The organism is Azospira restricta, from assembly GCF_016858125.1.
Taxonomy (GTDB): Bacteria; Pseudomonadota; Gammaproteobacteria; order Burkholderiales; family Rhodocyclaceae; genus Proximibacter; species Proximibacter restrictus.
On record NZ_CP064781.1, the window covers coordinates 3,629,862 to 3,856,067 of the forward strand.

Sequence of the window (226,206 nt, forward strand, 5' to 3'; positions counted from 1 at the left end):
TGCGGCCGACGGCACGCGCATGCGCGGCGGCGTCGAGCTGCGCGGCGAAACCGGCGACGGTTGCCGGCGGCAGCGGCGCGCCGGCCTGCCGGGCGAGCCAGGCAGCGACCTCGCCGGCGCTCAGCGCGCGGCGCTCGGCGAACAGCCAGCAATGGCCGAGCGTCCCCGTCGGCGCCGGACCGGCCGCCGGCTCGCAGGCGTAGCCAAGCTCGTAGTCGAGCGCGGCGACGGCATGCAGGCCCGCCGCCGTCGCCCGCTCGATCTCGGCGCAGACGGCGCGCAGCGTGCCGGCGGAAACAACCAGCGTTCGTTGCAGCCCGGAAAAGAGGAAGGAACCGCCGCCCGGCGCGTCGAGCAGGGCGAAGGGAGCTGGCATGGGCGGGACGGAAAAGGCGGAGCGGCGGCCGGGACGGCCGCGATGGCCTATTTGCGCTTCAGCACGTATTCGTAGACGTTCTCGGCCTCGCCGCTCGACACCAGCTCGTTGCCGGTCTGCCGGGCGAAGGCCTGGAAATCCTTGACCGAACCGGGGTCGGTGGCGAGCACGCGCAGCAGCTGCCCGGACTGCATTTCGGCGAGCGCCTTCTTCGTGCGCAGGATGGGCAGCGGGCAGTTGAGGCCCTTGACGTCGAGTTCGCGGTCGTACTGCATGGCGGAATCCGGAGTGGGTTCGAAGGAGTGAGGCGGGGGCGTATTGTACCCCCTGCCCGCTATTTCTTCTGCTTGGCCTCTTCCGCCTGCTGCTTCTTCAGCTCGCGCAGGCGGGCGTCGACCACCGACTGCTCGTAGAAATTGCCGTCGCCGGCGCGCTGCGCGAACTGCAACTGCTCGATCGCCTGCAGCAGCCGCCCCTGCAGCACGTACATCTCGGCCAGCGCGCGGTGCTGCTGCAGCTTGCGCCCCTGCACGGCGTGCGTCTTCGCCTGCAGGCCGTAAAGCTTGGAATCGCTGGTGTAGGACTGCAGCTGCTCGTCGAGGAAGGACTCCAGGCGGTCGTACTGGCGCAGCGAGAAAAGCGCGTCGGCGTAGCCGTAGGCGAGCGCGCGCGACAGCGGAAAGCGCAGCAGCGCGTCGCGGAAGATCGCCGCCGCGGCATTGAGGTCGCCGGCGCCGGCGCGGATCTCGCCGGCGAGGTTCTCGATCATCGCCGAACCGCCGCCCTTCTGCCGCCGCAACGCCTCGACCTCGCGCTCGGCCGCCGCGTAGTGCTTCGCGCGCAGCTGGGCGAAGGCCAGCCCATAGCGGGTGGCGGTCTCGGAGGCGAACTTGCGGTCGCGCAGCAGGCTCTCGAAGTCGGCGATCGCCTCCTTCGGCGTTCCCTGCTGCGCCCGCAGCTTGGCGCGCACCAGCTGGTAGTCGAGGCTGTCGCGGACCTGCCGGTACGGCGCCTGCTGCAGCCGGTTCTGCATGTCGCTGATGCGCTCGACGGTGATCGGGTGCGAGCGCATGTAGACCGGGGCGTTGTTCTCGTAGACGCGCGTCGAGCGCTGCAGGCGCTCGAAGAAATCCGACATCCCGCGCGGGTCGAAACCGGCCTTCTGCAGGATCTCGTAGCCGACGCGGTCGGCCTCGCGCTCGAAATCGCGGGAGAAGGCCAGCTGCGACTGGACGAAGGCGGCCTCGCTGCCGGCGATCGCGGCGCCGGCCGCCTGCGAGTTCGAACGCATCGCGAGCAGCGCCACCGCCATCGCGATCATGCCCAGCACCGACTGCTGCTTCTGGCTGGAAATCTGCCGCGCCAGGTGGTGCTGCGTGACGTGCGAGACTTCGTGCGCGATCACGCCGGCGAGCTCCGACTCGCTCTGCGAGGTGAGGATGGTGCCGGTGTTCACGCCGATGTAGCCGCCGAACATCGCGAAGGCGTTGACCTGGCTGTCGCGGATGGCGAAGAAATGGAAGTCGCCCCCGGGCTCGGCGCTGGCCGCCACCAGACGCTGGCCGAGCCGACCGAGGTATTCGTTCACCTCCGGGTCGTCGACGTAGGTCGGCTCGTGCAGCCGGATGTCGTTCATGATGCTTTCGCCGATCTTGCGTTCGAGCTGCGGCGGCAGGTCGGCGCGCGCCGACTCGCCGAGGTCGGGCAGACTGTCGGCGTACGCCAGCGGCGGGGAGAGCACCAGGGAGACGCACAGCACCGCGCTCAGCACCTGGCGTGGCAAGGTGCGGCGGGGGAAAGGGCCAAATGGCAGCCGTCGATTCATGGTGCTATGATAGCGCACCCGCAGCGCCCGTCCGCAGCGCTTTCCACCCATTACCATCCCGCGCATGACCGCCCATCCGCTTACCCATTTCGACGCCGAAGGACAGGCGCACATGGTCGATGTCGCGGCCAAGGCCGAGACCCACCGCGTCGCGCGCGCCGCCGGCAGCATCTTCATGCAGCCGGAGACGCTGGCGCTGATCGCCGGCGGCTCGGCGAAGAAGGGCGACGTCCTCGGCATCGCGCGCATCGCCGCGATCCAGGCATCGAAGCGCACCGCCGAGCTGATCCCGCTGTGCCATCCGGTGGCGCTGACCCGCGTCGCCGCCGAGTTCGCCGTCGACCGCGAGCACGGCGCGGTGCACATCGAGGTCACCGCCGAATGCACCGGCCGCACCGGCGTCGAGATGGAGGCGCTGACCGCTGCCGGCGTCGGCCTGCTGACCATCTACGACATGATGAAGGCGGTCGATCGCGGCATGCGCATCGAGGGCATCCGCCTGCTCGAGAAGAAGGGCGGCAAGTCGGGCCACTGGCACGCCGAACAGGATTGACCCGATGACGGACCGTACCGTGACCGAGGATTCCGCTCGCCGGCACTTCCTGCGTGCCGGCGGCGCCAGCCTGGCGACGATGGCGCTGGTGGCGGCCGGCCTGCTGCGACCGGCACGCGTGCTCGCCGCCGAATGGCAGAAGAGCGCCTTCACCGCCAACACCTTCGCCGGCGCGCTGAAGGCCTACGGCGCGACCCAGTCGACGGAAAGCCGCGACATCGTGTTCACCGCCCCGGACATCGCCGAGAACGGCGCCCAGGTCGTCGTCGAGATCGCCAGCAACCTGCCGGGCAGCCAGTCGATCGCCGTCTTCGCCGAGAAGAACCCGCTGCCGCTGGCGGCGACGCTGCACTTCGCCAACGGCGCGCTGCCGCAGGTGCGCCTCCCGCTCAAGCTGGCGGAAACGATGCGCGTGCGGGCGGTGGTGAAGACCGCCGACGGCAAGCTCTGGCACGCGCAGCGCGACATCCGCGTCACCCTCGGCGGCTGCGCCGGCTAGCACGGAACGGAAACCATGAGCGAACCGATCAAGATCCGCGCGACGCTGCAGGGCGAGATCACCGACATCCGCATCCTGCTGCAGCATCCGATGGAAACCGGTCAGCGCAAGGACCCGGCGACCGGCAAGCTGGTCCCGGCGCACTTCATCCAGACCTTCCTCGTCTCCGCCAACGGCAAGCCACTGGTCGAGGGCCAGACCAACACCGCCGTCTCGCGCAACCCGATGCTGGCGTTCAAGGCGCGGGGCCTGAAGGTCGGCGACAAGCTGCTCGTCAGCTGGGTCGACAGCAAGGGCGAGCAGCGCAGCGACGAAGGCGTCGTCGGCGCCGCCTGAATCCCGCGGCGGGCAAAAAAAACCCGCCTCACGGCGGGCTCTGCAAGCGTCCTGAGAGACTCAGGCGCGCTGGATGTTCGAGGCTTGCTTGCCCTTCGGACCCTGGGTCACGTCGAAGGAAACCTTCTCGCCTTCCTTGAGGGTCTTGAAGCCGTTCATCGTGATCGCGGAGAAGTGAGCGAACAGATCCTCGCTGCCGTCATCCGGAGTGATGAAACCGAAACCCTTGGCGTCGTTGAACCACTTGACCGTACCAGTTGCCATATTGCGACTTCCTTGAAAAAAGACTGAAACCGGGTTTGTGCCCGACTACCTGTTTGTGTTCGACGTCGGACTGCCCGGCGATCTCTGCTGGAGAATGCGCACGACTGCAACCACTTGGAACCAAACTGCGGCTTTTTTACTCGACTCATTCCGATGCGTCAAGCATTTTCGATGCTGCGACACAACAGCTGCGGCCGCGCAAATCTCACGGCACGACGCTATTGCACATTCAGGCCGAGCAATTAGAATCAAACCATGGCGACAAGGCATCAAGGAGACGGGCTTCTCGAGGCGCAACGGACGCAGGCGAAACTGCCCCCGCTCTACAAGGTACTGCTGCTGAACGACGACTTCACGCCGATGGATTTCGTGATCACCGTGCTGCAGAGGTTTTTTGGCATGGACCGAGAACAAGCGACGCGAATCATGCTCAAAGTCCACAACGAGGGTCGCGGCCTGGCCGGGGTTTACCCCCGCGACATCGCCGCCACCAAGGTTGAACAGGTTGCGGCCTTTGCCCGCGAGCACCAGCACCCGCTGGCTTGCGTCATGGAGGAAAATTAAATGATCGCGCAGGAACTGGAAGTCAGCTTGCACATGGCCTTCGTCGAGGCCCGGCAGAAGCGGCACGAATTCATCACCGTCGAACATCTGCTGCTGGCGCTGCTGGACAACCCGTCGGCGGCGGAAGCCCTGCGCGCGTGCGGCGCCAGCATCGAGGTGCTGCGCCGCGACCTGAACAAGTTCATCGCCGAGCACACGCCGACGGTGGCCGGCGAGGACGAGATCGACACGCAGCCGACGCTCGGCTTCCAGCGCGTGATCCAGCGCGCGATCCTGCACGTGCAGTCCTCCGGCAAGAAGGAAGTGAACGGCGCCAACGTGCTGGTCGCGATCTTCGGCGAGAAGGATTCGCACGCCGTCTACTACCTGCAGAAGCAGGGCGTGACGCGGCTCGACGTGGTCAACTTCATCTCGCACGGGATCAGCAAGGTGCCGCAGCAAAAGGCGCCGGCCGAAGCCGACGCGGAGACCGAAGGCGAGCAGCAGGCGAACGCCGGGCCGCTCGAGAACTTCACGCTCAACCTCAACGCGCTGGCACTGGCCGGCAAGATCGACCCGCTGATCGGCCGCGACAAGGAGCTCGAGCGAGTGATCCAGACGCTGTGCCGGCGGCGCAAGAACAACCCGCTGCTGGTCGGCGAGGCCGGCGTCGGCAAGACCGCGATCGCCGAAGGCTTGGCGCGCCGCATCGTCGAGGGCGAGGTGCCGGAGATCCTCGCGCACGCCAACGTCTACGCGCTCGACATGGGCGCACTGCTGGCCGGCACCAAGTACCGCGGCGACTTCGAGCAGCGCCTGAAGAGCGTGCTCAAGCAGCTGCAGGACAACCCGAACGCGATCCTCTTCATCGACGAAATCCACACGCTGATCGGCGCCGGCGCCGCCTCGGGCGGCACCCTCGACGCCTCCAACCTGCTGAAGCCGGCGCTGTCGTCGGGCACGCTGAAGTGCATCGGCGCGACCACCTACAACGAGTACCGCGGCATCTTCGAGAAGGACCACGCGCTGTCCCGCCGCTTCCAGAAGATCGACGTCTCCGAGCCGTCGGTGGCCGAGACCGTCGAGATCCTGAAGGGCCTGAAGCCGCGCTTCGAGGCGCACCACGGGATCAAGTACTCGGCCTCGGCGCTGACCTCGGCGGTCGAGCTGTCGGTCCGCTTCATCAGCGACCGCCACCTGCCGGACAAGGCGATCGACGTGATCGACGAGGCCGGCGCGGCGCAGCGCATCCTGCCGAAGTCGAAGCAGAAGAAGACGATCGGCAAGCAGGACATAGAGGAGATCGTCGCCAAGATCGCGCGCATCCCGTCGACGCACGTCACCACTGACGACCGCAGCAGCCTGAAGAACCTCGACCGCGACCTGAAGGCGGTGGTCTTCGGCCAGGACGCGGCGATCGACGCGCTGGCCAAGGCGATCAAGATGGCGCGTTCCGGCCTCGGCAACCCGGGCAAGCCGATCGGCGCCTTCCTCTTCTCCGGCCCGACCGGCGTCGGCAAGACCGAGGTCGCCAAGCAGCTCGCCTACTGCATGGGCATCGAGCTCCTGCGCTTCGACATGTCCGAGTACATGGAGCGCCACGCGGTATCGCGGCTGATCGGCGCGCCACCGGGCTACGTCGGCTACGACCAGGGCGGCCAGCTGACCGAGGCGGTGACCAAGAAGCCGTACTGCGTGCTGCTCTTGGACGAGATCGAGAAGGCGCATCCGGACATCTACAACATCCTGCTGCAGGTGATGGACCACGGCACGCTGACCGACAACAACGGGCGCAAGGCCGACTTCCGCAACGTGGTGATCATCATGACCACCAACGCCGGCCAGGAAGCGATCCAGAAAACGACGATGGGCTTCACCACCGAGAAGAAGGCCGGCGACGAGATGGTCGAGATCAAGCGCCTGTTCACGCCGGAGTTCCGCAACCGGCTGGACGCCGTCGTCTCCTTCAAGGCCCTCGACCACGAGGTGATCCTGCGTGTCGTCGACAAGTTCCTGATGGAGCTCGAGATGCAGCTGCACGAGAAGAAGGTCGACGCGATCTTCACCGACGCGCTGAAGGAACACCTGGCGAAGAAGGGCTTCGACCCGCTGATGGGCGCGCGGCCGATGGCGCGGCTGATCCAGGACACGATCCGCGCCGCGCTCGCCGACGAGCTGCTGTTCGGCAAGCTCGCCAGCGGCGGCAAGGTCACCGTCGACCTCGGCGCGGACGACAAGGTGAAGCTGCTCTTCGAGGAGGAAGCGGCCGAAGTCGTCTGACCCGGCTTGCACCCGAACCGACAGCCATGCCAAAGTGCATGGCTGTTTTTTTGCCTATCGATCCAGGGAACCCAGACCATGACCTTCAAGACCCCCGACCTCTGCGACGAATTCGAGGCCGAGCTCGGCAAGTCGCTGCGCGTCGTCGCACCGATGTTCAAGCACTACGGCGGCCGCAAGGCCTTCAGCGGACAGATCGTCACGCTCAAGCTGTTCGAGGACAACTCGCTGGTGCGCACCGCCTTCGCCGAAAACGGCAAGGGCAAGGTGCTGGTCATCGACGGCGGCGGCTCGCTGCGCTGCGCGCTGGTCGGCGACCAGCTGGCGATCCTCGCGCAGCAGAACGGCTGGGAGGGTGTCGTCGTCTACGGCTGCATCCGCGACTCGGGCGACATCGCCGGCATCGACCTCGGCGTGCGCGCGCTCGACACGCACCCGCAGAAAAGCATCAAGCGCAACGTCGGCGAGCGCGACCTGCCGGTGAGCTTCGGCGGCGTCACCTTCCACCCTGGCGACTACCTCTACGCCGACGAGGACGGCGTGCTGGTGTCGGCGAAGCCGCTGCGCTGAGCTGCCGCCAACGGCGACGGCGCCCGCAGGCGCCGTCGTTTGCCCTCGCCCGCCGGCCGGCGGGCCGTCAGACCTCGAGCAGTGCCGTGCTGTCGACGCCGACGCGCACGTTCCCCCAGAAGCGGCCGCCGATCATGATCGGCATGTTGATCTCGGAGAGGATTTCGCCGGTGTCGCGGGCATAGGTCTGCAGCAGCATCGGCGAGGTGTTCTTCGCCGCGCGCTGCCCGGTCGGATCGGTCCAGATGCGGCGCGTGCGGTTGCCGACCAGGTCGGCCTGGTAGTCGCCGGTGAGCGGTTTCGAGTACTTCAGGTTGTGGATGCCGATGTAGGCCTTGCTGTCGATCACGATCGAGTACAGCCCGCCTTTCATCTGCGCCAGCGCCGCCTCGAACAGCGGCTGCACCTCGCGCTCGAAGTCGGGGAGGTAGCTGACGTTGAACTTCTGCGGATTGGTGTTCGGAATCGGCTGGAAATTCTGGTCCCAGATGTTCACGCCGCGCTGCGCCAGCTCGGCGAACTTCTGCTGGATCGCGTCGCGGAAATCGCGGGTCTTGTCGACGTTGTAGTCGAAGGCGCCGCGGCCGATCTTGAAGCGCGACACCAGTTCCTGCACGCTTTCGGTGGCGCCGGAGAGTCCCGCCGTCGACTCCGCGGAGCCCGACATGTTGCCGGCCACCTCCGCCGACAGCGCGTGGATGTGAGTGACGTTGTCGTGCACCTGGGCATTGGTCGCGGTCAGCTCCTCCATCGCCGACGCGATCTGCGCCAGCTGCTCGCTGGTATGCTCGAAGTCGTCGACCATCTGGCGGAACTGGGCCGACGAGCGCTCGACCACTTCCCGCGTCGTCCGGATGTCGGCGTTGATCACCTCGTTCTCGCTCTGCGTCTCGCGCACCAGCCCGATCATGCCGCCGATGTTGTCGTTGATCTCGGTAGTCGCGACGTTGACCCGCTCGGCGAGCTTCCTGACCTCGTCGGCGACGACCGCGAAGCCGCGGCCGGCCTCGCCGGCGCGCGCCGCCTCGATCGCCGCGTTCAGCGCCAGCAGGTTGGTCTGGTCGGCGATCTCCTTGATCAGGCCGGCGATCTGACGGATGCTGTCCGAGCGCTGGCTGAGGTTGCCGACCGTGTCGTTGAAACGGCCGAGCTTGTCGGTCACCGACTGCACCTTGGTGACGATGTCGAGCATCTCGTTCAGCGAGCTGCGGGCAGTGGCGAGGTTGCTTTCGGTCGAATGCGAGATCACGTCGGTGGCACCGGAGACCTCGTCGATCGCCCGCGTCGCCTCGTTGCTGGCGGTGAACACCGCCTCGGTGATTTCCCCCTGCTTGGTCGCCTTGGCCGAGGTTTCGCTGACGTTCTTGCGCACCACGACCGCTTCGCGGGCGATGCTGACGCTGCTCCTACGCACTTCGTGGATGATCTGCCGCATCTTGTCGGCGAAGCGGTTGTAGCTGTTCGCCAGCTCGCGCAGCTCGTCGTGCGAATAGACCGGCAGGTCCTTGGAGAAATCGCCTTCGCCGCGACCGATCTCGTCGAAGATCTTGGTGATCGCGCGCACCGGGCGGACGATCAGGAAACGGATGTAGAGAATCTGGCAGATGTTCCAGACCAGCGCGAAGACGGTGACGCCGATCATCACCCACAGGCCGCTGTCGAACGCGGCCTGGACCGACCCCAGCAGTTCGGCCGAGGCGCCACCCCGGGCGATCAGCTCGCGGATCTTGCCGGTCTGGTGGATATAGACGCCGAGATAGACGAGGTCGAGCAGGAACAGCAGCAGGAAGCTCGACAGTTTTCGCGTCAGGCTGCCCCAGAACGTGCGCTCGGACCAGTCGTAGAAATCCCAGAACAGCTTCATTTCCCTCTCCCTGAATCATTCTCGCCGCGCGATGCCGCAGTCTTATGCAAATTGTAGCAACGGCGATACCGGCAGGAAATTGAATTGTGTCGAAAGTGTTTTTACCTAGGCACACCATTTCACAGGCCGGACAACATTTCGCAATGCAAAAAGAAACGGCTAAACCCCTGTAAGAAAACGAATAAAAAAACATCTTATGTCTTATATAAGACACTTGTCTTGCCCCCCATTCCTCTCTATACTGCCCCCATCGGCTGAAGGTTGATGAGCAGGTCGGAAAGACCGCCCGACGCCGCCGGCTTGAACCGTGTATTAACCCACATTGAGGACAGACCATGAGCACTCGCGAACAACGCATCGCCGCCCTGGAAAAAGACTGGGCTGAGAACCCCCGCTGGAAGGGCATCAAGCGCAACTACTCGGCCGCCGACGTCGTCCGCCTGCAGGGTCACCAGCAGATCGAGTACACGCTGGCCAAGAACGGTGCAAACAAGCTGTGGGCCAAGGTCAACGGCGGCGCCAAGAAGGGCTACGTGAACGCCTTCGGCGCGATCACCGCCGGCCAGGCGATGCAGCAGGCGAAGGCTGGCCTCGAGGCCGTCTATCTGTCGGGCTGGCAGGTCGCCGCCGACGGCAACACCTCGGAAACCATGTACCCGGACCAGTCGCTGTACGCCTACGACTCGGTGCCGACGATGGTCCGCCGCATCAACAACACCTTCAAGCGCGCCGACGAAATCCAGTGGTCGCGTGGCATCAACGAAGGCGACAAGGGCTTCATCGACTACTTCCTGCCGATCGTTGCCGACGCGGAAGCCGGTTTCGGCGGCGTGCTGAACGCCTTCGAACTGATGAAGAACATGATCGCCGCCGGCGCCGCCGGGGTGCACTTCGAAGACCAGCTGGCTGCCGTGAAGAAGTGCGGCCACATGGGTGGCAAGGTGCTGGTTCCGACCCAGGAAGCGATCGAGAAGCTGATCTCGGCCCGCTTCGCCTCCGACGTGATGGGCGTGCCGACGCTGATCCTCGCCCGTACCGACGCCGAAGCCGCCAACCTGCTGACCTCGGACCACGACGCCAACGACAAGCCGTTCTGCACCGGCGAGCGCACCCAGGAAGGCTTCTACCGCGTCAAGAACGGCCTCGAGCAGGCCATCTCGCGCGGCGTCGCCTACGCCCCGTACGCCGACCTCGTCTGGTGCGAGACCGGCACGCCGGACCTCGGCTTCGCCCGCGAATTCGCGCAAGCCGTGCATGCCGCCTGCCCGGGCAAGCTGCTGTCGTACAACTGCTCGCCGTCGTTCAACTGGAAGAAGAACCTCGACGACAAGACCATCGCCAAGTTCCAGGACGAACTGTCGGCGCTGGGCTACAAGTACCAGTTCATCACGCTGGCCGGCATCCACATCAACTGGTACAACACCTTCAAGTTCGCCAACGCCTACGCGGCCGGCGAAGGCATGAAGCACTACGTCGAGATGGTCCAGGAACCGGAATTCGCCGCGCGCGAGCAGGGCTACACCTTCGTCTCGCACCAGCAGGAAGTCGGCGCCGGCTACTTCGACGACGTCACCACGGTGATCCAGGGCGGCTCGTCGTCGGTCAAGGCGCTGACCGGCTCGACCGAGGAAGAGCAGTTCCACTAAGCGGTCCTCCTCTGCCGCAAGGCGGAAGCCAGGGAAAGCCGCACCCGCGAGGGTGCGGCTTTTTCATTTGGGCGCCGGCGGCCGCTCGAGGATCCGCTGCAGCACGCGCACGCGGTAGTCGTCGCTGATCGGCAGCGGCGCCAGCAGCGCGTGCCACGGGACGCCGGGGAGGAAGGCCTTGACCGCGGCGACGTCGTCCGGCAGCGCCGGGTTCTCGGGGTCGGCGAGCAGGTGGCGGGCAGCGTCGGAGGCGATGCGGGCGATGTTGGCGCGCGGCGTGTCGGCGCCGCGGACCAGTTGCATGATCAGCGGCGGCAGTTCCCAGGCCTCGATCAGTCCGAGCGACAGCTGCTTGAAGGTGAAGCCAGCGGTTTCCGTCTGCGCCTGCGCGTTGCGCGCGGCGAGGCCGAGGTGCAGCGCCTCGCGGGCGCGTTCGGGCAGTTCCGGAGCGAAGGCCCACAGCATCAGTTCGCCGATCTCGCCGAGCAGCGCGGCGAGCGCGACCTCGTCGGGGGACACGTCGGCGCGATGCGCCGCCCAGTGCAGCGCGATCTTGGCCGACAGCACCGCCCGCGCCTCGCAGGCGACCAGCCCGGGGTTCGCGTCGTCGCACAGCGGGCTCTCGGCACAAGCCTCGCTCAGCCCGCGCACGCCGACCTGCTGCACGGCACCGAGCAGCGTCGTCGTGTCGTGGCCGAGCGCCGCACCGCGCCGGCGCTGGCCGCGCCGCAGGAGGCGCAAGGCGAGGAAGGGGTCGCCCACCGCGATCGCCGCCATCTCTTTCGGCGACGCCTGCTCGACGTCGAGCGCCTCGATCAGCGCGCGCGAGCGGGGCATCATCGGGATGTCCTTCTCGCGCAGATAGGCGATCCACTGCGGCAGACCCCAATGCTGCCGATGATTGTCCACGCGCGGCTCCTTTCCGCAGGCGGCCCGGCGATCCGTCGCCTGCCCCTGTTGGACAGATTGTCGTCACGAAGATGCCGGAGCTTGAGCCCGGCCGTTCTTCGCCGATCCGCTCAGCCCGCCTCCCAGTAGGCGGCGCGGCCGTAGGTCTCCTTCAGCAGGTCGACGAACAGGCGCAGCCGCAGCGGCATGTGCCGGCGCTGCGGAAACACCGCGTAGATGCCCATCGGCGGCGCCTGCCAGGCGTCGAGCACCGACGAGAGCCGGCCCTCCTTCAGGTCCTGGCCGACCTCCCACAGCGAACGCCAGGCCAGCCCGCGGCCGGCCAGCGCCCATTCGTGCAGCACGGCGCCATCGTTGCATTCGAAGCGTCCGCTCACTTTCCACGACTCGGTGACGCCCGTTTCCGGGTTCTGGAAGATCCAGCCGCGCTGCTGGCCGAGCGAGAAGCAGTTGTGCCGCGCCAGGTCGGCCGGCGTCCGCGGCACGCCGTTGGCGACCAGATAGGCCGGACTGGCGACGACGACGCGGCGCATCTCGCCGAGACGGACGCTGACCAGGCTGGAGTCGGTCAGCTCGCCGATGCGGATCGCGCAGTCGATGCCTTCGTTGATCAGGTCGACGATGCGGTCGGAGAGGTCGAGGCTGACCGTCACCTCCGGGTTCGCCTGCATGAACGCCCCGACCAGCGGCGCCACGTGGCGGCGGCCGAAGCCGGCCGGCGCCGACAGCCGCAGGTGGCCGGCGGCGCGCACGCCGCCGAGCGAGACCGCCGCCTCGGCATTGGCCAGGTCGTTCAGCACCCGCTGGCAGTCCTCGAGGAAGGCCTGCCCCTCGAAAGTGAGCGTCAGCTTACGTGTCGTGCGCAGCATCAGCCGCACGCCCAGCCGCGCTTCGAGCGCGTCCAGCCGGCGGCCGACGATCGCCGGCGTCACCCCTTCCGCGCGGGCGGCGGCGGACAGGCTGCCGCGGGTGGCGGTGGCGACGAAGGCGGAGATTTGCTTGAAGGTATCCATCCGCCAATCTTATACAAAAAGTAAACAATAAACGCGACGATTATCGCCTTCCGTCGCTACCGATAACGGAATACACTGCAGTCCTATATAAGACTCGGTGCCCACCATGGACGCTTCGCAGTTCGCCAGTTTCGCCCTGATCGCCGCCGGCGCCTTCCTCGCCGGCGGCATGAACGCGATCGCCGGCGGCGGCACCTTCTTCTCCTTTCCGGCGCTGTTGGCCGCCGGCGTGCCGCCGGTGACGGCGAATGCCAGCAACACCGTCGCGCTGTGGCCGGCCAGCCTGTCCAGCGCCTGGGCCTACCGGCGGGAAGTGATGAAGCACAAGAAGTGGGCGCTGATCCTGATCGCCGTTTCCTTCGTCGGCGGCATCTGTGGCGGCCTGCTGCTGCTCGCCACCTCGAACGCCGCCTTCGCGAAGCTGATCCCCTGGCTGCTGCTGGTCGCCACCGCGCTGTTCGCCTTCTCCGGCCAGGTGCAGCGCATCGTCGGTTGGATCAAGGGCAAGCTCGGCGCGGCGCAATCGAACGAGCCCGGCAGCATCGGCGGCGCCGCCTTCCAGCTCGTCGTCGCCATCTACGGCGGCTTCTTCGGCGCCGGGCTCGGCATCCTGACGCTGGCCGCGCTGGCCATCCAGGGCTTCAGGGACATGCAGGAGCTGAACGCGCTGAAGAACGTCGCCTCGGCGGTGAACTACACCGTCGCCGCGATCACCTTCATCGTCGCCGGTGCGATCAGCTGGCCGCACACGCTGGTGATGCTGGCGACCGCCATGATCGGCGGCTATGCTGGAGCATCCCTGGCCCGCCGCCTGCCGGCCCTGTGGCTGCGCCGCCTGGTCGTCACCGTCGGCGCCAGCCTGACCGCCATCTATTTCTTCAAGACGTATTTCTGAACCTCACCCAAAGGAGCAAGCATGAGCCTCAACCTCCCCGCCGGCGTGCAGATCAACGCGCCGCTCAAGCCCGGTTACGAAACCATCCTGACGCACGACGCGCTGGCCTTCGTCGCCAAGCTGCACCGCGCCTTCGAAGGCCGCCGCCAGGAGCTGCTGAAGGCCCGCGTCGCCCGCCAGGCGCGCATCGACGCCGGCGAGATGCCCGACTTCCTGCCGGAAACCAAGCACATCCGCGAAGGCGACTGGAAGATCGCGCCGCTGCCGAAGGCGCTCGAGCGCCGCCGCACCGAGATCACCGGCCCGGTCGAGGCGAAGATGATCATCAACGCCTACAACTCGGGCGCCGATTCGTACATGACCGACTTCGAGGATTCGAACAGCCCGAACTGGGACAACCAGATCCAGGGCCAGGTCAACCTGTACAAGGCGATCCGCCGCGAGCTGTCGTTCAAGAACGAGGCCGGCAAGGAATACAAGCTGAACGACCAGATCGCCACGCTGCAGATCCGTCCGCGCGGCTGGCACCTCGACGAGAAGCACGTCACCGTGGACGGCCAGCGCGTCGGCGGCGGCATCTTCGACTTCGCCCTGGTCTTCTTCCACAACGCCAAGGAGCAGATCGCCCGCGGCGCCGGCCCGTTCTACTACCTGCCGAAGATGGAGTCGCACCTCGAGGCGCGCCTGTGGAACGACATCTTCGTCATGGCACAGGAGCACGTCGGCCTGCCGCAGGGCACGATCAAGGCCACCGTGCTGGTCGAGACGATCCTCGCCACCTTCGAGATGGAAGAGATCCTCTACGAGCTGCGCAACCACTCCGCCGGCCTGAATGCCGGACGCTGGGACTACATCTTCTCGTGCATCAAGAAATTCAAGAAGAACAAGGATTTCTGCCTCGCCCAGCGCGGCGCGATCACGATGGAAGTGCCGTTCATGCGTTCCTACGCGCTGGCCCTCGTCCAGGCCTGCCACAAGCGCGGCGCGCCGGCGATGGGCGGCATGTCGGCCCTGATCCCGATCAAGAACGACCCGGTGGCCAACGAGAAGGCGCTCGCCGGCATCCGCCACGACAAGACCCGCGACGCCAAGGACGGCTTCGACGGCGGCTGGGTCGCGCACCCGGGCCTCGTCGCCATCGCCCACGAGGAGTTCGTCAAGGTCCTCGGCGACAAGCCGAACCAGTGGGAGAAGCAGGTCGAGGGCACGTTCGGCCCGAAGGACTGGCTGAACTTCCAGCCCGAGCAGCCGATCACCGAAGCCGGCCTGCGCAACAACATCAACGTCGGCATCCACTACCTCGGCAGCTGGCTCGCCGGCAACGGCTGCGTGCCGATCCACAACCTGATGGAAGACGCCGCCACCGCCGAGATCTCCCGCTCGCAGGTGTGGCAGTGGGTGGTTTCGCCGAAGGGCGTGCTCGACGACGGCCGCAAGGTCACCGTCGAGATGGTGCGCGGCATGATCCCCGAGGAACTGGCCAAGGTGAAGGCCACCGTTACCGCCCAGGGCGAGGACACCGCCACCTACGACCAGGCGGCGGAGATCTTCGACAAGATGTCGCTGACGCCGGAGTACCCGGAGTTCCTGACGCTGCCGCTGTACGAGGCGATGGCGTAAGCCGCGACACCTAGCCGCACAATGAGAACGGCGCTCCGGGAAACCGGGCGCCGTTTTTTATTTTTTGTATCGAATATATCGACTTTTATCATTATTTTCAGACCGATCGGCATGCAATAGACTGGCACCGTCATCCCGATGGAGTGCCGCCATGCTCGCCGCCCTCACCCAGCTCCTGATCTTCCAGCTCGTCGGCGAAGTCATCGCCCGCGGCCTCGACCTGCCGGTGCCGGGCCCGGTGCTCGGCATGCTGCTGCTCTTCCTCGCGCTCGCGCTGCGCCGCGGGCCGGACAGGGAACTGCAGACGACCAGCCACACCCTGCTGCAGCACCTGTCGCTGCTGTTCGTTCCGGCCGGCACCGGCATCGTCGTGCATCTCGACCGCGTCGCCGACGAATGGCTGCCGCTGCTGCTGTCGCTCGTCGCCAGCACCGTGCTGACGCTCGCCGTCACCGCGCTGACGATGCGTGCGCTGGCCCGTCGCAGCGCGCCGGGAGAGCACGCATGAATCCGCGCATCGCCGACCTCTGGGTCTACCTGTCGGCGTCGCCGCTGCTCGGGCTGACGCTGACGCTGCTCGCCTACCAGGGCGCCTGGTGGGTCCATCGCCGCTGCGGCGCCAGCCCGCTGGCCAACCCGGTGCTGATCGCCGTCGCCGCGCTGGTCGCGCTGTTGCTCGCCACTGGCACGCCGTACCCGACCTATTTCGACGGCGCACAGTTCGTGCATTTCCTGCTCGGCCCGGCCACCGTCGCGCTCGCCGTGCCGCTCTACCAGCAGTTCGGCCGCGTCCGCGCGATGCTGCTGCCGGTGCTCGGCGGACTGCTCGCCGGCAGCCTGACGGCGGCGCTGTCGGCGGTCGCGATCGCCCGCCTGTTCGGCGCCAGCCCGGCGACGCAGCTGTCGCTGGCGCCGAAGTCGGTGACGACGCCGATCGCCATGGGCATCGCCGAGCGCCTCGGCGGCATCCCGTCGCTGACCGCGGTGCTGGTGATCGCCACCGGCATCCTCGGCGCCGTCGGCGCGCGCTACCTGTTCGACTTCCTGCGCGTGCGCGACACCGCGATCCGCGGCTTCGCGCTCGGCGTCGCCTCGCACGGCATCGGCACCGCCCGCGCCTTCCAGGTGAGCGAGCAGACCGGCGCCTTCGCCGCACTGGCGATGGGCATGAACGGCATCGTCACCGCCCTGCTGGTCCCCTTGCTGATCCCGCTGTTCGGCCAGGCCGCTAGCTGAAAAAGAAATCGACCAGCGCCGGATCGACGTCGGCGACGCCGGCGTGCTGCCAGCTCGGCGCGCGGTCCTTGTCGACCAGCAGCGCGCGGATGCCCTCGCGGGCATCGCCATGGGCGAAGCAGTGCCGCATCAGTCCGCGCTCCATGCGAAAGCACGCCTCCAGCGCGAGGCCGCGGCCGCGCCGCAGCTGCTCGTGGGTGACGCACAGCATCAGCGGCGAGAGCTTCTCCAGCTGCGCCAGCGTGTGCGCCGACCAGGCCCGGCTGCCCGCCCCGGCGTCGCCGGCCAGCGACGCCATGATCGCGGGAACGCTGTCGCTGGAAAAATGCTGCGCGATGGCCGCCAGGACTTGCGCATCGAAGACGTCGGGCACTGTGCCGCTCGGGACGTCGGCCGGCCAATCATCGGCGTCGATGCGCGCGAGCAAGGCTGACAGGTCGTCGAGAGCATCGCTGCGCACCAGCCGGTCGGCCAGCCCGCAGGCCAGCGCATCGGCACCGCTGATGGTCTGGCCGACGAGGCCGAGGTAGTTGGCCAGCGCCGGCGGCAGCCGTGCCAGGAAGAAGCTGGCGCCGACGTCGGGGAAGAGGCCGATCGCCGTCTCCGGCATCGCCATGCGCGTGCGCTCGGTGACGAGGCGCAGCGCGCAGCCCTGGCCGATGCCCATGCCGCCGCCCATCACCACCCCGTCCAGCAGCGCGATGGTCGGCTTCGGATAGCGGTGGATGCGGCAGTCGAGCGCGTACTCCTCGTCGAAGAACTGCCCGAGCTCGGGCGCCTCGGCCAGCGCGTCGCGATACAGCGAACGGATGTCGCCGCCGGCGCAGAAGGCCCGCCCGCCGGCGCTGCGGAACAGCACCGCGCGCACCGCCGGATCGTCGGCCCAGGCGTCGAGCTGCGCGGCGATCTGCCGGATCGTCGGCAGGTCCAGCGCATTGAGCACCTGCGGCCGGTTCAGCGAAACGATGCCGACGCCGCCGATGCACGAGAACAGGACTTCCGTACCCCGCAGCCGATCGTTCATTTCGCCGCCCCGCCGCTCACGGCTTTTCCCCGATCATCCGGCGATAGAGCGCGATCGACTCGCCGACCACGCCGCGCCGGAAGGCCAGCACGCAGAGCACGAAGATGACGCCCATGATCACCGTCACCAGCGAGCCGACCTTGTCGGCGAGCAGGTTCTGCAAGGCGACGATGACGGTGGCACCGACCAGCGGTCCGAGCACCGTGCCGACGCCGCCGACCAGCGTCATCAGCACCACTTCGCCGGAGGCATGCCAGTGCGCGTCGGTCAGCGTCGCGAAGGTGAACACCAGCGTCTTGGTCGCCCCGGCCAGGCCGGCCAGCGCGGCCGACAGCACGAAGGCGAGCAGCTTGTAGCGGGCGACGTCGTAGCCGAGCGAGATGGTGCGCGGCTCGTTCTCGCGGATCGCCTTCAGGATCTGCCCGAACGGCGAATCGATGATGCGCCGGATCAGCCAGAAGGCGCCGCAGAAGATCGCCACGACGAGGTAGTAGAGGTTGGTGTCGTCGCTGAGGTCGATGCCGAACAGGCTGCCGCGCGGCACGTCCTGCAGGCCGTCCTCGCCGCCGGTGAAGGACGAACGGATGAAGACGAAGTACACCATCTGCGCCAGCGCCAGCGTGGTCATCGTGAAATAGATGCCCTGGCGGCGGATGGCCAGGCTGCCGACGACCCAGCCGAGCGCCGCGGCGCCGGCGGTGCCGAGCAGCAGCCCGACCAGGGTCGGCACTTCCCAGACCTTCAGCGCATGCCCGGTCAGGTAGGCGGCGCTGCCGAGGAAGGCGGCGTGGCCGAAGGAGAGCAGCCCGGTATAGCCGAGCAGCAGGTTGAAGGCGCAGGCGAACAGCGCGAAACACAGCACCTTCATCACCAGCACCGGATAGATCGCCAGCGGCGCGAGGAGGAGCAGGACGACCCCGGCGAGGTAGGCGGCGCCGGTCTTGCCGAAAACGGTGTTCATGATTGCTGCCTCCCGAAAAGCCCGGACGGGCGAAGCATGAGCACGATGGCCATGATGATGAAGACGACGGTGGCGCTGACCTCCGGCCAGAACACCTTGGCCAGGCCCTCGATCAGGCCGAGGCCGAGTCCGGTGACGACGGTGCCGAGGATCGAGCCCATGCCGCCGATCACCACCACGGCAAAGACGACGATGATCAGGTTGGAGCCCATCAGCGGCCCGACCTGCGTCGCCGGCGCCGCCAGCACGCCGGCCAGCCCGGCCAGGCCGACGCCGAAACCGTAGGTCAGCATCACCATCAGCGGCACGTTGATGCCGAAGGCCTGGGTCAGCTTGGGATTCTCGGTGGCGGCGCGCAGATAGGCGCCGAGGCGCGTCTTCTCGATCACGTACCAGGTGAAGAGGCAGATCGCCAGCGAGGCGACGATGACCCAGGCGCGGTACTTCGGCAGCATCATGAAGCCGAGGTCGAGGGCGCCGCCGAGACCTTCCGGGATCGGATAGGGCTGGCCGGCGACGCCGTAGGAATCGCGGAACAGCCCTTCCATGATCAGCGCCAGGCCGAAGGTCATCAGCAGGCCGTAGAGGTGGTCGAGCTTGTACAGCCACTGCAGCAGCAGGCGCTCGATCACGATGCCGATCAGGCCGACGGCCAGCGGCGCCAGCAGCAGCATCCACCAGTAGCCGACGCCGAGGTACTGCAGCCCCATCCAGGCCAGCATGGCGCCGGCCATGTACAGCGCGCCGTGGGCGAAGTTGATGATGTTGAGCATGCCGAAGATCACGGCCAGGCCGAGACTCAGCATCGCGTAGAAGGAGCCGTTGACCAGCCCCAGCACCAGCTGCCCGTAGAGGGCGGCCAGCGGAATGCCGAACAGTTCAGTCATGATGGGTTCCCCGATGGAGGCGGCCGGCGGCGGGCGCCGCGTCTTGCCGGTGCAGGTTCACGTTCATCGCGCTCACACTCCCAGGTATTGCTGCAGCAGCGGCTGCTTCTCGGCCAGCTCGTGATTGGCGATCTCCGCCACCACCTGGCCGTGCTCGACGATGCACATGCGATCGGCCAGCGGCGCGGCGAAGCGGAAGTTCTGCTCGACCAGGACGATGGTGTAGTCGCGCTTCTTCAGCTCGCCGATGATCTCGGCCAGCTTCTGCACGATCACCGGTGCCAGGCCTTCCGAGATCTCGTCGAGCAGCAGCAGCCGGGCGCCGGTGCGCAGGATGCGCGCCATCGCCAGCATCTGCTGTTCGCCGCCGGACAGCCGGGTGCCTTGGCTGTGCCGGCGCTCCTTGAGGTTCGGGAACATCGCGTAGAGCTCGTCGATGCTCATGCCGCCGGACGAGACGCGCGGCGGCAGCAGCAGGTTTTCCTCGCACGACAGCCCGGCGTAGATGCCGCGCTCCTCCGGGCAGTAGCCGACGCCGAGCTGGGCGATCTTGTGCGGCGAGAGGCCGACGACCTCGCGGCCGTTGACCATGATCGACCCGGTCCGCCGGCCGGTCAGCCCCATCAGCGCACGCAGCGTGGTGGTCCGGCCGGCGCCGTTGCGACCGAGCAGCGACACGCACTCGCCGCGCCGCACCGAGAAATCCATGCCGTGCAGGATGTGCGATTCGCCGTAGAAGGCATGCAGGTCGGAGACCCGCAGGTATTCGGTAGCGCTCATCTCAGGCCTCCTGCAGGGCCGCGCCCCGAAGGAAGCCCCCTTGGGGGGCCCCGAGGGCGGGTTGGCCGCCGCGGGGGGCAGCGAACGAAGCGGGCGCGGGGGGCGTTTCCTCATGCCCGGCCGGCGACGCCAGTGCCGCCGCCTCGCTGCCCATGTAGGCCTCGATCACCGACGGGTTGGCGGAGACCTCGGCGTAGGCGCCTTCGGCCAGGATCGATCCGCGCGCGAGCACGGTGATCCGGTCGCTGATCCCGGAAACGACCTTCATGTTGTGCTCGACCATCAGGATCGTGCGGTTGGCCGAGACCTGCTTGATCAGTTGCATGACGCGGTCGACGTCCTCGTGTCCCATGCCCTGCGTCGGCTCGTCGAGCAGCAGCAGCTCCGGATCGAGCGCCAGCGTCGTGGCGATTTCGAGCGCCCGCTTGCGCCCGTAGGGCAGGTCGCCGGTGCGCATCGTCGCGTAGCTCTCCAGCCCGACCGCGGCCAGCAGTTCCATCGCCCGCTCGTTGAGGCGGTCGAGGCTGCGCCCCGCCTTCCAGAAGTGGAAGCTGGTGCCGAGCTTGCGCTGCAGCGCGATGCGCACGTTCTCGAGCACCGACAGGTTGGGGAAGACGGCGCTGATCTGGAAGGAGCGGACGACGCCGCGGCGGGCGATGCGCTCGGGCGCCTCGCGCGTGATGTCGCTGCCGTTGAAGCGGATCTCGCCGCGCGTGGGTTCGAGAAACTTGGTCAGCAGGTTGAAGCAGGTGGTCTTGCCCGCCCCGTTCGGCCCGATCAGCGCGTGGATATGCCCGCGCCGTACCTTCAGGCTGACCTCGTTGACCGCGACGAAGCCGCGGAACTCCTTGGTCATGCCCGATGTTTCGAGGATGTAGTCGTGTTCGTTTGCCAAGATGGGTGTCTCCTCCATCCGTTGTTCTTCATCCGCTGCCGGCCTGACGGGCCGGCAGCGGAGCTTCAGGCGCGTGCCTTACGCGGGCGCATTCGCGTGCGCCCCCAGCAGGTTGAAGATGCTGCCGAAGTCCAGCCCGCCGTTGCCGGCCTTGCTGTGCAGGTCGTACAGGTTGCGCGCGAGCGCCCCCATCGGCACGCTGGCGCCCACGGAGAGCGAGTTCTCGACGGCCAGGCCGAGGTCCTTCAGCATCAGGTCGACGCCGAAGCCGCCGGCGTAGCCGCGCGACGACGGCGCGCTGTCCATCACGCCGGGGCACGGGTTGTAGACCTCGAGCACCCAGTTGCGCCCCGAGCTCTTGGCCATGATCTCGGACAGCACCTTCGGGTCCATGCCGTTGGCCATGCCCAGGCGCAGCGCCTCGGCCGTGCCCGACATCAGGATGCCGAGCAGCATGTTGTTGCACACCTTGACCGTCTGCCCGGCGCCGCTGTCACCGGCATGGAAGATGTTCCTGCCCATCTTCTCGAGCAGCGGCCGCGCCCGGTCGAGCGCGCCTGCCGCGCCGCCGACCATGAAGGTCAGCGTACCGGCCTGGGCGCCGCCGGTGCCGCCGGAGACCGGTGCGTCGAGCATCGCGAAACCGCGCGCGGCGGCCGCCACGGCGACCTTGCGCGCCGCTTCCGGGGCGATCGTCGAGCAGTCGATGAACAGCGTGCCGGGGGCAGCACAGTCGAGCACGCCGCCCGCGCCGAGGTAGGTCGCCTCGACGTGGCGCGACGCCGGCAGCATGGTGACGACCGCGTCGGCACCGGTCACGGCGGCGGCGGCCGATACCGCCCGCTCGCCGCCGACAGCCGCCAGCGCGTCCATCTGCGCCGCCGACAGGTCGAAGCCGCTGACGGCGAAACCGGCACGGGACAGGTTCTGGGCCATCGGCAGGCCCATGTTGCCGAGGCCGATGAAAGCGATCTTCATGCTGGCCTCACTTCAGCGAGATGGTGGTGTTCACCTTGCCGGCCGAGCTGCCTTCCTCGAACCAGCGGGCGGTGACGGTCTTGGTCTGGGTCCAGAAGGCGATCGCCTGCTTTCCGTTCGGGCCGAGGTCGCCGAGCTTCGAGGCGCGCGAACCAGTGAAGCTGAAGTAGGCGACCGGCACCGGGATCGGCACGTTGATGCCGAGCTGGCCGACGTCGATCTCGTTCTGGTACTTGCGCGCCGCCCAGCCGCTCGACGTGAAGATCGAGGTGCCGTTGCCGTTCGGGTTGGCGTTGACGAAGGCGATCGCCTCGTCCAGCGTGTCGACGCCGACGACGCACAGCACCGGCCCGAAGATCTCCTGGTCGTAGATGTCCATGCCCGGCTTGACGTCGGCGAAGACGGTCGGGCCGACGAAGTTGCCGGACTCGTAGCCGGGCACCTGGCAGTCGCGGCCGTCGAGCAGCAGCCGGGCGCCCTGCGCGACGCCGCTGTCGATCAGGTTGATGACGCGCGTGCGGGCATTCCTGTTCACCAGCGGACCGAGGTCGGCCGAGCGGTCGGTGCCCGGGCCGACCTTCAGGCCGCGCGACTTCCCGACCAGGTCCTCCAGCCAGTTGCGCGCGTCGCCGACCAGCACCGCCACCGAGTTGGCCATGCAGCGCTGGCCGGCGGCGCCGAAGGCGGAACCGATCAGGTTGTTGAGCGCCTGCTCCTTGTTGGCGTCCGGCATGATCACGCAGTGGTTCTTGGCGCCCATCATCGACTGCACGCGCTTGCCGGCGTCGGAAGCGCGGCGGTAGATGTGCGTGCCGACGTGGGTCGAGCCGATGAACGACAGCGCGCGGATGTCGGGATGGTCGCAGATCATGTTGGCCACCTCGGCGCCGCCATGCACGACGTTGAGCACGCCGGCCGGGACGCCGGCCTTGTGCGCCAGCTCGACGAGCATCATGGTCGAGGTCGGGTCCTGCTCGGACGGCTTCAGCACGAAGGTGTTGCCGGCGGCGATGGCCAGCGGGAACATGAAGCAGGGCAGCATCACCGGGAAGTTGAAGGCGGTGATGCCGGCGCCGACGCCGATCGGCTGCAGCAGGTTGTACACCTCGACGCCGGTGGCGGCGTTCTCGGCGATCTCGCCCAGCTGCAGGCTGGTGATCGTGCACGCGTGCTCGACCGCCTCGAGGCCGCGGCCAACCTCGCCTTCGGCGTCGGGCAGCGTCTTGCCGTGCTCGCGGGTGATCATCTCGGCCAGCGGGCCGACGTTCTCGCGCAGCAGCTGCTGGAACTTGAGCATGATGCGCAGGCGGCTCGACAGCGAGGTGTTGCGCCAGGTCTTGAAGGCTTCCTTGGCGGTCGCCACGGCGAGTTCGACTTCCTCCGGCGTGGCGAACGGGACGCGGGCGACGACTTCCTGCGTCGCCGGGTTGGTCACGTCGCGCCACTCCTTGGCGCGCGACGGGTAGGCCTTGCCGCCGATGAAATGATGGATGGTGGCGACTTCAGTCTTGGAGGTGGACATGGTGGATCTTCCTTTGCAAAAAAACGGAGGCACGGATGCTGCGGGGGTTGGCGTTTCCTGCCACTGCGCCTGACGCGGGCGAACCCTCCCCCGCCGGCCTGCCGAAAAGGCAGGCCGGAATGGGGTGTTACTGGCGAGATGACGGGCTTGGAGTCTTGGCGCGGGCTACTTCGCCGCAACCAGCGCGCAGGTCGAATCCTTCAGCGGCTTGAAGGCGATCTGCGCGGGGATGGTGGACACCAGGTTGTAGTAGTCCCACGGGCCCTTGGACTCGCTCGGCTTCTTCACCTGGAACAGGTACATGTCGTGCGCCACGCGGCCGTCGGGACGGATCGTGGCGTTGCGCATCACCGGGTCCTTGATCGGCAGCTCGCGCATCTTCTGCGTGACGACCTTCCAGTCGTCGCTCTTGGCGGCAGCCACGGAGCGCAGGTAGTGCAGCACGCTGGAATAGACGCCGGCCTGCACCATGGTCGGCTTGAAGCCCTTGTGCAGTTTCTCGAAGCGGGCGGAGAAGGCGCGCGTCTCGTCGTCCATGTTCCAGTAGAAGCCGTCGGAGAAGACCAGCCCCTGCGCGGTGTCGAGACCCATCGCATGGACGTCGGTGAGGAACAGCAGCAGCGCCGCCAGCTGCTGGTTCTTGTCGCTGCCGATGCCGAACTCGCGCGCCGCCTTGATCGCATTGACCGTATCCTGGGCGCCGTTCGACAGGCCGATGATCTGCGACTTGGACGCCTGCGCCTGCAGCAGGAAGGACGAGAAGTCGTTGGCGTTGAGCGGATGGCGGACGTTGCCGACGACGTTGCCGCCGTAGGTCTTCACCACCTCGCTGGCCTCCTTCTCGAGCGAATGGCCGAAGGCGTAATCGACGGTGACGAAGTACCACGACTTCGCCCCCTGGCGGGTCAGCGCCGCCGCCGTCCCGGACGCCGCCGAATAGGTGTCGAACATCCAGTGGAAGCCGTTCGGCGCGCAGTCCTCGTTGGTCAGGCGGGTAGTCGCCGGGCCGCTGTACAGCGCGACGCCGCCCTTCTCCTTGATCAGCTTCTGGATCGCCAGCGCGCCGGCGGAGTTGGTCAGGTCGGCGAGCACGTCGACCTTGTCGCGGTCCAGCCACTCGCGCGCCTTGGCCGAGGCGATGTCGGCCTTGTTCTGGTGGTCGGCCGACAGCACCTCGATCTTCATGCCCTTGCATTCGGCCTTCAGGCAGTCCTCGACCGCCATCTTGGCGGCGACGACGGAGCCGGGGCCGCCCATGCCGGAATAGGTGCCGCCCATGTCGGTGAGCACGCCGACCTTGACGACGCCGTCGGAAACCTGCGCCTGGGCGGCGGCGGAGAAGGCCAGCAGAACGGCGGCCAGGGATTTTTTCAGTTGCAGCATGAGTTGTCTCCTACTCGTGAATGTGCGGTCGCGGTTGCATGTCGTTTTTGTTACCGTGCGGCGAGTATATTTAGACATTTCTGCAATAGAATAGAGAACCAAAGCAAACTTGCTGTGCATTTTTGCAAAGCCAAAAATCATGAACAATCTCCGGATCGACTGGGACAACCTGCGCATCTTTCTCGCCGTCGCGCGCAGCCAATCGGCGCTGGAAGCGGCCGGGCAGCTGGAACTGGATCACTCGACGGTGACCCGGCGCCTGCACCGGCTGGAAAAGGAAATCGGCAGCAAGCTGTTCGACCGCACCACGCAAGGCCATCGGCTGACGCCGACCGGCGACCGGCTGCTGGAAGCCGTCGAGCGCATCGACAACGCGCTGAGCACCGTCGACGCCGAGATCGGCGGCGACAGCCAGGTGCTGACCGGCCAGGTCCGCCTCGGCGCGACGGAGGGCTTCGGCAGCTTCTTCCTGGCGCCGCACCTGGCGGATTTCTGCGCCCGCCACCCCGGGATCACCGTCGACCTGCTGCCGGTACCGCGCTTCGTCAACCTCTCCAAGCGCGAAGCCGATCTCGCGGTCAGCATCGAACGCCCCGAGAGCGGCGCCTACGTCGTCTGCAAGCTCGCCGACTATCGCCTGCAGCTCTACGCCACCCGCCACTACCTCGACCGCAACCCGACCATCTCCACGCTCAGCGACCTGCAGATGCACCGCTTCATCGGCTACGTCGATGAACTGACCTTCAGCACCGAATTGCGCTACCTGAGCAAGCTGGCCCCCGGCGCCGCGGTCAAGCTGCGCAGCACGAGCATCGTCGCCCAGTTCTTCGCCGCGCGGCAGGGGCACGCGCTGGCCGTGCTCCCGTCGTTCATCGGCAACACCAGCCCGGACCTGATCCCCGTGCTGCCGCGCACGGTCGAGGTGGTGCGCTCGTTCTGGCTGATCGCGCCGAGCGAGCGGCGCGAGATCGCCCGCGTGCGCGCGCTGTGGGATTTCCTGCGCGAACGCGCCGACCGCAACCGCGCCTACCTGATGGGCGAGACCGACAGCATCGTCTGGAGTTGAGCAGCGGCGGCGATGCGATAATCACCGCCATGACGATCCTGATCGAAATCATCCTCAAGGCCGGCCGCTCGGCGATCGAGCTGTCGCTGTTCGTACTGCTGCCGGTGATGGTGGTGATGCTGTCGCTGATGCGCATGCTGGAGGCCCGCGGCGTGCTCGACTGGCTGGTCGCCCGGCTGACGCCGTGGCTGAAGCCGGTCGGCCTGACCGGGCTGGGCGTGTTCGCGGCGCTGCAGATCAACTTCGTCAGCTTCGCCGCGCCGGTGGCGACGCTGGCGATGATGGAGCAGCGCGGCGCCTCCGACCGCCACCTCGCCGCGACGCTGGCGATGGTGATGGCGATGGCGCAGGCCAACGCCTCGTTCCCGCTGGCCGCGCTCGGGCTGACCCTCGGGCCGGTGCTGGCGCTGTCGCTGGTCGGCGGCCTGGCGGCGGCGGCGGTCACCTACCACCTGTTCGGCCGGCGGCTGGACAGCGCCGAGCAGCGCCTCGACGAAACGCTCCATCACCCGGTCGCGGACGACGCCAAGGGCGTGCTCGACGTGATCAACCGCGCCGGCGCCGAGGCCTTCAAGATCGCCATCGGCGCGATGCCGATGCTGGTGCTGTCGCTGGTCGTGGTCACCGCGCTGCGCGCCGGCGGCGCCGTCGATGCGCTGACCTACCTGCTGGCGCCGCTGCTGGCGGCGGTGCAGATCGACAGCGCGCTGATCCTGCCGGCACTGACCAAGTACCTGGCCGGCGGCAACGCGATGCTCGGGGTGATGGACGAGATGCTGCGCCAGCAGCAGGCCACCGTCGCGCTGCTCAACCGCAGCGCCGGGTTCCTGATCCACCCGCTCGACCTGGCCGGCGTCGCCGTGCTCATTTCCGCCGGCAAGCGCGTCGCCACGGTGTGGAAGCCGGCGGCGCTCGGCGCCGGCGTCGGCATCGCCGTGCGTACGCTCGGCCACGCCTTCCTGGCCTGAGCCTTGAATCGCCCGGCCGGCAACCCCATACTACGGGAAACCCGAGAGGCACGCCGGAGGCCCGACGATAACCGGCATCCCCCAGGGGCAGGAGGAGGAGAAGATGGATTTGCAGACGTGTTCGTTCACGCCCGCCGGCGGCTGGACGAAGGGGCTGTCGTCGGCACTCGATTCGGAACGCACGCTGGTGTTCGTTTTCGGCGCGCCGGAATTCCGCGACGACGACCGTGCCGTCGGCGAACTGCGGCGCACCTTTCCCCGCTCGCACATGCTCGGCTGCTCGACGGCCGGCGAGATCGCCGGTGTGCTGGTCAACGACCACAGTCTGTCGGTGGCGATCGTCCGTTTCGCGCACAGCGACGTCGAAATCGCCGCAGCGCAAATTAGCGGCGCAGCCGACTCCTTCGCGGCCGGCGCCAGGATCGGCGGCTCGCTGCCACCGGACGGGCTGCGTGCGGTATTCGTGCTGTCCGACGGACTCAAGGTCAACGGCAGCGAACTGGTGAAAGGGCTGAACGCCAGCCTGCCCGCAGGAACCGTCGTCACCGGCGGGCTCGCCGCCGACGGCGACCGCTTCGAACGCACCTGGGTGCTGCACGACGGCCGCCTGCAAAGCGGTGTGATCGTCGCCGCCGGACTCTACGGCGACCGCCTGCGCGTCGGCCACGGCTCGCGCGGCGGCTGGGACAGTTTCGGTCCCGAGCGGCGCGTCACCCGTGCGGCCGGCAACGTGCTTTACGAACTCGACGGCAAGCCGGCGCTGTCGCTTTACAAGGAGTACCTCGGCGAGCGCGCGGCGGGTCTGCCGGCAACCGGTCTGCTCTTCCCGTTGTCGATCCGGCTGGACACCGAGGATGCACCGAATCTGGTGCGCACGATCCTCGCCGTCGACGAAGCGGCACAGTCGATGACCTTCGCCGGCGACATCCCGCAGGGCTGCATGGCCCGCCTGATGCGCGCCAATTTCGACCGCCTGGTCAACGGCGCCAGCATCGCCGCCGACCAGGCCGCCGGATCCTCGCCCGCGGCGCCGACGCTGGCAGTCGCGATCAGCTGCGTCGGCCGCCGCCTCGTCCTCGGCGAACGCATCGAGGAAGAGACGGAAGTCGCGCTCGAGCACCTGCCGCCGGGAACACAGCAGGTCGGCTTCTATTCCTACGGCGAGATTTCGCCATACGCCTCCGGCTCGTGCGATTTGCACAACCAGACGATGACGCTGACCACCATCGCGGAGTGCTGAAATGCTCCCCCCACCCTCGACCTTCGCGCAGGGCTTGCCGATGCGGCAAGTCCGTTCGGTCGGCACGGCGGGAAGGCTGACGATGCCGCGCGCTGCGCCGGCGACCTTGACCGGCCACTGAGCGCGTACCGGCAAAGCCATGAGCGAGCTGAACCCCCTGCTACTCCGCCAATTGAAGCGCCTTGGCATCGGCGACCTCGACATGCCGCCCGACCCTGCCCAGTGGCGGCAGTTCGTCGAGCGCGTCAGCCGCGCCTACACCGAGGCCGATCAGGAGCGTTATCTGCTGGAGCGCTCGCAGGACATTTCCTCGCGCGAGATGCAGGAACTGTACGCCCAGGTCGAGGAAGCGCAGCGCATCGCCGGCCTCGGCAACTGGTCGTTCGACCGGCGCCGCCGGGAAGCCCGCTGCTCGCCGGAAACATTGCGCCTGATCGGCCGCCCGCCGTATGCGCCGCCGCCGTCGTACCGCGAGGTGCTCTACCTCGCGCATCCGCGCGACCGCCGGCTGCTGCGCGACGCGGTGCACGGCGCGATGCGGCGCGGCGCCACCTTCGACATCGAGCTCCGGCTGTTGCCGCCGCCGGGAGATCGCACCCGCTGGGTGCGGGTCCGCGGCGAGCCGCTGCGCGACGAGGGCGGGCGCATCGCCCGCCTGCACGGCACGGTCACCGACGTCACGCAGCGCAAGACGATCGAGGTCCGCCAGTCGATGGAATACGCGGTCACCCGCCAGCTGGCGGAGGCCGGCTCGCCGCTCGCGGTTTTCCCGCAGATCATGGCGGTGGTCGGCGAGGTTCTCGATGCCTCGTGCGGCATCGCTTGGCTCGCCGACCGCGACGACGGCGTGCTGCGGCAGGCCGCCGCCTGGCTGCCATCGTCCCGGCCGTCGTGCGCCGGCGATTCCGAGCAATGCCCGCCGCACGCGGCGGTGACGGCGCCAGCGCTGGTCCTGCGCGCGCTCAACGAGGACCGCGTGCTCAGCGGCGGAAGCGGCTCCGAAGCCCCGGCGCACGCCGACTGCCGCCCCGACGACGGAATCGCGCTGCCCATCCGCATCGGCGAGAAACGCTACGGCGCGCTGCAGTTCTACGCCCACCGCATCCGGCCGCGCGACGTCACGCTCGAACGCAGCTTCCACTTCGTCGGCCGCCTGATCGGCATGTTCCTCCGCCGCAAGGAAGCCGAACTGGCGTTGCGCGAAAGCGAGGCGCATTTCCGCGCGCTGGTCGAGCAGGCCTCGGACAGCCTTTTCGTCCATGATGCATCCGGCCGCCTGACCGATGTCAACCGGCGCGGCTGCGAGAGCCTCGGCTACACCCGCGACGAGCTGCTGTGCCTGCGCATCGCCGACATCGACGAAGGCTTCACGCCCGAGGAACAGCAGCGGCTGGCGGAGCGCCTCGCGAAAGGCGCGCCGGCCGCCCGCGAGAGCCGCTTCCGACGCAAGGACGGCAGTGTCTTTCCGGTCGAGCTGTCGATTGCCCCGATCGAGATCCGCGGCCAGCGCCATCTCCTTTCGCTCGCCCGTGACGTCACCGAGCGCCAGGAACTGCAGGCGCACATCCGCTACCTCGCCTACCACGACGCACTGACCGGGCTGCCCAACCGCGCCATGTTCAACGCCGCCCTGAACCAGGCACTGGCGCGGGCGCGGAGGAGCGGCAAGCGGCTGGCGCTGATGTTTCTCGACCTCGACCGCTTCAAGAACATCAACGACACGCTCGGCCACGACGCCGGCGACAGCCTGCTGCGCGACATGGCGCAACGCCTCGCGCAATGCCTGCGCGCGAGCGACGTGATTGCGCGCATCGGCACCGAGGACGATCTCGTCGCCCGCCTCGGCGGCGACGAATTCATCGTCCTCGTCGAAGACGTCGACGACGTTGCGCAGATCGGCCGGATCGCGCACAAGATCCACGAGGCGCTGCTCGGCGAATGCTACGTCGCAGGCCATCCGGTACACATGACCGCCAGCATCGGCATCAGCATTTTCCCGGACGACGGCGGCGACGAGCTGACGCTGATGAAACACGCCGACATCGCAATGTACCGGGCGAAGGCGCAGGGCAAGGACAACTACCAGTTCTATTCGGCGCAGATGGACGTCCACTCGTCGGCGCAGCTCGCGCTCGAATCGGGCTTGCGCCAGGCGCTCGCCCGCGACGAGCTGCTGCTCTACTACCAGCCCAAGGTCGACCTGGCGAGCCGGCGGATCGTCGGCGTCGAGGCACTGCTCCGCTGGCGCCACCCCGAGCAGGGACTGCTGCCGCCGTCATGTTTCATTCCGCTCGCCGAGGAAACCGGACTGATCGTGCCGATGACCGTCTGGGTGCTCGACTCCGCCTGTGCCCAGGCGGCGCGCTGGCGCGCGGCCGGCCTGCCGCCGCTGCGCGTCGCCGTGAACCTCTCGCCGCGCCAGTTCAACGACCGGCACCTGCTCGACGACATTCTCGCGGCTGCCGAACGCAGCGCTATCGATCCCGGACTGATCGAGATCGAGATCACGGAGAGCATGGTCATGCACGACGCCGACCGCGCCGCGACGACCCTACGCGCACTCAAGGCGGCCGGGATGCGCGTCGCGATCGACGATTTCGGCACCGGCTATTCCTCGCTCGCCCACCTCAAGCGCTTTCCGATCGACGTGCTGAAGATCGACCGCGCCTTCGTCAAGGATCTGCCCGACAGCGAGGCGGAATCGGCGATTGCGCGCGCAATCATCACGATGGGACGGGGGCTGGGCCTGACGATCGTCGCCGAGGGCGTGGAAACGGCCGCGCAGATCGACTTCCTGCGCACCCATGGCTGCGACGAAGCCCAGGGCTTCTATTTCGGCCATCCGATGGAGCCTTCGCAGCTCGAATCGCTGCTCGCGCAGCCCCCCCGGGTCGCGCCATGAGGCGCTGCGGCGAAGCCGGCGCCTTGCGCCAACGGACTCACAGCTCGGTGTACTTGATCGCCCGCCCCTGCACCTTCTCCGGCGGGTACTTGGCGCGGTTCTCCACCATCTTCGCGGCGAAGGCTTCGGCGAGGTCGATCTCGAGCAGGTCGGCGACGCGGATGACGCCCATCAGCACGTCGGAGAGCTCGTCGGCGACCGCCTTCCGGCGCTCCGGCGGCAGCCTGAAGCTGTCCGCCTCGGAGCACCAGTTGAAGTGTTCGAGCACCTCGGCGGCCTCGACGGCGAGCGCGATGGCCAGGTTCTTCGGGTTGTGGTGCCGGTCCCAGCCGCGTTCGGCGACGAATTGGCGAACGACGGCGCGCAGTTCTTCGAGCTGGGTCATGACCTTGGATCCAGTGGGGGATGTGCTACTGTAACGCCCTCCCGTGTTCGTCACCAGATCGACCCGCCGTGCTCCGCCGTCCCCTCCTCATCCTCGCCTGCCTGCTCGCCACCGCCGTCCCGCTGCCCGTCGCGGCGGAAGGCGTCGACGTCGGCAACCCGTCGATGCTGCGCAACCTGGTGCCGGCCGAGCAGCTCGAACGCGCGTCGGCACAGCAATACCGGGATCTGCTGCGCGAAGCGGCGGCGAAGAAGGCGCTGGCGCCCGACGGCCACCCGCAGCTGGAGCGCATCCGCCGCATCGGCACGCGCCTGGTGCAGCACGCGGCGCGCTTCAACCCGCGCGCCGGGAAATGGCAGTGGGAAATCAACCTGATCGGCTCGAAGCAGATCAACGCCTTCTGCATGCCCGGCGGCAAGATCGCCGTCTATACCGGCCTCGTCGACGGCCTGAAACTGACCGACGACGAGATCGCCGTCGTCGTCGGCCACGAGATCGCGCATGCGCTGCGCGAGCACGCGCGGGCGCGTATGGTGAAGAGCGGGCTGACCCAGCTCGGCGCGATCGTCGCCGGCGAGCTGCTCGGCGGCGGCCGCTACACCGACGTCTTCCAGTTCGGCGGCGACATGCTGACGCTGAAGTTCTCGCGCAACGACGAGACCGACGCCGACCTGGTCGGCCTCGAACTGACCGCGCGCGCCGGCTACGACCCGCGCGCCGGTATCACGCTCTGGCAGAAGATGAGCGCGGCGAGCAAGGGCGAGCCCTTCGCCTGGTTCTCGACGCACCCCTCGGGACCGAACCGGATCAAGGAAATCGAGCGCCAGCTGCCGCAGGTGATGCCGCTCTACGAGCGCGCCGCGGCCGGCCGCTGACGCGGCGGCGTTCAGATCGCGCCGGCGGCGCGCAACGCGGCGATGCGCGCCGCGTCGTAGCCGAGCCCAGACAGCACCGCATCGGTGTGCGCGCCGAGCGCCGGCCCGATCCATTCCGTCGCCCCCGGCGTCGCCGACAGCTTGGGCACGACGCCCGGCATCCGGCAGTCGCGCCCGCCCGGCAGCGTCACCGTCTGCAACATCTCGCGGGCGAGGAACTGCGGATCGGCGAACATGTCGGCGACCGAGTAGATGCGCGAAGCCGGCACCTCGGCCGCGGCGAGCTTCGCCAGCACCTCGGCCTCGTCGTGCGCGGCCACCCAGGCGTCGATCAGCGCGTAGAGCTCGTCGCGGCGCGCGTCGCGGCCGGCGTTGTCGGCGAGCGACGGATCGCCGGCGAGATCCGGCCGCCCCATCGCCAGCGCCAGGCGGCGGAAGATCGCGTCGCCGTTGGCGCCGATCGCGACGTGCTTGCCGTCCCGCGTCGTGTGCGTGTTCGACGGCGTGATGCCGGGCATGATGTTGCCGGTGCGCTCGCGCACGAAGCCGAAGACGTCGAACTCGGGCACCAGCGACTCCATCATCGCGAACACCGCCTCGTACAGCGCGACGTCGACGACCTGCCCGCGGCCGCCGTTCACCTCCCGGTGACGCAGCGCCATCAGCGCGCCGAGCGCGCCCCACAGCGCGGCGATCGAGTCGCCGATCGAGATGCCGGTCTTCACCGGCGGCCGATCGGGGAAACCAGTCACGTAGCGCAGCCCGCCCATCGACTCGCCGATCGCGCCGAAGCCCGGCTGCGCCGCCAGCGGCCCGCTCTGGCCGAAGCCGGAGAGGCGCAGCATGACCAGCCCCGGGTTCTCGGCGGCGAGCGCCTCCCAGCCAAGGCCCAGCTTCTCGAGCACGCCCGGGCGGAAGTTCTCGACGACGATGTCGGCCTCCCGCGCCAGCGCGCGCACGATGGCGACGCCCTCCGGGTGTTTCAGGTTCACCGTCACCGACTTCTTGTTGCGCGCCTGCAGGTACCACCACAGCGAGGTGCCCTCGTACAGCTTGCGCCACTTGCGCAGCGGGTCGCCGCCGTCGGGGGATTCGATCTTGATCACCTCGGCGCCGAACTCGCCGAGGATGCGCGCGGCGAACGGGCCGGCGATCAGCGTGCCGAGTTCTAGGACCTTCAGGCCGGCGAGCGGCTTGGCGTTGTCGTTCATGCTGCCTCCGAAATGACAAAGCCCCCGATTGCGGGGGCTTTGCCGTGCGTCCGAACCGAATTACATGCGCGCGATCATCGCGTCGCCGAAGGCCGAGCACGACACTTCGGTGGCGCCGTCCATCAGGCGGGCGAAGTCGTAGGTCACGACCTTGTCGCCGATCGCCGCTTCCATCGACTTGATGATCAGGTCGGCGGCTTCCTTCCAGCCGAGGTGGCGCAGCATCATTTCGGCGGAGAGGATCAGCGAGCCGGGGTTCACCTTGTCCTTGCCGGCGTACTTCGGCGCGGTGCCGTGCGTCGCCTCGAAGCACGCGTACTGGTCGGAGATGTTGGCGCCCGGCGCGATGCCGATGCCGCCGACCTGCGCCGCCAGCGCGTCGGAGATGTAGTCGCCGTTCAGGTTGGTGGTGGCGATCACGTCGTATTCGGCCGGGCGCAGCAGGATCTGCTGCAGGAAGGCGTCCGCAATGGAGTCCTTGATCACGATGCCGTTCGGGAGCTTCAGCCACGGACCGCCGTCGATCTCGACGCCGCCGAATTCGCGCTTGGCGAGCGCATAGGCCGTGTCACGGAAGTTGCCTTCGGTGAACTTCATGATGTTGCCCTTGTGCACGATCGTCACCGACTTGCGCTTGTTGGCGATCGCGTACTTGATCGCGGCGCGCACCAGGCGCTCGGTGCCCTCGACCGAAATCGGCTTGATGCCGATGCCGGAGGATTCCGGGAAGCGGATCTTCTTCACGCCCATCTCTTCCTGCAGGAACTTGATCACCTTCTTGCAGGCCTCGGAGCCGTTGGCCCACTCGATGCCGGCGTAGATGTCCTCGGTGTTCTCGCGGAAGATGACCATGTTGCACAGCTCGGGCTGCTTCAGCGGCGAGGGCACACCCTTGAAGTACTGCACCGGGCGCACGCACTGGTAGAGGTCGAGCTCCTGGCGCAGCGCGACGTTCAGCGAGCGGATGCCACCGCCGACCGGGGTCGTCATCGGCCCCTTGATCGACACCGAGTATTCCTTCAGCGCGTCGAAGGTCTCCTTCGGCAGCCATTCGTCGGCGCCGTAGATCTGCGTCGACTTCTCGCCGGCATAGACCTCCATCCAGTGGATCTTCTTCCTGCCGCCGTAGGCCTTGGCCACCGCCGCGTCGACCACCTTGATCATCACCGGCGTGATGTCGACGCCGATGCCGTCGCCCTCGATGAACGGGATGATCGGATTGTCCGGAATCGCCTGTCCGGGAACGATTTTGGAACCACCTTGCGGAACCTTGATGTGCGAAGTCATATCCACTCCAGATGCGATGATGGGTAGCGGTCATGAAAGCCGGCCCGGAAATCGCTCCCCGGGCCGGCAGTTTGGTTCATCAATTATGGAGCAAAGCCTGCCGCGTGTCAGTTCTCGAACGCCAGACGCGTGCTGCGCTCCGCCCCGGCCGGCCTCGCCGGCGCAAGCGACGGCCGGAAGCGGCGCGACAGCCGGGTCGCCGGCGCTTCGACCCAGCGATGGAAGACGGCCGCGGCGGCCAGGCTCAAGGCGAAGGCGGCGACGAGCGCGGCCAGCGCGGCCTGCGGGCTGGACCAGCCCATGCGCGCGCAGACGGCGCCGACGAGCACCAGCACCGGGAAATGGACGAGGAACAGGCTGAAGGAGATCCGCCCGAGCGCCGCCAGCCAGCGACTGCGCGGCCAGCGCTGCCCGAGGCCGGCGTATTCGACGACGAACAGCATCGTCGCGAAAACCATCGCCACCACCACGCGCCAGCGCCATTCGAAACAGATGGCGAGCAGGAGCAGCGCCTGGTAGGCGAGGAAGTGCCGGCGCTCCCCGTGCTGCACCGCGTGATGGACGAGCACGCCCATGAAGAAGTAGGGGAAGAAGTAGAGCCCCCAGGCTTCCCATTCCGGGTTGAGGTTGAAGTGAAAGAGCGAGAAGGCGGCGGCGCACCAGCCGAGGCGCAGGAACCAGCGTCCGTCGCCGCGGCCGAAGCGGCGCTCGCCGGCGAGGATGAGCGCGTAGGCGAGGCTCAGCTGGAAATTGATGCAGACGAACCAGAGCCCGGCGGACAGCGGCTCGTAGCCGAGGATGTCCTGCAGGAAGAAGACATGGGCGAGCAGCTGCAACAGGTTGACCGGACTGCCGAGGACGTCGTCCGGCACCCAGCCGCGGGCAAAGGCGTAGATCGGGATGACGATGGCGACCACCGCCAGGTAGGGCAGGCCCAGCCGGCAGTAACGCTGCACCGCGAAGCGCCCGAGCTGACGGAAGGACCACAGGCGGTTGCCGATGGTCCGCGCCGCGACGAAGCCACCGACGACGAAGAACACCTGGGTTGCCCGGGCGTGACGGGCGAGAAAGTCGAGGACGTCGCCGGCCAGCGGCGCGGCCCAGTCGCGCAACGGCGCGTAGAGCGCGAAATGGTGGGCAACGATGATGAGGGCGGCAAGCGCCCGCAAGGCCAGGATGAACAGCGAATTCGACGGAACGTTCACGACGGGAGACTGCGAAACGAAGAAGCGGAATGTCGGCGCGAGCGACCGCCGCTGCGCGCCCCGCCAAGAAAAAGGCGAAGCCGCTGCCGGCTTCGCCTTCCTGGCGTGCCCGACGCGGGGTCGGGCAGGCGCGCATTATACAGCAGCGGCGGGCATTGCCTTCAAGGCCGCGTTGAAGGTCGCGCTCGGGCGCATCACCGCCTCGCGCTTCGCGGCATCGGCCAGGTAGTAGCCGCCGATGTCGGCCGGCTGCCCCTGCACCGCCGAGAACTCGGCGATGATCTTCTGCTCGCTCTCGGCGAGCGACTTGGCCAGCGGCGCGAAATGCGCGGCGAGTTCCTTGTCCTCGGCCTGCGCGGCCAGCTCCTGCGCCCAGTACGTCGCCAGGTAGAACTGCGAGCCGCGGTTGTCGAGCTCGCCGGTCTTCGGGCGCGGCGACTTGTTGTTGTCGAGCAGCTTGCCGGTCGCGGCATCGAGCGTCTTCGCCAGCAGCTTGGCGCGGGCGTTGTTCTCCTTGATGCCGAGCTCTTCGAGCGACACCGCGAGCGCCAGGAACTCGCCGAGCGAATCCCAGCGCAGGTGGTTTTCCTGCGTCAGCTGCTGCACGTGCTTCGGCGCCGAGCCGCCGGCGCCGGTCTCGTACATGCCGCCGCCGTTCATCAGCGGCACGATCGACAGCATCTTCGCCGAGGTGCCGAGTTCCATGATCGGGAACAGGTCGGTCAGGTAGTCGCGCAGGATGTTGCCGGTCACCGAGATGGTGTCGAGGCCGCGGGCAACGCGCTCGAGCGTGAAGCGCATCGCGCGCACCTGGCTCATGATCTGGATGTCGAGGCCGGTGGTGTCGTGGTCCTTGAGGTAGAGCTTCACCTTCTTGATCAGCTCGTTCTCGTGCGGACGGTAGGGATCGAGCCAGAAGATCGCCGGCATGCCGGAGTTGCGCGCGCGGGTGACGGCCAGCTTGACCCAGTCGCGGATCGGCGCGTCCTTCACCTGGCACATGCGCCAGATGTCGCCCTGCTCGACGTTCTGCGTCAGCAGCACTTCGCCGGTGGCGAGGTCGACGATATTGGCGACGCCGTCTTCCTGGATCTCGAAGGTCTTGTCGTGCGAGCCGTATTCCTCGGCCTGCTGCGCCATCAGGCCGACGTTGGGCACGGTGCCCATGGTCTTCGGATCGAAGTTGCCGTGCCATTTGCAGAAGTTGATCATCTCCTGGTAGATGCGGGCGAAGGTCGATTCCGGCATCACCGCCTTGGCGTCGTACTGCTTGCCGTCGGCGCCCCACATCTTGCCGCCGGCGCGGATCATCGCCGGCATCGACGCATCGACGATGATGTCGTTCGGCGAGTGGAAGTTGGTGATGCCCTTCGCCGAGTCGACCATCGCCAGCGCCGGGCGGTGCTCCTGGCAGGCGTGCAGGTCGCGGATGATTTCGTCGCGCTTCGATTCCGGCAGCGTCTTGATCTTCTCGTAGAGGTCGACCATGCCGTTATTGACGTTGATGCCGAGCTCGTCGAACAGCTTGCCGTGCTTCTCGAAGGCTTCCTTGTAGTAGATCTTGACGCAGTGGCCGAAGACGATCGGGTGCGAGACCTTCATCATCGTCGCCTTGACGTGCAGCGAGAAGAGGATGCCGGCCTCGCGGCAGTCGTCGAGCTCCTTCTCGTAGAACTCGCACAGCGCCTTCTTGCTCATGAACATCGAGTCGATGATCTCGCCGGCCAGCAGCGCGACCTTCGGCTTCAGCACGACGGTCTTGCCGCTCTTGGTGACCAGCTCCATCTTGACGTCGCGCGCCCGGTCCAGCGTCATCGACTTCTCGCCGTGGTAGAAGTCGCCGCCGTGCATGTGCGAGACGTGCGACTGCGACCACTGCTTCCACTCGCCCATCGAATGCGGGTGCTTCTTGGCGTAGTTCTTGACGGCGCCCGGCGCGCGGCGGTCGGAGTTGCCCTCGCGCAGCACCGGGTTCACGGCCGAGCCGAGGCACTTGCCGTAGCGCGCGCGGACCGCCTTCTCCTCGTCGCTCGCCGGATTTTCCGGGAAGTCGGGGATCGGGTAGCCCTTCTCCTGCAGCTCCTTGATGCAGGCCTTCAGCTGCGCCACCGAGGCACTGATGTTCGGCAGCTTGATGATGTTGGTGTCGGGCAGCAGGCACTTCTTGCCCAGCTCGCCCAGGGTGTTCGGCACCTTCTGCGCATCGCTCAGGCATTCCGGGAATTCGGCAAGTACGCGTGCGGCCACCGAAATGTCGGCCTCCTCGATGTCGATCCCGGCCGGTGCGGTGAAGGCGCGGATGATCGGCAGAAAGGAGCAGGTCGCCAGCAGCGGCGCCTCGTCCGTGAGCGTATAGATGATCTTCGACTTGCCTGCAGCCATGCTACCCCCCGAAATTGGATTGACGTGGAAAAAACGGACGAAGTCTACACGCCTCCGCTTTCATCAGGCTTACAGAAATGAAACATCTTTCCACAATCCGGGATGGAGTGATGCAGCGACGCAACACCCTGGGTGCTAGAATCCCCGGCCCAGCCCCTCCTTCCCCGAGCCGCCGTCGATGGACATCTCGACCGTTCAGAATCCGCTCGCGCAGCGCGTGGCCGATGCCATGATCGAAGGCTTCAACCGCCACTACCGCAACATCCGCCTCTACGGCCAGCAGGCCAAGACGCTGTTCGAGAACGCGCAGTGGCTGGAAGTGCAGAAGGCGGTGCGCGAGCGCATCCGCTCCTACGACGAGCGCGTCGACGACAACGTCGCCCGCCTGCGCGAGGAGTTCGACGCCGACCACATCGACGACCAGACCTGGCAGCAGATCAAGCTCTACTACATCGGCCTGCTGGTGAACCACAAGCAGCCGGAGCTCGCCGAAACCTTCTTCAACTCGGTGACGACCAAGATCCTGCACCGCAGCTACTTCCACAACGACTTCATCTTCGCCCGGCCGGCGGTATCCACCGAATACATCGAGTCCTACCCGCCGGTCTACTCGAGCTACTACCCGTCGGCGCACGGCGGCCTGCGGGCGACGGTCAAGCGCATCATCCAGGACTTCGACTGGCAGCGCCCGTTCGCCGACCTCGACCGCGACATCGACTGCATCATGCGCAGCGCCGAGAAGCACCTCGGCGGACAATGGCCAACCGCCGAGGCGAACTTCCAGATCCAGGTGCTGTACTCGGCCTTCTACCGCAACAAGGGGGCCTACATCATCGGCAAGGCGATCAACGGCCACCTCGAGCTGCCGTTCGCGATCCCGGTCCTGCACGACGACAGCGGCCGGCTGTTCATCGACACCATCCTGCTCGACGCCTGGCGCATCTCGCTGCTGTTCTCGCTCTCGCGCGCCTACTTCATGGTGGACATGGAGGTGCCCTCGGGCTATGTGCAATACCTGCGCACGATCATGCCGAACAAGCCGCGTTCCGAGCTGTACACGATGATCGGGCTGGGCAAGCAGGGCAAGACGATGTTCTACCGCGACTTCTACCAGCACCTGAAGCACTCCGAGGACAAGTTCATCATCGCGCCCGGCATCAAGGGCATGGTCATGCTGGTGTTCACGCTGCCCTCGTACCCCTACGTGTTCAAGATCATCAAGGACGTCTTCGGCAGCTCGAAGGAAGTCGACCGCGCCACCGTCGAGCGCAAGTACCAGCTGGTGAAGCAGGTCGACCGCGTCGGCCGCATGGCCGACTCGCTCGAGTTCTCGCAGGTGGCGCTACCGCGTGCGCGCTTCTCGGAGGACCTGATGGACGAGCTGCGCACGCTGGCGCCGTCGATGTTCGAGGAGGAAGGCGACGACGTCGTGATCAAGCACCTCTACATCGAGCGGCGGATGGTGCCGCTCAACCTCTACCTCGACCGCGCCGACGAGGCGAAGACCGAGCACGCGGTGCGCGAGTACGGCAGCGCGATCCGCGAGCTGGCGCTGGCCAACATCTTCCCCGGCGACATGCTGTGGAAGAACTTCGGCGTCACCCGCTACAACCGCGTCGTCTTCTACGACTACGACGAAATCGAGTACATGACCGACATGAACTTCCGCCACATCCCGGAAGCGCCGGACTACGAAACCGAGATGTCGGGCGAGGTCTGGTACTCGGTGGCGAGGAACGACGTCTTCCCGGAGGAGTTCGGCACCTTCCTGCTCGGCTCGCCGAAGGTGCGCCAGGCCTTCCTCAAGCACCACCGCGACCTGCTCACCGCCGAATTCTGGCAGCAGACCAAGGCGCAGATCCTGGCCGGCAAGGTGCCCGATTTCTATCCTTACCCGGAAGAGTTGCGCTTCTGCAACGCCTACCCGCGTAGCTGAGCGCCGCTACGCTTCCGCCCCCGTAATAACCGGAAGGAATAAGCTCCTGCCAATTCGTTATTTTTTGCACTTACCCAGTCGGGCTAGACTCGACCCATGGTCGCGCGCGGCAGCGCCTGCGGCCGTTCCTGCACAACCCACACCGGAGAAGAAGATGAACAGGCTCCCCCTCGCCGCCTGCCTGGCCGCCCTGGCGCTCGTCGCCGGCCCGGCCGCGGCCCAAGATCCGAACCTCGCGCGCAACCTCGCCGCGACCTGCGCCAATTGCCACGGCACCAACGGCAAGGCGGTTCCCGGCACCGCGATGCTCACCCTCGCCGGCCAGCCGAAGGAGAAGATCGCGCAGAGCCTGCACGAATTCCGCGCCGGCAAGCGCGAGGCGACGGTGATGCACCAGATCGCCAAGGGCTACACCGACGCCCAGATCGACCTGCTCGCCGCCTGGTTCGCGGCCCAGAGATAAGGAGAAGAAGATGTTCGATCGTCGCGATTTCCTGAAGGCCGCCGGCGCCAGCGCCGGCCTCGTCGCCCTCGGCGGCTGTGCAGGCGCCGGCAGCAAGCCCGGCGGCCACGTCGTCGTCGTCGGCGGCGGCTACGGCGGCGCTACCGCCGCCAAGTACCTGCGCATGTGGAGCAACGGCAGTGTCGAGGTGACGCTGGTCGAGCGCAACCGCGAATTCATCTCCTGCCCGATCTCCAACCTCGTCGTCGCCGGCGAGCGGACGCTCGCCGACGTCACCGTCAGCTACGAGGGCCTGAAGAAATGGGGCGTGCGCGTGATCCACGATGACGTCGTCGGCATCGACGCCGAGAAGCGCCGCATCAGGCTCGCCACGTACGGCGAGCTGGCCTACGACCGCGCGGTGCTGTCGCCGGGAATCGAGTTCATGTGGGACCAGGTGCCGGGACTGAACAACGCCGACGCGCAGGCGAAGATTCTGCATGCCTGGAAGGCCGGCCCGCAGACCGTCGCGCTCAGGAAGCAGCTGGAAGCGATGAAGGACGGCGGCGTCTACGCGCTGACCGTGCCGAAGGCGCCGTACCGTTGCCCGCCGGGGCCGTACGAGCGCGCCTCGGTGATCGCCCACTACCTGAAGACGCACAAGCCGAAGTCGAAGGTGCTGGTGCTGGATGCCAACGAGGACGTCGTCTCGAAGAAGGGCCTGTTCGTGAAGGCCTGGCAGGAGCTGTACCCGGGCATCGTCGAATACCGCCCGAACAGCGAGCTGCGCGACGTCGACGTCGCCAACCGCACGGCGATCCTCGAGTTCGACAAGGTGAAAGCCGACGTGCTCAACGTCGTGCCGCCGCACCGCGCCGGCGACCTCGTCGCGAAATCCGGTGCCAAGCTCGCCAACGGTCGCTGGGCCGAGGTCGACTGGCGGAGCATGGAGTCGGAGAACGTCAAGGGCATCCACATTCTCGGCGATTCGACACTGTCGGCGCCGCTGATGCCGAAATCCGGCTTCATGGCCAACCAGCACGGCAAGGTCGCCGCCGCGGCGATCCTCAACCTGCTCGCCGGCGAGGCGCCGAACCCCGAGCCGATGATGGCCAACACCTGCTACAGCTTCGTCGACGCGAAGAACGTGATCCACGTCGCCTCGGTGCACAAGTACGACGCCGAGAAGAGGACGATGCTGGTCGTCCCCGGCGCCAGCGGCGTCTCCGCCGCGCGCAACGAACTGGAAGGCAGCTACGCGATCGGCTGGGCGAAGAACATCTGGGCCGACATGCTGGCCTGACCGCCTCCGCCAGAAACACCAAGGGCCGGCAGCTGACGCTCCCGGCCCTTTTCCGTTCCAGATGCAGTTCAGAATCTCGAATCACGCCTGTTGCGAGCGGAGTTTCTCTGGCCTGCTTACTTTAGGCATTCGTCATCAGCTAAAATGCTGCAGCTATTTTCCACGAACGGGCGCCGGTATCCACTCGACAATCGACCAAACAGCAAGGTGAAACCAAGGCGAAATAACCCTCCTTTGGCACCGGCAAAAACTGATCGGGTCGCAGAAAAAACAAGAGGAAGATGTATGTCACAGCCTTTGCAATGCATAGCCGTCGCCGTCGCCTGCGCAGGACTACTCGGTCAGGCACATGGCATGACACCAGCCGAACTATTTGAAAAGGTTTCGCCAAGCGTTATGGTGGTACGCGGCTTGAGCGAAAATGAGTCCCCGATCCGTCAAGGCAGTGGCGTTATTACCGGCAGCAAAACGGTCATCACGAACTGTCATGTCATCGCCAGGGCGAAAATGGTGCAGGTCAGGCAGGGGGGGATTTCGTATCAGGCTCAGCTCGAACACGCAGACATTGAACGGGATCTGTGCCAGCTTAGCGTCCCGGATCTGAAAGCCCCTCTGGCGTCAGTTGCAGTACCGTCACAGGACGCGAAGGTTGGTCTGCGCATTTTCACCATCGGGGCGCCCAGCGGACGGGAACTAACGATGAGCGATGGACTTCTCTACGGCTTGCAATCCGCTGGCGACAAGGGTGGGCCGCAAATAGAAATCTCGACGCCCATTCCACCCGGAGTAAGTGGCGGCGGGGTATTCGACGAAAGAGGAAAACTCCTTGGCATCGCATCCGCCCTCACAGCAAAAATCCATGTGAGGGGAAATGGCTTAGTCAGTCCGGCGATTTGGATCGCCGAAGTTCCGCAACGCGCAAAGCAACAAAAAGCGAATGCGGAAGAGATACAAAGTCATCAAAAAAGTATTGCCCCCCCTTCTACCCCTGTAGCAAGAAAAATGGGGGCAGAAGAACTGCGACTGCAAATAGCAAACGCAGGGCCGTTTACCGTAGGGGAAAAAGGTCGACCAGTACAATTCGACTCGAACGGCTGGTGGAGCATAGATGCAAACGTGAATGGCTTGCCACGCCGAGGGTATTCATCAGTCACTGCTGACGGATGGCTCTGCTTAACTCAGACATTTCCGCATACCGGCGAGCAATTTTCAGGTTGTTATGACGCTGAGCATACCGCTACCGGGCCTGTTGCATTAACAGAAAGAAAGGCAAAGCCATGACCCGGAAGGATTGCGTGAAAGTTCTCATTACAGCAATGGCACTCGCACTGCTCCCCGGATGCGCCTCAATTACCCATGATTCTTCACAAAGGATTCGGCTTGAAACCCGCCTGCCCGATGGTGGAGCCGCTGAAGGCGCCGACTGCGCACTTCAAAGCGACGGCAAACGGTATGAACTGAAGACGCCAGGAACCGTCGTCGTTGCCCGCTCGGGGAGCAACCTCGAGATCACGTGCCGCCACCCCTCCTTTCCGGAAGCAAAAGCGACTGCCGTATCGCGCGCCAACGCTGGAATGTACGGGAATATCCTGCTGGGAGGAGCCATCGGTGCAATCATCGACCATAGTAGCGGGAAGGCCTACAACTACCCCACCTGGCTACAACTCGTGATGGGGAAAATTCTGTGGTTCGACCGATCAGACGAAACCGACGGACTCCCATCCGTCGCTCGTGTAACTGGCACAATCTCGGAAGAACCCGCCATATTCGACCAAAAGGTCACGATGGATGACCTCAAAGACCTGATGACAACAGCAAGGTAACACCATGGTTTGCCCCATCACTAGCAGGACGTAGACCGAACACAAAACGAATCCCAGGCCAAAAAAAAACCCGCCGGAGCAGGACTCGGACGGGTTTCTCGGGGAGGCGGCCGAATTACTTCAGCTTCACTTCCTTGTAGGCGACGTGCTTGCGGGCCTTGGGATCGTACTTCTTGATCTCCATCTTTTCCGGCATCGTCTTCTTGTTCTTGGTCGTCGTGTAGAAGTGACCGGTACCGGCGGTCGACTCGAGCTTGATCTTTTCACGCATGGTTCGGGTTCCTCTCTATCAGACTTCGCCGCGGGCGCGCAGGTCGGCCAGGACGACGTCGATGCCCTTCTTGTCGATGACGCGCAGGCCGGCGTTGGAGACGCGCAGACGCACGAAGCGGTTCTCGCTCTCGACCCAGAAACGGCGGTACTGCAGGTTCGGCAGGAAGCGACGCTTCGTTTTGTTGTTTGCGTGGGAAACGTGGTTCCCAACCATCGGGGCTTTGCCCGTCACTTGGCAGACTCGCGCCATGGTTGTTGCTCCGTTAGTAATCTTGGAAGAGGAAAGCCGGCGATTCTAATCCAACTTTCCGAAAAATATCAAGCTCTTTTTGTCCGCCGGACGGCCCGCCCTAACGCGCCGCCTGCGCCGTCGCAGGCGCCTCCGGCAGCCGGTAGCGCTGCTCGCGGTAGAGCCAGGCCGGCAGCAGCGAATGCGCCAGCGCGCGCTGCTCGATCGCCACCCCGTCGGCCGGCGGCGGCACGGCATCCAGATGCTTCCTCGCCGGATCGTAGCGGCCGTGCGTCGGCGCCTTGTCCGGGCGCAGGACGACCACCTGCTGCCCCTCCATCCATGCGTAGTTCTCGTTGTACTGCATCATCGCCCGTCCCGGCAGCCCCTCCGGCTCCCGCGTCAGGTCGCGGCCGGGCATCGGGTGGCGGGCATCGACGCCGAGCAGCGACAGCAGCGTCGGCGGCAGGTCGATCTGGCTGGCGACGGTCTTCACCGTGCGCGGCTTGATGTCGGCGCCGAGGATCAGCCCCGGGATGTGGAAGCGCTCGATCGGCACCAGCGTCTCGCCGCGCACGCGGATGTCGTGGTCGGCGACGACGACGAAGAGGGTGTCCTGCCAGTACGGGCTCTTCTTCGCCTTCTCGATGAAGCGGCCGAGCGCCCAGTCGGTGTATTTGACGGCGTTGTTGTCGGTGCCCTTCGGCTGCTCGTAGAGCTCGATGCGGCCGTCGGGGAACTCGAACGGCGAATGGTTCGACGAGGTGAACACCAGCGTGAAGGAGGGCAGGCCGTCGCCGTGCTTGGCCAGCAGCCGCTCGTGCGTCTTGTTGAACAGGTCCTCGTCGGAGACGCCCCAGCTCGCCTTGAACACCGGGTTCACATAGTCGTTCTCGTCGGTGACCCGGGAGAAGCCGTTGGCGAGGAAGAAGCCGCGCATGTTGTCGAAATGCGACTCGCCGCCGTAGATGAATTCCGACTCGTAGCCGGCGCGGCCGAGGATGCTCGCCAGCGACGAGAAGTTGCGCTGCGCCAGCGACAGCTTGACCACCGCCTGCGCCGGCGTCGGCAGGAAGCCCGTGGTGACCGCCTCGATGCCGCGTACCGAGCGCGTGCCGGTGGCGTAGAGCTGCTCGAACCACCAGCCGTCCTTCTTCAGCTTCTCGATCTCCGGCGTCACCGGCACGCCGCCGAGCGACTCGACGAAGGTCGCGCCGAGGCTCTCCTCGAGGATGATCACCAGGTTCAACGGCCGTTCGCGGCGCACCGTCGCCGGCTGCTCGGTCAGCGTCGGGATCTCGGGGTCGCCGAGCAGCGGTCGCGGGTCCTGCAGCAGCTCGCGGGTGGCGCGCACGTGGCGCAGGATCTCGTCCTCGGCCATCTTGCCGTACACCTCGCTCGAGCGCGCCTCGTGGCGCATGCCGTAGATCGCGTAGGTCACCGAGTAGGCCGAATTGAGGACCAGCGTATTGACCATAGGGTCGCCGGTCAGCGCGAAGCTCGCCGGGTTGGCCGGGCGATGGTCGACGCTGGAGCGGACCGCGAACAGCGCGACGAAGAGCACCAGCGGCCAGGTCAGCAGCACGCGCACCCAGCCCCAGCGCGGCGCCATCGACAGCCACGGCCGCAGCAGCCGCATCGCCCCCCAGACGGCCGCCGCGGTCAGCAGCACGCCGCCGACGAGATGCAGGCGGAAGCCCTCCCACAGCATCGGCAGGACCTCGCCCGGATACTTCAGGTATTCGACGTAGAGCCGGTTCGGCCGCGAGTCGTACTCGGCGATGAACGCCGGTGACGAGACCTCGAGCAGCACCAGGAGCGCGATCGCGAGCAGCACCCAGAGGCCGCTCAGGCGCCGCCAGAAGCCCCACAGCGGCCGCCACGCCAGCAGCGGCACCAGCAGCAGCAAGGGCACGCTGAAGATGCCGATCTGCATCAGGTCGTTGCGCAGGCCCTGCAGCAGCAGCTCCGGCCAGGCGCCGGCGGCGGCGACGCGCTCGGCCTGCCACAGCATCAGCGCGGCCCGCGAGGCGGAGAGCAGCGGTAGCCCGACCAGCAGCAGCATCGCCAGCGGCGCATAGGGACCACAGACAGCGAGGCGCTGCCACAGCATTTCGATCCGACCGTTCGCCGGGCGGGCGTCGATCACAGGAGGCATGGGAGTGTTCTTCTCGGGGGAATGAATGGGGGACTGCATGATCGGGGACGAATTTTAAACCAGACTTAAGCGCCGGGGCCGACGCCGTACACCACTTAAGGGACGGTTAAGACGCGGCGGAAATACTGCGCCGGTCACTCACCCGACCGGACGAGGAAGGACCGCCATGCCCGACCACCCCCTGCCGCAGGCCCAGCCGGCGACGGCGCCGCACGCAAGACCGGGAACGATCCCGCGCCGGCTGCTCGCTCGGACCGTCCTCGCCCTCATTGGTTCCGCGCTGGCGATCGCCGCCGTCGCCCAATACACCGACCTCGACCTGCGCCTCGCCGCCCTCTACTACGACCCGGCGCACGGGAATTTCCCGTGGGACCGCAGCTGGTTCGGGCGAGACTTCATGCACGGCTACCTGAAGAACGTCATCGTCTGGTTCGGCTTCCTGCTGATCGGCGGCGCCCTCGTCGATCTTGTCGTGCCGCTGCGCTTCGCGCCGCTGCGCCGCATGCAGCTGCGCTTCCTGGCGCTGGCCGCGGCGCTGGAGCCGCTGCTCGTGCGCAGCCTGAAGGAAAGCTCGAACCTGCACTGCCCGGTGGCGATCGACCTCTACGGCGGCAGCCAGCCGCTGCTGCGCCTGCTCGACCCGGTGCCGGCCGGCTGGCACGCGGGGCACTGCTTCCCGGCCGGCCACGCCAGCGCCGGCATGTGGCTGTCGGCGCTGGCCGTTCTCTGGCTGCCGCAGGCGCCGCGGCAGGCGCTCGCCGTCTTCGCCGGCGGTCTCGGCGTCGGCCTGGCGATGGGCTGGGTGCAGCAGATGCGCGGCATGCACTTCCTCTCGCACACGCTGGCCACCGCCTGGATCAGCACGACGCTGCTGCTCGCGCTGCTGCTGCTGTTCTGGAAACCCCTGCAGGCCGCCGCCGCGGACGTCGCACGGCCCGCCGGCAGCCGCATCGGCGGCTGCGTTCCGGGAGCCGGCCGATGAACGCCCTGCGCCGCCTCGCCGCCGCCTGCAGCCGGCGCTTCCAGTGGCGCGTCGAAACGCTGGCGCTGGCGCTCAGCCTGTGGTTCACCGTCGCCTGCAACCCGCTGTTCTGGGCTGCCGCGCTGCACGAGCGGGCGCTCACCGAGGCGCATACGCTGGCCTACGCCGCGGCGCTCGGCGGCGTGCTGACGGCGCTGCATTTCGTGCTGCTCGCGCTCTTCGCCACGCTGGTCCCGCGTCGCGCGATACGCCCGCTGTTCGCCGCGCTCGCGGCCGGCACCGCGGCTGCCGCCTATTACATGCGCGCCTATCACGTCTATCTCGACCCGGAGATGATCCGCAACGTGCTGCATACCGACGTCCGCGAGGCCGGCGAACTGTTCTCGTGGGGCATGCTGCCGCCGTTGCTGGGCTACCTGCTGCCGCCGCTGGCGCTGCTTGCGTGCTGCGAGCTCCGCGCGCTGCCGCGCGCGCGCGCCGCCGGGTTCCGCCTGGCCAGCATCGCCGCCGGCACGGCCGTCGCCGCGCTGGCGACGGTGGCGGCCTTCCAGGACCTGTCGGCGCTGGTCCGCGAGAAGAAGGAGGTGCGCTACCTGATCACGCCGGCGAACTACCTCTATTCCGCAGCGCGCAACCTCGTCGCCGACACCAAGGCCGACACCGTCGCCCGCCTGCCGGTCGGCGCCGACGCCGCGCCGGCGGCGAGCTGGCAGCAGCGCGCGAAGCCGGCGCTGCTGGTGGTCGTCGTCGGCGAAACCGCCCGCGCCGCGAACTGGGGCCTGTCGGGCTATGCGCGGCAGACGACGCCGGAGCTGGCGGCGCTCGACGTCATCAATTTCGCCAAGGTCACCGCCTGCGGCACCAGCACCGAGGTGTCGGTGCCGTGCATGCTGTCGCCCTACGGGCGGCACGCCTACGACGAGCGGCGCATCCGCGGCAGCGAGGCGCTGCCGCACGTGCTGCGCCACGGCGGCTTCCGCGTCGCCTGGCTGGACAACCAGTCCGGCTGCAAGGGCACCTGCGACGGACTGGAGAACTGGCGCCCGGATCGCGCCTCGTCGCCGGCCGACTGCCCGGACGGCGGCTGCCGCGACGGCGCGCTGCTCGCCGGCGCCCGCCAGCTGACCGCCGGACCAGCCGGGAACACCGTGCTCTTCCTGCATCCGATCGGCAACCACGGCCCGACCTATGCCAAGCGCTATCCGCCGGAGTTCCGCCGCTTCACGCCGACCTGCGAAACCGCCGACCTCGGCCGCTGCACGCAGCAGGAGATCGTCAACAGCTACGACAACGCGCTGCTCTATACCGACCACGTGCTCGCCGCGGCGGTGGCCTTCCTCAAGGAAAAGCAGGCGACCCACGACACCGCGCTGCTGTTCGTCTCCGACCACGGCGAATCGCTCGGCGAAAAGGGCTTGTACCTGCACGGCATGCCGTATGCGATCGCGCCGCAGGTGCAGAAGGAGGTGCCGATGGTGCTGTGGCTGTCCGCCGGCTATCGCGACAGCTTCGCGCTCGACGCCGACTGCCTGCGCCGCCGCGCCGCCGCGCCGGCGACGCACGACCACCTGTTCCACACCGTGCTCGGCCTGCTCGACCTGCAGACGGCGGCCCGCGACGCCGATTACGACCTCGCCGCCGGCTGCCGGCGGCCGCCGACGACGATCGCCGCGACCCCGCCTGGCGGTGCCCCCGGCCCGGCCGGCAAGGGTTAATCGTGGCTTAAGGAAGCCCGGCGATGCTGGCGGCCATCCCGACGAACCAAGCCGCCACCTGCGATGACCACCGAGCCGACCGCCCCCGCCCCCTTCCACGCCGGCGAGATCGCCGCCCAGCAGCGTTGGCAGACCGCGTCCCTGTGGGACGAAGCGCGCCGCCGGCGACTGCTCTGGGACCACCTCCCGGAAGCGTTCCACGCCAGGATCGCGGCGGCACCGTTCTTCTTCCTCGCCACCAGCGGCGCCGACGGCCGCTGCGACTGCTCGTTCAAGGGCGGCGGCCCGGGGCTGGTGCGCATCCTCGACAGCCGCCGCTTCGCCTTCCCCGACTTCGACGGCAACGGCGCCTTCATGAGCCTCGGCAACCTCCTGCAGAACCCGCAGGTCGGCTGCCTGTTCATCGATTTCGCCGACGGCGCCCGGCTGCGCGTGAACGGCCGCGCCCGCATTCACGAAGACGACGCGATCGCGGCGCTCTTCCCGGCCTGCCGGCGTGCCGTGCTGGTCGATATCGAGCAGGTCGTCCCGAACTGCCCGCAGCACATTCCCCGACTGCTTCCCGCCTGACAACCCCCACGAGGTATCCACACATGGCTGATTCCTACCGCATCGCAGTGAACGTCGAATGGACGAGCAAGTGCAACGCGCTGTGCACGATGTGCCCGCGCGACGCGATCGAGCATCCGCAGCTGATGGCCGACCGCACCTGGCAGCAGACGTTGAAGCGCCTGTCGCCGCAGGAGGTGTTCCGCGTCGTGATCGCCGGCTATGGCGAGCCGACGACGCATCCGCAGTACTTCGACTTCGTCGAGGATGCGCGCCGGCACCCGGTGCGCTTCGACATGGTCAGCAACGGCCACCTGCTCGATCCCGAGAAGCTCGCCCACCTCGACGGGGCGGTCGGCCTGCTGATCGTCTCCTTCTCCAGCATCGACCCCGACGTTTACGGGCGCGTCCACGTCAACCTCGACCAGCGGCGCGTGATGGAGAACCTGAAGGCGGCGCAGCAGCTGTTGAAGCGCACGACGCTCGGCATCAGCCTGACGCCGATGCCGGAATGCCTGCCGTCGCTGCCGGACACCATCGCCTGGCTGAAGGCGCAGGGCATCCACGCGCTGACCATGTCGCCGACGCTGTACAACCGCGGCGGCAACCTCAAGGAACACGCGCTCGCCAGCGAGCGGCTGCGCGCGCTGATCCGCGAGCACGGGCTGCATTCGCAGGAGCTCGACTTCATCCCGAGCGGCCGCGAGATCTTCCGCCAGTGGTGCAGCAACCGCTACAAGTGCGTGCCGCGCAACGTCGACCTGTTCATCGCCGCCAGCGGCGACTACCTGTACTGCTACAACGACGTCGGCCACCGCCACCCGATCGGCAACGTCGCCGACGACCCGCTGCGCGCGGTGCTGCGCCGGCGCGAGGACATGGCGGCGATCCCGGCGCTGTGCGACGACTGCAACATGCGCGACCGCTACGGCGCCGGCGAGCTGCTGCAGACCGGCATCAGCTTCGTCCGCCAGCGCCTGCGGCAGGTCGCCTAGAAGAGCTCCAGGGGCATGCCTGAAGCGGCGGCGCCGGGCTTAAGTCGGGGTTAAGGATCGCTGCCTAAGATCGGCCCATCACCATTCCCGGGAACCCCCGATGCCGACCGCCAAGCGCACCGTGTTCGACTACCAGCCCCCCGCCGTGACGACGACGCATACCGTCGCCGGCTCGCCGCGCCGCCAGGAGGCCGAGGACTTCGTCCGCGCGGTCTTCGCGCGGCGCTACGGCGCGCAGGTGCCCGTCTTCGCGCCCAACCTGACGCTGTTCGAGCAGAACGATCGTGTCGTCGCCGCCACCGGCTGGCGGCCGGCCGGCGACGGCCGCCTGTTCCTCGAACGCTACCTCGACCAGCCGATCGAGGCGGCGATGGCGCAGCTCGCCGGCCAGCCGGTGCAACGCGAACGCATCGTCGAGGTCGGCAACCTCGCCGCCGAGAAAGCGGGCAGCAGCATCCACGTGATCCTTACGCTGGCGCGCCATTTCGACCGCCTCGGCCACGACTGGGTGGTGTTCACCGCGACCCGCGAGCTGATCGGCATCTTCACCCGCCTCGGCCTGCCGCTGCTGGCGCTGGCGCCGGCCGACCCGGCCCGCCTCGGCGACGAGGCGGCGGCCTGGGGCAGCTATTACGACACGCAGCCGATCGTCGTCGCCGGCCGCATCCGGCTCGGCCTCGGGCGTTCCGCGAAATCGACGGAGGCGCAGGCATGAGCGGCGCCCGCCTGTTCGACGCGCTCCGCGCCTACGCCCCCGACGCCCCGGTACTGCAGGGCGAGGCGCAGGTCTGGCGGGCGGCGGCGTTGCGCAGCGCGATCGACGCGCTGGCCGACCGCCTCGCCGGCACCCGCTGCCTCGGCCTGCTCGCCGACAACGGCCCGGACTGGGTGATCGCCGACCTCGCCGCGCTCGCCGCCGGCGTCCCGCAGGTGCCGCTGCCGACCTTCTTCAGCCCGGCCCAGATCGCGCACGTGCTCACGCAGAGCGGCGCCGACGCGGTGCTCACCGACCAGCCGGAGCGCATCGCCGCGCTGCAGGCCGGCTTCGCCGCCACCGGCAAGTGGAGCGGGCTGGTCCTGATGCGCCGTCACGCCCCCGGCAGCGAGCTGCCGGCCGGCACCGCGAAGATTTCGTTCACCTCCGGCAGCACCGGCGCCCCGAAGGGGGCTTGCCTGTCCGCCGACGGCCTGCTCGATACCGCCGCGGCGGTCGCCGAACGCCTCGCCGATCTGCCGATCGCCCGCCACCTGACGGTCCTGCCGTTGTCGCTGCTGCTCGAGAACAGCGCCGGCATCTACGCGCCGCTGCTGCGCGGGGCCACGATCCAGCTGCCCGGACTGGCCGCGCTCGGCTGGCGCGGCATGGCCGGCTTCGATCCCGGCGCGCTGCAGCGCTGCGCGGCGACGCTGCAGCCGAACAGCGCGATCCTGGTACCGGAGCTGCTCAAGGCGTGGACCCTGCAGCTCGCCGCCGCCGGCCTGCGGGCGCCGGGCAGCCTCGCCTACGTCGCCGTCGGCGGCGCCCGCGTCGCCCCCGAGGCGCTCGCCCGCGCCCGCACGGCCGGCCTGCCGGCCTACCAGGGCTACGGCCTGACCGAGTGCGGCTCGGTGCTCAGCCTGAACCGCCCCGGCGACGACGGCGACGACGTCGGCCGCCCGCTCGGCCACGCCGCGCTGCGCATCGAGGACGGCGAAGTCGTCGCCGGCACGCGCGCCTTCCTCGGCTACCTCGGCATCCCCGCCGCCGCGCCGGGAAGCGGCTTCGCCACCGGCGACCTCGGCCGGCTCGACGCCAACGGCCACCTGCAGCTCGCCGGCCGGCGCAAGAACCTGCTGATCACCTCCTTCGGCCGCAACGTCGCGCCGGAATGGGTGGAAGCGGCGCTGCTCGCCCAGCCGGCGATCGCGCAGGCGGTCGTCGCCGGCGAAGCCCGGCCCTGGCTCGCCGCGGTGCTGGTGCCGGCCCCCGGCGCCAACGGGGCGCAACTCGCCGCCGCCGTCGCCCGCGCCAACGCGACGCTGCCGGACTACGCGCGCATCGGCGGCTGGTTCGCCGCCCCACCCTTCACGCCGCACAACGGCCAGGCGACCGGCAACGGCCGGCCGCTGCGCGCCGCCATCCTCAACCACCACGGCGCCGCACTGGCGGCGCTCTATGAAGACGCTTTGCCCGCAGAGGAACCCGCTCATGCCGTTTTATGAAGAACTGACCGCCGCCACCGCCGCCGATCGCGCGCAGCTGCTGGCGGCACCGATCATCGCCGACTGCCTGCAGGGCCGCGTCACGCCGGAAAGCTACCTCGCCTTCCTCGGCCAGGCCTACCACCACGTCCGGCACACGACGCCGCTCTTGATGCTGCTCGGCGGCCGCCTGCCGGAGCGCCTCGGCTGGCTGAGGAAGGCCGTCGCCGAATACATCGAGGAGGAGATCGGCCACGAGGAGTGGATCCTCAACGACATCGTCGCCGCCGGCGGCGACGCCGAGGCGGTGCGTGCCAGCCGGCCCGAGCTGCCGGCCGAGCTGATGGTCGCCTACGCCTACGACCTGGTTAACCGCGGCAATCCGGCCGGCTTCTTCGGCATGGTCTTCGTCCTCGAGGGCACCAGCGTCGCTCTGGCGCTGACCGCCGCCGACCGCATCCAGCAGGCGCTCGGGCTGCCGAACAAGGCCTTCTCCTACCTGCGCTCGCACGGCACGCTCGACCAGCAGCACACGCAACACCTGGCGGCCCTGGTCAACGCGATGACGCCCGAGGACCAGGCGGAAGTCCTGCGCTGCGCCCGGATCTTCTTCCGCCTCTACGGCGACATCTTCCGCGCGCTGCCGGCGTACCGCGAAGACGCGCGCAGCGGGGAGGTCGCCGCATGCAGCTGAACAACGCCCGCATCCTGCTCACCGGCGCCACCGGCGGCCTCGGCCAGGCGCTCGCGCAGCAGCTCGCCGCCGACGGCGCGCGGCTGCTGCTGGCCGGTCGCGATACCGCGCGGCTCGCCGCGCTGAACGCCGCGCTCGGCGGCGAGCACTCCAGCGTGCGCGCCGACCTCACCCGTCCGGAAGGGGTCGCCGCCGCTGCCGGCGCCGCCCGCGAATTCGGCGCCAACGTGCTGATCAACAACGCCGGCGTCGGCGGCTTCGGCCTTTACGAGCGACAGGACTGGGACGAGATCGACTCCCTGCTCGCCACCAACCTGGCGGCGCCGATGCGCCTGACGCACGCGCTGCTGCCGTGGCTGAAGGCGCGGCCGCAGGCCGTGATCGTGAACATCGGCTCGACCTTCGGCAGCCTGCCGTTCGCCGGCTTCGCCGCCTACTCGGCGGCCAAGGCCGGCCTGCGCGGTTTCTCGCAGGCGCTGCGCCGCGAGCTCGCCGACACGCAGGTGGCGGTGATCCACCTGGCGCCGCGTGCGATCGACACGCCGCTCAACAGCGACGCGGTGAACGCGCTCAACCGCGCGCTCAACAACCGCAGCGACGACGCCGATGCGGTCGCCCGCCAGGTCGTCGCCGCGCTGCGCGCCGGCGACGGCGAGCGCCACTTCGGTTTCCCCGAGCGCTTCTTCGCCTGGCTGAACGGCGTCGCACCGACGCTGATCGACCGCGGCCTCGCCGGCAAGCTCGCCGTGATCAAGCAGCACGCCCCCACCCGATAGAGAACGAAAGGAGTCCCCGATGAAAATCCACCGCACGCTCGCCCTTGCGCTCGGCCTCGCCGCCAGCACGCTCGCCGCCGCCACGACGCCGGAAGAGCTGATCCGCCCGATCCAGGAACAATGGGCCGAGATCAAGTACAAGCAGCCTGAGAAGCAGCAAGCCGAGAGCTACGGCAAACTCGCCGCGCAGGCAAAGAAAATCGTCGAAGCCAACCCCGGCGTCGCCGAGGCGCTGATCTGGGAAGGCATCGTGCTCTCCAGCGAGGCCGGCGCCAAGGGCGGCCTCGGCGCGCTCGGGCTGGCCAAGGAAGCCCGCCAGCGCCTCGACGAGGCGTTGAAGCTGAACGACAAGGCGCTCGCCGGCTCGGCCTACACCAGCCTCGCCACGCTCTACGCGAAGGTGCCCGGCTGGCCGATCGGCTTCGGCGACAAGGAGCGCGCCGAGGAGTACTTCAAGAAGTCGCTGGCGATCAATCCCAACGGTATTGACCCGAACTTCTTTTATGGCGAGTATCTGGCCGAACGCGACCGCATCGCGGAGGCGCGCAGCCACCTCGAAGCGGCGCTCAAGGCGCCGCCGCGCCCCGGGCGCGAACTGGCCGACAGCGGCCGCCGCCAGGAAATTCAGGCGCTCTTGGCCAAACTGAACAAGGAAGGGAAGTAATTGCGGGTCCTGCTCGTCGAAGATGATGCCCTGCTCGGCGACGGCATCCGTGCCGGGCTGAAGCTTGCCGACTACGCCGTCGACTGGGTGCGCGACGGCGAGGCGGCACGACTGGCGCTCGCCGACCACGCCTACGACGCCTGCGTGCTCGACCTCGGCCTGCCGAAGAAGGATGGCCTCGCCGTCCTCAAGGAGGCGCGCGCGCGCGGCAACGCGCTGCCGGTACTGATCCTCACCGCCCGCGACACGCATGCCGACAAGATCGGCGGGCTCGACGCCGGCGCCGACGACTACTTGACCAAGCCCTTCGACCTCGGCGAACTGCAGGCGCGGCTGCGCGCGCTGATCCGCCGCGCCGCCGGTGCGCCGACGCCGGTGCTGGAACATGCCGGCGTGACGCTGGAGCCGGCGAGCAAGCGGGTGACGCTGAACGGCCAGCCGGTGACGCTGTCGGCGCGCGAGTACGCGCTGCTGCACGACCTGCTGACGCACAAGAACCAGCTGCGCACCCGCGCCCAGCTCGAGGAAAGCCTCTACGCCTGGGGCGAGGAAAAGGAAAGCAACACCGTCGAGGTCTACGTCCACCACCTGCGCAAGAAGCTCGGCGCCGACTTCATCCGCACCGTGCGCGGCTTCGGCTACCAGCTCGGCGAACGCGTCGCGCGCGGCGGGGACGACTGATGGCCGGCCTGCTGCACGGCCGGTCGCCGGGTTCGCTGCGCTGGCGCCTGCTGCGCTGGGTATCGCTGGCGACCTTGCTGATCTGGAGCCTGGCCGCCGCGCTCAGCTACCGCCAGGCGCGGCACGAGGTACAGGAGCTGATGGACGGGCAGATGGCGAAGACCGCGCGCCTGCTCGTCGCCCAGGCGCGCACCGACGCCGGCCGCCTCGCCGCCCTGCCGGCGAACATGAACGGGCTGCGCGGTGCCAAGATCCGGCGCAGCGAACTGGTCCTCGAATACCGTATCGTCCGCAGCGACGGCACGACGCTGCTGGCGTCCGCCAACGCGCCGGCGACGCCGGTCGGCACCGCCCTCGGCTACGCCGAGATCGAACACGACGGGCAGCCGTGGCGCAGCCTGGTGCTGGAAACCGCGGACGGCGCCTACCGCGTTCAGGTCGCCCACGCCAACAAGTCGCGCGACAAGGAGGCGCTCGAGATCGCGCGCAAGACCGTGCTGCCGCTGGCGCTGCTGCTGCCGCTGATGATCGCGCTGATCTACCTCTCGGTGCGGCGCGGCCTGAAGCCGCTCGACGACCTCGCCGCCGACGTCGCCGCGCGCTCGCCGGAGAACCTCGCGGCGCTGGCGCCGACCGCCGCACCGCTGGAAGCGCAGCCGCTGGCGAAGGCGCTCAACCGGCTGCTCGGCCGCCTGTCGGCGACGCTCGACAACGAGCGCCGCTTCACCGCCGACGCCGCGCACGAGCTGCGCACGCCGCTCGCCGCGCTGAAGGTGCAGGCGCAGGTGGCGATGGCGACCAGGGACGCAGCCCAGCACCGGCATGCGCTGGCGCAGGTGATCGCCGGGGCCGACCGCGCCACGCGGCTGGTCGAGCAGCTGCTGCGGCTGGCCCGGCTGGACCCGCTCGAACGCGTGCCCGACCCGCAGCCGGTCGACCTCGCCGGGCTGGCACGGACGGCGGTCGACGAGGCGCGCGCCGGTGCCGACGAGAAGGGGCAGACGCTGACGCTCGCCGCCGACGCGGCGGCGGTGAGCGGCGACCGCGACCTGCTCGCGGTGGCGCTGCGCAACCTGGTCGACAACGCCGTTCGCTATACGCCGGAGGGCGGCCGCATCGAGGTGCGCGTCGGCTGCGAGCACGGCGCGGCGTGCGTCGCCGTCGCCGACAACGGCCCGGGTGTGCCGGCGGCGGAGCTGCCGCGACTGGTCGAACGCTTCTACCGCGGCCGCGAAGCCGGCGCCGAAGGCAGCGGCCTCGGGCTGGCGATCGTCCGCCGCATCGCCGAACTGCACGGCGCCCGGCTGGAGGTCGAGAACGCCGAGGCCGGCGGCTTCGTCGCGACGCTGCGCTGGGGGCCCGGCGCCGCAAGCGCCCCCGCTTCCGACTGACCGCCTCCGCCCTCCCGCCGCCTTAAGACTCGCTTCAGACTCGGCAGCGACAATCCTCGCCTGCCGGCAGCGCGCCGCACTCCCGTCGCGCCCAGCCACGCGCACTGCCTCCGGCGCGAACCGCCGCCGGACCCGAAACCGCGAGGACTCCCGACATGGACATGGCGCAGACCGCAAGACGCGCGCGCACCGAAGACCGCATCGACTGGCGCGCGCTCGCCCGCGCCTACCTGTTCTTCTGGTATTTCTCCGGCGTCAGCCATCTCCTGCTGCTGGCCAGCGGCGCCACCGGCTTCTTCCCGTTCCGCCAGGGCCTGCTGGTCAGCGCGCTGTGGCTGGTGCCGCTGCTGCTGCTGCCGCGGCACGGCCGGCGCATCGCCGCCCTCGTCGGCGCCGTGTTGTGGGCCTGCTCGCTGGTCAACCTCGGCTACTTCGCGATCTACGGCCAGGAGTTCTCGCAGAGCGCGCTGTACATCGTCTTCGAATCGAACCCGGCCGAGGCCGGCGAGTACCTCGGCAACTACTTCGCGTGGTGGATGCCGCCGGCGGCGCTCGCCTACACCGCCGGCGCCGTCTGGCTGTGGCGAGGCCTGCGGCCGCTGGCGATGCCGCGCCGGCAGGCCTGGGCGATCGTCGCGCTGGTGCTGCTGGTCGTCTTCCTGCCGGCGACGCTGAAGACCGCGCGCAAGCGCTCGCTGCTCTCGGAGGCCTGGGCCGAATCGGTGATGAACCGGCTGGAACCGGCCGTTCCCTGGCAGTTCGCCTTCGGCCTGGTCAGGTACGAGGAACAGCTGGCGCAGATGCAATCGCTGCTCGAAAAGAACAAAAGCCTGCCGCCGCTGGCGAAGCTCGTCGACGCCAACGGCGGCCTGCCGGCGACGCTGGTGCTGGTCATCGGCGAATCGACCAACCGCCAGCATATGGGCCTCTACGGCTACGCGCGCGACACCTCGCCGCAGCTGCAGGCGCTGCACGGGCAGCTGACCGCCTTCGACAACGTCATCGCCTCGCGCCCGTACACGATCGAGACGCTGCAGCAGGCGCTGACCTTCGCCGACCAGGAGAACCCGGACCTGCACCTGAGCCGGCCGTCGCTGATGAACCTGATGAAGCAGGCCGGCTACAAGACCTACTGGATCACCAACCAGCAGACCCTGAGCAAGCGCAACACGATGCTCACCAACTTCTCCGAGCAGACCGACGAGCAGGTCTATCTCAACCACACGCGCTCGCAGAATTCCTACCAGTTCGACGGCAACGTCCTCACCCCCTTCGCGCGCATCCTCGGCGACGCGGCGGAGCGCAGGTTCATCGTCGTCCACCTGCTCGGCACGCACATGCGCTACGAATACCGCTACCCGCCGGAGTTCGAGCATTTCAAGGACGCTTCCGGCCTCCCCGGCTGGGTCGGCGACAAGCACCTGGCGATGATCAACCACTACGACAACGCCGTCCGCTACAACGACTTCGTCGTCGCCAGCCTGGTCGAGCGCCTCGCCGCCGCCGGCGGCAGATCGTTGATGCTCTACTTCGCCGACCACGGCGAGGACGTCTACGACACGCCGCCGCACGATTTCATCGGCCGCAACGAGGCGAGCCCGACGCCGGCGATGTACACAGTGCCCTTCCTGCTGTGGCGCTCGCCCGAGTGGCAGGCGGCGCATCCGCGCAGCTTCGCCGGCCAGACCGGGCGCCTCTACCAGACCGCGCACCTGATCCACACCTGGGCCGACCTCGCCGGCCTGTCGTTCGACGGCTACGACCCGACGAAGAGCGTGGTGAACGAGCGCTTCAAGGAGCGCCCGCTATGGGTCGGCGCCCCCGGCTCGGCGAAGGGCCTCGTCGACCTGCGGCCGATGCTGGCGGGCGGCGGCCGCGGGCGCTGAGGGGGCGACGGCAGGCGGCGATCAGACCCGCCCGCGCTCCGCCAGCGACAGCGGCGGCGCCGTGCCGGCGACGATGAAGTGGTCGAGCAGGCGCACGTCGACGAGGGCCAGCGCGTCCTTCAGCGCCCGCGTCAGCGCCTCGTCGGCCGCCGACGGCTCGGCGACGCCGGACGGGTGGTTGTGGGCGAGGATCACCGCCGCCGCGTTGTGCGCGAGCGCGCGCTTGACCACCTCGCGCGGATAGACCGAGGTCTGCGTCAGCGTGCCGCGGAACAGCTCCTCGCCGGCGATGAGCCGGTTCTGCGCATCCAGCCACAGCGCCAGGAAGACTTCGTGCGGCCGCCCGGCGAGCGTCAGCCGCAGGTAGTCGCGCACCGCCTGCGGCGAGGTCAGCAGCTCGCGCGCGGCGAGCCGTTCGCCGAGCGCGCGCTTCGCCATTTCCAGCACCGCCTGCAGCTGCGCGTACTTGGCCGCGCCCATGCCGGGCACCGCGGCGAACTCGGCCTGCGTCGCCGCGAACAGCCGGTTGAGGCTGCCGAAGCGGGCAATAAGCTCGCGCCCGAGGTCGACCGCGCTCTTGCCCCGCATGCCGACGCGCAGGAAGATCGCCAGCAGCTCGGCGTCGGAGAGCACGCCGGCGCCCTGCGCCAGCAGGCGCTCGCGCGGACGCTCGTCCGCCGGCCAGTCGGTGATCGCCATGCCGCACCCCCTCACGTACAATTGGTCGAGACGCATTCTACCGATATGACCATGGAATTACAGGGCAAGCACATCGTTCTCGGCATCACTGGCGGCATCGCCGCCTACAAGGCGGCCGAGCTGACCCGGCTGCTGGTCAAGGCCGGCGCCACGGTGCAGGTGGTGATGACCGAGGGGGCGACGCATTTCGTGACGCCGGTGACCTTCCAGGCGCTGTCCGGGCGCACGGTGTTCACCGACCAGTGGGACGGCCGCGTCGCCAACAACATGGCGCACATCGACCTGTCGCGCGAGGCCGACCTGATCCTGGTCGCGCCGGCGTCGGCCGACTTCCTCGCCAAGGTCGCGCACGGGCTCGCCGACGACCTGCTGACGACCATGGTGCTCGCCCGCGACTGTCCGCTGCTGGCGGCGCCGGCGATGAACAAGCAGATGTGGGAGAACCCGGCGACGCGGCGCAACGTGTCGACGCTCGCCGCCGACGGCGTGACGCTGCTCGGCCCCGGTTGCGGCGATCAGGCCTGCGGCGAGACCGGCGACGGGCGCATGCTGGAGCCGGAGGAGATCGTCGAGGATTTGGTCGCCTTCCTGCAGCCGAAGCTGCTCGCCGGCAGGAAGGTGCTGATCACCGCCGGCCCGACCTTCGAGGCGATCGACCCGGTGCGCGGCATCACCAACCTGTCGTCGGGCAAGATGGGCTTCGCCGTCGCCCGCGCCGCGCGCGAAGCGGGCGCCGAAGTGACGCTGGTCTGCGGCCCGGTCAGCCAGCCGACGCCGCGCGGCGTGACACGGATCGACGTCACCGGCGCACTCGACATGCACCGCGAAGTGATGGCGCGCGCCGCCGCGCAGGACGTCTTCGTCGGCGTCGCCGCAGTCGCCGACTACCGGCCGCAGGCCGCTGCCGAACACAAGATCAAGAAGGACGATGGCGCGCCGCCGGCGATCATGCTGGTCGAGAACCCGGACATCCTGGCCGAGGTCGCGGCGCTGCCGAAGCCGCCGCTGTGCGTCGGCTTCGCCGCCGAGAGCCGCAACCTCGCCGACTACGCGCGGAAGAAGCGCGCGAAGAAGAAGATTCCGCTGATCGCCGGCAACCTGATCGAGCACGGCTTCGGCGGCGAGGACAACACGCTGGTGCTGTTCGACGACGCCGGCCAGACGCCGCTGCCGCCCGGCCCGAAGAGCGAACTGGCGCGCGCGCTGGTCGCCCACATCGCGCGCCTGCTGCGGGGCGATTGATGACCGACGACGAGCTCGTCCGCGCCGGCACGCGCCGCGTCGTCGGCCGCGCCGCGCTGCGCCGCCTGGGCGCCCTGGTGCGCGAATGGCAGGCGGAGGAGGCGGCGAAGGCGGTGCTGGCGAAGCGCTTCAGCGCCGGACTCGCCGTCGCCGCGCTGCTCGCGCTCGCGCTGTTCCACTGGCTCTACCGCTGATTCCCGACACCGACAGGAAACCTCCATGCATCGAATCGACGTCCGCATCCTCGACCCCCGCCTGCGCGACACGCCGCCGCACTACGCCACGCCGGGCGCCGCCGGCCTCGACCTGCGCGCCTGCATCGAGGCGCCGGTGAAGATCCACCCCGGCGAGACCATGCTGGTCCCCACCGGCATCGCCATCCACCTCGCCGACCCCGGTCTGGCGGCGATGATCCTGCCGCGCTCGGGGCTCGGCCACAAGCACGGCATCGTGCTCGGCAACCTGGTCGGGCTGATCGATTCCGACTACCAGGGCGAGATCATGGTGTCGACGTGGAACCGCGGCAAGGAGCCGTTCACGCTCAACCCGCTCGACCGGCTGGCACAGCTGGTGGTCGTGCCGGTACTGCAGGTGGCGTTCAACATCGTCGACGAATTCGTCGCCAGCGATCGCGGCGACGGCGGCTTCGGCAGCACCGGGCACGCCTGAGTGCGGGACGCCCGGGTAATACGCTTCGCGTATTACGAAGAATCCCCCTCGGATGAGGGCTGACGCTCAGCGGAAGCGGTAGCGCACGAAACGCCGGGAGGTGGCGACCCACAGCCCGGCGACGAGGAAGGTGAAGAAGAGCGGGATCGACCAGTTGGCCATCGTCAGGCCGAGGATCGATTCCTTGCTGGTGCAGAAGCCGGTGGCCATGAACATGAACGGCCACTGCATGCCCAGCCAGTCGACCAGCTTCTCGATCGGGTTCATCTCGCCGTAGCCGCACTGCACCGCGAGTTCGGGGTAGAGCTGCATCCACGTCTGGTAGCCGGCGGTGGCGAGGCCGCCGGCGGCGGTCAGCGCGATCAGCAGCCCCCAGGTCTTGCGCGCGCCGGGCGCGGCGACGCCGCACAGCGCCCAGAACGCCACCAGCAGGTAGAGCACGCGCTGGAAGATGCACAGCGGGCAGGGGTTGAGGCGCATCAGCTCGCCGATGACGAGGCCGGCGGCAACGAGGCCGGCGGAAGCAAGGGCGATCAGCGCAAACGCGGCGCGCGGGGTCTTCGGCAGGGTCATGTCAGATCAGGAAATGGCGTAGCGGCGCAGGCGCAGCGAGAGTTGTTCGAGTTGGCGGATGCCGGAGGCTTCGGCGCGACGGCACCAGTCCTGCAGCTCGGCGACCAGCTGTTCGCGCGTCGCGGTCGAGCGCTCCCAGACGGCGGCGAGCTCGCCGCGCATGCGGTAGGCCGTGGCCAGCGCGCCGCTCTCGGTGAGCAGCGCGTCGAAGCGCGCGCGCAGTTCGTCCGGCACGGCGCTGCCGTCCATCGCCAGGCAGCGCTTCAGCCCGCGGAACCGGCGGCGGTCGGCAAGCTTCGCCAGCTCTTCGCGGTACATCGCCTTCAGCGAGCGCGCGTAGCTGGCGAGCAGGTCGTAGCGGTGCGTGATCACCGCCTGCAGCGTGTCGCCGTCGACCTGCGGCCGCGGCGCGCCGAGGCGCAGGACCGGCGCCACCCGCTTCACGCGCGCCATGCCGAGCATCTCCAGGAGGCGGATGTAGCACCAGCCGATGTCGAACTCGTACCACTTGTTCGACAGCCGTGCCGAGGTGGCGAAGGCGTGGTGGTTATTGTGCAGTTCCTCGCCGCCGATCAGGATGCCCCAGGGCACGATGTTGGTCGCCGCGTCGGCGCAGGCGAAGTTGCGGTAGCCCCAGAAGTGGCCGACGCCGTTGATCACGCCGGCCGCCCAGAACGGGATCCAGACCATCTGCACGCCCCAGATCAGCGCCCCCGGCAGCACGCCGAACAGCGCCACGTCGATCGCCAGCATGAGGACGATGCCGTACTTGTGCAGCGGCGTGTAGACCTTGCGCTCGAGCCAGTCGTCGGGCGTGCCGTGGCCGAAGCGGGCGAGCGTCTCGGCGTTGCGCGACTCGCGCACGTAGAGGAAGACGCCGCCGAACAGCACGCGCGGCAGGCCGAGCACCTGCGGGCTGTGCGGGTCGTCGGCGGTCTCGCAGCGGGCGTGGTGCTTGCGGTGGATCGCCGCCCACTCGCGGGTGATCATGCCGGTGGTCAGCCACAGCCAGAAGCGGAAGAAGTGCGACGGCAGCGGCCCCAGTTCGAGCGCGCGGTGCGCCTGGTGGCGGTGCAGGAAGATGGTGACGGCGGCGATCGTCACGTGCGTCAACGCCAGCGCGGCGAGCACGTAGCCCCACCAGGGCAGGTCGAAGACGCCGTCGGTCATGGTCGTTCCTTTCGCATCGGGTTGCCGATTCTACGGCGCGGGTACGCGGATCGCATTGCTGCGTCGCAACGTTACACGAGAAACATTCTTGCTACACTCTACCGCTTACAAAAGTAATAAGCAGCATGCCGCTGCAAAAAAAACCCCACCACACCAGGAGACTCGTAATTGACTCGCACGGCCAAGGCCGCTGCCGGGCGCCCCCCCGGTAACGAGACGGCCCGCCTGCTGGCGCTCTTTGGCGCCTGCACGCAGCGGCGCACGCACGCCGCCGACACCGCTTCGCTGCTCGATGGCATCTGCGATGCGCTGGTCGAAACCGGCGGCTATCGCATCGCCGCGATCCAGCTCGCCGACCCGACGCGCGGCGACCCGCTACGCGCGCTGCGCGTCGCCGGCGACCAGCCGCCGCTGGTCTGGTCCGAGCTCGACCGCCTCGACCCGCCGGCACTGACGCTGCCGCTCGCCGCCGCCGGCCGCGAAGTCGGCAGGCTGCGCGTCGCCCGCGGCGACGGCCCCGTCGGCGATGGCGAGCGACAGGCGCTGCAGGCGCTCGCCGCCGACCTCGCCTTCAGCGCCGAGGCGATCCGCGCGAAGAACGCGCAGCGCCAGCTCGACGAGCAATTGCGCCAGCTGTCACGGGCGCTGGAATCGAGCTCGAACGGCGTGATGATCACCTCCTCGACGCAGCTCGACCACCCGATCGTCTATGTCAATCCCGCGTTCGAGCGCATCACCGGCTACAACGCCGCCGAGGTGGTCGGCCAGAGCGGCCGCTTCCTGGTCCGCGACGACCTGGCGCAGAAGGGGCTGAACGAGATCCGTGCGGCGCTGCGCGAGCGCCGCGAGGGACACACCGTGCTGCGCAACTACCGCAAGGACGGCCAGATGTTCTGGAACGAGCTGTCGATCGCGCCGGTGCGCGACGAGAGCGGGGAGATGACGACGCACTTCGTCAGCATCATCAACGACGTCAGCGAGCGCATCGCCTACGAGCAACAGCTCGAATACCACGCGACGCACGACGTGCTGACCGGGCTGGCCAACCGCAACCTGCTGCACGACCGCATCGACCAGGCGATCCTGCAGGCGAAGCACGCCGGCAAGCTGGTCGGCGTGCTGCTGCTCGACCTCGACCGCTTCAAGCTGATCAACGACGGCTTCGGCCACGCGCCGGCCGACAACCTGCTGAAGGCGGTCGCCGACCGCCTCCGCCATTCGGTGCGCGACACCGACACCGTCGCCCGCCTCGGCGGCGACGAGTTCGTCGTCGTCGCCGGCAACGTCGACGATGCGGACAACGTCGCCGGCATCGCCGCCAAGATTTCGCGTCAGCTGGCGCAGCCGCTGGTCGTCGAGGGCAAGGAGGTGTTCGTCACCGCCTCGGTCGGCATCGCGCTCTACCCGCGCGACGGCGAGCATGGCGAGAGCCTCTTGCGCAACGCCGACGTCGCCATGTACCGGGTCAAGGAGCACGGCCGCAACAACTACCGCTTCTACGCGCCGGAAATGAACCACATGGCGCTCGACCGGCTGGACATGGAAGGCAACCTGCGCCGCGCCCTGGAGCGCGACGAGATCACCGTCTTCTACCAGCCGATCCTGTCGCTGGAGAGCGGCCGCATCATCGGCGCCGAGGCGCTGGCACGCTGGAACCACCCGCGCATCGGCATGATCCACCCGCCCGAGTTCATCCCGCTGGCCGAGGAAACCGGACTGATCATCCCGCTCGGCGAGCGCGTGCTGCGCCTCGTCTGCGCGCAGCTCGCCGCCTGGCGCAAGGCCGGCCTGCCGCCGCTGCGCGCGGCGATCAACATCTCGGCGCGCCAGTTCCGCCAGGACGACCTGCCGCGGCTGGTCGGCCGCGTCCTCGACGAAGCCGGCCTCGCCGGCGACGCGCTCGAACTCGAGCTGACCGAGAGCATGGTCATGCACGACGTCGACAACGCGATCGCCATGCTGCGCGAGCTGAAGCAGCTCGGCGTCGACCTGGCGCTCGACGATTTCGGCACCGGCTACTCCAGCCTCTCCTACCTGAAACGCTTCCCGATCGACGCGCTGAAGATCGACCGCTCCTTCGTCCGCGACATCGACAGCGAGGCCGACGACGCGGCGATCGCGCACGCGGTGATCGCGATGGCGCACAGCCTCGGCCTGCGCGTGATCGCCGAGGGCGTCGAGAACGAGGCGCAGCTCGAACTGCTGCGCCGCTACGGCTGCGACGACTTCCAGGGCTTCCTCTTCAGCCGCGCGGTGCCGGCCGAGGAGTTCGCACTGCTGCTGAAGAGCGGGCGGACGATGCCGCCGGCGGAGTGCGAGGCATGAAGCGCCAGCTCGGCTGGCGGCGCGTGCCGCGGCAGGACCTCGCGCGCCACCTGCGCGAGGTCGAGATCGTCGCCTCGGAAGCGGTCGGCGAGAGCAGCATCTACCACTGCCGCAGCACTTCCGGCGAATCGATCGCCATCTCGCTGCCCGGCGAAGTCGGCCTGATCGTCGACATCGCCGTCGCCGTGCCGCCGGCGCTCGACCGCCGGCGCCGGCGCGCCGCCGCCGGCAGCAACGCCGACTAGGCGCCGGCGGGCGCCGCGGCTTTCCGGCGGCCCCGGCGAGCGGCTATCATGGCGGCCATGAACACCCGCATCCTTCTCGTCGAGGACGACGACCGCCTCGCCGAACTGACCGCCGAATACCTGCGCAAGAACGGCTTCGACGTGGACATCGAGGCCCGCGGCGACGCCGCCGAAACGCGCATCCTCGCCGCCCGCCCCGACCTCGTCGTGCTCGACATCATGCTCCCCGGCCAGGACGGCTTCGCCGTCTGCCGCGCGGTGCGCCCGCACTACGACGGCATCATCCTGATGCTGACCGCACGCGACGAGGACATCGACCAGATCCTCGGGCTCGAGCTCGGCGCCGACGACTACATCACCAAGCCGGTGCCGCCGCGCGTGCTGCTCGCCCGGATCAAGGCGCTGCTCCGCCGTGCCGCGCCGGCGGCCGGCGAGGAAGGCGCGGAAGGCGGCGGCGATTCGCTGACTTTCGGCAACTTCCGCATCAGCCAGCAGACGCGCAGCGCGACACTGGCGGGCGAAGCGATCGACCTGACCACCGCCGAGTTCGACCTGCTCTGGCTGCTCGCCCGCCACGCCGGCAGCATCCTGTCGCGCGACGACCTGCTGCAGCAGCTGCGCGGCATCGGCTTCGACGGGCTGGACCGCTCGATCGACGCGCGCATCTCGCGGCTCAGGAAGAAGCTCAACGACGACCCGGACAACCCGACGCGGATCAAGACCGTGCGTGGCAAGGGCTACCTCTTCTCGCGGCATGACTGGCAGTAACCCCGCCGGCCCGGCGACACCGAAGCGCCGCTTCAGCCTGCCGGCCGGGCGCTACCAGTTCTCGCGGCTGTTCTTCAACGCCTACCTGCTGACGATGGGCTCCTTCGTGGCCATCGCCATCGTCGCCGACTTCGTCATCAGCACGGCCCTGCGCGATATCTCCGACGACTACACGCGGCGCTTCATGCAGGGCACGGTGGCGATGATCGAGGAGGACCTCTTCCGCCAGCGGCGCAGCGAATGGACGAAGCGCATCAAGACCCTCGGCGAGCGCTTCAACTACAAGCTCGGCATCGCCGAGCGCGACGAGATCCGCCTGCCGGCCAGCCAGGGCATCAAGCTCGACGCCGGCGAACTGGCGGTCAGCGCCGACGGCGAGATCGTCTACCACCGGCTGAAGAACACCGCGCAGATCCTCGTCATCGGCCCGCTGTCGCCGGACCGCGACCCGGACAACCGGCGCTTCTTCACGCTCGAGATGCGCATCCGCCTGCTCACCTGGGGGCTGATCGGGCTGTTCCTCGCGGTCGCCGTCTGGTTCTGGCTGCGCCCGGTATGGCGCGACCTGGAGGCGCTGCGGCAGACCGCGCGCGCGCTCGGCGAGGGCGACTTCGGCGCGCGCGCACCGGCCGCCCGCAACACCGCCTTCGAGCTGCTCGCCGAGACGCTGAACGCGATGGCCGAGCGCGTGCAGCGCCTGATCGCGACGCAGAAGGAGCTCTCCAGCGCGATCTCGCACGAACTGCGCACACCGATCGCGCGCCTGCGCTTCGCGCTCGAGATGCTCGCCGAGACCGACGAGCCGGCCGAGCGCGAACGCCTGTGGCAGATGATGGAGGAGGACCTCGACGAGCTCGACAACCTGATCGACTCCAGCCTGACCTATGCCCGCTTCGAGCGCGAGCAGCCCGAGCTGCACCTGGTCGGCACCGAGTTCATCCCCTGGCTGGAAGAGCAGGTCGAGGACATCCGCCCGCTCGGCGGCAAGCTGGTGCTGACGCTGGACACCGGCCGGCTGCCGATCGCGCTGCGCGTCGACCTCGACCGCAAGACGATGCCCTTCGCCGTGCGCAACCTGCTCAGGAACGCGATCAAGTACGCGCAGGTGCGGATCGCGGTCAGCGCCGAGCTCGTCGACGGACGCATCCGCATCAACGTCGACGACGACGGCATCGGCATCCCGGAGGAGGAGCGCGAACGCGTGTTCACCGCCTTCACCCGGCTGGACCGCTCGCGCGACCGCACCACCGGCGGTTACGGCCTCGGCCTGGCAATCGCCCGGCTGGCGCTCGAACTGCACGGCGGCACCGCCACCGCCCACGCGTCGCCGCTCGGCGGCGCCCGCTTCACGCTGGAGTGGCCCGCCCGGGCGCCCCGCGAGTAACCCTCCCCCGCCGAGCCGGCCCCCGTCGTAGCCGGCTTCCGCCCGCCCCCGGCCGCTTGCCAGCGGCATTCCCGCCGTAACAAAGCGTTACAAAACGCTTACTCAAGCGCAACAGACTTCCCCCCGGGGAGGCCCTACTATGCGATCCATGACGCAAGCCGATGCAGCCGAACGGAGACAGAAATGAACAACGAAATCCAGAAGATCCGCGACGAATTCCTCGCCCAGGCGTGCCGCTACCTGTTCGGCGCCGCAGCCAACTGCCACGCGTTCCGCCCGCTGGACTTCGGCCTGCCGGCACTGCAGCCGATCCCGGTGACGAACCGGGGCTGCCAGCGCTAGACGTACCGATTACCTCCCCCTGGACCCATCCCTCCGACTGATGGGTCACTTCACCCGCGCCATCCCCCGGCGCGGGTTTTTTCTTTCCGGATTCCCTTTCCCTATTTCGCCCCCGCCAGCTCGGCGGCATTGAGCAGCCGCACCTCGCGCTGCGGGAACGGGAACTCGATGCCCTCGGCGCGGAACGCCTTCCAGATCGCCAGGCTGATGTCAGAGCGGATGCCGCCGGTGCCCTCGCCCGGATCGGGAATCCAGAAGCCCAGTTCCAGTTCGATGCCGTTGTCGCCGAAGGCGACGACGATCGCGCCCGGCGCCGGGTCGGCGAGCACGCGCGGCTGCGCGGCGGCGGCATCGACCATCAGCTGCATCGCCCGCTCGAGGTCGCTGTCGTAGGCGACCGAGGCGCGCACCGCGAGGCGGACCTGGCTGTCGGTGTAGGTCTGGTTGCGGATGATGTTGGTCACCAGGTATTCGTTGGGGACGATCACCTCGGTCCCGGTCAGCGTGCGCACCACCGTGTAGCGCGTGGTGATCTGCGTCACCTCGCCGGTGGTCGCGGCGTCGAGCGCGATCACGTTGCCTATGCGGATCGAGCGGTCGAGCAGGATCATGAAGCCGGCGACATAGTTCGAGGCGATCGTCTTCAGCCCGAAGCCGAGGCCGACCGCGAAGGCGCCGCCGAACACCGAGAGCGCGGTGATGTCGATGCCGACCAGCGCCAGGCTGGCGAGCAGCGCGACCACCGCCAGCACCGACTTGCCGGCGCGGGCGAGCACCACGCGCACGCTCGAATCGATACTCTCCGAGCGCAGCAGCCGGTGCTCCAGCCAGCCGGCGATCCACAGCGCGACGAACAGCGTGCTGAGCGCGGTGAACGCGCCGTTGAGCACCAGCCAGAGATCGAGCTTCTGCTTGCCGAGCGAGAACTGGACCGACTCCAGCCCGGCGATCACCGGCCCGGCCAGCCCGGTCAGGTACAGCGCCAGGCACAGCCAGACGCTGCCGGCGATCACCCGCTCCGAGGCGGCCAGCCAGCGCGCGCTGGGAAAGGCGTAGCGGAGCGAGAAGACGGTCGCGCGCACCAGCGCCAGCGACAGGAACAGCGGCACCGCCAGGTCGAGCAGGCCAACCGGCGCGTACGGCCGCATCACGGCGCGCGTGACCAGCACCAGCAGCAGCGCCGAGAGCGGGAAGACGATGCGGCGCAGCCCGAGCTCGCCGGCGGTCCGCGCTTCGCCGCCGGCGTGCGGGCGGCGGCGGAAGCGCCACTGCAGCAACAGGGCGATGCCGATGCAGACGGCCAGCGCCAGCGCTTCCCAGACGATCGACGGATCGCGCAGCTCGCGCAGGAACTGCTGCGGCAGGTGCAGGAACCCGGCCTCCATCATCGGCGCTCCATCGCCAGCGCAAAGAAGCCGTCGCTGCCGTGCGCCTGCGGCGACAGGCGCAACGCCTCGCCGGCGGCGGGCGCGATGCCGGCGACGCCCTGCTTCGCCAGGATCTCCGCGGCCGGCAGCGGCACGAAGTCGGGATGGGCGGCGAGGAAGGCCTGCACGACGCCGTCGTTCTCCTCGGCGAGCAGGCTGCAGGTGGCATAGACCAGCCGCCCGCCCGGCTTCACCAGCCGCGCCGCGGCGGCGAGGATGGCGCCCTGCTTGGCGACCAGCTCGGCGACGCTCTGCGGGCTCTGCCGCCACTTCAGGTCGGGGTTGCGGCGCAGCGTGCCGAGGCCCGAGCACGGCGCGTCGACCAGCACGCGGTCGAGCTTGCCGGCGAGCCGCTTCACCTTCGCATCGCTCTCCGACTCGATGCGTACCGGATGCACGTTGGAGAGCCCGGAGCGCGCCAGCCGCGGCTTCAGGTTGGCCAGCCGCTTCTCGGCGACGTCGAAGGCGTACAGGCGGCCGCTCGAGCGCATCAGCGCGCCGAGCAGCAGCGTCTTGCCGCCGGCGCCGGCGCAGAAGTCGGCGACCATCTCGCCGCGCTTCGGCGCGACCAGGAAGCCGAGCAGCTGGCTGCCCTCGTCCTGCACCTCGATGTCGCCGGCGACGAACAGCGGATGCTTGGCGAGCGCCGGCTTCTCTTCCAGCCGGATGCCCAGCGGCGAATACGCGCAGGCCTCGGCGGCGATGTCGTCGGCGGCGAGCCGCGCCAGCACCGCCTCGCGCGTCGTCTGCAGCGGATTGACGCGCAGGTCGAGCGGCGCCGGCCGGTTGAGCGCCATCGCCAGCGCCTCGGTATCGGCGCCGAACTGCGCCTGCAGGCGTTCGTACAGCCAGTCGGGCAGGTCGCAGCGCACCGCCGCCGGCCACTCCTCGCCCTTCGCCGCCTTCGCTGCCGCCAGCCAGGCGGTTTCGGCCTCGCGCGTCACCGGCGCCAGTTCGCGCAGGTTCCAGCCGCGCAGGCAGAACAGCGCGGCGAGCAACAGCCGGCGCGGGCTGGCGTCGCCGTCGCAGCGCGCCGACAGGCTGCGCAGCCGGCGCAGCACGGCGAAGCAGGTTTCGGCGACGAAGCCGCGGTCGGCGTGGCCGAGCTGCCGGTGCTCGCGGAAATAGTGCGAGAGCACGGCGTCGGCCGGGTACTCGAAACGCAGCAGCGCGGCGAGCGCGGCCTCGGCGTGGGCGAAGAGGGCGGGGGTGAATTTCATACGTTCAGCCTTGTTCACGGGGCGGCGGCCGGCGGCGGGTCGAGGCGGATGTCCTCGGCCAGCTGCTCGAAGCTTTCGCCCTTCTTGTCGATGTGCCGGATTTTAACCGGCAGCAGGTAATTGTCGGGCGCCAGCCAGACTTCGGTGGTGGTTTCGCCGCTGGCGCGGAAATGCAGCGTCCACATCGGCTGCCGCGGCGTCTCCACCCATTCCTTGCCGAGCAGCTCGAGGCGGTAGGTGCCGAGCTTGCGGCCGGTGGCAATGGCCAGGTCGCCGGTGCGCGCCAGCCAGCCGAGCTGGTAGTTGAACGACAGCAGGTCCTGGGCGCCGGCCGGCAGCGGCGCCGTTGCGCCTTTGCCGAAGCGGACGAGGCCGGCCTCGCGGTCGAAATCGACCTGTTCGACGCGCTCGCGTTCGCGGTCGAGGCGGCGCGACACATAGCGCTCCGGCTGCAGGCCGCCGGCGACCAGCGCCCCGCTGCTTTCGGTCTCGACGCGGACGGCGCGCAGCCAGGCGGCGACGCCGGTGGTTTCCATCACCGATTCGATGCGGTAGCGGCCGTCGGCCATCTGCCAGCGATGCCGGGCGCTGCCGATCAACGTCGGCGGGTCGCCGCGATGGACGACATAGCGGATCTCGCCGCTCGCCGGCAGCTGCGGCGACGTCGCCGCCGGCTCGACCGCGGCCGGCGGCTCGGCGGCCGACGGCATCGCTTCGGACGACGGCGGTGCGGCCGCGGCCGCGCCGGCGTCGGCGACGGCATCGACTCCGGCCGCAGCCTCGGTTGCCGCAACCTCGGTTGCCGCAACCTCGGTCGCCGCGACCGCGGGCGGCGCCGACGGCGGCCGCACCGGGCGCCGTGCCGGCTTCGCCGCCCTGGCGGCGGGCGCGGGTGGGACCGCGACCGGGGCGACACGCGGCTGCAGCACGATTTCGGCCTGCAGCGGCGCCGGTTCCGGCGACGGCGTCGGCGCCGGTTCGACGTCGGGTAGCAACAGCGCCGCCGCGTGCAGCCCGAGCGAGGCCAGCAGCGCGGCGGCGAGGGCGAAGGGCATGACCTAGGGCGAGATCAGCGCTGCCGGCTGCGGTCGCTCGGCAGCAAGCCGCACGCGCCCGCCGTCGAGGCTGAGCCGCCCCTCGGCGAACCAGCGCACGGCCAGCGGATAGACGAGGTGCTCCTGCTGCAGCACGCGCGCGGCCAATGTCGCCTCGTCGTCGGCATCGAGCACCGGCACCGCCGCCTGCACGACGACCGGGCCGTGGTCCAGCGCCGGGGTGACGAAATGCACCGTGCAGCCGTGGATGCGCACGCCCATCTCGAGCGCCTTCCGGTGCGTGTGCAGGCCCGGGAAGGCCGGCAGCAGCGACGGATGGATGTTGAGCAGGCGGCCCTCGTAGCGGCGCACGAAACCCTCGGTGAGGATGCGCATGAAGCCGGCGAGCACCACCAGGTCGGGCGCGTAGCCGTCGATGCAGGCGGCGAGCGCGGCATCGAAGGCCTCGCGCCCGGCGTAGGCCTGGTGGTCGACGACGGCGGTCGGCACGCCCTGCGCGGCGGCGGTTTCCAGCCCCCTGGCGTCGGGCCGGTTGCTGATCACGGCGGCGACGCGCACCGGCAGTTCGCCGCGGGCGACGGCGGCGAGCAGCGCCTCCATGTTGCTGCCGCGGCCGGAGATGAGGATGACAATGGACTTCATGGGCTTATCTGATGATGGCGGTGATGGCCCCGACCGGCAGGAAGACGGCCGAGGCGATGTTCTGGGTGAGCCGGGAGACCGCGCGGCCGTGCTTGTCGGCGACCACTTTCGCGAGCAGGTCGAGGAGGCCGACGATGCGGCCGAACTCGCGCTCGAACGACAGGTTGCGGTTGGCCGGGTCGAGTTCGTTGGAGAGCAGCAGCAGCTCGCCGTTCACCGACTTCGCCGAGGCCAGCTTCCACATCGCGATTTCCAGGTTGCGGGCGCAATTGTAGAGCTTCTGCTCGTTCAGGTCGTCGAGGATGTAGAAATCGTCCTTGTCGTCGAAGGCCGCATGGACCATCGTCAGCAGCCCGGCCATCAGCGCCAGCACGCGGTCGCCGGCGTAGTCCTCGCGGAACGCCAGCATCGCCGCGGCGCCCTCGCGCTTGCCTTCGAGTTCGGGGAAGTCGAGCCGGCGCGACGCGAAGAGGCGGGCGACGGCCGGCTCGATGCCGGTCTGGCCGCTCTTCTTCCACTCCTTCGGATTGCGCCGGTAGAGCTTCTCGGCGAAGCGGCGGAGACCCGCCAGCACCTCGCCGCGGACGGTATCGATGATGCGGTCGACGTCGGTCTTCGCCAGGTATTTCGCATCGACCACGGTTTCCGTCCTGCCGCCGGCGCCCATCTTCGTCGCGCAGGCGGCGACGAACGGAAACAGGGGCAGAAGGATCAGCGCACGACGATGCATGCCGCATGATAGCACCCGCCCGCCGGAGCGCCCCACGGGCGGGACAGCCGGCGCCGGGCCGCGATCGTCCCCGTCCGCGGGAGCGGGGATGGGAGAAAGCTCGTCGCCTCAGGCCGGGGTTTCGCCCTTGCGGTGCTGCCACCAGCCGTAGGCCACCGGCAGCAGCGAGACGACGATGATGCCGACGATGACCACGGTCAGGTTCTGCTTGATCCACGGCACGTTGCCGAACCAGTAGCCGGCGAGCGTCAGCGAGGCGACCCAGAGCACGGCGCCGCCGACGTTGAAGGCGGTGAAGCGCGCATAGCCCATCGCGCCGATGCCGGCGACGAAGGGCGCGAAGGTGCGCAGCAGCGGCAGGAAGCGCGAGATCACCACCGTCTTGCCACCATGCACCTCGTAGAACGCATGCGTCTTCTGCAGCGCCGCCTTGTTGAACAGGCGCGAGTTCTCCCAGTGGAAGACCTTCGGCCCGAGGTAGCGGCCGACATGGTAATTGACTTGGTTGCCGAGCACCGCCGCGACGATCAGCGTCGCCATCAGGAGGCCGAGGTCCATGCCGCCGAGCGCGGCCAGCGCGCCGGCGACGAACAGCAGCGAATCGCCGGGCAGGAAGGGCGTCACCACGAAGCCGGTCTCGGCGAAGATGATGAAGAACAGGATCGCGTAGATCCACGGCCCGTACTGCTGCACCAGCGTGGCGAGGTACTTGTCGAGGTGGAGCAGGATGTCGAAGAACTGGAGGAGCAGGTCCATCGGGATCGGCGGGCGGGGCACGGGGGAGGGCCGCCATTCTACCCGATCCGACGCGGTGTTCGCCGGCGGACGGCAGCCGCTATACTCCGCCCATGACTCGCGCCGAGCAGACCGTCCGCCATTTCCGCCACACGCTGCTGTGGCCGCTGCAGTTGGAGGTCGCCGGCGACGATCGCCGGCAGCCATGGCTGCGGCTGGCCGACTGCCCGCCATGGCGGCGCGTCGAGGACGAATTCACCGCTGACCCGGCCGAGTTCAAGGAACGGCACTACAAGGAATTCGTCACCTTCCTGCCCTACGTGCAGCGCTTCCTCTACGGCGAGAGCCGCTCGCCGCGTCGCGCCGCCGACGATCCGCCGAGCGACCCGCCGATGCAGGTGCTGCGCCGACACGACCTGGCCGCGATCCGCGCCGTGCTGCGCGAGGGCGAGGCGCCGGTGACGCTCGCCGTCGCCCACGTCGACCTCTACTTCTTCCGCGACCTCGACGTCGTGCTGCTGAACATCGAGCTGCACGCCGACGACCTGCCGCTGTCGACGGTCGAGGAGCTGCTCTACCGCTTCGGCCGCGCCTATCCGTCGGGCTGGGACGAACAGGGCAACGGCGTGCACAACCTGCATGCCGTCGAATTGCTCGGGCACGACGGCCAAGTGCTGGCGGTCTCGGATTCGGGCGCCCGCGACAAGTTCCTGCATTTCGTCTGCGCCCACCGCGCCCCCTGCCTCGCCGCGCACTGGGCCTGGCTGCTGCGACCGCTGGCGCTCGACCACAGTGCCGACGAGGGCGCGCTGCGCTACCGCCTGATCGAATACCACCGCATGCCGGTGATGGCCTACCTGGCGCTCGACGACCCGCGCGCGCTGGCGCGCGAGGATTTCATCCGCCTCGCGCTGATCTCGCACGTCCGCCCCGGCGACCCGCTGCCATGGACCGACCCGGCGATCGTCGAGTTCGAGCGCCACTACTGCGACGACCGCTACTGGACCGACAGCGACGCCGGGCCGAACACCCGCTTCCTGTGCTCGGGGCCGGCGCTGCTGGTGGTCGGCGAGGCCGGCGACGCCTACTTCCGCGACCGCGAGCGGGGCATGCTGGCACAGTTCCGCCACCAGTACTTCCTGCTCTTCCTGATCGCCCATTTCCACCGCGCGGCGCTGCTGGTGTTCTCCGACCGCCTGGTCGACGCGATCAACGACCTCGACATCGGCGACGCCGACTCGGTACGCCGCTTCAAGCGGCGCATCCGCGCGGTATTCGCCACCTTCCTCCGCTTCACGCACCGCTACTGGTTCCACGAGCTCTCGGAGCGCGGCCAGGTGCAGTCGCTGTTCCGCCGCGCCGCCGGCCAGCTCGGCAACGACGCGCTGTTCGCCGAGGTCAAGGAGCAGATCCGCGACATGAGCCAGTACCTCGACAGCGACAGCCAGCGGCGGCAGTCGAACACCGTCGTGCGGCTGACCGTGGTCACCGTCTTCGGCCTGATCACCACCGTCGTCACCAGCTTCTTCGGCATGAACCTGCTGGCGCTCGCCGACGTGCCGCTGGCCGAGAAGATCCACTATTTCATCATCGGCACCGTCGTGTTCACGGGGCTGGTGTTCTTCGCCATCGCCCGCTCGAAGCGCCTCTCCGACTTCCTCGAGACGCTCTCCGACGAGCGCCTCGGCGTCTTCGCCAAGGCCGCCGCCTTCGCCGACGTACTGTTCGTGCGCCGGAAGCGATGAACGCCGCCATCACCTCGCGCCCTACGGCACAATCCGGGATAATGCCGCCTTCGCCTTCCTCCGGCCGGCCATGCCCGTCATCCGCCAACTTCCCGACCTCCTGATCAGCCAGACCGCCGCCGGCGAGGTGGTCGAACGCCCCGCCTCGGTGTTGAAGGAACTGCTCGAAAACGCGATCGACGCCGGCGCGACGGCGGTGCAGATCGCGCTCGAAGAGGGCGGCGTCAAGCTGATCCGCATCGCCGACGACGGCTGCGGCATCGACCGCGACCAGCTGGCGCTGGCGCCGACCCGGCACGCGACCTCGAAGATCGCCTCGCTCGAGGACCTCGAGCGGGTGGCGACGATGGGCTTCCGCGGCGAGGCGCTGGCCTCGATCGCCGCCGTCGCCCGCATCACGCTGACCAGCCGCGCCGCCGGTGCGCCGCACGCCTGGCGGCTCGCCGGCGAGCCGGGCGCGGCGCCCGAACCGGCAGCGCTGATCGCCGGCACCGTGGTCGAGATGCGCGACCTCTACTACAACACGCCGGCGCGGCGGAAGTTCCTGAAGGCCGAGGGCACCGAGTTCGCGCACTGTGCGGAAGCGGTGAAGCGCATCGCGCTCGCCCACCCCGGCATCGCCTTCACGCTCACCCACAACGGCCGCGTCTCGCTGCAGCTGCCGCGCGCCGACGCGCGCCGCCGCGCGGCGGCGATCCTCGGCGACGACTTCCTCGCCGACGCGCGCGAGGTGGCGGCCGCGGCCGGCCCGCTGCGCCTGTCCGGCATCGCCGCGCTGCCGGCGCACGCCCGCGCCCGCGGCGACGCCCAGTACTGCTACGTGAACGGCCGCTTCGTACGCGACAAGGTGCTCGCCCACGCGCTGCGCGAGGCCTACCAGGACATGCTGCACGGCAGCCGCTACCCGGCCTACTGCCTGTTTCTCGAACTCGACCCGGCGGCGGTCGACGTGAACGTGCACCCGGCGAAGACCGAGGTCCGCTTCCGCGACTCGCGCGCGATCCACCAGTTCGTCTACCACGCGGTGAACAAGGCGCTGTCGGCGCCGCTCGGCGGGCTGGCGGCGGGCGCGGAGAGCAGCGCCGGCAGGCCCCTGGCGGCCGTCCCCGACGCGGCTCCGGCGACACCTGCGGCACCCGCCCCGGCCGCACCGATCTACGTGCCGCCGCGGCAGGCCTCGCTGCTCGCCGCCGAACCGGCGGTGCGCGCCTACACCGACTTCATCGCCGCCGCGCGGCCGTTGGCGGCGCAGACCTTCGCCGACGCGCCGCGCTTCGCGCCGGCGGCAAGCGCTACCGCGACTGCAAGCGAGCCGCCGCCGGCCGGCATGCCGCTGCTCGGCTACGCGCTGGCGCAGCTGCACGGCGTCTACATCCTCGCGCAGAACGCCACCGGCCTGGTCGTCGTCGACATGCATGCGGCGCACGAGCGCATCCTCTACGAGAAGCTGAAGACCGCCGTCGACGCGCACGCGATCGCGACGCAGGCGCTGCTGATCCCGGCGGTGTTCGCCGCCAGCGCGTTCGAGGTCGCCGCGGTCGAGGAACAGGCCGACGCGCTCGCCGCGCTCGGCTTCGAGCTCGCCGTCGTCGGCCCGGCGCAGCTCGCCGTGCGCGCGGTGCCGGCGCTGCTGCAGGCCGGCGACCCGGCGGCGCTGGCGAAAGCGCTGCTCGCCGAGCTGCGCGAGCACGGCGCGACGCAGCTGATGACCGCGCGCCGCAACGAACTGCTGGCGACGATGGCCTGCCACGGTGCGGTGCGCGCCCGCCGCCAGCTGTCGCTGCCTGAAATGAACGCGCTCTTGCGCCAGATGGAGGAGACCGAGCGCGCCGACCAGTGCAACCACGGCCGGCCGACCTGGGTGCAGCTGTCGATGGACGAGCTCGACCGGCTCTTCCTGCGCGGCCGATGAGCGCCGCCGCGCCGCTGCCCCCCGCGATCCTGCTGCTGGGCCCGACCGCGTCGGGCAAGACCGCGGCCGCGCTGGCGCTGGCCGACCGTTTCCCGGTCGCGCTGATCTCGGTCGACTCGGCGCTGGTCTATCGCGACATGGACATCGGCACCGCCAAGCCCGACCGCGACACGCTGGCGCGCTACCCGCACGCCCTGGTGGACGTGATCTCGCCGGAGGAAAGCTACTCCGCCGCGCGCTTCCGCAGCGAGGCGCTGGCGGCGATGGACGCCGCGCGCGCCGCCGGCAAGGTGCCGCTCTTGGTCGGCGGCACGATGCTCTACTACAAGGCGCTGCTCAGCGGCCTCGCCGATCTGCCGCAGGCCGACCCGGCGCTGCGTGCCGAACTCGACGCCGAGGCCGCCCGCCGCGGCTGGCCGGCGCTGCACGCCGAGCTCGCCCGGCACGATCCGGAAACGGCGGCGCGGCTCGCGCCGAACGATTCGCAGCGTCTGCAGCGCGCGCTCGAGATCCTGCGCTTGACCGGCCGGCCGATGTCGGCGCTGCTCGCCGAGGCCGCCGCCGACGGCCCGCCGCCGTGGCACTTCCTGTCGCTCGGCCTGCTGCCGTCGAATCGCTCCGTGCTGCACGCGCGCATTGCCGAGCGCTTCGACGCGATGCTCGCCGCCGGGCTGGAGGACGAGCTTGCGTGGCTGCGCAGCAAGTACCGGCTCACCCCGGAGCTGCCGTCGATGCGCTGCGTCGGCTACCGCCAGATGTGGGAGGCGCAGGACGGGCTGATCCCGCGCGGCGAGCTGCGCGAGCGCGGCATCTACGCGACGCGGCAGCTGGCCAAGCGCCAGATCACCTGGCTTTCCAACTCGCTCGACTGCGAGCGCTTCGACTGCCTCGCCGGCGACCTCGTCGGCCGGCTCGTCGACCGCGTCGCCGGCTGGCTCGGCGCGCGCGCGTAATCGCGCACCCGGCCGCCGCTCAGCGGCGGAACGCGTCGGCGGCGATGCCGTGCCGCGCCAGCTTGTCGTACAGCGTCTTCTTCGGCAGCTGCAACAGGTCCGCCGCGCGCGCGACGTTGCCGGCGCACTGCTGCAGCGCGTTCTCGATGATTGACCGCTCGGCGCGCTCGACCTGCGCGGCGAGCGCCGGCGAGGCCTCGCCGGCGGCTTGCGCGAAGCCGTCGGGCAGGCCCAGGCAGAGGCGGTCGGCGACGTTCTTCAGCTCGCGCACGTTGCCTGGCCAGTCGTGGGCCTGCCAGCGCAGCAGGTCGGCGGCGCCCCACTCCGGCGCCGGCCGGCCGTAGCGCTGCGCCGCCTGGTGCAGGAAGTAGCCCATCAGCAGCGGCAGGTCCTCCTTGCGCTCGCGCAGCGGCGGCAGGTCGAGGCTGGCGACGTTCAGCCGGTAGTAGAGGTCGGCGCGGAAGCGGCCGGCCGCCGACAGCTCGGCGAGGTTCTCCTTGGTCGCCGCCAGCACGCGGCAGTCGACCGGCACCGCGGCGTTGCCGCCGAGGCGCTCGACGACGCGCTCCTGCAGCACGCGCAGGAGCTTCGCCTGCAAGGCGAGCGGCATGCTCTCGATCTCGTCGAGGAACAGCGTGCCGCCGCTGGCGTACTCGACCTTGCCGATGCGCCGCTTGCCGGCGCCGGTGAAGGCGCCGGCCTCGTGGCCGAACATCTCGCTCTCGAACACGCTCTCCGGCAGCGCCGCGCAGTTGATCGCGACGAAGGGCCCGCGGCGGCCGCTGGCAGCGTGGATGGCGCGGGCGACGACCTCCTTGCCGCAACCGGTCTCGCCGTTGATCAGGATGTCGACGTCGGTCGCCGCCAGCGCGGCGATCAGCCGGCGCACCGCGACCATGCCCGGCGACTGGCCGATCACCGGCACCTCGCCGTGCTCGTCCAGGCGCTCGCGCAGGCGGCGGTTCTCCAGCAGCAGCGCGCGCTTCTCCAGCGCCTGCTGCACGACCTTGGTCAGGCGCTCGGCGGCGAACGGCTTCTCGATGAAGTCGTGCGCGCCCTCGCGCATCGCCTGCACCGCCATCGCCACGTCGCCGTGGCCGGTGACCAGCACCACCGGCAGCTCGCGGTCGCGCTGGCGCAGCTCGCGCAGCAGCGCCAGTCCGTCGCGGCCGGGCAGGCGCACGTCGCTGACGACGACGCCGGGCAGCTCGCGGGCGAACGCGGCGAGCGCACCTTCGGCGTCGGCGAAGGCGCGCACCGGCAGGCCGGCAATGGCCAGCGTCTGCTCGCAGCCGCGGCGCACGTCGGGGTCGTCCTCGACCAGGAAGACCGGCAGCCGGCCGTAGCCGGCGGACTCAGCGGCCATTGCGCACCTCCTTGGCGTAGCTGGCGGCGTCGATGTCGACGATCTCGACCGACAGCTGCAGCTCGGCCCCCGGCGGCGGCGCGCAGGCGTCGGCGAGCGCCGCCAGCACCGCCTCGGCGAGCGCCCGCTTGGCGCCGGGCGGCCGCCCGGAGAGCAGCGCGACGCGGACATGGGCGAAGGCGCGCGGCGCCGCCTCGACGCCGACGCACCACTGGTCGAGGAGCAGCGCGCGGCTCTTCAGGTCGCTCTCGGCGAACAGGCTGGAGGCGAGGAGCGCACGGTTCAGCCGCGGCAGTATGTCGGGCGCCAGATGGGGGGCGAGGTTGTCGGTGTATTCGAGGGTCAGATGAGGCATGGGGCGTCTCCGCAGGCAGTCGAGTCGAGCAGCAGCGCGAATTCGGCGCCGCTGCCGTCGAGGTTCTTCGCTTCCAGCCGGCCGCCGAAGCCCTCGACGATGGCCAGCGAGATCGCCAGCCCGAGGCCCAGACCTTCGCCGGCCGGCTTGGTGGTGTAGAAGGGTTCGAACAGGTGCGGCAGCGCGTCGGCCGGAATCCCGGGGCCATTGTCGCGCACCGCGATGCGTACGCGCCCGCCCTCCTCGGCGACGCGCAGCTCGAGGCGCGGCTCGTCGTGGCCGGAGACCGCGTCGAGCCCGTTGCGCAGCAGGTTGACCAGCACCTGCTCGAGGCGCACCGCCTCGGCGACGACGTAGCGTCCGCTGCGCACGGCGCTGCCGTCGATCGTCGCGCCGAGCTCGCGCCGACGCGGCTCGACGATCAGCAGCGCGTTGGCCAGCGCGTTGTCCACCGGCACCGGCCCCAGCGCCTCCGGCGCCTTGCGCGCGAACGACTTGAGCTGGGTGACGATGGTCCCGAGGCGGCCGGTGAGCTGGCTGATCGTCTGCAGGTTCTCGCGCACCTCGCCGAGGCGGCCGAGGTCGAGCAGCGCGACGGCGTTGTCGGAGAAGGTATGCAGCGCGGCGAGCGGCTGGTTCAGCTCGTGGCTCATGCCAGCCGACATCTGGCCGAGCACGGCGAGCTTGCCGGTCTGCACCGCGGCATCGCGGGTGCGGCGCAGGATCGCCTCGGTGCGTTCGAGCTCGGCGACCTTCGCCGACAGGTCGGCGGTGCGCTCGGCGATGCGCGCCTCCAGCTCGTGGTGCGCGCGCCGGCGCTCCTCCTCGCGCCGCCGGCGCAGGCGCAGGTGTGCGGCGACGGCGGCGGCGAAGGCGCTCGCGAAGCCGGCGGCGACGCCGGCGACCAGCGCCGTGACGCGCGCTTCCGCCGGATCCGACAGCAGCACCAGCGACCAGCCGAGATGGCCGACCGGCTGCGCCTGCACCAGGCGCTCGTTCTGCCGCCCGTCGGGCAGCGCCAGCGGCACCGGCCCGCCGCCGCTGCGGCGCAGGTCGCTGCCCGGCGCCAGCGGCGACAGCGGATGGCTGCCGTACTGCCGCTGCTCGACCAGCCGCGCGCGCGTTTCCGCGTCGAGCGGCGCGAGCGCCCGGTAGCGCCAGTCGGGCAGCGAGGAGAGGAAGACGATGCCGGCGGCGTCGGCCAGCATCACCGTGTCACCGCTCTTCGCCAGCGCCTGCTCGAAGGCCTCCAGCCCGACCTTGACGGCGACGACGCCGCGCACCTGGCCACCCAGGCGCACCGGCGCGGCGAGGAAGTAGCCGGGCTCGCCGGTGGTCGCACCGACCGCGTAGAAGCGGCCCAGCCGGCCGGCCAGCGCCTCGCGGAAATAGGGCCGGAAGGCGTAGTTCTGGCCGACGAAGCTCTGCGGCAGGTACCAGTTGCTCGCCGCCAACGTGTTGCCGTCGCGGTCGATCAGGTAGGCGGCGGCGACGCCGGCCTCGCCCTGCACCGTCTCCAGGTAGCGGTTCGCCGCCGCCCGCCGCGCCGCATCGGACGGACTGGCGAGCAGCGCCGCGAGGTCGCGCTCGAGCACCAGCAGCCCGGGCAGCGATTCGTAGCGGGTCAGCGTCGCCTCCAGCGACAGCGCGTAGAAGTTGAGGCGCTGCCGCGCCAGCGTGCGTTGCGCCTCCAGGCTCAGCGCGAAGGCGACGAAGTAGACGAGGACGCCGACGACGACGCAGCCGGCCAGCGCCAGCCCGATGCGGCGCAGGTCGGTGCGCGAGAAGGAGAAGCGCAGCGCGCTCGCCGGGGGCATCAGGGTCATCGTCGGCGGGCTCAGTGCAGCAGCTGGCCGTCGCGGCCGACGATGCTGAGGTCGACGAAGCGGCTACCCTCGCGGCGGCCGCCGGAGAAATCGACGCTGATGCCGCCGGCGTCCCAGCCGCGCAGCGTCTCCAGCGCGGCGACGAGGGCGGCACGGTCCGGCGCGCGGCCGGCGCGGCGCACGCCCTCGGCGAGCGTGCGCGCGTACAGGCAGCCTTCGAGCATGGTGTAGGAGAGGCGCGTCTCGCCGGCCGCCGCCAGCGCCCGCGCGGCGCCGCGTACCAGCGGGATCTCGCGCCGGCCGGGGCTGGGCAGCACCTGCGCCAGCACCAGCCCGCGCGCCGCGGCGACGCCGATGCGGTCGACGATCTGCGCCGCGTCGTTGACGCTGACGCCCATCAGCTGCCCGGCGTAGCCGGCGCCGCGCATCGCCTTGACGAAAGCGGCGCTGGCCAGCGTGTTGGAGATCATGATCACGCCCTGCGGGTCGACGCGCGCGAGCGTCGCGGCGGCGGCGCCGACCTCGGTGCTGTTCTTCTCGTAGCTGGCGAGCGCGGCCGGCTGCAGGCCGTGCCGCGCCAGCGCCGCCTCGACGCCGGCCAGCCCCTCGCGCCCGAAGGGGTCGTTCTGGTAGAACACGGCGAAGCGCTGCAGGCCCATGGTGGTGGCGGTGTCGACGATCTGTGCGGTTTCGTCATCGTAGCTCGCGCGCAGGTGAAAGACGAGCGGGCTCCCCGGCACGCGCAACGAACGCGCGCCGGTACGCACGCCGACCAGCGGGATGCCGGCGGCGGCGAGCAGGCCGTCCTGCTGCAGCGCCTGCAGGTTGCCGGTGCCGACGAGGCCGAGGAAGGCGATCGGCTGCTCGCGCGAGAGCGCCTCGCGCGCCTGGCGCACCGTTTCGTCGGCGCGGTAGCCGTCGTCGCGCGTCAGCAGGCGCAGCGTGTGGCCGCCGGCGCCGCCCTGGCGGTTGACCTCCTCCAGGCAGGCGCGGGCGCCGAGCATCAAGTCGCGGCCGGTGGCGGCGAGCGGCCCCGACAGCGGCGCCACCTGCACCACGGTCAGTTCGCGCGCCGTCCCCGGCGCGCTGGCAAGGACGAGACAGCAGACGAGTGTCGACAGACGCAGTTTGTTCATGGCCGGGCTCCGGGGGTTGCGGGAAGGGCTCAGACGCGGAAGGCGGCGACGGCGACGCGCAGGCCCTGTGCCAGCCCGTCGAGCGCCTCCGCCGCCTGCGCCGCGCTGCCGCTGGCGACGTCGTTGTCCTGCGCCATGCGCGCGATGTGGCGGATGTCGTCGGCGACGCGCGCCGAGCCGCCGCGCTGCTCGCGGATCGCCGCCGCAATCGCGGTGACGCCTGCGGCCGCCTCGCCGACGCGGCCGTGGATGTCGGCGAAGCTGCGGTCGAGGTCGCCGCAGTGCGCCTCGCTGCTCGCCAGCGACTCGGTGCCGTGCGCCAGGCACTGCTCGACCGCGCGCGAGCGCTCGCCCAGCGCGCGCGTCGTCTCGTCGATGCGGCTCGCCGCCTGCGCCGAGCGCTCGGCGAGCTTCCTCACCTCGTCGGCGACGACCGCGAAGCCGCGCCCCTGCTCGCCGGCGCGCGCCGCCTCGATCGCCGCGTTCAACGCCAGCAGGTTGGTCTGCTCGGCGAGGTCCTTCACCTCCGAGGTCATGTGCACGATGGTGCCGGTGGCCTCGACGAACTGGCGCACCGCCTGCGCGATCTCGTCGAAGGCGTCCTTGACGCGGCCGGTCTGGCCGAGCACCTGGCGCAGCGTGGCGTCGGCGGCGGCCGCCGCGGCAGCGCTCTCGGCGGCCATGCGGTGCACGCGCTCGGCGGTGTCGGCGATCGAGGCGACGCCGCTGCTCATGCCGCCGACGGTCGCCGCCGCCGTCGCCGCGACTTCCGACTGCCGGCACGAGCCGTCGGCGACGCGCGCGGCGCCCGCCGCCAGCGCCTGCGCCGCCTCGGCGACGCGACCGGCATCGTCGGTGACGCGGCGGGCGACGTCGCGGAAGCGGTCGATCACCTCGTTGCAGGCGCTCGCCGCCGCGCCGATCTCGTCGCCGGCGGCGACCGCCGCGCGGTGGCCGAGCTCGCCCTGCCGCCAGGCTTCCGCCGCGCGCTGGATCGCCGTCACCTGGCGCAGGATGCGGGCGCGCACCAGGAAGCTGACGGCGAGCGCGATGGCGATCGCCAGCGGCACGACGCCGGCGATGATCTGCACCGTCGCCGCGGTGTTCGCTGCCGCCGCGTCGTTGGCCTCGCGGCTCAAGCGCTCCTCGAGCGCGGCGAGCGCGGAGAGCGGGCCGTGCATCGCGGCGTAGCCGGCCTCGGCCTTGCCCAGGTAGGTGGCGGCGAAGGCGACGTCGTCCGCCGCCACGTCGACGACGTCGAGCACCGCCTGCCGGTAGCCGCGCGCCGCCGCCCGCGCCGCGTCGAGCTGCTGCCGCTCCGCGGCGGCCAGCGCCGGGCGTTCGGCGAGCTGCGCGAGCGTCGCGTCGAGCGCGTCGAGGCCGGCGCGGATATCCTTGCCGAGGCGGTCGACGCGCTCGGCCGGGAAGTTGCTGGTGACCCAGGCGAGCAGGCGATAGACGTCGCGCAGCGAGGCGTCGAGCAGGCCGACGCCGCCGCCGGCGGCCTTGAAGTGCTCGAAGCGCACCTGGCTGAGGTGGGCGATCGCCTGTTGCTGCTCGCGCAGGCCGAGGTAGGAAACGGTCGCCACCGCGAGCAGCAGGGCGACGGTGATGACGGGGGCCAGGGCGAGCTTGGCCCCCAGCCGGAGCCGGTCCAGGAAACGCATGCCATTCTCCTCCGCGGGGCGCCGTGCGGCCTTCTGCGGGCCGCTGCGGCGTCCGGTGTTGCGGGCTTCGCCCTTACTTGTAGATGCCGGCGACGGCGACGATCTCGCCGATCGGCTCGTAGTAGGCGACCTTGTGCTCGACCTTGCCGCTGGCCGGGTTCTTGTACTTGTAGTCGACCCAGCCGGACTTGCCGGCGCGGGCGTTGTCGATGATCTCCTTGCGATAGAACTTGCCGTCGACGTCGGGCACCTCGTAGGTGTTCTTGCCGACCAGCTTCGGATTCACCGGGTGGGCGACGATGACGCCGCTGAGGTCGTAGGCGAAGACGTACAGCTCGCCCTTGTGGTACGGGCCGTTCTCGGTGCCGACCTCGGCCAGCAGCTTGTCCTTGCCGGCGGCCTTGTAGGCGGCGGCGGCCTTCTTGACCAGCGCGACGGCGTCGTCCCGGGTCGGCTCGGCGGCCTGCACGGGGACAGGCGCAGCGGCGATGAGGGCGGCGCAGACCAGCGCCGCCGGGCGTGCGAACAGGTTCATGATTGTCTCCTTGGGGTCGGGGTGCGGCGCGGTTTCAGTCGACCGCGGCCAGCTTCATCTCGTCGGCGGCGTGGCGCTGCTGCTCCTCCATCACCAGCCGGCCGAGCTCGCGCTTCAGCTCGTTGAACTCGGCCGAGGCCGGGTCGCGCGGGCGCGGCATGTCGACGACGTGGTCGCGCTTGATCGTTCCCGGCCGGTAGGTCATGACGACGATGCGGTCGGCGAGGTAGATCGACTCCTCGATCGAGTGCGTGACGAAGAGCACGGTCTTGCCGAACTCGGCCCAGATGCGCAACAGCTCGTCCTGCAGGTTGCGCCGGGTGAGCGCGTCGAGCGCGCCGAAGGGCTCGTCCATCAGCATGATCGGCGAGTCGAGCGCGAGCACGCGGGCGATCGCGACGCGCTGGCGCATGCCGCCGGAGAGGTCCTTCGGGAAGCGGTCGCGGAAGTCCTTCAGGTGCAGCATCTCCAGCAGCTGGTCGATCTTGGCGGCGACCTCGCCCTTCGCCTTGCCCTGCACTTCGAGGCCGAAGGCGATGTTCTGCGCCACGGTCATCCACGGGAACAGCGCGTACTCCTGGAAGACCATGCCGCGGTCCGGCCCCGGCGCGGCGATCCTGCGGCCGTCGACGGTGATCGCGCCGGACGAGGGCAGCGAGAAGCCGGCGACGGCGTTCAGCAGCGTCGACTTGCCGCAGCCCGACGGCCCGAGCAGGCAGACGAACTCGCCCGCCTGCACTTCGAGGTTGATGTCCTTCAGCGCCACCACGTCGCGCTCGGCGGTACGGAAGACCTTCTGGACGTTATTGACGACGATCTGGCTCATGGTTCAGTGCTCCAGGCCGCGGTGCCAGCGCAGCAGATGGTTGTTCAGGCGGGAGACGGCGGTGTCGATGAAGAGGCCCAGGAGGCCGATGGTGATCATGCCGGCGATGATCTTGTCCGACCACATGAACTCGCGCGCCTCGAGGATGCGGAAGCCGAGCCCGTCGTTCACCGCGATCATCTCGGAGACGATGACGACGATGAAGGCGGTGCCGATGCCGATGCGCACGCCGGCGAGGATGTACGGCGTCGCCGCCGGCAGGATCACGCGCAGGAACATCGTCCACTGGCTGACGCCGAGGTTCCGTGCCGCGCGCAGGTAGATGCCGTCGACGTGGCGGACGCCGGCGATGGTGTTCATCAGCACCGGGAAGTAGGCGCCGATCGCGATCAGGAACACCGACGGCGGATTGCCCAGCCCGAACCACAGGATCGCCAGCGGGATGTAGGCGATCGGCGGGATCGGCCGCAGCACCTGGATGAGCGGGTTGAACAGCGCATACAGCCGCGGGTTGGCGCCCATCAGCAGCCCCATCGGCAGCGCCAGGCCGGCGCCGACGACGAAGCCGACGATCACGCGGTAGAGGCTGGCGACGGCGTCGTGCAGCATCTCGCCGGACAGCGCCCAGGCCAGCCAGCCCTGCGCCGCGGCGTCGTGCGCCGCGGCCGGCAGCAGCGAGGCCCACCACTTGGCGGCGACCGCGGTCGGCGCCGGCATCACCACCGGCGAGACGAAGCCGGCGCGCGCGCAGGCTTCCCAGACGAGGAGGACGACCAGCGGCACCAGCGCGCCGTGGACGAAGGATTTCAGTTTGCCTGTCATGATCGCCTCACATCACCTTCAGTTCGCTCTTCGCCTTCTGCAGCAGGTCGAGCTTGACCCACTCCTCGGCCTTCGGCGGCTTCGCCATGCGGCCGACGCCGTACTTCTGCATGAAGTCGGTGGTGATGTCGATGTGCTGGTAGCTGACGTCGTAGGTGTAGTCGGCGTTGTCCATTGCGTCACGGAAGTCCTGCGCCGTGATCTGGCCTTTGAACATCTGCTCGCGCACGTACTTCTCGGCCAGCGCCGGCTCCTTGTTGAACAGTGCGGTCGATTCGACGAAGCACTTCATCAGCCGCTGCGCCACCGCCGGCTTCTCCCTGTACATCTTCTCGGTCATCACCAGCAGGCGGTAGGGCTCGCCCATCGCGGTGCTGTAGGGCTTCATCACCTCGACCCCGAACTTCTTGTTGAGCGCCTGCGAGGACTGCGGCTCGGACTGGCACATGGCGTCGATCTGCTTGGTGAACAGCGCCTGGTTGAGGTCGGCGAAGGCGAGGAAGACGATGTGCACGTCCTTGCCCGGCTTGTCCGACCAGGAGAGGCCGGCCTTCTCCAGCTCGGCGTAGAGCAGCAGTTCGTGCGCGCCGCCGCGGGTGACGCCGACCTTCTTGCCCTTCAGGTCCGCCATGTTGCGGATGCCGGTGTCGGTGCCGGCGACGATGCGCGCGCCGCCCTTGGCGAAGCCGGCGACGGTGTAGATCGGCACGCCGTTGGCGCGCCCCGAGATGGCGCCGTCGGAGGCCAGCGCGGCGATGTCGATCTCGCCGGCGACGATCGCCGGCATGATGTCCGGCCCCTTCGGGAACATCCGTTCCTCGACCTTGAGGTCGTATTTGGCGCACAGCTCCTTCATGTACGAAACCGCGCCGTAGTGGGCGAATTTGAGGTTGCCGAGGCGCACGACGTCTTCTGCGTGCGCGGCGAACGAGGCCGCGGCGAGCGCGGCGGCGATGAGCGATTTCCGGTTCATGGTGTCTCCTCCAGTCGGGGTGGGTCGATGCGTACTGCAGGCAAGTGCATTGCAGGACCCGTGCCCGCCGTCTCCGGCACCGGCAAGCCGATGATTTGCAAGGAGAACAGCGGCGGCAGATGGCGCCGGCGCCAGCTCCCGGCTTGCGGATTCCCGCACACCGCCGCGCGGCGCGTGCGGAAATCCGCAAACCTGCCCCCTACCGCCGCCCCGGGGCGGTTGTTATAGTTGATTGGACGGGGTCACGCCGTCCGGCAGTCAGAACAACCTTGCGGGGAGCGAAAATGAAGCGACAGAGCAGACAGCTGCGGCCACGTCCGCCGGCCGGCACGCCGGCCCGCGCCGCCTTCGTAAAGCGCCCTGCGCATTACGCAGAAGTACCCTTGGGGTACGCCTGAGCGGAGCCCGCATGCGCCGACGCCTCCTCGCCCTCGCTGCCTGCGGCGGCTTCTTCCTCGCCGGCTGCGGCCCGAGCGAACCGCTCCGCCTCGGCTTCATCGGCGACCTCAGCGGCCGCGTTGCCGACCTCGGCACCGCCGGCCGCAACGGCTTCCTGTTCGCGGTCGAGCAGATGAACGCCAGCGGCGGCGTGCAGGGCCGCCATGTCGAGGCGCTGGTGAAGGACGACGGCAACGATCCGGAGAAGGCCCGGCAGGCCGCCGCGGAACTGGCGGCGGCAGGCGTGGCGGCGATCATCGGGCCGATGACCAGCGCGCAGGCGGCGCCGGTGCTGGCGGCCGCCGGCGGCGTACCGGTGATCAGCCCGACGGCGTCGACCACCGAACTCTCGGGCAAGGACGACATGTTCCTGCGCGTCACCAGCGACACCCGCGGCTATGCCGAGCTGAGCGCCCGCTACCACTACTCGAAGGGCGGCGTGCGCCGCATCGCGGCGCTCTACGACAGCCGCAACCTGGCCTACACGAAGAGCTGGCTGACCGACTTCCGCAACACCTTCGCCGGCCTCGGCGGCGACATGGTCGGCGAGCTGCCCTTCGCCGACGGCGCCGACCCCGAGGCGCTGATCCGGCAGCTGCTCGAAGTGCGCCCGGAGGCACTGCTCTTCGTCGCCGGCGCCGCCGACACCGCACGCCTGGTACAGGCGGCGCGGCAGATCGACGGCGCGCTGACGCTGATCGCCGCCGAATGGGCGGCGACCGAGCAGCTGGTCGCCGACGCCGGCCCCGCTGCGGAGGGCGTCTACCTGCCGCAGCAGTTCGACCGCGAGGACCGCTCGCCGGAATACCGCCGCTTCCGCAGCGCCTACGAGGCACGCTTCGGCCAGCCGCCCGGCTTCGCCGCGGTCGCCGCCTACGACGCGACGAAGGCGGTGCTCGACGGGCTGTGGCGGGCGAAGCCGACGACGCCGGTGAAGACCGCGCTGCTCGACTACGGCCCCTTCGCCGGCGTGCAGCAGGGGATCAACTTCGACCGCTACGGCGACACCACGCGCAAGGCCTTCATCACCGTCGTCCGCGACGGCCGCTTCGTGCTCGTCGAATAGCGCCGCCGGCGCTGGCCGACGCCGCCGATCGGCGCTACAGTGCGCGTCCTCTCTGAACCGCCGACCCCGTCATGAACGATCCCCGCCCCCTCCCCCACCGCAGCGCCGCCGTCATCGGCGGCGGCCCGGCCGGACTGATGGCGGCGGAAGTCCTCGCCGCCGCCGGCGCCGCCGTCGACGTCTACGACGCGATGCCGTCGGTGGCGCGCAAGTTCCTGCTCGCCGGCAAGGGCGGCATGAACATCACGCACGCCGAGCCGCCGGAGCGCTTCCTCGCCCGCTACGGCGAGCGCCGCGCCGAGATCGCGCCGCTGCTCGCGGCCTTCGGTCCGGACGACCTGCGCGACTGGATCCACGGCCTCGGCATCGCCACCTTCGTCGGCAGCTCCGGCCGCGTCTTCCCCACCGACATGAAGGCGGCGCCGCTGTTGCGCGCCTGGCTGCACCGGCTGCGCGCCGCCGGCGTGCGCTTCCACCCGCGCCACCGCTGGCTCGGCTGGGACGCGAACGGCGCGCTGCGCTTCGCGACGCCGGCGGGCGAACTAACGCGGGCGGCCGACGCCACCGTGCTCGCGCTCGGCGGCGGCAGCTGGGCGCGGCTCGGCTCCGACGGCGCCTGGCTGCCGCTGCTCGCCGCGCAGGGGATCGCGGTGGCGCCGCTCAGGCCGGCCAACTGCGGCTTCGATGTCGGCGGCTGGAGCGCACATTTCGCCGAGCGCTTCGCCGGCGCGCCAGTGAAGACGGTCGCCGCGCTGCAGCCGGACGGCAGCCGGCGCGCCGGCGAATTCGTGGTCACCGCGAGCGGCGTCGAGGGCAGCCTGGTCTATGCGCTGTCGGCGATGCTGCGCGACGCGATCGAGCGCGACGGCGAGGCGACGCTGACGCTGGACCTGCTGCCGGACTGGCGCGAGGAGCGCCTCGCCGCCGAGATCGCCCGCCCGCGCGGCGCGCGTTCGCTGGCCAGCCACCTGCAGAGCCGGATCGGGCTGAAGGGGGTGAAGGCCGGCCTGCTGCGCGAGGTGCTCGGCCGCGACGCGTTCAACACGCCGCCGCGGCTGGCGGCGGCGATCAAGGCGCTGCCGCTGCGGCTCACTGCGCCGCGGCCGCTCGACGAGGCGATCAGCAGCGCCGGCGGCGTCCGCTTCGAGGAACTGGATGCGCAGCTGATGCTGCGGCGGCGGCCGGGCGTCTTCTGCGCCGGCGAGATGCTCGACTGGGAGGCGCCGACCGGCGGCTACCTACTCACCGCCTGCTTCGCCAGCGGCCGCGCCGCCGGCGCCGGGGCGCTGGCCTGGCTGCGCGGGGCGCCGGCTACGCCCGCAGCCGGCGCATGAAGCCTTCGATGTAGGCCGGGCGCAGCGGCTTCAGGATGTAGCCGCGGGCGCCGAGCTTCGCCGCCTTGGCGACGAAGGCACGGTCGGCGCAGCCGGTGACCATCACCACCGCCGTCTCCGGGCTCAGCTCGCGGATCAGCGGCAGCGCCTCGAGGCCGCCCATCACCGGCATGTTGACGTCGAGGCAGACGATCCCCGGGCGCAGGCTGCGCACCGCCTGGATCGCCTCGGCGCCGTTGCCGACCGTCTTCAGCACGCGCAGCCCGCAGTTGTCGAGCAGGCCCTTCAGCATCAGGCGGACGGCGGCGCTGTCGTCGGCGACGACCACGGTGCCGCGGTCGACGGCGGCGGCTTCGACCGGCGTCGGCGCAACAGCTGCGGCGTCGGCGGCCGGCGGCGGCAGGTCCGCGGCCGGCCCCTCGTCGTCGGCGGCCGCGGCGCGCGCCCGTGCCTCGGCGATGGCGGCCAGCTCGGCGACGATCTGCGCCTGGCTGAACGGCTTGCGCACGAAGCCGGAGGCGCCGGCGTCGGCGGCGCGCTGCTCGATGTCGGCCTCCTGCGAGCCGGTCATGAAGACGACGTCGATCGCCGGCGATACGGCATGCACCGCCTGCAGCAGCGCCAGCCCGTCGCGGCCGGGCAGCTGGTAGTCGAGGCAGACGAGGTCCGGGCGCAGCTCGCGCAGCCGCTCCTCGAGCGCGGCGCCGTCGGCGAGCGTGCCGACGACCTGGTGGCCGGCGCTGGTGCAGAGCGCGGTGAGCACCTTGGCGATGCCCTTGTCGTCGTCGACGATCAGGATGTTCACGGAAAAAACTCGGTCGCGGGCGGAGCGCACACGATACCGCGAAAGGGGCGCCGGCGGGGCGCCCCGGTCGGGTCAGGCGGCGACGGCCCGGTGCTCGCCGTCGCCCTCGCCGGCCTCGCCGGCGCTCACCTTGCTGGCGAGCAGGCTATACACCGTCGGCACCACGAACAGCGTGAAGAAGGTGCCGAGCAAGAGGCCGCCGACGATCACCCAGCCGATCTGCTGGCGCGACTCGGCGCCGGCGCCGGTGGCGAGCGCCAGCGGCACCGCGCCGAGCACCATGGCGCCGGTGGTCATCAGGATCGGGCGCAGGCGCAGCACCGCGGCGTCGACCACCGCCGCCTTGATCGCCAGCCCCTTCTCCTGCAGCTGGTTGGCGAACTCGACGATCAGGATGCCGTGCTTGGTGATCAGGCCGACCAGCGTGACCAGGCCGATCTGGCTGTAGACGTTGAGCGTGCCGCCCGAGAGCCACAGCGCGAGGAGCGCGCCGGTCATCGACAGCGGCACGGTGAGCATGATGATGAAGGGGTCGCGGAAGCTCTCGAACTGCGCCGCCAGCACCAGGTAGATGAAGGCCAGCGCGAGCACGAAGGTCAGCGCCAGCGACGCCGACGAGGCCTTGAACTCGCGCGACTGGCCGGCGTAGTCGACGGCGTAGCCGGCCGGCAGCGCGCGCGCCGCGGCCGCCTCCATGAACTTCAGCGCCTCGCCCATGGTGTAGCCCGGCGCCAGGTTGGCGGTGATCGTCACCGCGCGGCGCTGGCCGAAGTGGTTCAGCTCGCGCGGACTGACCCGCTCGTCGACGTCGACCAGGTTGGCGAGCGGGATCATCGCGCCGTTCTTGCCGCGCACGTAGATGTCGCCGATGTCGTCGGGGCGGCGGCGGTCGTCCGGGGCGACCTGGACGATCACGTCGTACTGTTCGCCGTCCTGCTTGTAGCGCGTCACCTGGCGGCCACCGAGCATCGTCTCCAGCGTGCGGCCGACGGCCTCGACCTGGACGCCGGTGTCGGACGCCTTGTCGCGGTTGAGCGCGACCGCGAGCTCCGGCTTGTTCAGCTTCAGGTCGGTGTCGACGTTGGTGATCCCCGGATTCTTCGCCACCTCGGCGAGGATCTTGCCGGTGATGCCCTGCAGTTCGGCGTAGGACGCCGAGGTCACGATCACGAAGTTGATCGGCCGCTCGCGCGGACTCTGCCCGAGCGAGGGCGGCGTCACCGGGAAGGCGAGCACGCCGGGGATGCCCGCGAACTTCGGGAACAGTTCCTTGACCACGGCGAGCGAGTTGCGCGTGCGTTCCTTCCAGTCGGCGAGGCCGACGAAGGAGATGCCCTGGCTCACCGTCGGGTTGCCGGAGACGACGAAGTAGCGCTCGACGTCGGCGGTCTTGCTGTAGATGCCTTCGAGCTGGCGCGCGTACTTGTCGGAGTAGTCGAGCGTCGCCCCCTCCGGGCCGACGAAGACGCCGAGGATGATGCCGCGGTCCTCGACCGGCGCCAGCTCCGACTTCAACACCTTGAGCAGGAAGACGCTGGCGACGGCGACGACGACGAAGCCGAGCATGACGATCCAGCGCCGGTTCAGCGACGCGGCGAGCACGCGCTGGTAGCCTGCGGTCAGCGCGTTCAGGAAGTTCTCGACGGCGACGAAGGCGCGGCCGTGCTTCTCCTCGTGCTTCAAGAGCAGCGAGCACATCATCGGCGACAGGGTGAGGGCGACGAAGCCGGAGACGAGCACGGCGCCGGCCAGCGTCAGCGCGAACTCGACGAAGAGCTTGCCGGTGCGCCCGGTCATGAACGCCACCGGCGCGTAGACGGCAGCCAGCGTGATCGTCATCGCCACCACCGCGAAGCCGATCTCCTTCGCCCCCTGCAGCGCCGCCTGCAGGCGCGGCATGCCGTCCTCGATGTGGCGGAAGATGTTCTCCAGCACGACGATCGCGTCGTCGACGACGAGGCCGATCGCCAGCACCAGCGCCAGCAGCGTCAGCGTGTTGATGGTGAAGCCGAACATGAACATCAGCGCAAAGGCGCCGATCAGCGAGACCGGGATCGTCACCAGCGGGATCAGCGTCGCGCGCACATTCCTGAGGAAGAAGAAGATGATCGCCAACACCAGCAGGATCGCTTCGCCGATGGTCTTGAACACCGCGTCGATCGAGCGGTCGATGAACACCGACGAGTCGTAGGCGATGTTCACCGTCATCCCCTGCGGCAGCTCGGCGGTGACCTTCGGCAGCTCGGCGCGCAGCGCCTTGGAGAGTTCGAGCGGGTTGGCGGTGGCCTGCTTGACGACGCCGAGGGCGACCGCCGGCCGGCCGTTGAAGCGCACCGTGCTGCGCTCGGAGGCGGCGCCGATCTCGACGCGGCCGAGGTCGGCGATGCGCACCGGGTAGCTGTTGCCGCGGCCGTCGGCGGCCTGCTTGACGATGATCGCGGCGAACTGGTCGGGCTGCGCCAGGTCGGTCTGCGCGACCACCGAGAACTCGCGGCTCTGGCTCTCGATGCGCCCGGCCGGGACCTCGACGTTCTGCCGGCGCAGCGCGTCCTCGACGTCGGCCGGGGTCAGCGCGTAGGCGGCCAGCCGCTCGCGGTCGAGCCAGATGCGCATCGCGAACTTGCGTTCGCCGAAGATACGCACGTCGGCGGCGCCGGGCAGCGTCTGGAAGCGCGGCTTGACGATGCGGTTGGCGACGTCGGTGACCTGCAGCGCCGAATGCACGTCGGACGAGAACGCGATCCAGATGATCGGGTTGGCGTCGGCCTCGACCTTGGCGATCACCGGCTCGTCGATGTCGGTCGGCAGCTTGTTGCGCACGCGCGAGACGCGGTCGCGCACATCGGAGGCGGCCGAATCGGGGTTGCGTTCGAGCTTGAAGCGGACGGTGATCTGCGAGTTCTCCTGGCGCGAGATCGAGGTGATCACGTCGACGCCCTCGATGCCGGCGAGCGAATCCTCGAGCGGCTTGGTCACGCGCGACTCGATGATCTCGGCCGAGGCGCCGCGGTAGGTGGTGTCGACGGTGACCACCGGCTCGTCGATCTTCGGGTATTCGCGCACCGGCAGGCGGGTGTAGGAAACGAGGCCGATCAGCATCACCGTCAGCGAGAGGACGGTGGCGAAGACCGGCCGCCGGATGCAGATATCGGAGATTTTCATGACGCGGCCTTGGCCGGGGTTTCAGGCTTGGCAGCCGGTGCCGGCGTGCCCGGCGGCGGCGCCGCCGCGTCGCGCACCGGCGCGCCGTCGCGCAGCTTCAACTGGCCGGCGGCGACGACCACGTCGCCTTCCTTGAGCCCCTCGACGACCTCGACCTGCGCACCGCGGCGCAGCCCGGTCTTCACCGGCACCTTCTTCGCCTTGCCGTCGACGACGGTGAACACGAAGGCCTGCTGCGGGTCGGCGACCAGCGCCTGCTCGGGGATCATCAGCGCATCGTCGCGCGCCTCGAAGATCAGCCGCGTGCGCACGAACATGCCCGGGCGCAGCTGGCCGCCGGCGTTGTCGAGGCGGGCGCGGCAGGCGATGGCGCGGCCGTTGGCGTCGACCAGCGGGTCGATCGCGGCCAGCGTCGCGGTGAAGCGCTCGCCGGGCAGCGCGTCGGAGACCACCTCGACCGGCTGGCCGACCTTGAGCCGCGGCAGCATCGCCTCCGGCAGCCGGAAGTCGACCTTCAGCGTGCGCATGTCCTCGAGGTTGATCAGGTCCTGCCCTTCCTTGACGTAGTCGCCGACGCTGACGTTGCGGATGCCGACGACGCCGGAGAACGGCGCGCGGATCTGCGTCTTCGCCTGCTTCGCCTCGGCCAGCGCCAGCGCCGCCTGCTGCACGCGCAGCGTCGCCGCGGCGCTGTCGAGCGCCTGGCTGCTGATGAACTTCTTCGCGAACAGCTCCTCGTTGCGCTTGAAGGTCGCCTTCGCCAGTTCGAGATTGGCGCGCGCCTGCGCCAGCTCGGCCGACTGCGTCGCGTCGTCGAGGGCGACCAGCACGGCGCCCTTGCCGACCGGCACGCCGTCCTTGAAGTTGATCGCGGCGATGCGGCCGGCGGTCTCCGGGCGCAGCGTCACCGACTCGTTCGAGCGCAGCGAGCCGACCGCGGTGGCGTCGATCACCAGCGACACGCGGGCGACTCGGGTCAGCTCGACCGCGGTCGGGAAGCCGCCGGCCGGCGGCGCGCCGGCGCCCGGCTTGGCCGCCGCGGCGTTGCCGGCAGCCGGCGCGGCGGCGCCGGCCGGTGCGCGGTAGGCGTTGTAGGCGAGATAGGCGAGGCCGCCCAGGGCGAGCACGGAGACGATGGCCACCCCATGGCGGCGCAGGGATTTCTGCATGGTCTTCCTTCGGAATTCGGCGGGATCAGGTTGCGTTCACTAATGACCGACCGGTCAGTAAATCGGATGCCATTGTACCTCGGCACGGCCGCCCCCGCCGCCGGCGGGGGCACACACCGGACGGAACAGACCGCGCCGCGGCGGAAAAGGTTCGCCGTCCATACGTGCTTGCCCTTATGTCGACCGCATTGACGCCCCGACGGCGATCCCTTAGGGTGGCCGCTCCCGCGCCCCGGGCGCGCCGTCCCTCCCCGCGACCATGAGAGCCGTCTGGACCTACCGCTGGGCCGACCTGCCCTGGCTGGGCATCACGGCAGTCATCTACGCGCTGCTGGCGAAGATCGCCCTCACCTTCCATTCGGCGAACGGCCTGGTTACCGTTTTCTGGCCCGGCGCCGGCGTGGCGCTGGCGGCGCTGCTGATCGGCGGCCGCCGCTACTGGCCGGCGATCTACCTGGGCAGCATCGCCGGCCAGGTGTGGACGGGCCAGTCGCCGACCGTTGCAGCGATCGTCGCTATCGGGGACGTGGCCACGCCGCTGCTCGCCCGCTGGCTGCTCCTGCGCGACGACAGCTTCGATGCCGCACTGCGCACGTCCCGCGACTATTTCCGGCTGTGCTGGCTGGGCGGCGCGCTGAGCCCGCTCGCCAGCGCGGTGATCGGCATCGGCACGCTGCTCCTCGCCGGCAAGATCGCCGCCGCCGGCGCCACCGGCGAGTTCGCGCACTGGTGGATGGGCGACGCGCTGGGAATCATCGTCATCACACCGCTCGTGCTTATTTGGCGGCGGCTGCCGCAATACGGCGCATGGACCACGCCGGAAGCGGCGGGGGTGCTCGGCCTCTCCTTCCTGCTCGGCCAGGTCGTCTTCCTCGACTGGTTCAGCGAGGTCTTCGGACTCATCAACCGCGGCTACTGGCTGTACCTGATCGTGGTCTGGGGCGCCGTGCGGCTGGGCGTGCACGGCGTGCTGCTGATCGTGCTGACAGCGACGCTGCAGGCGCTGACCGGCGCCGCGAGCGGCATCGGCTATTTCGGCGACGACCTGGCGCGCACCGGGCTGACCAACTTCTGGGCATACACGATGATCCTGGCCACGGTCGGCACCGCGCTGGCGCTGATCATCGCCGAGCGCGCACGAGTCACCGCCCGGCTGCGGTCGAGTGAAACCCGCTATGGATCGCTGTTCGAGAACATGATGCACGGCCTCGCCCACTGTCGCATGATCTATCGCAACGGGGTTCCCGTCGATTACGAATACCTCGCCGTCAACCCGGCGTTCGGCAAGGTCTCGGGGCTGCCGCAGGACGTCGTCGGACGCCGCATCAGCGAGCTGGTTCCCGGCTACGCGCGCGACAACCGGATCTCGCTGGAGACCTTCGGCCGCGTCGCGACGACCGGCGAGCCGGTGCACTGGGAGCATTATTTCGCCGCCCGCGACCGCTGGTTCGCTTTCGCCGCTTACCGGCCAGCCCCCGGCGAGTTCGTCGCGCTGATCGAGAACATCAGCGAAAGGAAGCGCGCTGAGGAGCAGTTGCGCAAGCTGTCGCTGGCGGTCGAACAGAGCCCGGCCAGCATCGTCATCACCGACCTCGACGGCCGCATCGAGTACGTCAATCCGGCCTTCTGCGCCGCCTCCGGCTACGGCGCCGACGAGGTGCGCGGGCAGAATCCGCGCATCCTCATGTCCGGAAGGACGCCGCGCGCGACTTACGCGGCGCTGTGGGAGACGCTGCTCGCCGGCAGGATCTGGAGCGGAGAATTCGTCAACCGGCGCCGCGACGGCAGCGATTACCACGAGTCGGCGACGATCGCGCCGCTGCGCCGCGAGGACGGGACCGTCACCCACTACGTCGCAGTCAAGGCCGACATCACCGAGCTCAAGCGGGCGATGACCGAGCTGCGCATCAGCGAGGACCGCCTGCGCCTGGCGAAGACCGCCGCCGGCCTCGGCATTTTCGACCGCGACGTGGTCAACGATCTCCTCGCCTGGGACGAGCGGACAAGGGAGATCTGGGGGGTCGGCGCCGACGAGCCGGTCAGCTTCGGCACCTTCCTCGCCGGCGTCCATCCCGACGATCGCGCCGCCACGCTGGCCGCCATCGACCGCGCGCTGAACGCCAGCGGCAGCGGCCAGTACAGCGTCGAATACCGCGTGATCAACGCCGCCGACGGCAGCGTCCGCCACGTCGCCGCCAACGGCCAGGCCTTCTTCGAAGGCGGACGCGCCGTCCGCTTCGTCGGCACCGTGACCGACATCTCGCTGCGCAAGCGGCTGGAAAGGGAGCTGCAGGAACGGCGCAGCGAAATGGAGCTGCTGATCAACCAGCAGGTCGCGGCGCAGACCGCCGCCGCCATCGCGCACGAACTGAACCAGCCGCTGGTCTCGATCTCCGCCTACAGCGAGGCGGCGCTGCGCATGCTGCGCGGCGGCAACCGCCACCCGGAGAAGCTGACGCGCGCGCTCGAAGGCGCCATCGACCAGGCGCAGCGGGCCGGGCGGACGGTACACGAGCTGCTCGATTTCCTGCACAAGGGCGAGGCGACCCCTGACGCGGTCAACCTCAACGAGCTGGTGCAGGATGCGCTGGCAATCGCCGAGGAAAGCGGCTACGGCGGCTTCCGCGCGGTACTCGACCTGCAGCCGGGGCTGCCGGCGGTCGTCGCCAACCGGCTGCAGCTGCAGAAGGTGCTGGTCAACCTGCTGCACAACGGCGTCGAGGCGATGCGCGGCGCCGGCGTGCCGACCGCGGCGATCACCATCCGCGTCCGTACCCTCGCCGGCCAGAGCATGGCGCACGTGACCGTGCAGGACAGCGGGCCCGGCCTCGACACGGAGATGGCGCACCGCATCTTCGAGCCCTTCTTCACCACCAAGCAGCACGGCATCGGGCTCGGCCTGGCGATCAGCCGGGCGCTGATCGAAGCGCACGGCGGCCAGCTGTGGGCCGACCCCGACGCCGGCCCGGGCGCGACCTTCCACTTCACGCTACCTTTCGCCTCATGAGCAACGACGATGCTCTCATTTACGTGGTCGACGACGACGCCGCCGTTCGTGATTCGTTGACGCTGCTGCTCGAACAGGAGGAATTGGCGGTCGAGAGCTTCGACAGCGCCGAGGCCTTCCTCGCCGCCTGCCGCCCGGCGCCGCGGCGTTGCGCAGTGGTTGACGTGCGCATGCCGGGGATGGACGGGCTGCAGCTGCAGGCGGAAATGGCCCGGCGCGGCATCGCCGTGCCGATCGTCTTCCTCACCGGCCACGGCGACATCCCGATGAGTGTGCGCGCGATCCGCGCCGGCGCCGTCGACTTCCTGACCAAGCCGGTGACCGCCCTTGCACTCGTCGACAGCGTTCGCCGCGCGATGGGCGAGAGCGAGCAGCTGAGCCTGCGCGCCGAAGCCAATCAGACGGCGGAGGCACGCGTCGCGAGCCTCACCGAGCGCGAACGCGAAGTGATGCTGCTCGCCGTCGGAGGCCTGTCCAACAAGGAAATCGCGCGCCGACTCGGCATCAGCCACCGCACGGTGGAGATCCACCGGGCGCGCGTGATGCACAAGACCGGCGCCGGTTCGGTGCTGGAGCTCGCCCGCATCGCCGACGACTGCAGCCTGCGCAGCTGAGCTGCCGCGCCGCGGTCCGGCATACGTGCTCGCGCGTATTCCCCTGTCCTAGCAAGACTCTTAACATGGGCGGAAAATGCTTTCCGCCTGGTCAGTGCCGCGGCCAGAACCGGCTGGAACGGGCCGGAGCGCGGAAGGTTCCGGCCGCCGGCGGCGACGGAAACAACAACGACAGGAGACGGAGACGCCATGAGCATTATGCTGATCGACAAGAACGACGCCTGTCGGGTGGTCTGCGATGGCCGCTTGACCTTCCAGTTCGCGCGCGAGCTCGAAGACCGGGTGATCGACGCGCTGCGCCGCTATTCCCGCTTCGAGCTCGACCTCTCCGGGATCACCGAGATCGACCTGCACGGCTTGCACCTGCTGCAGCTGCTGACCACTGTCGGCGGCGACAAGGTGAAGACTGTCGCCGGATCGCCCATCGTCGACCAGGCGCGCAAGCGCCTGCTCACCTCCAGTCGCGGCACCTGGCTGCGCGGCACCCCGGAAGAGCGGGCGCGCGCCGCGTGACGCGCGCCGCCCCGAGCTCGCCTCACACCCCCCGCGGCAGCCAGCGCAGCAGCGCGCCGTAGAGCCGGTCGGGGTCGACCGGCTTGGCGATGTGGTCGTTCATGCCGGCGTCGAGGCAGCGCCGGCGGTCGTCGCTGAAGGCGTTGGCGGTCATCGCCAGGATCGGCGTATCGGCGTAGCCGGCCAGTTGGCGCAGCGCGCGCGTCGCCTCGAGGCCGTCCATCAGCGGCATGTGCATGTCCATCAGCACCAGGTCGTAGTGATTGGCCGCGGCCTTCACCACCGCGTCGTGTCCGTCCCAGGCGACGTCGGCGTGCAGGCCGGCGTCGCGCAGCAGTTCGAGCGCGACTTCCTGGTTGATGCGGTCGTCCTCGGCGAGCAGGATGTTGCAATGGCCGTAGCCGGCGCGCAGGCGGGCCTCGGCGTCGACGACGTCGGCGGGCAACGCCGACGCCGGGCCGGCCGCCTTGCCCAGGCGCACCGTGAACCAGAAGCGGCTGCCGACGCCGGGTTCGCTGTCGACGCCGACGTCGCCGCCCATCAGCCGCGCGAAGTGGCGGGTGATCGACAGGCCGAGCCCGGTGCCTCCGAAGACGCGGGTGGTCGAGGTGTCGGCCTGTTCGAAATCCTCGAAGATCGCCGCCCGCTTGCCGGCCTCGATGCCGATGCCGGTGTCCTCGACCTCGAAGCGCAGCAGGACCGTGTCGGCGTCCTCCTCGACCGTGCGCACGCGCACCGCGACCCAGCCGTGCTCGGTGAACTTGACCGCGTTGCCGAGGTAGTTGAGCAGCGCCTGCGACAGCCGCGTGGCGTCGCCGAGCAGGCGGTCGGGCACCTTGCCGATGTCCTCCTGGAAGAGCAGTCCCTTGGCCTGGATGCGCTCGCCGACGATCGCCCGTACGCTGTCGATCAGCGCGCGCAGCGAGAACTCGCGGCGCTCGAAGTTCATCCGCCCGGCTTCGATCTTGGACAGGTCGAGGATGTTGTTGAGCACGCCGAGCAGGTGGCCGGCGGCGCCGGCGATCTTGTCCAGCCTGTCGCGCTGCGCCGGCGTCGGATCCTGCCGCTGCAGCAGGTGGGTCAGGCCGAGCACGGCGTTCATCGGCGTGCGAATCTCGTGGCTCATGTTGGCGAGGAAGGTGCTCTTCGCCCGGTTGGCGCGTTCGGCAGCCTCCTTCGCCAACATCAGGTCGTGCGTGCGCTCGACGACCAGGTCCTCGAGCCGCTGCCGGTGTGCGGCGAGGTCCGCCTCGGCCTGCTTGCGCGCGCTGACGTCCATCGACACGCCGCGGATGCCGCTGATGCGCCCGCCGGCGTCGCGCGCGACGCGGCCGCGTGCCGCCAGCCAGCGGATCTCGCCGTCGGTGCGGCGGATGCGGAACTCGATCGCGTAGTCCTCGCCGCTGGCGAGCGCGGCGTGGCCGACGGCGACGAAGGCCTCGCGGTCCTCGGCCACGACCAGTTGCGGGAAGGGCGGATAGCCGCCGGCGGGGCGCGGCCCGAGCAGGAACTGCGGGTCCTCGCCCCAGCGCAGTTCGCCGGACGCCGCCTCCCACTGCCAGGCGGCCATCGCCGCGGCATCCAGCGCCAGCCGCAGGCGCTGCTCCGAATCGCGCAGGTCGGCTTGCGCCGCCTCGATCGCCGCCGCCATGCGGTTGAAGGCGGCGATCAGCCGGCGCAGCTCGGGCGGGCCGTCGGCGGCGATGCGCGTCGCCAGCGCCCCGTGCGAAAAGGCCTCCGCCCCCGCCTCCAGCCGGTGCAGCGGGACCAGGCCGGCGCGCAGCACCAGCCACAGTCCGAGCACGTTGAGCACGACCGTCAGCACGAGGATGCCGACATGCGCCTGCAGCCGGCCCCAGGCGCGATTCGCCGCAGCCGTCGCGGTCAGCGTCAGCAGGAGTTCGCCATAGACGCGGCCGCCGACCTCGACCGCGCCCCGGCCGGCGACGTCGCGGAAGCCGAACAGCGCGACGAACCACTCCGGCGCGCGCTGCGGCAGCGGCCGGTCGATGCTCGACAGGCGGGCGCCGCCGGCGTCGACGAATTCGACCCGCGCCACCAGCGCGCGCATCACCTGCCGGTCGAGCGCCTGCTGCAAGGCCGCGAAATCGCCGAGGACGACCTCCTCGGCGATCGACGACGGCAGCGTCGCCAGCTCCTGCTCCAGCTCGTAGCGCAGGTCGCTGTTGGCGTAGGCCGCGTCCTGCCGGGCCAGCACCAGCAGCAGCGCCGCGCCGGCCGCGACCAGCGCGACGCAGGTGGTCAGCAGCAAACGGGCCGACAGCGACAGGCGCGCGAGGGGAGCGGCGGCCATCGCCTACTTCAGCTCCTGGATCAGGGTGTTGCGGTAGAACTCGACGTAGTTCCGGTAGTCGGCCGGCGTCGCCGCCCGGAAGCCGAGCGGCGGCAGCTGGCCGACGACGGCGGCGGCAGCGGCGAGGAGGCGGGCCCCCTCGGCGTCCTCGTGCAGGCCGGTGAAGGCGCCGGCGACGGCGGCGACGACGGCCTGCGGCACGCGCGGGTGGGCGGCGACCGGCAAGTTGAAGTAGGGCTGCGACTCCCACAGGATGCGGTAACCGATCCGCTCGCGCTCGGCGTAGGCCTTCATGACCACGCCGTTCACGCCGGCGGCGACGATCCGCCCGGCCTTCAGCTGCGCCATGATCCCTTCCTGGTTGGCGCCGAAGACCGGCACCACGGCGACCTGCTGCCGCAGCAGCTGGTCGTAGGCCAGCGCGTAGCCGACGAAGGCGGAGCGCGACGGAAAGCCGACCTCCTTGCCGGCGAGATCCTGCAGCGCGCGCACCGGCGATTCGGCGAGGGTGACGATCTGGCCGGTGATCGCCTCGTCGCGGGTACGCAAGATCACCCGGTAGCCGGCGGCGGCGACCTTCGGCTGGAAGATGTGGTTGGAGTAGATGAAGTCGTACTCGCCGCGCTCGGCGGCTTCGCTCGACTCGACACCGGTGCGGGCGACGCGCAGCGCCAGCGTGACGCCGGCCTTGCGCCCGACATGGTCGAGGATCGGGTTCCAGTACTGCGCGGTGAGCAGCGCACTGCGCTGCGGCAGCACGCCGAAGGAATAGGCCTCGGCCGCCGCCGGCAGCGGCGCGAGCGCGGCCAGCAGCAGGAGCACCGCAGCGGCGCAGCGCCGGCAGGCGAAGCACAGTCCGGCGACGAACGCCGGCCAACCGGCGGCGCCCGGCGCCCGTTCAAGCGCATGCGACATCGGCATTCCCTCCGTTCGGCGACCGGCCGCCGGCCGGTCGGCCGTCGCCCTGTCGCTGGCACCCACTGTACACCAGATTGCCCGCGGCTTCCCGCCGCCGCCATCCGAATGTAATATGCCGCACGGCAGGCGTGCGGCTGCGCGCCGAAGATACCAAACAATGCTCCAGCAGAGCGTGAAGTACCAAAAGGGGGAGGCACCATGTCAGATCGTCGCACTTCGGTGGCGAGGAAGCTCATTCTCGTCCTCGCATCCAGCATTACCATCGTTCTCGCCGCGGCCGCCTTCGGGCTCTCCGGCTTTCTCACCGACAAGCTCGAACAGAAGGCGCTGGAAGGCCTGCAGGGCACCAACCGGATGGTGATCGACATGATCGACACCTACAACCGCTCGCTGCAGCAGACCGTGCAGCGGCTGAACCGCGTTTTCGCCGCCAACTACCCGCAGCCCTTCACGCAGGACGCCGCCGGCCTGCTCCACCACGGCGGTGCGCCGGTGACCCTCGCCGACACCGCGATCCCCGACCGCTTCACCGCCAACGCCGCAGTCGCCGCGACGGTACTGACGCGCAAGGGCGACGACTTCGAGCGCACGTCGACCTCGATCAAGGACGAGCACGGCAAGCGCGCTTCCGGCGTGCCGCTCGGCGCCAGCCATCCGGCGGTGCCGGCGCTGCTCAGGGGCGAGCCCTACACCGGCAAGGCGAAGATGCTCGGCCGCGACTTCATGACCCACTACGAGCCGATCAAGGACCGCGACGGCAAGGTGATCGGCGCCTTCTTCGTCGGCCTCGACTTCACCGAGGGCCTCGCCGCGCTGAAGAAGAAGGTGCTGGCGGTGAAGATCGGCGCCAGCGGCTACGCCTACGCAATGGACATGGGCAAGGACAAGGGCGTGCTGACCATCCACCCGGCCAGCGAAGGAAAGTCGCTGCTCGGCGTCAAGGACGTGAACGGCAAGCCCTTCGTCGACGAAATGCTGGAGAAGAAGGACGGCATCGTCACCTACTGGTGGCAGAACCCGAACGACACGGCGGCGCGCGAGAAGGTCGTGGCCTTCGCCCACTACCCCGACTGGAACTGGCTGATCGCCTCCGGCAGCTACCTCGACGAGTTCAACGCGGAAGGCAAGGCGACCGGCCGCGGCCTGCTGCTAGTGACGCTGCTGCTGATCCCGGTGGTCGTCGCCCTCGTCTGGTGGAGCACCCGGCGCTGGATCGCGCGGCCGCTGGAAGCGGCGGCCTCGATTGCCGGCCGCGTCGCCGAAGGCGACTTCACCGGCCGCATCGAAGCCGCCGGCGGCGACGAGATCGGCCGCCTGATGCGCTCGCTGGCGGCGATGCAGGAGCACCTGGCGCAGACCATCCGCGAGGTGCGCAACACCGCCGCCAGCGTCGCCGCCGACGCCGACCAGCTCAACTCGGCGGCGTCCACCGTCGCCAGCGGCTCGCAGGAGCAGGCCGACGCGGCGAGCAGCATGGCCGCCTCGGTCGAGCAGATGAGCGCCAGCATCGACATGATCTCGCAGCATTCGGGCGACGCGCAGCACATCTCGAGCGACTCCGAGCGTGTCTCGCTGGAGAGCTCGGAGACGATCCGGGCGGCGGTCGAGGCGATGAACCGCATCGCCGACACCGTGCGCGACGCCTCGCAGACGGTCGAGACGCTCGGCCGCGAGATCGCGGAGATCTCGGTAATCGCCGGCGTGATCAAGGAGATCGCCGACCAGACCAACCTCCTCGCACTGAACGCGGCGATCGAGGCGGCGCGAGCCGGCGAGGCCGGCCGCGGCTTCGCGGTCGTCGCCGACGAAGTGAGGAAGCTCGCCGAGCGCACCAGCAAGTCGACGCACGAGATCGGCGAGATGATCGCGCGCATCCAGCGCGGCACGCAGGAGGCCGTCGCCAACATGAACCGCGGCGTCGGCGAGGTGAGCAGCGGCGTCGAGCTGGCGGCGCAGGCCGACGAGGCGATCCGCCGCATCCGCGACGGTGCGCGGCAGGTGACGCAGGCGGTGGCCAGCATCTCGGACGCGATCCGCGAGCAGAGCGTCGCCAGCACGACGGTGGCGAAGGGCCTGGAGACGATCGCGCGGATGACCGAATCGAACAACGCCGAGGCGCAGAACACGGCGACCGCCGCCGAAGAGCTGCAGTCGCTGGCACGCGCGCTGCACGGCAACGTCGAGCGCTTCCGCGTCTAGCTCGGCGGCGGGGGCTTGGCCGCGCCCCCGATCGGCTACACTTGGCGACTTTCGGCGGCGCTCGCGCGCCGCGGGCCACGGCAAGGGACGAGCAGATGTTCGGATTCGGCAACCGCGACAAGACGATCCGGGCGAAGATCGACGATCTTCGCCCCGGCCACTTCATCGAGCTGGAGGGCGGCTGGTTCGCCCACAACTTCATCCGTTCGAAGTTCCTGATCGAGTCGCCGCGCGTCGTCGACGAACTGCGCGCCGCCGACATCCGGACCGTGCTGGTGCACCCGGACAAGAGCACGATCCCCTTCCCGGCGCCGCCCGACCTCGAGCTGCCGCCGCGCGAAAGCGCCGTCGCCGCCGACGCGCCGGCGGCCGTCGCGGCGACGCCGGCGGCACGGACGCTGCCCACCTCCGCCGCCGCGGCCGAGGCCGACGACGCGCCACCGCCGGCCGCCGGCCGCGGCGTGCCGAAGCCGGCTGAAGCGCCGACGGCAGCGCCGTCGCTACGCGAGGCGCTGCAGCGCGGCGGCGAGATGCGGCGCCGGCAGGAAGCGGCCGAAGCGGCGCACGCCAGCGCGCTGCAGGAAACGCAGTTCGTCATGAAGAACCTGCTGGCGCCGGGCGCCGCCGTCGCCGAGCGCACCCGCGCCTTTGTCGGCGACGCCGTGGCCACGGTGATGGCCGACGACGCGACGCTGCACCTGCTCTCCAGCCGGCACGGCGAGATGTCGCTGCGCTTCCACGCGCTGCAGGTGATGACGCTCGGCCTGCTCACCGGCAAGCGCCTCGAGTTGTCGGCAGAGGAAATGCACGACCTCGCCACCGCCGCGCTGTTCCACGACACCGGCGTCAGCCGGCTGCAGGACTCGGTGCGCATGGCCGCCGGCGGCGGCAGCCGCATCGAGCAGGACGCCTACCAGGCGCACGTGCTGTACAGCGTCGAGATGGCGAAGAGCAATGCGGCGGTGTCGAAGGCGGCGCTGGCGGCGATCCTCACCCACCACGAGGCCTGGAACGGCAGCGGCTACCCGAAGAAGCTGGCCGGCGAGGACATCCCGCTGCTCGGCCGCATCCTCGCCGTCGCCGACCGCTACGACTATCTGGTCAACCCGTCCGCCAGCCCGCTCGGGATGACGCCGGCGGAAGCCCTCGCGCGGCTGTTCCAGGTCGAGGGTGCGCGCTTCGACAAGCGCGTGCTGCACGCCTTCGCCAAGTCGATCGGCGTCTACCCGCCGGGATCGATCGTCCAGCTCTCCGACGGCCGCTACGGCATCGTCATCGGCGTCAACACCGAGGCGCTGATGTGCCCGTCGGTGCTCGTCTACGAACCCTCGGTGCCGAAGAGCCAGGCGCCGGTGCTCGACCTGCTCGAAACCGCCGACATCAACATCAAGAGCTGCGTCGCCGCGGCGCTGGTGCCGAAGGACGTGCTCGACTACCTCAACCCGCGCGGGCGGGTGGCCTACTTCTACTCGCGCCCGGCCGGCTGAGGCCGGGACACCGAAGCTGTCGATATTCGTTGTGCCTTTATGGCTCTTACCGGCCAGAAGCGGACGCTCACCCGATCAATTCAATAGCTGCCATTCACGTTCTTACCCGCTCTGAAGGCAAGTGTTTCACCATGTATGATTGCTTTGTCATAAGAATCAATTGGTGTGCGGGTGTGCGGAATCTAAGCCCGCATAACTGCTGCTAACAGGGGGTCCTATGTCAGGTGTAGTGGTTGCCATTCAGACAGCTCTTGAGACCATTGATTATCTTCGGAGCGATTACAGGAAGCTTCAGGATAATGAAATCGAAATTCAGTTGGACGGATTGTCCAGCAAACTGGCATTACTAGAGCATGCATTCTCCAGCCTTGGCAAGGAACTGACAGCCGCACAAAGGCATATAAGCCAGATCACCTGCAATCCATCGCCTCGAATCGAAGGTTGTTTCATCGCCGGTACGCTGGTGCGAACCATAGAGGGCCCAGTTTCGATTGAGAAAATACAACCCGGCCATCAAGTCTTGACGCAGGCAGATGAAGGTACGAACCCCGCATACAGAAAGGTCACTAGGATTGTCTCTAGTGAAAGCAAAGCGATTTGGGTTATCAAGGCGCGAACGTTTGATGCATATAAACCCAAAGAATTTCAAGAGCCGCTCATCCATAACCTTTACGCAGCTGAATTCCATCCGTTTTGGGTGGAGGGAATCGGCTGGACTGCCGCACGATACCTAAAAAGTGGGCACCGGCTTAGGCTTGCTGATGGAGGATATGCAACTGTAGAGACCGTATGGCCGGTCCTCCGAACACCAATACCCGGCGTAGGCTGGGTATCGAAAGATATCGCGGGCGCTTACGATGGTCTGCAGCGAGCCCATATCGTTGATTTCAGAGACGGGTGCAATCTTTGGCACTACCACTGGCTGATGGATGAACACTGTGGCATACCCTATTGCGAAGGATTAGCCTGGGGCAAGGACGAAGGCCTGTTCGACAGCGGCGAATTTTCAGAAATCTTCTACGGCGATAGCCCAAATTTTTACGCAAAAACATTCAACCTAGAATTGGAAGGTTCTCAAACATATTTTGCTGGTGAATTGGGAGTGTGGGTACACAACACAAACTGTGCTCAAGGCTAGCTTCGCTACCGCCTTTGACGATGGCGTCGAACGTCCGCTGCCTCAAAAAGTTTGATCGCCCGCTTTGGGTCGGTAGCCGTCCGCAAGCGACAGCAATTCAAGCAGCCGCCAGCCTCCAAACCCGCCAGCCCCCTGAAAACAAAAACGCGAGGCCCGGCCTCGCGTTTTTCGTTGCGGCAGGCTTCGCGCAATCAGATGACGATCGTCTGCGCCTCGTCGCCCTGGCGGACCTCGATCGCGCCGATCTCGACCGCCTTCTCGCCGGCCGCCTGCAGCTGCGCCAGCGCCTCAGCCAGATGTTCGCGGGCGACGACGACGACCATGCCGATGCCGCAGTTGAAGACGCGGTGCATCTCGGCCTCGGCGACGCCGCCTTCCTTCTGCAGCCAGTCGAACAGCTTCGGGCGCTGCCAGGCCGACTTCTGCAGCACGGCCTTGACGCCTTCCGGCAGCACGCGCGGCACGTTCTCGGTGAGGCCGCCGCCGGTGATGTGCGCCATGCCCTTGACCGGCAGCGCCTGCATCAGCGCCAGCAGCGGCTTCACGTAGAGGTGCGTCGGCGCCATGATCGCGTCGGCGAGCGTGCGTGCCTTGCCGTCGACCTCGTCGAACGGGGCGTCGAGGTCGGGTTTCGCGCGCTCGATGATCTTCCTGACCAGCGAGTAGCCGTTGGAGTGGGCGCCGCTGGAGGCGATGCCGATCACCGCGTCGCCGGGGACGATGGTCGAGCCGTCGATGATCTTCGACTTCTCGACGACGCCGACGGCGAAGCCGGCCAGGTCGTATTCGCCGGCCGGGTACATGCCCGGCATCTCGGCGGTCTCGCCGCCGATCAGCGCGCAGCCGGACAGCTCGCAGCCCTTGGCGATGCCCTGCACGACCGCGGCCGCGGTGTCGACGTCGAGCTTGCCGCAGGCGAAGTAGTCGAGGAAGAACAGCGGCTCGGCGCCCTGCACCAGGATGTCGTTCACGCTCATCGCGACGAGGTCGATGCCGACCGTGGCGTGGCGGTTCAGCTCGAAGGCCAGCTTGAGCTTGGTACCGACGCCGTCGGTGCCCGACACCAGCACCGGCTCGCGGTACTTCTTCGGCACCTCGAACAGCGCGCCGAAGCCGCCGATGCCGCCGAGCACGCCGTCGCGCAGCGTTTTCTTGGCGAAGGGCTTGATGCGGTCGACCAGGGCGTCGCCGGCGTCGATGTCCACGCCCGCGTCGCGATAGGAGAGAGATTGCTGCGTCATCAGGAAATCCGTCTGGAGAACGGCCGGGTGCTAAAATGCGCGGCCTTGAAGATGTAAAAAGCGAATTTTACCCGAAACGGCCCCGGCGCGCGCCGCCCCGGCGCCGCCCAGCCCACCCCGTACATGCGCCAGCTGCTCCTCGACCTCGTTCCCGACCTTCCGCCGACGCTGGAGAACTTCGCCGCCGGCGGCAACGCCGACGCGCTGACCGCGCTCGCCGGCTGGCTGGCCGCGGACAACCGCGAGCCCTGCCTGTTCCTGTGGGGCGACAGCGGCGCCGGCAAGAGCCACCTGCTGCGCGCCGCCGCGGAGGTCTATATCGACGCCGCCGCCGACCCGCTGCTGGCGACGGCGCCGGCCGACGCGCCCTTCCTCGCCGTGGACAACGTCGAGGCGCTCGCCGGCGACGGCCAGATCGCGCTCTTCAACCATTTCAACCGCCTGCGCATGGGCGGCGGCCGGCTGCTCGCCGCCGCCAGGCTGCCGCCGGCGCAGCTCGACCTGCGCGAGGACCTGCGCACGCGGCTGGGCTCCGGCCTGATCTACCGGCTGCGCCCGCTGTCCGACGCCGAGCAGACCGCCGCGCTGGCCGAGCAGGCGGCGCGCCGCGGCATGCGGCTGCCGGCCGACGCGCTCGCCTACCTGCAGGCGCGCGCGCCGCGCGACATGCGCTCGCTGGCCGCGCTGCTCGCCGCGCTCGACCGCTACTCCCTCGAACACAAGCGCCCGATCACGCTGCCGCTCCTGCGCGAAGTGCTGCAGGCGCCGCTGCACGACTGACACTCCCCGACGACGACCATGACCGCCTCCCTCGACCTCGCCCTGTTCGACCTCGACAACACGCTGCTCGCCGGCGACTCCGACTTCGAGTGGGCGCAGTTCCTGATCGGCCGCGGCGTGCTCGACCGCGAGCTGCACGAAGCGAAGAACCGCCGCTTCTACGAGCAGTACAAGGCCGGCACGCTGGACATCCACGAGTTCCTCGACTTCCAGTTGAAGCCGCTGTCGCGCCATTCGCGCGCCGAGCTCGACGCCTGGCACCGCGACTTCATGGCCACCCGCATCCGCCCGATCATGACGCCGGCGGCGAAGGCGCTGGTGCGCGAGCACCTCGACCGCGGCGACGTCTGCGCCGTCGTCACCGCCACCAACAGCTTCGTCACCGGCCCGATCGCCCGCGAGTTCGGCATCCCGCACCTGATCGCGACGGTGCCGGCGGTCGAGGACGGCCGCTTCACCGGCAAGCCGCGCGGCACGCCGTCGTTCCGCGAGGGCAAGATCCTGCGCGTCGAGGGCTGGCTGGAGTCGCTCGGCCTGTGCTGGCAGAGCTTCGGCCGCTCGTACTTCTACAGCGACTCGCACAACGACCTGCCGCTCTTGCAGAAGGTCAGCGACCCGGTCGCGGTGGACCCCGACGACACGCTGCGCGCGCACGCCGAAGCCGCCGGCTGGCCGCTGCGCTCGCTGCGCGGCGCCGTGTCATAATCGCCGCCTGCCACGGCGCCCCCGACCCGACAATCTCCTGACGCGATGATCCGAAAGTTCATTTCCCGCGTATCGAAGGCCCTCGGCCGCAAGAAGCCGCTCTCGTCCGAGCCGGCGGTGATCCCGCATTCCGTGCACGGCATCCGCCGCGAGCACCTCCACAGTTCCGCCCGGCGCGTCTGCGAGACGCTGCAGGACAAGGGCTTCAAGGCCTACGTCGTCGGCGGCGCGGTGCGCGACCTGCTGATCGGCGAGGATCCCAAGGACTTCGACATCGCCACCGACGCGACGCCGGAGCAGGTGCGCGCCGCCTTCCGCCGCGCGCGCATCATCGGCCGCCGCTTCCAGATCGTGCACGTGATGATCGGCGCCGAGACGCTGGAGGTGACGACCTTCCGCGGCGAGCTCGGCCACGACGCGAAGAAGGACGCGCACGGCCGCGTGCTCCACGACAACGTCTTCGGTACGCAGGCCGAGGACGCCGCGCGCCGCGACTTCACGGTGAACGCGCTCTATTACGACCCGGCCAGCGAGACCATCGTCGACTACCACCACGGCGTCGCCGACCTCAAGCAGAAGACGCTGCGCATGATCGGCGAGCCGCGCGCGCGCTACCGCGAGGACCCGGTGCGCATGCTGCGCGCGGTGCGCCTCGCGGCCAAGCTCGGCCTGGTCATCGACCCGGCGGCCGAAAAGCCGATCCGCGAGATGGCGCCGCTCTTGGAGAACGTGCCGCCGGCGCGCCTCTTCGACGAGATGCTGAAGCTGCTGACCTCCGGCCACGCGGTGAAGTGCCTGAAGCAGCTGCGCGACGCCGGCCTGCACCACGGCCTGCTGCCGCTCCTGGACGTGATCCTCGAGCAGCCGCTCGGCGAGCGCTTCGTCATGCTCGCGCTGGAGAACACCGACCAGCGCGTGCGCGCCGACAAGCCGATCTCGCCCGGCTTCCTCTTTGCGACGCTGCTCTGGCACGAGGTGCTGGCGCAGTGGGAGCGCATCAAGGGCAAGGGCGAGCGGCCGATCCCGGCGCTCTTCGCGGCGATGGACGAGGTGCTCGACTCGCAGGCCGAGAAGCTGGCGATCACCCGCCGCATCGCCGGCGACATCAAGGACATCTGGGCGATCCAGCCGCGCTTCGAGGCGCGCGCCGGCAAGAAGCCGTACGGCCTGCTCGAGCAGCCGCGCTTCCGCGCCGGCTACGACTTCCTGCTGCTGCGCGCCGAGTCGGGCGAGGTGCCGCAGGAGCTGGCCGACTGGTGGACCCGCTTCATCGACGCCGACGGCGACGAGCGGGCGGCGATGCTGCTGCCGGAAACCGCCGAGAAGAAGAAGCGCCGCCGGCGCAAGAAGCCGGCGGGGGGCCGCGGCGAGACGCCGGCCGGCGAGTGAGCGCCGCCGCCGGCAGCTTTTCCCGATGACGCACCAGGCCTTCGTCGCCCTCGGCGCCAACCTCGACGACCCGGCCGCGCAGGTGCGCGCCGCGCTCGCCGCGCTCGACCGGCTGCCGCAGACGCGCGTCGCCGCCGCCTCGTCGCTGTACCGCACGGCGCCGATCGGGCTCGCCGGGCAGCCCGACTTCATCAACGCCGTCGCCGAACTGCGCACCGGCCTCGCCGCGGAAGCGCTGCTCGACGCGCTGCTGGCCACCGAGGCCGACTTCGGCCGCGTCCGCGCCGCGAAGAACGGCCCGCGCACGCTCGACCTCGACCTGCTGCTCTACGACCAGCTCACGCTCGACCGGCCGCGCCTGCACCTGCCGCATCCGCGCCTGCACCTGCGCGCCTTCGTCGTCGTCCCGCTCGCCGAGATCGCGCCCGACTGCCGCATCCCCGGCCGCGGCACGGTCGCCGCCTGGCTGCCGGCGGTGGCGACGCAACGCATCGAGCGGCTGCGATGAGCGCGCGCCGCGGCGGGGGGCGCGGCTGGTGAGCCTGTTCGCCAACATCCCGGTGCTGTGGAAGACGGTGCTGCTGCTCACCGCGTCGAACGTGTTCATGACCTTCGCCTGGTACGCGCACCTGAAGAACCTCAACGACCGGCCGTGGTGGATCGCCGCGCTCGCCTCGTGGGGCATCGCGCTGTTCGAGTACCTGCTGCAGGTGCCGGCGAACCGCATCGGCCACCACGAACTGTCGCTGGCGCAGCTGAAGATCCTGCAGGAGGCGATCACGCTGACCGTGTTCGTTCCCTTCGTCGTCTTCTACATGCAGCAGCCGCTGAAGCTTGACTATCTTTGGGCCGGGCTGTGTATCCTTGGCGCCGTCTATTTCATCTTCCGCAACTGAATCAACCGACAACACGACACAGGGGCATCGCATGTTTGGCAAAGGAGCGGCGCTGCGGGCGCTGGAGGAAAAGCTGAAGGCGCTGGAAAGCGAGAACGCGCAACTGCGGCAGCAGGCGGCCGCGGCCGAGGCCCGCGCCGGCGACGCCGAAGCGCGCGCAGCACGGCTGCAGCGGGAGGAGGACGCGCAGCTGGCGCTGTTCGAGCAACTGCGCGCCTACCGCGATTCGCTCGGCGAATCGCAGCAGACGCTGGCGACGCTGGCCAACCGCCTGCGCGACGAAAAGCAGGAAACGGTGCGCGCCGGCGAGCTGGCGGGCGCCGGCAGCGCCGCAGTGAACCAGATCAGCGGCGAGCTGACGCAGCTCGCCGCCGACTCGCGCCAGGCGATGGACAAGGTGGTCGGGCTGCAGGCGAGCGCCGAGAAGATCGGCGGCATCGTCAACCTGATCAAGGAAATCGCCGACCAGACCAACCTGCTGGCGCTGAACGCGGCGATCGAGGCGGCGCGCGCCGGCGAGGCCGGCCGCGGCTTCGCCGTCGTCGCCGACGAGGTCAGGAAGCTCGCCGAAAGGACGACGCTGGCGACCAAGGACATCTCCGAGCTGGTCGGCACCATCCAGCAGGAAACCTCCGCCGCCAACACCAGCATCGGCCACCTCGCCGAGCAGTCGGAGGCTTTCAGCGAACAGGGCGCGCGCGCCTCGGCCAGCATGGCCGGGATCACCGCGCTGGCGCGGCAGATGGAGCAGGCGATCGCCGTCTCGGCGCTGCGCAGCTTCGTCGAGCTGGCCAAGGTGGACCACCTGATCTTCAAGTTCGACGTCTACCAGATCGCCCTCGGCGTCGTGCGCAAGCGCCCGGAAGAGCTGTCCGAACACACCGCCTGCCGCCTCGGCAAGTGGTACTACGAGGGCGAAGGCAAGGCCTGCTTCGCGCGGCTCGACGGCTACCGCGCGATGGAGGAGCCGCATGCGCAAGTGCACCGGCACGGGCGCGACGCGATCGCCTGCCACGTCGCCGGCGACTTCGCCGGCTGCGTCGCGGCCGTCGCCCAGATGGAACGTGCCAGCGCCGGCGTGCTGCAATGCCTCGAGCGCATGGCGGTGAACGGCGAAACCTCGCCCGACGTGCTCTGCCTGGAACACTGAGGCCGCCGGAGTCCGCATGCCGCCGCGCAATGTTCTCGAAACGGCCCGCCACGTCGTCGTCGAAGGCCCGATCGGGGTCGGCAAGACCTCGCTCGCGCGCCGGCTGGCGGCGCACCTCGACGCGCAGCCCTTCCTCGAACAGCCGGAGCTGAACCCCTTCCTGACGCGCTTCTACCAGGATCCGCCGCGCTATGCGCTGCCGACGCAGCTGTTCTTCCTGTTCCAGCGCATGGACCACCTGCGCGAGCTGGCGCAGCCCGACTTCTTCGGCCGCCGCGTGGTCGGCGACTACCTGCTGGAGAAGGACCCGATCTTCGCGCAGCTGACGCTGTCCGACGACGAGTACGGGCTCTACCGGCAGATCTACGACCGCCTCGCGCCGCAGGCGCCGACGCCCGACCTGGTGATCTACCTGCAGGCCAGGCCGGAGACGCTGATCGCCCGCGTCAGGAAGCGCGGCATCGACGTCGAACGCAAGATCAGCGACGCCTACCTGACCCTGCTCGCCGAGCGCTACAGCCGCTTCTTCTACAATTACGACGCGGCGCCGGTGATGGTGGTCAATTCCGAGAATCTCAACTTCGTCGACCGCGACGACGATTTCCGGCTGCTGCTCGAGCGCATCGAGGCGATGCGCGGCCAGCGCGGCTACTTCAACCGGGGAGAGTGATTCCATGTCCACCCAGAGCGCATTGTCGACGACGCGGCGCATGACCCACGTCGACCTGACGAAAATGAAGGCCGCCGGCGACAAGATCGCCGTGCTGACCTGCTACGACGCCAGCTTCGCGTCGCTGTGCGACGCCGCCGGCGTCGACGCGCTGCTGATCGGCGATTCCCTCGGCATGGTGCTGCAGGGCCACGATTCGACGCTGCCGGTGACGGTCGCCGACATCGCCTACCACACCGCCGCCGTCGCCCGCGGCTCGCGGCGGCCGCTGATCATCGCCGACATGCCCTTCGGCAGCTTCCAGGAATCGCCGCAGCAGGCCTTCCGCAACGCCGCGGCGCTGATGGCCGCCGGCGCGCAGATGGTCAAGATCGAGGGCGGCGCCGAGATGGCCGAGACCACGCACTTCCTGACCAGCCGCGGCGTGCCGGTGTGCGCGCACGTCGGCCTGACGCCGCAGTCGGTGCACCAGCTCGGCGGCTACCGCGTGCAGGGCAAGGACGACGCCGGCGCGACCAGGCTGAAGGCCGACGCGCTGGCGCAGCAAAGTGCCGGCGCGACGCTGATCGTGCTCGAGGCCATTCCCGAGGCGCTCGCCGCCGACGTCACCGCGCAGCTGGCGATCCCGACGATCGGCATCGGCGCGTCGAAGGAATGCTCCGGCCAGGTGCTGGTGCTGCACGACATGCTCGACATCGCGCCGGGCCGGAAGGCGCGCTTCGTGAAGAACTTCATGGCCGGCCAGCCCTCGGTCGCCGCCGCCATCGCCGCCTACGTCGCGGCGGTCAAGGACGGAAGTTTCCCGGCGGCGGAGCACTGCTACTGATACACTGCGCGCGAATTTCAGATCCAAGCGCCCCACAGAGGGCCCCGGGAAGTCGCTCCAGGAGAAACAGCACATGCAGATCCATTCCCGCATCGCCGACCTGCGCGCCGCGCTGCAGGGCCGCGGCCAGAGTGCAGGCAAAATCGCCTTCGTCCCGACCATGGGCAACCTGCACGAGGGCCACATCAGCCTGATGCGAGAGGCGCGCGCCCACGGCGACACGGTGGTCGCCAGCATCTTCGTGAACCGCCTGCAGTTCGGCCCGAACGAGGATTTCGACAAATACCCGCGCACCTTCGCGGCCGACTGCGAGAAGCTCGCCGCCGCCGGCGTCGACATGCTGTTCGCGCCGACCGAGGCCGACCTCTACCCCGAACCGCAGGAATACCTGGTCGAGCCGCCGGCGATCCAGCACCTGCTCGACGGCGAATTCCGCCCCGGCCATTTCCGCGGCGTCGCCACGGTCGTGCTGAAGCTGCTCAACATCGTCCAGCCGCAGGTCGCGCTGTTCGGCAAGAAGGACTACCAGCAGCTGATGGTCATCCGCAACATGGTCCGCCAGCTGGCGCTGCCGGTCGACATCGTCGGCGGCGAGACGGTGCGCGCCGACGACGGGCTGGCGCTATCCTCGCGCAACGGCTACCTGTCGGCCGACGAGCGCCGCGAGGCGGTGCGCCTCAGCGCCGAACTGCGCAAGATCCGCGACGCGATCCGCGCCGGCAGCACCGACTACGCCGGCCTCGAGCGCGCCGCCGTCGCCGCGCTGGACGGGGCCGGCTGGAAGACCGACTATGTTGCAGTGCGACAACAGGCCAACCTGCTGCCGCCAACCGCCCCCGGGCAAGCGCTGGTGGTGCTTGCCGCCAGCCGCCTGGGCACCACGCGACTCATTGATAACATTGAAGTTTGAGCAGTGCAGCATGGCCGTTGACAGGCGCGCTTTTGTCGTTACAATGCCGTTCCCCCAACTCATCTTGCACGGGTGAAGCCGCCATGCAAAGAACGATGCTCAAATCCAAGCTGCACCGCGTGACGACGACGCACGCCGATCTTCACTACGAGGGCTCCTGCGCCATCGACGAGGATCTGCTGGAAGCCGCCAATATCCGCGAGTACGAGCAGATCGACATCTGGAACGTGAACAACGGCGAGCGCTTCACCACCTACGCCATCCGCGCCGAGCGCGGCAGCGGCGTCATCTCGGTGAACGGCTCGGCCGCCCGCCGCGCCGCGCCGGGCGACATCCTGATCATCGCCACCTTCGCCAGCTACACCGAGGCGGAGCTGACCAAGTACGAGCCGGCGCTGATCTACGTCGATTCGCAGAACCGCATCGTCCGCAAGGGCCACAAGATCCCGGTGCAGGCCGCTGCCTGACCGCCCTTCCGGTCCATGAAAAAGCCGCGATTGTTCGCGGCTTTTTTGCGTTTACGCGACTCCCGGCCGCCAGGACTGGCGCTGCTCAGGCGCTCTCGCCCCCCTCCTTGGCCTTACGCGGACGGCGGCCGCCGCGCGCCGGCGCCTTCTTCGCCCCGGCGGCTTTGCCGGCTTCGTCGGCAAGCGTCGGCACTGCCGCTTCGACCGGCGCGGCGACGGCAGCGACGCTCGCTGCCTCATCCACTGCCGGCGTCGCCGACGACTTGCCGCGACGCGAACCCTTGCCGCCGGCCTTGCCGCTCGCCTTGCCGCCTGCCTTGGCGGCCAGCGCTTCGGGTGCGGCCACGCTGTCCGCCGCCGGGGCGGGCGCCGCAACCGCTTCCGCGGCCGCCGCTTCGCCGCCCACCGCCGGCTCGGCCGCCTTGCGCCCGCGGCCGCGGCCGCGACCGCGCGCCGCCGGCGCGGCCTCGACCGCGGCCGGCGTTTCCTCGGCGGCCGGCGCCTCCGCCGGGGCAGTCGCCGCGGCGACCGGCTCGGCCGGCGTCACCCGCGCCGCGGCACGCGTCACGTAGGTGCCGGACTTCTCGTCGCGGCCGACGCCGATCAGGCCGCGCGCGGCGGCGTCCTCGAGCAGCGTGCCGAAGGCCTTGTAGCCGTAGTAGGACTCGTTGAAGCCGGGGTTGCGGCGCTTGATCGCCTCCTTCAGCACCGAGGCCCAGATGCGCTCGACGTCGCCGCGCACGGCGATCAGGTCGTCGAAGGTCGCCGCGGCGAGTTCGATCGCCTTCGCCTTCTTCGCTTCGGTCTCCTCGCGACGCGCCTTCTCCTCTTCCGGCGAGCGGCGCGGCGGGGCGTCCTTGCTGTCGCGGCGATTGCTGGCGGCGCGCTTGGCCTCGCGTTCGCGTACCAGGTCGTCGTAGAAGATGAATTCGTCGCAGTTGGCGATCAGCAGGTCGGAGGTCGACTGCTTGACGCCGACGCCGATCACCTGCTTGGCGTTCTCGCGCAGCTTGGACACCAGCGGCGAGAAGTCGGAATCGCCGGAGATGATGACGAAGGTATCGACGTGCGACTTGGTGTAGCAGAGGTCGAGCGCGTCGACGACCATGCGGATGTCGGCCGAGTTCTTGCCGGACTGGCGCACGTGCGGGATCTCGATCAACTCGAAGTTGGCCTCGTGCATCGTGGCCTTGAACGCCTTGTAGCGCTCCCAGTCGCAGTAGGCCTTCTTGACGACGATGCTGCCCTTGGCCAGCAGGCGTTCGAGCACCGGCTTGATGTCGAACTTCTCGTACTTGGCGTCGCGCACGCCCAGCGCGACGTTCTCGAAGTCGCAGAACAGCGCCATGCTGGTGGTGTCGGAAGCAGCCATGAATCTCTCCGGAATCGGCGTGAAGGAAGCGTTCAGTATACCGCCAGCCCAGCCGGACCGCCCGTTTTCCGCGGGTTTGCGCCGATCGCGGCGAATTTTCGGAGAAGAGGTTGACCTTCCCACGATGGCAAGGTCGAAGCTGCGCGCATTGCATCTTTCGAGGAGTCCGCAATGAACGCAGAACTGACGCTCACGATCGGCGGCATGAGCTGCATGTCCTGCGCCGGCCGCGTCGAGAAGGCCTTGCGCGCCATTCCCGGCGTCGTCGGCGCCGACGTCAATCTGGCCAGCGAGCGTGCCCAAGTGCGCATGCACCGGCCGCTCGCCGCCGAGGCGCTGATCGCCGCCGTCGCGGCCGTCGGCTATGCGGCACGGCTGCCGGAGGCCGCTCCCGCGCCGGCGGCGCCGCCGTCGCGCCGCGGCGAAGGCGCGCTGCTCGCCGTCGGCGCGCTGCTGGCGCTGCCGCTGATGCTGCCGATGCTCGCCGACTGGCTGGGCAGCCACTGGATGCTGCCGGCCGCGTGGCAGTTCGCGCTGGCGACGCCGGTCCAGTTCTGGCTCGGCGCGCGCTTCTACCGCGGCGCCTGGCACGCGCTGCGGGCGCGCGCCGGCAACATGGACCTGCTCGTCGCGATCGGCACCAGCGCCGCCTACGGCCTGTCGCTGTACTTCTGGCTGGCGCTCGGCGAACAGCATCTGTACTTCGAGGCGGCGGCGCCGGTGATCGTCTTCGTCCGCCTCGGCAAGTGGCTGGAGGCGCGCGCCAAGCGGCAGACGACGGCGGCGATCCGCGCGCTGCAGGCGCTGCGCCCGGAGACGGCGCGCGTCGTCCGCGCCGACGGCGAGGCCGAGGTGCCGGTCGCCGAGGTGCGGCGCGGCGAGACCGTGGTCGTGCTGCCCGGCGCCCGCATCCCGGTCGACGGCGTCGTCGCCGCCGGCCGCTCGGAGGTCGACGAGTCGATGATCACCGGCGAGAGCCTGGCGGTCGCCAAGGGCGAAGGCGACGCCGTCACCGGCGGCGCGATCAACGGCGACGGCCGCCTGCAGCTGACCGTCACCGCCACCGGCGCGGAAACCGCGCTCGCCCGCATCATCCGCCTGGTCGAGGCGGCGCAGGGCGCCAAGGCGCCGATCCAGAGGCTGGTCGACCGCGTCGCCGCTGCCTTCGTGCCGGCGGTGCTGGCGGTCGCCGCGGCGACGCTGGTCCTCGGCGGCCTCATCGGCGGCGACTGGAGCCAGGCCCTGCTCAACGCCGTCGCGGTGCTGGTGATCGCCTGCCCGTGCGCGCTCGGGCTGGCCACGCCGGCGGCGGTGATGGCCGGCACCGGCGCCGGCGCCCGCCACGGCATCCTGATCAAGGACGCGGAGGCGCTCGAGCGCGCCGGCGCGGTCAGCACGGTCGCCGTCGACAAGACCGGCACGCTGACGCAGGGCCGCCCGGCGCTCGTCCATCGCCAGGCGGTGGCGCCCGGCGTGCCGCTGCTGGCACTCGCCGCCGCGCTGCAGCAGGGCAGCGAGCACCCGCTGGCGAAGGCGACGCTGGCGGCGGCCGCCGGCGAAGGGCTGGCGCCGGCGCCGGCAGCCGAGCTGCGGGCCTTGCCCGGCCGCGGCATCGCCGGCCGCGTCGACGAACTGGAACTGCACCTCGGCAGCACGCGCTACATGGCCGAGCTCGGCGTCGACCTCGGCCCGCTCGCCGCGGCCGGCACGGCGCAAGCCGACGCCGGGCGCAGCCTGGCCTGGCTGGCGGCGCGCGATGCCGGCGGCGGCGCGACCTTGCTCGGCCTGCTCGCCTACGGCGACCCGCTGAAGGATGAAGCGCCGGCGGCGATGGCCGCGCTGCGCGCCCTCGGCGTCGACACCGTGCTGGTTTCCGGCGACCATCGCGGCGCCGCGCGGGCAGTCGCGCTGCAGCTCGACATCGACGACGTGCGCGCGGAGGTGCTGCCGGCCGACAAGGCGGCGACGGTGGCGCGCCTGCAGGCGGCCGGCGAGGTGGTGGCGATGGTCGGCGACGGCATCAACGATGCACCGGCGCTGGCCGCCGCCGACGTCGGCATCGCCATGGGCAATGGCACCGACGTGGCGATGCACGCCGCCGGCGTCACGCTGATGCGCGGCGACCCGCGCCTGGTGGCGGCGGCGATCGACCTGTCGCGACGGACGCTCGGCAAGATCCGGCAGAACCTGTTCTGGGCCTTTGCCTTCAACGTCGTCGGCATTCCGCTCGCCGCCTTCGGCCTGCTCAGCCCGGCCTTCGCCGGCGCGGCGATGGCCTTCTCCAGCGTCGCCGTGCTCGGCAACGCGCTGCTGCTGGCACGCTGGTCGCCGGCCGCCATCGGCGGAGCGCGGCGATGATGCGCAGCGGTTATCCTTCCCCTACTTCTTCCGGTTTTGCGGAGCGCAGCGATGAACATCGGCCAGGCAGCACAACAGAGCGGCGTCAGCGCCAAGATGATCCGCCACTACGAGACGATCGGCCTGCTGCCGGCGGCAGCGCGTTCGGACGCCGGCTATCGGCGCTACAGCGAGAAGGACGTGAGCACGCTGCGCTTCATCCGCACGGCACGCGACCTGGGCTTCGGGCTGGAGGCGATCGGCGAGCTGCTGTCGCTGTGGCGCAACCGCCAGCGCGCGAGCCGCGAGGTCAAGCGGCTGGCGCAGGCGCACATCGCGACGCTGGAAGCGAAGGTCGCCGAGCTGAACGGGATGATCGGCGCGCTGAGGGAGCTCGCGGCGCACTGCCACGGCGACCACCGGCCGGACTGCCCGATCCTCGAGGGGCTAGAGCAGGCGGCAGCGCCCCTTCAGCCGCAGCCCAAGGGCACGTCGTCGCGACGCGTCGAGCCCATCGCTCAGGCAGCGCGCAGGCCGGCGAGATAGGTGTCGATGATCGGCGCGGCGTAGTCGGCGAGCGGGAAGAGGGCGTTGTCCAGCGTCCAGTTCAGCAGCAGGCCGTCGATCAGCGCGATCAGCCCCTCCACCGCCGCCTGCGGGTGATGACGGCGGGCGACCAGCCCCTTGTCCTGCGCCTTCCGCATCGCCGCCTCGAGCAGCACGCGGTGGCGGCGCGCGCAGTCGAGGTGCCGGTCGCGCGCGTCGGCCATCTCGCCAACGTACTCGCTCTTGTGGATGGCGATCTCGAACACGCGCTGGTGCTGCGGATCGCGCGCGACCTGCATCAGGAAGTCGAGCGCCAGCTCGCGCATCGCCGCCAGCGGGTCGTCGGCCTCGAGCAGCGCCGGGTCGAGACAGCCGGCCTCGGTCGGTGCGATCACGCGCTGCATCATCGCGTCGAACAGGTCGGCCTTGTTGGCGAAATGCCAGTAGATCGCGCCGCGGGTGACGCCGGCGGCCTCGGCGATCTGCGCCAGCGAGGTGCGCGCGACGCCCTGCGCGTGGAACACCCGCTCCGCCGCATCGAGAATGCGGTGGCGCGTTTCCAGCGCCTCTTCCTTGGTTTTGCGAACCATCTTTTTCCTCCCGTCGCGATTGAACCACAGCCCCGCCGGCGACTCCATGTGCACGGAAACCGCGCCGGTGCCGCCGGCGGTGACGGGCTATTTACATACATACACGCATGTATGTATTATCCGCTTTCCTACCCCGGAAAAACAACCCCAACCCTGACCGGCAGCGGCGATCCCGTTGCCGGCGACGACAAACACGAGGTCGCCATGGCACACCCCGACGTATGTTTCTCCACTGACAAACCGGCAGCGAGCGCTCGCTCGCACTTCCCGCTGTCCCGCCGCGGCGCGCTCGCGGCACTGCTCGCCGCCGCGGCGCTGGCCGCCTGCGGCCAGGGCGCCCCGAACGGCGGCATGCCGCACGGCCCGGTACCGGTGGCGGCGGTTGCGGTGCAGCCGGAGAACCTGCCGGTCAGCTTCGAGTACACGGCGCAGACCCTCGGCGCGCGCGAAGTCGAGGTGCGCGCCCGCGTCACCGGCATCCTGGAGAAGCGCAACTACGTCGAGGGCAGCCGGGTCAAGGCCGGCCAGTCGCTGTTCACGATCGACCCGGCGCCGTTCGCGGCCGCGCTGGCGCGCGCCGAGGCCGATGTCGCCGCCGCCGAGGCGCGCCACGCGCAGGCGCAGCGCGACGCGGCGCGGCTGCAGCCGCTGATCGCGGCGAAGGCGGTCAGCCAGAAGGAATTCGACGACGCGGTGTCGGCCGAGGCGATCGGCCAGGCCGACCTGCTCGCCGCGCGCGCCCGGCTGCGCGAGGCGAAGCTGAACCTGGAGTGGACGCGCGTCGAGTCGCCGATCGCCGGCGTCGCCAGCCGCGCGCTGAAGTCCGAAGGTTCGCTCGTCTCCGGCCCGGACGTGCTGCTGACGACGGTGACGCAGACCGACCCGATGCAGGTGATCTTCGGCATCCCCGACAACGAGCGCCTGAAGCTGCGCCAGGAGGTCGATGCCAGGCGCCTGCAACTGCCCGCCGACGGCCGCTTCCAGGTCAGCCTGAAGCTGGCCGACGGCAGCTCCTACGCGCAGACCGGCCACACCGATTTCGCCGACGTACGCGTCTCGCGCGAGACCGGCACCAGCGAGGGCCGCGCCGAGGTGCCGAACCCCGCCGGCCTGCTGCAGCCCGGCCAGTTCGTCCGCGTCCAGCTCTCCGGAGCGGTGCGCAGCAACGTCTTCCGCGTGCCGCAGCGCGCGGTGCTGGAAGGGCCGAAGGGCAAGTTCGTATTCGTCGTCGGCAAGGAGAACAAGGCCGAGATCCGGCCGGTGAGCACCGACGAATGGCGGGGCGGCGACGTCGTCGTCACCTCGGGTCTGACGGCCGGCGAGCAGGTGATCGTCGACGGCGTCCTGAAGCTCGGCCCCGGCGCGCCGGTGCAGGTGGCAACGCCGGCGACAGCGCCGGCTGCAACGCCGGCCGCGGCGCCCAAGGCGGGCGACGCCAAGGCGGGGAGCTGAGCCATGTTCTCGCGCTTCTTCATCGATCGGCCCATCTTCGCGATGGTGATCTCGATCTTCATCATGATCGCCGGCCTCGCCGCGATGCGCGGGCTGCCGATCGCGCAGTATCCCGAGATCGCGCCGCCGCAGGTGATCGTCGCCGCCACCTACCCCGGCGCCTCGGCCGAGGTGCTGGAAAAGACCGTCGCCGCGCCGCTGGAGACGCAGATCAACGGCGTCGAGGGCATGCTCTACATGAACTCGACCTCGGCCTCGAACGGCCGCGTCGAGCTCTACGTCACCTTCGAGATCGGCACCGACATCGACCAGGCGGTGATCAACGTCAACAACCGCGTCAAGCAGGCCGAGGCACGGCTGCCGCTGGAGGTGCGCCGGCAGGGCATCCAGGTCGACAAGTCCTCGTCCTCGTTCCTGCAGGTGCTCGCCTTCACCTCGCCCGACGGCCGCTACGACGACCTGTACACCAGCAACTACGTGACCCTGAACGTGCTCGACGTGATCAAGCGCATCCCGGGCACGACCAACGTGCAGATCTTCGGCGCCAAGGACTACGCGATGCGCGTCTGGCTGAAGCCGGACCGCCTCGCCCAGCTGAAGCTGGCGAGCGGCGACATCGTGCGCGCGATCAACGAGCAGAACGCGCAGTACGCGGTCGGCCGCATCGGCCAGCCGCCGACGGCCGGCGGCCAGGAGCTGGCGCTGACCGTGAACACCAAGGGTCGGCTGGCGACGGTCGCCGAGTTCGAGAACATCGTCGTGCGCGCCAACGGCGACGGCTCGCTGCTGAAGCTGAAGGACGTCGCCCGCATCGAGCTCGGCTCGCGCGACTACGACTTCATCGGCCGCCTCTCCGGCAAGCCGGCGACGCTGGTCGGCATCTTCCTGAAGCCCGGCGCCAACGCGCTCGACGTCGCGCAGGAGGTGAAGAAGACGATCGGCGAGCTGTCGACGCGCTTCCCCGACGGGCTCACCGTCGACATCCCGTACGACACCACCGACTTCGTCCAGGTCTCGATCCGCGAGGTGCTGAAGACGCTGGCCGAGGCGATGCTGCTGGTCTTCCTCGTCGTCTACCTGTTCCTGCAGAACTGGCGCGCGACGCTGATCCCGACGCTGGCGGTGCCGGTGTCGCTGATCGGCACCTTCGCCGGCCTGCACCTGCTCGGCTACTCGATCAACACGCTGACGCTGTTCGGCATGGTGCTGTCGATCGGCATCGTCGTCGACGACGCCATCGTCGTGCTCGAGAACGTCGAGCGCATCATGCACGAGGAGAAGATCGCGGCGAAGGCGGCGGCGATCCAGGCGATGCGCGAGGTGACCGGACCGGTGATCGCGATCGTGCTGGTGCTGTGCGCGGTGTTCGTGCCGATCGCCTTCCTCGGCGGGCTGACCGGCGAGCTCTACCGCCAGTTCGCGGTGACCATCGCCATCGCCGTCGTCATCTCCGGCGTCGTCGCGCTGACGCTGACGCCTTCGCTGTGCGTGCTGATCCTGAAGCACGAGCACAAGGCCGAGAACCGCTTCTTCGCCGCCTTCAACGCCTGGTTCGCGCGCGTCACCGGCCGCTACACCGCCGGCGTCGCCTGGCTGATCCGCCGCGGCGCGCTCGGCCTCGTGCTGTTCGCCGGCATGGTCGCGCTCGCCGCCGGCTTCTGGAAGATGACGCCGGGCAGCCTGGTGCCGGACGAGGACCAGGGCTACTACATCACCGCCGTGTACCTGCCGGACGGTGCCTCGCTCGAGCGTACCGACCGCATCGTCAGCCAGGTCGACGCGATCATCCGCGAGAACCCGAACGTCGCCAAGACAGTGGCCTTCACCGGACTCGACTTCATCGGCGGCAGCTTCAAGAACAACGCCGCGACCTTCTTCGTCGTCCTCAAGCACTGGGACGAACGGCAGGTGCCGGCGAACGCGCTGGTCGGCGAGCTGTTCATGAAGACCGCGCACATCAAGGAGGCGCTGGTGCTGGCCTTCGGCCCGCCGGCGATCTTCGGCCTTGGCAACTCCGGCGGCTTCGAGTTCTACCTGCAGAACCGCGGCGAGGGCGACGCCAAGCGCCTGGCCGAGGTCAGCGAAGCCTTCATCGGCAAGCTGCGCCAGGATCCGACCTTCGCCATGGTGTCGTCGATGTGGCGTTCGAACGTGCCGCAGCTCGACGTCGCCGTCGACCGCGAGAAGGCGAAGGCGCTCGGCGTGCCGCTCGACGGGCTGTTCGACACGCTGTCGGCGACGCTCGGCACCTACTACGTGAACGACTTCAACAAGTTCGGCCGCGCCTGGCAGGTGCTGCTCTCCGCCGAGCCCGGCTTCCGCGCGCGACCGACCGACGTCAACGGCATCTACGTGCGCTCCGAGCGCGGCGAGATGGTGCCGCTCGGCGCGCTGGCGCAGGTGCGGCAGACGACCGGCCCGGAGACGCTGGAGCGCTTCAACAACCTGCCGTCGGTGAAGATCATCGGCTCCGGCGTGCCCGGCATCTCGTCCGGCCAGGTCATCGAACGCGTCGAGCAGATCGCCAAGGAGACGCTGCCGGCGGACTTCGGCTTCGACTGGGGCGGCGCCTCGTTCCAGGAGAAGAAGTCGAGCGGCGATTCGGGCTTCGCGCTCGGCTTGGGCGCGCTGATGGTCTTCCTGATCCTCGCCGCGCAATACGAGCGCTGGTCGCTGCCGCTCGCCGTGCTGCTGGCGCTGCCCTTCGGCACCTTCGGCGCGCTCGCCGCGGTCTGGCTGCGCGGCATGTCGAACGACGTCTATTTCCAGATCGGCCTGGTCACGCTGCTCGGGCTGGCCGCGAAGAACGCGATCCTGATCGTCGAGTTCGCGATCTACAAGCACCAGGAAGGGATGAGCGCGGCGGCGGCGGCGATCGAGGCGGCGCGGCTGCGCTTCCGCCCGATCCTGATGACCTCGCTGGCCTTCATCCTCGGCGTGCTGCCGCTCGCCATCTCGCACGGCGCCGGCGCCGGCGCGCGGCAGGCGGTCGGCACCGGGGTCATGGGCGGCATGCTGGCGGCGACCTTCCTCGCCATCTTCTTCGTACCGCTGTTCTACCGGCTGATCGCCGACCGCCAGCTGCGCGAGGCGCGCAGCACCGACGAACTGTTCACCGAAGTGCACGCGACGCACGCCAAGGCGCACGAGAAACTGATGCGGCGCGTGCAGAAGGAAGAAGCCGCAGGAGACAACGATGAGTAAGTTGAAGCAACCATATTTCAAACTCGCCCCGCTCGCCGCCGCCGCGCTGCTCGCCGGCTGCGCCGTCGGCCCCGACTACGCGCGGCCGGAACTGGAGCTGCCGCAGGCCTGGGCGCAGCGCACCGCGGCCGGCAACGCCGCCGCCGCGCAGGTCGCCGACCGCGCCGGCGAACGCTGGTGGACGCTGTACGCCGACCCGCTGCTCGACCGCCTGGTCGACGAGGCGCTGGCGCACAACGCCGACGCCCGCGTCGCCGCGGCGCGCGTGCTCGAAGCGCAGGCGCTCGCCGGCATCGCCGAATCCGACCGCTACCCAACGGTGACCGCCGGCCTCTCCGGGAACCGCACGCAGAGCTCGCTGAAGGGCGCGATGCCGCTGCCGGCGAACATCCCGCGCATCCAGAACAGCTACCGGGCGACCGTCGACGTGGCCTGGGAAGTCGACCTCTGGGGCAAGTACCGGCGCGCCGACGAGGCTGCCCGCGCCGACCTGCTCGCCGCCGAGTCGGCGCGCGACGCGGTGCGTCTGGCGCTGACCGCGCAGGTCGCACAGCAGTATTTCGCGCTGCTCGCCGCCGACGCGCAGGAAGCCACGGCCAAGCGCACGGCGGCCGGCCGCGACGAGAACCTCGCGCTCTACCGGCTGCGCGCCGAGGCCGGCCTCGGCTCCGAGTACGACCTGCGCCAGATCGAGGCCGACGCCGCCGATGCGCGCGCCCGGCTGGCCGAGCTGACGCAGGCACGCGACCGCGCCGAGAGCGCGCTGGCGCTGCTGCTCGGCCGCTCGCCGCGGGCCGTGCTCGAGGACACGCCGGAGCGCGGCGCACCGGGCGCGTTGCCGGCGCTGCAGGTGCCGGCCGGGCTGCCCTCCGACCTGCTGCTGCGCCGCCCGGACCTGCAGGAAGCGGAGCAGCGGCTGGTCGCCGCCAACGCCCGCATCGGCGCCGCCCGCGCGCAGTACTTCCCGAGCGTCGGCCTGACCGCCTACCTCGGCAGCGAGAGCACCGCCTTCTCCGACCTGTTCTCCGGCCCGGCCGGCATCTTCCAGTTCGCCGCGGCGATCACGCAGCCGATCTGGAACGCCGGCCGCATCGGCTTCAACGTCGCCGCCGCGGAAGCCCGCCGCGAGCAGGCGCTGGCCCAGTACCGGCAGGCGGTGGCGGCGGCGTTCAAGGACGTGCGCGACGCGCTCGCCGCGCAGCGCGCCGCGCGCGACAAGCTGGAGGCGGAGACGACCCGGGCGGCGGCGCTGGAAAAGGCGCTGCAGCAGGCCCGCCTGCGCCACGACGCGGGCATCGCCAGCCGGCTCGAGGTGCTCGACGTCGAGCGCAACCTGCTCGCCGTCGAACTCGCGCGCATCGACAGCGAACGCGCCGCCCGCGCCGCGCTCGCCGACCTGTTCAAGGCGCTCGGCGGCGGCTGGCCGGCGGCGGCGCAGGGCTGAGCCGCAGCCGGCGCCGGCTGCGGCATCATGCCGCGGCGGGCGGCGCCGGCGGCCGGGTATAATGCGGGCCTCGCGCCGGGGACGCCTCGCCGTCCCCGGCCTCCGCAACCTCACGCCCGACCGCACCGCCAGCGATGAAAATACTGCTCGCCCTCCTCCTCGGCCTCGCCGTGCTGCTCGCCGGCTGCAGCGAACCGCCGCCGGCCTTCAAGTCCACCGACATCTCCGGCGTCGACTGGGGCAAGGACTTCGCGCTCACCGACCACACCGGCCAGCCGCGCCGGCTCGCCGACTTCAAGGGCAAGGCGGTGGTCCTCTTCTTCGGCTTCACGCAGTGCCCCGACGTCTGCCCGACGACGCTCTCCGCGATGCGCGAGGCGGTGAAGCTGCTCGGCGACGACGGCAAGCGCGTGCAGGTCGTCTTCGTCACGCTCGACCCGGCGCGCGATACGCAGGCGCTGCTCGCGCAGTACGTGCCGCAGTTCGACCCGGGCTTCGTCGGCCTGCGTGGCGACGACGCGACAATCGCCGCGCTGGCGAAGGAATTCAAGGTGTTCTACGCGAAGCAGCCGGGCAAGACCGCGGACACCTACAGCATCGACCACTCGACCGGCAGCTACGCCTTCGACCCGCAGGGTCGCCTGCGCCTGCTGCTACGCCACGGCGAAGATCCCGCCAACATCGCCGCCGACCTGAAACTGCTGCTCGCCGGCAAATGACCTACCGGAGTCCGTCCCCATGAAACGCCTGCTTCTCGCCCTCGCCGCTGCCATCTCATTGACTTCGCAGCCGGCGCTCGCCGCGCCGCCGACCCCGAGCCAGATCAACCTCGACATCGGCACGCCGCCGGTGATCGCGGTGCGGCACTCGTTGGCGCAGCGCCAATCGCGCCTGATCCGTTTCTTCGACGCCGGCATCATGGGTCTCGACATCAACGGCATGGTCAAGGTTCGCGACCAGGAAAGGCTCAGTCGGCAACACCTCTCCGTACAACAGGCGGCCGGCAAGACGATCGACCAGGAAAATCCGGACCGCATGTCGCTGATCTACGCGATCGCCGAGGCGCATGGCGGCAAGGAAGCGATTCCCGTGGTCAAGGAAATGATGGCCAAGCGCTGGCGCGAGCAGTTCAAATCCGGCTGGTGGATGGAGGACGAGCACGGCAACTGGATCAGGAAACCCTGAGCGGCACCGCCGCGCCTGCGGCGATTTGCCGCAGGCGGCGGCCCCCGTCCCGCCGTCTATAATCGCGCGGCCGGCCCCGTCGCCGGCGCCTCTCACTGGAATTGCGAAGGAGCCCCGCTTGAAACCGATCCGTAGCCAAGCCGCCGCCGCGCTGCTCGCCCTCTTCTCGACCGGCGCGTTTGCCGCCGACCTCGACGTGAAGACGCCGTGGGTCCGCGGCACCGTCGCCGGGCAGAAGGCCACCGGCGCCTTCATGGAGCTGAGCGCGCCGGCCGGTGCCGTCGTCGTCGGCGTCGCCAGCCCGGTCGCCGGCGTCACCGAGATCCACGAGATGAAGATGGACGGCGGCGTCATGAAGATGCGCCCGACGCCGCGCCTCGAGGTGCCCGCCGGCAAGACGGTCAGCCTCGCACCCGGCGGCTATCACGTGATGCTGATGGACCTCAGGCAGCAGCTGAAGAAGGGCGACACCGTGCCGCTGACGCTGCAGGTCGAAACGAAGGACAAGAAGATCCAGTCGGTCGAAGTGAAGGCCGAAGTGCGCGAACTGACCGCCAGCACCGCCGCCAGCGACCACAAGCACGGCCACCAGGGTCACTGACCCGCCCCGCGGCGCACCGCCCGGTGCGCCGCCTCTTGCCTGCGGACGCCGCTACGCCATGCGGCGCTGCAGCGTCGCCAGCGCCGCCAGCAACGCCGCCGCCGCGACGCCGTGGCCGACGATCAGCCACAGGCCGAGGCCGCTGGCGACCGCGGCCAATCCCATCACGAAGACCAGCACGAGCAACGCTGCCAGCGCCAGCGCCGCCGGCCGCCGTTCCGGCCGGCGCAGCGCCCGCCACGCGGCTGCGCCGAGCAGCAGCAGTGCAAGCAGCGCGAAGGCACGGTGCAGCAGGTGCAGCGCGGCAGCGCCGGCATCGCCCGGCAGCGCCGGTGCGGCCGGCTGCAGCAGCGGGTTCAGTGCCTGCCAGCCGGCGGCCAGCGATCCGCCGTCGCAGCCGGGCAGCGACGGGCAGGCGGCCGCCGAATAGGTGGCGCCGATCCAGGCACCGAGCAGGACCGCCGCCGTCAGTGCGCCGCCGCCCAGCGTCAGCAGCCGGCAGCCGGGCGCGGAGGCCGGCGCGGCCTCCTGCTGCGCCGCCAGCGCCGTGCGCCAGGCGAAGCTGACCAGGCCAAGGCCGCCGACGATGTTGAGGAAGCCGACCAGCGCCCGGCGCGGATCGGCACTGAGGAAGCCGAGGCCCGACAGTGCCAGCATCAGCAGCAACAGCAGCACCGCGTAGCGTGCCGCCGGCAGCGGCGACGGGCGCAGGCAGCGCCAGACGAGGACGATGGCGAGCAGCAGCGCCGCCGTCGCGGCAATGCGGTGCAGCAGGCGGGCGGCGCCGTAGTGCAGCGGCGCCGGCTCGCCGGAGAGGATCTGCGCGTAGCAGGCCGGCCAGTCGGCACAGCCGACGCCGGCCGCGTCGAGGCGCAGGTAGGCACTGACCGCGACCACCAGCAGCGAAAGCGCGGCAATCGCCAGCGCCAACCCGCGCACGACGGCGCGGCGGCGGTCGTCAGCGCTCACCGGCGGCCACCGGCGGCGGCAGGCGCCACCCGCAGCTCGTGGTTGAGCCACAGCAGCACGCCGAAGACGACCATCGCCCCGCCCTGGTGGGCGGCGCCGAGTGCGACCGGCACCGCCAGCAGCAGCGTCGCGATGCCGAGCCCGATCTGGGCCGCCAGCACCACCAGCAGCGCCGTCGCCGCCAGCCGCGCGCGCGCCGACACCGGGCCCCGGCGCAGCTGGAACCAGAACCACGGCACCAGGAAGGCGAGCAGCCAGGCACCGAGCCGGTGGTCGAACTGGACGGTGGCCATGTTGTTGAAGAAGTTCAGGTACCACGGCTCGATCATGAAAATCTCGGGCGGAATGACGTGCCCGTTCATCAGCGGGAAGGTGTTGTAGGCCTTGCCGGCGCGGATGCCGGCGACGAAGCCGCCGGTGATCACCATGTAGAAGACGAGGATCGCCAGCCAGAAGCCGATCCGCTGCAACCGGCGCAGCGCGGCGTCGGCGGTCGCCCGCGCGCGCTCGGCGACGAGGTCGAGCGCCACCCAGAACATCGAGATGAAGATCAGGAAGGCGATCGACAGGTGCGCGGTCAGGCGGTACTGGCTGACGCGCGGATCGTCGACCAGTCCGCTCTTGACCATGTACCAGCCCATCGCCCCCTGCAACCCGCCGAGCGCGAAGATGCCGAGCAGCTTGGGCACCAGCTGCGGGGAAATCTTCCGGCGCAGCCAGAAATAGGCGAAAGGCACGAAGAAGACGACGCCGATCAGTCGCCCGAGGACGCGGTGCAGGTATTCCCAGAAGAAGATCCCCTTGAATTCGTCGACCGACATCTGGTGATTGACCTTCTGGTATTCGGGGGTTTTCTTGTACTTTTCGAAGGTTTCGTCCCATTCCTGCGCATTCAGCGGTGGAACGATACCGACGATCGGCTGCCACTCGACGATCGACAAGCCGGAATGGGTCAGGCGGGTAATGCCGCCGACGACGAGAATCGAGAAAACCATTGCACTGCAGATGAACAGCCAGGTGGCGAGCTGGCGGCGGGCGGAGCGGTCCATGCGCGAATCCGGGAGCTGAAAAAGGAAAGGATTATAGGCGCTTTCCCGCCCGCCATTCCATGCGACAATCCGCGCCCCCTGCGACAATCCGCCGCATCTTTTTGATGTGCGTCAATTCACCGTAAAGCCCACTGCGGGTATGCTTCGCGCACTGTGCCGAAGTACCGTAAAAGTTTGTCTTTTTTGCGATTTACCGTGCGCCGCAAGCGCCAATAACGATGGAGGGTAACAAGATGGCCGACAACAACGACGACGACGTTCCGTTCATGCAGAAGCTGCTCGACAACCACTTCCTTTTGCTGTTCCTGGGTGTCGCCTCGCCGACGATCCTCTACACGCTGTGGGGCATCGTCGACATCATGAACACTCCGCTTGCCAAGTAATTTCAACCAATAGAGGGAGAACTCAATGAGTGCAATTCTGCCGCCGTCGGAACGGCTCTGGTGGAAGGAACCGATCGCCAAGACCGAGTGGTTGTGGATCGCGATCGCCTTCGTCTGGGGCATGATCATGTTCGTCATGATGATCTACTGGCACATCTACGGAAAGCAAAACCTTTCCAACGAGGCCTACAAGACCACCCCCGAGGCGTTCGCCGCCAAGGCCGAGAAGTTCATCGCCGAAAATACCATCCGCAAGGAAACCGACCAGGAAATCCCGGTGGTCAAGGTTCCGGCCGGCGGTGACGGCTACCTGATCGCCCGCCTGTGGAACTGGTACCCGATCCTCGAACTCGAGAAGGGCAAGGAATACAAGATCCACCTGTCGTCGATGGACTACAACCACGGCTTCTCGCTGCAGCCGGTGAACATCAACATCCAGGTGGTCCCGGGCTACGAGCACGTGGTCAAGATGACCCCGACCTCGACCGGCACCTTCGCCATCGTCTGCAACGAGTTCTGCGGCATCGGTCACCACTCGATGCTCGGCCGGATCTACGTGAAATAAGGGGGAATAAATAGTGGCAACCACTTACCGCACCTGCCCGGCATCCGGGCTTCAGTTCGAGGCGCACGCCGAGAAACTGATGAAATGGAATGCCGTCGTCGCCGTGCTCTGGCTGCTCGTCGGCGGCATCACCGCGATCGGCGTCATCATGACCCGCTGGCCGGCGTTCAAGCTGCTGCCGCCGGACCAGTTCTACACGATCCTCACCGCGCACGGCATCGACATGCTGCTGTGCTGGATCATCTTCTTCGAGATGGCGGTGCTCTACTTCGCCTCCTCGGTCCTGCTGCGCTGCCGCCTGGCCGCGCCGAAATGGGGCTGGGTGCAGTTCTGGCTGATGGTCGTCGGTAGCGTCATGACCAACGTCGCCATCTTCCAGGGCGAGTCGAGCGTGATGTTCACGTCGTACGTGCCGATGCAGGCCGCGCCGCACTTCTACCTCGGCCTGATCCTGTTCGCCGTCGGCGCGCTGATCGGCTGCGGCGTGTTCTTCGGCACGCTGGTCGTCGCCAAGAAGGACAAGACCTACACCGGCTCGATCCCGATGGTCACCTTCGGCGCGCTGACCGCCGCGATCATCGCCGTGTTCACCATCCTCACCGGCGCCGGCATCCTGCTGCCGACCTTCCTGTGGTCCGTCGGCCTGATCAAGGAAATCGACGCCCAGCTGTACCGCATGGTCTGGTGGGGTCTGGGCCACTCGTCGCAGCAGATCAACGTCTCGGCCCACGTCGCCATCTGGTACCTGATCCCGGCCATCGTCATCGGCGCCAAGCCGCTGTCGGAAAAGGTGTCGCGCGGCGCGTTCCTGATGTACATCCTGTTCCTGCAGCTCGCCTCGGCCCACCACCTGCTGTCCGACCCGGGCATGAGCGCCGAGTGGAAGGTGCTGAACACGTCGTACTTCATGTACTTCGCGGTGATGGCCTCGATGATCCACGGCTTCACCGTGCCGGGCGCGATCGAAGCGGCCCAACGTCGCAAGGGCTTCACCAACGGTCTGTTCGAGTGGCTGCGCAAGGCGCCGTGGGGCAACCCGGCCTTCTCGGGCATGTTCATCTCGCTGGTGTCGTTCGGCTTCCTCGGCGGCATCTCCGGCGTCGTGCTCGGTACCGAGCAGATCAACATGCTGATGCACAACACCTTCTACGTGCCGGGCCACTTCCACACCACGGTCGTCACGGGTACGACGCTGGCCTTCATGGCGGTGACCTACCTGCTGGTGCCGACGCTGTTCAAGCGCGAAATGATCCACCCGAAGCTGTGCCAGATCCAGCCGTACCTGTTCGGCATCGCGATGTCGATCACCGGCCTCGTCATGATGGGCGCCGGCACGCTGGGCGTTTCCCGCCGTCACTGGGACATGGCCTTCTCGGGCGCGCCGTTCCAGTATGAGTGGCCGGGTGCCGCCTACCTGATGATGGGCATGACCGGCTTCTTCGGCGTGATCACCATCATCGGCGGCGCGCTGTGGATCTACCTGGTCGTCGGCTCGCTGCTGTGGGGCAAGAAGCTCGAAGGCGGCGCCGTCTCCGACAAGCCGACCCCGATCCCGGCCGCGACGCCGGCCGCTTCGGCCTCGCATCATGGCAGCGACCACGTCGGCGTCCCCGGCACCGTCGTCCTGGTGATGGCCCTGCTGGTCTCCTTCGTGCTGTACTACTTCGTGAACTGGAAGTACCTGTCCGAAGTCTGGCTGCTGAGCTAAGCGCAGCTTCCCCGCGCCTCCGGGCGCGGGGCCTGCCTCAATCGCCCTTGTCCGCAGGGGCGATTCAAGCAGGTTCCCGATCACGAACCACTCCATCGAGCGCCACACAAGAACGCCTATGCAATCGACGACGCCCACCGCCAGCGCACCCGGTCTCACGGTACGCACCATCCTCGGCCTGTTCAAACTGCGCATCGGGGTGGTGATCACGTTTACCGCACTGGCCGGCCTCGCGGTCAGTTCCGGCCCGAGCCTGTCGGCGCTGCAGCTGATCGTGCTGACGCTGTCGGTGCTCGTCTCGTCGGCCGCCGCCGGCGCCTTCAACCAGTATTACGAGCACGACCTCGACCCGAAGATGGCGCGCACACGCAACCGCCCCTTCGTCACCGGCCAGATCAAGCACGGCCCGTTCTGGCTCGGCGTCATCGGCGTGCTGACGGTAACCTCGGTCGGCGCCGCCTGGCTCGCGCTGAACGCCTGGGCGGCGCTCTACGTCTTCCTCGGCGCCTTCTTCTACGCGATCGTCTACACCGTCTGGCTGAAGCGCCGCACCTGGCTGAACATCGTCTTCGGCGGGCTGGCCGGCAGCTGGGCGGTGCTCGCCGGCGCCACCGCCGCCGACCCCGGCCACGGCGCCGTGCCGCTGGCGCTGGCCTTCGTGCTCTTCCTGTGGACGCCGCCGCACTTCTGGTCGCTGGCGATCGCCTGCCGGGACGACTACGCCGCCGCCGGCGTGCCGATGCTGCCGGTCGTCGTCGGCAACGAGCGGGCCGCCCGGACCATCTTCTACAGCACGCTGGCGCTGGTCGCCGCCTCGCTGCTGCCGGCCGCCTTCGGCCTCGGCTGGGTCTATCTCGGCGCCGCCGTGCTCGGCGGCGGGCTGTTCATCCAGAAGGCCTGGCAGCTGACGCGGAATCCCGAGCGCAAGACCGCGCTCGCCTGCTTCCACGCGTCGCTGATCCAGTTGACTCTGGTGTTGCTGGGCGCGATCATCGACGCCCAATTCTGACCGGACCCTGCGGGTGACCCTTCGCTTCCTCCTGGCCGCATGCGCGGCCGCGCTCTCGCTGTCGCTGCCGGCCGCCGCCGCCGACGACGCGAACCCGGACAAGCCCAAGTTGACCGCCCGCCCGGCGACCTCGCTCAGCCCCGGGCTGACGCTGACGACGCTCGACGAGAACGCCGCCTTCGAGCGCTCGCAGGCGGCGATCGGCCAGCCGGTCGGCAACTTCGCGCTGCTCGACCGCGACGGCAAGCCGGTCGAAATGTCCCGCTTCAAGGGCAAGCCGCTGCTGGTCAACTTCATCTACACCGCCTGCTTCCAGGTCTGCCCGACGACCACGCGCAACCTGCAGAAGGCCATCGACGAGACCGTCAGCGTGATGGGCGCCGACCGCTTCAACATCGTTACCATCGGCTTCAACCAGCCCTTCGATTCGCCGCAGGCGATGAAGGACTTCGCCAAGCGCTACGGGCTCGACCTGCCGAACTGGGAGTTTCTCAGCCCGGCGCCGGCGATCGTCGGCGACGTGACGCAGAACTTCGGCTTCAGCTACGTGGCGACGCCGGCCGGCTTCGACCACCTCAACCAGGTGACGCTGGTCGACGCCGACGGCAGGATCGTCCGCCAGGTCTATGGCGAGAAGTTCACGCCCAAGGACCTCGCCGAGCCGTTGAAGCTGCTGATCGCGAACTCGGCGATCCCGGCCGAGGCGAGCACGGTCAAGGAGCTGATGGAACGGGTGCGCATCCTGTGCTCGGTCTACGACCCGGTGTCCGGCCGCTACCGCACCAACTACTCGGTGTACATGATGGTCGCCGGCTTCCTCACCTTCGTCGGCTTCACGATCTACCTGTCGATCAACATGTGGCGCAACCGGCGCCGCGAAGACCCGCCCGTCGCCTGAGCCAGGTGCGGAAGCACCTTGCGCGGAAGTACTCCCGGGGTGCGCCCGAACCAGGTGCGGAAGCGCCTCGGGAACGCCTGAGCCGCCGCCGGCGAAATCGGCCGGAATTGATGCGGGTCAAGTCGCCTTGATGCGGCGAAGAATATCATTAGCGGCTAATAAACCAACGCTGCCAGTACGGATATTCCCGCGGACGATTCCGTGATCCTCGAAGCCCACTTCCGCCAGCTCATCCGGGTGCCGTTCCAGCGGTGCGAGGAGGCCTTCGACCTGTTTTTCGGCGGCGCGCACAACCCCTTGCGCCACCTCGGCGCGCTCGGCCTGTTCCTGCTCTGGATCATCGTCGGCAGCGGCCTCTACCTGTACATCGCGCTCGACACCGGCGTCGCCCAGGTCTATTCGTCGATCGGCGCGCTCTCCGAGGAGCAGTGGTACTTCGGCGGCATCCTGCGCAGCCTGCACCGCTACGCGTCCGACGGCTTCGTGCTGGCGATGGGCCTGCACCTCGTCCGCGAGTTCGCCTACGGCCGCTACACCGGCTTCCGCTTCTACTCGTGGCTCACCGGCGTGCCGCTGATCTGGCTCGCGTTCGCCAGCGGCATCGGCGGCTACTGGATCGTCTGGGACCAGCTGGCGCAGTTCTCGGCGATCGCGACCACCGAGCTGCTCGACTGGCTGCCGATCTTCAGCGAGCCGTCGGCGCGCAACTTCCTCGCGCCGGACTCGATCAACGACCGCTTCTTCACGCTGCTGGTGTTCATCCACCTCGGCCTGCCGATCCTGCTGCTCGCCGCATTGTGGGCGCACGTGCACCGCATCTCGCGGGTCGACCACCTGCCGTCGCGGCGGCTGATGGGCGGCACGGCGGCGACGCTGCTGCTGCTCGCGCTGGCGAAGCCGGCGACCAGCGACGCGCCGGCGAACCTCGCCGCGGTGGCGGCGGAAACCCGCCTCGACTGGTTCATCCTCTTCCTGCACCCGCTGACCGACCTCACCTCGCCCGGCACCGTGTGGACGCTGCTGTTCGGCGCCACCGCGCTGCTCTGCGCGCTGCCCTTCCTGGCGAAGCGCACGCGGCAGCCGGTCGCCGTCGTCGATCCGGCGAACTGCAACGGCTGCACGCGCTGCCAGGCGGACTGCCCGTATGCCGCTGTGACCATGGCGCCGCACCCGACGCGCGCCGGCTATCAGGTTGCCGTCGTCGACGACGCGCTGTGCGCGAGCTGTGGCATCTGCGCCGGCGCCTGCCCGTCGTCGACGCCCTTCCGCAGCCAGCAGACGCTGCTCACCGGCATCGACCTGCCGCAACTGCCAGTCGATGCGCTGCGCGCCGAGCTGGAGGCCAAGCTCGCCGCGCTCGCGGGCGAGACGCGCGTGCTCGTCTTCGGCTGCGCCCACGGCGCGCACGCCGGGAGGCTGGCGGCAGCCGACACCGCCGTCATCGAGCTCGTTTGTGCCGGCATGCTGCCGCCGTCGTTCGTAGAATACGCGCTGCGTACCGGCGCCGACGGCGTACTCGTCGCCAGCTGCCGCGAGAGCGGCTGCGACTACCGCCTCGGCGAGCGGTGGACGATCGAGCGCCTGAGCCGCCGGCGCGAGCCGCAACTGCGCGGCCGGATTCCCGCCGAACGGCTGGCCGCCGCCTTCGTCTCGGCCAACGACGACGGCGCGCTGGCCGCCGCGCTCGCCGCCTTCAGAAACAGGCTGCGCAGCCTGCCGGCTGCCGGCGAAAAGCTTCAACCTTATCTTCGGAGAACCGCCCACCATGCTTAAACCCGCCGCCGCCATCGCCGGCCAGGTCGTCCTCTACGGCGCCTTCGCCGCCTTCATCGGCTACTTCGCGACCGACCCCGTCTACCGGCAGATTCCCGACGACGTCGCGGTGATCAAGGTGTCGTTCAGCCACCTCGGCGACCGCGAGTGCCGCAAGCGCACGCCCGAGGAACTGGCCAAGCTGCCGCCGAACATGCGCGCGCCGATGGACTGCCCGCGCGAGCGTTCCGACATCCGCTTCGAGCTCGACATCGACGACCAGAACGTCGTCCGCCACGTGCTGCACCCGACCGGCCTCTACAAGGACGGCATCTCGACGATGTACCGCCGCCTCGAAGTGAAGGCCGGCACGCACAAGTTCTCGGTGCGCATGCAGGACAACGTCAAGCAGGAGGGCTGGAAGTTCATCAAGGAGGAAACGGTCGAGCTGAAACCGGCGCAGGCGATGGTCATCGACTTCCACCCCGACAAGGGCGGCCTCTTCTTCAAGTAAGCCTCCCGTCAAGCATTCGCCCTCACCACCTTCGAGCGGACAAGAAAATGGTCAAGTTACTGCAAGCAACCCTGCGCTGGTGTTTCATGCGCGTCGAAAACGTGTTCAACCTCGCCTTCGGCGACAAGCTGAACCCCTTCTACCACCTCGGCACGATCAGCTTCTGGCAGTTCTGGCTGCTGGTCGGCACCGGCTTCTACCTGTACATCTTCGCCGACACCGGCGTCCACGACGCCTTCGAGTCGGTCGAGGCGATCACCCACGACCAGTGGTGGGCCGGCGGCATCATGCGTTCGATCCACCGCTACGCGACCGACGGCATGATCCTGACGATGTTCCTGCACCTGATCCGCCACTTCGCCTACGACCGCTACCGCGGTTTCCGCGCCTTCTCGTGGATCACCGGCGTCGTGCTGCTGGTGCTGGTGTACGTCGCCGGCATCAACGGCTTCATGCTGGTCTGGGACAAGCTGGCGCAGTTCGTCGTCGTCGCCGTCGCCGAGTGGTTCGACGTGCTGCCGATGTTCAACGGCACCGTGATCCGCAACTTCCTCTACGAGGGCAGTGTGAACAGCCGCCTGTTTACCCTGCTCGCCTTCATCCACCTCGGCGCGCCGCTGATCGTCGTCTTCATCATGTGGGTGCACGTGCAGCGCGTGCCGCGTGCGCACATCAATCCGCCGATACCGATCCGCTATGCGGTGACGCTGATGTTCATCGCGCTGTCGCTGATCAAGCCGGTGCTCAGCCAGGGCGGCGAAGCCGATTTCTCGGTGGTGCCGACCAACATCGGCTTCGATTGGTTCGAGCTGGGCGTGCTGGCGCTGGTCTATGAAATGGACCCGCTGAAGCTGTGGTACCTGGTCGTCGGCGCCGGCATCGTCTTCGTGCTGGTGCCGTGGCTGCCGCCGAAGCGCCACGGGGCCGCCAAGGCGGAAGCGGCGATCACCTTCCATCCGGCCAACCGCGCGGTGAAGCAGCGCTTCGACGAGACCATCCTCGACGCCGGCCTGCGCCAGGACATCAACCTGCCCTACGAATGCCGCAACGGCGGCTGCGGCGTCTGCAAGTGCACGGTGCTCGCCGGCAAGGTCGATCCCGGCCTCTACCAGCCGAACGCGCTGTCGGCCGAGGAACTGGCGCAGGGCAAGGTGCTCGCCTGCTGCGCGACCGCGCTCGAGGATGTCGAGATCGAGTACGACGCCAGCGCCGTCCGCACCAACATCAAGGAATACACCGCCAGCGTCGTCGAACTGACCCGGCTGACGCACGACGTCATGCGCGTCACGCTGAAACTGCCCGGCAGCGAGCGGATCCAGTTCAAGGCCGGCCAGTACATCAACATCATCCTCGACGACGGCCAGCGCCGCGCCTTCTCGTTCGCCAACCCGCCGCACTACGGGGACATCATCGAGCTGCAGATCCGCCTGATGCCGGGCGGCAGGTTCACGACGCACGTGTTCGAGGGCATGAAGGTCGGCGACGCGGTCCGCTTCGAAGGCCCGATCGGCGACTTCACGCTACGCGAATCCGACCGTCCGATCGTCTTCGTCGCCGGCGCCACCGGCTTCGCGCCGGTGAAGAGCATGGTCGAGGACGCCTTCCGCCGCGGCATCAAGCGCCCGATCCACCTCTACTGGGGTGTCCGCCAGCTGAAGGACCTCTACCTGCCGGAACTGCCGCAGCAGTGGGCGAAGGAACATGCGAACTTCCACTTCGTGCCGGTCATCTCCGAGCCGGCGCCGGAGGACCACTGGACCGGTCGCACCGGCATGGTGCACGAGGCGATCCTCGCCGACTTCCCCGAGCTGAAGGGGCACGAGATCTACGCCTGCGGTTCGGTGCGTATGGTCGAGGCGATCTTCCCCTTCCTCAAGGCGCACGGCGCCGAGGACGGCCAATGCTTCTCCGACGCCTTCACGCTGTCGGCGCGCTCGATGGCCTTGCAGCCGCAGGCGAAGTAAGAGACGGCCCGACGAAAAAGGCCGCCCGGCATTGCGCCGGGCGGCCTTTGTTTTTGCCGGAGTCGGCGGCTTACCTGGCGGCGACCAGCCGGCGCAGCAGCGGATCGAGTTCCTCCTCCCTGACCGCGCCGTAGAGCGAGAACGCCACCTTGCCGTCGCGCCCGAGCACGATCGTGTACGGCATGCCCTTCACCGTCAGCGCCGGCGAGCCGCCGGGGTTGGTTCCCGCCGCCAGCAGCGGATAGGCCACCGGCGTCTTCTGCACGAAGGCCTGCATCTTCTCGGTCTCGTCGAGGCCGATGCCGACGAACTGCACGCCTTCGGCGGCGAAGCGTTCGGCCAGCCGCGACAGCATCGGCATTTCCTCGACGCAGGGTGGGCACCAGGTCGCCCAGTAGTTGATCACGCGGATCTTGCCGTTCCACTGCGCCAGCGCCTGCGGCACGCCCTTCAGGTCGGGCAGCGTCATCGCCATGAGCGCGTCGGCGCCGGCCTGCGCCGCTTCGCCGCTGACTTGGCGCGAGGCGCGCGCCTGCTGCGCCAGCTGTTCCTGCGACGGCATCTGGCTCAGCGTGTACATGCGGTAGCCGAGATAGCCGACCGTCGCCAGCGTCAGCATGCTGGTGAAGCCGAGCAGCGCCATCGCCTTCTTTTCGTTCATGCCGGCCTCCGCTTGCTCATCGCCTTCAGGCAGACGAGGATGAACATGATGCCGCCGATCACCGCGATCGCGCCGCCGGCGCCCATCATGCCCATGCCGATCTGCTGCGGCAACGTCACCAGCGCTTGCTCGGCGCCGGCGACCTTGCGCTGCACGCCGTAGCCGCCCGACCAGGCGAGGCCGAGGACGTGGATCAGCTGGCCGGCACCGTAGACGTAGGGCTGCCAGACCGCCATCCGCCCTTCCGCCTTGCCGAAGCCGAGCATCGGCAGCAGCACGTAGGCCAGCCCCATGAAGGCCAGCGTCACGCCGACCGTCGAGCCATGGTAATGCGCGGGGATGACGACGTTGGCACCCTGGATCAGGTAGCCGAGCACGCCGCCCAGCGCGAACAGCACGAACGAGGCGACGAAGGCCGATTTCGCCGGATGCGCGGCAACCTTGCGCACGCCCCACAGCGACAGCATGCCGACGACGATCAGCGGCCCCATGTACGGGTGGCCCCACTTCATCAGCTTGGCGAACAGCTCCATGTGCGGCAGTGAACCCGGCGGCACGGTCAGGTAGATCAGCGGCACGGCGAGCAGCGGGAAGGCGGCGACCAGGAAGAGGACCGCCTGCGCGCGCGGCGAGGCCTTCGACGGCTGCCCGAGATGCGCGCCGATCCACAGCCAGGCGACGACCATCAGCAGCGCGTGCTGGAACTGCAGCGTGTGGCCGCCGCCCCAGAACAGCACCTCGAAGTAGATCGGCTCCTCGACCTTGGGCACCATCGCCCACGACCAGTAGAACGCCGCCAGCGCGAAGGCGGCAGCGACGGCGCCGAGGAAGCTGCCGAAGCGCAGCGGCTCGGCGGCGATGCGCTGCGGCCAGGTGGTGAGCAGCGCGCGCAGCACCGCCAGCGTGAAGCCGGCGCCGCAGATCCACAGCGCGGCGAAGAAGACCTCGTGCTTGAGCACCGGGATGTAGTTGTTGAGCACCGGTTCGGCGCCCGGGAAGAACGGCGACACGGTCATCACCAGCGTACCCAGCGCCGCCAGCGCGAAGCCGGCCCAGCCCAGCCCGGCCAGCCCGGCGCCGCCGACCGCGCTCCAGATCACCGCGGCGAAGGCCATGAACCAGACGGCGACGGAGAGATCGACGTGCACGATCAGCGCCGAACGGAAGAATTCCTTCAGCGGGAACACGTCCTGGATGCCCGGCGTACGCGAGAACACCAAGAGCAGCGCGAGCAGGCCGGAGCCGATCAGCGCCATCACGCCCAGCCACAGCCAGGCCCGCGCGAGCGCCGTCGGCGCCCCGGGAGAAACCTTCACCACGTCTTGCGAATCCACAGGAACAGCCTCGCCGAAAAGCTGCAAATTATAAGGCCTGGCCGGGGCCGAAACCAGCGCGGGCAGCGGATCCCGGCGGCCCGTACTTGCCTCGCGCAGCGACAAGTGCGAACATTCGCGCGACGCGCGCTGCCGCGCCCGCCTACTCGGATACCCTGCATGCACGGAAACCATCAAAGCATCAACATCGAGGCGCTGCTCGCGCATGTGCCGCTGTTCAACGGACTGATGCCGGCCGAAATCGCCCGCATCGCCCGCGGCACCCGCGAGATCCACGCCGCCCGCGGCGACATCCTGTTCCACAAGGGCGACGCCTGCGCCGGTTTCCACCTGATCGTCTATGGCCAGGTCAAGCTCGCCTTCACCTCGCCGCAGGGCGGCGAGAAGGTCGTCGAGATCCTCAGCCAGGGACAGACCTTCGGCGAGGCAGTGATGTTCATGGACAAGCCCTACCTCGTCTACGCGCAGGCGCTGACCGACTCGCTGCTGCTGCACATCTCGAAGGCGGTGATCATGGAAGAGTTGGAGAACGACCCCAAGCTCGGCCGCAAGATGATCGCCGGCATGGCGATGCGCCTGCACCACCTGATCACCGACGTCGAATCCTACTCGCTGCACTCCGGCCGCCAGCGCATCATCGGCTACCTGCTGCGCGAACAGCTCGACTCCGACGAGGCCGAGAAGGCGGTCACCGTCACGCTGCCGACCAACAAGGGCGTCATCGCCTCGCGGCTGAACCTGACGCAGGAGCACTTCTCGCGCATCCTGCACGAGCTGTCGGACAAGGGGCTGATTACGGTCGAGGGGCGGAAGATCCACATTCCAGATGTGGATAAGTTGCGGGATTACGATCTGTAGCCCCGCCCGGCTGACTCCCGCCCCATACCGGTACCCGACGGAGCGTTGCTGCAGCCGCGTTCCGCGGGGCAAGGGCACCGGCCATCGACGAACTCAACGGTGGCAGGAGAATTGCTTCCAAGCTGATGGTCCGCATACAGGCCGCCCGATGACCGACGCAAATCGCCGCCCACGCCAGAAGCTGCTCGCCCAGTTCCTGAGTTACGTCGCCGTCGGCGGCACGGCATTCGTCGTCGATTTCGGCGTCCTCTATTTTCTTACCGAGCACCTCGGCGTCCACTACCTCGGCTCGGCCACCGCCGGCTTTCTGACCGGGCTCGTAGTGAACTACCTGCTCTGCATCGTCCTCATCTTCGATTTTCGCGCCATCGACAAAGCCGCCCACGAGTTCGGCCTGTTCGCCGTCATCGGCATCGCCGGCCTGCTGCTGAACAACTCGCTGCTCTGGCTGCTCACCGAACTTGCGGGTTTCCATTATCTGGCGTCGAAACTCGTTGCCGCAGCGCTGGTGCTGATCTTCAACTTCACGCTGCGACGCCAGTTGCTGTTCTCCGACAACCGCCTTGCCCGCCGCCTGGGCGGCCGCAAGTTTGCCGAGACCCGATAAGCCATGCCGCCGCAGCCTCCACGCGTCATCATCATCGGTGGCGGCCCCGCCGGCCTGACCGCCGCGCTCGAACTGACGCGCCGCTCGCCGATCAAACCCCTGGTCCTCGAAGCCCTCGACGACGTCGGCGGGATATCCCGCACCGTCGAGTACAAGGGAAACCGCATGGACATCGGCGGCCACCGCTTCTTCTCCAAGTCAGACTGGGTGATGAACTGGTGGCGCGAGATCATGCCGCTGCCGCCCTCGCCGCCGGCGCCGAAGGAGCTGCTGAACCACGTACCGGCCGCAGACCGGGTCATGCTGCTGCGCTCCCGGCTGTCGCGGATCTTCTTCTTGCGCAAGTTCTTCGACTATCCGATCTCGCTGTCGGCGCGGACGATGGCCAACCTCGGCCTGTGGCGCCTGCTCAAGATCGGCGTCACCTACGGCTGGGCGTCGCTGTTCCAGCGCAAGCCGGAAAGGCACCTCGAGGATTTCTTCGTCAACCGCTTCGGACGGGAGCTCTACCGGACCTTCTTCAAGGACTACACGGAGAAGGTCTGGGGCGTTCCCTGCGACCGGATCAGCCCGGACTGGGGCGCGCAGCGGGTCAAGGGCCTGTCGATCACGCGCGCCCTTCTGCACGCCGTGCGCTCGCTGCTGCCGAAGGGGGACACCGGCGACGTCCGACAAAAGAAGACCGACACCAGCCTGATCGAGCGTTTTCTCTACCCGAAGTACGGACCCGGCCAGATGTGGCGGATCGTCCGCGACGAAGTCACGGCCAACGGCGGCGAGGTCCGGCTGGGCTGCCGCGTGAAGCAGCTGCGCCACGACGGCAAGCGCGTGACGCACGTGGAATGGGAGGATGCCGACGGCCACCTCCACGGCGCCGGATGCGACTTCGCCATCTCGTCGATGCCGGTCAGGGAACTCGTCGATGCGATGAACCCGGCGGCGCCGGCGACGGTTGGCGAAGTCGCCAACGGCCTGATCTACCGGGATTTCATCACCGTCGGCGTGCTGCTGCGCAAGCTGCGGCCACAGCCGGCACCGACGCCCGGCGAGCGGCGCCTGAACCTGCTCCCCGACACCTGGATCTACATTCAGGAACCGGATGTCCGCATCGGCCGCCTGCAGATCTTCAACAACTGGAGTCCGGCACTGGTCCGCGACCCGGACACGGTGTGGCTCGGCACTGAGTATTTTTGTCAGGAAGGTGACGATCTTTGGCAGCTCGACGACGAAGCGATGGGCAGACTGGCCACGGCCGAACTGGCCAAAATCGGCCTCATCGACGAAGCGGATGTACTCGACTTCCACGTCGTGCGCGTACCGAAGGCCTACCCGGCCTACTTCGGAACCTATGATCGTTTCGACGAGATCCGTCAGTGGACCGACGCGCTCGCCAACCTCTTTCTTGTCGGCCGCAACGGCATGCACCGCTACAACAACCAGGATCACTCGATGACCACCGCCAAGTTGGCTGTCGATGCAATCATCTCCGGAAGCACCGACAAATCCCCGCTGTGGTCGGTCAATCTGGAAGCTGAATATCACGAGGAAAAGCAGGACGCGACAAAATGATGCGCGAGGACAACATCTACGTCACGGCGGTGATGCCCTGCCTGAACGAGGAGAACTCGATCGGCATCTGCATCGACAAGGCGTTCCGCTGCTTCGCCGAGCTCGGCATCCGTGGCGAGGTCGTCGTCGCCGACAACGGTTCGACTGACCGCTCGGTCGAGATCGCCGAATCGCTGGGCGCCCGCGTCGTCCATGAAAGCCGGCGCGGCTACGGCGCCGCCCTGATGTGCGGGATCGAGGCCGCCAAGGGGCGGATCGTCATCATGGCCGACGCCGACGATTCCTACGACTGGCTGGCGATGGGCGACTTCATCTGCCAGATCGAAAACGGTTTCGACCTGGTGATGGGCAACCGCTTCAAGGGCGGCATCGCGCCCGGCGCCATGCCGCCCCTGCATCGTTATCTCGGCAACCCCGTCCTGTCCACGGTGACGCGCCTGCTGTACGACATCCCGATCGGCGACTTCCACTGTGGCATGCGCGCTTTCACAAACGATGCGTACAAGCGCATGAAACTGCGCACCGACGGTATGGAGTTCGCCACTGAAATGATCGTGTACGCCGCCCAGGCCGGGTTGCGCATCGGCGAAATCCCGACGACGCTGTCCCCCGACAAGCGGGGACGGCCGCCCCACCTGCGTTCGTTCCGCGACGGATGGCGCCATCTGCGCTTTATCGTCACCTACGCGCCGGACTATCTCTACATGGCGCCCGGCAGCCTGTTCTGGCTGCTCGGCCTGCTCGGCCTGATCGGTCTCGTGAACGGCCCGGCGCAACTGTTCGGTCGGGTCCTCGGCATCCATTTTCTCGTTCTCGCCAGCATGCTGTTCCTGCTGGGGAACAGCATCCTCACATTCGGCGTTCTGGCCAAGGCCTACCACAACGCACACCATCCCCTCCCGCCATCGCTGTTCAGCCGCTTCCTGCGGCGCTTCACGCTGGAGAAAGGCGTACTCACCGGGCTCGCGCTATTCCTGATCGGCGCCTCGACCGATGCCTACATCCTGTTCCAATGGATCGAGCGACACCAAGGAGCGATGGCCGACACGGTTCACCTGGCGATCGTCGCCGGTACCGCGACCATTCTCGGACTTCACCTCGTCTTCTCGTCGTTCCTGCTCAACATGATGAAGGCCGGAAGCCCCGCCCATGCGCACGGCAGGGCATAGCGCCGGCGAGGCAATCCTCTACGATCCGCGCTGGTCCGGACAGCACGGCATAGGACGGTTCGCGCACGAGATCATCTCCAGACTTCCCGGCGCTCGCCCCCTGGCAATCAACGCCAGAAGGCTGTCGCCGATCGATCCTCTGGCGATCACCGCCGGGCTCATTGGAAAACGACAATGTGCCTATTTCTCCCCGGGCTTTAATCCACCCATCGCCGCTTCGATTCCCTTTGCATTCACGATCCACGACCTGATTCATCTTAGGTTTCCTGGCGAGTCGTCCCTCCTTCGCCGCCTTTACTACCGCACAGTCGTGAAGCCGGGCGCGCGTCGGGCAAGCTGTATCTTTACGGTTTCTGAGCATGCAAAAGCCGACATCCTCGATTGGGTTGACCTGGACGAACACAAGGTGGTGGTTGTCCCCAATGCGCCCTCCGACCTGTTTTCACCCAACGGTCCACGCCACGAATCAGGCAGCCCTTATTTTCTCCACGTTGGCCGTCGTGCCCGCCACAAGAACATTCCTCGACTGGTAGCCGCCTTTTCGCGCGTCAAGATGCGTGATGCGCGACTATTCTTTACCGGACACCCGGATCCCGAAACGGAAGCGTTGATTGCCATGCACAAGATCGGCAACCGCGCAGGCTTCACTGGGCCCATTGACGACTCGACGCTGGCCAGCCTTTATCGCGGGGCACTGGCGCTCGTCTTTCCGTCCCTTTATGAAGGATTCGGCCTCCCTGTGCTGGAAGCCATGGCTTGTGGAACCCCTGTGATAACGTCCACACACCCTGCCCTAATGGAGACGGCAGGCTCAGGCAATGCCCTGTTCGTCCCGCCGGAGAGTGAAGAGGCCCTGACGCAGGCAATGGATCGGATGACCGAGGCCGCAGAGGGCCGCGCCGAGCTTCGCACGCGCGGAATCATTCGTGCCGGAGCGTTTTCCTGGCAGGACAGCGCAACGGTGGTTGCCAGAGAACTCACCCAGGCGCTTCAGGCATGCCAGTGAAGGTCGGCATGCCCGAACACGACCGCGCCATGCCCTCGATGAAGAGCTATCTGGGCAGCGCCTTCTGGCTGCTCGTCGAAAAAGTTCTCCGTCTGACCAGCGGCCTTCTCGTAGGCATCTGGCTGGCCCGCTACCTTGGTCCCACCGACTTCGGCTCTCTCAGCTACGCGCTTAACCTGGTCGCCCTCCTGGCCGGGTTTTTAACCCTGGGGCTCGACAACCTTATAGTCCGGGAACTCGTCAAAGCGCCCGACCGCGAAGACCGGCTGCTCGGAACCGCGCTCGGGATGCGCATCGCAGGCCTAGCCCTGTCAGCTGTCGCTGCCTGCGTCATTCTTGCCCACAGCAACGCCACGACTGAAACGCGGTTTTTGGTCGGGCTGATCTGGCTGTCCACCCTCTTCCAGCTGCTGAACTTGATCGAACTCCATTTCCAGGCGCATGCAACGACCAGGAACACCGCCATCGCCAATAGCGCGGCAACCATCCTTTCGGCGCTGCTCAAGGCGGCATTGATTTGGAACGAGGCGCCCTTGGCGCTGTTTGCGGCAGCTTCGATTCTGGAAACGTCGATTCTTGCGATCTTTCTCGCTTCGTTCTACCAGAAGGCCGGGCGACGCATATTGCGCTGGCGCTTCGACTGGGCAATCGCGAGCCTTCTCGCGCGACAGGGGTGGCCGCTGTTTCTTTCGGCGCTCGCCATCGCGGTCTATTCCCGGATTGACCAGATCATCATCGAAGCCTTGCTGTCGGCCGAAGCCGTCGGTCATTACGCGGCAGCAACCCGATTGAGCGAATCCTGGTTCTTCATTCCGACAATCATCTGCAATGCGTTGCTGCCTTCGGCCATAGCCGCAAGGTCGGCCAGCGCGGAAACATACCGGCACATTCAGTTCAGGATATACCGCAGCATGTTTGTTCTAGGTGGCGCAGTTGCGCTGCCGGTGACGCTGCTCAGCGATGAGATCACCCTGCTGCTATACGGACCGGCCTACACGTCGGCCGGCACAGTTCTTTCGATTCACATCTGGAGCGGCTTGTTCGTCGGCCTGGGATGCGCGTCCAGTCTTTGGCTGATTGCGGAGGGCCTTACTCGGTATTCCCTATACCGGACATTCATTGGCGGGGTAGCTAGCGTCACCCTGAATTTCCTATTGATTCCGAAACTTGGTTTGACAGGAGCCGCGATCTCGGCGCTGTGCAGCTATTTCATTGCCACCTTCAGCCTGCTGTTGTTTTCCAGAACACGGGCCTGTGGCATCGCCATGCTATTCCCCCGTATGCCAAAGTAATGAACGGACACGTCGAATGTTGAAAACCTTCGTCAAACTGGTCGGCAACGCTCGTCCGCTGGCCGACCTGATCAACAACGGCCCGCTTTCGGAGGACGGCTGGTTCTTGAGCTGGCACCGCAAGGAATCTATCGACGCCCAAGGCAAACCGATCCCCTGGATGACTTACCCGGCAATCGAATTCCTCAGCCGTCACCTGCCCAAGAACATACGCGTGCTTGAATATGGCTGCGGCAACAGTACCTATTGGTGGGCAGCACGTGCCGCATCAGTCGTGAGCATCGAGCACGACCCCGACTGGTATGCACGAACACGCCCCAAGCTCCCCCCTCATTGCACCCTTAAGCACATTTCCCTTGAAAACGAAGGAGACTATGCACGAGCAAGCCTTGCCTACGACCATGCGTTCGAGATCGTGGTTATCGACGGAAGGGATCGTGCCAGCTGCCTTCAGCACTGTCCGCAGGCACTTACCGATGACGGAATCATCATCCTTGACGACAGCTGGCGTGAGCACTACCAGGAAAGCATCAGAAAATTGCTCAGCAAGGGTTGGCGACGTATCGAGTTCATCGGTTATGCGCCGATCTCCAGCGCCAGAGGCGAAACGTCGATTTTCTATCGAGACGGCAACCTTCTCGGTCTCTAGTTCATCGCTGACGGGAAGCCACCATGGAAACGGCCGTTCTCTTCCTTGTTTTCAATCGCCCGGAAACGACCCGACGCGTGTTCGCCGCGATCAAGGCAGCCGCCCCGGCAAGGCTCTACGTCGCAGCAGACGGACCACGAGCTGGCCGCCCGGATGACCAGAAACGCTGCAAAGAGGCTCGGGAAATCGCCGCAGCAGTGGATTGGCCATGCTCCGTCAAGACACTTTTCCGGGAGAAAAACCTGGGCTGTCGCGTCGCGGTCAGCACCGCGATCGACTGGTTCTTCGAATGCGAAGAGCAGGGAATCATTCTGGAAGACGATTGCCTGCCAGATGCCTCCTGGTTCCCGTTCGCCAGCGAAATGCTTGCGCGATTCCAAAACGAAGAACGGGTAATGTGCATCTCTGCAAGTCACTTCCATGGCGCCAACCATCAGCCGGAATACAGCTATTTCTTCAGCCGATACAACCATTGCTGGGGTTGGGCCACCTGGCGACGAGCCTGGCAGCACTACGACAAGGAAATGGAAGCGTGGCCGCAACTCCGGAACACCGGATGGTTACTCACTATGGGGGGAGGGACCCGTCTGTTTTCTCACTATTGGTCGAGCATTTTTGATTTGGCCCATGAAGGAAAAAAAATTGACTCATGGGCATATCGGTGGACCTTCTCGTGCTGGACACGAGAAGGGCTGACGGTGCTGCCGGCTCGTAATCTGGTCACCAATATCGGGTTTGGCGTTGACGCAACCCATACGACACGAACCTCGACCGAATCGGGCACTCCAGGCCTGGAACGTATCGCCTTCCCGCTTCGACACCCGACCGCGGTCATTCGCGATGAATGGGCGGACCGATGGACCGATCGCCATGTTTTCGGAATTTCGGCACTCGCGATCACAAGAAGAAACATTGAAAAAATCCCTCTCGTTCACGCCTTGATGGCATCATTGTCCAGCATCCGTTCTGCATTACGGGGACGCCCGTGATCCGCGGTTCCTTCGATGGCCGACCGCATCCATTCGCGCACGCTCTTGCGGCAACGCCATCCACTGACATCAAGCCAAGTGAGCACTGACACGATTGCGGTATGGGGGTTTCGGCTTCCGGCCCACCTTCTAGGCGCTTCGGACCGGAAGTATCTGGCCTCGCTCCCGCTGGAATTGCCAAGCATCGAATGGCTCTGGTCCGAAATGGACCGGATATGGGTTGCCTACGGCTTGAACAACAAAGTCCCGGACCAGCCGCTCCTTCAGCAGTACTACAGCCACCCCGTTTGGATCGCGAACGGCGTATTCACTGCTCAAGACCCGATTTCCGCATCCCATAGAATCGCAATTGCACACTACGTAGGACGGCTGGGAACGAAGGAAGTGGCCGATTACGGCGGCGGATTCGGAGAACTCGCGCGCACGATATCGACCCACACAGAGGCAGCCCGCGTCGCCGTGATCGAGCCCTATGTCACGGCTGTTGCCAAGGCACTATCGGCAGGAAACGAACGCATTTCCTTTCTTCCAAGCCTCGATGACGAGCGATACGATCTCATCATTGCCCAAGACATACTTGAGCACGTGGCGGATCCCCTCGGCACCACAAATGCACTTTCGAGAGCGTTGAAGCCGGGAGGATTCGCGATCATCGCGAACTGTTTTTTCCCGGTGATTCAATGCCATCTTCCGGCCACATTTCATTTGCGGCACACGTTCCGATTCGTTGTGCCATGCCTCGGACTGAAATACGTCGGCAGGGTCCCCGGGGCAGAGCATGCCCAGATATTCGTCAGGAGTGGCGCGCCTGACCTTGCAAAGCTAAGGAATATGGAACGCGCCAGCCAGACGTTAGGTCCCGTACTGAACGCTCTAGGGGACGGATGGGATGCCTTGCGACGGAAACTGAACCGATGACCCCTCTCCTCGTCTCGAACTCCGACGGCGGCGGCGGAGCGGCCCGTGCCGCAACTAGACTGCACCGCGCCTTACTTGGACAAGGCATACATGCCCGAATGCGTGTTCGCCACAAAACCGGCGACGAACCGTCGGCGGAAGGCTCCGGCAACTGGCACGGCAAGCTCGCAGACCGGCTGCGCCTGCCGATGGGCGACCTGTACAAGCGACTGCAGAGAACGACCAATACGGCGCCGCACTCCGCCAACCGGATGCCGTCCCGGTGGGCCCGGCTGCTCGACACGTCCAACGCCGATGTGATCAACCTGCACTGGCTCGGCGACGAAACGATGTCGATTGCGGATATCGGCCGGATCCGGAAACCGATCGTCTGGACGCTGCACGACATGTGGCCTTTCTGCGGAACCGAGCACTATGCGGACGACTCGCCCACGGCTCGCTGGCGACGGGGCTACACGGCTGACAATCGCAACCCCGCGGATACAGGCATCGACCTCGACCGTCTGGCCTGGCACGACAAGCGACAGGCATGGCGGAGGCCGATGCTGCTGGTGGCGCCGAGTAACTGGCTCGCAGCCTGCGCCCGTGGGAGCGCATTGATGTCCGGCTGGCCGCTGACGGTGATTCCCAACGCGCTCGACACCGGCCTCTACAAGCCGCTCGACCGCACCTTCTGCCGGCATGCGCTCGATCTGCCACAGGACGGCCGACTGATTCTTTTTGGCGCCCTCGGCGGCGGACAGGATCCGCGCAAAGGTTACGATCTTTTGCTCGGGGCGCTGGCCAGACTCCGCCTACAAACGATGCAGGAAAAAGTCACCTGCGTGGCGTTCGGCGCCAGCCAACCATCGCCGCCTCCGGAGCTGCCGCTGCCCGTGCGGTGGCTTGGGCGAATCCAAGACGACTTCTCGCTGGCCCTGCTCTACAACGCGGCCGACGTCACCGTCGTGCCGTCGCGGCAGGAGAACCTGCCGCAGGTCGCAACCGAGGCACAGGCCTGCGGCTGCCCGGTGCTGGCCTTCGACTGCACTGGCTTGCCCGATGCCGTGCTGCACCGGCACACGGGCTATCTGGCACGCCCCTACGATCCGGACGATCTGGCGGAAGGGCTGCGCTGGCTGCTAGACGACGAAGATCGCCGCCGCTCGCTGGGCGTCGCTGCGCGGCAACGGGCTGTCCTACTGTGGCACCCGGACATCGTCGCGAAGCAGTATCTGGAAGTCTATCGGCAGGCCGTCGACAGTCTACCGACGAACGGGTAACACACGGCCTGACGATGCGGACGACATCTCCTTATTTCAGCGTCGTGATCGCCACGCACAACGGCGCCCGCACGCTGCATCGCTGTCTTGACAGCATTGCCAGACAGCGTTTCCGAGAATTCGAGGTACTGGTCATAGACGGCAATTCCAACGATGGAACGCTGTCGATCGTCGCCACCCACGGCGATCTCGTCAGTCGGTTGGTTTCGGAGCCGGATCGGGGAATCTACGACGCATGGAACAAGGCCGTCGCGATCGCACGCGGAGAATGGCTCTGCTTCCTCGGGGCGGACGACTACTTCTGGGACGCCGACGTCCTCGGCGATTACCGCGCCTTCTTCGCCGAGACGGTCACCACCCGCTTCGTCTACGGCCAGATCATGAAGCTCGGGGAAAGCGGCGAGGCGCTCGGCATCCAGGGCGAGCCGTGGTCGGTTGCGGCACGACGCTTTCCGCATGCGATGACCGTCCCCCACGTCGCCAGCATGCACCATCGTTCGCTGTTTGAGCACGGGCGATTCGATGCCGAGCTGAAGATCGCCGCCGACTACAAGTTCCTGCGCGAAGAACTGCTGAGCCGAGGTGCCACGTTCTTCCCGAGGATCATTGCCGGGGCGCAGACTGGCGGTGTGTCGACCAAGCTCGACCAGGCCATACCGTCGGTCCTCGAACTGCGCCGCGTGCTCCGAGACGCCGGCGGCGTGCCGCTGGCCTGGTACCTGCAGTTCGCCAAGACGGTAGCCAGCGTCGCCGTCAGAAGCCTCTTAAAACCATGAAGATCCTGCTGCTCGCCGCGCTCTATCCGCCCAACGCCCGGGGAGGCGCCGAAATCGTCGCCGAGCAGATGGCGCGCGGCCTGGCCGGCCGCGGCCACGAAGTTGCCGTACTCACCCTGAGCCCGTCAGGAGTCGAGGATGAGACAACGGTCGACGGAACCCGGATCATCCGAATTCCGCTGATCAACCTCTACCGCAATCTCGACGCGGCAGGGAAGTCCGTCTGGATGAAGCGCCTGTGGCACGCTGTCGACATCTACAACGCGCCGATGGGTCGCAAGGTCGAGCAGATCATCCGGGAACTGACACCCGACCTCGTCTGCTCCCACAACCTGCCCGGCTTCTCGGTTGCCGCACTTGCAGCCGCTCACCGGATGAGGGTTCCGCTGGTGCAAGTCCTGCACGACAACTACTTCATCTGCCCGCTGAGCACCTGCTATCGCAACGACCAACCCTGCGCGAAGCACTGCCTGGATTGCCGCCTCGCCCGCTGGCCGCACCGCCGCCTGAGCGCCAGCGCCTCGGCTGTGGTCGGTGTCAGCGCCTTCACGCTCGACAGGGTGACCCGGAACGGGATGTTTGCTGGCGTGCCACGCTTCGTCATCTACAACACGCGCAACCTGCCCTTTGCCGAAAAGACGGGGCCAATGGTTGTCGGGGGCCCCCACAGGTTCGGCTACCTCGGCGCGCTGACCGCACACAAGGGCATCGAGTCGCTGATCTGCGCCTTCCGCGACGGTATCGCCACGGGATCCGCTACGCTGACAATCGCCGGCACAGGTGAACCGGCATACATCGCCCACTTGCAGCGAATCGCCGACCCGGCGCCGATTCGCTTCGTCGGGCAGATGCCGGCACAGGATTTTTTTGCAAGGATCGACACCCTGGTCGTTCCCTCGTTATGCCACGAAGCGCTCTCGCTCGCGGCCATCGAAGCCGGCCTCGCGTCAAGGCCGGTCATCGCGGCGCGGCGCGGCGGCCTTCCAGAGGTGGTTGCCGATGGCCGGAACGGCCTGCTGTATGATCCCGACATCCCTGGCGCCTTGTCAGCCTGCATGCAACGATTGATTGACGACAACCCGCTTTATGAGCAACTTGCGAACAGCGGCCGTAACGCCTCATCGAGCTTCGGCGACATCGAAGCTTGGCTATCGCACTACGAGTCGGTGTTCAATTTTGTCCTTACTAACCGAACTTCACCAAAAAACAGATGAACTGGTCTTCCAGCCGCGCGAATGAGCTTAACGAAAAACTTTCGCGACTCAAGGACAAGGGCGGCATTCGTTACACCTTCGTACCGTCGGAGCGTGCGCAGTCCGCATTCCAGAACGGTTACTTTCCCGAACCGACGCTGCTCGACGCCGAACTATCCGCCTTTGCTCCTCACCCCTTCGAATACATACCATTTGATCCGGCAGCGAAGGTCGACATCGTCCTTACGTCGGTGCACGGCGGTGAGAACGAACCGGAAAAGCTGTGGGAACTCCGCCAGCAAGTCGGCGATGAGACGCTGATCGTTTCATGGCTTTGGGACAACCATGTTTCCCACATCGCCAATGTCAAAACGTCCCTGGCGTCTGACGTCGTATTCGCCAGTCATGACTACGAAGCTGGCTATCTTCACACCCCGGTCACCCCGGTCGGCCCTCACATTCCATTGTGTTGCGCACAATGGACGACGAAGCAGGCAGCGGAATTCTTCGACGAATCCCTTTCCCGGCCGCGCTGTCACAAACTCCTCATCAACTATCTGGTGCAGGCGCCCGCCTCCCAACTGCGAACGCGTGTGCTCGAGGCGTATCGCGACGGACTGGAAGAGGCCGACGTTTTCGTCATGACAAAAGCCGAGCGTGCTCGCTATTTCGAACTGTCGCGACGAGAACGCTTTCTTGATTGGGCCTCGTACAAGGCGACGGTCATTGTGCCAATGGGCAGGGATCTATCGACCCGCGTCTTCGACGCCTTGCTGACCGGCCAGATCATCATCGTCCCCGACATCATCGACGATTTCGATACAGTGATTCCTCCTATCGAACATGAGCGGCTTGGCATCGTCCACACGCCGTCGCTGGAACTGGCAGACGTACGTGAGGCGGCCCGCAAGGCGCTGGCGCTGTTCGACACAATGGGAGAGGACGGCACCCGTGCCCGGCACCGATATGCCCTGGAACACCACATGCTGGTTAACCGGGTCGAGCAAATGCTCTATGCGTTGTGGCTACTGATCGACGGTCAGTTTAGCGTTGAAGCGGCGCAGGCACATTACGGCATGGCGCTCTATCTGAGACGCACCGGCATCCGCGGAAGCGATAATGGCCGGCGAACGGCATATAGCGAAAGTGCGAGCGAAAACCAGACCGCACTGCGGCTCCACATCGGCGGCTGGCAGCGCCGAGACGGCTGGCAAATCATGGGCGTAAGCTCCCGGCCGGAAATCGACATCATCGGCAACATAAAGGATCTCTCATCGTTTGCCGACGACTCGGTCACCGAGATCTATGCATCACACGTCCTCGAGCACATTCCACATCGGGAGTTGCTTGACGTTCTGAAAGGCATTCAGCGGGTGCTGGTGCCGTCAGGCAGGTTTTACGTCGCCGTGCCCGATCTTGCTGTCCTCTGTTCTCTCTTCACAGCCCCAGAGCGAACCATGGAGGAAAAGGCCAAGATCATGGCCACGATGTTCGGAGCGCAAGCCGACCCACATGATTTTCACTACACCGGTTTTGACTTCGACATGATGGCGTTGTACTTGTCGCACGCCGGATTCTCGAGTCTTGAACAAGTCGAATCATTTGGCCTTTTTGACGACACCAGCGAAGCCAGATTGTTCGGCCACCGAATCTCGCTGAATCTCGTTGCAGTCAAGTAACGCCTGCTATCTCGATCCGCCGTCGCCCTTGTCCGCTACCCTGCTGAACGACAATATCGCACCGACGCAGATGAATCAGAACCGAACCGCGCTCGTACACGAATGGCTGACCGACTGGGGGGGAAGCGAAAGCGTGCTGGCCGAAATCAGCCGCTGCTTCCTGCGCCCGGACCTTTTCGCGCTGATCGATTTTCTTCCGGGCGAGGCGCGAGCCAGAATCAATCACGGCAGGCTGACGACGACGTTCATCCAGTCGCTTCCGTTTGCCCGCAGCCACTTCTGGTACTACCTCGGACTGATGCCGCTCGCAGTCGAGTCCCTCGATCTCAGGGACTACGAGCTGATCGTTTCCAGCAATCACGCGGTCGCCAAGGGCGTGCTGACCAACGCGGAGCAATTGCATCTCAGCTATGTGCATTCGCCGATGCGCTATGCCTGGGACCTGCATCATGAATACCTTGCCGACTACGGCATCGACCGCGGACTGCGAGGCTGGCTAGCGAGGCTGATGTTCCATCGTCTTCGCCACTGGGACCGGCAGACGGCAAGCAACGTCGATCTCTACATCGCCAATTCCCATAACGTCGCCCGCAGGATCTGGCGGACCTATCGACGCCGGGCATGGGTGATCCCCCCCCCGGCCGACCTGGATCGTTTCTCCATCGCCGCCGCGAAGGACGACTATTACGTGGTGGTTTCCCGGCTCGTCTCGTACAAGCGCGTTGACCTGATCGTCCGTGCGTTCGGACTGATGCCGGAGCAAAAACTGCTCGTCATTGGCGACGGGCCTGAACTCGACAATCTGAAAAAGATGTCGGGCACCAACATCGAATTCCTCGGTCGCCGGCAGGATGGCGAGGTCGCCGAATATCTTGCCCGAGCCAAAGCGCTCGTATTTGCTGCCAACGAGGACTTCGGCATCACCCCGGTCGAGGCGCAGGCGGCGGGCACCCCCGTCGTTGCCTACGGGCAGGGCGGCGCACTTGAAACTGTCATCGACGCCACACGATCAGCCAATGGAACCGGCGTATTCTTCACCCGGCAAACCCCGGACGCCTTGTCGGAAACCATTCACCTGCACGAGCACACCCTCGCCGCCATCTCACCGGAAGACTGCCGACGGAACGCACAGCGCTTTTCCGCTCAACTCTTCCACGAGCGTTTTACTTCCTTGCGCGATCGGGCCTGCACGGCGTGGGAATACACGCGACAAAGACCGGGATCATTCGAGTCGGCCGTATTTGATGAGTGACCGAACGGCGCACCTTCCCAGGACAAACCTCCTCCTGACCCTCCTCTGCGGAGTGTTGCTGTTGTATTTCCCATGGGAGGGGCGCCCGCTATGGGAGATTCTTTATGCCGACGACGTCATCTCGTACCCGGTCTTTCTGGCGCTGGCATTGTCGCTCTTCTTGCCGGATCGCGGACGCATCCCTTACCGGAAAGTGCTGGCACGGATCGGCGAGCATCCCGGAGCGATCGGCTTGTCGGTGTTCGCCGCCTTGTCGCTGCTGTCGCCGCTGATTTATCAGGGCAGGCCGCTATCGACCGACGAGTACCTCCTCTGGTTTCAGGCGCACACGTTCGCCCAAGGGAAATTGTTCGCAACCTATCCCCGTGAATGGCTGCACCACCTGCTGATTTCCCCCGATCTGTTCCTGACCGACTGGGGAAAGGGAACGATTCTCTCGCCGTACTGGCCCGGGTTCTCGTTGCTTCTTGCGCCCTTCGCAGCACTCGGCGTTCCCTGGATGTGCAACCCCGCTTTGACAGGCCTTTCCGTTTTTCTACTGGCGGCGATCGCGCGAGAACTGTTTGCGGAAAGCGAAACCCGGGGCGCCGTCCTCCTGCTGGCACTAGCTTCGACCTGTTTTCTGCTCAACGGCGTAACGTTCTACGCCATGCCGGCGCACTTGCTGTTCAATGCGCTGTTCACGTGGCTGGTCGTGCGCCCGTCAACGGGAAGGCTTTTCCTTGCCGGGGTTGCAGGCTCCGTTGCACTGGTGCTGCACAATCCATTGCCGCATATCCTGTATGCCACTCCCTGGGCACTGTGGTTACTTTTTCGACGCCCGTTCGACTGGAAGCAGCCGACGGCACTGCTGGCGGGCTACCTTCCGCTTTCCCTGATTCTGGGCGTCGGCTGGGCGATCCTCAGACTCAACAGCAGTTGCCCGCTGCCCTGCGGCGGAGCACTCCCGGCTGCGCCGATCGCTGCGAATTCCACCGCCGGATTGTCGGCCTTTGCAACCAGCGCATTCGTTCTTCCGAATCTCGACATTCTCGAGTGGCGTACGGTGGGATTCGTCAAACTGGTTCTGTCCAGTGCCCCCGCGCTGATCCTGCTGGCGTGCATCGCTCCCGTAACAAAAGATGTCCGGCTGCGCTGCCTGGCCGCCTCGGCGCTGCTTACGCTGGCGGGGTACTTCTTTATCCCGTTCGACCAGGGATTCGGCTGGGGCAACCGCTATTTTCACCCGGCATGGCTAACGCTGCCCTTGCTGGCGACAGCGACCTTGCAAGGATGGACGCGAACCGCACCCGAGTCGCCAAGCTACAACAAGGTCATGCGCGCGGCTCTTCTTTGCCTGATCACGCTCGTCCCGACCAAGGCGCTCATCATGTACTTCCACACAAAGGAACACTGGAGCCATCTCCCCCCGCACACGGGGGCCTCAAGCGAGATCATCTTCAAGAACAGTTACGGCAACTGGGGGCTGTTTCTCGTGCAGAACCCGCCCGACCTCAGCGGCGCCCCGACCATATTTGTCAGTCTCGGACGACGGCGGGATATTGAATTTCTCCGTACCAATTTTCCGGACGCCAAATTCATTGGTTCCAACCTGTACGGAACAACCTACCAACTGCCTCCATCACAAACTCCACGACAGCGCCTGCAGGAAGCATCGATCAAGAGGGACTGACGTCCGGGAAGATCATTCGCTTGCAGCGACAGTCCCCCTGGTCAGGAAATTCCGCGCGTCCGACTGTGCCCCCTTGTCCTCGCCCCGCTTCGTGTATTCAAAGAACTGTGGGATGGCGATCGCCGCCAGGATGCCGACAATCGCCACCACGATCATCAGTTCGATCAGGGTAAATCCGTCGAGTTTCTTCACGAACACCACCTCCACGTCGTCAATTGCGAGATAACCTTCTCTAATTTGACCGATTCCAAACCCAAGGATTCAACCCATTCATGCTTGGAGCATCAGCCGTTGAGCGAATGTGACGAAGTAAAATTATTCAGCAAATCCAAATGGAGCCAACAAGATGGGAGCGTGGGCGAAAGCTCTGGGCACGGCAAGATCGCTTGTTGTGAAATACTCGGGTGTAGCTCCGGTTCCTGCCGGAGGATTCTCTGCCGTACTCCTGCTGACTTTGCTCGGGACCTATGCGTATGTCGTTCTGGCGAACACCGACTTTGCTCTCGGCCATCTCCGCGTGAATTACGCAGGGGGCTTCGTTCGCAGAGGGTTTCTTGGCGAAGTGGCATTCCAATTGTCCCCATGGGTCAATCCACGGGCATTCCTCGCTGCCACCTATCACGTCTTGTACGTGGGATCGGCTTACCTGACGATACAAATGCTCGCGGCATCTGTATCGTCAAGATTTTTGATCATCTTGATATTTTTTTGTCCCGCCGCATTCATTTTTCCCGTCGCTGACACTGAAGCGCTCTATCGAGCAGACATTGTCGCCATCGCAGTCTTTGCATTTCACGCCCGTTTTCCGGAGATAAACAGAAGCGTCCTCGCTGCTCTGCTGCTGGCTTCGATGTTAACGCACGAATTGCAGCTATTTTTTTTGCCTTTCCATGCAAGTCTGCTGATCCTTCGGCAGAAGAGCATTTGGCCATTGCTGCCAACGGTAGCTGTCGCCCCCTTTGTCGCCATGCACACAGGGGAGAGCGAACTGATTCGCCGTGCAATTTGCGACTCTTGGCGGGGAATCGACTGCCCGCAACTACTTGACTGGGGAATCGAGCGAAGCTTCCAGGCCAGCTTGTCCACCCTGCAAATGGCTGGCATCGGATATTTTTTCGGTTTAATTCTTGCACTCGTGCCACTGGCAATCCTCGTATCCAGAAGCCAGAACTGGTCACCCAAGCACACTTCGCTTGCGCTGTTTTCGTGCACTTTCGGAGCACTGCTCTTTCTTGTTGGCGTTGATTACGGGCGTTGGATCAGCTTGATTGTGCTGCATATGACGATATTCGTTGCTTGCAGCGGAGCGGCCTTTAGATTCTTTCTGCCAATTAATGTAGAAGAAAAGATCGCAATCGCCTTCCTATACGTCTTTTTATGGCGACTGCCACACACTAGCACTGACGGCATCCTGCGTGGAAAGCTATATGTGTTTCTTTCGAATGCGCCATTCACCGATGTCTGGCACTGGGTCTTGTTGCCGCTTGGAACAATTCCCCTTATCCTCTTGGCAGCCTCGCTCGTCAAGCGCCGACGCGCAGCGCGCTAAGGCTCCTATCAAATGCCACCCCAACTCGAAGGATTCCAAATCTGTGGATTTAATCCATCAGACGCGAGTTGCCAAAGGCCGTCAGTAATATCGTCCGTGTTTCCATTCCACAACCGCCTGAGGATCAGCGCTCGTGCCATTTCCGGTGTGGCATAGCGATTCGTGCAGAGCACCAACAAGGTCTTCTCCAGTTGCGGCTCGAATGCTGTTGAATGCGCAACACTTCGTATCGCTTGTTCACCTAGAACGCAAGAAAACCAATCAAGTTCATACCCCGGTTCAATCGCGATATTGTCAAACCTCGGCAAGGGCGGGACGAACAGACCGGCAACCGCCTCGGACCGGATTCGCTCATTGACATACCTGTTGGCTGCCAGCGTCTCCATTACGTCACCGAGTTCCCAGGCCAGGCGAGAATGGGTGAGCCATTGGTTGAGCGAAGGATGAGCCGAGATTAGCGATCGGGATGTTGACCACGCGTAGAGCAGGGCCCCATACCGGACCCTTGCCGGCGCCTTGCGATTTATCGAAACAAGAAAATTGAGTAACACCCGGTCCTGCAAACAACCCGAGAAGTCTTCCCGCGACATTTCGAGACTCGTCGCAAAGGGCGAAGCGATCCACGAATCAAGATCGAGGAAATCGGTCATATCGGCCGCATCGATCTCCGTTTCCGAATCGACAAGCAAGCCCTTGGCTTCCAGTTCACGAATCCTGTCACCCTTAACGGCAAACAGATTCAAATCGTGGACCGGCAGTTCTTTACATTCCGGCGCAGGAACCAAATACTCCCCGTTCCCCAGAATGCGATAAATGCGATAGCCGAGTGCCTCAAGTTCTCGTCGAGCACGAGAGTCTGTACCCGCATCAGAGCGGAACTCGAACATGATCAGCGGCGAATTTCTCCGAAGAAATTCCCAGCCGCCGGTGACGACCTTATGCTCGCCCCCCTCGACGTCGATCTTCAGGAATTCAACGCCATCCCATCCCATTCTGTCGGCCAGGGTATCCAGTCTCGCCACGGCGACTGTTTCGACCTCCACGCCCTCATCGACATGCTCGGCCAAGGACGCCAGCTCGCTGTCGTCCCCCTTGAGATACCCATGGCCATCAAAATCCGAGATTGCCTGCGGGATGATGGATACATTGCCCAGACCTGAGGTTTCACAGCTCGCCTCCAGATACTTCCGCGGATGCGCACCCGGCTCTATGGAATACACATGTCCGCCAGCACCGACCGCACGCGCTGCTGCCAGTGTATAGACACCGAGATTGGCGCCGACATCGATCACACGCATTCCAGGCCGAAGCCATCGAACCAGAAACGGCAGTTCCCGCTCGAACCACTCCTCCTTTTCCAGAAGGACATAGGTCGATGAGTTATCGACATATTCGGGAACGAATATCGTGTATCCCTGTTTGGTCTTTATGTTCAGCATATGGATGACATTCAGTGACGCCAGACGGAATTTCTGGCTTAGAGGCTACTCTCTGCGTAACGACTGCGGAAGTCTGTGCATGAGTAAGCATAGAGATTGCTGCCGCCGCTCACCCGCTTGTCCACCGGTAGGCCTGACTGACCGGAAACCTCCGGCCAGTGGGCAAGGACCCAGTCGAGCGCCGGATCCGCGCACAAATAGACCACCCCGGCGGGCGTCAGCGCTTTGGTCACGTAGTCGCCGGGATGATCCCGGCCGTAGTGCCTCTCCGGGTGCCGCCTTCGGAATTCGGCCAGAACCCGCACCTCCTCCGCCATCGACAATGGTGCAGCTTCGGTCACGGAGGCCACCGCGGCCCGTTTCCAACGCTGGCCGACAAGCAAGACCCGCTGCTCGGAAAACACGAGCCCCGACAAGTGATACTCACCGACATAGGCCGCCGTGCCGACCCCGAACCACACGTCCTGGGCACGCCCCGGCCAGTAGACGGTCTGCCCTCGATGAAACCCGGAAAATGCCGCCAGCCTTCCGGCTTGAAACGCCCCTTCCCAACGGCTGGCCGCGAGGTCGCGAGTGTCCCAGTGACCGGCGACCCAAGCCAGGGAGGCCAACAACATCGGAAATGCCAGCAACGGCCGCGACAGGAGTGCCAGCAATAGGCAGGACAGGAGTACGGGCCCCACCCCGAAGCCACCGCCACCGACAATGCCCCGCAACGTGTGTTCGACCGTCCACCCAAGGTGCGTGAGCGCCTCCCCTTCGAGGCGGACGTCGGCAATGAACCCGGGCAGCGCAAACAGCGTCGCAATGATCGCCAATACACGAAGCAGCCCGGCGGACGACGACAGGCGATTGATCAACCGTGGTGCGGCACTGAAAGCCACCCAGGCGGCCATCAACAGGACCCCGGCAAATGGCCGACACAGGATCAGTATTGCAGCGATCAACGCGACTCGATACCAGCCCTCCGCATCGGCACGCCCGGTGCGCCACGCCACATCGATAAGCGCAAACACCGAAAAATAGGCCGCCAGCCAAACCGCCCGCCAGGGTTGCGCCTGCACCAGAATCGTCATCGGCAGGTAGTTCGATACCAGCGCCGACAGCAAGTATCCAGCGCCTGCCAGCAGCGCCAACACCCGATAGGTGCGACGAAAGCCCTCCGCCCCCCAGCCCCCGCCGATCAGCAACGCGGCCAGCCAGAACAAAAGGGAATTCAGTTGCCGCCAGTCGTTCCCCAGCACCAGAAGGTCCCGCGTGGTCTCCTGGAGAAACGTCAGGCGCTCCGGCGAAAGCGCCTGCAGGGCGGAAGCCGCCGGATGCAACAATGTCAGCAACGGCAGCAGCAGGCCCGCGATTACCGCAGCGGCCAACCATCGTTCGGAAAGCCGAGTGGCAACGAGGCAGAACACGGCCCAAATCCCGAACAGCGGATGCAGGACGACCGAACACGCAGCCAGCAGCCAGGGGACGAACGGGCGCTGGCGGACATCAAACACGAGCGCGGCAATCGCGAGCGGAATCGCCAAAACCCGCGCGGTGGCAAAACTTTCGTTAAGAACGAACGTACTGCCGGCCGGCGATATGTTGAGAGAAAAGACCGCACAGCAAAGAAAGGCAACCGATCGTGGCAGAGGCTCGGAAAACAGCCGCTTCGCCGCGAACCACGAAGCGGCGAGCCAGAGGAAGCCCCCCATCGCGACGAGGACACGCGCACCGTCCGCGATACCGGCCAGATCGATGAGCCCCCCATAGAGAGGGGAAAACAGCGTATAGGAATCCTGCGAGCCGAACAGAAACCACGGGTCTCTGGCATACGCTTCCGGCGCCAGCCAATTCAGCGCCATCAGCAGATACAGATTCGCGTCCTGATAAATACCGGCGTAAGGGTGCGCCGCCATCCACAACGTGGCGCCGGCGACGATCAGCGCCGCATCGAATCGCCGGGGCGCGCTCAACACTCCGAAAGGCCGCTGACTAGGGGTCTGCGAACGCCTTCCGTATAGTCCTGCCACATACGGAAGTAGAGATCCTCCAGTGCGCCGGCCATCGCCGCCATGTCGAACACCGGCAGGGCCGGCCTGTCGGCCAGATGTGCGCGGTACCTGCCAAGCTGCTCGCGGTCCCGGTAAAGAGCGATCGCTATCCCGGCGTATTCATCGGGCGTATGCGCGATAAGCGACTCGAGCCTCGCGGCACGCAGGAGGCTTGCACCCACGCGCCCGGCAAACGTTTCGCCGAGGAGTGCAACCATCGGCACGCCCGCCAACAAGGCGTCCCCCCCGGTCGAGTGCGAATTGTAGGGAAACGGGTCGAGCGCCACATCGGCCAGCTGCATACGGGCGAGATGGTCCACTTTGTCTGCGACACGAGGCGCGAAGATCAGCCGTTCGGCGGCCACGCCACGCGCGACCATCTCTTGCGTCAGCCGTGGCTTCGCGTCGCCGCCGACTGCGCCGAGCCACAAGCAACTGTCCGGCGTCTCGCGCAGAATCCGGCTCCAGAGGTCGAACACGTCGGGGTTGTACTTGTAGCTGTTGTTGAACGAACAATAGACAAAGGCCGATTCAGGCAAGCCGGCCTGCACTCTGGTCGACATCGGCCCCGGCAGCGTCCTGGTGTCGACCGGCATGTAGGACCACGGCAGATGCGCGAGTGTCTCCGAATAGAATTGGGCCGATTCGACTGGTGTCACAACAGGATCGCCGATCAGGTAGTCGGCCAGCTTTTCATGGCCGATCGTTCCCGCAAAGCCGAGCCAGTTCGCCTGGATCGGCGCACAGCGCAGGGCAAGTGCTTCCGGCCTTCCCTCTGCGGTCCAGCCATGAAGGTCGATCAGGATGTGTATGTCGTCCTGACGGATCCGCTTCGCGGTTTCCACGACACCGACGCCAGAGAGATCGACGAAACGGTCGAACGCCACCTGCAGTCTTCGCCGCACCTCGCTGCCATCGTCGCCCCCCAGGGAGTAGCCGATCACCTCGACACGCTGTCGGTCATGGCGCTCGATCAATTCCGATATCACCTGTCCGACCGGGTGGTTGCGGAGATCCGCCGAAAAATAGCCGATCCTCAGGCGTTTCGGCTGCTCGACGCGCAGGCGACCATAATCGTTGTCATCGGCCTCCAGATAGGGGGGTCTGATCTGCGAGCGCAAGTAGTGGTGCGCAATCGATTTCAGTTCGGCACTGGAGAGACCCGGCCAGGCCAGCGGCACGAAAGGATTGCCGGACGGCACCGAAAATCCGGCCGACTTCTCCCGCATGGCCGATAGGTGCTCGCGAAATTCCGACCACTCGCAGCGCTTCAGATTGACGGCGAGCAACTGCGACAACACGCCGAGATCGTCCGGATTCCCCTGGTGAAGTTCGTTGAAACAGGTCCATGCCTCCTCGACCCGGTTGGCGCTGAACAGGGCATCTGCCAGCATCGAGATCGCTTCGACGAAATCGCCGTCGTAGCATTCGATCGCGCGCAGCAACGGCGGCACGGCGTCGTTCCAGCGGTGCATCCGGAGATAGGCCACCCCCAGATTCTTCAGCGTCTCGGGATCATCGGGCTGAAGCGCCAGCGAGCGCTGGAAGGAGGCGGTCGACTCGTCCCAGCGCATCTGCATCGACAGCACGATGCCGCGGTTGTTGTGCAGCTCCGGATCGTTCGGGGAACGGGCGATGGCCGCCTCGATGACCGGGAGCGCCTCTTCGTACCGGTCGGTGCCGATCAGCGCGAACCCCAGCGCCTTCATCGCCAACGAATGCCCCGGCCGCTTGGCCAGCATGCGCCGCGCCGCCGTTTCGACCTCGTCGTACTTCTCGGCGTCGACCAGACGCAGCAGCGCCATCGACTCCGGATCGAGCACCGAATGCTTCGGTGCTGCACCTCGGTTCCTTCTCTTCTTGTCTTTTCCCACGGTGCTACTTCACGGCAATCAGGTTAAGGGAAATCGGGATGGAATCGACCCTTGCCTCGCTCGCATCAGCGAAGAGGCCGAACGATGCGACCCGCTCGACGCTGTCAAAGCCCGCTTCCTGCAGGTAGTCGCGCAGAAAATCGAGATTCAGGCCGACATGATTGAAATCGGCCATGTTCATCTGGCCGCCGAACAATGCGCGCATCATGCCGAATCTGGTCGCCTGATCATACACAGGACTTGCCAGCATCCACGCAAGCGCATCCAGATCCGGCACCGAGAGATAGAGTCGGCCGCCGAGAACCAGCATCCGGCACAGGTCCTTCAGATAATCTGCGACGTCGGCCAGTCCCAGCCGCTGCACGACATGCGCGCAATAGATCTCGGAAAACCCCTCATCCCCGAAGCGGTGCAGATACAGCAGATCGCCGTCGTAATCTACGCCGTCTCCGGGCTCCGCCGCAAACACCTTCCAGCCATCCGCTGCACCGGTGCCGCCGATGAGCAGGCGTGGCGCCGGTGCCACATCGGCCGCTGGCACCTCCACGCCAGCGGCTGGCCCGCACGCTGCTACCGCAACAGGATGTTCGTCGCAGTATCGGTGCCACATCGACCGCATGGCGTCGGCAAAATCACGCGCCATCGCTGCCTCGTCGAGCAGCCGACTGTTTTTCAGGACAGCACGCAACGCCCCGCGTATCAGCCCGAGATTCTGGAAATCGGACGCCAGTTGTGCAGCTATTTCGACATACTCTTCCTCGCCGTCGGCGACCAGATCCTCGAGCCCGGCATTGCTGAGCAAGCTCACGCCGACGCGGGACACGTGCCTGTCCCCTGCCAGCGAAACGACAGGAACCCCCATCCAGAGCGCTTCGCAGGTCGTCGTCGTGCCATGGTAAGGCGTGGTGTCGAGGACGATGTCGATCTCCTCGTAGGCGGCAAGGTGATCCTTGAGCAAGTGTTTCGGTGCCAAAACCTCGATCCGGTCAGCGGCGATGCCATGGTCAGCGAATTGTGCCCGCAGGAATGCTCTGGCGCCGTCGTCCTGGAAACCGATCGCCGACTTGAGCAGCAGTCGCGATTCCGGCACTGCATGCAGAACCCGCGCCCACAGTGCGATGCACTCCGCTCCGATCTTCATGCGGGTACTGAACGAACCAAAGGTGATGAATCCGCGCTTGAGACAAGGCGCCGCCGACACCTCGGGCGCGTGTTCCGGCGGGGTATAGCAAAGGAAGCTGCGCGGCAGGCGCCACAGGCGCTCGACGTGGTACTGATCGGCCACGCCTGCCGGGTCGGCGTAAGCATCGGTCAAGCGGTAGTCGATCTGCGCCAGCCCGGTCGTATCCGGGTAGCCGATCCAGCTCACCTGCACGGGTGCCGGCTTTCGCGCCAGAGCAGTCAGGCGATTGTGACCGGTATGCCCGGAAAGATCGACGAGAATGTCGACCCTGTCATCCCGGACCTGCGTACAGAACTCGCTGTCGGACAGCCCAAAGACCGGTCGCCAACGGGTAAACAGCCGTCGAAAGCTTTCCGTCCGATAGTCCGCCGTCGGATAAGTATAGTAGGCCCACAGCTCGAATGATCGCCGGTCGAGCTTCGACAGAATAGAGAGGATAAAGTAGCCGACCGAGTGTTGCCGGAAATCACCGCTGACGAACCCGATACGAAGCCGGCGAGTTCGGTCAGGCACATTCGTGTGCGCCACCGGTTCCTGCGGGAAAAGCGCGCCATAGTCGCAGTGCATGCGGAACAGCTCGTTTCGGTCATGCATCCGATAGTGCGACATCAGCAGCAGGCCATCCCAGGCATTTGCGTATTTTTTCTCCAGCGCGATGGCCTTCCTGTAGGCGTCGGCCGCCTCCTGCAGACGCCCGCGCTGCAAGTTGCAGATCGCCAGGTTGCACCACGCCTGGGCGAAGCGATCGTCGACCGCAATGGCCCGGCGCAGAAAGTCCTCCGCTTCGTCGTATTTTTCCATGCAACGCAGAACGAAGCCCAGGCCGTTCAGCGCGGCCGCAGATTCCGGTCGGATCGCCACGGCGCGCCGCATGAAATAGCACGCCTCCGTGTTGCGATCCAGCCTCGCCAGAAGATCTCCGAGGGCCACGTGCAGATCGGGATGGTCCGGATTCCCGGCAAGCGCCTTGCGATAGCTCGCCTCAGCCTCCCCCCATTCCCGACGTTGGACCAGCATCCCTCCCAGACCGCAGGCCGCTTCTGGATACGCAGGCGACAACGCCAGGGCCCGCCGGTAACTTTCCTCGGCGGCATCCTTCCGACCCAGAGCCAGCTGCATCTCGGCACAGCGGCAATGCGCCTCGGGCTCGTCCGGAAAGCGCTCGCGGACCAGCTCGTAGCTCGCCAGCGCGGCGGCAAAGTCGCCCGATTTCTTCAGTAGATTGCCTGGCTGCAATAGATCGGCAAGCGCCTCGCGGTTTTCCATATCAGATTGTTCCTTGTGCGGCAAAATCATGGCCACCGATCACTGCCTCTCGACGGCCTTGAGGAAGGCGGACTCCAGCGACAGCGTCTGGCGCACCTCGATCAACGCATGACCGGATTCGCGAAGGCGGGCGAGATGCTCCCACAGTTCGGCAGAGCACACTTCGCCGATCCAGCGCCCCGGAAAATCCTCGCGCATGCCTGCCACCGGAATTTCGCCAAAGGTTCTGACCAAGACCAGATCCTCCTCTCCCGTCAGTTCCGCCGGGGAGCGCACCGCCCGCAGTCGCCCTTCATGGACCAACCCGAAGCGGTCCGCAAGACGCTCGACGTCATGCAGCACATGCGAAGAGAAGAAGAGTGTTCCACCACCCCGCTTGTACTCGGCGAGCGTATCGACGACCGCGCGACGGCCGATCGGATCGAGCCCGGACAGGGGCTCGTCGAGGACAAGGAGACGCGGCTTGATGCACAGCGCCTGCGCCAGGGCAACCCTCTGCACCATGCCCTTGGAAAACGTGCGCAGCGCCTTTGTGGCTACGTGCCCCAGTGCCATTCGATCGAGCCATTCCATGCAATGAGCGCGACGATCGCCGACCTCGACGCGATGCAGTGCCAGCCCCATCTCCAGAATCTCCATCGGCGTCAGGCAGTCCTGCAGGTAGGGGCTCTCCGGCACATAACCGACGCCCCTGCGCGCACATGGAAGCACTGCCGATTCGCCGAAAATCAGGACATGGCCATCGGTCGGACGCAGCAACCCCATGATGATCTTGATCGTCGTGCTCTTTCCTGCACCGTTCGGTCCGACGAAACCGAACGCTTCGCCGGGCTCCACGGTCAGCGAGATACCGCGCAGGGCATGCACAGCCTCACGCGACCAGGACTTGCGATAGACCTTGGCCAGGCCGTCAACCACGATCGCTGCGGTCATGGATTTCCCTTCTTCTGCGAAGCGAACACCGGCATTCCATCGTCGTCGAGCGCATACCCTTCGCCCAAAGGATCATCGGGGATGGCGCCGATCCATCCATCGCCGACGAGGTCACCAAGCTTCGCCAGTGGCCGGCCATGGCGCTCGCGATAGGCAGTAGCAAGATCGCGCAAGCGGGCCAAATCCTGCAGCCGGTTTGCCCGCACCTGCAGATAGCGGCGGAAACTGCCTGCATTCGCTCCCTTCGCCATCGCGTCGACGATGTTCGCCGCACTCGCCGTGTCGTAGCCCTTCTCGAACCAGCGCGCGGCGACATTCTGCAACGCCCACCGGTCCGGCTCCTCACGCGCCCGTGGTACCGCCTCGAGCAACAAGCGCCCGCCCGCGACCGGATCCTTCATGAAATGGTAATAATGAAAACCGAGATAAAACAGGGGCTGCCAGTCCGCCGGGCGCGCATCGGCCGCCTGCCGCAACACGTGCCGCGCCGCATCGGTCTGGCCGTTCCACGGCAGGGTGGCGGCGGCGATGTAGTAATTGTCCTCATGGGCGGGGTTCAGCCAGGCAAGGTCCTCCTGCAGCCGACCTTGGGTCGCATAGTCTGCGGCCGTCATTTTTTCGGTCGCAGCGACCAGCACCCGAAACCCGTTGAGGTTTGCTGCCAAGTGCTGGTCTCCGCCGGCCAGCAGCACCTGCGCAAATCGCGGCAGCGCCACCAGCAATTCCGACTTCGCTTGACCGCGGCTGACCGAATCCAAGGCCTGCAGCGACAGTCCGTAGCCTGCAGCACACACAAGCAATGCGATCCCTGTCAGGGCGAGCCGCAACACCTTAGTGCAATTCCCGTCGTTCGAAGATCAGGTTGCCAGCCAACAAGGCCATGCCGATATAGCCGGCTGCCATCAGCAATGCCCACAGGATGGCGCCGTCAGGCAGCGGCACCTGATAGAGCGGCCAATCCCGCCAATCGAGTCGGGACAGATCCGGCAGCAGCCAGCGGACCGCTGCCAGGATCGGAGAAAACCTTGCAACAAGTTCGGCCTGGCCGTCCGCACCGGCAGCCAGGTACGCCATTGCCGGCCCCAGTGCCTTGCCGGCAATCGCAAACGCCATGCCCAGCGTAAGCGGCAGCGCCGATACCGTCGAGATCGACGCGAGACACAAGGCGAACGCAGCGATCAGCGCCGAGTCCACCCACAGCCCGAAGAGCGTCACCCAGAAGGGCAACCCGAGCGCCGGCATGAATTCCTGCTCGTAACGGGTGGCCAGAGCAACGACGAGCGAGAGAAGCAGACCGAAGATGAGCAGCGCAAGCGCTGACAGCAGCAGCACCGCGACATAGCGCCCGAACAGAAAGGCCGATCGCGGCACCGGATAGGCCAGCGAGAAAAACACGGTGCGGCGCTCGATTTCGCGAACCACGAAATCCTGGATCCAGAGCAGGCTGAGCAATACCAGCGAGACGCGAATTCCGGAAAGCCCGATGTCGAGCGCCACCGTCCGCGGCTGCCGCGGCGAGAAAGCTGCGGAAAAATAGGCGAGGAAAATCGTCAGCACACCCAGTGCAAAGACCAACTGCAGAGCCCGCCCGCGAATGCCCATTCGCAGGCCCGACACGACAAACTGGAGCATGCTCCCCCCGCAAAAAATCGGCGCGCCCTTGGGCGCGCCGGTTTCGTCTGCTTTGCCGAAAAATCAGCTGGTCGGAGCCTTCGTAAAAGCAGCCGCCGCATCGCTAACCGTACAACCTGAGGTCGCGCACGGTGTACCTGTCACCGCACCGCCGACCGACGATCCGGCAAACATGTTGCGCCCCTTCACCGACACGGCACCGACCCGCATGTAGGTGGCATCTTCATCGTAAGCCAAGGCCACGTTGTTCGAGCAACGCGCCGTAAAGCCGGCCTTGATGAAGTAGGTTCCGCCCTGAACGCTGACCGCCGCCGAAGTGCCGGAGCCCCCGGAGCAGACGGTAACCGCCATCGCATCCATGGAGGCCGCTGCAGCCGTCGCAAGAACGGCACCGAGAATCACTTTTTTCATCGCCGTCTCCTTGATCAGTTGGTCGAGTTCGAGATGCCGAGGGTCAGCAGGTTGCGCGCATCCGACTGCGCGGCCTTGTCCTCGCCCTTCTTGGTGTACTCGGAGAACTGCGGAATGGCGATCGCAGCCAGGATGCCGATGATCGCGACGACGATCATCAGTTCGATCAGGGTGAAACCCTTCTGCATGGACTTCTTCATTATTTCCTCCTGTTCAATAACGGCGGGAAACCGTTGCGACACTATACACAAGATCCATGCCAGCCCATACCCCGACTGGCACAAGGGATTTCGACCGCCACCCGCGGGCAGACTGACAAAAAACGTCACCCCACCCGAAGATTGTCAGCCCAGGAACGTCACCCTCCGACCTCGTCGATCTGCCCCACATCCAGAAACCGCTCCGCATACCGCAGATACACCCTCTGCCGCACGAACACCTCGAACAGGTCGGGATCGATGTGCCCACCCTCGGCGAACTTGCGGAGGATGCCGAGCGCCTCGGACAGTTTCATCGGCGGCTTGTACGGCCGGTCCTTGGCGGTCAGCGCCTCGAAAATATCGGCGATGCCCATCACCCGCGCCTGCACCGACATCTGCTCGCGGGTGAGGCCGCGCGGGTAGCCCTTGCCGTCCATGCGCTCATGGTGGCCGCCGGCGTACTCGGGCACGTTCTTGAGATGCTTCGGCCACGGCAGCGCCTCCAGCATCTTGATCGTGGCGACGATGTGGTAGTTGATGATCTCGCGCTCGGCGGCGGTCAGCGTGCCGGCGCGGATGGTCAGGTTCTCGACCTCGTCGGCGGAGAGGAAATCCGCCCGCAGCCCGTCGGGGCCGGCCCACGCGTACGCGGTCGCGATCTGCCGCACGCGCGCCTGGTCCTCGGCGCGCATCGCCTCGCCGCCGATGTTGCAGCGGCGCAGGAAGTCCCGGTCGTCGTCGATCTGCCGCAGCGTCGCCGCGTAGCGGGCCTCGGCCGCGTCGCGCGGCTCGCCGGCAGCGATGGCCTTCAGCATCGCGATCTCGGCATCGCGCCTGACCACCTCGAAGCGGGTATCGACGAGGTGAATGCGGTCGAAGAGGGTTTGCAGCTTGGTCGCCTTGTCCACCACGTGCACCGGCGTCGTCACCTTGCCGCAGTCGTGCAGCAGGCCGGCGATCTTCAGCTCGTAGCGGTCCTTGTCGCTCATCGTGAAGCCGGCGAGCGGCCCCTCGGTGGTGTCGTTCACCGCCTCGGCGAGCATCATCGTCAGCACCGGCACGCGCTGGCAGTGGCCGCCGGTGTAGGGCGACTTCTCGTCGATCGCGGTGTTGATCAGGTCGATGAAGGATTCGAACAGCGTCTCCAGCTGCGTGATCAGCAGCCGGTTGGTCAGCGCCACCGCCGCCTGCGAGGCGAGCGACTCGGCCAGCCGGCGGTCGGCGTCGGAGAAGGCGCGCACGCTGCCGTCGTCGTCGCGCGCGTTGATCAGCTGCAGCACGCCGATCACCTCGTTTTCGTGGTTCTTCAGCGGCACGGTGAGGAAGGACTGCGAGCGGTAGCCGGTCTTCTGGTCGAACTTGCGCGTACCGGAGAAATCGAAGCCGGCGGCCGCATAGGCGTCGGCGATGTTCACCGTCTCGGCATGGATCGCGCTGTAGGCGGCGACCAGCGAGTTGTTCGGCGCGCCGTCGTCGCCGAACAGCGGCAGGTCGGGGAACAGCGCCGAGATCGGCTCGCCGGTGGTGCCGCCGAAGGCGATCTGCAGCGAATCGGTGCGCACGATCTCGAAGCGCAGGTGGCGGCCGTCGTCGGTGGTTCGGTACAGCGTGCCGCCGTCGGCCTGCGTGATCGCCTTCGCCGCGAGCAGGATGTTCTCGAGCAGGCGCGCGATGTTGCGCTCGTGCGACAGCGCCGTGCCGATCGTATTGAGCTGTTCGAGGCGGCGGAAGAGGTCCTGCAGCGTGGCATCCATGGTCGGCATCCTACTTGATGCACACCGCCCGCACCTGCGCGATATCGGTGATGCCCTGCATGACCTTCTCGATGCCGTCCATCTTCAGCGTGCGCATGCCCTCGTTGAGGGCCTGGGCCAAGATCTCGGCGACCCGCGCCTTCTCCTGGATCAGCTTCTTCACCGGGTCCGTGCCGACCAACAGTTCGTGCAGGCCGACGCGCCCCTTGTAGCCGGTGTCGCCGCAGGTCGAGCAGCCCTTCGCCCGGTATAGCGTGAACTTGCCGTCCTTCGCGTAGCGCTGCTGCCAGTCCTTGTAGACCGCCTCCATCGCCGCCTGCGGGTCCTTCACCCAGGCCGGGGTGTTGCGCAGCTCCTCGCTGTATTCGGCGAGCAGCTGCTTCAATTCGTCCGGCGTCGGCTGGTAGGCCACCTTGCATTCCTTGCACAGGCGCTTGGCCAGGCGCTGGGCGAGGATGCCGAGCAGCGCGTCGGAAAAGTTGAACGGGTCCATGCCCATGTCGAGCAGGCGGATGATCGACTCCGGCGCCGAGTTGGTGTGCAGCGTCGCGAACACCAGGTGACCGGTCAGCGAGGCTTCGATGCCGATGCCGGTGGTCTCGGCGTCGCGCATCTCGCCGACCATGATGATGTCCGGGTCGGCGCGCAGGAAGGCCTTCATCACCGTCGCGAAGTCGAGCCCGGCCTTCTTGTTCACCTGCACCTGGCGCAGCCCCTTCTGCGTGATCTCGACCGGGTCCTCGGCGGTCCAGATCTTGGTATCGGGCTTGTTCAGATAGCCGAGGATCGAGTGCAGCGTCGTCGTCTTGCCGGAGCCAGTCGGGCCGCAGACGAAGAACAGGCCGTAGGGCTTCGAGATGCACTTGATCAGGTTCTCGTGGTTGTGCGGCGAGAAGCCCATCGCGTCGAGCGGCAGCGGCTCGCCGGCGGCGAGGATGCGCATCACCACGTCCTCGACGCCGCCGGCCGTCGGGATCGTCGCCACGCGCAGCTCGATGTCGAGCGGCCCGAACTTCTTGAACTTGATCTTGCCGTCCTGCGGCCGGCGCTTCTCCGAGATGTCGAGGTCGCACATGATCTTCAGCCGCGTCACCAGCGCGTTGCGGTAGGAGGCCGGCACCTCGATGTAATTGACCAGCGAGCCGTCCTTGCGGAAGCGAATCTGCACCTTGTCCTTGCCCGGCCGCGGCTCGACGTGGATGTCCGAGGCTCCCTGCTGGTAGGCGTCGACGATGATCTTGTTGACCAGCCGCACCAGCTCGTTGTCGGCGGCGGCACTGATGTCGTCGGCACCGATCTCGCCCGGCTCGCCCTCGTCGAGATCGGAGAGCAGGTCGCCGACCGAGCCCATGTCGGCGAGCGCGCCGTAGAACTGGTCGATCTGCTTGCGGAACTCGCCGTCGCTGGTCACCCGATAGACGATCCTGCCCTTCGGGAAGATGTTGTTGACGATGCGCGAGGCGCGGATGCGCTCCGGGTCCGGCGCGACGACGACGATCCCTTCCTGCGTCTCCTCGACCGGCAGCCAGTGGTTCGACTCGACGTACTCGCGGCGCAAGTTCTTCAGGAGGTCCATCGGCTTCACCCGGTCCGGCCGAAAGGGCTCGTAGGGAACGCCGAAGAACTTGGCCAGCGCCTGCCCGATCGCCGCCGGCTTGACCTGGAACTCCTTGATCAGCACGTCCTCGAGCGGCAGCCCCTTGCGCCGCGCCGAGCGCTGCGCCAGATCGAGCTCGCCCGCCGAAATCACCGCCGCGACGACCAGCTCGTCGTACTTGCCGCGCGCCGCCGGCGGCGGCTTCTGCCGCTGCGTGAAGGCCACCGCCAGCGTCTGCGCCAGCCCCTGCACGCCCTCCTCGGCGACCGCCGGAAACGGCGCGTCGTCCCGGTTGTTGATCAGCTGCACGACGCCGAGGAGATCGCCGGATGCGGCATCGAGGATCGGCGCCACCAGCATCTGCTTCGAGCGGTAGCCGGTGCGCTTGTCGACTTCCTTGAGGAAGGCCATGTGCGGGCTGTAGCGGGCGAGTTCGGCGCCGTCGTAGACGTCGTGGATGTTCACCGGCCGGCGGTTGGCGGCGACATAGCCGGCGATGCTCTGGTCGGAGATCGGCAGGCGCAGGTCCTTGAACGAATTGAGGCCGGTCTTCACCTTGGAGACGATGCTCTGCTTGTCCTCGCCCAGCGCGTAGATGGTCAGCCGGTCGCAGTTGAACAGCGTGCACAGTTCCTGCGACAGCTCGAGCATGATCTCGTCGATGTTCGCCGTCGCATGGATCTTGTTGGTGACCAGCTGCAGGTTCTTGAAGAAGGCGAGGCGGAGGGCCGCGTCGTCGGCGCCGGCATGCGTGGGAGGAGTGAGGTTGCCCATGGTGTTTCCGTTCAGGAATTGCCGGGCGGGCGCAGCCCGCCTTCCAGCCAGTAGGCGTGATAGCCGTGCTGGGAGAGGATGAAGGCCGCCGCCGAACTGCGGCGGCCGCTCTGGCAGTAGACGATGTATTCGGTATCGGCGGCGAGCGGGCCGATCGCGTTGCGGATTTCGTTGAGCGGGATGTTGATCGCGCCGGGCAGCCGGTCGTGCTGGAACTCGGCGGGGAAGCGGACGTCCAGCCAGACCGCGCCGGCCGCCACGCGCCGCTCCGCCTCGGCGCGCGAGACGCGCTTCAGGAGCGGCTCGCGCAAGAGCTCGATGAAGTCCTGCTTGCCCAGGCGCAGCAGCACGCCCTTGGTGCGCATCGTCACCGTCGCGTTGCGCTGGCCGTCGGCAACCAGCGCCTCCTCGCCGAAGGCGTCGCCCGCCTTCAACTCGGCCAGCGGCAGCGCGGCACCGCCGACGCGGCGCGTCACCTCGCAGCGTCCCGATTCGATCAGGTAGTAGTAGTCGCCCTCGTCGCCTTCGCGCAGCACCACCTCGCCGGCCTTGACGCTGATCCGCTCGAAGCGCCGCAGCAGCGCGTCGATGTTCGACGGCGGCAGCTGCGCGAAGGCGCCCGAAGTCAGGATCTCGGCGCGGAAAGCACCAGTCAGCGTGCGCCAGTCGGTGGCTTCGGCGGCGTCGCTCGCCTGCGCGCTGAGCTGGTCCCAGGTGAGCATGATGTCGAGTAGGTGCTCGTCGATGCGGATCAGTTCGACGGCGGTGATCGCGCGCACCGCGACGGCCTGCGCCAGCTCGTTCGGCAACGGACGCAGCGCGGCGTCGCAGCCGCCGACGAGGACCTCGACCAGGCCGCCGGCGTGGCTCACCTTCAGCTCGCCGGCGACGAGATAGACGACCTGCCCGCCGAGGCCGTGCAGGCGGAAGGGATCGCCGCCGCGCGGCACCGTTTCGACGCGGCAGAGCGCAGCCAGCTCGCGCAGCCGCTCGTCCGAGAGCGCGCCGAGCGGCGCGAAGGCGCGCAGGCGTTCCGGGGTCAGGGTCTTCGTCTCGCCCATCTCAGAACTCCAGGACCACGTTGGTCTGCAGCATGTGCGGCTTGAAGTCGCCGATGCAGGTCGCCAGCTCGCCCATCGTCAGCTCGATCTGCCCGGGCTTCAGGTGCGTGATGTGGATCTCGCAGTCGCGCTCGAGCTTCATCAGCTCGGCCGCCAGCATGTCCGGGCACATGTGCTTGGAGATCCGCGCCAGCCGCTCCTCGCGGTTGGAAAAGGCGCATTCGATGATCAGGTGGCGCAGGTTGCCGATCCGGTTCACCACCGGCCAGAAACGGTCGTTCACGGTCGTGTCGCCGGTGAAGACGAGGCTGCCGGCGCCGGAGTCGAGGTGGTAGCCGACCGCCGGCACGGTATGCTCGGCCGGCACCGCGGCGACCGTCAGCTCGCCGAGACGGATCTTCTGGCCGACGCGCAGCGGCCTGAACTGCAGGAAGGGCGCCTCGGCCGTCGGGATCTCCGAGAAGTCCGGCCACACCGCCCAATTGAAGATGTGGTTCCTCAGGATCTGCAGCACCGCCTCGGTGCCGTGCACGATAAGCGGCTTGTCGCGCATGTCGCCGACGGTGTCGATCATCAGCGGCAGCGCGGCGATGTGGTCGAGGTGCGTGTGCGTCAGGAAGACGTGGTCGATCATCGCCAGCTCGGCCATCGACAGGTCGGCGACGCCGGTGCCGGCGTCGATCAGCACGTCGTGGTTGACCAGGATCGAGGTGGTGCGCAGGTGGCGCCCGCCGATGCCGCCGCTGCAACCGAGGATTCTCGCCTTCATGCACTGGCTTCCATGCGATTACTTCGTCTCGAAGGTAGTGACGCCGTCCCAGCCCTCGCCCGGCGGGTGCTGGCGGTAGTACGCGATGCGCTCGGCGTAGAGGCGGTAGAGCTTGCAGTCCGGCGCCTGCCGCGTCAGGTTGTAGAGCTGCACGTCGGCCTGGTCCCAGTCCTGGGCGCGGTAGAGGCGCAGCACCTGCTGCCACAGCTTGAGCGCATCGAGGACGTCCTGACCGACCTCGCCGACGGCAGCGAGCGGCTCGTAGATCGCCACCGGCGCGTCCTTGCCCTTGACGCGGACCCGGTCGAGCTCGCGGAAGACGACGTCCTTGACCGCCGCCCGCGTCGTCTCGCCGACCAGGATGCCGACGCCGTACTGCTTGGTGAGGCCTTCCAGCCGCGACCCGAGGTTCACCGCGTCACCCATCACAGTATAGGACTGGCGCACCGGCGAGCCCATGTCGCCGACGGTCATCGTCCCGGTATTGATGCCGACGCCGATGTGCAGCTCGGGCCAGCCGCGCGCCTTGAACGGCGCATCCAGCTTGCGCAGCTCGCGCTGCATCGCGAGCGCGGTGAGCACGGCGTGGCGCGCATGCTCCGGATCGGCGACCGGCGCCCCCCAGAAGGCCATGATCGCGTCGCCGATGTACTTGTCGAGCGTGCCGCGGTTGTGCCGGATCACCGTCGTCATCGCGCCCAGGTACTCGTTCATCAGCTGCGTCAGCTCCTTCGGGTCGAGCCCCTCGGAGATCGTCGTGAAGCTCCTGACGTCGGAGAAGAGCACGGTCAGCTCCTCGTTGCGCCCTTCCATGCTGTAGTTCTCCGGATCCCGGCTCATCTCCTCGACCAGCTCCGGCGGCACGTACTGGCCGAACAGCCCGGTCAGCTGCCGCTTGCTGCGCGACTCGACGAAGTAGCCCCAGGACATCGACAGCGCGTAGAGGGCGAGGATCAAGAGCAGCGTCGAGGCCAGCGGGATCAGCAGGCCCGACTGCCACAGCGCGAAGTTGAGCCCGGCGGCGGCGGCGAGCACGCCGAACGCGAGCAGCGACGCCCGGGCCGGCGAGAAGAGCGGCAGCAGCAGCGCCAGCACGAGGCCGCAGAGGGCGACCATCAGCACCTCGGCGCCGAGCACGTAGGCCGGCTTCTGCTTGAGGCGACCGTCGAGCATGCCGGCGACCAGGTTGGCGTGGATCTCGACCCCGGGATAGGCGCTCGCCACCGGCGTCGCCCGCAGGTCCATCAGCCCCGGCGTCGAGGTGCCGACGATGACGATCTTGCCCTGCAGCGCCTCGACCGGCAGCCGGCCGTGCAGCGCGTCGGCGATCGGCAGGTAGCGGAAGCTGCCCTGCTTGCCGCGATAGGGGATCAGCGTCGCCGCCGACTCGTCCACCGGGATGCGCACCGTGCCCCGCGGCGTCGGCAGCTCGAGCCATTCGAGGCCGGCGTAGTCGCGACCGGCGCCGTCGTCGGCGAAGCCCGGCGCCACCGGCGGCTGGCCGAGCAGCAGGCGGACGATCGCCAGTGACAGCGACTCGTAGTAGCCCCCCTGGTACTCGACCAGCATCGGCACCCGGCGCGAAACACCGTCGAAATCGACCAGCGGCACGAAATGGCCGGCACTGGCGGCGTTCTGCTGGTAGGCGGGAAGGTTCGCGCCGTAGCCGTTCCAGGTGGTGATGGCGAGGCGGTGCCCCTTGAAGGAGCCCGGCGGCAGCACCGGTTCGGGCAGCTGGCCGGCGGTCTGCGCCGTCGACAGGTTGGTGAAGTAGTAGCCGAGGACCACCGGCCGCTTCGCCATCGCCTCGGCGAAGCGGCGGTCGTAGTCGAGGCTCTGGCGCAGGCCCTTCAGCGCCGCCTGGTAGCCGGGGTCGTCCTTCAGTTCGCGGCGGCCGATCGCCTCCAGCGACTTCAGCCCGGAGCTGTCGTCGGGCTCGGCGAAGACGACGTCGAAGCCGAGCACGGCGATGCGGTAGTGGTCGAACAGGCGGTCGAGCAGCGCCGCCATCTTGTCGCGGCCCCACGGCCAGCGCCCGCCCTCGGCCAGGCTCTTCTCGTCGATGTCGAGGATCACCACGCGCTCGTCGACGCCGCCCGGCATCGTCAGCCGCAGCCGCGCGTCGTAGATGAAGGCGTCGATCACGCTGACCAGCGGGATCGGGTAGAAGCGGCCGGCATGGCCGAGGAAGGCGAGCGTGAGCGCCAGGCCGAGCAGGATCGGGACGAGGTGCTTCTTCAGGGTTGCCGCTACGGCCATCGCTCCGTCCGGACTCAGGTCTTCAGGAAGAATTCCATCTTCACGCCGGCGATCTCGATCACGTCGTGGTCGGCCAGCGGGTGCGCCTGCGCGTCGAGTGCCTTGCCGTTCACCACCGGGAACTGCGCGCCCTCGACGTGGGTGATGAAGTAGCCGTGCGGCCGCCGGGCAATCACCGCCACCTGCACGCCGGGCTTGCCGAGCGTGGTCAGCGACTTGGTCAGCTCGAGCTCGCGGCCGGCGTTGCTGCCGCTCAGGATCTGGATCGCCGCCGGCGGCTGCGCCTGCACCGGGGCGGCCGCCGCCGGCGGTGCCGGCTGCGCCGCCGACGCCGACGCCGACGCCGCGGGCGCGGGCTCGGCCGCCGGACGCAGCATGTTCGAGCGCATCACCATCGTCTTCTCGAAATCGGGCGAATCGCCCGCGGCGGCGGACTGCTCGGCGATGTACTTCAGCTTGTACTTGCCGAGCTCGACGACATCGCCATTCTTCAGGAAGTGCTTCTTGACCGGCTGGCCATTCACCAGCGTGCCGTTGGTGCTGTTCAGGTCCTCGAGGAAGGAGTCGTTGAGGATCGTCACCACCGCCGCGTGCTCGCCGGAGATCGCCAGGTTGTCGATCTGAATGTCGTTGTGCGGCTTGCGGCCGATGGTCATCCGTTCCTTGGCGAGCGGAATCTCCTTCAGCACCAGGCCGTCCATGGAGAGAATCATCTTTGCCATTGTCTTCCCGTCCCTTACTTGAAGCAGTTGAGGAATTTCGCCCACCAGCCGGTGGCGGCCGGAAACTCTCGCAACACCTTGACCAGGATCACCGACACGTTGTCGCGCCCGCCGTTGTCGTTCGCCATCTGGATCAGCTGCGTCGCCGCCAGTTCCAGGTTGGCGCCGAGCGACTGCAGCGTCAACGCGATCTCGTCGTCCTCGACCATGTCGTTGAGGCCGTCGGAGCAGAGCAGGTAGAGGTCGCCCGGCAGCACCTCGTGGTCGTGGATCTCGGTCTCGACCTGCGGATCGACGCCGAGCGCGCGCGTCACCAGGTTCTTGTTCTGCGAATGGCGGGCCTCCTCGGCGCTGATCATGCCGGCGTCGATCTGCTCCTGCAGCAGCGAGTGGTCGCGGGTCAGCTGCGCGAGGGCGTCGCCGCGCAGCCGGTAGAGGCGCGAGTCGCCGATGTGCGCGGCGGTCAGCCGGTTGTCGTGGAACAGCGCCAGCACCAGCGTCGTCCCCATCCCGGCGTACTGCGGCTGGCTGGCGGCGGCGTTGAAGATCGCCGCGTTGGCGCGGGCGACGCGGTCGCGGATCGCCGCCTGCGCGTAGCGGCCGCCGTCGGCCTCGGGCGTGTCCGGTGAGCGCGCGACGAAGGCGTTCTCCAGTTCGGTCGACAGCACCGTCGTCGCCATGCCGCTGGCCACCTCGCCGGCGTTGTAGCCGCCCATCCCGTCGGCGAGGATGACCAGGCCGCGGTGCGGATTGCCGAAGACGGAATCCTCGTTGTGCGAGCGAACCATGCCCGGATCGGTCTTGGTGACGATCTCGAGCGATTCGGAGAGACTCTTGCCCACGTTGGCTCCTAGAGGTTGAGGTCGAAGCCGGCGGCCGGCGCGGCGGCGGGCGCCGGGGCGGCGTTCATGCACTCACGCAAATCGCGCGCCATCTCGTCGCCGCTCTGGTAGCGCTGCTCGACGTCCTTGGCCAGCGCCTTGTCGATGATCGCCGTCAGGCAGGGCGGCAGGTCCGGACGTTCGGCGCGGATGTCGGCCGGCGGCTCGTTGGCGATCTTGAACATCAGCTGCGCCATCGACTCGCCGGAAAACGGCAGCTTGCCGCAGCACAGCTGGTAGAGCGTGACGCCGAGCGAGAAGAGATCGGAGCGGCCGTCGATCTTCTTGCCGGCGAGCTGCTCCGGCGACATGTAGCTGGGCGTGCCGAGGACCATGCCGGTCTTCGTCTTCGACGAGTCGGTGATGCGCGCGATGCCGAAGTCGGTCACCTTGACCTGGTCGCTCGTCGCCTCGTACATGATGTTGGCCGGCTTCACGTCGCGGTGCACGACGTTGTTGCGGTGCGCATAGGCGAGCGCCTCGGCGACGCGGGCGACGATGCCCATCACCTGCGGCAGCGGCAGCAGGCCGCTGGGCTTGGTCTGCGGCACCAGGTCGCGGCCCTTGAGGAATTCCATCGCGATGTAGGCGAGGTCGTGCTCCTCGCCGGCGTCGAAGATGGTGACGATGTGCGGGTGGTTGAGGCGGCCGGCCGTCTCCGCCTCGCGGAAGAAGCGCGTCTTGACGTCGGCCAGCTCGTCCTCGTCGAACTCCTGCGACAGCGCCATCGTCTTGATCGCGACGACGCGGTTGATCTTCGGATCGCTGCCGAGGTAGACGACGCCCATCGCGCCCTTGCCCAGCTCCTTCTCGACCTGGTAGCGGCCGAGCATCGGCTTCTGCACGTCGCCGCCGTTGAGGATCAGCGTGCTGGCGTTGCTCCGCCCGCCGCTGCCGCCGAGCATCACCGTCTCCGACATCTGCTTGGCGCGCGCGATGCGCTGCGGCAGGTCGCGGAAGTCGAGTCGATACTCGGCCATGTAGCGGAACACCGCCTCGGCCTTGTTGAACTGGCGCTTGCGCTCGAAGTCCAGCGCCAGGTTGTAGAGGTTCTCCAGCAGTTGGTCGTCGAGCGGGCACTTGCGGAACTTGTCGAAGGCCATGTCGAGCTGCCCCTGCCCCTGGAAGGCGAGGCCGAGCATGCGGTTCGACTCGGCCGACTCGGCCTCCGACTTCTCCTTGCCGCGCTCGGTGACGAGGAAGCGCTTGGTGGTCAGCAGCAGGTGGCCGACCAGCAGCAGCGTCGCCGCCGCCATCAGCTGGATCCACATGCCGGCACCGACCATCAGGCCGAAGTGGGCGCCAACCAGCGCCGTCAGCAGCACGGCGGTGGCGAGCGCGCCGACGCCGGCGGACAGTTGCGGCAGCACCACGATCAGGTAGAAGGCGACGAGCACGAAGACGCCGAGCGAAGCGTAGCCGCCCCAGGGCGGCGTCACGAAGAAGTGCTCCTGCAGGATCGACGACACCGAATGCGCCAGCGTCAGCACCGGCTCCATCGCAGGCGACACCGGCGTCACCTGCGGCGCGCCGACGCCGCCGGCGGTGGCGCCGATGAGCACGATCCTGTCCTGGTACTTGCTCGCCGGGATCTTGCCGGTGAGCACGTCGTAGAACGAATCGACCGGGAAGGCCGGCTTGTCGCCGCGGTCCTTGTAGAAGAAGGTGTTCATCTGCGTCAGGCCGTCGGTCGGGATGCGCAGCTTGCCGAGCCGCACCTCCTCGCCGAGCCGCGCCTGGATATCGGCCGGGCCGAGGTTGAGGCTCTTCGCCGCGACCAGCAGCGACAGCGACGGGAAGTAGAGGTCGTAGTAGCGCAGCACCAGCGGCTCGGCGCGGATGCCGCCGTCGACGTCGGCGTTGGCGTTGAGGTGACCGATGGCGACCGCGCGCGTGCCGAGCGCCTCGATCGGGTACTGCACCGAGGCCGCCGGCAGCGCGTCGCCGCCGGCTTCGCCGACCTGCGGCAGGCGGTTTCGGGCGACGTACTCGGGCAGCGGATGGTCCGGCCGCCCCTTCGGGTCGCCGAGGCGGAACAGCATCGGCATCACCACCGAATTGGCGCGCTTGAGGCTTTCGGCGAAGCTGCGGTCGTTGTTCAGCCGCGCCTCGGCCTCCTTCAGCAGCGCCCCCATCTCGGCCAGCGGCGGCGAGTCGCCGCCGGCCGCCAGCGCCTGCTCGTGCAGGCCGGCGAGCTTGGTCACATAGGCGTAGCCGGGATCGATCTGCGGCTCGAAGAAGAGCGCGGTGTTAGCGACCACTTTCGCCTTGGCGCCAGCGAGCAGGTCGGCCATCTTCGCGTGCAGGTCGCGCGGCCACGGCCAGCGGCCGAGGTTGGCGATCGACGCATCGTCGATCGCGATCACCGCGATGCGCGCCAGCGGCTCGCGCGACGAGGCCTGGACGCCCCAGTCGTAGGCCTTGCGCTCCAGGCTCTGGACGGCATCGCCACCGGCCAGCGCGAGCATGACCAGCGACACGACCAGCCCGAGGAACCAGTCCGCCTTCCAGAAACCGGTCTTGCGCATGCCTGCCTCCGTCATCCGGCGCGACGCCGTCTTTTCGTTCAGTGGTAGCAGGAATGCCGCTCGGAGAGGAGCAGGCCGCTACGCTTTGTTCATGGCCGTTCCCCGGCAGCCCCGCCTCCTTGGGGCCGGCGTCCGCCGAAAATCGGAAAAAGAAACAGTCGACTGCCCGGTATTCTTACAGTGGCGCCTCAAAACAGTCAATGTCGGCGCCATGCGGCAGGCGGGATTCCGCTCACTCGGGGGCGATCGCGGCAGTCCGCAGCCGCCGCGTTTCCATCCATTTGCCCAGCGCCACGACCAGCAGCGCCGACAGCGCCGCGGCGAACGACGCCGACCCTGCCGGGAAGGCCGCGACCAGCCCGCCGACGGCGGGGTCGCTCCAGATCATCGAGCCGGCGACCCAGCCGAGCAGGGCGCCGCCGATGACGACGACCACCGGCCAGCGCTCCATCAGCCGCAGCACGATCTGGCTCGACCAGACGATCAGCGGGATGCTGACGACGAGGCCGAAGAGCAGCAGGCCGAGGTTGCCGTGCGAGGCGCCGGCCACCGCAATGACGTTGTCCACGCTCATCACGAAATCGGCGATGACGATCGTGCGCACCGCGCCCCACAGGTGGTCGGCCGCCGAGACCTCGTGGCCGTCGTCGTCCCCGGGCAGCAGCAGCTTGACGCCGATCCACAGCAGCAGCACGCCGCCGACCAGCTTCAGCCAGGGCAGGTTCATCACCACGGCCGCAGCCATGGTCAGCACCACGCGCAGGCCGACGGCGCCGGCGACGCCCCACAGGATGCCTTGCCGGCGCTGCTCGGCGGGCAGGTTGCGGCAGGCCAGCGCGATGACGACGGCGTTGTCGCCGGAGAGCACCAGATCGATCATGATGATCTGCAGCACGGCAACCCAGAATTCGGGCGAAACGAAGGATTCGGGCACGACAACCTCGGGCGGCGGATGGAAACGGAAGGCGCGGATTCTAGCGCGAAACCCCGCGCCGACGCCGCGACGCGACGCCCCGGATCGCCGAACAGCCCCTATAATCGCCGCCATCCCGCCCGCATCGAGACGCCGAAAAATGCAAAGAAGCCGCCGTCAACCGTCCGCCGGCCCCGCCCCGCAGCGCCGCGCGCTGGCCGTCCTCGGCGCCGCGGCCGGCCTGCTGCTGGCGTCGCCCCTCACCGCCCACGCCGCCAAATGGCTGACCGTCGCCGGCGGCAAGTCGGCGGCGGCCAAGGTCGAGGTCGACACCGCCAGCATCGACCGCAGCGACGGCAAGGTGCGTGCCTGGCACCGCGAAACCTACCCGACGCGGCGGCTGCAGGACGCCTGGGCCTTCACCTACGCCGGCCTGACGCAGCACAGCGAGTTCCACTGCGACAAGCGCAGCGCCGCCCCGCTGCGCCGCCTGTACCTCGCCGCCGACGGCAGCGAGCTGAAGAGCGAAGGCTTCGACGGCAAGGACGCGGCGCCGGTGGTTCCGGACTCGCCGCTGGAAGCGGTGCTCAACCACGTCTGCCGCAAGCCGGCCGCGATGCCGGCGCCAGCGCCGGCAGCGGCGAAGCCCGTCGCCGAACCGGCGTCCGAGCCGGCGAAGCCGGGCAAGGCGCGCGGCAAGGAGGAGCCGCCGCCCCCGCCGCCGAAACCGCCGGCCGCCTGGAGCTACGACGGCAAGCTCGGCCCGGCGCGCTGGAGCAAGCTATCCGAGGATTACGCCGCCTGCGGCGACGGCCGGCGGCAGTCGCCGATCGACATCCGCGCGCCGATCCGCGCCGACCTGGCGCCGATCCGCTTTTCCTGGAAGCCGCTGCCACTGACGATCGTAGACACCGGCCACACCATCCAGGTGAATGCCGACGACGGCGGCCACATCGTCGTCGACGGCGAGGAATACCAGCTGCAGCATTTCCGCTTCCGCCACCCCGGCGAGGAGTTGGCCAATGGCAAGCGGGCGGTGATGAGCGTGCAGTTCGAGCACCGCAGCAAGTCGGGGAAGATCGCGATCCTCGCGGTGCCGCTGGTCGAGGGCAAGGAGAACCGTCTGGTGCGCACGTTGTGGAACGCGCTGCCGCTGGCGCCCGGCCAGCCGGTCAGCCCGGCCGGCGCCAAGATCGACCCCGGCCAGCTGCTGCCGCAGAAACGCGAGTACAGTACCTACCTCGGCTCGCTGACGACGCCGCCCTGCACCGAGGGCGTGCTGTGGCTGGTACTGAAGCATCCGGTCAGCCTGTCGCGCGAACAGATCGCCGACTTCGCCAAGGTCTACAAGAACAACGTGCGGCCGGGGCAGGCGGCGAACGGCCGGGTCGTGAAGGAATCGCGCTGACCGGCGCGACGACAGGAGACGGACATGGACGGATACCACCTGCGCGGCGGCTGCCATTGCGGCGCGCTCCGCATCGACATCGGGCTGCCCCGCCCGCCGGAAACCTACGGCCCGCGCGCCTGCGATTGCGACTTCTGCCGCAAGCACGGCGCGGCCTATTTCTCCGATCCGGACGGATCGCTGCGCGTCATGGTCGGGGACGCGCGCTTCCTCGGCCGCTATCGCCAGGGCAGCGGCATCGCCGAGTGCCTGCTGTGCACCAACTGCGGCGTTCTGCTCGGCGTCGCCTACCGCGAGGACGAGCGCCTGTACGCGGCGATCAATTACCGCGTCGTCGAAGGCGGAGTCGTCTTCGGCGAGGCGCAACCGGTATCGCCGAAAACGCTCACCGCGAACGAGAAGGTCCGGCGCTGGAAGGCGCTGTGGTTCGCCGACGTCGCGCTGGTCGGCGACAGCGCCTGAGTGATGTGCAGCGCGCATCGCGAAGCGAAGGGGAACCAGAAAAACCAGCCGCTGGTGCATCACTCGAACCGGGGAATCCAGTATTGCGCCAACGAGTACCCGGCCATTCATCGGCGGCGCGCTCTGGTCTGCTCGATTCCCGACGCTTATGACTGCTATCAGAATGCCCCAGCAGAACGGATCAATGGCATTCTCAAGCACGAGTTCCGGCTTCAGCAGCCCGACGATCTACACCGGGCTCGGCGCATGATCAGCCAATCCGTTGCCATCTACAACAATCCGGAGAGGCCGCATCTCTCGCTACAAGCGAAAAAGGCGCCCTATGAGGTTCATCGGGCGTCTTTGCAGGCCTGCAACAATGTGGGCCTGTCCGTCTCCACAGGTGTCAACTTGGGGCGGGACGGGTCATTGGCCAGGCATGATGGCGATCTTTACTTCATCCGGGGTGCCGACCATCGCAGCGTGTTGGCGGGGGAAGGGGCCTGGTTGAGAATCAGATTCCCGTAACATTGCGCGGATGGCGCGGATAGAGTGTCCTGGCAGCCTCAATCTTTAGCTGGGAGAGTCGGCTTACTCGATAAAGGGCAGCCTGACTCAATGCATCCTTGCGTACATAGCTCCCCGCACGAATCTGGCGAACGCCCGATACGGAAGGCCCTGCCTCCTCATCGATAATCATGTATTGCTCCGAAAACCCGGGGTCGGCATACAGATCGAAAGCGATTGCCCACGGTCCGTGAACATGAATAAAAGTTGGCCTTGCTTCTTCCAATAGGTATCTTCGAAGCGCTGTCTTGTCACGGTGAATCAAACGCCCGATGCGGCGATCGCAAAGACCAGCCAGATCGACGATTCGCAGCCGCGAATACATCAGGGCGCCCCCTATGTCCGGCGCGCCCAGGCTGGCTTCCTCGAGGCCGAGGAACTCGGCATAGGCGTTGAATCGGTCAGCATAGTTCTTTGCCACGTCCTCAATCGGAACTGTCGGCGCTGCCAGAAAGCGGTCTATCCGAAAAACAAAGTTGCCAGAAGCACCAGACAGGAAAACCAAAACTACCGAGGCTGGCAAGGCCTTGTGAATGAAATCGCCACCTGCAAACCAGACCCGGAAGAGTGCCGCAAGCACCATAAAAACAAACAGATAAAGAAGTGGGAAAAGAGGAGTCGCAAAGCGATACTCCCCCATCCAGTCCCGCGGTAAAACCTCGTATGCGGCAAGTCCTGCAGCGATGAAGAAGAAGATAATGGCAAGCGACTTCGCCTCGACCAGTCGTGACCGGCCAAGCATCAGCAACGGGAAGCCCGCCAAGACGAGCAGGGCAACGTCGCTCCCTACCGGAAAGGCCGAATTAGCCAGCAAATCCGCCAGTGTTCGCAGGATACCGAACGCCCCTTCCTCAACGATCCGGTAAGCGTTGCTGCCGGGCTTCGCGTAATAAGTGTTTGGCAGCCACTCGCCAAAATAAGTCGTGCGAAACCACAGGTAAGCCCCGACTAACATGGAAAGCGGAAACAAATACGCGCTGAATTGCTGGGACCTAATCCGAAGGCTGCACGCGGGGCCAAACAACAGTGCAGCGGGAAAAAGGACGGAATATACGACTCCATCAGGGCGAGTCAGTGTAATAAGAGCGCTGAGAGCACCGGCCATGATCGCAAGACTCGATGGCGTCTCTTCCTCCGACGCAAGTACGCAAAGGAAGAGCAAGGAGCAAATCAGCGTTGCGTACAGTGGATTCTCGAGGCCAGAGGTCGTCCAGATGACGAAACTCGGATTGGCCGAACAACAGGCGAGCACAGCAAACGAAAAAACCGGCGCGTTCTCGCTGAGCATGTAACGAATCAGCCCATGCAGCGAGAGAAAAGCACAAAGAATCAATGCAATGCTTATTAATTTTGGCGTCCAGACCGGATCAAAGCACCCGAATAGCTCGGCCAACGCGAGTCCGAATGTCCACGCGGGATTCGAGAATCCTTCGACAGGCGGAACACCGGACTGAGACACCAAACCGAATCCAGCGGCGAGGTTCCTAGCATACGCAAACGATATGCCTGCGTCATCGACCAACCAGTTTCTGTACAGCGATGCATGCAGAATATATAGCAGCCATGCACATACGGGCGGCCACCAGCCAGCGACTCGATGCCACCCAAAATGCCTGAACTGCAGCTGCGGCCGATCTTCCCGCGCTTCGAACTTGCTCGCAATCATGATCGTCCTATTAGAATCAAACAAAAAAGGCGGGAACCCTTTCGGGCCCCGCCTTGGTAATACAGGCAGCTGGCTAGACGCCCTTTTTTAGAGCATCGCCTTCAGCAGCTTGCCCATCTCGGACGGGTTGCGCGTGACCTTGAAGCCGCACTCTTCCATGATCGCGAGCTTGGCGTCGGCGGTGTCGGCGCCGCCCGAGATCAGCGCGCCGGCATGGCCCATGCGCTTTCCGGGGGGGGCGGTGACGCCGGCGATGAAGCCGACGATCGGCTTCTTCATGTTGTCCTTGCACCAGCGCGCGGCTTCCGCCTCGTCCGGGCCGCCGATCTCGCCGATCATGATGACGGCGTCGGTGTCCGGATCGTCGTTGAACATCTTCATGACGTCGATGTGCTTCAGGCCGTTGATCGGGTCGCCGCCGATGCCGACCGCGGACGACTGGCCGAGGCCCAGCTCGGACAGCTGGCCGACCGCTTCGTAGGTCAGCGTGCCGGAGCGGGAAACGACGCCGATGCGGCCCTTCTTGTGGATGTGGCCGGGCATGATGCCGATCTTGATTTCGTCCGGGGTGATCAGGCCGGGGCAGTTCGGGCCGAGCAGCAGCGTCTTCTTGCCGCCCTTGGCTTCCTTCTCCTTCATCCGGTTGCGCACCATCAGCATGTCGCGGACCGGGATGCCTTCGGTGATGCAGATGACCAGGTCGAGGTCGGCTTCGACCGCTTCCCAGATCGCCGCGGCGGCGCCCGGGGGCGGCACGTAGATCACCGAGACGGTGGCGCCGGTTTCAGCGGAGGCTTCCTTGACCGAGGCGTAGATGGGGATGTCGAAGATCTTCTCGCCGGCCTTCTTCGGGTTCACGCCGGCGACGAAGCAGTTCTTGCCGTTGGCGTATTCCTGGCACTTTTCCGTGTGGAACTGGCCGGTCTTGCCGGTGATACCCTGGGTGATGACTTTGGTGTCTTTGTTGATCAGGATGGACATTCGTAACTCCCTTACTTGACCGCGGCGACGATCTTGGTGGCGGCTTCCGCCATCGAGTCGGCGGAGATGATCGGCAGGCCGGAATCCTTGAGGATCTGCTTGCCCAGATCTTCGTTGGTGCCCTTCATGCGGACGACCAGCGGCACGGACAGGTTGACGGCGCGCGAGGCGGCGACGACGCCGGAGGCGATCGTGTCGCAGCGCATGATGCCGCCGAAGATGTTGACCAGGATGCCCTTGACCTTGGGGTTCTTCAGCATCAGCTTGAAGGCTTCGGTGACCTTCTCGGTCGTCGCGCCGCCGCCGACGTCGAGGAAGTTGGCCGGCTCGGCGCCGAACAGCTTGATCGTGTCCATCGTCGCCATCGCCAGGCCGGCGCCGTTCACCAGGCAGCCGATGTTGCCGTCGAGCGAGATGTAGGCGAGGTCGAACTGCGAGGCTTCGACTTCATCCGGGTCCTCTTCGTCGAGGTCGCGCATGGCGACGATCTCTTCCTGGCGGTAGAGGGCGTTCGAGTCGAAGTTGAACTTGGCGTCGAGCGCCTTGACCGTGCCGTCGCCTTCGTGGATCAGCGGGTTGATCTCGGCCAGCGAGGCGTCGGTCTCCATGTAGCAGGTGTACAGCTTCTTCAGCGTATCGACGCACTGCGGGATCGAGGCTTCGTTCATGCCCATGCCCTTGGCCAGCGTCAGCGCCTGCTCGTCGGTCAGGCCGACCAGCGGGTTGATGAAGACCTTGACGATCTTCTCCGGGGTCTTGTGCGCGACTTCCTCGATGTCCATGCCGCCTTCGTAGGAGGCCATCATGGCGACGGTCTGCGTGGCGCGGTCGGTCAGCGCGGCGACGTAGTATTCGTGCTTGATGTCGGCGCCTTCCTCGATCAGCAGGTTGCGCACCTTCTGGCCCTCGGGCCCGGTCTGGTGGGTCACCAGCTGCATGCCGAGGATCTGGTTCGCGTATTCGCGCACTTGTTCCAGCGACTTGGCGACCTTGACGCCGCCGCCCTTGCCACGGCCGCCGGCGTGGATCTGGGCCTTCACCACCCAGATGTTGCCGCCCAGCGTTTCGGCCGCCTTCACCGCGTCGTCGACGGAGGTGCAGTGGATGCCGCGCGGGACCGTGACGCCGAATTTTTTCAGGATTTGCTTGCCCTGATATTCGTGAATCTTCATGCGCTTTCCTTGCTTGGTTGAGGTTGCGAGCGAGTGGGCAGGAGGATGTCCTACCCGGTTTTACTTCCGCGGTACCAGCGCGGGTAATAGCGCCGGACCGCTTCCGAATGCGATTCGAGGGCGTGGCAGCGGTCGAGCTGGAAGGGCTTGACGCCGCTGTCGGCGTTGTCCTGCACGTCGCTGGCGAAAGTCTGCAGCGCCGCCGTCGGCAGGTAGGTGAGCAGCTCGGTGATGTGCGAACAGCCGTGGATGCCGCCGAGGCGTTCCTTGACGTCCTTGCGGAAGCCGCGGAACAGGTTGAGGCCGATCAGGTGCCTGCGGTAGTCCGGCGCGATCGCGGTACAGTGGTTGTCGTACGGAGCCGCGTCGCTGGCGGCATCGGCGTCGAGCACGTTCATCTGGTGGTCGATGGTGACGCGCACCCACATGTCGTGCACCGGCTCCCCCTTGGGGATGGTCTTCGACGAGATCGGATATTCGTGGTTCTTGGTGTCGGTGATGCGCGCCTCGATGTCCCAGCGGCCGTCCACGCGCTTGTAGCCGAACAGCTGCACATTGCGCAGCTGCACCAACGTGCGCTCGACACTGGGAGGCGGCAGGGGCATGTTCGGGTTTCCGGGGGGAGGCGGTGACGCGATCTTTTATTAGCCGGAGGATGATAGCACAAATACCCCTACGGATTGTCACGAAAATTCATAATTATGAATTTTCGTGACTCTGCGGACCTTAACCGCCGGACTGCAGGCCGTACTTGCGGATCTTGTCGTGCAGCGTCGTCTTCGCCACCCGCAGCGCTTCGCTGGTACGGGCCAGGCTGCCGTCGTTGCGGCGCAGTTCGGCGGCGATCAGCGAGCGCTCGAAGCGCTCGACCGCCTCGGCCAGCGACAGGCCGCCCTCGCCCTCCATCACTTCGGCCGGCGCCATCACGTCGTTCTTCAGGCCGAGCGCGAAGCAGTCGGCGGCATTCCTGAGCTCGCGCACGTTGCCGGGCCAGTCGTGCGCCATCAGCCGATGCACATCCTCCGGCGCCACCACCGGCAGCGGCCGCTGGTAGCGCTCGGCGGCCTGCATCACGAAGTGCTCGAACAGCAGCGGGATATCCTCGCGCCGCTCGCGCAGCGGCGGCAGGTCGATGGTGACGACGTTCAGCCGATAGTAGAGGTCGGCGCGGAAGCGGTCCTTCTGCGCCAGGACCGCGAGATCCTCCTTGGTCGCGGCGACGACGCGGCAGGCGACCTTGATCGGCTGGTTCGAGCCGAGCCGCTCCAGCTGCCGCTCCTGCAGCACGCGCAGCAGCTTGATCTGCATCGCCATCGGCATCGTTTCCAGCTCGTCGAGGAACAGCGTGCCGCCGTTGGCGTGCTCGATCTTGCCGATGCGCCGCTTCTGCGCGCCGGAGAAGGCGCCCGGCTCGTGCCCGAACAGCTCGCTGTCCAACAGCGTTTCCGGCATGCCGCCGCAGTTCAGCGCGACGAAGTTGCCCTTCGCCGTCGGCCCGTTGTCGTGCAGGCAGCGCGCCACCAGTTCCTTGCCGGTCCCGGTCTCGCCGCGGATCAGCACGTCCACCGCCGAGCCGGCGACCTCGTGCACGCGCCGGCGCACCGCCGCCATCTGCGGCGAGCGGCCGATCAGCATCGCCTCGATGCCGTCGCGGTGCTCGAGGCGGCGGCGCAGCGCCGCCACCTCCAGCGTCAGCGCCCGCTTTTCCAGCGCGCGCTGCACAACCTCGACCAGGTGCTCGGGCGAGAAGGGCTTGGGGATGAAGTCGTAGGCGCCGCTGCGCATCGCCTCGACCGCCAGCGAGACGTCGCCGTGGCCGGTGATCATGATCACCGGCAGCGCCGCCTCCAGTTCGTGCACCCAGCGCACCAGCTGCAACCCGTCCATCCCCGGCAGGCGCATGTCGGTGACGACGACGCCGGGAAAGCCGGCGGCGAGCTTGCGCTGCGCCTCCTCGGCGGCGGCGACGGTGGCCACCGGGATGCCGGCGAGCTGGATCGCCTGCTCGCAGCCGAGGCGGACGTTGGCGTCGTCCTCGACGAGCAATACGGACAATTGCGGATTCATGATCTGACGGTTTCCTCTTCTCCCTGTTCCGCCGCGGCCGGCAGCACGATGACGAAGCGCGCGCCGCCGCCCTCGCGGTTCTCGGCGATCAGGTCGCCGCCGAACGAGCGCACGATGTCGCGCGAAATCGCCAAGCCCAGCCCGAGCCCCTCGCCCGCCGCCTTGGTCGTGAAGAACGGCTCGAACAGCCGGTCGAGCACGGCTTCCGGCAGGCCGCAGCCGGTGTCGGCGACGGCCAGCGCGATGCCGCCGTCGGGGCGCTCGGCGGCGGCGATTTCCAGGCGGCGCTCGCTGCGGTCGTTCATCGCGTCGGCGGCGTTGCCGATCAGGTTGATCAGCACCTGCTGCAGGCGGTTGTGGTCGCACCACGAGAAATGTTCGCCGGCGACGCAGCGATTGTCCACGACGACGCCGGCCTGGCGCAGCGACTGGTCGAGCAGGAACAGCGCGCTGCCCACCGCCTGCGCCACGTCGACCCGGCTCGGCACCGCCGGCGACTTGCGCGCGAAGGTCTTCAGCGGACGGATGATGCCGCCCATCTGGTCGGTGAGGTCGCAGACGATGCGCAGGTTGCGCTCGGCGGTGCCGGCGTCGCCGCGGTGCATGAACTCGATGGCGTTGGCGGCCAGCGTACGCACTGCGCCGAGCGGCTGGTTCAGCTCGTGCGTGATGCCGGTCGCCAGCTGGCCGAGCACGGCGAGCTTGCCGGCCTGCACCAGCTCCTCCTGCGCCGCGCGCAGCGTCTGCTCGGCGCGCAGGCGCTCGACCACTTCCGCCTCCAGCGTCTCGACCGTGCGCGTCAGGTCGGCGGTGCGCGCGGCGACCTTCCCTTCCAGTTCGCGGTTGGCCGCCTCCAGCGCCGCCTGCACCTTCAGCCGCGCCTGCAGCACGCGGCGGCGCTGGCGCAGGTAGAGCAGGCAGAGGATCAGCGTCGCGCTCGCCGCCGCCGCCAGCGCGCCGTGCGCCAGCGCCTGCGAGCGCACCGGCCGCACGCTGGAGAGCACCAGCAGGTGCCAGGCGGTGCCGGGCAGGTTGCGGCTCATCACCAGATAGTCGCTGCCGCGCGATGGCGGCCCGAGCGATTCGGCGGGGCGCCCGGAAAAATTGACGACGATGCCCGCCTCGGCCGCGGCGGCATCGATGCCGAGCGACATCGTGCCCAGCTGGCGCCCCTCGAACTGCCGCCGCACCAGCTCGCTGACCTGCTCGCCGGACAGCGGGCGCAGCGTCGCGTAGCGCCACTCGGGCGGCGCCGAGAGCAGGACGACGCCGTTGTCGTCGGCGATCAGCGCCGGCGCGTCGTTGGTCAGCCACTGCCGCTCGACGGCGCGGATACTCGCCTTGAGCACGGCGACGCCGACGATCTTCCAGTCCTGGCGCTCGTCGCGGATCGGCTGCGCGAAGAAGTAGCCGGGCTCGTCGCGCACGCCGTCGACGGCGTACTGGCGGTACGGCGCGCCGCCGATCGCCGCCTGGAAATAGGAGCGGTGCGAGAAATCGGCGCCGAGCAGGTTGTCGGTGAGAATCCAGTCGCTGGAGGCGACGACGCGGCCGCGCGTGTCCATCACGAACACTGCCAGGCTGTCGACGTGCTGCGCGCTCAGCCGCTCCAAGTAACGGTTCACCACCTCCTGCTGCGGCGAGCCGGCGCTGTGCCGGGTGCGCAGCAGTTCGAGGACGTCGGCGTTGAGCGCGAGAATGCCGGGGATGTGCGTCACCCGCGACACCTCGGCGTCGACCGCGGCGGCCAGCAGGTCGAGGCGGTGCCGACCCTCCTCGCGCAGCAGGTGCATGCCGTAACGCTCGGACGAGGCGTAGCCGGCGACGCCGGCGGCGACCAGCACGGCCAGGATGAGCAGCGCGCCGAACCAGCGGCTGCGGCCGAAGCTGGCGAACGAGCGGAAAAGGGCGGCGGCGGTCATCGCGGGGAACGGGGCATGGACGGCGCCTATTGTACGGCGTAAGGCCGGCGCCGGCCGCCGTGCCGGCGCCGGCGGCCGCTCAGGCCAGCGCGCTCGGCGCCGTGAGCACCTCCGGGCGCAGTACCCGATCGAGCTCCTCGCGCGTCATCAGCCCCATCTCCTCGACCAGCTCGGCGACGCCGCGGCCGGTGGCGAGCGCTTCCTGCGCAACGCGCGTGGCGTTCTCGTAGCCGACGTAGGGATTGAGCGCGGTGGCCAGCCCGGCCGAGGTGCGTACGCGCTCGGCGAGCAGCTCGCGGTTGGCGGTGATGCCGGTGACGCAATGCGCGGTCAGCGTACGGCAGCCGGCGGCGAGGTGCTCGACGCTCTTGAACAGGCTGTGCGCGATGATCGGCTCGAAGGCGTTCAGCTGCAGCTGGCCGCCTTCCGCGGCCATGGTGATGGTGACGTCGTTGCCGATCACCTCGAAGGCGATCTGGTTGACCACCTCGGGGATCACCGGGTTGACCTTGCCCGGCATGATCGACGAACCGGCGGCGCGCGGCGGCAGGCGGATCTCGTTCAAGCCGGCCTGCGGGCCGCTGGAGAGCAGGCGCAGGTCGTTGCAGGTCTTGGAGAGCTTGCAGGCGATGCGCTTCAGCACGCCGGACAGCTGCACGAAGGCACCGCAGTCCTGGGTCGCCTCGATCAGGTTCGGCGCCGGCTCCAGCGGCAGGCCGGAGAGTTCGGAGAGGTGGCCGATCGCCAGCTTGGCGTAGCGGATGTCGGTGTTGATGCCGGTGCCGATCGCGGTGGCGCCGAGGTTGATCTCGCGGATCAGCGCGATCGCCTCGTTCAGCCGCGCCTCGTCCTCGCCGAGCATCACCGCGTAGGTCGAGAACTCCTGGCCGAGCGTCATCGGCACCGCATCCTGCAGCTGCGTGCGGCCGATCTTGAGGATGTCCTTGAACTCGTCGGCCTTCGCCTCGAAGGCCTCGCGCAGCTCGGCCATCGCCGACAGCAGGCCGCGGATCGACAGGCAGGTGGCGACGCGCAGCGCCGTCGGATAGACGTCGTTGGTGCTCTGCGACATGTTCACGTGGTTGATCGGGTGCAGGTAGGCGTAGTCGCCCTTCTGCCGGCCGAGCAGCTCGAGCGCGCGGTTGGCGATCACCTCGTTGGCGTTCATGTTGGTCGAGGTGCCGGCGCCGCCCTGGATCACGTCGACGACGAACTGGTCGTGCAGCCGGCCGCCGGCAATCTCCTGGCAGGCAGCGATGATCGCGAAGGCGCGCGTCTCGTCGAGCTGGCCGAGCTCCTTGTGCGCGAGCGCCGCGGCGTGCTTGATCAGCGCCAGCGCGCGCACCAGGTCGGCGTAGCTGCCGATCGGCTTGCCGGTGATCGGGTAGTTCTCGATCGCGCGCAAGGTATGCACCCCCCAGTAGGCGGTGGCCGGAACCGGCGCGTCGCCGAGAAGGTCGTGTTCGAGTCGTGTCGTGCTCATGCTGTCTCCGTAATGATGAACTGAACCATGGCTGCCGATCGCCCGGGCGGCGAACGGATATTTCCTGACCGAGCGCAGGATTTGCGCCGCCCAGTCGCCGCCGGCGGGTAGCGGCCCGCCGACGGCAAGATCGTGCTCGCGTCGTGTTTCGCTCATGCGGCCTCCAGTGTGCTCAACTGCAGTCGAGGAAGGGAGCCGGCCCGCCCGGGCGCACCCCACGGGCACTTCTTCGCAATGCGCTCGCGTCATGGCTCAGGTACCGGCAACAAAACTGCGGATGCCCGAGGCGACGAACTGCACGCCGATGCAGACGAGCAGGAAGCCGGTCAGGCGGCTGACGACGTTCACGCCCTCGCCGCCCAGCCAGCGCGAGACGACGCGCGCGGAGCGGAAGACGCCGTACATCAAGAGGCAGGTGGCGAGGATGCTGAAGACGGTGGCGGCGTAGGCGGTCGCACGCAGCGCGCCGCTCGGCAGCTCGGCGATCTCGGTGGAGATGCCGATCACCGTGGCGATCGCGCCGGGGCCGGCGATGCCGGGCATCGCCAGCGGGAAGAAGGCGAAGCCGGTGGCGGCGCCGGCCGCAGCCGGCTTCGGGAAGAGCGCCTCGGTGGTGCCGAACAGCATGCGGTAGCCGATCACCGCGACGGTCAGGCCGCCGGCGACGCGCAATGCGCCGTAGGAGATGCCGAAGGTCTCGAGCACGGCGACGCCGGCGAACAGGCAGGCGGTGAGCAGGGCCAGCGCATAGACGCAGGCGCGACTCGCCTCGCGCTTGGCCGCGGTCTCGTCGAGGTCGGCGGCGAGCGAGGCGAAGAGCGGGATCTTCGACAGCGGGTTGGTGATCGTCACCAGGCTCAGCAGCCCGCCGAGGAAGAAGCTCGCGACCAGCTTGTAAAGCGTCGACTCCACGCTCACGCCGTCCGGAAATGGCCGAGGCCGGTCTCGAGCGAGCCGGCCAGCTGGTCGAGCTCGCGCGCGGTGTCGGCGACCGCGGCGGTCGCCCGGTCGTTCTCGCCGACCATCTCGGCGATGCGCTCGACGCGGCCGGAGACCTCGCGGCTCGCCGCCGACTGCTCGTTGAGCGCCGACGACACCTCGTCGATCACCGCGATCACGCGGTTGGCGCCGGCATCGATCGCCGCCATCGCGTCGCCGGCGGCGCAGGCCACCTGCAGGCCGGCCTCGACGCGCTCGACCGAGCGCGCCATCTGCGCCGCCATCGAGCGCGTGCCGCCCTGGATCGCGGCGATCATTTCGGCGATCTCGCGCGCCGAGCGGTTGGTCGTCTCGGCCAGCTTCCTGACCTCGTCGGCGACCACCGCGAAGCCGCGGCCGGCCTCGCCGGCGCGCGCCGCCTCGATCGCCGCGTTCAGCGCGAGCAGGTTGGTCTGGTCGGCGACGTCGCGGATCACCGTCGTGATCGACGAGATCTTCTCCGAGTCCTCACCCAGCGTCGTCACCGTCGCCGCCGATTCGCTGACCAGCTCCGAGATCGCGCGGATCTCGCCGACCATCGTCCGGATCAGGCCGGCGCCGTCGCCGGCCTGGCGGCCGGCGTCGGCCGACAGCGCGTGCGCCTCGCCGCCGAGCGCGGCGACGTGCGCGATACGCTCGCTCATCTGCTGCAGCGTCGCCGCCATCGCGCCGGCGGCCTCGACCTGCTGCCGCGAGCCGCGGCCGGCCCCCTCGGCCGCGGCCGAAAGGTTGGAGGCGGCGCTCTTCAGCCGCGCCGCGTCGCCGCGCATGCCGGCCAAGAGCCGCGTCAGCTCGCGCGCGGTACGGCCGGCGGCCTGCTGCACGCGCTGGATCTCGCGCCCGCCGCTGCCCGACACCTGGCCGGTGAGGTCGCCGGCGGCCATCTTCTCCATCAGCGCCACGGTCTCGGCGAGCGGACCGCGCACGCTGGCCGTCAGCCAGACGCCGAGTACCGCCGCGACCAGGCCGGCGACGCCGGCGAGCGCCAGCGCGACAGCGCGCGTGCGTCCGGTCTCGTCGGCGATGTCGGCGGCGCGCGCCCGGCTCTGTGCCTGCACCAGCTGCCGCGCCTCGCCGATCGCCGCGGCGACCTTCTGCATCTTCGGCCCGCCGTCGTTCTGCAGGATGCCCATGGCGACGCTGGAGAGGAACTGCATCGCCTCCTCCATCGCCTTGTCCTGCGGCACCACCGCCGCCTCGAAGCCGCTGCCAATGCGCGCCAGCAGCTCGCGCTCGGCGGCGTCGGCACCGCTGTCGGCGGCGAGCTTGCGGAGCGCGGCGAGCGCCTCGGCGAAGCGCTTCTTCTCGGCCAGATAGACCGCCTGCTCGCGCTTCATCACCTCGGCGTCGGTGAAGATGATGTTGTTCCGCACCGCCGTCTGCATCTGCTGGAACGAATCGGCGAGCTGCGCGATCTGCGCCTCCTTGGCCAGCGACACCGAGGCGATGCGCTCGGCGGCGCGGTCGACGCGCGCCAGGCTGAAGGCCGTCCATGCCGCGACGGCGACGAACAGCCCGACCACCACGGCAAAGGCCAGTGTCAGCTGCTGGCCGATCGACAGACGGTTGATCGCGTTCATGATGTCCTGTCCTCCCGCCGGCGGCGCCGGCATCGCTTTCGTCGTGGTCGTCATCAGTTCGGCAGCCAGTCGGTGGGCGCCTTGAACGAGTCGCGCAGCAGGTAGCTCATCGCCAGCCCGAGGTTGACGCCCTTCGGCGGGATCGGCGACTCGAACCAGCGGCGGTAGATGCGATGGATCTCGTTGCTGACGATCAGCCGCGTCACCTCGCGGTCGACCAGCTGCTTGAACTCGGGGTCGTCCCTGGCGAACATGATCGCCAGCGGCTCGATATTGAGCGCCTCGCGCGTCACCTCGAACTTCTCGGGGGCGCCCGACGCGGCGCGCAGGCTGTAGAGCAGCACGTCGTCCATGATGAAAGCGTCGGCCTGGCCGGCCTGCAGCACGGCGAACGATTCGGCGTGATCCTTGGCCTCGACCAGCCTCGCGCGCAGCGTGCGGCGGGTGTCGGCCTCGCGGAACAGCTTCTCGGCGGTGGTGCCGCGCGTCGTCACCACGGTCTTGCCGGCGAGGTCGGCGATCGAGGCGATGCCGCTGCCGGAGCGGACCAGCAGGCGCGTCGTGGCGATGTAGGTGGGCACGGTGAAGGCCACCTTCTGGCGGCGCTCGGCGGTGCTGGTGGTGGTGCCGCACTCGAGGTCCACATCGCCGCGCATGACGGCATCCATCCGCGTCGCCGAGCTCACCGGCACGTAGCGGACTTCCAGCGGCCGGCGCAGCGACTGGCGCAGCGCATCGACGATGCGCAGGCAGAGGTCGATCGAGTAGCCGATCGGCCGGCGCTCGGCGTCGAGGTAGGAGAACGGCGGCGACGAGTCGCGGTAGCCGATGCTGACGACGCCGCTCTGCGCGACACGGTCGAGCACCGGCGCCGCCAGCGCCGGCACGCTCAGGAACAGCGAAAGCAGGAATGAGAAGCGCCCTGCACGGCGAAGTGCATTCATTGTTTGTCTCCTCGAAGACGCCCGGCGTTGTTGTTGTTTTTCGCCGGGCCGGTCGGACGTCAGTGGTGGAGGATCTTGGCGAGGAAGTGCTGCGCCCGCTCCGAGCGCGGCGTGCCGAAGAAGTCTTCCTTGGCGGCGTCCTCGACGATCTTGCCCTGGTCCATGAAGATCACGCGGTGCGCGACGCTGCGGGCGAAGCCCATCTCGTGCGTGACGCACATCATGGTCATGCCTTCCTTGGCCAGCTCGACCATGACGTCGAGCACCTCGTTGACCATCTCCGGGTCGAGCGCCGAGGTCGGCTCGTCGAACAGCATGCAGATCGGGTCCATCGCCAGCGCGCGGGCGATCGCCACGCGCTGCTGCTGGCCGCCGGAAAGCTGGCCGGGGAACTTCTCGGCGTGGGCCTTCAGGCCGACGCGGTCGAGGAACTTCAATCCCTTCTCGCGCGCCTCGTCCTTCGAGCGGCCAAGCACCTTCTCCTGCGCGATGGTCAGGTTCTGCGTGACCGTCATGTGCGGGAACAGCTCGAAGTTCTGGAAGACCATGCCGACGTGCGAGCGCAGGTTGTTGAGGTTGGTCTTGGGGTCGCTGAGCGAGGTGCCGTTGACGACGATGTCGCCAGCCTGGAAGGGCTCCAGCGCATTGACGCACTTGATCAGCGTCGACTTGCCGGAACCCGACGGGCCGCAGACGACGATCACCTCACCCTTCTGCACCGACGTCGTGCAGTCGGTGAGGACCTGGAACTGGCCGTACCACTTGGAAACATTCTTGATTTCGATCATTTGGCGAACCTCGCTTGCAGACGCTTCACCAGCAGCGAGGCGGAGAAGCAGATAACGAAATAGATGACGCCGGCGAAGAGCAGCAACTCGACCAGGCGGCCGTCGCGGTCGCCGACCTTGTAGGCGGTGCCGAAGAAGTCGGAGAGGCCGATCACATACACCAGAGAGGTATCCTGGAAGAGGATGATGGCCTGCGTCAGCAAGAGCGGCGTCATGTTGCGGAAGGCCTGCGGCAGCACCACCAGGCGCATCGTCTGCGCCGGCGTGAAGCCGAGCGCGAGGCCGGCCGAGACCTGTCCCTTGGACACGCTCTGGATGCCGGCGCGGATGATCTCCGAGTAGTAGGCGGCCTCGAACAGCGCGAAGGCGACCAGCGCCGAGGTCAGCCGGATGTCGCCGATGTCGTCGCCGAAGATCGCCTTCAGGCCCTGCGGCACGATCAGGTAGAACCACAGGATGACCATCACCAGCGGCACCGAGCGGAACAAGTTGACGTAGCCGGCGGCGAGCTTGGCGAGCACGACGTTGTGGCCGAGGCGGGCGATCGCCAGCAGCGTGCCCCAGACGATGCCGACGACGATCGCGGTGATCGTCACTTCCAGCGTGATCAGCATGCCCTTGGCGAGCAGCGGGATCGCGCCGGGAATGGAGGTCCAGTCAAAATCGTACATGGCTCACTTGCCTCCGATGAAGCCCGGGATGCGGACTTTGTTTTCGAGGCGACGCATCAGGAACATCACCGTCACGTTGATCAACAGGTACATCACCGTCACCGCGATGAAGGCCTCGTACGGCTGCGCGGTGTAGTCGACCAGCTGCTGCGCCTGGCGGGAGAGCTCGATCAGGCCGATGGTGGTGGCCACCGCGGAGTTCTTGAAGATGTTCAGGAACTCGGAGGTCAGCGGCGGCAGGATGATGCGGTAGGACATCGGCAGCAGCACGTAGCGGTAGGTCTGCGGCAGCGTGAAGCCCATCGCCAGGCCGGCGGCCCGCTGTCCGCGCGGCAGCGAGTTGATGCCGGAACGCACCTGCTCGGCGACGCGCGCCGAGGTGAACAGGCCGAGGCACAGCATCGCCGCGAAGAACTGCTGCCACAGCGGGTTGCTCTGCTTGAAGGCGGTGCCGAGCGCGGCCGGCAGCAGCTCGGGCAGCACGAAGTACCACGAGAAAAGCTGCACCAGCAGCGGCACGTTGCGGAAGGCCTCGACGTAGCAGGTGGCGAACCCGGACAGCCAGCGGTTCGGCACCGTGCGCAGCACGCCGAAGATGGAGCCGACGATGAGGGCGATCACCCAGGCCGACAGCGACAGTGTGACGGTCCATTTCAGGCCGGTGAACAACCAGCCGAGATAGGTGTCGTCACCGCTCGCGGAGGGCTGCAGGAAGACGCCCCAGTTCCATTGGTAACTCATTGATTACATCCCCGTTCTTGTAATTGCCCGGGCGGAAACTCCCGCCCGGGCGCGACATCCGCTCAGTATTCCCAGAAGATGCGCTGCAGCTCCTTGCTGTCCTGCGTCCGGGTCAGCGCCACCGCCGCCAGGATGCGGGCCTTCTGCGGGTTCAGGTCGTGCGCCACCACCCAGTCGTACTGATCGTCCGGCTGCTCGGCGTTGCGCAGCACGAAGCCGCCGGCATTGACGTGCGACGAGCGGATGATATGCACGCCCTGGCCGCGCAGTTCGCGCAGCGCCGGCACGACGCGGTTGCTGACCGAGCCGTTGCCGGTGCCGGTGTGGATGATCGCCTTGGCGCCCTTGGCGGCGAACGCACGGTAGGCGGTGTCGCCGACGTTGCCGTGGCCGTAGGCGATCTCGACCGGCGCCAGCGCGTCGATCTGGTCGATGTCGAACTCCGAGTTCACCGTATGCCGCTTGGCCGGCAGGCGGAACCAGTAGTTCTTCCCTTCGACAACCATGCCCAGCGGGCCCCACGGGCTCTTGAAGGCCTCGGTCTTGATGTTGACCATCTTCGACACGTCGCGGCCGCTGTTCAGCTCGTCGTTCATCGCCACGAGCACGCCCTTGCCGCGGGCGTCCTTGCTGGCGGCGACGTTCACCGCGTTGAACAGGTTCAGCGTGCCGTCGGCCGACATCGCGGTGCCCGGGCGCATCGAGCCGACCAGCACGATCGGCTTGTCGCTCTTGACGACCAGGTTGAGGAAGTAGGCGGTCTCCTCCAGCGTGTCGGTGCCGTGGGTGACGACGATGCCGTCGACGTCGGCCTGCTTCACCAGCGCCGAGACGCGCTTGCCGAGGGTCAGCAGGTGTTCGTTGGTGAAGCTCTCGGAGGCGATCTGGAAGACCTGCTCGCCGCGCACCTGGGCGACGTCGGCGAGCGCCGGGATGCCGGCGATCAGCTTGTCGACCGGCACCTTGGCCGCCTGGTAGGTGGCGCTCTTCGCGGCATCGGCGCCGGCGCCGGCGATCGTGCCGCCGGTGGCGAGGATGACGACGTTCGGCTTGCCGGCGAAGGCCGGCAGCACGACGACGCTGGCTGCGATCAGCAGGCAGCGGGAAAGAAAGCGATTCAGCATGAAAATCCTTTGTCAGGTGTGGGATCGGCGGCCGCCGGCCGCGGCGGCCGGCGGCATGTGCTCGTTATCGTTATTCGTAGGCCTTGTCGTTCGGGGCCTTGTGCAGTTCCTTCATCTCCGCCGACATCGGCATGTTGAGGTTCAGGCCCTTCGGCGGGATCGGGTTCATGAACCACTTGGCGTAGATCTTGTCGGCTTCGCCCGAGGTCTGCACCTTGGCGATCGCGGCGTCGACGACCTTCTTGAAGCCGGCGTCGTCCTTGCGCAGCATGCAGCCGTAGGCTTCCTTCGACTGCGCGGTGCCGACCACGTCCCAGTCGGCCGGCTTCTTGGCCTTGGCGATCTCGCCGTAGAGCAGCGCGTCGTCCATCATGAAGGCGACGGCGCGGCCGGTTTCCAGCGTCAGGAAGGATTCGCCGTGGTCCTTGGCCGAGATGATGTTCATCTTCATCTGCTTGTCTTCGTTCATCTTGCGCAGCAGGCGCTCGGAGGTGGTGCCGGCGGTGGTCACCACGTTCTTGCCGGCGAGGTCCGGGAAGTCCTTGATGCCCGCATCCTTCTTGGCCATCAGCTTGGTGCCGATGACGAAGAAGGTGTTGGAGAAGGCGACCTGCTTCTGGCGCTCGGTGTTGTTCGTCGTCGAGCCGCACTCGATGTCGACGGTGCCGTTCTGCACCAGCGTGATGCGGTTGGCCGAGGTCACCGGCATCATCTTGACGTCGATCTTGTCCATCTTCAATTCGGCCTTGATCGCATCGACGATCTTGCGCTGCAGTTCGTAGGCATAGCCGATGACCTGCTGCTTGTCGTCGTAGTACGAGAACGGAATCGACGATTCGCGGTGGCCAAGGGTGATCGAGCCGGTGTCCTTGATCTTCTTCAGCGTCGCGCTTTCCTGCGCGAAGGCGGGTGCGGCGAAAACGGCGGCGGCAACGGCGGTGGCAAGTACGGAGGGCAGCAGTTTCATGTGGTTGTCTCCAGACGTGATTGGGTTTGTGGTTTCCGGCATCGGTTCGAGCCGCTTACCTCACAGCACGAGCCGTGCCAAGCACCCATTCACCTATAAGCAACTGATTCACCGCACTTGTTGCGACGCAACAGAGACGGCGGCCGTTCGACTTTCCGAACAGCCCCGCCGAACGCCGTTCGGAAAACCGAACGGCCGGGGTGCCGCGCGCCCGCCGGCGCCCCGGCGGGTGGCCGCTCAGAGCCGGTCGTGCGGCCGCTTGTACAGCGCGCGCAGCTCGTCGCTCAGCGGATAGGCCAGGTTGATTCCCTTCGGCGGCAGCGGGCTCATGAACCACTTGTGATAGATCTTCTCCGCCTCGCCCGAGGTCATCAGCCGCGCGATCGTGCCGTCGACCAGGCGCTTGAACGCCTCGTCGCCCTTCGGCAGCATGCAGGCATAGTTCTCCGACTGCAGCGGGCGGCCGACCACCGCCCAGTCGTCGGCCTTCTTCGCCTTCGCCTTCTCGCCGTGCAGCAGCGGCTCGTCCATGACGAAGGCGGCGGCACGGCCGGTCTCCAGCGTCAGGAAGGCCTCGCCGTGGTCCTTGGCGCTGATCAGGTTGAAGCCGAGCTTGCGTTCCTCGTTCATCTGGCGCAGCAGCCGCTCGGCGGTGGTGCCGGCGGTGGTGACGACGTTCTTCCCCTTGAGGTCTTCCAGCTCGCCGATGCCCGCATCCTTGCGCACCATCAGGCGGATGCCGTAGAGGAAGAGGTGGTTGGAAAAGCCGACCTGGCGCTGGCGCTCGACGGTGTTGGTGGTCGACCCGCACTCGAGGTCGATGGTCCCGTTCTGCATCAGCGGGATGCGGTTGGACGAGGTCACCGGCAGCAGCTTGACCTGCAGGTTCGGCAGGCCCAGCTCGCCCTTGATCGTGCGCACGATCTCGTTCATGAAGTCCTGCGAATAGCCGACCACCTGCTGCCGGTCGTCGTAGTACGAGAACGGGATCGACGATTCGCGGTGGCCGAGGGTGATCGTGCCGGCCTCCTTGATCTTCGTCAGCGTCGGGGAATCCGGCGCGGCGCCGGCGGGCAGGGACAGCAGGCCGACCGCGATCGCGGCCAGCAGGGACGGCAGGGTTTTCATCGGGGTTCTCCTATCGGGGTTTGCACAAGGCACGCCGACTCTAAGCAGCGCCGCCCAAGGGAGGGATCGCCCATGCGAAAAACGCATCGGGTCCGGCGAAAGGCGCATCGAACGCCCGCCCGTGGTGCATTGCGACCTAGTCTGGGCGTCCCTCGTCACCCTCGGGCAAGCATCATGGAAAAAATCGTCGGCATCCTCGGCGGCATGGGACCGCTGGCCACGGCCGATTTCCTGCGCAAGCTGGTCGAGCGTACCCCGGCCGCACGCGACCAGGAGCACGTTCCGGTCGTCGTCTACTCGGTGCCGCAGCTTCCCGACCGCAGCGAAGCCATCCTGCACCACGGCCCGTCGCCGCTGGCGGGGCTGCTGCAGGGCGCCGCGGTGCTGCGTCGCGCCGGCGCCGGCTGCATCGCCATCCCTTGCAACACCGCGCATTTCTGGGCCGACGAGCTGGCCGCGCGCAGTGCGCTGCCGGTGCTGCACATCGCCGATGCGGTCGTCGCCGAGCTGGCGGCAAGCGCGGCGGCGGGCGCGGCGATCGGCATCCTCGGCACCGCCGGCACGCTCGCCGCCGGCATCTACCAGCAGCGCCTCGAACGCCAGGGCTATCGGGTCGTACTCCCCGACGCCGACGACCTCGATCACCTGCTGATGCCCGGCATCCGCGCGGTCAAGGGCGGCGACCTGGCGACCGGCGGCCGCCTGCTCGCCGCCGCCGGCACGGCGCTGCAGGCGCGCGGCGCCGCGCAGCTGGTGCTGGCCTGTACCGAGATCCCGCTGGCGCTGGCCGCCGTCGCCGCCCCCGGCCTGCCGCGCTGCGTCGACGCCACCGCCTGCCTGGCCGCGGCCTGCATCGACTGGTGGCGTGCCGCCGACGCGCCGGGCGCAGCGCTTCTCGGGTACAGTGGGCAGCGTACGTGATCCGTCGCCACGGCGGCGAGATCCCGGTTGAAGCGGAGACGGCGGCGTGGACATCAAGTGGATCGAGGACTTTCTCTGCTTTTGCGACCTGCGCAGCTTCTCCCGCGCCGCCGACCAGCGCCACATCAGCCAGTCGGCGTTCAGCCGCCGCATCCAGGCGCTCGAGGACTGGCTCGGCGTCACGCTGATCGACCGCAACTGCCAGCCGCCGGCGCTGACCGCCGCCGGCCGCGTCTTTCGCCACTTCGCCGCCGACCACGTGCGCCGGCTCTACGAGGCGCGCGCGACGCTGCGCGGCCAGCATGCGGAAGGCGACGACACGGTGCGCTTCGCCGTCGCCCACACGCTGTCGCTGACCTTCTTCCCCGCGTGGTTCGCCGCGCTGCGCCAGCGCTTCAGCCAGCTCCAGGCGCAGGTGCTGGCGACCAACATCATGGAAGGCGCCCACCTGCTGAGCGAGGGGGCGACCGACCTGCTGCTCTGCTATCACCACCCGCAGTTCCCGATCCTGCTCGACCCCGACCGCTACCCCTTCGTCGTCCTCGGCAGCGAGCGCCTGCTGCCCTATTCGAGCTGCGCCGCCGACGGCCGGCCGCACTTCACGCTGCCCGGCCAGCCCGGCGTGCCGCCGCCGCTGCTCGCCTACGCCTCGGGCACCTTTCTCGGCCACCTGGTTGAGATGATCCTGCTCGACCCGCCGCAGCCCTGCCACCCGCAGACCTGCTTCCAGACGCACATGTCGGAGGCGCTGAAGGCGATGGTGCTGGCCGGGCACGGCCTCGGCTGGCTGCCGGAATCGTGCGTGCAGGAGGAGGTCGCCGCCGGCCGCATCGCCGCGGCCGGTTCGGCGGACTGGGGCACGCGCATGGAGATCCGCGTCTACCGCGCCGCCGGCAACCGCCGCGCGGCGATCGAAACGCTGTGGCAGCATCTGGCGCGCGGCGACGGCACGCCGGCGTGAGCTGGCCGCGGCCGGCGACAAATTCGCGCGGCCGGCACTTCGCCGCATACAATCCCGCTCGTTCGCGCCTTCGCCGCGCCCGCCGACCGCCGCCATGAAAACCACCCCCATCGATTACGCCATCCGCCCCCTCGACCCAGCCGCCCACCTCTTCGAAGTGAGCTGCCGCGTCGACCGGCCCGACCCCGCCGGCCAGCGCTTCGCACTGCCGGCGTGGATTCCCGGCAGCTACCTGATCCGCGACTTCGCGCGGCACATCGTTGCGATCAAGGCTGAGGCCGGCGGCCAGCCGGTGGCGCTCGCCAAGATCGACAAGCACACCTGGCAGGCCGCCGCGCTGCCGGCGAAGCAGGCGCTCACCGTGACCTGCACCGTCTACGCCTGGGACCTGTCGGTGCGCGGCGCCCACCTCGACCGCACACATGGCTTCTTCAACGGCACCAGCGTCTTCCTGCGCGTCCTCGGCCAGGAAGAGGCGCCGTGCCGCGTCGACATCCGGCCGCCGCACGGCCAGGGCTACGCCGGCTGGCGCGTCGCCACCGCGCTCGAACCGGCGCGCGGCGAGAAGGGCGCGGCGCAGGCGCACGGCTTCGGCCGCTACGCCGCGGCGGACTACGACGAGCTGATCGACCACCCGGTCGAGATGGGCACCTTCACGCTGGCGAGCTTCAAGGCCTGCGGCGTGCCGCACGAAGTGGCGATCAGCGGCCGCCACGACTGCGACCTGAAGCGGCTCTGCGCCGACCTGAAGAAGATCTGCGAATGGCAGATCCGCTTCTTCGGCGAGCCGGCGCCGATGAAGAAATACGTCTTCCTCGTCACCGCCGTCGGCGACGGCTACGGCGGGCTGGAACACCGCGCCTCGACGGCACTGCTCTGTGCGCGCGACGACCTGCCGTACGCCGGCATGGACGGCGTGCCCGAGCGCTACCGGACCTTCCTCGGGCTGTGCAGCCACGAGTACTTCCACACCTGGAACGTGAAGCGCATCAAGCCCGCCGCCTTCGTCCCCTACGACCTCGACCGCGAGAACCACACCACGCTGCTGTGGGCCTTCGAGGGCTTCACCTCGTACTACGACGACCTCGCGCTGCTGAAGAGCGGCGTCATCGCGCAGCCGGACTGGCTGGAGCTCGCCGCGAAGAACCTCGACGCCGTGCTGCGCGGTCCCGGCCGGCTGACGCAGTCGCTCGCCGAATCGAGCTTCGACGCCTGGAGCAAGTACTACCGGCCGGACGAGAACACGCCGAACGCGGTGGTCAGCTACTACGCCAAGGGCGCGCTGGTGGCACTGGCGCTCGACCTGACGCTACGCGCCGGGACGAAGGGCAAGGTGTCGCTCGACGACGTGATGCGCGCGCTGTGGCGACGCCACGGGCAGACCGGCGCCGGCATCGGCGACGGGACGATCCGCGCGATCGCCGAGGAATTGTCGGGGCTCAAGCTGAAGCGCTTCTTCGCCGACGCGGTGCACGGCACCGCCGACCTGCCGCTGGCGAAGCTGTTGAAGCCCTTCGGCATCGCGTTCGTGCGCGAGGCGGCGAACGCGTCGCCAGCGCTCGGCGCGAAGACCGCCGGCGACGGCGGCGAGCTCAAGCTGGCGACGGTCTACCGCGGCGGCGCCGCGGAACGCGCCGGGCTGGCCGGCGGCGACGTGCTGCTCGCGCTCGACGGCCTCCGCGTCACGCCGGCGACGCTCGACCGCCAACTCTTGCGGAAACGGGCCGGCGACACCGTCGTCGTGCACGCCTTCCGCCGCGACGAGCTGCTCTGCTGCGAACTGCGCCTCGACCCGCCGGCGCTCGATACCAGCAAACTCGTCAGCAACGGCGAGCGCAACGCGCTGCGCGCCGGCTGGCTGGGCAGCGAAGGGAAAGGCCGGCGCTGACCGGCGGCGGGCGGTGCGCCCGGCCGCCGGTCAGCGCGTCAGGGCGTCCTCCGGAGAGGACTTGTTCGCGAAGCGCGACGCGCTTCGCTCAGTGCGCCCCCCGAGAGGACTTGTTCGCGAAGCGCGACGCGCTTCGCTCAGTGCGCAATCGGCTTGAAGCCGGGGTCGTCGAAATAGGTCGCGTACTTCTCCAGCGCGCCGATCACCTGCACCGCGCCGCCCTGGCGCTTGACGCCCTTGGCCTTGCCGGCCATGCCTTCGGCGCCGCCGAGCAGCTCGCCGACGACGACGTGCAGCTGCGCGTCGGCCTCCGCCGACAACTTGCAATTGGCGACGATCTTGCCGACCTCGTCTTCCACCTTGTGCGCCAGCTGGCCGTAGCCCTTCGCCGACAGCCGGTTCTCGTGGATGTCGTGCAGCGCGCCGGCCATCATCTGGCGGATGCTGCCCATCGACTGGCGCAGCGCCGCGTCGGTCTCCCACTTCTTGCCGGCGTTGAGCTGCAGCGTCGCCGGCGACGCGGCGTGCTCGTGCCGGTGGGCGCCGCTCTCGCCCGCCGCCAGCACCGGCGTCGCCGCCGTCAGGGTCAGCGCGCCGAGGATGACGAGGGCCTTGCGTTTGATGCTTTTCATGCGTTCATCTCCATTCCGTTGGCGATGCCGGGCGGCACCGCTTTCCGAAACGGACGGCGCGACGGAAAGTTCCGCGCAGCGCGTCGCGGCACCGGACGGAACCTCGCCGCGCCGGCCGCCTCCAACGAGGCGAAAGGAGGCCCGCATGCGCCCTGATCCGCTTCCCGTCACGCTGAGCGCCCATGCGCGCCGGCGCCGTACGCTCGCCACAGCGCTGGCCGCGCTGCCCGCCTGCTGGCTGCCGGCCTGGGCGCAGCCGGCCGCGCCGCGTCTCCCGACGCCGGCGCAGACCGAAGGCCCGTTCTATCCGCTGGAGATTCCACGCGATGCCGACCACGACCTGCTGCAGAACGGCGCGCTGAGCTATCCGGAAGGCCTGCCCGCCTGGCTGGAAGGCAGCGTCAGCGACCTCGCCGGGCGCCCGCTCGCCGGTGCGCAGGTCGAGATCTGGCAGTGCGACCACGCCGGCCACTACCACCACCCCGGCGACGGCGGCCGCGCCGACGCCCGCTTCCAGGGCTTCGGCCGCGTCACCGTCGGCGCCGACGGCCGCTACCGCTTCCGCACGATCCGCCCGGCCCCCTACAGCGGCCGCACGCCGCACATCCACCTCAAGGTCCGCCTGCGCGGACGCGAGCTGCTGACGACGCAGGTCTACGTCGCCGGCGACCCCGGCAATCCGCGCGACTTCCTCTGGCGCAGCCTGACCCCCGCCGAGCGCGCAGCGCTGACCGTACCCTTCGTTCCCGGCAGCGACGGCCTGCGCGCCGAGTTCGCGATCGTCATCGCCGCCTGAGCGAAGGGTACGACCCTGCGCGAAGAAGTCCCCTTGGGGGGCGCCTGAGCAATGTGCGCGAGCACATTGCGAAGAAGGACCCTTGGGATGCGCCTGAGCGACGACGCGTCCCCGGCGAAGCGCACCCGAGGGGCTGTTGCGCACTTTCTTTTGCCCGGCGCCGCATCTAGACTTTTATTGGTTTACCTCGCACAGGCAGCACGCGCCGCGTCGACACCGCAGCCCGGTGCGAGCCGCCGCGATGCGGAGTGGAAGCACGGGGGTTGATCATGGCAAACAGCGTCGATCTCGTCATTCGCGGCGGGCAGGTGGTGGACGGCAGCGGCGCGCTGCCGGTCGTGGCCGACGTGGCGATCGACGCCGGCCGCATCGTCGGGGTCGGCCGGACCGGCGCCGTCGGACGCGAGGAAATCGACGCCCGCGGCATGATCGTCACGCCCGGATTCGTCGACATCCACACGCACTACGACGGGCAGGTCACCTGGGAAAACCACATGGTTCCCTCGACCGCCCACGGCGTCACCACGGTGGTCATGGGCAACTGCGGCGTCGGCTTCGCACCGTGCCGACCGGACCAGCACGAACTGCTGATCCGGCTGATGGAAGGCGTCGAGGACATTCCCCACCCGGTCCTGGTCGACGGCATTCCGTGGACCTGGGAAACCTATCCCGAATACCTGGACTTCCTGTCCACCCGGCAGTACGACATGGACATCTGCAGCCAGCTGCCGCATGCCGCGCTGCGGGTCTACGTCATGGGGCAACGCGGCGTCGACCGGGAGCCGGCGACGGCCGAGGACCGCCGGCGCATGACCGCTCTGGCGCGGGAAGCGCTGGCCGCCGGTGCGCTCGGCATCAGTACCTCGCGCACCTTCTTCCACCGCTCCAGCGACGGCAAATCGACCCCCAGCTTCGAGGCCGCCGAAGAGGAATTGATGGCGCTGGCGGACGCCCTGCGCGCCGAGGGACGCGGCGTGATGCAGCTGATCACCGACTTCGCGGACGAGGAGCAGACCTTCGCACTGCTGCACCGCCTCGTGCAACGTTCGGGCCGGCCGCTGTCGGTCTCGCTGCTCGAAGGCGGCTACGGCCCGATGACGCTGCGCTGGCAGGAAGTGCTCGACTGGGCCGCGGCCGCCAGCCGGGAAGGCGCCCCGATCCGCGCGCAGGTGCTGAGCCGCGCGATCGGCGTCATGCTCGGCCACGAGCTGACGCTGAACACCTTCTACACCACCCCGACCTACGGCGAACTGGCGAAGCTGCCGTTCGCCGAGAAAATCCGCGCCCTTCGCGAACCGGCGGTGCGCGCCCGCATTCTCGCCGAGGCGGCCGACCCCGACCCGACCATCGTGCTCGGCCGGCTGGCACGCGAATTCGACCACATGTTCCTGCTCGGCGATCCGCCGGACTACGAACAGCCGTTCGAGCAGAGCATCCTCGCCCGCGCGCAGCGCCTCGGCACCACGCCCGAGGAACTGGCCTACGACCTGATGCTGGAAAACGACGGCCACACGATGCTCTACGTCACCCTGTGCAACTACGAGCACGGCTCGCTGGCGACCTCGCTGCGCATGATGCGCCACCCGGCGGCGGTGCTTGGCCTCGGCGACGCCGGCGCGCATTGCGGCACGATCTGCGACGGCAGCTTCCCGACCTTCATGCTCGCCTACTGGGTACGCGACCGGGTCCGCGGCGAGCGGCTGGGCCTGGCCGAGACCGTGCGCATGCTCAGCCGGGACTGCGCCCGCGCGGTCGGACTCGCCGACCGCGGACTGCTCGCCGCCGGCTACCGGGCCGACGTCAACGTGATCGACCTCGGCCGCCTCCATCTGCACGCCCCCGAAGTCGCCCACGACCTGCCCGGCGGCGGCCGCCGGCTGGTGCAGCGGGCTGACGGCTTCGCCGCCACTGTCGTCGGCGGCACCGTCGTGCACCGCGACGGGCAGGCCACCGGCCAGCTCCCCGGGCGCCTGCTGCGCGGCCGCCCTGCGGCACTGCACTGAAGCAACTTCACTCGCGGTGCAGGCGCTCGAACGCCGACGGCCCGACCGGCTGCGCCGCCAGCAAACCGGCCAGCCGCTCGCGCTGCAGCGGCGTCAGCAGCTCGCGCTCGCGCAGCAGCTGGCCGACCACCAGTTTCTGCTGCTCGTCCTGCAGGCGGGCAATCGCCGCCCGTTCGGCGTCGATGCGCGCGTGGTCGGGTTGGGCCGAGAAGATCTCGACGATCATCCGGTCGCGGTGGCCGCGCACCTCCTCGGCACCCGCGGCGAGGCGGGCGAGGAAGGCATCTTCCGCCTCGTGCCAGTGGCGGCGCTGGCGCTCGTCGAGCCCCAGGTACTGCGGCAGGTTGACGGCGGCCGCTGCCGCCGGCTCGCCGACGGCCAGGCTGCGCCAAGCGACGGCACCGATGACGCCGGCGTTGACCAGCAGCGAGAGGACGAGCGCGAAGCGCAGCAGAGTCGTTTTCATCGGGGCATCCCCTTCGGGTAGCAGGCATCGGAGCCGAGGCAGGCGCTGCCGGGCGGCATCGGGTCGAACACGCGCAGCGCGCTGACCAGCGCCGGCTGGGCGGCGGGAACGGCGGCGCCGCCGAGCAGCGCCGAGCCGAGGCCGACGCCGAGCGCGAGCGATGCGGCGGCGCCGAGCGTCGCCGGCAGCCAGGCGAACCACGGCCAGCGCGCGCGCGGCGCCGGCCGCCGGGCGGCGACTTCGGCGAGGCGCCCGGCGAGCACGCCGGCGAGGTCGTAGCCGAGCGTCTCCTCGCGCATCGACGCGAAGCCGGCGGCCATCCCGCGCAGGGCCGCGATGCGCGCGGCGCACGCGGGACAAACCGCGAGATGGGCCTCGACGTATCGCTGCGCAACGGCGTCGAGTTCGCCGTCGAGCCAGGCGGACAGGGTTTCGGAATCCGGCTGGTGGCCGGCAGGCAGCTTCTCGTCAGGGCGGTCTTCAGCCATCGCGGCGCTCCCCGGTGTGGCGTTGGTAGTGGTCGAGGGCCGCCGCGCGGGCGCGGGCGATGCGCGACTTGACGGTGCCCTCGTTGATCCCGAGCGTCGCCGCAATCTCGGCGTAGCTCATCTCCTCCAGCTCGCGCAGGAGCAGCACCTCGCGCTGCTCGGCCGGCAACGCCGCCAGCGCGCGGTCGAGCGCGGCGATGCGGCGGCGGTCGTCGAGGCGCTGGTCCGGGCGCGGCGCCGGATCGGGCCAGGCCGCCTCGCCCGCGTCCGGTGCCAGCTCGTCGAAGGCGACGAAGCCGAGCACTTGCCGCCGGCGCAGCAGGTCGAAGGCGGCGTTGCGCGCAATGCGGAACAGCCAGGCGCGGAACGGCGCGTCCGGCCGCCACTCGGGCAGCGACTGGTAGACCTTGAGGAAGGTGTCCTGGGTCAGGTCCATCGCCTCGTCGCGGCTGCCGACGAGGCGCAGCAGGAAGCGGAAGACGCGGTCCTGGTGGCCGCGCACGAGCGCGGCGAAGGCCTGCCGGTCGCCGCCGCGCGCACGCGCGACGACGGCAAGGTCCTCGTCGCAGCGCGCTTCGTCCGTCGGCGTTTCCGGCATCACTCCCGTTCCATCCCTTTCTCCCGGCCAGCATCGATTCTGCCGCAGGCCATGCCGCCGATAACGATCGCGGAACCGAAAAGTTCCACCGTTCAGCGCATCTCGAAGGCTTCCTGGTGGAAGTGCGGCGTCCGCCCGAGCGCGCGCAGCCCCTGGCGCAGGCTGGCGGCGAGGCCGGCCGGCCCGCAGAACCAGATCTCCGCGTGCCGCTCCGCGGCGAGCGTCGCGGCGGAAAGGCGGCCCCCGTCCGCCGCCGCGTGGACATGCAGCCTTATGCCCGGCAGCGCCGCGCACAGCGCTTCCAGGCGCGCGACGAAGCCGTCGCCGGCACGGTCGCGCGTGCAGTAGTGGAGGTCGGCCGCGGGCGCCTCGGCCGGCGCCGCCTGCAGCGCCTCCAGCCAGGCCAGGAACGGCGTCACGCCGATGCCGCCGGCGATCCAGATCTGCTGCGCGCGACGCTCGCAGCGGGCAAGGTCGAAGCGGCCGTAGGGCCCCTCGACGCGCACCGGCCGGCCCGGCCGCAGGCGTTCGCCGAGGCCGGCCGTGTAGTCGCCGAGCGCCTTGATCGCGAAATGCACGACGCGGTCGCCGCGGTCGGCGCCGGCGAGCGTGAACGGATGCGCGCCCTCGCCGTCGTCGAAGGTGACGAAGGCGAACTGGCCGGGACGGTGGCCGGACCAGGCCGCGTCGAGCCGGCAGGCGACGGCGAGCACGTCCGGCGCCGGCCGCTCGACGGCGATGACCTCGCCGCCGACCGTGCGCGCCCGGCCGATGCCGCCGGCGAGCGCGCGCAGCGCGCCGTAGCCGCCGACAGCCAGCAGCAGCGCGAGCAGCGCCCCCGCCGGCTGCCGCCAATAGGCGGTCGGCGCCAGCAGCGCGGCATGGGAGGCGAGCAGCAGGTAGAGCACCGGCATCGCGCGGTGCAGGAAGCGCCACGCGCGGTAGGGGAAGCGCTTCCACAGCGAGACGACGAGCATCGCCAGCAGCGCGTAGATCGCCCACTCGCCGAGGTCCTCGGCGAGATGGCGCAGCGCCTCCAGCACGCCGGCGAACTTCTCCTTGGGCAGCCGCCCTTCGCGGCTGATCGCGGCCTTCAGCAGGTCGTCGCTCATCTCGACCAGCCAGTGCAGCGCGGCGAAGGCGACAGCGAGGATGCCCGCCCACTTGTGCGTGCGGTAGATGCGGTCCATGCCGCCGAGCGGCGTCTCCGCCCACGCCGGGCGCGTCGCCAGCAGCATCGCCAGCGACAGCAGCGCGACCGAGAGCAGGCCGCTCAGGTAGAGCGCCTGCTGGCGCGCGACCCACAGCGGGTGCACGGCCGGCGGCGCGACGGTGGTGAACGCGTCCCAGCCCCAGGCGGCGGTGACGGCGGCGATCAGCGCGACAAGCAGGGTTTTCATGGCACTCCCGTCGACGATGGAGGAATCGGCGGCGACCGGTGCCGCGCGCGTCGCCGGGACGCGGGCGAAGCGCCGGCGCCGCACCTGTTCACTTGGCGGTCGGCGCGGACGGCGCAGTCGCCGTCACCGGTGCCGGCTTCGCGGCCGCCGGCAGGTCGTCGCGGCAGCGCCGCTCGCTGCAGTCGACGCCGTCGCGGCTGCGCATCGGCCCGCGCTCGTCGCGGTAGCGGTCGCGCGCGCGACGCTCGATCACCTCGCCGCTCTGCGCGTCGAGGTAGAGCTTGACCCGCTCGCCGCTGCGTTCGGTCGCACGCGCCTCGTAGCCGCCGCGCTCACGCTCGATCTTCTCGATGTTGCGGTAGCCGGCCGCTTCCAGTTTTTCGTGGACCTGCGGGATCGACAGCCAGCCGCGTCCGGCCGCCGCCGGCGGGTTCTTCTCGCCGGCGAAGGACGGCGCAAGAGCGCCGCCGGTGAACAGCGCGCCGGCGACGGCGCTGATGGCAAGCAGCGCGGGAACGGTTTTCAGTGCGGACATGATGTAGCCTCCTTGAATGAATGCCGGATCTCCGGCCATGCTTCGATGCTGCGCCGGCCCCGCTGAACCGCTGCTGAAGCCGCCGTTCAGGTGGCATTCATCAGGCGGCGAGCCGGGCGGCAACGCTTCAGTCGCCCCCAAGGGGGCTTCTTCGCGAAGCGCGTAGCGCTTTGCTGAGTCGTACCCAAGGGCACTTCTTCGCAATGTGCTGACGCACATGGCTCAGTCGTCGTAGTAGCCGCGTTCGGCGTCGGTGTGGCAGGCGGTGCAGTTGGCGCGCGTGCGCACCTCCTTGTGCTTCCACTCCCAGGCCGGTACCTCGCGGTGCTCCCTGACCCACTTCGGCAGTTCGCTGATGCGCTGCGGCGCCGCGCCGGCCGCGACGCCGCGCTGCAGCTTGCCGCCGTAGCGGGCGCCGGCGGCGCTGTCGGCGGCGTTGGCGACCAGGTAGTCGGCGATTCGCCGCGCGGTCGCGGCATCGACGCTGGCGTCGTCGCCGAAATGGTTCTTCAGCTCGCCCATCATCTTTTGCCAGGAGCGCGCCGGCAGCATCGACGGCGCGAAGGCGAGGTGGCAGCTGCCGCACTCCTCCTTGACCACCGGGTCGGCGACCGGCGGGTAGTAGTGGCCGCCGCCGGCCTGCGCACGGCCAAGGACGAGGGCGAAGAAGGCGACGGCAGCAAGGCCGAGTGCGAGCGGGCGAAACGGAATCTTCATGACGATCTCCTGGCGTTGGCGGGCATGCTCACTGGCTGCGCATGTAGCTCAGCCAGTCGCCCTTCTCCTGCGCCGTGCATTCGCGGCCGAGGACCTCGTTGCAGTTGCGCCGGAACCATTTCTCGACCTTGGCCGGGTCGGCGTAGCGCGCCGGCGACGCCGACAGCGCCATCGCCTCGACCGCCTTGCCCGCCGGCGTGCGGCCGGCGGCGCGCGCATCCTTGCCGTGGCAGCTGGTGCAGGCCGGCGTCTCCGGCTTGCCGCCGGCGAAGCTGCGCTCGTGCAGCGCGCGACCGCGCTCCGCGGAAAAGCCGGCGAAGGCGGGATCGGCCGCCTTCGCGGCGGCGGCGTAGTCGGCCAGCCGAGCGTCGATCGCGGCCGGCGCGGCGGCGGCGAGCAGCGGCGCGGCCAGCGCGGCTAGAATCGCGGTATGCAGGGTTCGCTTCATGACGTTCTCCTCGTCGGGGTCTCGGTGCAGCGAACTATGCGCGGCCCCGCCTGAACGCTAAGTGAAGCGCCCGTTCAGCCGCCGTTCAGCTCGCCGGCGCTAGAAAGGGGACGTGACTACCGTGCCAGGGAGAACCCTCATGGACCGACGCAAGCGCCGCCCGACCGCCGCGCGCCTCGCCGCCGCGGCGCTGGCGCTCGCCGCGCTGGCCGCGGCGGGCAACGGCGTCGCCGGCGGCGACCATGACCACGACCGCGCGCGGCAGGCGCTGGAAGCGGGCGAGGTACTGCCCTTGCGCACGATCCTCGAACGCGTCGAGCGCACGCATCCGGGCAAGGTGATGGAGGTCGAGCTGGAGCGCGAGGGCGGCCGCTGGCTGTACGAGATCAAGCTGCTGCAGGCCGGCGGCACGCTCAGCAAGCTGAAGGTCGACGCGCGCGACGGCAGCGTCGTCGAGCCGCGGCGGCGCCATCGGGAAGGGGAGGAGAAACGCTGATGCGCATCCTGGTCGTCGAGGACGAGCCCGTGCTGCGCGGCCAACTGAACGAGGCGCTGGCCGCCGCCGGCTACGCCGTCGACAGCGCCGACAACGGCGTCGACGCGCATTTCCTCGGCGACAGCGAGCCCTTCGACGCGGTCGTGCTCGACCTCGGCCTGCCGCGGCTCGACGGCCTCAGCGTGCTGCGCCGCTGGCGCGCCGCCGGGCGCACGATGCCGGTGCTGATCCTCACCGCACGCGACGGCTGGCACGAGCGGGTGGCGGGAATCGACGCCGGCGCCGACGACTACCTCGGCAAGCCCTTCCACGTGGAGGAGCTGCTCGCCCGAGTGCGCGCGCTGATCCGTCGCGCCGGCGGCCACGCCAGCGCCGAGCTTACCTGCGGCCCGCTCGTGCTCGACACGCGCAGCGGCCGCGCCAGCGTCGACGGCCGGCCGCTGGCGTTGACCAGCCACGAGTACAAGGTGCTCGCCTACCTGCTGCACCACGCCGGCAACGTCGTCTCGCGCAGCGAGCTGACCGAGCACATCTATGCGCAGGACTTCGACCGCGACTCGAACACCGTCGAGGTGTTCATTGCCCGCCTGCGCAAGAAGCTGCCGCCGGGACTGATCGAGACCGTGCGCGGCCTCGGCTACCGGCTGGCCGCGCCGCGATGAACGCGCCAGCGCCCCCGTCGCCGGCAGCGCCGCGGGCGCGCGGCTCGCTGCGCCTGCGCCTGCTCGCCGGCACGCTGGTCTGGGTGGTGCTGTCGATCGCCGCTGCCGGCTGGAGCCTGTCGCAGCTCTTCCGCGACCACGTCGGCGAGCAGTTCCACGCGCTGCTGGCCAGCCACCTCGACCAGCTCACCGCCGGCCTCGCGCTCGACGCGCAGGGCCGGCCGCAGCTGACGACGGCGCCGGCCGACCCGCGCCTCGCCCGCCCCTACGCCGGCCTCTACTGGCAGGTCGACCGCATCGGCGGCGAGCGCGGCGCGCTGCGCTCGCGCTCGCTGTGGGATGCCGTGCTCGCGGTACCGGCCGACGCGCTGGCCGACGGCGAGATCCACCGCCACCGCGTGACCGGACCGGACGGTGCGACGCTCGGCCTGGTCGAGCGCAGCGTGCGCATCGCCGACGCCGACGGCGGCGGCGAATCGGCCTGGCGGCTGCTCGTCGCCGCCGACGAGCAGCTGCTGCAGGAACCGCTGTCGCGCTTCGCCGGCGCGCTCTGGCTGGCGCTCGGCATCCTCGGGCTGGGGCTGGCACTGGCGGTGGTGGTGCAGGTCGGCGTCGGCTTGGCGCCGCTGCGCGCGCTGCGCCGCGCACTGGCGCGCATCGGCAGCGGCGAGGCGCGGCGGCTGGAAGGCGATTACCCGGCGGAAGTGATGCCGCTGGTCGACGAGTTCAACGGCGTGCTGGCGCACAACGCCGAGGTCGTCGAGCGCGCGCGCACGCAGGCGGGCAACCTCGCGCACGCGCTGAAGACGCCGCTCGCCGTGCTCGCCAACGCCGCCGACGGCCGCGACGACGAGCTGGCCCGGCTGGTCGCGGAGCAGGTCGGCAACGCGCGCCGGCAGGTCGACTACCACCTCGCCCGCGCGCAGGCCGCGGCCAGCCGCCTGCCCGGCGCACGCACGCCGCTGGCGCCGGCGGTCGACGGCCTGGTGCGCGCGCTGCGGCGGCTGCACGCCGCGCGCGGCGTCGAGCTCGCCGTCGCGCCGCTGCCGGCGGCGCTGGCGTTTCGCGGCGACGCGCAGGACCTGCAGGAGATGCTCGGCAACCTGCTCGACAACGCCTGCAAGTGGGCGGTGCAGCGGGTCGTGCTGGCCGCGGAGCGCGACGGCCGGCAACTGGTCGTCACCATCGACGACGACGGCCAGGGGTTGCCGCCCGAACGTCGGCAGGAAGTGCTGCGGCGCGGCGTGCGCGCCGACGAGGCGGTGCCGGGCAGCGGGCTGGGGCTCGCCATCGTCGCCGACCTCGCCCGGCTCTACGGCGGCGAGATCGCGCTCGCGGAGTCGCCGCTGGGCGGCCTGCGCGCGCGGCTGACGCTGCCGGCGGCCGACTGATCCGGCCCGCTCAGTGCGAGCGCTCGCGCAGCGCCCGCCAGAGGATGCCGCCGATCAGCGCGGCGGCGACCACCAGGCTGAGCAGCGAGGCCAGCCAGAAGCCCTCGACGCCCATCGGCTGCGGCCATTTGAAGGCCAGCCACCAGCCGCCGAAGAGGCCGACCCCCCAAAAGGCGACGGTGTGCACCAGCATCGGCGCGAAGGTGATCTTGTAGCCGCGCAGCGCGTAGGCGGCGATCGTCTGCACCGCGTCGAAGAACTGGTAGAGCGCGATGTAGCCGATCAGCGACAGCGCCACCGCACGCACCGCCGGATCGCTGCTGTAGGCGAAGACCAGCGGCTCGGCGGCCAGCCAGAGGACGACGCCGAGCCCCGTCGACAGGCCGCCGGCGAGCAGCAGGCCGGCGCCGATCGCGGCACGCGAGCGCGGCCAGTCCTTGGCGCCGGCGGCCTGCCCGACCTGCGCCAGCGTGGCGATGGCCAGCGCCAGCGGCAGCATGTAGCAGAGCGCAGCGAGGTTGGCGACGATGCGGTGGCCGGCGACCGCGGTCGCCCCGAGCTGCGCGACGAACAGCGCGATCAGCGTGAACGACGTGATCTCGACGAAGTTGGAGAAGCCCATCGGCAACCCGAGGCGCAGCAGTTCGCGCAGCGTCGCCCGGCGCGGCGCCTGCCAGTCGGCGAACGGCCGGAAGCGCGCGAGCCCCGGCGAGCGTGCCACCCACAGCGCGGCGAGCGCGCAGCCGACCCAGTTCACCAGCAGGTTGGAGAGGCCGCAGCCGAGCGCGCCGAGCGGCTCGCCGAAGACGCCGGTGACCAGCGTCCACGCCAACGCGCCGTGCAGCAGCGTGTTGCCGAGGCTGATGATCATCAGCGGCCGCGGCTGCCGCAGCGCGTTGCAGAAGGAGTAGAAGGTCCGGTAGAGCAGCGCCGCCGGCATGCCGAAGGCTAGGATGCGCAGGTAGGCGCGCAGCTTCTCCTCGACCGCCGGCTCGATCGTCGACAAGGCCAGGATCGGATCGGGGAACCACAGCAGCAGCATCCCCGGCGCGGCGAGCGCGAGCGCCAGCCACACCGTCTGCTGCAGCGCCCCGGCGACCTCGCCCTCGCGCCCGGCACCGACGTGGTGGGCCACGGTCGGCGCCACCGCCTGCAGGATGCCGACCAGCGCGAACACCACGGCGATGTAGATACCGCCGCCGACCGCCACCGCAGCGAGGTCGACGGTGCCGTAGTGGCCGAGCAGCACGGTGTCGATCACCATCATGCCCATCGACGCGAGCTGGGCGATCAGGATCGGCCAGGCGTGGGCGACGATGTTCGCCGACTGTTTCTTCAGCATCGTCCGGCCTTCCGCCGGCATTCGCCGGCTTGCGCAAAATATCCAACATGGATAATCTCTACCCCCACCGCGGCCACTCGCCGCTGCAGAGCGAGCCGCCATTCACCAAGGGAGAGCCGCCGGCCGTGGACACCACCTGCCCCTACGCGCTGCTGGGCATCGCAAGCGACGCCAGCACGGCAGAGATCACCGCCGCCTATGCCCGCGCGCTGGGCCGCATCAGGGAGCGGCTGGCCGCCGGCAATCCGCTGCCGCCGGAACACCTCGACGCCGTCCGCACTGCGCACCGGACGCTCACGGAACCGGGCGCGCGTAACGCCTACGACCGGGCACTGGCCGGCCGCCTGGCGGCGAAAGCGCCGCCAGCCGCGGCCGCAAACGCCGCCGGGCATGCGGCAGGCGGCGAGGCGGCGGTCGAATTCAGCGGACAGGGCCACGAATACCTGCGCATCTGGCTGGTCAGCGTGGCGCTGACGGTGCTGACGCTGGGCATCTATTCCGCCTGGGCGAAGGTTCGCCGCGAGAAGTATTTTCACCGCAACTTCATTGTCGATGGCGCGTCGTTCGACTACCACGGAAATCCTCGGGCCATCCTGCTCGGACGGATGGTGCTGGTGGTGTTGGTCGGGCTGGCGAGCTTCGCGGAGCATCTCGGCAAGACCGCCAACATCCTCGCCTCGCTCGCCAGCATGTTCGTGTTTCCTTGGCTGCTGGTGCGCTCGCTGCAATTCCGCGCGCGCAACACGAGCTACCGCGGCATGCGCTTCTGCTTTTCCGGTACCTACCGGCAGGCCCTCGCGCTGTACCTGCTGCACGGCGGCCTGACCGTGCTCACGCTCGGCCTGTACTTCCCCGCCTTCCTGCGCCGGCAGAAGGCGTTCGCCGTCGACCACCTCGCTTTCGGCGACGCCCGCTGCCGCTTCGCCGCCGGCACCGCGGCATTCTACCGTGGCCTCGCGCTACCGATGACGCTGTGGATCGTTGTCGGCCTCGGCACGGTTGCGCTTTTCGCCGCGACCGCCGCCGGTATCGGCAAGGGCGGCGTCGGCCTGATGACGATGCTGTTCGGACCGCTGCTTGTCGCGGGGCTGGCGCTGGTGGTTAACCTGGTGGTCGTTCCCTATGCGCGCGTGGTCGGCACCAACCTGCTGTGGAACGGCGCGCAGCTGGGCGACGTCCGTTTCCGCTGCACACAGCGCGTCCGCACCTACCTCGGGCTCACGCTCGGCAACTGGCTGCTGACGCTGCTCACGCTCGGCTTCTTCTGGCCGCTCGCGCAGATCCGGATGGCGCGCTACCGCGCACGCAACCTCGTCGTCCTCAACCCGGCTGCGCTCGACGGGATCACCGGCCGCGCACAGGCGTCGCCCAACGCGCTGGGCGACGCGGCGACCGATGCTTTCGACCTGGACATCGCGCTCTAGATGCTGGCTGCGACCTACTATGATGGATCTAGCACCCGCCGGCACCCGGTCGGGCTAGAGGTACGCGACGGCCACCTGCTGATCGACGGCAACGGCGTACAGCGCCGCATCCCCGTCGGCGAGGTCGATTTCGGCGAAGCGGTTGAGGGCGCACCGCGCAGTATCAGTCTCCCCGGCGGCGGCTGCTGCGAGGTGCACGACAACGCTGCGCTGTCACACCTCCTCGCCACCGCCGGCATTGGCGAATCACTGGTCGTACGCATCCAGCGCCGTTGGCACTGGGCGCTCGGCGCTTTCATTGTCGTCGTCGCCAGCGCTGCGGCCGCTTATCTATGGGGATTGCCCGCGCTCGCCCAGCAGCTCGCACCGCACGTCCCGCCGCTTGTCGCGCGCACCTTGTCCGACGCCGCACTCGCCCAGCTCGACCGGGGCGTCCTGCGACCCAGCCGCCTGCCGCCCGCCCGCCAGGAGGAAATCCGCCGGCAGGCCGCCGCCCTGCTTACGCCGCAACAGACGCCGCCGTGGCGGCTGCATTTCCGCCAGGCGCCCCGGCTCGGCCCGAACGCGCTGGCGCTACCCGGTGGTGACATCATCATTCTCGACCAGCTGGTCGAGCTGCTCGGCGACGAACGACAGATCCAGGCAGTCGTCGCCCACGAGGTTGGACATCTCGCGCACCACCACGCAATGCGCCGGCTGATCCAGGACGCGACCCTGTCGCTTGTCCTCGCCGCCTGGTTCGGCGACGTCTCGTCGGCCGCGGTCGCGACCAGCGGCAAGCTGCTGCAGTCCGGCTACTCCCGCGAGGCCGAGATCGAAGCGGATGCCTACGCCGCGTCGCGGATGGCGCTGCGCTACGGCACCGTCGAGCCGATCGTCGAGGTGCTGAAGAAGCTCGACAAACATGCCCCCGCTCCCGGCAACAGCCTGTTCGCCTCGCACCCGGATGCCGCGACGCGCATCGCCGCCGTTCGCCGCCTTCAGCAATGAACCCGATCACGAACAACGCCCCCCGTCTGCTTCCGACCCTCTTCCTGCTCGGTTACAGCATGGCCGCGCTATTCGCCGCGCGCCTGCCGATCCCCGCCGGCTGGCCGGTCGCCACGCAGGGGCTGCCGCCGCTGATCGGCCCATGGGCAGGCTACTGCGCCCTCGTCGGACTGCTCTGCGCGCTGGTTGATCGGGTCGATGGTGCGCATGCCGTCGGTGCCTACCGCCTCTTCGGCCGCTGGTTCTGGTTGGCCGGAATGCTTATTGTCGCCGTCTCGGCCGGGCTGGCGCTAGCGCGCATCGCCTACGCCGACGACCTGTTCCGGCCGGCGCGACTGGCGGCGGCCATCATCATCGCGCTGACCGCCTTCGTCGTGCTGGCCTACCTGTCGCAGCAGCGTGCGCCGCGCAGGGCCACAGCGACGACCTCCGAAAGCCCTCGCCGACAACGCACGAAGGCGGCGCTGGCCATCGCCCTCACGGCGCTCGCCGCCTTCATGCTGCACCAGCGCTACTCGGAGAAAGTCGAGCGAGATCGTTTCTACGACCAGCGCGACGCCGACGAGCGCCGGGCTGCGGCAACGTGGCGACACGACATCGATTTCTTCCGCGGCGGCGAAACGGTCGCGGAGCTCACCGCGAAGATGCAACGCGAAGGCTACGTGCTTCGCTGCTACAGCGACCTGCGCTCGGAAGAGCGCCTGCAGGCGGATGACCGCTCGAACTGCTGGGCGAACCTCGGCACCGCATGGGACCAGCCGGCGCTGCTGATCGCCTTCGCCTTCGGCGACCGTGGTTTGCGCGACTACGTGCTGCGCTTTCCCGAAGGCTCGTGGCGCGGAGTACAGGCGCACCTGGACCGCACCGGCCGCCGCCTCGACTTCACGATGGGTGTAGACCACGAAACCGGCGGACCGATCTTCGGCTGGGCCTTCGACAGCGGGCTGGTAATGTCCGCCGCACCACCCCGTGGCGGAGAAATCACCGTCGCCTGGCAGGCAAAGGAGGAAGTCGCCAAGCGCCACTGCCCTTACCAGTCGCCCCGGCGAGCCGGGAAAAACCCCAACGGCGTCACCGTTCCACTCGCCAGGGTCTGGCCCGGAGTTGACTGCGACAAGGCCATGTACGACGACTGACGTGGATCAAGGCGCCCTCGCCACCGGCAGGTCAGACTGCCCGGTTCAGGGAGGATAAAAATGACCGATCGCAACAGCCTCGAACCTATCGAGAGAGCCAGCCGCGACGAGCTCGTCGCACTGCAGACCGAGCGCCTGAAATGGTCGCTCCGGCACGCCTACGACAACGTGCCGCACTACCGGAAGAAGTTCGACGTCGCCGGCGTCCACCCGGACGATCTGAAGACGCTCGCCGACCTCGCGAAATTCCCGTTCACGACCAAGCAGGACCTGCGCGACAACTACCCCTTCGGCATGTTCGCGGTGCCGCGCGAGGAGGTCGTGCGCGTGCATGCGTCGTCCGGCACCACCGGCAAGCCGACGGTGGTCGGCTACACGCAGCAGGACGTGGACATGTGGGCGACGCTGATGGCGCGCTCGATCCGCGCCGCCGGCGGCAGGAAGGGCGACATCGTCCACGTCGCCTACGGCTACGGC

At 68.1% G+C, this 226,206-nt stretch carries 204 protein-coding genes and 3 pseudogenes (2 of these 207 running past the window's edge); 110 read left to right on the forward strand and 97 right to left on the reverse strand.

All coding sequences use genetic code 11. From position 1 onward, the window contains the following. The 3 genes in view from pabB to IWH25_RS17300 are tightly spaced (at most 59 nt apart) and all read right to left on the reverse strand, a layout consistent with a single transcriptional unit that may run on beyond the window. A protein-coding gene (pabB, locus tag IWH25_RS17290) for an aminodeoxychorismate synthase component I (RefSeq protein ID WP_203386995.1) crosses the window boundary here: on the reverse strand, positions 1-376 show its 5' portion. Its footprint begins 1,382 nt before the window's first position; only the first 376 of its 1,758 coding nucleotides appear in the window; its start codon is at positions 374-376; its stop codon lies off the left edge, out of view. Positions 377-423: 47 nt separating this feature from the next. Next, on the reverse strand, positions 424-651 hold the full coding sequence (locus IWH25_RS17295; RefSeq protein WP_203386996.1) for a sulfurtransferase TusA family protein: 228 nt from the start codon (positions 649-651) through the stop codon (positions 424-426). 59 nt (positions 652-710) lie between these two features. After that, complete coding sequence (locus tag IWH25_RS17300) at positions 711-2,135, reverse strand: beta-barrel assembly-enhancing protease (RefSeq protein ID WP_238998947.1); 1,425 nt, start codon at positions 2,133-2,135, stop codon at positions 711-713. A 130-nt stretch (positions 2,136-2,265) separates the two neighbouring features. On the opposite strand from IWH25_RS17300, the gene moaC reads away from it, so the two are divergent. From moaC to soxZ, 3 genes are read left to right on the forward strand one after another with little or no spacing between them, the layout of a single operon-like run. Then, entirely contained in the window at positions 2,266-2,754 is a 489-nt protein-coding gene (gene moaC / locus IWH25_RS17305) for a cyclic pyranopterin monophosphate synthase MoaC (RefSeq protein ID WP_203386998.1), read from the forward strand. Between the two features lie 4 nt (positions 2,755-2,758). After that, positions 2,759-3,253, forward strand: coding sequence for a thiosulfate oxidation carrier protein SoxY (gene soxY, locus IWH25_RS17310; RefSeq protein WP_203386999.1), 495 nt, complete (start codon positions 2,759-2,761; stop codon positions 3,251-3,253). A gap of 15 nt (positions 3,254-3,268) precedes the next feature. Then, complete coding sequence (gene soxZ, locus IWH25_RS17315; RefSeq protein ID WP_203387000.1) at positions 3,269-3,589, forward strand: thiosulfate oxidation carrier complex protein SoxZ; 321 nt, start codon at positions 3,269-3,271, stop codon at positions 3,587-3,589. A 60-nt stretch (positions 3,590-3,649) separates the two neighbouring features. On the opposite strand, the gene IWH25_RS17320 is transcribed toward soxZ, so the two are convergent. Further along, on the reverse strand, positions 3,650-3,853 hold the full coding sequence (locus IWH25_RS17320; RefSeq protein ID WP_203387001.1) for a cold-shock protein: 204 nt from the start codon (positions 3,851-3,853) through the stop codon (positions 3,650-3,652). Between the two features lie 255 nt (positions 3,854-4,108). Between IWH25_RS17320 and clpS the strand changes: the two genes are divergently transcribed. The 3 genes from clpS (at position 4,109) to rraA (ending at position 7,246) form a co-directional block, all read left to right on the forward strand. Next, positions 4,109-4,417, forward strand: coding sequence for an ATP-dependent Clp protease adapter ClpS (clpS, locus tag IWH25_RS17325; RefSeq protein ID WP_203387002.1), 309 nt, complete (start codon positions 4,109-4,111; stop codon positions 4,415-4,417). Continuing rightward, entirely contained in the window at positions 4,418-6,676 is a 2,259-nt protein-coding gene (gene clpA / locus IWH25_RS17330) for an ATP-dependent Clp protease ATP-binding subunit ClpA (protein WP_203387003.1), read from the forward strand. Between the two features lie 78 nt (positions 6,677-6,754). Beyond that, entirely contained in the window at positions 6,755-7,246 is a 492-nt protein-coding gene (rraA, locus tag IWH25_RS17335) for a ribonuclease E activity regulator RraA (RefSeq protein ID WP_203387004.1), read from the forward strand. A 67-nt stretch (positions 7,247-7,313) separates the two neighbouring features. On the opposite strand, the gene IWH25_RS17340 is transcribed toward rraA, so the two are convergent. Further along, positions 7,314-9,110, reverse strand: coding sequence for a methyl-accepting chemotaxis protein (locus tag IWH25_RS17340; RefSeq protein WP_203387005.1), 1,797 nt, complete (start codon positions 9,108-9,110; stop codon positions 7,314-7,316). A gap of 335 nt (positions 9,111-9,445) precedes the next feature. Here IWH25_RS17340 and aceA point away from each other — a divergent pair, with 335 nt between their 5' ends. After that, positions 9,446-10,756, forward strand: a complete 1,311-nt coding sequence (gene aceA, locus IWH25_RS17345) for an isocitrate lyase (RefSeq protein WP_203387006.1) — start codon at positions 9,446-9,448, stop codon at positions 10,754-10,756. Between the two features lie 63 nt (positions 10,757-10,819). On the opposite strand, the gene IWH25_RS17350 is transcribed toward aceA, so the two are convergent. Then, complete coding sequence (locus IWH25_RS17350; RefSeq protein WP_203387007.1) at positions 10,820-11,665, reverse strand: HDOD domain-containing protein; 846 nt, start codon at positions 11,663-11,665, stop codon at positions 10,820-10,822. 110 nt (positions 11,666-11,775) lie between these two features. After that, a complete protein-coding gene (locus IWH25_RS17355; protein ID WP_203387008.1) occupies positions 11,776-12,678 on the reverse strand; it encodes a LysR family transcriptional regulator in 903 nt (300 codons plus the stop codon). A 106-nt stretch (positions 12,679-12,784) separates the two neighbouring features. On the opposite strand from IWH25_RS17355, the gene IWH25_RS17360 reads away from it, so the two are divergent. The 4 genes from IWH25_RS17360 (at position 12,785) to IWH25_RS17375 (ending at position 16,429) form a co-directional block, all read left to right on the forward strand. Then, entirely contained in the window at positions 12,785-13,573 is a 789-nt protein-coding gene (locus IWH25_RS17360) for a sulfite exporter TauE/SafE family protein (RefSeq protein WP_203387009.1), read from the forward strand. Between the two features lie 21 nt (positions 13,574-13,594). Then, positions 13,595-15,193 carry a malate synthase A gene (gene aceB, locus IWH25_RS17365; protein ID WP_203387010.1) on the forward strand — a complete coding sequence of 533 codons (1,599 nt, stop codon included), beginning with the start codon at positions 13,595-13,597 and terminating at the stop codon, positions 15,191-15,193. A gap of 151 nt (positions 15,194-15,344) precedes the next feature. Next, a complete protein-coding gene (locus IWH25_RS17370) occupies positions 15,345-15,701 on the forward strand; it encodes a CidA/LrgA family protein (RefSeq protein ID WP_203387011.1) in 357 nt (118 codons plus the stop codon). Next, positions 15,698-16,429, forward strand: coding sequence for an LrgB family protein (locus tag IWH25_RS17375; RefSeq protein WP_203387012.1), 732 nt, complete (start codon positions 15,698-15,700; stop codon positions 16,427-16,429). The genes IWH25_RS17370 and IWH25_RS17375 overlap by 4 nt, the downstream gene beginning before the upstream one ends. Here the strand turns inward: IWH25_RS17375 and IWH25_RS17380 are convergent. From IWH25_RS17380 to IWH25_RS17415, 8 genes are all read right to left on the reverse strand, one after another. After that, positions 16,422-17,453: an enoyl-CoA hydratase/isomerase family protein gene (locus tag IWH25_RS17380; protein WP_203387013.1), complete on the reverse strand. Its 1,032-nt coding sequence runs from the start codon at positions 17,451-17,453 to the stop codon at positions 16,422-16,424. The two genes, IWH25_RS17375 and IWH25_RS17380, sit on opposite strands and share 8 nt — an antisense overlap. 16 nt (positions 17,454-17,469) lie before the next feature. Further along, positions 17,470-18,414: a branched-chain amino acid ABC transporter permease gene (locus IWH25_RS17385; protein ID WP_203387014.1), complete on the reverse strand. Its 945-nt coding sequence runs from the start codon at positions 18,412-18,414 to the stop codon at positions 17,470-17,472. Next, entirely contained in the window at positions 18,411-19,301 is an 891-nt protein-coding gene (locus tag IWH25_RS17390; protein ID WP_203387015.1) for a branched-chain amino acid ABC transporter permease, read from the reverse strand. The genes IWH25_RS17385 and IWH25_RS17390 overlap by 4 nt, the downstream gene beginning before the upstream one ends. A 72-nt stretch (positions 19,302-19,373) precedes the next feature. Then, positions 19,374-20,081, reverse strand: a complete 708-nt coding sequence (locus IWH25_RS17395) for an ABC transporter ATP-binding protein (protein ID WP_203387016.1) — start codon at positions 20,079-20,081, stop codon at positions 19,374-19,376. Between the two features lies 1 nt (position 20,082). After that, positions 20,083-20,976 (reverse strand): ABC transporter ATP-binding protein, encoded by an 894-nt coding sequence (locus tag IWH25_RS17400; RefSeq protein ID WP_238998948.1) that lies wholly within the window; start codon positions 20,974-20,976, stop codon positions 20,083-20,085. 78 nt (positions 20,977-21,054) lie between these two features. Further along, a complete protein-coding gene (mmsB, locus tag IWH25_RS17405) occupies positions 21,055-21,954 on the reverse strand; it encodes a 3-hydroxyisobutyrate dehydrogenase (RefSeq protein WP_203387018.1) in 900 nt (299 codons plus the stop codon). A 7-nt stretch (positions 21,955-21,961) separates the two neighbouring features. Continuing rightward, positions 21,962-23,476 carry a CoA-acylating methylmalonate-semialdehyde dehydrogenase gene (locus IWH25_RS17410; RefSeq protein WP_203387019.1) on the reverse strand — a complete coding sequence of 505 codons (1,515 nt, stop codon included), beginning with the start codon at positions 23,474-23,476 and terminating at the stop codon, positions 21,962-21,964. Positions 23,477-23,641: 165 nt separating this feature from the next. Continuing rightward, on the reverse strand, positions 23,642-24,859 hold the full coding sequence (locus IWH25_RS17415; protein WP_203387020.1) for an ABC transporter substrate-binding protein: 1,218 nt from the start codon (positions 24,857-24,859) through the stop codon (positions 23,642-23,644). A 139-nt stretch (positions 24,860-24,998) separates the two neighbouring features. On the opposite strand from IWH25_RS17415, the gene IWH25_RS17420 reads away from it, so the two are divergent. The 4 genes from IWH25_RS17420 to IWH25_RS17435 all read left to right on the forward strand — a co-directional run bounded on the left by IWH25_RS17420 (position 24,999) and on the right by IWH25_RS17435 (position 31,035). Then, entirely contained in the window at positions 24,999-25,925 is a 927-nt protein-coding gene (locus IWH25_RS17420) for a LysR family transcriptional regulator (RefSeq protein WP_203387021.1), read from the forward strand. Positions 25,926-25,954: 29 nt separating this feature from the next. After that, entirely contained in the window at positions 25,955-26,893 is a 939-nt protein-coding gene (locus IWH25_RS17425) for a nucleoside recognition family protein (protein WP_203387022.1), read from the forward strand. 103 nt (positions 26,894-26,996) lie between these two features. After that, on the forward strand, positions 26,997-28,133 hold the full coding sequence (locus IWH25_RS17430; protein WP_203387023.1) for an FIST signal transduction protein: 1,137 nt from the start codon (positions 26,997-26,999) through the stop codon (positions 28,131-28,133). Positions 28,134-28,272: 139 nt separating this feature from the next. Next, complete coding sequence (locus IWH25_RS17435) at positions 28,273-31,035, forward strand: EAL domain-containing protein (RefSeq protein WP_203387024.1); 2,763 nt, start codon at positions 28,273-28,275, stop codon at positions 31,033-31,035. Positions 31,036-31,072: 37 nt separating this feature from the next. Here the strand turns inward: IWH25_RS17435 and IWH25_RS17440 are convergent, their stop codons facing one another. Then, entirely contained in the window at positions 31,073-31,420 is a 348-nt protein-coding gene (locus tag IWH25_RS17440; RefSeq protein WP_203387025.1) for a nucleotide pyrophosphohydrolase, read from the reverse strand. Positions 31,421-31,488: 68 nt separating this feature from the next. On the opposite strand from IWH25_RS17440, the gene IWH25_RS17445 reads away from it, so the two are divergent. Further along, positions 31,489-32,295: a M48 family metallopeptidase gene (locus tag IWH25_RS17445; protein ID WP_238998949.1), complete on the forward strand. Its 807-nt coding sequence runs from the start codon at positions 31,489-31,491 to the stop codon at positions 32,293-32,295. An 11-nt stretch (positions 32,296-32,306) separates the two neighbouring features. Here IWH25_RS17445 and IWH25_RS17450 read toward each other — a convergent pair whose 3' ends face one another. The 4 genes from IWH25_RS17450 to IWH25_RS17465 form a co-directional block, all read right to left on the reverse strand. Beyond that, positions 32,307-33,506, reverse strand: coding sequence for a CaiB/BaiF CoA transferase family protein (locus tag IWH25_RS17450; RefSeq protein ID WP_203387027.1), 1,200 nt, complete (start codon positions 33,504-33,506; stop codon positions 32,307-32,309). Between the two features lie 60 nt (positions 33,507-33,566). Continuing rightward, positions 33,567-34,793: an NADP-dependent isocitrate dehydrogenase gene (icd, locus tag IWH25_RS17455; RefSeq protein ID WP_203387028.1), complete on the reverse strand. Its 1,227-nt coding sequence runs from the start codon at positions 34,791-34,793 to the stop codon at positions 33,567-33,569. A 107-nt stretch (positions 34,794-34,900) separates the two neighbouring features. After that, positions 34,901-35,998 carry an acyltransferase family protein gene (locus IWH25_RS17460; RefSeq protein WP_203387029.1) on the reverse strand — a complete coding sequence of 366 codons (1,098 nt, stop codon included), beginning with the start codon at positions 35,996-35,998 and terminating at the stop codon, positions 34,901-34,903. 135 nt (positions 35,999-36,133) lie between these two features. Beyond that, positions 36,134-38,380: an NADP-dependent isocitrate dehydrogenase gene (locus IWH25_RS17465; RefSeq protein ID WP_203387030.1), complete on the reverse strand. Its 2,247-nt coding sequence runs from the start codon at positions 38,378-38,380 to the stop codon at positions 36,134-36,136. Positions 38,381-38,558: 178 nt separating this feature from the next. Between IWH25_RS17465 and aceK the strand changes: the two genes are divergently transcribed. The 5 genes from aceK (at position 38,559) to IWH25_RS17490 (ending at position 43,884) form a co-directional block, all read left to right on the forward strand. Beyond that, positions 38,559-40,316: a bifunctional isocitrate dehydrogenase kinase/phosphatase gene (aceK, locus tag IWH25_RS17470; protein ID WP_203387031.1), complete on the forward strand. Its 1,758-nt coding sequence runs from the start codon at positions 38,559-38,561 to the stop codon at positions 40,314-40,316. A 154-nt stretch (positions 40,317-40,470) separates the two neighbouring features. Beyond that, entirely contained in the window at positions 40,471-40,779 is a 309-nt protein-coding gene (locus tag IWH25_RS17475) for a c-type cytochrome (RefSeq protein ID WP_203387032.1), read from the forward strand. A gap of 10 nt (positions 40,780-40,789) precedes the next feature. Beyond that, on the forward strand, positions 40,790-42,061 hold the full coding sequence (locus IWH25_RS17480) for an FCSD flavin-binding domain-containing protein (protein ID WP_203387033.1): 1,272 nt from the start codon (positions 40,790-40,792) through the stop codon (positions 42,059-42,061). 354 nt (positions 42,062-42,415) lie between these two features. After that, positions 42,416-43,342, forward strand: a complete 927-nt coding sequence (locus tag IWH25_RS17485) for a S1 family peptidase (RefSeq protein WP_203387034.1) — start codon at positions 42,416-42,418, stop codon at positions 43,340-43,342. After that, a complete protein-coding gene (locus IWH25_RS17490) occupies positions 43,339-43,884 on the forward strand; it encodes a hypothetical protein (protein WP_203387035.1) in 546 nt (181 codons plus the stop codon). Before IWH25_RS17485 ends, IWH25_RS17490 begins: the two co-directional genes overlap by 4 nt. 115 nt (positions 43,885-43,999) lie before the next feature. Here IWH25_RS17490 and rpmG read toward each other — a convergent pair whose 3' ends face one another. The 3 genes from rpmG to IWH25_RS17505 form a co-directional block, all read right to left on the reverse strand. After that, positions 44,000-44,155, reverse strand: a complete 156-nt coding sequence (gene rpmG / locus IWH25_RS17495) for a 50S ribosomal protein L33 (RefSeq protein ID WP_203387036.1) — start codon at positions 44,153-44,155, stop codon at positions 44,000-44,002. 18 nt (positions 44,156-44,173) lie between these two features. Beyond that, a complete protein-coding gene (gene rpmB, locus IWH25_RS17500) occupies positions 44,174-44,407 on the reverse strand; it encodes a 50S ribosomal protein L28 (protein ID WP_203387037.1) in 234 nt (77 codons plus the stop codon). A gap of 100 nt (positions 44,408-44,507) precedes the next feature. After that, the gene (locus IWH25_RS17505) at positions 44,508-46,544 is read right to left on the reverse strand and encodes an LTA synthase family protein (RefSeq protein ID WP_203387038.1); all 2,037 of its coding nucleotides are present in this window, start codon (positions 46,542-46,544) and stop codon (positions 44,508-44,510) included. Positions 46,545-46,710: 166 nt separating this feature from the next. Between IWH25_RS17505 and IWH25_RS17510 the strand changes: the two genes are divergently transcribed. From IWH25_RS17510 to cptA, 12 genes are all read left to right on the forward strand, one after another. Further along, a complete protein-coding gene (locus IWH25_RS17510; protein WP_203387039.1) occupies positions 46,711-47,526 on the forward strand; it encodes a phosphatase PAP2 family protein in 816 nt (271 codons plus the stop codon). Next, positions 47,523-49,241, forward strand: coding sequence for a phosphoethanolamine transferase (locus IWH25_RS17515; protein ID WP_203387040.1), 1,719 nt, complete (start codon positions 47,523-47,525; stop codon positions 49,239-49,241). The genes IWH25_RS17510 and IWH25_RS17515 overlap by 4 nt, the downstream gene beginning before the upstream one ends. Before the next feature lie 63 nt (positions 49,242-49,304). Beyond that, complete coding sequence (locus IWH25_RS17520) at positions 49,305-49,811, forward strand: pyridoxamine 5'-phosphate oxidase family protein (protein WP_203387041.1); 507 nt, start codon at positions 49,305-49,307, stop codon at positions 49,809-49,811. A gap of 23 nt (positions 49,812-49,834) precedes the next feature. After that, positions 49,835-50,785: a radical SAM protein gene (locus IWH25_RS17525; protein ID WP_203387042.1), complete on the forward strand. Its 951-nt coding sequence runs from the start codon at positions 49,835-49,837 to the stop codon at positions 50,783-50,785. A 100-nt stretch (positions 50,786-50,885) separates the two neighbouring features. Beyond that, positions 50,886-51,500 (forward strand): thermostable hemolysin, encoded by a 615-nt coding sequence (locus IWH25_RS17530; RefSeq protein WP_203387043.1) that lies wholly within the window; start codon positions 50,886-50,888, stop codon positions 51,498-51,500. Next, positions 51,497-52,987 carry an AMP-binding protein gene (locus IWH25_RS17535; protein WP_203387044.1) on the forward strand — a complete coding sequence of 497 codons (1,491 nt, stop codon included), beginning with the start codon at positions 51,497-51,499 and terminating at the stop codon, positions 52,985-52,987. Before IWH25_RS17530 ends, IWH25_RS17535 begins: the two co-directional genes overlap by 4 nt. Continuing rightward, positions 52,974-53,660, forward strand: coding sequence for an iron-containing redox enzyme family protein (locus IWH25_RS17540; protein WP_203387045.1), 687 nt, complete (start codon positions 52,974-52,976; stop codon positions 53,658-53,660). The genes IWH25_RS17535 and IWH25_RS17540 overlap by 14 nt, the downstream gene beginning before the upstream one ends. Beyond that, the gene (locus IWH25_RS17545) at positions 53,651-54,436 is read left to right on the forward strand and encodes an SDR family oxidoreductase (RefSeq protein ID WP_203387046.1); all 786 of its coding nucleotides are present in this window, start codon (positions 53,651-53,653) and stop codon (positions 54,434-54,436) included. Before IWH25_RS17540 ends, IWH25_RS17545 begins: the two co-directional genes overlap by 10 nt. A 19-nt stretch (positions 54,437-54,455) precedes the next feature. After that, entirely contained in the window at positions 54,456-55,100 is a 645-nt protein-coding gene (locus IWH25_RS17550; RefSeq protein WP_203387047.1) for a tetratricopeptide repeat protein, read from the forward strand. After that, positions 55,101-55,781, forward strand: coding sequence for a response regulator (locus IWH25_RS17555; protein WP_203387048.1), 681 nt, complete (start codon positions 55,101-55,103; stop codon positions 55,779-55,781). Next, entirely contained in the window at positions 55,781-57,172 is a 1,392-nt protein-coding gene (locus IWH25_RS17560) for an ATP-binding protein (RefSeq protein WP_203387049.1), read from the forward strand. The genes IWH25_RS17555 and IWH25_RS17560 overlap by 1 nt, the downstream gene beginning before the upstream one ends. Positions 57,173-57,327: 155 nt before the next feature. Then, positions 57,328-59,058, forward strand: coding sequence for a phosphoethanolamine transferase CptA (gene cptA / locus IWH25_RS17565; protein ID WP_203387050.1), 1,731 nt, complete (start codon positions 57,328-57,330; stop codon positions 59,056-59,058). Between the two features lie 21 nt (positions 59,059-59,079). Here the strand turns inward: cptA and radC are convergent, their stop codons facing one another. Next, positions 59,080-59,757, reverse strand: coding sequence for a RadC family protein (gene radC, locus IWH25_RS17570; protein WP_203387051.1), 678 nt, complete (start codon positions 59,755-59,757; stop codon positions 59,080-59,082). A 51-nt stretch (positions 59,758-59,808) separates the two neighbouring features. Between radC and coaBC the strand changes: the two genes are divergently transcribed. The 3 genes from coaBC to dut are packed head-to-tail and all read left to right on the forward strand — an operon-like array spanning position 59,809 to position 61,668. Continuing rightward, complete coding sequence (coaBC, locus tag IWH25_RS17575) at positions 59,809-60,999, forward strand: bifunctional phosphopantothenoylcysteine decarboxylase/phosphopantothenate--cysteine ligase CoaBC (protein ID WP_203389301.1); 1,191 nt, start codon at positions 59,809-59,811, stop codon at positions 60,997-60,999. Continuing rightward, positions 60,999-61,193, forward strand: a complete 195-nt coding sequence (locus tag IWH25_RS17580) for a hypothetical protein (RefSeq protein ID WP_203387052.1) — start codon at positions 60,999-61,001, stop codon at positions 61,191-61,193. Before coaBC ends, IWH25_RS17580 begins: the two co-directional genes overlap by 1 nt. Positions 61,194-61,218: 25 nt before the next feature. After that, positions 61,219-61,668 carry a dUTP diphosphatase gene (gene dut, locus IWH25_RS17585; protein WP_203387053.1) on the forward strand — a complete coding sequence of 150 codons (450 nt, stop codon included), beginning with the start codon at positions 61,219-61,221 and terminating at the stop codon, positions 61,666-61,668. A gap of 66 nt (positions 61,669-61,734) precedes the next feature. On the opposite strand, the gene IWH25_RS17590 is transcribed toward dut, so the two are convergent. Continuing rightward, complete coding sequence (locus tag IWH25_RS17590) at positions 61,735-62,241, reverse strand: disulfide bond formation protein B (protein ID WP_203387054.1); 507 nt, start codon at positions 62,239-62,241, stop codon at positions 61,735-61,737. Between the two features lie 6 nt (positions 62,242-62,247). After that, the gene (locus IWH25_RS17595) at positions 62,248-63,411 is read right to left on the reverse strand and encodes a DesA family fatty acid desaturase (protein ID WP_203387055.1); all 1,164 of its coding nucleotides are present in this window, start codon (positions 63,409-63,411) and stop codon (positions 62,248-62,250) included. Between the two features lie 168 nt (positions 63,412-63,579). Here IWH25_RS17595 and IWH25_RS17600 point away from each other — a divergent pair, with 168 nt between their 5' ends. From IWH25_RS17600 to IWH25_RS17620, 5 genes are all read left to right on the forward strand, one after another. Next, entirely contained in the window at positions 63,580-65,736 is a 2,157-nt protein-coding gene (locus IWH25_RS17600; protein WP_203387056.1) for a putative bifunctional diguanylate cyclase/phosphodiesterase, read from the forward strand. Beyond that, a complete protein-coding gene (locus IWH25_RS17605; protein WP_203387057.1) occupies positions 65,733-65,981 on the forward strand; it encodes a hypothetical protein in 249 nt (82 codons plus the stop codon). The genes IWH25_RS17600 and IWH25_RS17605 overlap by 4 nt, the downstream gene beginning before the upstream one ends. A 57-nt stretch (positions 65,982-66,038) precedes the next feature. After that, a complete protein-coding gene (locus tag IWH25_RS17610; RefSeq protein WP_275403825.1) occupies positions 66,039-66,749 on the forward strand; it encodes a winged helix-turn-helix domain-containing protein in 711 nt (236 codons plus the stop codon). Further along, positions 66,736-68,133 (forward strand): ATP-binding protein, encoded by a 1,398-nt coding sequence (locus IWH25_RS17615; RefSeq protein ID WP_203387059.1) that lies wholly within the window; start codon positions 66,736-66,738, stop codon positions 68,131-68,133. Before IWH25_RS17610 ends, IWH25_RS17615 begins: the two co-directional genes overlap by 14 nt. A gap of 183 nt (positions 68,134-68,316) precedes the next feature. After that, complete coding sequence (locus IWH25_RS17620) at positions 68,317-68,475, forward strand: hypothetical protein (protein WP_203387060.1); 159 nt, start codon at positions 68,317-68,319, stop codon at positions 68,473-68,475. A 101-nt stretch (positions 68,476-68,576) separates the two neighbouring features. Here IWH25_RS17620 and IWH25_RS17625 read toward each other — a convergent pair whose 3' ends face one another. From IWH25_RS17625 to IWH25_RS17650, 6 genes are all read right to left on the reverse strand, one after another. Then, complete coding sequence (locus IWH25_RS17625) at positions 68,577-69,863, reverse strand: mechanosensitive ion channel family protein (protein ID WP_203387061.1); 1,287 nt, start codon at positions 69,861-69,863, stop codon at positions 68,577-68,579. After that, a complete protein-coding gene (locus IWH25_RS17630) occupies positions 69,860-71,122 on the reverse strand; it encodes an RsmB/NOP family class I SAM-dependent RNA methyltransferase (RefSeq protein WP_203387062.1) in 1,263 nt (420 codons plus the stop codon). The genes IWH25_RS17625 and IWH25_RS17630 overlap by 4 nt, the downstream gene beginning before the upstream one ends. A 14-nt stretch (positions 71,123-71,136) precedes the next feature. Then, positions 71,137-72,177, reverse strand: a complete 1,041-nt coding sequence (locus tag IWH25_RS17635) for a DUF3108 domain-containing protein (RefSeq protein ID WP_203387063.1) — start codon at positions 72,175-72,177, stop codon at positions 71,137-71,139. A 3-nt stretch (positions 72,178-72,180) separates the two neighbouring features. After that, positions 72,181-72,819: a phosphoribosylglycinamide formyltransferase gene (gene purN, locus IWH25_RS17640; protein WP_203387064.1), complete on the reverse strand. Its 639-nt coding sequence runs from the start codon at positions 72,817-72,819 to the stop codon at positions 72,181-72,183. A 4-nt stretch (positions 72,820-72,823) separates the two neighbouring features. Next, the gene (locus tag IWH25_RS17645) at positions 72,824-73,549 is read right to left on the reverse strand and encodes a hypothetical protein (RefSeq protein ID WP_203387065.1); all 726 of its coding nucleotides are present in this window, start codon (positions 73,547-73,549) and stop codon (positions 72,824-72,826) included. Positions 73,550-73,657: 108 nt separating this feature from the next. Beyond that, complete coding sequence (locus tag IWH25_RS17650) at positions 73,658-74,305, reverse strand: DedA family protein (RefSeq protein ID WP_203387066.1); 648 nt, start codon at positions 74,303-74,305, stop codon at positions 73,658-73,660. 92 nt (positions 74,306-74,397) lie between these two features. On the opposite strand from IWH25_RS17650, the gene IWH25_RS17655 reads away from it, so the two are divergent. From IWH25_RS17655 to miaA, 3 genes are all read left to right on the forward strand, one after another. Continuing rightward, positions 74,398-76,029, forward strand: a complete 1,632-nt coding sequence (locus IWH25_RS17655) for a CorA family divalent cation transporter (protein ID WP_203387067.1) — start codon at positions 74,398-74,400, stop codon at positions 76,027-76,029. A gap of 70 nt (positions 76,030-76,099) precedes the next feature. Continuing rightward, positions 76,100-77,941, forward strand: coding sequence for a DNA mismatch repair endonuclease MutL (mutL, locus tag IWH25_RS17660; RefSeq protein WP_203387068.1), 1,842 nt, complete (start codon positions 76,100-76,102; stop codon positions 77,939-77,941). After that, complete coding sequence (miaA, locus tag IWH25_RS17665) at positions 77,938-78,894, forward strand: tRNA (adenosine(37)-N6)-dimethylallyltransferase MiaA (RefSeq protein ID WP_203387069.1); 957 nt, start codon at positions 77,938-77,940, stop codon at positions 78,892-78,894. The genes mutL and miaA overlap by 4 nt, the downstream gene beginning before the upstream one ends. Positions 78,895-78,913: 19 nt before the next feature. Here miaA and IWH25_RS17670 read toward each other — a convergent pair whose 3' ends face one another. The 9 genes from IWH25_RS17670 to IWH25_RS17710 all read right to left on the reverse strand — a co-directional run bounded on the left by IWH25_RS17670 (position 78,914) and on the right by IWH25_RS17710 (position 88,400). Continuing rightward, complete coding sequence (locus tag IWH25_RS17670; protein WP_203387070.1) at positions 78,914-80,260, reverse strand: sigma-54-dependent transcriptional regulator; 1,347 nt, start codon at positions 80,258-80,260, stop codon at positions 78,914-78,916. Then, the gene (locus IWH25_RS17675; RefSeq protein WP_203387071.1) at positions 80,250-80,615 is read right to left on the reverse strand and encodes a 5-carboxymethyl-2-hydroxymuconate Delta-isomerase; all 366 of its coding nucleotides are present in this window, start codon (positions 80,613-80,615) and stop codon (positions 80,250-80,252) included. The genes IWH25_RS17670 and IWH25_RS17675 overlap by 11 nt, the downstream gene beginning before the upstream one ends. Next, complete coding sequence (locus tag IWH25_RS17680) at positions 80,603-82,441, reverse strand: sensor histidine kinase (protein WP_238998951.1); 1,839 nt, start codon at positions 82,439-82,441, stop codon at positions 80,603-80,605. Before IWH25_RS17680 ends, IWH25_RS17675 begins: the two co-directional genes overlap by 13 nt. A gap of 11 nt (positions 82,442-82,452) precedes the next feature. Further along, on the reverse strand, positions 82,453-83,577 hold the full coding sequence (locus IWH25_RS17685) for an ABC transporter substrate-binding protein (RefSeq protein WP_203387072.1): 1,125 nt from the start codon (positions 83,575-83,577) through the stop codon (positions 82,453-82,455). Between the two features lie 29 nt (positions 83,578-83,606). After that, positions 83,607-85,244 (reverse strand): methyl-accepting chemotaxis protein, encoded by a 1,638-nt coding sequence (locus IWH25_RS17690; protein ID WP_203387073.1) that lies wholly within the window; start codon positions 85,242-85,244, stop codon positions 83,607-83,609. Positions 85,245-85,317: 73 nt separating this feature from the next. Next, positions 85,318-85,779: a cache domain-containing protein gene (locus IWH25_RS17695; RefSeq protein WP_203387074.1), complete on the reverse strand. Its 462-nt coding sequence runs from the start codon at positions 85,777-85,779 to the stop codon at positions 85,318-85,320. Between the two features lie 34 nt (positions 85,780-85,813). Continuing rightward, positions 85,814-86,605 (reverse strand): ABC transporter ATP-binding protein, encoded by a 792-nt coding sequence (locus IWH25_RS17700; protein ID WP_203387075.1) that lies wholly within the window; start codon positions 86,603-86,605, stop codon positions 85,814-85,816. A gap of 3 nt (positions 86,606-86,608) precedes the next feature. Continuing rightward, positions 86,609-87,427, reverse strand: coding sequence for an ABC transporter permease (locus tag IWH25_RS17705; RefSeq protein ID WP_203387076.1), 819 nt, complete (start codon positions 87,425-87,427; stop codon positions 86,609-86,611). 7 nt (positions 87,428-87,434) lie between these two features. After that, on the reverse strand, positions 87,435-88,400 hold the full coding sequence (locus IWH25_RS17710; protein WP_203387077.1) for an ABC transporter substrate-binding protein: 966 nt from the start codon (positions 88,398-88,400) through the stop codon (positions 87,435-87,437). Positions 88,401-88,809: 409 nt separating this feature from the next. Between IWH25_RS17710 and IWH25_RS17715 the strand changes: the two genes are divergently transcribed. Beyond that, positions 88,810-89,904 carry an ABC transporter substrate-binding protein gene (locus IWH25_RS17715; protein WP_203387078.1) on the forward strand — a complete coding sequence of 365 codons (1,095 nt, stop codon included), beginning with the start codon at positions 88,810-88,812 and terminating at the stop codon, positions 89,902-89,904. A 71-nt stretch (positions 89,905-89,975) separates the two neighbouring features. Beyond that, complete coding sequence (locus tag IWH25_RS17720; RefSeq protein ID WP_203387079.1) at positions 89,976-91,238, forward strand: TIGR03862 family flavoprotein; 1,263 nt, start codon at positions 89,976-89,978, stop codon at positions 91,236-91,238. Here the strand turns inward: IWH25_RS17720 and IWH25_RS17725 are convergent. From IWH25_RS17725 to IWH25_RS17735, 3 genes are all read right to left on the reverse strand, one after another. Continuing rightward, positions 91,216-92,043 (reverse strand): response regulator, encoded by an 828-nt coding sequence (locus IWH25_RS17725; protein ID WP_203387080.1) that lies wholly within the window; start codon positions 92,041-92,043, stop codon positions 91,216-91,218. The genes IWH25_RS17720 and IWH25_RS17725 overlap by 23 nt on opposite strands. A 72-nt stretch (positions 92,044-92,115) precedes the next feature. Then, positions 92,116-95,205 (reverse strand): efflux RND transporter permease subunit, encoded by a 3,090-nt coding sequence (locus tag IWH25_RS17730; RefSeq protein ID WP_203387081.1) that lies wholly within the window; start codon positions 95,203-95,205, stop codon positions 92,116-92,118. After that, on the reverse strand, positions 95,202-96,374 hold the full coding sequence (locus IWH25_RS17735; RefSeq protein WP_203387082.1) for an efflux RND transporter periplasmic adaptor subunit: 1,173 nt from the start codon (positions 96,372-96,374) through the stop codon (positions 95,202-95,204). Before IWH25_RS17735 ends, IWH25_RS17730 begins: the two co-directional genes overlap by 4 nt. A 259-nt stretch (positions 96,375-96,633) precedes the next feature. Between IWH25_RS17735 and IWH25_RS17740 the strand changes: the two genes are divergently transcribed. The 3 genes from IWH25_RS17740 (at position 96,634) to IWH25_RS17750 (ending at position 100,508) form a co-directional block, all read left to right on the forward strand. Next, positions 96,634-99,381, forward strand: coding sequence for a PAS domain S-box protein (locus tag IWH25_RS17740; RefSeq protein ID WP_203387083.1), 2,748 nt, complete (start codon positions 96,634-96,636; stop codon positions 99,379-99,381). Next, complete coding sequence (locus IWH25_RS17745) at positions 99,378-99,995, forward strand: response regulator transcription factor (protein WP_203387084.1); 618 nt, start codon at positions 99,378-99,380, stop codon at positions 99,993-99,995. The genes IWH25_RS17740 and IWH25_RS17745 overlap by 4 nt, the downstream gene beginning before the upstream one ends. Before the next feature lie 189 nt (positions 99,996-100,184). Beyond that, the gene (locus tag IWH25_RS17750) at positions 100,185-100,508 is read left to right on the forward strand and encodes an STAS domain-containing protein (protein ID WP_203387085.1); all 324 of its coding nucleotides are present in this window, start codon (positions 100,185-100,187) and stop codon (positions 100,506-100,508) included. Between the two features lie 22 nt (positions 100,509-100,530). Here the strand turns inward: IWH25_RS17750 and IWH25_RS17755 are convergent, their stop codons facing one another. After that, positions 100,531-102,822: a response regulator gene (locus IWH25_RS17755; RefSeq protein ID WP_203387086.1), complete on the reverse strand. Its 2,292-nt coding sequence runs from the start codon at positions 102,820-102,822 to the stop codon at positions 100,531-100,533. A 3-nt stretch (positions 102,823-102,825) separates the two neighbouring features. Further along, a complete protein-coding gene (locus IWH25_RS17760; RefSeq protein ID WP_203387087.1) occupies positions 102,826-103,737 on the reverse strand; it encodes a phosphate/phosphite/phosphonate ABC transporter substrate-binding protein in 912 nt (303 codons plus the stop codon). Positions 103,738-103,938: 201 nt separating this feature from the next. Between IWH25_RS17760 and IWH25_RS17765 the strand changes: the two genes are divergently transcribed. The 3 genes from IWH25_RS17765 (at position 103,939) to IWH25_RS17775 (ending at position 108,564) form a co-directional block, all read left to right on the forward strand. Beyond that, on the forward strand, positions 103,939-105,939 hold the full coding sequence (locus IWH25_RS17765; RefSeq protein ID WP_203387088.1) for a methyl-accepting chemotaxis protein: 2,001 nt from the start codon (positions 103,939-103,941) through the stop codon (positions 105,937-105,939). 95 nt (positions 105,940-106,034) lie between these two features. Further along, positions 106,035-107,426, forward strand: a complete 1,392-nt coding sequence (locus IWH25_RS17770; RefSeq protein ID WP_203387089.1) for a cyclic di-GMP phosphodiesterase — start codon at positions 106,035-106,037, stop codon at positions 107,424-107,426. Between the two features lie 217 nt (positions 107,427-107,643). Then, complete coding sequence (locus IWH25_RS17775; RefSeq protein ID WP_203387090.1) at positions 107,644-108,564, forward strand: polymorphic toxin-type HINT domain-containing protein; 921 nt, start codon at positions 107,644-107,646, stop codon at positions 108,562-108,564. 191 nt (positions 108,565-108,755) lie between these two features. Here the strand turns inward: IWH25_RS17775 and purM are convergent, their stop codons facing one another. Next, positions 108,756-109,805 (reverse strand): phosphoribosylformylglycinamidine cyclo-ligase, encoded by a 1,050-nt coding sequence (gene purM / locus IWH25_RS17780; RefSeq protein ID WP_238998952.1) that lies wholly within the window; start codon positions 109,803-109,805, stop codon positions 108,756-108,758. 123 nt (positions 109,806-109,928) lie between these two features. On the opposite strand from purM, the gene hda reads away from it, so the two are divergent. The 11 genes and pseudogenes from hda to panD all read left to right on the forward strand — a co-directional run bounded on the left by hda (position 109,929) and on the right by panD (position 117,598). After that, positions 109,929-110,585, forward strand: coding sequence for a DnaA regulatory inactivator Hda (hda, locus tag IWH25_RS17785; RefSeq protein ID WP_203387091.1), 657 nt, complete (start codon positions 109,929-109,931; stop codon positions 110,583-110,585). A gap of 18 nt (positions 110,586-110,603) precedes the next feature. Beyond that, positions 110,604-111,290 (forward strand): histidinol-phosphatase, encoded by a 687-nt coding sequence (locus IWH25_RS17790; protein ID WP_203387092.1) that lies wholly within the window; start codon positions 110,604-110,606, stop codon positions 111,288-111,290. Positions 111,291-111,335: 45 nt separating this feature from the next. After that, a complete protein-coding gene (gene pcnB / locus IWH25_RS17795; protein WP_203387093.1) occupies positions 111,336-112,679 on the forward strand; it encodes a polynucleotide adenylyltransferase PcnB in 1,344 nt (447 codons plus the stop codon). Positions 112,680-112,704: 25 nt separating this feature from the next. Continuing rightward, a complete protein-coding gene (gene folK / locus IWH25_RS17800; RefSeq protein ID WP_203387094.1) occupies positions 112,705-113,187 on the forward strand; it encodes a 2-amino-4-hydroxy-6-hydroxymethyldihydropteridine diphosphokinase in 483 nt (160 codons plus the stop codon). Positions 113,188-113,284: 97 nt separating this feature from the next. Continuing rightward, the gene (locus IWH25_RS17805; protein ID WP_238999090.1) at positions 113,285-113,575 is read left to right on the forward strand and encodes a DMT family protein; all 291 of its coding nucleotides are present in this window, start codon (positions 113,285-113,287) and stop codon (positions 113,573-113,575) included. A 427-nt stretch (positions 113,576-114,002) separates the two neighbouring features. Further along, positions 114,003-114,272, forward strand: a pseudogene (locus IWH25_RS19335) (methyl-accepting chemotaxis protein); the annotation flags it as partial. A gap of 45 nt (positions 114,273-114,317) precedes the next feature. Beyond that, complete coding sequence (locus tag IWH25_RS19340) at positions 114,318-114,725, forward strand: CZB domain-containing protein (protein WP_238999091.1); 408 nt, start codon at positions 114,318-114,320, stop codon at positions 114,723-114,725. A gap of 16 nt (positions 114,726-114,741) precedes the next feature. Next, positions 114,742-115,395, forward strand: a complete 654-nt coding sequence (locus IWH25_RS17815) for a deoxynucleoside kinase (protein ID WP_203387097.1) — start codon at positions 114,742-114,744, stop codon at positions 115,393-115,395. 40 nt (positions 115,396-115,435) lie between these two features. Then, complete coding sequence (gene panB, locus IWH25_RS17820) at positions 115,436-116,221, forward strand: 3-methyl-2-oxobutanoate hydroxymethyltransferase (RefSeq protein ID WP_376990304.1); 786 nt, start codon at positions 115,436-115,438, stop codon at positions 116,219-116,221. Between the two features lie 73 nt (positions 116,222-116,294). Then, positions 116,295-117,131 (forward strand): pantoate--beta-alanine ligase, encoded by an 837-nt coding sequence (panC, locus tag IWH25_RS17825; protein ID WP_203387099.1) that lies wholly within the window; start codon positions 116,295-116,297, stop codon positions 117,129-117,131. A 95-nt stretch (positions 117,132-117,226) separates the two neighbouring features. Then, positions 117,227-117,598: an aspartate 1-decarboxylase gene (gene panD, locus IWH25_RS17830; protein WP_275403827.1), complete on the forward strand. Its 372-nt coding sequence runs from the start codon at positions 117,227-117,229 to the stop codon at positions 117,596-117,598. Positions 117,599-117,683: 85 nt separating this feature from the next. Here the strand turns inward: panD and IWH25_RS17835 are convergent, their stop codons facing one another. Then, entirely contained in the window at positions 117,684-118,970 is a 1,287-nt protein-coding gene (locus IWH25_RS17835; RefSeq protein WP_203387101.1) for an NYN domain-containing protein, read from the reverse strand. Between the two features lie 171 nt (positions 118,971-119,141). Between IWH25_RS17835 and IWH25_RS17840 the strand changes: the two genes are divergently transcribed. After that, positions 119,142-121,328, forward strand: coding sequence for a heavy metal translocating P-type ATPase (locus tag IWH25_RS17840; protein WP_203387102.1), 2,187 nt, complete (start codon positions 119,142-119,144; stop codon positions 121,326-121,328). Positions 121,329-121,379: 51 nt separating this feature from the next. Beyond that, entirely contained in the window at positions 121,380-121,853 is a 474-nt protein-coding gene (gene cueR, locus IWH25_RS17845; protein ID WP_203387103.1) for a Cu(I)-responsive transcriptional regulator, read from the forward strand. Here the strand turns inward: cueR and IWH25_RS17850 are convergent. After that, positions 121,826-122,443, reverse strand: coding sequence for a TetR family transcriptional regulator (locus IWH25_RS17850; RefSeq protein WP_203387104.1), 618 nt, complete (start codon positions 122,441-122,443; stop codon positions 121,826-121,828). The genes cueR and IWH25_RS17850 overlap by 28 nt on opposite strands. A gap of 204 nt (positions 122,444-122,647) precedes the next feature. On the opposite strand from IWH25_RS17850, the gene IWH25_RS17855 reads away from it, so the two are divergent. From IWH25_RS17855 to IWH25_RS17880, 6 genes are all read left to right on the forward strand, one after another. Continuing rightward, positions 122,648-123,895 (forward strand): efflux RND transporter periplasmic adaptor subunit, encoded by a 1,248-nt coding sequence (locus IWH25_RS17855; protein ID WP_203387105.1) that lies wholly within the window; start codon positions 122,648-122,650, stop codon positions 123,893-123,895. Between the two features lie 3 nt (positions 123,896-123,898). Next, on the forward strand, positions 123,899-127,099 hold the full coding sequence (locus IWH25_RS17860; protein ID WP_203387106.1) for an efflux RND transporter permease subunit: 3,201 nt from the start codon (positions 123,899-123,901) through the stop codon (positions 127,097-127,099). After that, entirely contained in the window at positions 127,092-128,543 is a 1,452-nt protein-coding gene (locus IWH25_RS17865; protein ID WP_203387107.1) for an efflux transporter outer membrane subunit, read from the forward strand. The genes IWH25_RS17860 and IWH25_RS17865 overlap by 8 nt, the downstream gene beginning before the upstream one ends. A 134-nt stretch (positions 128,544-128,677) precedes the next feature. Next, entirely contained in the window at positions 128,678-129,262 is a 585-nt protein-coding gene (locus IWH25_RS17870) for an SCO family protein (protein ID WP_203387108.1), read from the forward strand. A gap of 19 nt (positions 129,263-129,281) precedes the next feature. Then, complete coding sequence (locus IWH25_RS17875; protein ID WP_203387109.1) at positions 129,282-129,728, forward strand: DUF1318 domain-containing protein; 447 nt, start codon at positions 129,282-129,284, stop codon at positions 129,726-129,728. Between the two features lie 118 nt (positions 129,729-129,846). Next, complete coding sequence (locus tag IWH25_RS17880; RefSeq protein WP_471219614.1) at positions 129,847-130,329, forward strand: copper chaperone PCu(A)C; 483 nt, start codon at positions 129,847-129,849, stop codon at positions 130,327-130,329. A gap of 51 nt (positions 130,330-130,380) precedes the next feature. Here the strand turns inward: IWH25_RS17880 and IWH25_RS17885 are convergent, their stop codons facing one another. After that, positions 130,381-131,298: a COX15/CtaA family protein gene (locus IWH25_RS17885; protein ID WP_203387110.1), complete on the reverse strand. Its 918-nt coding sequence runs from the start codon at positions 131,296-131,298 to the stop codon at positions 130,381-130,383. Continuing rightward, positions 131,295-132,347, reverse strand: a complete 1,053-nt coding sequence (locus tag IWH25_RS17890) for a COX15/CtaA family protein (protein WP_203387111.1) — start codon at positions 132,345-132,347, stop codon at positions 131,295-131,297. Before IWH25_RS17890 ends, IWH25_RS17885 begins: the two co-directional genes overlap by 4 nt. Positions 132,348-132,580: 233 nt before the next feature. On the opposite strand from IWH25_RS17890, the gene IWH25_RS17895 reads away from it, so the two are divergent. The 8 genes from IWH25_RS17895 (at position 132,581) to IWH25_RS17930 (ending at position 141,140) form a co-directional block, all read left to right on the forward strand. After that, positions 132,581-132,730: a hypothetical protein gene (locus IWH25_RS17895; protein ID WP_203387112.1), complete on the forward strand. Its 150-nt coding sequence runs from the start codon at positions 132,581-132,583 to the stop codon at positions 132,728-132,730. Between the two features lie 25 nt (positions 132,731-132,755). Then, positions 132,756-133,295 carry a cupredoxin domain-containing protein gene (locus tag IWH25_RS17900; RefSeq protein WP_203387113.1) on the forward strand — a complete coding sequence of 180 codons (540 nt, stop codon included), beginning with the start codon at positions 132,756-132,758 and terminating at the stop codon, positions 133,293-133,295. A gap of 13 nt (positions 133,296-133,308) precedes the next feature. Continuing rightward, the gene (locus IWH25_RS17905; RefSeq protein WP_203387114.1) at positions 133,309-135,003 is read left to right on the forward strand and encodes a cbb3-type cytochrome c oxidase subunit I; all 1,695 of its coding nucleotides are present in this window, start codon (positions 133,309-133,311) and stop codon (positions 135,001-135,003) included. A 118-nt stretch (positions 135,004-135,121) separates the two neighbouring features. Continuing rightward, complete coding sequence (gene cyoE / locus IWH25_RS17910) at positions 135,122-136,012, forward strand: heme o synthase (RefSeq protein WP_203387115.1); 891 nt, start codon at positions 135,122-135,124, stop codon at positions 136,010-136,012. Between the two features lie 13 nt (positions 136,013-136,025). After that, entirely contained in the window at positions 136,026-136,910 is an 885-nt protein-coding gene (locus tag IWH25_RS17915; RefSeq protein ID WP_203387116.1) for an SCO family protein, read from the forward strand. 201 nt (positions 136,911-137,111) lie between these two features. Beyond that, on the forward strand, positions 137,112-138,683 hold the full coding sequence (locus IWH25_RS17920; RefSeq protein ID WP_203387117.1) for a hydrogenase iron-sulfur subunit: 1,572 nt from the start codon (positions 137,112-137,114) through the stop codon (positions 138,681-138,683). Next, entirely contained in the window at positions 138,676-139,176 is a 501-nt protein-coding gene (locus tag IWH25_RS17925; protein ID WP_203387118.1) for a hypothetical protein, read from the forward strand. The genes IWH25_RS17920 and IWH25_RS17925 overlap by 8 nt, the downstream gene beginning before the upstream one ends. Before the next feature lie 86 nt (positions 139,177-139,262). Continuing rightward, complete coding sequence (locus tag IWH25_RS17930; protein ID WP_203387119.1) at positions 139,263-141,140, forward strand: 2Fe-2S iron-sulfur cluster-binding protein; 1,878 nt, start codon at positions 139,263-139,265, stop codon at positions 141,138-141,140. A gap of 70 nt (positions 141,141-141,210) precedes the next feature. Here the strand turns inward: IWH25_RS17930 and IWH25_RS17935 are convergent, their stop codons facing one another. Further along, complete coding sequence (locus IWH25_RS17935; RefSeq protein ID WP_203387120.1) at positions 141,211-141,801, reverse strand: TlpA family protein disulfide reductase; 591 nt, start codon at positions 141,799-141,801, stop codon at positions 141,211-141,213. Continuing rightward, complete coding sequence (locus IWH25_RS17940; RefSeq protein ID WP_203387121.1) at positions 141,798-143,135, reverse strand: heme-copper oxidase family protein; 1,338 nt, start codon at positions 143,133-143,135, stop codon at positions 141,798-141,800. The genes IWH25_RS17935 and IWH25_RS17940 overlap by 4 nt, the downstream gene beginning before the upstream one ends. Positions 143,136-143,294: 159 nt before the next feature. Here IWH25_RS17940 and IWH25_RS17945 point away from each other — a divergent pair, with 159 nt between their 5' ends. The 15 genes from IWH25_RS17945 to IWH25_RS18015 all read left to right on the forward strand — a co-directional run bounded on the left by IWH25_RS17945 (position 143,295) and on the right by IWH25_RS18015 (position 160,026). After that, positions 143,295-143,993 (forward strand): Crp/Fnr family transcriptional regulator, encoded by a 699-nt coding sequence (locus IWH25_RS17945; protein WP_203387122.1) that lies wholly within the window; start codon positions 143,295-143,297, stop codon positions 143,991-143,993. A 148-nt stretch (positions 143,994-144,141) separates the two neighbouring features. Then, entirely contained in the window at positions 144,142-144,600 is a 459-nt protein-coding gene (locus IWH25_RS17950; protein WP_203387123.1) for a GtrA family protein, read from the forward strand. A 3-nt stretch (positions 144,601-144,603) separates the two neighbouring features. Continuing rightward, the gene (locus IWH25_RS17955; protein ID WP_203387124.1) at positions 144,604-146,169 is read left to right on the forward strand and encodes an NAD(P)/FAD-dependent oxidoreductase; all 1,566 of its coding nucleotides are present in this window, start codon (positions 144,604-144,606) and stop codon (positions 146,167-146,169) included. Next, entirely contained in the window at positions 146,166-147,338 is a 1,173-nt protein-coding gene (locus IWH25_RS17960; RefSeq protein WP_203387125.1) for a glycosyltransferase family 2 protein, read from the forward strand. Before IWH25_RS17955 ends, IWH25_RS17960 begins: the two co-directional genes overlap by 4 nt. Further along, positions 147,319-148,344 (forward strand): glycosyltransferase family 4 protein, encoded by a 1,026-nt coding sequence (locus IWH25_RS17965; protein WP_203387126.1) that lies wholly within the window; start codon positions 147,319-147,321, stop codon positions 148,342-148,344. Before IWH25_RS17960 ends, IWH25_RS17965 begins: the two co-directional genes overlap by 20 nt. A gap of 8 nt (positions 148,345-148,352) precedes the next feature. Continuing rightward, the gene (locus IWH25_RS17970) at positions 148,353-149,636 is read left to right on the forward strand and encodes a flippase (RefSeq protein WP_203387127.1); all 1,284 of its coding nucleotides are present in this window, start codon (positions 148,353-148,355) and stop codon (positions 149,634-149,636) included. 16 nt (positions 149,637-149,652) lie between these two features. After that, positions 149,653-150,285, forward strand: a complete 633-nt coding sequence (locus tag IWH25_RS17975) for a class I SAM-dependent methyltransferase (RefSeq protein ID WP_203387128.1) — start codon at positions 149,653-149,655, stop codon at positions 150,283-150,285. 23 nt (positions 150,286-150,308) lie between these two features. Next, positions 150,309-151,274: a hypothetical protein gene (locus IWH25_RS17980; RefSeq protein WP_203387129.1), complete on the forward strand. Its 966-nt coding sequence runs from the start codon at positions 150,309-150,311 to the stop codon at positions 151,272-151,274. 15 nt (positions 151,275-151,289) lie between these two features. Beyond that, positions 151,290-152,192 carry a class I SAM-dependent methyltransferase gene (locus tag IWH25_RS17985; RefSeq protein ID WP_203387130.1) on the forward strand — a complete coding sequence of 301 codons (903 nt, stop codon included), beginning with the start codon at positions 151,290-151,292 and terminating at the stop codon, positions 152,190-152,192. Next, positions 152,189-153,454: a glycosyltransferase gene (locus tag IWH25_RS17990; RefSeq protein ID WP_203387131.1), complete on the forward strand. Its 1,266-nt coding sequence runs from the start codon at positions 152,189-152,191 to the stop codon at positions 153,452-153,454. Before IWH25_RS17985 ends, IWH25_RS17990 begins: the two co-directional genes overlap by 4 nt. Positions 153,455-153,498: 44 nt before the next feature. Then, entirely contained in the window at positions 153,499-154,230 is a 732-nt protein-coding gene (locus IWH25_RS17995; RefSeq protein WP_203387132.1) for a glycosyltransferase family 2 protein, read from the forward strand. Further along, on the forward strand, positions 154,227-155,444 hold the full coding sequence (locus IWH25_RS18000) for a glycosyltransferase family 4 protein (RefSeq protein WP_203387133.1): 1,218 nt from the start codon (positions 154,227-154,229) through the stop codon (positions 155,442-155,444). Before IWH25_RS17995 ends, IWH25_RS18000 begins: the two co-directional genes overlap by 4 nt. Continuing rightward, complete coding sequence (locus IWH25_RS18005) at positions 155,441-157,102, forward strand: class I SAM-dependent methyltransferase (protein WP_203387134.1); 1,662 nt, start codon at positions 155,441-155,443, stop codon at positions 157,100-157,102. Before IWH25_RS18000 ends, IWH25_RS18005 begins: the two co-directional genes overlap by 4 nt. Positions 157,103-157,130: 28 nt before the next feature. After that, positions 157,131-158,354, forward strand: a complete 1,224-nt coding sequence (locus tag IWH25_RS18010; RefSeq protein WP_203387135.1) for a glycosyltransferase — start codon at positions 157,131-157,133, stop codon at positions 158,352-158,354. Beyond that, positions 158,347-160,026, forward strand: a complete 1,680-nt coding sequence (locus IWH25_RS18015) for a hypothetical protein (RefSeq protein WP_203387136.1) — start codon at positions 158,347-158,349, stop codon at positions 160,024-160,026. The genes IWH25_RS18010 and IWH25_RS18015 overlap by 8 nt, the downstream gene beginning before the upstream one ends. A gap of 12 nt (positions 160,027-160,038) precedes the next feature. Here the strand turns inward: IWH25_RS18015 and IWH25_RS19285 are convergent, their stop codons facing one another. After that, positions 160,039-160,218, reverse strand: a complete 180-nt coding sequence (locus IWH25_RS19285) for a type IV pilin protein (RefSeq protein ID WP_203387137.1) — start codon at positions 160,216-160,218, stop codon at positions 160,039-160,041. 154 nt (positions 160,219-160,372) lie between these two features. Between IWH25_RS19285 and IWH25_RS18025 the strand changes: the two genes are divergently transcribed. Then, a complete protein-coding gene (locus IWH25_RS18025; RefSeq protein ID WP_203387138.1) occupies positions 160,373-161,575 on the forward strand; it encodes a hypothetical protein in 1,203 nt (400 codons plus the stop codon). A gap of 8 nt (positions 161,576-161,583) precedes the next feature. On the opposite strand, the gene IWH25_RS18030 is transcribed toward IWH25_RS18025, so the two are convergent. From IWH25_RS18030 to IWH25_RS18115, 18 genes and pseudogenes are all read right to left on the reverse strand, one after another. Continuing rightward, the gene (locus IWH25_RS18030; protein ID WP_203387139.1) at positions 161,584-163,014 is read right to left on the reverse strand and encodes an FkbM family methyltransferase; all 1,431 of its coding nucleotides are present in this window, start codon (positions 163,012-163,014) and stop codon (positions 161,584-161,586) included. Positions 163,015-163,052: 38 nt separating this feature from the next. Beyond that, positions 163,053-164,972 carry a hypothetical protein gene (locus tag IWH25_RS18035; RefSeq protein ID WP_203387140.1) on the reverse strand — a complete coding sequence of 640 codons (1,920 nt, stop codon included), beginning with the start codon at positions 164,970-164,972 and terminating at the stop codon, positions 163,053-163,055. Then, positions 164,969-166,924, reverse strand: coding sequence for an O-linked N-acetylglucosamine transferase, SPINDLY family protein (locus tag IWH25_RS18040; RefSeq protein ID WP_203387141.1), 1,956 nt, complete (start codon positions 166,922-166,924; stop codon positions 164,969-164,971). Before IWH25_RS18040 ends, IWH25_RS18035 begins: the two co-directional genes overlap by 4 nt. Positions 166,925-166,928: 4 nt before the next feature. Next, entirely contained in the window at positions 166,929-169,403 is a 2,475-nt protein-coding gene (locus IWH25_RS18045) for an O-linked N-acetylglucosamine transferase family protein (protein WP_238999092.1), read from the reverse strand. 9 nt (positions 169,404-169,412) lie between these two features. After that, the gene (locus IWH25_RS18050; protein ID WP_203387143.1) at positions 169,413-170,306 is read right to left on the reverse strand and encodes an ABC transporter ATP-binding protein; all 894 of its coding nucleotides are present in this window, start codon (positions 170,304-170,306) and stop codon (positions 169,413-169,415) included. Next, on the reverse strand, positions 170,303-171,136 hold the full coding sequence (locus IWH25_RS18055; RefSeq protein WP_203387144.1) for a tetratricopeptide repeat protein: 834 nt from the start codon (positions 171,134-171,136) through the stop codon (positions 170,303-170,305). The genes IWH25_RS18050 and IWH25_RS18055 overlap by 4 nt, the downstream gene beginning before the upstream one ends. Before the next feature lies 1 nt (position 171,137). After that, positions 171,138-171,938: an ABC transporter permease subunit gene (locus IWH25_RS18060; protein WP_203387145.1), complete on the reverse strand. Its 801-nt coding sequence runs from the start codon at positions 171,936-171,938 to the stop codon at positions 171,138-171,140. Positions 171,939-172,001: 63 nt separating this feature from the next. Continuing rightward, on the reverse strand, positions 172,002-172,349 hold the full coding sequence (locus IWH25_RS18065) for a hypothetical protein (RefSeq protein WP_203387146.1): 348 nt from the start codon (positions 172,347-172,349) through the stop codon (positions 172,002-172,004). A gap of 100 nt (positions 172,350-172,449) precedes the next feature. After that, a pseudogene (locus tag IWH25_RS19150) lies at positions 172,450-172,537 on the reverse strand (prepilin-type N-terminal cleavage/methylation domain-containing protein); the annotation flags it as partial. A 170-nt stretch (positions 172,538-172,707) separates the two neighbouring features. Continuing rightward, complete coding sequence (locus IWH25_RS18075) at positions 172,708-174,303, reverse strand: GAF and HD-GYP domain-containing protein (protein ID WP_203387148.1); 1,596 nt, start codon at positions 174,301-174,303, stop codon at positions 172,708-172,710. Between the two features lie 10 nt (positions 174,304-174,313). Beyond that, positions 174,314-176,674: a GspE/PulE family protein gene (locus IWH25_RS18080; RefSeq protein ID WP_203387149.1), complete on the reverse strand. Its 2,361-nt coding sequence runs from the start codon at positions 176,672-176,674 to the stop codon at positions 174,314-174,316. 11 nt (positions 176,675-176,685) lie between these two features. Then, positions 176,686-177,735 carry a cyclic nucleotide-binding domain-containing protein gene (locus tag IWH25_RS18085; protein ID WP_203387150.1) on the reverse strand — a complete coding sequence of 350 codons (1,050 nt, stop codon included), beginning with the start codon at positions 177,733-177,735 and terminating at the stop codon, positions 176,686-176,688. A gap of 1 nt (position 177,736) precedes the next feature. Then, the gene (locus IWH25_RS18090; protein WP_203387151.1) at positions 177,737-178,504 is read right to left on the reverse strand and encodes an MBL fold metallo-hydrolase; all 768 of its coding nucleotides are present in this window, start codon (positions 178,502-178,504) and stop codon (positions 177,737-177,739) included. Between the two features lie 18 nt (positions 178,505-178,522). Then, positions 178,523-180,763 carry a CHASE2 domain-containing protein gene (locus tag IWH25_RS18095; RefSeq protein WP_203387152.1) on the reverse strand — a complete coding sequence of 747 codons (2,241 nt, stop codon included), beginning with the start codon at positions 180,761-180,763 and terminating at the stop codon, positions 178,523-178,525. Between the two features lie 14 nt (positions 180,764-180,777). Continuing rightward, positions 180,778-181,485: an FHA domain-containing protein gene (locus tag IWH25_RS18100; RefSeq protein WP_203387153.1), complete on the reverse strand. Its 708-nt coding sequence runs from the start codon at positions 181,483-181,485 to the stop codon at positions 180,778-180,780. 14 nt (positions 181,486-181,499) lie between these two features. Further along, positions 181,500-182,327, reverse strand: coding sequence for a Stp1/IreP family PP2C-type Ser/Thr phosphatase (locus IWH25_RS18105; protein ID WP_203387154.1), 828 nt, complete (start codon positions 182,325-182,327; stop codon positions 181,500-181,502). Between the two features lie 8 nt (positions 182,328-182,335). Next, the gene (locus IWH25_RS18110; RefSeq protein ID WP_203387155.1) at positions 182,336-184,894 is read right to left on the reverse strand and encodes a CHASE2 domain-containing serine/threonine-protein kinase; all 2,559 of its coding nucleotides are present in this window, start codon (positions 184,892-184,894) and stop codon (positions 182,336-182,338) included. A gap of 232 nt (positions 184,895-185,126) precedes the next feature. Beyond that, positions 185,127-185,828, reverse strand: a complete 702-nt coding sequence (locus tag IWH25_RS18115) for a TerC family protein (RefSeq protein ID WP_238998953.1) — start codon at positions 185,826-185,828, stop codon at positions 185,127-185,129. A gap of 139 nt (positions 185,829-185,967) precedes the next feature. Here IWH25_RS18115 and IWH25_RS19255 point away from each other — a divergent pair, with 139 nt between their 5' ends. The 3 genes and pseudogenes from IWH25_RS19255 to IWH25_RS19160 form a co-directional block, all read left to right on the forward strand. Beyond that, the gene (locus IWH25_RS19255) at positions 185,968-187,215 is read left to right on the forward strand and encodes a carbonic anhydrase (protein ID WP_203387157.1); all 1,248 of its coding nucleotides are present in this window, start codon (positions 185,968-185,970) and stop codon (positions 187,213-187,215) included. A gap of 24 nt (positions 187,216-187,239) precedes the next feature. Beyond that, positions 187,240-187,677: a GFA family protein gene (locus tag IWH25_RS18125; RefSeq protein WP_203387158.1), complete on the forward strand. Its 438-nt coding sequence runs from the start codon at positions 187,240-187,242 to the stop codon at positions 187,675-187,677. A 36-nt stretch (positions 187,678-187,713) separates the two neighbouring features. Then, positions 187,714-188,016 (forward strand): annotated as a pseudogene (locus IWH25_RS19160) (integrase core domain-containing protein); the annotation flags it as partial. Positions 188,017-188,170: 154 nt separating this feature from the next. On the opposite strand, the gene IWH25_RS18135 reads toward IWH25_RS19160, so the two are convergent. The 16 genes from IWH25_RS18135 to IWH25_RS18210 form a co-directional block, all read right to left on the reverse strand. Next, entirely contained in the window at positions 188,171-189,889 is a 1,719-nt protein-coding gene (locus tag IWH25_RS18135) for a hypothetical protein (protein WP_203387160.1), read from the reverse strand. An 87-nt stretch (positions 189,890-189,976) separates the two neighbouring features. Beyond that, entirely contained in the window at positions 189,977-190,870 is an 894-nt protein-coding gene (gene sucD, locus IWH25_RS18140; RefSeq protein WP_203387161.1) for a succinate--CoA ligase subunit alpha, read from the reverse strand. An 11-nt stretch (positions 190,871-190,881) separates the two neighbouring features. After that, positions 190,882-192,042, reverse strand: coding sequence for an ADP-forming succinate--CoA ligase subunit beta (gene sucC, locus IWH25_RS18145; RefSeq protein ID WP_203387162.1), 1,161 nt, complete (start codon positions 192,040-192,042; stop codon positions 190,882-190,884). A gap of 50 nt (positions 192,043-192,092) precedes the next feature. Next, complete coding sequence (locus tag IWH25_RS18150; RefSeq protein ID WP_203387163.1) at positions 192,093-192,647, reverse strand: DUF2889 domain-containing protein; 555 nt, start codon at positions 192,645-192,647, stop codon at positions 192,093-192,095. A 121-nt stretch (positions 192,648-192,768) separates the two neighbouring features. Continuing rightward, positions 192,769-194,109: a sigma-54-dependent transcriptional regulator gene (locus IWH25_RS18155; RefSeq protein WP_203387164.1), complete on the reverse strand. Its 1,341-nt coding sequence runs from the start codon at positions 194,107-194,109 to the stop codon at positions 192,769-192,771. Continuing rightward, positions 194,106-196,031 carry a sensor histidine kinase gene (locus tag IWH25_RS18160; RefSeq protein ID WP_203387165.1) on the reverse strand — a complete coding sequence of 642 codons (1,926 nt, stop codon included), beginning with the start codon at positions 196,029-196,031 and terminating at the stop codon, positions 194,106-194,108. Before IWH25_RS18160 ends, IWH25_RS18155 begins: the two co-directional genes overlap by 4 nt. A 79-nt stretch (positions 196,032-196,110) precedes the next feature. After that, positions 196,111-197,514 (reverse strand): aspartate ammonia-lyase, encoded by a 1,404-nt coding sequence (aspA, locus tag IWH25_RS18165; RefSeq protein ID WP_203389305.1) that lies wholly within the window; start codon positions 197,512-197,514, stop codon positions 196,111-196,113. Between the two features lie 252 nt (positions 197,515-197,766). Next, entirely contained in the window at positions 197,767-198,426 is a 660-nt protein-coding gene (locus IWH25_RS18170) for a MarC family NAAT transporter (protein WP_203387166.1), read from the reverse strand. Positions 198,427-198,428: 2 nt separating this feature from the next. Continuing rightward, on the reverse strand, positions 198,429-200,126 hold the full coding sequence (locus IWH25_RS18175; RefSeq protein WP_203387167.1) for a methyl-accepting chemotaxis protein: 1,698 nt from the start codon (positions 200,124-200,126) through the stop codon (positions 198,429-198,431). Continuing rightward, positions 200,126-201,016, reverse strand: coding sequence for an amino acid ABC transporter substrate-binding protein (locus IWH25_RS18180; protein ID WP_203387168.1), 891 nt, complete (start codon positions 201,014-201,016; stop codon positions 200,126-200,128). The genes IWH25_RS18175 and IWH25_RS18180 overlap by 1 nt, the downstream gene beginning before the upstream one ends. Before the next feature lie 59 nt (positions 201,017-201,075). Further along, on the reverse strand, positions 201,076-201,804 hold the full coding sequence (locus tag IWH25_RS18185; protein WP_203387169.1) for an amino acid ABC transporter ATP-binding protein: 729 nt from the start codon (positions 201,802-201,804) through the stop codon (positions 201,076-201,078). Next, positions 201,801-202,475, reverse strand: coding sequence for a glutamate/aspartate ABC transporter permease GltK (gene gltK, locus IWH25_RS18190; RefSeq protein WP_203387170.1), 675 nt, complete (start codon positions 202,473-202,475; stop codon positions 201,801-201,803). Before gltK ends, IWH25_RS18185 begins: the two co-directional genes overlap by 4 nt. 3 nt (positions 202,476-202,478) lie before the next feature. After that, entirely contained in the window at positions 202,479-203,216 is a 738-nt protein-coding gene (locus IWH25_RS18195; protein ID WP_203387171.1) for an amino acid ABC transporter permease, read from the reverse strand. 62 nt (positions 203,217-203,278) lie between these two features. Continuing rightward, a complete protein-coding gene (locus IWH25_RS18200) occupies positions 203,279-204,340 on the reverse strand; it encodes an asparaginase (RefSeq protein ID WP_203387172.1) in 1,062 nt (353 codons plus the stop codon). A 70-nt stretch (positions 204,341-204,410) separates the two neighbouring features. Then, on the reverse strand, positions 204,411-205,307 hold the full coding sequence (locus tag IWH25_RS18205; RefSeq protein WP_203387173.1) for a glutamate/aspartate ABC transporter substrate-binding protein: 897 nt from the start codon (positions 205,305-205,307) through the stop codon (positions 204,411-204,413). Between the two features lie 237 nt (positions 205,308-205,544). After that, positions 205,545-206,435, reverse strand: a complete 891-nt coding sequence (locus IWH25_RS18210; protein ID WP_203387174.1) for a glutamate/aspartate ABC transporter substrate-binding protein — start codon at positions 206,433-206,435, stop codon at positions 205,545-205,547. A 174-nt stretch (positions 206,436-206,609) separates the two neighbouring features. On the opposite strand from IWH25_RS18210, the gene cuyB reads away from it, so the two are divergent. From cuyB to IWH25_RS18225, 3 genes are all read left to right on the forward strand, one after another. Next, the gene (cuyB, locus tag IWH25_RS18215) at positions 206,610-207,356 is read left to right on the forward strand and encodes a cysteate racemase (RefSeq protein ID WP_203387175.1); all 747 of its coding nucleotides are present in this window, start codon (positions 206,610-206,612) and stop codon (positions 207,354-207,356) included. Positions 207,357-207,402: 46 nt separating this feature from the next. Next, positions 207,403-208,317, forward strand: a complete 915-nt coding sequence (locus IWH25_RS18220) for a LysR substrate-binding domain-containing protein (RefSeq protein ID WP_203387176.1) — start codon at positions 207,403-207,405, stop codon at positions 208,315-208,317. A gap of 94 nt (positions 208,318-208,411) precedes the next feature. After that, positions 208,412-210,205: a M61 family metallopeptidase gene (locus tag IWH25_RS18225; RefSeq protein WP_203387177.1), complete on the forward strand. Its 1,794-nt coding sequence runs from the start codon at positions 208,412-208,414 to the stop codon at positions 210,203-210,205. A 137-nt stretch (positions 210,206-210,342) separates the two neighbouring features. Here IWH25_RS18225 and IWH25_RS18230 read toward each other — a convergent pair whose 3' ends face one another. Then, on the reverse strand, positions 210,343-210,837 hold the full coding sequence (locus IWH25_RS18230; RefSeq protein WP_203387178.1) for a hypothetical protein: 495 nt from the start codon (positions 210,835-210,837) through the stop codon (positions 210,343-210,345). Between the two features lie 145 nt (positions 210,838-210,982). Between IWH25_RS18230 and IWH25_RS18235 the strand changes: the two genes are divergently transcribed. After that, a complete protein-coding gene (locus IWH25_RS18235; RefSeq protein ID WP_203387179.1) occupies positions 210,983-211,633 on the forward strand; it encodes a dioxygenase family protein in 651 nt (216 codons plus the stop codon). 269 nt (positions 211,634-211,902) lie between these two features. Continuing rightward, entirely contained in the window at positions 211,903-213,636 is a 1,734-nt protein-coding gene (locus IWH25_RS18240) for an N-acyl-D-amino-acid deacylase family protein (RefSeq protein WP_203387180.1), read from the forward strand. 7 nt (positions 213,637-213,643) lie between these two features. On the opposite strand, the gene IWH25_RS18245 is transcribed toward IWH25_RS18240, so the two are convergent. The 7 genes from IWH25_RS18245 to IWH25_RS18275 form a co-directional block, all read right to left on the reverse strand. Further along, positions 213,644-214,102: a Spy/CpxP family protein refolding chaperone gene (locus tag IWH25_RS18245; RefSeq protein WP_203387181.1), complete on the reverse strand. Its 459-nt coding sequence runs from the start codon at positions 214,100-214,102 to the stop codon at positions 213,644-213,646. Beyond that, positions 214,099-214,590: an anti-sigma factor family protein gene (locus IWH25_RS18250; RefSeq protein ID WP_203387182.1), complete on the reverse strand. Its 492-nt coding sequence runs from the start codon at positions 214,588-214,590 to the stop codon at positions 214,099-214,101. The genes IWH25_RS18245 and IWH25_RS18250 overlap by 4 nt, the downstream gene beginning before the upstream one ends. After that, positions 214,583-215,188, reverse strand: coding sequence for an RNA polymerase sigma factor (locus IWH25_RS18255; RefSeq protein WP_203387183.1), 606 nt, complete (start codon positions 215,186-215,188; stop codon positions 214,583-214,585). The genes IWH25_RS18250 and IWH25_RS18255 overlap by 8 nt, the downstream gene beginning before the upstream one ends. Before the next feature lie 92 nt (positions 215,189-215,280). Next, positions 215,281-216,588 (reverse strand): ferredoxin reductase family protein, encoded by a 1,308-nt coding sequence (locus tag IWH25_RS18260; protein ID WP_203387184.1) that lies wholly within the window; start codon positions 216,586-216,588, stop codon positions 215,281-215,283. An 88-nt stretch (positions 216,589-216,676) separates the two neighbouring features. Then, positions 216,677-217,123 carry a PepSY domain-containing protein gene (locus tag IWH25_RS18265; RefSeq protein WP_203387185.1) on the reverse strand — a complete coding sequence of 149 codons (447 nt, stop codon included), beginning with the start codon at positions 217,121-217,123 and terminating at the stop codon, positions 216,677-216,679. Positions 217,124-217,345: 222 nt separating this feature from the next. Then, positions 217,346-217,840, reverse strand: coding sequence for a diheme cytochrome c (locus IWH25_RS18270; RefSeq protein ID WP_203387186.1), 495 nt, complete (start codon positions 217,838-217,840; stop codon positions 217,346-217,348). A gap of 28 nt (positions 217,841-217,868) precedes the next feature. Continuing rightward, complete coding sequence (locus IWH25_RS18275) at positions 217,869-218,288, reverse strand: DUF1924 domain-containing protein (RefSeq protein ID WP_203387187.1); 420 nt, start codon at positions 218,286-218,288, stop codon at positions 217,869-217,871. Positions 218,289-218,427: 139 nt separating this feature from the next. Between IWH25_RS18275 and IWH25_RS18280 the strand changes: the two genes are divergently transcribed. The 3 genes from IWH25_RS18280 to IWH25_RS18290 are packed head-to-tail and all read left to right on the forward strand — an operon-like array spanning position 218,428 to position 220,837. Next, a complete protein-coding gene (locus IWH25_RS18280; RefSeq protein WP_203387188.1) occupies positions 218,428-218,784 on the forward strand; it encodes a PepSY domain-containing protein in 357 nt (118 codons plus the stop codon). Beyond that, a complete protein-coding gene (locus IWH25_RS18285; protein ID WP_203387189.1) occupies positions 218,784-219,446 on the forward strand; it encodes a response regulator transcription factor in 663 nt (220 codons plus the stop codon). The genes IWH25_RS18280 and IWH25_RS18285 overlap by 1 nt, the downstream gene beginning before the upstream one ends. Then, a complete protein-coding gene (locus IWH25_RS18290; protein WP_203387190.1) occupies positions 219,443-220,837 on the forward strand; it encodes an ATP-binding protein in 1,395 nt (464 codons plus the stop codon). Before IWH25_RS18285 ends, IWH25_RS18290 begins: the two co-directional genes overlap by 4 nt. A gap of 10 nt (positions 220,838-220,847) precedes the next feature. Here IWH25_RS18290 and IWH25_RS18295 read toward each other — a convergent pair whose 3' ends face one another. Further along, entirely contained in the window at positions 220,848-222,179 is a 1,332-nt protein-coding gene (locus IWH25_RS18295; RefSeq protein WP_203387191.1) for an MATE family efflux transporter, read from the reverse strand. A gap of 47 nt (positions 222,180-222,226) precedes the next feature. Here IWH25_RS18295 and IWH25_RS18300 point away from each other — a divergent pair, with 47 nt between their 5' ends. The 4 genes in view from IWH25_RS18300 to paaK are tightly spaced (at most 60 nt apart) and all read left to right on the forward strand, a layout consistent with a single transcriptional unit that may run on beyond the window. Beyond that, entirely contained in the window at positions 222,227-223,603 is a 1,377-nt protein-coding gene (locus IWH25_RS18300; RefSeq protein ID WP_203387192.1) for a DUF898 family protein, read from the forward strand. After that, positions 223,604-224,593 (forward strand): M48 family metallopeptidase, encoded by a 990-nt coding sequence (locus tag IWH25_RS18305; protein ID WP_203387193.1) that lies wholly within the window; start codon positions 223,604-223,606, stop codon positions 224,591-224,593. Beyond that, positions 224,590-225,729, forward strand: coding sequence for a hypothetical protein (locus IWH25_RS18310; RefSeq protein WP_203387194.1), 1,140 nt, complete (start codon positions 224,590-224,592; stop codon positions 225,727-225,729). Before IWH25_RS18305 ends, IWH25_RS18310 begins: the two co-directional genes overlap by 4 nt. Positions 225,730-225,789: 60 nt before the next feature. Continuing rightward, positions 225,790-226,206, forward strand: the 5' end (the start) of a protein-coding gene (gene paaK, locus IWH25_RS18315) for a phenylacetate--CoA ligase PaaK (protein WP_203387195.1). It continues 885 nt past the right edge of the window; 417 of the gene's 1,302 nt are visible here — the first part of the coding sequence; the start codon lies at positions 225,790-225,792; its stop codon lies beyond the right edge, outside the window.

Excerpts from the sequence above, each read along its gene's own strand:
- IWH25_RS17295 (WP_203386996.1), bottom strand. The coding sequence starts at position 651 with ATGCAGTACGACCGCGAACTCGACGTCAAGGGCCTCAACTGCCCGCTG.
- moaC (WP_203386998.1), top strand. The coding sequence starts at position 2,266 with ATGACCGCCCATCCGCTTACCCATTTCGACGCCGAAGGACAGGCGCAC.
- soxY (WP_203386999.1), top strand. The coding sequence starts at position 2,759 with ATGACGGACCGTACCGTGACCGAGGATTCCGCTCGCCGGCACTTCCTG.
- soxZ (WP_203387000.1), top strand. The coding sequence starts at position 3,269 with ATGAGCGAACCGATCAAGATCCGCGCGACGCTGCAGGGCGAGATCACC.
- IWH25_RS17320 (WP_203387001.1), bottom strand. The coding sequence starts at position 3,853 with ATGGCAACTGGTACGGTCAAGTGGTTCAACGACGCCAAGGGTTTCGGT.
- clpS (WP_203387002.1), top strand. The coding sequence starts at position 4,109 with ATGGCGACAAGGCATCAAGGAGACGGGCTTCTCGAGGCGCAACGGACG.
- clpA (WP_203387003.1), top strand. The coding sequence starts at position 4,418 with ATGATCGCGCAGGAACTGGAAGTCAGCTTGCACATGGCCTTCGTCGAG.
- rraA (WP_203387004.1), top strand. The coding sequence starts at position 6,755 with ATGACCTTCAAGACCCCCGACCTCTGCGACGAATTCGAGGCCGAGCTC.
- IWH25_RS17340 (WP_203387005.1), bottom strand. The coding sequence starts at position 9,110 with ATGAAGCTGTTCTGGGATTTCTACGACTGGTCCGAGCGCACGTTCTGG.
- aceA (WP_203387006.1), top strand. The coding sequence starts at position 9,446 with ATGAGCACTCGCGAACAACGCATCGCCGCCCTGGAAAAAGACTGGGCT.
- IWH25_RS17355 (WP_203387008.1), bottom strand. The coding sequence starts at position 12,678 with ATGGATACCTTCAAGCAAATCTCCGCCTTCGTCGCCACCGCCACCCGC.
- IWH25_RS17360 (WP_203387009.1), top strand. The coding sequence starts at position 12,785 with ATGGACGCTTCGCAGTTCGCCAGTTTCGCCCTGATCGCCGCCGGCGCC.
- aceB (WP_203387010.1), top strand. The coding sequence starts at position 13,595 with ATGAGCCTCAACCTCCCCGCCGGCGTGCAGATCAACGCGCCGCTCAAG.
- IWH25_RS17370 (WP_203387011.1), top strand. The coding sequence starts at position 15,345 with ATGCTCGCCGCCCTCACCCAGCTCCTGATCTTCCAGCTCGTCGGCGAA.
- IWH25_RS17375 (WP_203387012.1), top strand. The coding sequence starts at position 15,698 with ATGAATCCGCGCATCGCCGACCTCTGGGTCTACCTGTCGGCGTCGCCG.
- IWH25_RS17380 (WP_203387013.1), bottom strand. The coding sequence starts at position 17,453 with ATGAACGATCGGCTGCGGGGTACGGAAGTCCTGTTCTCGTGCATCGGC.
- IWH25_RS17385 (WP_203387014.1), bottom strand. The coding sequence starts at position 18,414 with ATGAACACCGTTTTCGGCAAGACCGGCGCCGCCTACCTCGCCGGGGTC.
- IWH25_RS17390 (WP_203387015.1), bottom strand. The coding sequence starts at position 19,301 with ATGACTGAACTGTTCGGCATTCCGCTGGCCGCCCTCTACGGGCAGCTG.
- IWH25_RS17395 (WP_203387016.1), bottom strand. The coding sequence starts at position 20,081 with ATGAGCGCTACCGAATACCTGCGGGTCTCCGACCTGCATGCCTTCTAC.
- mmsB (WP_203387018.1), bottom strand. The coding sequence starts at position 21,954 with ATGAAGATCGCTTTCATCGGCCTCGGCAACATGGGCCTGCCGATGGCC.
- IWH25_RS17410 (WP_203387019.1), bottom strand. The coding sequence starts at position 23,476 with ATGTCCACCTCCAAGACTGAAGTCGCCACCATCCATCATTTCATCGGC.
- IWH25_RS17415 (WP_203387020.1), bottom strand. The coding sequence starts at position 24,859 with ATGCTGCAACTGAAAAAATCCCTGGCCGCCGTTCTGCTGGCCTTCTCC.
- IWH25_RS17420 (WP_203387021.1), top strand. The coding sequence starts at position 24,999 with ATGAACAATCTCCGGATCGACTGGGACAACCTGCGCATCTTTCTCGCC.
- IWH25_RS17425 (WP_203387022.1), top strand. The coding sequence starts at position 25,955 with ATGACGATCCTGATCGAAATCATCCTCAAGGCCGGCCGCTCGGCGATC.
- IWH25_RS17430 (WP_203387023.1), top strand. The coding sequence starts at position 26,997 with ATGGATTTGCAGACGTGTTCGTTCACGCCCGCCGGCGGCTGGACGAAG.
- IWH25_RS17435 (WP_203387024.1), top strand. The coding sequence starts at position 28,273 with ATGAGCGAGCTGAACCCCCTGCTACTCCGCCAATTGAAGCGCCTTGGC.
- IWH25_RS17440 (WP_203387025.1), bottom strand. The coding sequence starts at position 31,420 with ATGACCCAGCTCGAAGAACTGCGCGCCGTCGTTCGCCAATTCGTCGCC.
- IWH25_RS17450 (WP_203387027.1), bottom strand. The coding sequence starts at position 33,506 with ATGAACGACAACGCCAAGCCGCTCGCCGGCCTGAAGGTCCTAGAACTC.
- icd (WP_203387028.1), bottom strand. The coding sequence starts at position 34,793 with ATGACTTCGCACATCAAGGTTCCGCAAGGTGGTTCCAAAATCGTTCCC.
- IWH25_RS17465 (WP_203387030.1), bottom strand. The coding sequence starts at position 38,380 with ATGGCTGCAGGCAAGTCGAAGATCATCTATACGCTCACGGACGAGGCG.
- aceK (WP_203387031.1), top strand. The coding sequence starts at position 38,559 with ATGGACATCTCGACCGTTCAGAATCCGCTCGCGCAGCGCGTGGCCGAT.
- IWH25_RS17475 (WP_203387032.1), top strand. The coding sequence starts at position 40,471 with ATGAACAGGCTCCCCCTCGCCGCCTGCCTGGCCGCCCTGGCGCTCGTC.
- IWH25_RS17480 (WP_203387033.1), top strand. The coding sequence starts at position 40,790 with ATGTTCGATCGTCGCGATTTCCTGAAGGCCGCCGGCGCCAGCGCCGGC.
- IWH25_RS17485 (WP_203387034.1), top strand. The coding sequence starts at position 42,416 with ATGACACCAGCCGAACTATTTGAAAAGGTTTCGCCAAGCGTTATGGTG.
- IWH25_RS17490 (WP_203387035.1), top strand. The coding sequence starts at position 43,339 with ATGACCCGGAAGGATTGCGTGAAAGTTCTCATTACAGCAATGGCACTC.
- rpmG (WP_203387036.1), bottom strand. The coding sequence starts at position 44,155 with ATGCGTGAAAAGATCAAGCTCGAGTCGACCGCCGGTACCGGTCACTTC.
- rpmB (WP_203387037.1), bottom strand. The coding sequence starts at position 44,407 with ATGGCGCGAGTCTGCCAAGTGACGGGCAAAGCCCCGATGGTTGGGAAC.
- IWH25_RS17505 (WP_203387038.1), bottom strand. The coding sequence starts at position 46,544 with ATGCCTCCTGTGATCGACGCCCGCCCGGCGAACGGTCGGATCGAAATG.
- IWH25_RS17510 (WP_203387039.1), top strand. The coding sequence starts at position 46,711 with ATGCCCGACCACCCCCTGCCGCAGGCCCAGCCGGCGACGGCGCCGCAC.
- IWH25_RS17515 (WP_203387040.1), top strand. The coding sequence starts at position 47,523 with ATGAACGCCCTGCGCCGCCTCGCCGCCGCCTGCAGCCGGCGCTTCCAG.
- IWH25_RS17520 (WP_203387041.1), top strand. The coding sequence starts at position 49,305 with ATGACCACCGAGCCGACCGCCCCCGCCCCCTTCCACGCCGGCGAGATC.
- IWH25_RS17525 (WP_203387042.1), top strand. The coding sequence starts at position 49,835 with ATGGCTGATTCCTACCGCATCGCAGTGAACGTCGAATGGACGAGCAAG.
- IWH25_RS17530 (WP_203387043.1), top strand. The coding sequence starts at position 50,886 with ATGCCGACCGCCAAGCGCACCGTGTTCGACTACCAGCCCCCCGCCGTG.
- IWH25_RS17535 (WP_203387044.1), top strand. The coding sequence starts at position 51,497 with ATGAGCGGCGCCCGCCTGTTCGACGCGCTCCGCGCCTACGCCCCCGAC.
- IWH25_RS17540 (WP_203387045.1), top strand. The coding sequence starts at position 52,974 with ATGCCGTTTTATGAAGAACTGACCGCCGCCACCGCCGCCGATCGCGCG.
- IWH25_RS17545 (WP_203387046.1), top strand. The coding sequence starts at position 53,651 with ATGCAGCTGAACAACGCCCGCATCCTGCTCACCGGCGCCACCGGCGGC.
- IWH25_RS17550 (WP_203387047.1), top strand. The coding sequence starts at position 54,456 with ATGAAAATCCACCGCACGCTCGCCCTTGCGCTCGGCCTCGCCGCCAGC.
- IWH25_RS17560 (WP_203387049.1), top strand. The coding sequence starts at position 55,781 with ATGGCCGGCCTGCTGCACGGCCGGTCGCCGGGTTCGCTGCGCTGGCGC.
- cptA (WP_203387050.1), top strand. The coding sequence starts at position 57,328 with ATGGACATGGCGCAGACCGCAAGACGCGCGCGCACCGAAGACCGCATC.
- radC (WP_203387051.1), bottom strand. The coding sequence starts at position 59,757 with ATGGCGATCACCGACTGGCCGGCGGACGAGCGTCCGCGCGAGCGCCTG.
- coaBC (WP_203389301.1), top strand. The coding sequence starts at position 59,809 with ATGGAATTACAGGGCAAGCACATCGTTCTCGGCATCACTGGCGGCATC.
- IWH25_RS17580 (WP_203387052.1), top strand. The coding sequence starts at position 60,999 with ATGACCGACGACGAGCTCGTCCGCGCCGGCACGCGCCGCGTCGTCGGC.
- dut (WP_203387053.1), top strand. The coding sequence starts at position 61,219 with ATGCATCGAATCGACGTCCGCATCCTCGACCCCCGCCTGCGCGACACG.
- IWH25_RS17590 (WP_203387054.1), bottom strand. The coding sequence starts at position 62,241 with ATGACCCTGCCGAAGACCCCGCGCGCCGCGTTTGCGCTGATCGCCCTT.
- IWH25_RS17595 (WP_203387055.1), bottom strand. The coding sequence starts at position 63,411 with ATGACCGACGGCGTCTTCGACCTGCCCTGGTGGGGCTACGTGCTCGCC.
- IWH25_RS17605 (WP_203387057.1), top strand. The coding sequence starts at position 65,733 with ATGAAGCGCCAGCTCGGCTGGCGGCGCGTGCCGCGGCAGGACCTCGCG.
- IWH25_RS17610 (WP_275403825.1), top strand. The coding sequence starts at position 66,039 with ATGAACACCCGCATCCTTCTCGTCGAGGACGACGACCGCCTCGCCGAA.
- IWH25_RS17615 (WP_203387059.1), top strand. The coding sequence starts at position 66,736 with ATGACTGGCAGTAACCCCGCCGGCCCGGCGACACCGAAGCGCCGCTTC.
- IWH25_RS17620 (WP_203387060.1), top strand. The coding sequence starts at position 68,317 with ATGAACAACGAAATCCAGAAGATCCGCGACGAATTCCTCGCCCAGGCG.
- IWH25_RS17625 (WP_203387061.1), bottom strand. The coding sequence starts at position 69,863 with ATGATGGAGGCCGGGTTCCTGCACCTGCCGCAGCAGTTCCTGCGCGAG.
- IWH25_RS17630 (WP_203387062.1), bottom strand. The coding sequence starts at position 71,122 with ATGAAATTCACCCCCGCCCTCTTCGCCCACGCCGAGGCCGCGCTCGCC.
- IWH25_RS17635 (WP_203387063.1), bottom strand. The coding sequence starts at position 72,177 with ATGCCCTTCGCCCTCGCCGCCGCGCTGCTGGCCTCGCTCGGGCTGCAC.
- purN (WP_203387064.1), bottom strand. The coding sequence starts at position 72,819 with ATGAAGTCCATTGTCATCCTCATCTCCGGCCGCGGCAGCAACATGGAG.
- IWH25_RS17645 (WP_203387065.1), bottom strand. The coding sequence starts at position 73,549 with ATGCATCGTCGTGCGCTGATCCTTCTGCCCCTGTTTCCGTTCGTCGCC.
- IWH25_RS17650 (WP_203387066.1), bottom strand. The coding sequence starts at position 74,305 with ATGGACCTGCTCCTCCAGTTCTTCGACATCCTGCTCCACCTCGACAAG.
- IWH25_RS17655 (WP_203387067.1), top strand. The coding sequence starts at position 74,398 with ATGACTCGCGCCGAGCAGACCGTCCGCCATTTCCGCCACACGCTGCTG.
- mutL (WP_203387068.1), top strand. The coding sequence starts at position 76,100 with ATGCCCGTCATCCGCCAACTTCCCGACCTCCTGATCAGCCAGACCGCC.
- miaA (WP_203387069.1), top strand. The coding sequence starts at position 77,938 with ATGAGCGCCGCCGCGCCGCTGCCCCCCGCGATCCTGCTGCTGGGCCCG.
- IWH25_RS17670 (WP_203387070.1), bottom strand. The coding sequence starts at position 80,260 with ATGGCCGCTGAGTCCGCCGGCTACGGCCGGCTGCCGGTCTTCCTGGTC.
- IWH25_RS17675 (WP_203387071.1), bottom strand. The coding sequence starts at position 80,615 with ATGCCTCATCTGACCCTCGAATACACCGACAACCTCGCCCCCCATCTG.
- IWH25_RS17680 (WP_238998951.1), bottom strand. The coding sequence starts at position 82,441 with ATGACCCTGATGCCCCCGGCGAGCGCGCTGCGCTTCTCCTTCTCGCGC.
- IWH25_RS17685 (WP_203387072.1), bottom strand. The coding sequence starts at position 83,577 with ATGAACAAACTGCGTCTGTCGACACTCGTCTGCTGTCTCGTCCTTGCC.
- IWH25_RS17690 (WP_203387073.1), bottom strand. The coding sequence starts at position 85,244 with ATGCGTTTCCTGGACCGGCTCCGGCTGGGGGCCAAGCTCGCCCTGGCC.
- IWH25_RS17695 (WP_203387074.1), bottom strand. The coding sequence starts at position 85,779 with ATGAACCTGTTCGCACGCCCGGCGGCGCTGGTCTGCGCCGCCCTCATC.
- IWH25_RS17700 (WP_203387075.1), bottom strand. The coding sequence starts at position 86,605 with ATGAGCCAGATCGTCGTCAATAACGTCCAGAAGGTCTTCCGTACCGCC.
- IWH25_RS17705 (WP_203387076.1), bottom strand. The coding sequence starts at position 87,427 with ATGACAGGCAAACTGAAATCCTTCGTCCACGGCGCGCTGGTGCCGCTG.
- IWH25_RS17710 (WP_203387077.1), bottom strand. The coding sequence starts at position 88,400 with ATGAACCGGAAATCGCTCATCGCCGCCGCGCTCGCCGCGGCCTCGTTC.
- IWH25_RS17715 (WP_203387078.1), top strand. The coding sequence starts at position 88,810 with ATGCGCCGACGCCTCCTCGCCCTCGCTGCCTGCGGCGGCTTCTTCCTC.
- IWH25_RS17720 (WP_203387079.1), top strand. The coding sequence starts at position 89,976 with ATGAACGATCCCCGCCCCCTCCCCCACCGCAGCGCCGCCGTCATCGGC.
- IWH25_RS17730 (WP_203387081.1), bottom strand. The coding sequence starts at position 95,205 with ATGAAAATCTCCGATATCTGCATCCGGCGGCCGGTCTTCGCCACCGTC.
- IWH25_RS17735 (WP_203387082.1), bottom strand. The coding sequence starts at position 96,374 with ATGCAGAAATCCCTGCGCCGCCATGGGGTGGCCATCGTCTCCGTGCTC.
- IWH25_RS17740 (WP_203387083.1), top strand. The coding sequence starts at position 96,634 with ATGAGAGCCGTCTGGACCTACCGCTGGGCCGACCTGCCCTGGCTGGGC.
- IWH25_RS17745 (WP_203387084.1), top strand. The coding sequence starts at position 99,378 with ATGAGCAACGACGATGCTCTCATTTACGTGGTCGACGACGACGCCGCC.
- IWH25_RS17750 (WP_203387085.1), top strand. The coding sequence starts at position 100,185 with ATGAGCATTATGCTGATCGACAAGAACGACGCCTGTCGGGTGGTCTGC.
- IWH25_RS17755 (WP_203387086.1), bottom strand. The coding sequence starts at position 102,822 with ATGGCCGCCGCTCCCCTCGCGCGCCTGTCGCTGTCGGCCCGTTTGCTG.
- IWH25_RS17760 (WP_203387087.1), bottom strand. The coding sequence starts at position 103,737 with ATGTCGCATGCGCTTGAACGGGCGCCGGGCGCCGCCGGTTGGCCGGCG.
- IWH25_RS17765 (WP_203387088.1), top strand. The coding sequence starts at position 103,939 with ATGTCAGATCGTCGCACTTCGGTGGCGAGGAAGCTCATTCTCGTCCTC.
- IWH25_RS17770 (WP_203387089.1), top strand. The coding sequence starts at position 106,035 with ATGTTCGGATTCGGCAACCGCGACAAGACGATCCGGGCGAAGATCGAC.
- IWH25_RS17775 (WP_203387090.1), top strand. The coding sequence starts at position 107,644 with ATGTCAGGTGTAGTGGTTGCCATTCAGACAGCTCTTGAGACCATTGAT.
- purM (WP_238998952.1), bottom strand. The coding sequence starts at position 109,805 with ATGACGCAGCAATCTCTCTCCTATCGCGACGCGGGCGTGGACATCGAC.
- hda (WP_203387091.1), top strand. The coding sequence starts at position 109,929 with ATGCGCCAGCTGCTCCTCGACCTCGTTCCCGACCTTCCGCCGACGCTG.
- IWH25_RS17790 (WP_203387092.1), top strand. The coding sequence starts at position 110,604 with ATGACCGCCTCCCTCGACCTCGCCCTGTTCGACCTCGACAACACGCTG.
- pcnB (WP_203387093.1), top strand. The coding sequence starts at position 111,336 with ATGATCCGAAAGTTCATTTCCCGCGTATCGAAGGCCCTCGGCCGCAAG.
- folK (WP_203387094.1), top strand. The coding sequence starts at position 112,705 with ATGACGCACCAGGCCTTCGTCGCCCTCGGCGCCAACCTCGACGACCCG.
- IWH25_RS17805 (WP_238999090.1), top strand. The coding sequence starts at position 113,285 with ATGACCTTCGCCTGGTACGCGCACCTGAAGAACCTCAACGACCGGCCG.
- IWH25_RS19340 (WP_238999091.1), top strand. The coding sequence starts at position 114,318 with ATGGAGCAGGCGATCGCCGTCTCGGCGCTGCGCAGCTTCGTCGAGCTG.
- IWH25_RS17815 (WP_203387097.1), top strand. The coding sequence starts at position 114,742 with ATGCCGCCGCGCAATGTTCTCGAAACGGCCCGCCACGTCGTCGTCGAA.
- panB (WP_376990304.1), top strand. The coding sequence starts at position 115,436 with ATGACCCACGTCGACCTGACGAAAATGAAGGCCGCCGGCGACAAGATC.
- panC (WP_203387099.1), top strand. The coding sequence starts at position 116,295 with ATGCAGATCCATTCCCGCATCGCCGACCTGCGCGCCGCGCTGCAGGGC.
- panD (WP_275403827.1), top strand. The coding sequence starts at position 117,227 with ATGCTCAAATCCAAGCTGCACCGCGTGACGACGACGCACGCCGATCTT.
- IWH25_RS17835 (WP_203387101.1), bottom strand. The coding sequence starts at position 118,970 with ATGGCTGCTTCCGACACCACCAGCATGGCGCTGTTCTGCGACTTCGAG.
- IWH25_RS17840 (WP_203387102.1), top strand. The coding sequence starts at position 119,142 with ATGAACGCAGAACTGACGCTCACGATCGGCGGCATGAGCTGCATGTCC.
- cueR (WP_203387103.1), top strand. The coding sequence starts at position 121,380 with ATGAACATCGGCCAGGCAGCACAACAGAGCGGCGTCAGCGCCAAGATG.
- IWH25_RS17850 (WP_203387104.1), bottom strand. The coding sequence starts at position 122,443 with ATGGTTCGCAAAACCAAGGAAGAGGCGCTGGAAACGCGCCACCGCATT.
- IWH25_RS17855 (WP_203387105.1), top strand. The coding sequence starts at position 122,648 with ATGGCACACCCCGACGTATGTTTCTCCACTGACAAACCGGCAGCGAGC.
- IWH25_RS17860 (WP_203387106.1), top strand. The coding sequence starts at position 123,899 with ATGTTCTCGCGCTTCTTCATCGATCGGCCCATCTTCGCGATGGTGATC.
- IWH25_RS17865 (WP_203387107.1), top strand. The coding sequence starts at position 127,092 with ATGAGTAAGTTGAAGCAACCATATTTCAAACTCGCCCCGCTCGCCGCC.
- IWH25_RS17870 (WP_203387108.1), top strand. The coding sequence starts at position 128,678 with ATGAAAATACTGCTCGCCCTCCTCCTCGGCCTCGCCGTGCTGCTCGCC.
- IWH25_RS17875 (WP_203387109.1), top strand. The coding sequence starts at position 129,282 with ATGAAACGCCTGCTTCTCGCCCTCGCCGCTGCCATCTCATTGACTTCG.
- IWH25_RS17890 (WP_203387111.1), bottom strand. The coding sequence starts at position 132,347 with ATGGACCGCTCCGCCCGCCGCCAGCTCGCCACCTGGCTGTTCATCTGC.
- IWH25_RS17895 (WP_203387112.1), top strand. The coding sequence starts at position 132,581 with ATGGCCGACAACAACGACGACGACGTTCCGTTCATGCAGAAGCTGCTC.
- IWH25_RS17900 (WP_203387113.1), top strand. The coding sequence starts at position 132,756 with ATGAGTGCAATTCTGCCGCCGTCGGAACGGCTCTGGTGGAAGGAACCG.
- cyoE (WP_203387115.1), top strand. The coding sequence starts at position 135,122 with ATGCAATCGACGACGCCCACCGCCAGCGCACCCGGTCTCACGGTACGC.
- IWH25_RS17925 (WP_203387118.1), top strand. The coding sequence starts at position 138,676 with ATGCTTAAACCCGCCGCCGCCATCGCCGGCCAGGTCGTCCTCTACGGC.
- IWH25_RS17930 (WP_203387119.1), top strand. The coding sequence starts at position 139,263 with ATGCGCGTCGAAAACGTGTTCAACCTCGCCTTCGGCGACAAGCTGAAC.
- IWH25_RS17935 (WP_203387120.1), bottom strand. The coding sequence starts at position 141,801 with ATGAACGAAAAGAAGGCGATGGCGCTGCTCGGCTTCACCAGCATGCTG.
- IWH25_RS17945 (WP_203387122.1), top strand. The coding sequence starts at position 143,295 with ATGCACGGAAACCATCAAAGCATCAACATCGAGGCGCTGCTCGCGCAT.
- IWH25_RS17950 (WP_203387123.1), top strand. The coding sequence starts at position 144,142 with ATGACCGACGCAAATCGCCGCCCACGCCAGAAGCTGCTCGCCCAGTTC.
- IWH25_RS17955 (WP_203387124.1), top strand. The coding sequence starts at position 144,604 with ATGCCGCCGCAGCCTCCACGCGTCATCATCATCGGTGGCGGCCCCGCC.
- IWH25_RS17960 (WP_203387125.1), top strand. The coding sequence starts at position 146,166 with ATGATGCGCGAGGACAACATCTACGTCACGGCGGTGATGCCCTGCCTG.
- IWH25_RS17965 (WP_203387126.1), top strand. The coding sequence starts at position 147,319 with ATGCGCACGGCAGGGCATAGCGCCGGCGAGGCAATCCTCTACGATCCG.
- IWH25_RS17970 (WP_203387127.1), top strand. The coding sequence starts at position 148,353 with ATGCCCGAACACGACCGCGCCATGCCCTCGATGAAGAGCTATCTGGGC.
- IWH25_RS17975 (WP_203387128.1), top strand. The coding sequence starts at position 149,653 with ATGTTGAAAACCTTCGTCAAACTGGTCGGCAACGCTCGTCCGCTGGCC.
- IWH25_RS17980 (WP_203387129.1), top strand. The coding sequence starts at position 150,309 with ATGGAAACGGCCGTTCTCTTCCTTGTTTTCAATCGCCCGGAAACGACC.
- IWH25_RS17985 (WP_203387130.1), top strand. The coding sequence starts at position 151,290 with ATGGCCGACCGCATCCATTCGCGCACGCTCTTGCGGCAACGCCATCCA.
- IWH25_RS17990 (WP_203387131.1), top strand. The coding sequence starts at position 152,189 with ATGACCCCTCTCCTCGTCTCGAACTCCGACGGCGGCGGCGGAGCGGCC.
- IWH25_RS18000 (WP_203387133.1), top strand. The coding sequence starts at position 154,227 with ATGAAGATCCTGCTGCTCGCCGCGCTCTATCCGCCCAACGCCCGGGGA.
- IWH25_RS18005 (WP_203387134.1), top strand. The coding sequence starts at position 155,441 with ATGAACTGGTCTTCCAGCCGCGCGAATGAGCTTAACGAAAAACTTTCG.
- IWH25_RS18015 (WP_203387136.1), top strand. The coding sequence starts at position 158,347 with ATGAGTGACCGAACGGCGCACCTTCCCAGGACAAACCTCCTCCTGACC.
- IWH25_RS18025 (WP_203387138.1), top strand. The coding sequence starts at position 160,373 with ATGGGAGCGTGGGCGAAAGCTCTGGGCACGGCAAGATCGCTTGTTGTG.
- IWH25_RS18030 (WP_203387139.1), bottom strand. The coding sequence starts at position 163,014 with ATGCTGAACATAAAGACCAAACAGGGATACACGATATTCGTTCCCGAA.
- IWH25_RS18045 (WP_238999092.1), bottom strand. The coding sequence starts at position 169,403 with ATGATTTTGCCGCACAAGGAACAATCTGATATGGAAAACCGCGAGGCG.
- IWH25_RS18050 (WP_203387143.1), bottom strand. The coding sequence starts at position 170,306 with ATGACCGCAGCGATCGTGGTTGACGGCCTGGCCAAGGTCTATCGCAAG.
- IWH25_RS18060 (WP_203387145.1), bottom strand. The coding sequence starts at position 171,938 with ATGCTCCAGTTTGTCGTGTCGGGCCTGCGAATGGGCATTCGCGGGCGG.
- IWH25_RS18065 (WP_203387146.1), bottom strand. The coding sequence starts at position 172,349 with ATGAAAAAAGTGATTCTCGGTGCCGTTCTTGCGACGGCTGCAGCGGCC.
- IWH25_RS18075 (WP_203387148.1), bottom strand. The coding sequence starts at position 174,303 with ATGGATGCCACGCTGCAGGACCTCTTCCGCCGCCTCGAACAGCTCAAT.
- IWH25_RS18080 (WP_203387149.1), bottom strand. The coding sequence starts at position 176,674 with ATGGGCAACCTCACTCCTCCCACGCATGCCGGCGCCGACGACGCGGCC.
- IWH25_RS18085 (WP_203387150.1), bottom strand. The coding sequence starts at position 177,735 with ATGGGCGAGACGAAGACCCTGACCCCGGAACGCCTGCGCGCCTTCGCG.
- IWH25_RS18090 (WP_203387151.1), bottom strand. The coding sequence starts at position 178,504 with ATGAAGGCGAGAATCCTCGGTTGCAGCGGCGGCATCGGCGGGCGCCAC.
- IWH25_RS18095 (WP_203387152.1), bottom strand. The coding sequence starts at position 180,763 with ATGGCCGTAGCGGCAACCCTGAAGAAGCACCTCGTCCCGATCCTGCTC.
- IWH25_RS18100 (WP_203387153.1), bottom strand. The coding sequence starts at position 181,485 with ATGGCAAAGATGATTCTCTCCATGGACGGCCTGGTGCTGAAGGAGATT.
- IWH25_RS18110 (WP_203387155.1), bottom strand. The coding sequence starts at position 184,894 with ATGCGCAAGACCGGTTTCTGGAAGGCGGACTGGTTCCTCGGGCTGGTC.
- IWH25_RS19255 (WP_203387157.1), top strand. The coding sequence starts at position 185,968 with ATGCAAAGAAGCCGCCGTCAACCGTCCGCCGGCCCCGCCCCGCAGCGC.
- IWH25_RS18125 (WP_203387158.1), top strand. The coding sequence starts at position 187,240 with ATGGACGGATACCACCTGCGCGGCGGCTGCCATTGCGGCGCGCTCCGC.
- IWH25_RS18135 (WP_203387160.1), bottom strand. The coding sequence starts at position 189,889 with ATGATTGCGAGCAAGTTCGAAGCGCGGGAAGATCGGCCGCAGCTGCAG.
- sucD (WP_203387161.1), bottom strand. The coding sequence starts at position 190,870 with ATGTCCATCCTGATCAACAAAGACACCAAAGTCATCACCCAGGGTATC.
- sucC (WP_203387162.1), bottom strand. The coding sequence starts at position 192,042 with ATGAAGATTCACGAATATCAGGGCAAGCAAATCCTGAAAAAATTCGGC.
- IWH25_RS18150 (WP_203387163.1), bottom strand. The coding sequence starts at position 192,647 with ATGCCCCTGCCGCCTCCCAGTGTCGAGCGCACGTTGGTGCAGCTGCGC.
- IWH25_RS18155 (WP_203387164.1), bottom strand. The coding sequence starts at position 194,109 with ATGAATCCGCAATTGTCCGTATTGCTCGTCGAGGACGACGCCAACGTC.
- IWH25_RS18160 (WP_203387165.1), bottom strand. The coding sequence starts at position 196,031 with ATGACCGCCGCCGCCCTTTTCCGCTCGTTCGCCAGCTTCGGCCGCAGC.
- aspA (WP_203389305.1), bottom strand. The coding sequence starts at position 197,514 with ATGAGCACGACACGACTCGAACACGACCTTCTCGGCGACGCGCCGGTT.
- IWH25_RS18175 (WP_203387167.1), bottom strand. The coding sequence starts at position 200,126 with ATGACGACCACGACGAAAGCGATGCCGGCGCCGCCGGCGGGAGGACAG.
- IWH25_RS18180 (WP_203387168.1), bottom strand. The coding sequence starts at position 201,016 with ATGAATGCACTTCGCCGTGCAGGGCGCTTCTCATTCCTGCTTTCGCTG.
- IWH25_RS18185 (WP_203387169.1), bottom strand. The coding sequence starts at position 201,804 with ATGATCGAAATCAAGAATGTTTCCAAGTGGTACGGCCAGTTCCAGGTC.
- gltK (WP_203387170.1), bottom strand. The coding sequence starts at position 202,475 with ATGTACGATTTTGACTGGACCTCCATTCCCGGCGCGATCCCGCTGCTC.
- IWH25_RS18195 (WP_203387171.1), bottom strand. The coding sequence starts at position 203,216 with ATGAGTTACCAATGGAACTGGGGCGTCTTCCTGCAGCCCTCCGCGAGC.
- IWH25_RS18200 (WP_203387172.1), bottom strand. The coding sequence starts at position 204,340 with ATGCTGAATCGCTTTCTTTCCCGCTGCCTGCTGATCGCAGCCAGCGTC.
- IWH25_RS18205 (WP_203387173.1), bottom strand. The coding sequence starts at position 205,307 with ATGAAACTGCTGCCCTCCGTACTTGCCACCGCCGTTGCCGCCGCCGTT.
- IWH25_RS18210 (WP_203387174.1), bottom strand. The coding sequence starts at position 206,435 with ATGAAAACCCTGCCGTCCCTGCTGGCCGCGATCGCGGTCGGCCTGCTG.
- cuyB (WP_203387175.1), top strand. The coding sequence starts at position 206,610 with ATGGAAAAAATCGTCGGCATCCTCGGCGGCATGGGACCGCTGGCCACG.
- IWH25_RS18225 (WP_203387177.1), top strand. The coding sequence starts at position 208,412 with ATGAAAACCACCCCCATCGATTACGCCATCCGCCCCCTCGACCCAGCC.
- IWH25_RS18230 (WP_203387178.1), bottom strand. The coding sequence starts at position 210,837 with ATGAAAAGCATCAAACGCAAGGCCCTCGTCATCCTCGGCGCGCTGACC.
- IWH25_RS18235 (WP_203387179.1), top strand. The coding sequence starts at position 210,983 with ATGCGCCCTGATCCGCTTCCCGTCACGCTGAGCGCCCATGCGCGCCGG.
- IWH25_RS18240 (WP_203387180.1), top strand. The coding sequence starts at position 211,903 with ATGGCAAACAGCGTCGATCTCGTCATTCGCGGCGGGCAGGTGGTGGAC.
- IWH25_RS18245 (WP_203387181.1), bottom strand. The coding sequence starts at position 214,102 with ATGAAAACGACTCTGCTGCGCTTCGCGCTCGTCCTCTCGCTGCTGGTC.
- IWH25_RS18250 (WP_203387182.1), bottom strand. The coding sequence starts at position 214,590 with ATGGCTGAAGACCGCCCTGACGAGAAGCTGCCTGCCGGCCACCAGCCG.
- IWH25_RS18255 (WP_203387183.1), bottom strand. The coding sequence starts at position 215,188 with ATGCCGGAAACGCCGACGGACGAAGCGCGCTGCGACGAGGACCTTGCC.
- IWH25_RS18260 (WP_203387184.1), bottom strand. The coding sequence starts at position 216,588 with ATGAAAACCCTGCTTGTCGCGCTGATCGCCGCCGTCACCGCCGCCTGG.
- IWH25_RS18265 (WP_203387185.1), bottom strand. The coding sequence starts at position 217,123 with ATGTCCGCACTGAAAACCGTTCCCGCGCTGCTTGCCATCAGCGCCGTC.
- IWH25_RS18270 (WP_203387186.1), bottom strand. The coding sequence starts at position 217,840 with ATGAAGATTCCGTTTCGCCCGCTCGCACTCGGCCTTGCTGCCGTCGCC.
- IWH25_RS18275 (WP_203387187.1), bottom strand. The coding sequence starts at position 218,288 with ATGAAGCGAACCCTGCATACCGCGATTCTAGCCGCGCTGGCCGCGCCG.
- IWH25_RS18280 (WP_203387188.1), top strand. The coding sequence starts at position 218,428 with ATGGACCGACGCAAGCGCCGCCCGACCGCCGCGCGCCTCGCCGCCGCG.
- IWH25_RS18285 (WP_203387189.1), top strand. The coding sequence starts at position 218,784 with ATGCGCATCCTGGTCGTCGAGGACGAGCCCGTGCTGCGCGGCCAACTG.
- IWH25_RS18290 (WP_203387190.1), top strand. The coding sequence starts at position 219,443 with ATGAACGCGCCAGCGCCCCCGTCGCCGGCAGCGCCGCGGGCGCGCGGC.
- IWH25_RS18295 (WP_203387191.1), bottom strand. The coding sequence starts at position 222,179 with ATGCTGAAGAAACAGTCGGCGAACATCGTCGCCCACGCCTGGCCGATC.
- IWH25_RS18300 (WP_203387192.1), top strand. The coding sequence starts at position 222,227 with ATGGATAATCTCTACCCCCACCGCGGCCACTCGCCGCTGCAGAGCGAG.
- IWH25_RS18305 (WP_203387193.1), top strand. The coding sequence starts at position 223,604 with ATGCTGGCTGCGACCTACTATGATGGATCTAGCACCCGCCGGCACCCG.
- IWH25_RS18310 (WP_203387194.1), top strand. The coding sequence starts at position 224,590 with ATGAACCCGATCACGAACAACGCCCCCCGTCTGCTTCCGACCCTCTTC.